General features: G+C 73.4%; 244 protein-coding genes and 1 other RNA gene (2 of these 245 cut by a window edge). 135 read left to right on the top strand and 110 right to left on the bottom strand.

The window, feature by feature from the left end:
- Window positions 1–868: the 5' portion of an amidohydrolase gene (locus tag Q0858_RS08105; RefSeq protein ID WP_299052523.1), read on the bottom strand. 476 nt of this gene lie to the left of the window's left edge; only the first 868 of its 1,344 coding nucleotides appear in the window; it begins with the start codon at window positions 866–868; the stop codon falls past the left edge of the window.
- Between the two features lie 46 nt (window positions 869–914).
- Between Q0858_RS08105 and Q0858_RS08100 the strand changes: the two genes are divergently transcribed.
- From Q0858_RS08100 to ilvA, 3 genes are read left to right on the top strand one after another with little or no spacing between them, the layout of a single operon-like run.
- The gene (locus Q0858_RS08100; protein ID WP_299052520.1) at window positions 915–2,087 is read left to right on the top strand and encodes a cystathionine gamma-synthase; all 1,173 of its coding nucleotides are present in this window, start codon (window positions 915–917) and stop codon (window positions 2,085–2,087) included.
- A 13-nt stretch (window positions 2,088–2,100) separates the two neighbouring features.
- Entirely contained in the window at window positions 2,101–3,480 is a 1,380-nt protein-coding gene (locus tag Q0858_RS08095; protein ID WP_299052517.1) for an AI-2E family transporter, read from the top strand.
- Window positions 3,477–4,721, top strand: a complete 1,245-nt coding sequence (ilvA, locus tag Q0858_RS08090; RefSeq protein WP_299052514.1) for a threonine ammonia-lyase — start codon at window positions 3,477–3,479, stop codon at window positions 4,719–4,721. The genes Q0858_RS08095 and ilvA overlap by 4 nt, the downstream gene beginning before the upstream one ends.
- 42 nt (window positions 4,722–4,763) lie before the next feature.
- On the opposite strand, the gene greA is transcribed toward ilvA, so the two are convergent.
- Window positions 4,764–5,258, bottom strand: coding sequence for a transcription elongation factor GreA (greA, locus tag Q0858_RS08085; protein WP_299052511.1), 495 nt, complete (start codon window positions 5,256–5,258; stop codon window positions 4,764–4,766).
- A 229-nt stretch (window positions 5,259–5,487) separates the two neighbouring features.
- Window positions 5,488–5,931, bottom strand: coding sequence for a DUF4307 domain-containing protein (locus Q0858_RS08080; protein WP_299052508.1), 444 nt, complete (start codon window positions 5,929–5,931; stop codon window positions 5,488–5,490).
- 208 nt (window positions 5,932–6,139) lie between these two features.
- On the opposite strand from Q0858_RS08080, the gene mca reads away from it, so the two are divergent.
- The 3 genes from mca to Q0858_RS08065 are packed head-to-tail and all read left to right on the top strand — an operon-like array spanning window position 6,140 to window position 8,511.
- On the top strand, window positions 6,140–7,021 hold the full coding sequence (mca, locus tag Q0858_RS08075) for a mycothiol conjugate amidase Mca (protein WP_299052975.1): 882 nt from the start codon (window positions 6,140–6,142) through the stop codon (window positions 7,019–7,021).
- A gap of 4 nt (window positions 7,022–7,025) precedes the next feature.
- Window positions 7,026–7,313: a hypothetical protein gene (locus Q0858_RS08070; protein WP_299052506.1), complete on the top strand. Its 288-nt coding sequence runs from the start codon at window positions 7,026–7,028 to the stop codon at window positions 7,311–7,313.
- Between the two features lie 22 nt (window positions 7,314–7,335).
- The gene (locus Q0858_RS08065; RefSeq protein WP_299052503.1) at window positions 7,336–8,511 is read left to right on the top strand and encodes a class I tRNA ligase family protein; all 1,176 of its coding nucleotides are present in this window, start codon (window positions 7,336–7,338) and stop codon (window positions 8,509–8,511) included.
- Here the strand turns inward: Q0858_RS08065 and Q0858_RS08060 are convergent.
- Both Q0858_RS08060 and Q0858_RS08055 read right to left on the bottom strand, forming a co-directional pair.
- Entirely contained in the window at window positions 8,504–9,106 is a 603-nt protein-coding gene (locus Q0858_RS08060; protein ID WP_299052500.1) for a class I SAM-dependent methyltransferase, read from the bottom strand. The genes Q0858_RS08065 and Q0858_RS08060 overlap by 8 nt on opposite strands.
- Window positions 9,107–9,116: 10 nt before the next feature.
- Entirely contained in the window at window positions 9,117–9,494 is a 378-nt protein-coding gene (locus tag Q0858_RS08055; RefSeq protein ID WP_299052497.1) for a thioredoxin domain-containing protein, read from the bottom strand.
- A 47-nt stretch (window positions 9,495–9,541) separates the two neighbouring features.
- Between Q0858_RS08055 and Q0858_RS08050 the strand changes: the two genes are divergently transcribed.
- A complete protein-coding gene (locus Q0858_RS08050) occupies window positions 9,542–10,777 on the top strand; it encodes a SulP family inorganic anion transporter (protein ID WP_299052495.1) in 1,236 nt (411 codons plus the stop codon).
- Here the strand turns inward: Q0858_RS08050 and Q0858_RS08045 are convergent.
- From Q0858_RS08045 to Q0858_RS08030, 4 genes are all read right to left on the bottom strand, one after another.
- Window positions 10,755–13,019 carry a heavy metal translocating P-type ATPase gene (locus Q0858_RS08045; RefSeq protein WP_299052492.1) on the bottom strand — a complete coding sequence of 755 codons (2,265 nt, stop codon included), beginning with the start codon at window positions 13,017–13,019 and terminating at the stop codon, window positions 10,755–10,757. The genes Q0858_RS08050 and Q0858_RS08045 overlap by 23 nt on opposite strands.
- Window positions 13,016–13,219 (bottom strand): heavy-metal-associated domain-containing protein, encoded by a 204-nt coding sequence (locus Q0858_RS08040; RefSeq protein ID WP_240238002.1) that lies wholly within the window; start codon window positions 13,217–13,219, stop codon window positions 13,016–13,018. The genes Q0858_RS08045 and Q0858_RS08040 overlap by 4 nt, the downstream gene beginning before the upstream one ends.
- Window positions 13,220–13,290: 71 nt before the next feature.
- Complete coding sequence (locus Q0858_RS08035) at window positions 13,291–13,584, bottom strand: metal-sensitive transcriptional regulator (protein ID WP_299052486.1); 294 nt, start codon at window positions 13,582–13,584, stop codon at window positions 13,291–13,293.
- Window positions 13,585–13,615: 31 nt separating this feature from the next.
- A complete protein-coding gene (locus tag Q0858_RS08030) occupies window positions 13,616–14,317 on the bottom strand; it encodes an FCD domain-containing protein (RefSeq protein WP_299052483.1) in 702 nt (233 codons plus the stop codon).
- A 104-nt stretch (window positions 14,318–14,421) separates the two neighbouring features.
- Between Q0858_RS08030 and Q0858_RS08025 the strand changes: the two genes are divergently transcribed.
- The 7 genes from Q0858_RS08025 (at window position 14,422) to Q0858_RS07995 (ending at window position 20,309) form a co-directional block, all read left to right on the top strand.
- Window positions 14,422–14,967 carry a gluconokinase gene (locus Q0858_RS08025; RefSeq protein WP_366916001.1) on the top strand — a complete coding sequence of 182 codons (546 nt, stop codon included), beginning with the start codon at window positions 14,422–14,424 and terminating at the stop codon, window positions 14,965–14,967.
- Window positions 14,967–16,352, top strand: coding sequence for a GntP family permease (locus tag Q0858_RS08020; protein ID WP_299052480.1), 1,386 nt, complete (start codon window positions 14,967–14,969; stop codon window positions 16,350–16,352). The genes Q0858_RS08025 and Q0858_RS08020 overlap by 1 nt, the downstream gene beginning before the upstream one ends.
- Window positions 16,353–16,390: 38 nt before the next feature.
- The gene (locus tag Q0858_RS08015; protein WP_299052477.1) at window positions 16,391–17,248 is read left to right on the top strand and encodes an oxygenase MpaB family protein; all 858 of its coding nucleotides are present in this window, start codon (window positions 16,391–16,393) and stop codon (window positions 17,246–17,248) included.
- Window positions 17,249–17,257: 9 nt separating this feature from the next.
- Window positions 17,258–17,593 carry a YnfA family protein gene (locus tag Q0858_RS08010; protein ID WP_299052474.1) on the top strand — a complete coding sequence of 112 codons (336 nt, stop codon included), beginning with the start codon at window positions 17,258–17,260 and terminating at the stop codon, window positions 17,591–17,593.
- A gap of 104 nt (window positions 17,594–17,697) precedes the next feature.
- A complete protein-coding gene (locus tag Q0858_RS08005; protein WP_299052471.1) occupies window positions 17,698–19,131 on the top strand; it encodes a hypothetical protein in 1,434 nt (477 codons plus the stop codon).
- Window positions 19,128–19,925: a DUF1353 domain-containing protein gene (locus Q0858_RS08000; RefSeq protein WP_299052468.1), complete on the top strand. Its 798-nt coding sequence runs from the start codon at window positions 19,128–19,130 to the stop codon at window positions 19,923–19,925. The genes Q0858_RS08005 and Q0858_RS08000 overlap by 4 nt, the downstream gene beginning before the upstream one ends.
- 3 nt (window positions 19,926–19,928) lie before the next feature.
- Window positions 19,929–20,309 (top strand): VOC family protein, encoded by a 381-nt coding sequence (locus tag Q0858_RS07995; RefSeq protein WP_299052465.1) that lies wholly within the window; start codon window positions 19,929–19,931, stop codon window positions 20,307–20,309.
- A 9-nt stretch (window positions 20,310–20,318) separates the two neighbouring features.
- Here Q0858_RS07995 and Q0858_RS07990 read toward each other — a convergent pair whose 3' ends face one another.
- Window positions 20,319–21,038, bottom strand: coding sequence for a hemolysin III family protein (locus tag Q0858_RS07990; protein WP_299052463.1), 720 nt, complete (start codon window positions 21,036–21,038; stop codon window positions 20,319–20,321).
- 119 nt (window positions 21,039–21,157) lie between these two features.
- Between Q0858_RS07990 and Q0858_RS07985 the strand changes: the two genes are divergently transcribed.
- From Q0858_RS07985 to Q0858_RS07970, 4 genes are all read left to right on the top strand, one after another.
- The gene (locus Q0858_RS07985; RefSeq protein ID WP_299052461.1) at window positions 21,158–21,937 is read left to right on the top strand and encodes an isoprenyl transferase; all 780 of its coding nucleotides are present in this window, start codon (window positions 21,158–21,160) and stop codon (window positions 21,935–21,937) included.
- 309 nt (window positions 21,938–22,246) lie between these two features.
- Window positions 22,247–23,566: a PhoH family protein gene (locus Q0858_RS07980; protein ID WP_299052458.1), complete on the top strand. Its 1,320-nt coding sequence runs from the start codon at window positions 22,247–22,249 to the stop codon at window positions 23,564–23,566.
- A gap of 268 nt (window positions 23,567–23,834) precedes the next feature.
- Complete coding sequence (locus tag Q0858_RS07975; protein WP_299052457.1) at window positions 23,835–24,527, top strand: lytic transglycosylase domain-containing protein; 693 nt, start codon at window positions 23,835–23,837, stop codon at window positions 24,525–24,527.
- A gap of 55 nt (window positions 24,528–24,582) precedes the next feature.
- A complete protein-coding gene (locus tag Q0858_RS07970; protein ID WP_299052454.1) occupies window positions 24,583–25,119 on the top strand; it encodes a GNAT family N-acetyltransferase in 537 nt (178 codons plus the stop codon).
- A gap of 308 nt (window positions 25,120–25,427) precedes the next feature.
- Here the strand turns inward: Q0858_RS07970 and Q0858_RS07965 are convergent, their stop codons facing one another.
- Window positions 25,428–26,141, bottom strand: coding sequence for a class I SAM-dependent methyltransferase (locus Q0858_RS07965; protein ID WP_299052452.1), 714 nt, complete (start codon window positions 26,139–26,141; stop codon window positions 25,428–25,430).
- The gene (locus tag Q0858_RS07960; RefSeq protein ID WP_299052971.1) at window positions 26,138–27,490 is read right to left on the bottom strand and encodes a class II fumarate hydratase; all 1,353 of its coding nucleotides are present in this window, start codon (window positions 27,488–27,490) and stop codon (window positions 26,138–26,140) included. The genes Q0858_RS07965 and Q0858_RS07960 overlap by 4 nt, the downstream gene beginning before the upstream one ends.
- A 105-nt stretch (window positions 27,491–27,595) precedes the next feature.
- Between Q0858_RS07960 and Q0858_RS07955 the strand changes: the two genes are divergently transcribed.
- From Q0858_RS07955 to Q0858_RS07935, 5 genes are all read left to right on the top strand, one after another.
- Complete coding sequence (locus Q0858_RS07955; protein ID WP_299052449.1) at window positions 27,596–27,985, top strand: metalloregulator ArsR/SmtB family transcription factor; 390 nt, start codon at window positions 27,596–27,598, stop codon at window positions 27,983–27,985.
- Window positions 27,982–28,485, top strand: a complete 504-nt coding sequence (locus Q0858_RS07950) for an SRPBCC domain-containing protein (RefSeq protein ID WP_299052446.1) — start codon at window positions 27,982–27,984, stop codon at window positions 28,483–28,485. The genes Q0858_RS07955 and Q0858_RS07950 overlap by 4 nt, the downstream gene beginning before the upstream one ends.
- A gap of 130 nt (window positions 28,486–28,615) precedes the next feature.
- Window positions 28,616–29,056, top strand: a complete 441-nt coding sequence (locus Q0858_RS07945; protein WP_299052443.1) for a DoxX family protein — start codon at window positions 28,616–28,618, stop codon at window positions 29,054–29,056.
- 192 nt (window positions 29,057–29,248) lie between these two features.
- A complete protein-coding gene (locus Q0858_RS07940) occupies window positions 29,249–29,893 on the top strand; it encodes a DUF1707 domain-containing protein (protein ID WP_299052441.1) in 645 nt (214 codons plus the stop codon).
- 66 nt (window positions 29,894–29,959) lie between these two features.
- A complete protein-coding gene (locus Q0858_RS07935; RefSeq protein WP_299052438.1) occupies window positions 29,960–30,613 on the top strand; it encodes a DUF1707 domain-containing protein in 654 nt (217 codons plus the stop codon).
- A 48-nt stretch (window positions 30,614–30,661) separates the two neighbouring features.
- On the opposite strand, the gene ugpC is transcribed toward Q0858_RS07935, so the two are convergent.
- The 4 genes from ugpC to Q0858_RS07915 are packed head-to-tail and all read right to left on the bottom strand — an operon-like array spanning window position 30,662 to window position 34,945.
- A complete protein-coding gene (ugpC, locus tag Q0858_RS07930) occupies window positions 30,662–31,894 on the bottom strand; it encodes a sn-glycerol-3-phosphate ABC transporter ATP-binding protein UgpC (RefSeq protein WP_299052435.1) in 1,233 nt (410 codons plus the stop codon).
- A gap of 6 nt (window positions 31,895–31,900) precedes the next feature.
- Complete coding sequence (locus Q0858_RS07925) at window positions 31,901–32,740, bottom strand: carbohydrate ABC transporter permease (RefSeq protein WP_299052432.1); 840 nt, start codon at window positions 32,738–32,740, stop codon at window positions 31,901–31,903.
- A 7-nt stretch (window positions 32,741–32,747) separates the two neighbouring features.
- Window positions 32,748–33,698 carry a carbohydrate ABC transporter permease gene (locus tag Q0858_RS07920; protein WP_299052430.1) on the bottom strand — a complete coding sequence of 317 codons (951 nt, stop codon included), beginning with the start codon at window positions 33,696–33,698 and terminating at the stop codon, window positions 32,748–32,750.
- A complete protein-coding gene (locus Q0858_RS07915; RefSeq protein ID WP_299052428.1) occupies window positions 33,695–34,945 on the bottom strand; it encodes an extracellular solute-binding protein in 1,251 nt (416 codons plus the stop codon). Before Q0858_RS07915 ends, Q0858_RS07920 begins: the two co-directional genes overlap by 4 nt.
- Window positions 34,946–35,183: 238 nt before the next feature.
- Here Q0858_RS07915 and Q0858_RS07910 point away from each other — a divergent pair, with 238 nt between their 5' ends.
- Window positions 35,184–36,188: a substrate-binding domain-containing protein gene (locus tag Q0858_RS07910; protein WP_299052425.1), complete on the top strand. Its 1,005-nt coding sequence runs from the start codon at window positions 35,184–35,186 to the stop codon at window positions 36,186–36,188.
- On the opposite strand, the gene Q0858_RS07905 is transcribed toward Q0858_RS07910, so the two are convergent.
- Entirely contained in the window at window positions 36,177–37,166 is a 990-nt protein-coding gene (locus tag Q0858_RS07905) for an alpha/beta fold hydrolase (RefSeq protein WP_299052423.1), read from the bottom strand. The two genes, Q0858_RS07910 and Q0858_RS07905, sit on opposite strands and share 12 nt — an antisense overlap.
- A 64-nt stretch (window positions 37,167–37,230) precedes the next feature.
- Here Q0858_RS07905 and Q0858_RS07900 point away from each other — a divergent pair, with 64 nt between their 5' ends.
- On the top strand, window positions 37,231–38,067 hold the full coding sequence (locus tag Q0858_RS07900; protein WP_299052421.1) for an alpha/beta fold hydrolase: 837 nt from the start codon (window positions 37,231–37,233) through the stop codon (window positions 38,065–38,067).
- Window positions 38,068–38,490: 423 nt separating this feature from the next.
- On the opposite strand, the gene glpX is transcribed toward Q0858_RS07900, so the two are convergent.
- Genes glpX through Q0858_RS07875 form a run of 5 tightly spaced genes read right to left on the bottom strand, consistent with a single transcriptional unit; the run spans window position 38,491 to window position 42,548 of the window.
- Window positions 38,491–39,528, bottom strand: coding sequence for a class II fructose-bisphosphatase (glpX, locus tag Q0858_RS07895; RefSeq protein ID WP_299052418.1), 1,038 nt, complete (start codon window positions 39,526–39,528; stop codon window positions 38,491–38,493).
- Window positions 39,529–39,557: 29 nt separating this feature from the next.
- Complete coding sequence (locus Q0858_RS07890; protein ID WP_299052416.1) at window positions 39,558–40,562, bottom strand: ABC transporter ATP-binding protein; 1,005 nt, start codon at window positions 40,560–40,562, stop codon at window positions 39,558–39,560.
- The gene (locus tag Q0858_RS07885) at window positions 40,559–41,371 is read right to left on the bottom strand and encodes an ABC transporter permease (RefSeq protein ID WP_299052414.1); all 813 of its coding nucleotides are present in this window, start codon (window positions 41,369–41,371) and stop codon (window positions 40,559–40,561) included. The genes Q0858_RS07890 and Q0858_RS07885 overlap by 4 nt, the downstream gene beginning before the upstream one ends.
- Window positions 41,368–42,156 (bottom strand): molybdate ABC transporter substrate-binding protein, encoded by a 789-nt coding sequence (modA, locus tag Q0858_RS07880; RefSeq protein ID WP_299052413.1) that lies wholly within the window; start codon window positions 42,154–42,156, stop codon window positions 41,368–41,370. Before modA ends, Q0858_RS07885 begins: the two co-directional genes overlap by 4 nt.
- Window positions 42,153–42,548, bottom strand: a complete 396-nt coding sequence (locus Q0858_RS07875) for a molybdopterin-binding protein (RefSeq protein WP_299052412.1) — start codon at window positions 42,546–42,548, stop codon at window positions 42,153–42,155. The genes modA and Q0858_RS07875 overlap by 4 nt, the downstream gene beginning before the upstream one ends.
- A 98-nt stretch (window positions 42,549–42,646) precedes the next feature.
- Here Q0858_RS07875 and Q0858_RS07870 point away from each other — a divergent pair, with 98 nt between their 5' ends.
- Window positions 42,647–43,231 carry a DUF4245 family protein gene (locus Q0858_RS07870; protein ID WP_299052410.1) on the top strand — a complete coding sequence of 195 codons (585 nt, stop codon included), beginning with the start codon at window positions 42,647–42,649 and terminating at the stop codon, window positions 43,229–43,231.
- Between the two features lie 9 nt (window positions 43,232–43,240).
- Here the strand turns inward: Q0858_RS07870 and Q0858_RS07865 are convergent, their stop codons facing one another.
- A complete protein-coding gene (locus Q0858_RS07865) occupies window positions 43,241–43,459 on the bottom strand; it encodes an exodeoxyribonuclease VII small subunit (RefSeq protein WP_299052408.1) in 219 nt (72 codons plus the stop codon).
- Window positions 43,456–44,709, bottom strand: coding sequence for an exodeoxyribonuclease VII large subunit (xseA, locus tag Q0858_RS07860; RefSeq protein WP_299052406.1), 1,254 nt, complete (start codon window positions 44,707–44,709; stop codon window positions 43,456–43,458). The genes Q0858_RS07865 and xseA overlap by 4 nt, the downstream gene beginning before the upstream one ends.
- Window positions 44,710–44,825: 116 nt before the next feature.
- Here xseA and Q0858_RS07855 point away from each other — a divergent pair, with 116 nt between their 5' ends.
- The 3 genes from Q0858_RS07855 to Q0858_RS07845 all read left to right on the top strand — a co-directional run bounded on the left by Q0858_RS07855 (window position 44,826) and on the right by Q0858_RS07845 (window position 46,782).
- The gene (locus tag Q0858_RS07855; RefSeq protein WP_299052404.1) at window positions 44,826–45,056 is read left to right on the top strand and encodes a hypothetical protein; all 231 of its coding nucleotides are present in this window, start codon (window positions 44,826–44,828) and stop codon (window positions 45,054–45,056) included.
- A 78-nt stretch (window positions 45,057–45,134) separates the two neighbouring features.
- Window positions 45,135–46,151, top strand: coding sequence for a 4-hydroxy-3-methylbut-2-enyl diphosphate reductase (locus Q0858_RS07850; RefSeq protein WP_299052402.1), 1,017 nt, complete (start codon window positions 45,135–45,137; stop codon window positions 46,149–46,151).
- A 7-nt stretch (window positions 46,152–46,158) separates the two neighbouring features.
- Entirely contained in the window at window positions 46,159–46,782 is a 624-nt protein-coding gene (locus Q0858_RS07845) for an L-threonylcarbamoyladenylate synthase (protein ID WP_299052400.1), read from the top strand.
- A 331-nt stretch (window positions 46,783–47,113) separates the two neighbouring features.
- Here Q0858_RS07845 and Q0858_RS07840 read toward each other — a convergent pair whose 3' ends face one another.
- The 7 genes from Q0858_RS07840 to Q0858_RS07810 are packed head-to-tail and all read right to left on the bottom strand — an operon-like array spanning window position 47,114 to window position 55,026.
- Window positions 47,114–48,115, bottom strand: a complete 1,002-nt coding sequence (locus Q0858_RS07840) for a sugar phosphate isomerase/epimerase family protein (protein WP_299052398.1) — start codon at window positions 48,113–48,115, stop codon at window positions 47,114–47,116.
- A complete protein-coding gene (locus tag Q0858_RS07835; RefSeq protein WP_299052396.1) occupies window positions 48,115–49,245 on the bottom strand; it encodes a Gfo/Idh/MocA family oxidoreductase in 1,131 nt (376 codons plus the stop codon). Before Q0858_RS07835 ends, Q0858_RS07840 begins: the two co-directional genes overlap by 1 nt.
- Window positions 49,242–50,102, bottom strand: coding sequence for a sugar phosphate isomerase/epimerase family protein (locus Q0858_RS07830; RefSeq protein WP_299052394.1), 861 nt, complete (start codon window positions 50,100–50,102; stop codon window positions 49,242–49,244). The genes Q0858_RS07835 and Q0858_RS07830 overlap by 4 nt, the downstream gene beginning before the upstream one ends.
- Window positions 50,103–50,106: 4 nt before the next feature.
- On the bottom strand, window positions 50,107–51,324 hold the full coding sequence (locus tag Q0858_RS07825) for a substrate-binding domain-containing protein (RefSeq protein WP_299052392.1): 1,218 nt from the start codon (window positions 51,322–51,324) through the stop codon (window positions 50,107–50,109).
- Window positions 51,324–52,442: an ABC transporter permease gene (locus tag Q0858_RS07820; protein ID WP_299052391.1), complete on the bottom strand. Its 1,119-nt coding sequence runs from the start codon at window positions 52,440–52,442 to the stop codon at window positions 51,324–51,326. The genes Q0858_RS07825 and Q0858_RS07820 overlap by 1 nt, the downstream gene beginning before the upstream one ends.
- Window positions 52,439–53,497 carry an ABC transporter permease gene (locus tag Q0858_RS07815; protein WP_299052389.1) on the bottom strand — a complete coding sequence of 353 codons (1,059 nt, stop codon included), beginning with the start codon at window positions 53,495–53,497 and terminating at the stop codon, window positions 52,439–52,441. Before Q0858_RS07815 ends, Q0858_RS07820 begins: the two co-directional genes overlap by 4 nt.
- Complete coding sequence (locus Q0858_RS07810) at window positions 53,494–55,026, bottom strand: sugar ABC transporter ATP-binding protein (RefSeq protein WP_299052387.1); 1,533 nt, start codon at window positions 55,024–55,026, stop codon at window positions 53,494–53,496. The genes Q0858_RS07815 and Q0858_RS07810 overlap by 4 nt, the downstream gene beginning before the upstream one ends.
- A 96-nt stretch (window positions 55,027–55,122) precedes the next feature.
- On the opposite strand from Q0858_RS07810, the gene Q0858_RS07805 reads away from it, so the two are divergent.
- The 3 genes from Q0858_RS07805 (at window position 55,123) to Q0858_RS07795 (ending at window position 57,826) form a co-directional block, all read left to right on the top strand.
- On the top strand, window positions 55,123–56,259 hold the full coding sequence (locus Q0858_RS07805; protein WP_299052385.1) for an ROK family protein: 1,137 nt from the start codon (window positions 55,123–55,125) through the stop codon (window positions 56,257–56,259).
- 153 nt (window positions 56,260–56,412) lie between these two features.
- A complete protein-coding gene (locus Q0858_RS07800; RefSeq protein WP_299052383.1) occupies window positions 56,413–56,970 on the top strand; it encodes a DUF6318 family protein in 558 nt (185 codons plus the stop codon).
- A 199-nt stretch (window positions 56,971–57,169) separates the two neighbouring features.
- Window positions 57,170–57,826, top strand: coding sequence for a hypothetical protein (locus Q0858_RS07795; protein ID WP_299052381.1), 657 nt, complete (start codon window positions 57,170–57,172; stop codon window positions 57,824–57,826).
- A 98-nt stretch (window positions 57,827–57,924) separates the two neighbouring features.
- Here the strand turns inward: Q0858_RS07795 and Q0858_RS07790 are convergent, their stop codons facing one another.
- The 8 genes from Q0858_RS07790 to Q0858_RS07755 are packed head-to-tail and all read right to left on the bottom strand — an operon-like array spanning window position 57,925 to window position 65,945.
- Window positions 57,925–58,347 (bottom strand): DUF6542 domain-containing protein, encoded by a 423-nt coding sequence (locus Q0858_RS07790; RefSeq protein ID WP_299052379.1) that lies wholly within the window; start codon window positions 58,345–58,347, stop codon window positions 57,925–57,927.
- A gap of 22 nt (window positions 58,348–58,369) precedes the next feature.
- Window positions 58,370–59,467 carry a DNA recombination protein RmuC gene (locus Q0858_RS07785; protein WP_299052377.1) on the bottom strand — a complete coding sequence of 366 codons (1,098 nt, stop codon included), beginning with the start codon at window positions 59,465–59,467 and terminating at the stop codon, window positions 58,370–58,372.
- A gap of 44 nt (window positions 59,468–59,511) precedes the next feature.
- A complete protein-coding gene (locus tag Q0858_RS07780) occupies window positions 59,512–60,348 on the bottom strand; it encodes an NAD(P)-dependent oxidoreductase (protein ID WP_299052375.1) in 837 nt (278 codons plus the stop codon).
- A gap of 24 nt (window positions 60,349–60,372) precedes the next feature.
- Window positions 60,373–60,690, bottom strand: coding sequence for a hydroxyisourate hydrolase (gene uraH, locus Q0858_RS07775; protein WP_299052373.1), 318 nt, complete (start codon window positions 60,688–60,690; stop codon window positions 60,373–60,375).
- Window positions 60,687–62,204: an amidase gene (locus Q0858_RS07770; RefSeq protein ID WP_299052371.1), complete on the bottom strand. Its 1,518-nt coding sequence runs from the start codon at window positions 62,202–62,204 to the stop codon at window positions 60,687–60,689. Before Q0858_RS07770 ends, uraH begins: the two co-directional genes overlap by 4 nt.
- A gap of 16 nt (window positions 62,205–62,220) precedes the next feature.
- A complete protein-coding gene (locus Q0858_RS07765; protein ID WP_299052369.1) occupies window positions 62,221–63,381 on the bottom strand; it encodes a cysteine desulfurase-like protein in 1,161 nt (386 codons plus the stop codon).
- On the bottom strand, window positions 63,378–64,310 hold the full coding sequence (locus Q0858_RS07760) for an aldo/keto reductase (protein ID WP_299052367.1): 933 nt from the start codon (window positions 64,308–64,310) through the stop codon (window positions 63,378–63,380). The genes Q0858_RS07765 and Q0858_RS07760 overlap by 4 nt, the downstream gene beginning before the upstream one ends.
- 57 nt (window positions 64,311–64,367) lie before the next feature.
- The gene (locus Q0858_RS07755) at window positions 64,368–65,945 is read right to left on the bottom strand and encodes a DUF2252 family protein (protein WP_299052366.1); all 1,578 of its coding nucleotides are present in this window, start codon (window positions 65,943–65,945) and stop codon (window positions 64,368–64,370) included.
- Between the two features lie 79 nt (window positions 65,946–66,024).
- Between Q0858_RS07755 and Q0858_RS07750 the strand changes: the two genes are divergently transcribed.
- The 4 genes from Q0858_RS07750 to Q0858_RS07735 all read left to right on the top strand — a co-directional run bounded on the left by Q0858_RS07750 (window position 66,025) and on the right by Q0858_RS07735 (window position 67,936).
- Window positions 66,025–66,387, top strand: a complete 363-nt coding sequence (locus Q0858_RS07750; protein WP_299052364.1) for an SMR family transporter — start codon at window positions 66,025–66,027, stop codon at window positions 66,385–66,387.
- Entirely contained in the window at window positions 66,384–66,701 is a 318-nt protein-coding gene (locus Q0858_RS07745) for an SMR family transporter (protein ID WP_299052362.1), read from the top strand. The genes Q0858_RS07750 and Q0858_RS07745 overlap by 4 nt, the downstream gene beginning before the upstream one ends.
- Before the next feature lie 175 nt (window positions 66,702–66,876).
- Complete coding sequence (locus Q0858_RS07740; RefSeq protein WP_299052360.1) at window positions 66,877–67,197, top strand: hypothetical protein; 321 nt, start codon at window positions 66,877–66,879, stop codon at window positions 67,195–67,197.
- 7 nt (window positions 67,198–67,204) lie between these two features.
- On the top strand, window positions 67,205–67,936 hold the full coding sequence (locus Q0858_RS07735) for an SDR family NAD(P)-dependent oxidoreductase (RefSeq protein WP_299052358.1): 732 nt from the start codon (window positions 67,205–67,207) through the stop codon (window positions 67,934–67,936).
- A gap of 4 nt (window positions 67,937–67,940) precedes the next feature.
- On the opposite strand, the gene Q0858_RS07730 is transcribed toward Q0858_RS07735, so the two are convergent.
- From Q0858_RS07730 to Q0858_RS07715, 4 genes are read right to left on the bottom strand one after another with little or no spacing between them, the layout of a single operon-like run.
- Window positions 67,941–68,720, bottom strand: a complete 780-nt coding sequence (locus tag Q0858_RS07730) for an exodeoxyribonuclease III (RefSeq protein WP_299052357.1) — start codon at window positions 68,718–68,720, stop codon at window positions 67,941–67,943.
- Window positions 68,721–68,724: 4 nt separating this feature from the next.
- A complete protein-coding gene (locus Q0858_RS07725) occupies window positions 68,725–69,267 on the bottom strand; it encodes a hypothetical protein (protein ID WP_299052355.1) in 543 nt (180 codons plus the stop codon).
- A 3-nt stretch (window positions 69,268–69,270) separates the two neighbouring features.
- Window positions 69,271–70,887, bottom strand: coding sequence for a PH domain-containing protein (locus tag Q0858_RS07720; RefSeq protein WP_299052353.1), 1,617 nt, complete (start codon window positions 70,885–70,887; stop codon window positions 69,271–69,273).
- Window positions 70,884–71,381, bottom strand: coding sequence for a PH domain-containing protein (locus Q0858_RS07715; RefSeq protein WP_299052351.1), 498 nt, complete (start codon window positions 71,379–71,381; stop codon window positions 70,884–70,886). The genes Q0858_RS07720 and Q0858_RS07715 overlap by 4 nt, the downstream gene beginning before the upstream one ends.
- A 70-nt stretch (window positions 71,382–71,451) precedes the next feature.
- Here Q0858_RS07715 and Q0858_RS07710 point away from each other — a divergent pair, with 70 nt between their 5' ends.
- The 5 genes from Q0858_RS07710 (at window position 71,452) to Q0858_RS07690 (ending at window position 75,599) form a co-directional block, all read left to right on the top strand.
- Window positions 71,452–72,264 (top strand): hypothetical protein, encoded by an 813-nt coding sequence (locus tag Q0858_RS07710; protein WP_299052349.1) that lies wholly within the window; start codon window positions 71,452–71,454, stop codon window positions 72,262–72,264.
- Between the two features lie 49 nt (window positions 72,265–72,313).
- Window positions 72,314–73,402: a redox-regulated ATPase YchF gene (gene ychF / locus Q0858_RS07705; RefSeq protein ID WP_299052347.1), complete on the top strand. Its 1,089-nt coding sequence runs from the start codon at window positions 72,314–72,316 to the stop codon at window positions 73,400–73,402.
- A gap of 16 nt (window positions 73,403–73,418) precedes the next feature.
- Window positions 73,419–74,189 carry a dimethylsulfonioproprionate lyase family protein gene (locus Q0858_RS07700; protein ID WP_299052345.1) on the top strand — a complete coding sequence of 257 codons (771 nt, stop codon included), beginning with the start codon at window positions 73,419–73,421 and terminating at the stop codon, window positions 74,187–74,189.
- A 169-nt stretch (window positions 74,190–74,358) separates the two neighbouring features.
- Window positions 74,359–74,757: a VOC family protein gene (locus Q0858_RS07695; RefSeq protein WP_299052343.1), complete on the top strand. Its 399-nt coding sequence runs from the start codon at window positions 74,359–74,361 to the stop codon at window positions 74,755–74,757.
- Window positions 74,758–74,804: 47 nt separating this feature from the next.
- Window positions 74,805–75,599 (top strand): GNAT family N-acetyltransferase, encoded by a 795-nt coding sequence (locus tag Q0858_RS07690; RefSeq protein WP_299052341.1) that lies wholly within the window; start codon window positions 74,805–74,807, stop codon window positions 75,597–75,599.
- A 21-nt stretch (window positions 75,600–75,620) separates the two neighbouring features.
- Here the strand turns inward: Q0858_RS07690 and Q0858_RS07685 are convergent, their stop codons facing one another.
- Window positions 75,621–76,484 (bottom strand): DICT sensory domain-containing protein, encoded by an 864-nt coding sequence (locus tag Q0858_RS07685; protein ID WP_299052339.1) that lies wholly within the window; start codon window positions 76,482–76,484, stop codon window positions 75,621–75,623.
- A 408-nt stretch (window positions 76,485–76,892) separates the two neighbouring features.
- Window positions 76,893–77,702, bottom strand: coding sequence for a class I SAM-dependent methyltransferase (locus Q0858_RS07680; protein ID WP_299052337.1), 810 nt, complete (start codon window positions 77,700–77,702; stop codon window positions 76,893–76,895).
- A 117-nt stretch (window positions 77,703–77,819) separates the two neighbouring features.
- Between Q0858_RS07680 and Q0858_RS07675 the strand changes: the two genes are divergently transcribed.
- On the top strand, window positions 77,820–78,365 hold the full coding sequence (locus Q0858_RS07675; RefSeq protein WP_299052335.1) for a hypothetical protein: 546 nt from the start codon (window positions 77,820–77,822) through the stop codon (window positions 78,363–78,365).
- 5 nt (window positions 78,366–78,370) lie between these two features.
- On the opposite strand, the gene Q0858_RS07670 is transcribed toward Q0858_RS07675, so the two are convergent.
- From Q0858_RS07670 to Q0858_RS07660, 3 genes are all read right to left on the bottom strand, one after another.
- Window positions 78,371–78,754, bottom strand: a complete 384-nt coding sequence (locus tag Q0858_RS07670; protein ID WP_299052333.1) for a hypothetical protein — start codon at window positions 78,752–78,754, stop codon at window positions 78,371–78,373.
- The gene (locus Q0858_RS07665) at window positions 78,751–79,407 is read right to left on the bottom strand and encodes a maleylpyruvate isomerase family mycothiol-dependent enzyme (RefSeq protein ID WP_299052331.1); all 657 of its coding nucleotides are present in this window, start codon (window positions 79,405–79,407) and stop codon (window positions 78,751–78,753) included. The genes Q0858_RS07670 and Q0858_RS07665 overlap by 4 nt, the downstream gene beginning before the upstream one ends.
- Window positions 79,408–79,540: 133 nt before the next feature.
- Window positions 79,541–80,374, bottom strand: a complete 834-nt coding sequence (locus tag Q0858_RS07660; protein ID WP_299052329.1) for a class I SAM-dependent methyltransferase — start codon at window positions 80,372–80,374, stop codon at window positions 79,541–79,543.
- 130 nt (window positions 80,375–80,504) lie between these two features.
- Here Q0858_RS07660 and Q0858_RS07655 point away from each other — a divergent pair, with 130 nt between their 5' ends.
- The 3 genes from Q0858_RS07655 (at window position 80,505) to Q0858_RS07645 (ending at window position 82,983) form a co-directional block, all read left to right on the top strand.
- Window positions 80,505–80,756, top strand: coding sequence for a hypothetical protein (locus tag Q0858_RS07655; RefSeq protein ID WP_299052327.1), 252 nt, complete (start codon window positions 80,505–80,507; stop codon window positions 80,754–80,756).
- A gap of 89 nt (window positions 80,757–80,845) precedes the next feature.
- Entirely contained in the window at window positions 80,846–82,078 is a 1,233-nt protein-coding gene (locus Q0858_RS07650; RefSeq protein ID WP_299052326.1) for a cupin domain-containing protein, read from the top strand.
- The gene (locus Q0858_RS07645; RefSeq protein ID WP_299052324.1) at window positions 82,075–82,983 is read left to right on the top strand and encodes a sucrase ferredoxin; all 909 of its coding nucleotides are present in this window, start codon (window positions 82,075–82,077) and stop codon (window positions 82,981–82,983) included. Before Q0858_RS07650 ends, Q0858_RS07645 begins: the two co-directional genes overlap by 4 nt.
- Before the next feature lie 153 nt (window positions 82,984–83,136).
- Here Q0858_RS07645 and Q0858_RS07640 read toward each other — a convergent pair whose 3' ends face one another.
- The 5 genes from Q0858_RS07640 to edd form a co-directional block, all read right to left on the bottom strand.
- Window positions 83,137–83,613 carry a DinB family protein gene (locus Q0858_RS07640; RefSeq protein ID WP_299052322.1) on the bottom strand — a complete coding sequence of 159 codons (477 nt, stop codon included), beginning with the start codon at window positions 83,611–83,613 and terminating at the stop codon, window positions 83,137–83,139.
- A 21-nt stretch (window positions 83,614–83,634) separates the two neighbouring features.
- Complete coding sequence (locus tag Q0858_RS07635; RefSeq protein ID WP_299052320.1) at window positions 83,635–84,975, bottom strand: MFS transporter; 1,341 nt, start codon at window positions 84,973–84,975, stop codon at window positions 83,635–83,637.
- Window positions 84,976–85,102: 127 nt separating this feature from the next.
- On the bottom strand, window positions 85,103–86,968 hold the full coding sequence (gene malQ / locus Q0858_RS07630) for a 4-alpha-glucanotransferase (RefSeq protein WP_299052318.1): 1,866 nt from the start codon (window positions 86,966–86,968) through the stop codon (window positions 85,103–85,105).
- The gene (gene eda / locus Q0858_RS07625) at window positions 86,965–87,612 is read right to left on the bottom strand and encodes a bifunctional 4-hydroxy-2-oxoglutarate aldolase/2-dehydro-3-deoxy-phosphogluconate aldolase (protein ID WP_299052316.1); all 648 of its coding nucleotides are present in this window, start codon (window positions 87,610–87,612) and stop codon (window positions 86,965–86,967) included. Before eda ends, malQ begins: the two co-directional genes overlap by 4 nt.
- The gene (gene edd, locus Q0858_RS07620; protein ID WP_299052314.1) at window positions 87,599–89,476 is read right to left on the bottom strand and encodes a phosphogluconate dehydratase; all 1,878 of its coding nucleotides are present in this window, start codon (window positions 89,474–89,476) and stop codon (window positions 87,599–87,601) included. Before edd ends, eda begins: the two co-directional genes overlap by 14 nt.
- Before the next feature lie 100 nt (window positions 89,477–89,576).
- Here edd and Q0858_RS07615 point away from each other — a divergent pair, with 100 nt between their 5' ends.
- Entirely contained in the window at window positions 89,577–90,752 is a 1,176-nt protein-coding gene (locus Q0858_RS07615) for an ROK family protein (protein WP_299052312.1), read from the top strand.
- Window positions 90,753–90,790: 38 nt separating this feature from the next.
- On the opposite strand, the gene Q0858_RS07610 is transcribed toward Q0858_RS07615, so the two are convergent.
- Both Q0858_RS07610 and Q0858_RS07605 read right to left on the bottom strand, forming a co-directional pair.
- Entirely contained in the window at window positions 90,791–91,561 is a 771-nt protein-coding gene (locus Q0858_RS07610; RefSeq protein ID WP_299052310.1) for a sigma-70 family RNA polymerase sigma factor, read from the bottom strand.
- Window positions 91,562–91,566: 5 nt separating this feature from the next.
- Window positions 91,567–91,770, bottom strand: a complete 204-nt coding sequence (locus Q0858_RS07605) for a DUF2945 domain-containing protein (RefSeq protein ID WP_299052307.1) — start codon at window positions 91,768–91,770, stop codon at window positions 91,567–91,569.
- Between the two features lie 113 nt (window positions 91,771–91,883).
- Here Q0858_RS07605 and Q0858_RS07600 point away from each other — a divergent pair, with 113 nt between their 5' ends.
- The gene (locus tag Q0858_RS07600; protein WP_299052305.1) at window positions 91,884–92,726 is read left to right on the top strand and encodes a DICT sensory domain-containing protein; all 843 of its coding nucleotides are present in this window, start codon (window positions 91,884–91,886) and stop codon (window positions 92,724–92,726) included.
- 1 nt (window position 92,727) lies between these two features.
- On the opposite strand, the gene Q0858_RS07595 is transcribed toward Q0858_RS07600, so the two are convergent.
- Together Q0858_RS07595 and Q0858_RS07590 are read right to left on the bottom strand one after the other, a co-directional pair.
- Window positions 92,728–93,420, bottom strand: a complete 693-nt coding sequence (locus Q0858_RS07595; RefSeq protein WP_299052303.1) for a hypothetical protein — start codon at window positions 93,418–93,420, stop codon at window positions 92,728–92,730.
- 332 nt (window positions 93,421–93,752) lie between these two features.
- On the bottom strand, window positions 93,753–94,022 hold the full coding sequence (locus Q0858_RS07590) for a GlsB/YeaQ/YmgE family stress response membrane protein (protein WP_299052301.1): 270 nt from the start codon (window positions 94,020–94,022) through the stop codon (window positions 93,753–93,755).
- A gap of 89 nt (window positions 94,023–94,111) precedes the next feature.
- Between Q0858_RS07590 and Q0858_RS07585 the strand changes: the two genes are divergently transcribed.
- Both Q0858_RS07585 and Q0858_RS07580 read left to right on the top strand, forming a co-directional pair.
- Entirely contained in the window at window positions 94,112–94,666 is a 555-nt protein-coding gene (locus Q0858_RS07585) for a dihydrofolate reductase family protein (protein ID WP_299052299.1), read from the top strand.
- 23 nt (window positions 94,667–94,689) lie between these two features.
- Window positions 94,690–95,244, top strand: a complete 555-nt coding sequence (locus Q0858_RS07580; protein ID WP_299052297.1) for a putative immunity protein — start codon at window positions 94,690–94,692, stop codon at window positions 95,242–95,244.
- Here Q0858_RS07580 and Q0858_RS07575 read toward each other — a convergent pair.
- Window positions 95,157–95,651, bottom strand: coding sequence for a DUF2231 domain-containing protein (locus Q0858_RS07575; RefSeq protein ID WP_299052296.1), 495 nt, complete (start codon window positions 95,649–95,651; stop codon window positions 95,157–95,159). The genes Q0858_RS07580 and Q0858_RS07575 overlap by 88 nt on opposite strands.
- A gap of 139 nt (window positions 95,652–95,790) precedes the next feature.
- Here Q0858_RS07575 and serA point away from each other — a divergent pair, with 139 nt between their 5' ends.
- The 9 genes from serA to Q0858_RS07530 all read left to right on the top strand — a co-directional run bounded on the left by serA (window position 95,791) and on the right by Q0858_RS07530 (window position 103,485).
- Window positions 95,791–96,984 carry a phosphoglycerate dehydrogenase gene (gene serA / locus Q0858_RS07570; RefSeq protein WP_299052294.1) on the top strand — a complete coding sequence of 398 codons (1,194 nt, stop codon included), beginning with the start codon at window positions 95,791–95,793 and terminating at the stop codon, window positions 96,982–96,984.
- Window positions 96,985–96,993: 9 nt separating this feature from the next.
- Entirely contained in the window at window positions 96,994–97,410 is a 417-nt protein-coding gene (locus Q0858_RS07565) for an NUDIX domain-containing protein (protein WP_299052292.1), read from the top strand.
- A 10-nt stretch (window positions 97,411–97,420) separates the two neighbouring features.
- Window positions 97,421–98,035 (top strand): FMN-binding negative transcriptional regulator, encoded by a 615-nt coding sequence (locus tag Q0858_RS07560; RefSeq protein WP_299052291.1) that lies wholly within the window; start codon window positions 97,421–97,423, stop codon window positions 98,033–98,035.
- 482 nt (window positions 98,036–98,517) lie between these two features.
- Window positions 98,518–99,087, top strand: a complete 570-nt coding sequence (locus tag Q0858_RS07555; protein WP_299052289.1) for a sugar O-acetyltransferase — start codon at window positions 98,518–98,520, stop codon at window positions 99,085–99,087.
- 9 nt (window positions 99,088–99,096) lie between these two features.
- On the top strand, window positions 99,097–99,384 hold the full coding sequence (locus Q0858_RS07550) for a hypothetical protein (RefSeq protein WP_299052287.1): 288 nt from the start codon (window positions 99,097–99,099) through the stop codon (window positions 99,382–99,384).
- A gap of 10 nt (window positions 99,385–99,394) precedes the next feature.
- The gene (gene mshB / locus Q0858_RS07545; protein WP_299052285.1) at window positions 99,395–100,342 is read left to right on the top strand and encodes an N-acetyl-1-D-myo-inositol-2-amino-2-deoxy-alpha-D-glucopyranoside deacetylase; all 948 of its coding nucleotides are present in this window, start codon (window positions 99,395–99,397) and stop codon (window positions 100,340–100,342) included.
- Window positions 100,339–100,725 (top strand): hypothetical protein, encoded by a 387-nt coding sequence (locus Q0858_RS07540; RefSeq protein ID WP_299052283.1) that lies wholly within the window; start codon window positions 100,339–100,341, stop codon window positions 100,723–100,725. The genes mshB and Q0858_RS07540 overlap by 4 nt, the downstream gene beginning before the upstream one ends.
- An 11-nt stretch (window positions 100,726–100,736) precedes the next feature.
- The gene (locus Q0858_RS07535) at window positions 100,737–102,581 is read left to right on the top strand and encodes a VanW family protein (protein WP_299052281.1); all 1,845 of its coding nucleotides are present in this window, start codon (window positions 100,737–100,739) and stop codon (window positions 102,579–102,581) included.
- A 43-nt stretch (window positions 102,582–102,624) separates the two neighbouring features.
- Window positions 102,625–103,485, top strand: coding sequence for an alpha/beta fold hydrolase (locus tag Q0858_RS07530; protein WP_299052279.1), 861 nt, complete (start codon window positions 102,625–102,627; stop codon window positions 103,483–103,485).
- A gap of 214 nt (window positions 103,486–103,699) precedes the next feature.
- On the opposite strand, the gene aspS is transcribed toward Q0858_RS07530, so the two are convergent.
- Together aspS and Q0858_RS07520 are read right to left on the bottom strand one after the other, a co-directional pair.
- A complete protein-coding gene (aspS, locus tag Q0858_RS07525; protein WP_299052277.1) occupies window positions 103,700–105,007 on the bottom strand; it encodes an aspartate--tRNA(Asn) ligase in 1,308 nt (435 codons plus the stop codon).
- 222 nt (window positions 105,008–105,229) lie between these two features.
- Window positions 105,230–106,024, bottom strand: a complete 795-nt coding sequence (locus Q0858_RS07520) for a GNAT family N-acetyltransferase (protein WP_299052275.1) — start codon at window positions 106,022–106,024, stop codon at window positions 105,230–105,232.
- Between the two features lie 157 nt (window positions 106,025–106,181).
- Between Q0858_RS07520 and fdxA the strand changes: the two genes are divergently transcribed.
- The gene (fdxA, locus tag Q0858_RS07515) at window positions 106,182–106,508 is read left to right on the top strand and encodes a ferredoxin (RefSeq protein ID WP_299052273.1); all 327 of its coding nucleotides are present in this window, start codon (window positions 106,182–106,184) and stop codon (window positions 106,506–106,508) included.
- Window positions 106,509–106,523: 15 nt separating this feature from the next.
- Entirely contained in the window at window positions 106,524–107,657 is a 1,134-nt protein-coding gene (dapC, locus tag Q0858_RS07510; protein WP_366916000.1) for a succinyldiaminopimelate transaminase, read from the top strand.
- 80 nt (window positions 107,658–107,737) lie between these two features.
- Here dapC and Q0858_RS07505 read toward each other — a convergent pair whose 3' ends face one another.
- The 4 genes from Q0858_RS07505 to Q0858_RS07490 are packed head-to-tail and all read right to left on the bottom strand — an operon-like array spanning window position 107,738 to window position 111,232.
- Window positions 107,738–108,127: a universal stress protein gene (locus tag Q0858_RS07505; RefSeq protein ID WP_299052271.1), complete on the bottom strand. Its 390-nt coding sequence runs from the start codon at window positions 108,125–108,127 to the stop codon at window positions 107,738–107,740.
- Window positions 108,124–109,671 carry a tripartite tricarboxylate transporter permease gene (locus Q0858_RS07500; protein WP_299052269.1) on the bottom strand — a complete coding sequence of 516 codons (1,548 nt, stop codon included), beginning with the start codon at window positions 109,669–109,671 and terminating at the stop codon, window positions 108,124–108,126. Before Q0858_RS07500 ends, Q0858_RS07505 begins: the two co-directional genes overlap by 4 nt.
- On the bottom strand, window positions 109,671–110,213 hold the full coding sequence (locus tag Q0858_RS07495) for a tripartite tricarboxylate transporter TctB family protein (RefSeq protein WP_299052267.1): 543 nt from the start codon (window positions 110,211–110,213) through the stop codon (window positions 109,671–109,673). Before Q0858_RS07495 ends, Q0858_RS07500 begins: the two co-directional genes overlap by 1 nt.
- On the bottom strand, window positions 110,210–111,232 hold the full coding sequence (locus Q0858_RS07490; RefSeq protein WP_299052265.1) for a tripartite tricarboxylate transporter substrate-binding protein: 1,023 nt from the start codon (window positions 111,230–111,232) through the stop codon (window positions 110,210–110,212). Before Q0858_RS07490 ends, Q0858_RS07495 begins: the two co-directional genes overlap by 4 nt.
- A gap of 112 nt (window positions 111,233–111,344) precedes the next feature.
- On the opposite strand from Q0858_RS07490, the gene Q0858_RS07485 reads away from it, so the two are divergent.
- On the top strand, window positions 111,345–112,949 hold the full coding sequence (locus Q0858_RS07485) for an ATP-binding protein (RefSeq protein ID WP_299052264.1): 1,605 nt from the start codon (window positions 111,345–111,347) through the stop codon (window positions 112,947–112,949).
- Window positions 112,946–113,665, top strand: a complete 720-nt coding sequence (locus tag Q0858_RS07480; RefSeq protein WP_299052262.1) for a response regulator — start codon at window positions 112,946–112,948, stop codon at window positions 113,663–113,665. The genes Q0858_RS07485 and Q0858_RS07480 overlap by 4 nt, the downstream gene beginning before the upstream one ends.
- Window positions 113,666–113,681: 16 nt before the next feature.
- On the opposite strand, the gene Q0858_RS21520 is transcribed toward Q0858_RS07480, so the two are convergent.
- Genes Q0858_RS21520 through Q0858_RS07465 form a run of 3 tightly spaced genes read right to left on the bottom strand, consistent with a single transcriptional unit; the run spans window position 113,682 to window position 116,261 of the window.
- Window positions 113,682–114,683, bottom strand: coding sequence for a hypothetical protein (locus Q0858_RS21520; RefSeq protein WP_366915999.1), 1,002 nt, complete (start codon window positions 114,681–114,683; stop codon window positions 113,682–113,684).
- Window positions 114,684–115,619: a 2,3,4,5-tetrahydropyridine-2,6-dicarboxylate N-succinyltransferase gene (dapD, locus tag Q0858_RS07470; protein ID WP_299052260.1), complete on the bottom strand. Its 936-nt coding sequence runs from the start codon at window positions 115,617–115,619 to the stop codon at window positions 114,684–114,686.
- Between the two features lie 51 nt (window positions 115,620–115,670).
- Window positions 115,671–116,261, bottom strand: a complete 591-nt coding sequence (locus Q0858_RS07465; RefSeq protein ID WP_299052258.1) for a TIGR03086 family metal-binding protein — start codon at window positions 116,259–116,261, stop codon at window positions 115,671–115,673.
- A gap of 62 nt (window positions 116,262–116,323) precedes the next feature.
- Between Q0858_RS07465 and Q0858_RS07460 the strand changes: the two genes are divergently transcribed.
- Entirely contained in the window at window positions 116,324–117,337 is a 1,014-nt protein-coding gene (locus tag Q0858_RS07460; protein WP_299052256.1) for a YafY family protein, read from the top strand.
- Between the two features lie 15 nt (window positions 117,338–117,352).
- On the opposite strand, the gene Q0858_RS07455 is transcribed toward Q0858_RS07460, so the two are convergent.
- Window positions 117,353–118,219 carry a class I SAM-dependent methyltransferase gene (locus Q0858_RS07455; RefSeq protein WP_299052255.1) on the bottom strand — a complete coding sequence of 289 codons (867 nt, stop codon included), beginning with the start codon at window positions 118,217–118,219 and terminating at the stop codon, window positions 117,353–117,355.
- Window positions 118,220–118,250: 31 nt separating this feature from the next.
- Window positions 118,251–118,919: a PepSY domain-containing protein gene (locus Q0858_RS07450; RefSeq protein ID WP_299052253.1), complete on the bottom strand. Its 669-nt coding sequence runs from the start codon at window positions 118,917–118,919 to the stop codon at window positions 118,251–118,253.
- Window positions 118,920–119,041: 122 nt separating this feature from the next.
- On the opposite strand from Q0858_RS07450, the gene Q0858_RS07445 reads away from it, so the two are divergent.
- From Q0858_RS07445 to Q0858_RS07400, 10 genes are all read left to right on the top strand, one after another.
- On the top strand, window positions 119,042–119,626 hold the full coding sequence (locus tag Q0858_RS07445) for an AAA family ATPase (protein WP_299052251.1): 585 nt from the start codon (window positions 119,042–119,044) through the stop codon (window positions 119,624–119,626).
- Complete coding sequence (locus tag Q0858_RS07440; RefSeq protein ID WP_299052249.1) at window positions 119,619–119,999, top strand: DNA polymerase ligase N-terminal domain-containing protein; 381 nt, start codon at window positions 119,619–119,621, stop codon at window positions 119,997–119,999. Before Q0858_RS07445 ends, Q0858_RS07440 begins: the two co-directional genes overlap by 8 nt.
- A gap of 254 nt (window positions 120,000–120,253) precedes the next feature.
- Window positions 120,254–123,523 carry an isoleucine--tRNA ligase gene (gene ileS, locus Q0858_RS07435; RefSeq protein ID WP_299052247.1) on the top strand — a complete coding sequence of 1,090 codons (3,270 nt, stop codon included), beginning with the start codon at window positions 120,254–120,256 and terminating at the stop codon, window positions 123,521–123,523.
- Window positions 123,524–123,525: 2 nt separating this feature from the next.
- On the top strand, window positions 123,526–124,347 hold the full coding sequence (locus Q0858_RS07430) for a UbiA family prenyltransferase (RefSeq protein ID WP_299052245.1): 822 nt from the start codon (window positions 123,526–123,528) through the stop codon (window positions 124,345–124,347).
- Window positions 124,344–125,495 (top strand): NAD(P)/FAD-dependent oxidoreductase, encoded by a 1,152-nt coding sequence (locus Q0858_RS07425; protein WP_299052243.1) that lies wholly within the window; start codon window positions 124,344–124,346, stop codon window positions 125,493–125,495. The genes Q0858_RS07430 and Q0858_RS07425 overlap by 4 nt, the downstream gene beginning before the upstream one ends.
- The gene (locus Q0858_RS07420) at window positions 125,492–126,589 is read left to right on the top strand and encodes a 3-oxoacyl-[acyl-carrier-protein] synthase III C-terminal domain-containing protein (RefSeq protein WP_299052241.1); all 1,098 of its coding nucleotides are present in this window, start codon (window positions 125,492–125,494) and stop codon (window positions 126,587–126,589) included. The genes Q0858_RS07425 and Q0858_RS07420 overlap by 4 nt, the downstream gene beginning before the upstream one ends.
- Window positions 126,586–127,101: an isoprenylcysteine carboxylmethyltransferase family protein gene (locus Q0858_RS07415; protein WP_299052239.1), complete on the top strand. Its 516-nt coding sequence runs from the start codon at window positions 126,586–126,588 to the stop codon at window positions 127,099–127,101. Before Q0858_RS07420 ends, Q0858_RS07415 begins: the two co-directional genes overlap by 4 nt.
- Window positions 127,094–128,128, top strand: coding sequence for an NAD(P)/FAD-dependent oxidoreductase (locus Q0858_RS07410; RefSeq protein ID WP_299052237.1), 1,035 nt, complete (start codon window positions 127,094–127,096; stop codon window positions 128,126–128,128). Before Q0858_RS07415 ends, Q0858_RS07410 begins: the two co-directional genes overlap by 8 nt.
- Window positions 128,125–128,730, top strand: coding sequence for an isopentenyl-diphosphate Delta-isomerase (gene idi, locus Q0858_RS07405; protein WP_299052235.1), 606 nt, complete (start codon window positions 128,125–128,127; stop codon window positions 128,728–128,730). The genes Q0858_RS07410 and idi overlap by 4 nt, the downstream gene beginning before the upstream one ends.
- Window positions 128,727–130,178, top strand: coding sequence for an aldehyde dehydrogenase (locus Q0858_RS07400; RefSeq protein WP_299052233.1), 1,452 nt, complete (start codon window positions 128,727–128,729; stop codon window positions 130,176–130,178). The genes idi and Q0858_RS07400 overlap by 4 nt, the downstream gene beginning before the upstream one ends.
- A gap of 85 nt (window positions 130,179–130,263) precedes the next feature.
- On the opposite strand, the gene Q0858_RS07395 is transcribed toward Q0858_RS07400, so the two are convergent.
- Together Q0858_RS07395 and Q0858_RS07390 are read right to left on the bottom strand one after the other, a co-directional pair.
- Window positions 130,264–131,091 (bottom strand): alpha/beta hydrolase, encoded by an 828-nt coding sequence (locus tag Q0858_RS07395; protein WP_299052231.1) that lies wholly within the window; start codon window positions 131,089–131,091, stop codon window positions 130,264–130,266.
- 7 nt (window positions 131,092–131,098) lie between these two features.
- A complete protein-coding gene (locus Q0858_RS07390; protein WP_299052229.1) occupies window positions 131,099–132,028 on the bottom strand; it encodes an oxidoreductase in 930 nt (309 codons plus the stop codon).
- Window positions 132,029–132,060: 32 nt separating this feature from the next.
- On the opposite strand from Q0858_RS07390, the gene Q0858_RS07385 reads away from it, so the two are divergent.
- From Q0858_RS07385 to Q0858_RS07370, 4 genes are read left to right on the top strand one after another with little or no spacing between them, the layout of a single operon-like run.
- Window positions 132,061–132,726: a VOC family protein gene (locus Q0858_RS07385; protein ID WP_299052227.1), complete on the top strand. Its 666-nt coding sequence runs from the start codon at window positions 132,061–132,063 to the stop codon at window positions 132,724–132,726.
- A 22-nt stretch (window positions 132,727–132,748) separates the two neighbouring features.
- Complete coding sequence (dapE, locus tag Q0858_RS07380; RefSeq protein WP_299052225.1) at window positions 132,749–133,816, top strand: succinyl-diaminopimelate desuccinylase; 1,068 nt, start codon at window positions 132,749–132,751, stop codon at window positions 133,814–133,816.
- On the top strand, window positions 133,801–134,568 hold the full coding sequence (locus Q0858_RS07375) for a TIGR00730 family Rossman fold protein (RefSeq protein WP_299052223.1): 768 nt from the start codon (window positions 133,801–133,803) through the stop codon (window positions 134,566–134,568). The genes dapE and Q0858_RS07375 overlap by 16 nt, the downstream gene beginning before the upstream one ends.
- 7 nt (window positions 134,569–134,575) lie before the next feature.
- The gene (locus tag Q0858_RS07370; protein WP_299052221.1) at window positions 134,576–134,875 is read left to right on the top strand and encodes a DivIVA domain-containing protein; all 300 of its coding nucleotides are present in this window, start codon (window positions 134,576–134,578) and stop codon (window positions 134,873–134,875) included.
- Here the strand turns inward: Q0858_RS07370 and Q0858_RS07365 are convergent.
- Window positions 134,862–135,656, bottom strand: a complete 795-nt coding sequence (locus tag Q0858_RS07365; RefSeq protein WP_299052219.1) for an enoyl-CoA hydratase-related protein — start codon at window positions 135,654–135,656, stop codon at window positions 134,862–134,864. The two genes, Q0858_RS07370 and Q0858_RS07365, sit on opposite strands and share 14 nt — an antisense overlap.
- Before the next feature lie 110 nt (window positions 135,657–135,766).
- Here Q0858_RS07365 and Q0858_RS07360 point away from each other — a divergent pair, with 110 nt between their 5' ends.
- Together Q0858_RS07360 and Q0858_RS07355 are read left to right on the top strand one after the other, a co-directional pair.
- Window positions 135,767–135,934: a DUF3117 domain-containing protein gene (locus Q0858_RS07360; protein WP_299052217.1), complete on the top strand. Its 168-nt coding sequence runs from the start codon at window positions 135,767–135,769 to the stop codon at window positions 135,932–135,934.
- A gap of 3 nt (window positions 135,935–135,937) precedes the next feature.
- Window positions 135,938–137,524 carry a M17 family metallopeptidase gene (locus tag Q0858_RS07355; protein WP_299052215.1) on the top strand — a complete coding sequence of 529 codons (1,587 nt, stop codon included), beginning with the start codon at window positions 135,938–135,940 and terminating at the stop codon, window positions 137,522–137,524.
- A 22-nt stretch (window positions 137,525–137,546) separates the two neighbouring features.
- On the opposite strand, the gene Q0858_RS07350 is transcribed toward Q0858_RS07355, so the two are convergent.
- A complete protein-coding gene (locus Q0858_RS07350) occupies window positions 137,547–138,173 on the bottom strand; it encodes an O-methyltransferase (RefSeq protein ID WP_299052213.1) in 627 nt (208 codons plus the stop codon).
- A 113-nt stretch (window positions 138,174–138,286) separates the two neighbouring features.
- Between Q0858_RS07350 and sigE the strand changes: the two genes are divergently transcribed.
- The 3 genes from sigE to Q0858_RS07335 are packed head-to-tail and all read left to right on the top strand — an operon-like array spanning window position 138,287 to window position 140,858.
- Window positions 138,287–138,901 carry an RNA polymerase sigma factor SigE gene (gene sigE / locus Q0858_RS07345; protein WP_299052211.1) on the top strand — a complete coding sequence of 205 codons (615 nt, stop codon included), beginning with the start codon at window positions 138,287–138,289 and terminating at the stop codon, window positions 138,899–138,901.
- Window positions 138,898–139,377: a hypothetical protein gene (locus Q0858_RS07340; RefSeq protein ID WP_299052209.1), complete on the top strand. Its 480-nt coding sequence runs from the start codon at window positions 138,898–138,900 to the stop codon at window positions 139,375–139,377. Before sigE ends, Q0858_RS07340 begins: the two co-directional genes overlap by 4 nt.
- Complete coding sequence (locus tag Q0858_RS07335; RefSeq protein WP_299052207.1) at window positions 139,374–140,858, top strand: trypsin-like peptidase domain-containing protein; 1,485 nt, start codon at window positions 139,374–139,376, stop codon at window positions 140,856–140,858. Before Q0858_RS07340 ends, Q0858_RS07335 begins: the two co-directional genes overlap by 4 nt.
- A 20-nt stretch (window positions 140,859–140,878) precedes the next feature.
- Here the strand turns inward: Q0858_RS07335 and Q0858_RS07330 are convergent, their stop codons facing one another.
- Window positions 140,879–141,130: a helix-turn-helix domain-containing protein gene (locus Q0858_RS07330; protein WP_299052205.1), complete on the bottom strand. Its 252-nt coding sequence runs from the start codon at window positions 141,128–141,130 to the stop codon at window positions 140,879–140,881.
- A 100-nt stretch (window positions 141,131–141,230) separates the two neighbouring features.
- Between Q0858_RS07330 and Q0858_RS07325 the strand changes: the two genes are divergently transcribed.
- Genes Q0858_RS07325 through Q0858_RS07315 form a run of 3 tightly spaced genes read left to right on the top strand, consistent with a single transcriptional unit; the run spans window position 141,231 to window position 143,187 of the window.
- A complete protein-coding gene (locus Q0858_RS07325) occupies window positions 141,231–141,434 on the top strand; it encodes a hypothetical protein (RefSeq protein ID WP_299052203.1) in 204 nt (67 codons plus the stop codon).
- Between the two features lie 14 nt (window positions 141,435–141,448).
- On the top strand, window positions 141,449–141,907 hold the full coding sequence (locus tag Q0858_RS07320; protein WP_299052201.1) for a hypothetical protein: 459 nt from the start codon (window positions 141,449–141,451) through the stop codon (window positions 141,905–141,907).
- Window positions 141,904–143,187 carry a hypothetical protein gene (locus tag Q0858_RS07315; RefSeq protein ID WP_299052199.1) on the top strand — a complete coding sequence of 428 codons (1,284 nt, stop codon included), beginning with the start codon at window positions 141,904–141,906 and terminating at the stop codon, window positions 143,185–143,187. The genes Q0858_RS07320 and Q0858_RS07315 overlap by 4 nt, the downstream gene beginning before the upstream one ends.
- Here the strand turns inward: Q0858_RS07315 and Q0858_RS07310 are convergent.
- Window positions 143,150–144,475 carry a hypothetical protein gene (locus Q0858_RS07310; RefSeq protein ID WP_299052198.1) on the bottom strand — a complete coding sequence of 442 codons (1,326 nt, stop codon included), beginning with the start codon at window positions 144,473–144,475 and terminating at the stop codon, window positions 143,150–143,152. The two genes, Q0858_RS07315 and Q0858_RS07310, sit on opposite strands and share 38 nt — an antisense overlap.
- 88 nt (window positions 144,476–144,563) lie before the next feature.
- On the opposite strand from Q0858_RS07310, the gene Q0858_RS07305 reads away from it, so the two are divergent.
- Window positions 144,564–145,988, top strand: a complete 1,425-nt coding sequence (locus Q0858_RS07305; protein ID WP_299052196.1) for a wax ester/triacylglycerol synthase family O-acyltransferase — start codon at window positions 144,564–144,566, stop codon at window positions 145,986–145,988.
- Window positions 145,989–145,992: 4 nt separating this feature from the next.
- Here the strand turns inward: Q0858_RS07305 and Q0858_RS07300 are convergent, their stop codons facing one another.
- Complete coding sequence (locus Q0858_RS07300; protein WP_299052194.1) at window positions 145,993–146,559, bottom strand: dihydrofolate reductase family protein; 567 nt, start codon at window positions 146,557–146,559, stop codon at window positions 145,993–145,995.
- Between the two features lie 77 nt (window positions 146,560–146,636).
- Between Q0858_RS07300 and Q0858_RS07295 the strand changes: the two genes are divergently transcribed.
- Window positions 146,637–147,203 carry a TetR/AcrR family transcriptional regulator gene (locus Q0858_RS07295; RefSeq protein WP_299052193.1) on the top strand — a complete coding sequence of 189 codons (567 nt, stop codon included), beginning with the start codon at window positions 146,637–146,639 and terminating at the stop codon, window positions 147,201–147,203.
- Between the two features lie 104 nt (window positions 147,204–147,307).
- The gene (gene pruA / locus Q0858_RS07290) at window positions 147,308–148,936 is read left to right on the top strand and encodes an L-glutamate gamma-semialdehyde dehydrogenase (protein ID WP_299052192.1); all 1,629 of its coding nucleotides are present in this window, start codon (window positions 147,308–147,310) and stop codon (window positions 148,934–148,936) included.
- 33 nt (window positions 148,937–148,969) lie between these two features.
- On the opposite strand, the gene Q0858_RS07285 is transcribed toward pruA, so the two are convergent.
- The gene (locus Q0858_RS07285) at window positions 148,970–149,437 is read right to left on the bottom strand and encodes a DUF2505 domain-containing protein (RefSeq protein ID WP_299052191.1); all 468 of its coding nucleotides are present in this window, start codon (window positions 149,435–149,437) and stop codon (window positions 148,970–148,972) included.
- 111 nt (window positions 149,438–149,548) lie between these two features.
- Here Q0858_RS07285 and Q0858_RS07280 point away from each other — a divergent pair, with 111 nt between their 5' ends.
- Window positions 149,549–154,339, top strand: a complete 4,791-nt coding sequence (locus tag Q0858_RS07280) for an NAD-glutamate dehydrogenase (RefSeq protein WP_299052190.1) — start codon at window positions 149,549–149,551, stop codon at window positions 154,337–154,339.
- Window positions 154,340–154,441: 102 nt separating this feature from the next.
- On the opposite strand, the gene Q0858_RS07275 is transcribed toward Q0858_RS07280, so the two are convergent.
- Genes Q0858_RS07275 through Q0858_RS07265 form a run of 3 tightly spaced genes read right to left on the bottom strand, consistent with a single transcriptional unit; the run spans window position 154,442 to window position 157,080 of the window.
- Window positions 154,442–155,527, bottom strand: coding sequence for a Ku protein (locus Q0858_RS07275; protein ID WP_299052189.1), 1,086 nt, complete (start codon window positions 155,525–155,527; stop codon window positions 154,442–154,444).
- A gap of 43 nt (window positions 155,528–155,570) precedes the next feature.
- Entirely contained in the window at window positions 155,571–156,341 is a 771-nt protein-coding gene (locus tag Q0858_RS07270; RefSeq protein WP_299052188.1) for a sulfite exporter TauE/SafE family protein, read from the bottom strand.
- Window positions 156,342–156,348: 7 nt separating this feature from the next.
- Window positions 156,349–157,080 (bottom strand): FadR/GntR family transcriptional regulator, encoded by a 732-nt coding sequence (locus Q0858_RS07265; RefSeq protein ID WP_299052187.1) that lies wholly within the window; start codon window positions 157,078–157,080, stop codon window positions 156,349–156,351.
- Window positions 157,081–157,182: 102 nt separating this feature from the next.
- Between Q0858_RS07265 and Q0858_RS07260 the strand changes: the two genes are divergently transcribed.
- The 3 genes from Q0858_RS07260 to Q0858_RS07250 are packed head-to-tail and all read left to right on the top strand — an operon-like array spanning window position 157,183 to window position 161,157.
- On the top strand, window positions 157,183–158,493 hold the full coding sequence (locus Q0858_RS07260) for an SLC13 family permease (RefSeq protein ID WP_299052186.1): 1,311 nt from the start codon (window positions 157,183–157,185) through the stop codon (window positions 158,491–158,493).
- A gap of 5 nt (window positions 158,494–158,498) precedes the next feature.
- Complete coding sequence (locus Q0858_RS07255; protein WP_299052185.1) at window positions 158,499–159,692, top strand: CoA transferase; 1,194 nt, start codon at window positions 158,499–158,501, stop codon at window positions 159,690–159,692.
- Window positions 159,693–159,699: 7 nt separating this feature from the next.
- Window positions 159,700–161,157, top strand: a complete 1,458-nt coding sequence (locus Q0858_RS07250) for a carboxyl transferase domain-containing protein (protein WP_299052184.1) — start codon at window positions 159,700–159,702, stop codon at window positions 161,155–161,157.
- Here the strand turns inward: Q0858_RS07250 and Q0858_RS07245 are convergent.
- The 3 genes from Q0858_RS07245 to Q0858_RS07235 are packed head-to-tail and all read right to left on the bottom strand — an operon-like array spanning window position 161,150 to window position 163,938.
- Complete coding sequence (locus Q0858_RS07245) at window positions 161,150–162,304, bottom strand: GDSL-type esterase/lipase family protein (RefSeq protein ID WP_299052183.1); 1,155 nt, start codon at window positions 162,302–162,304, stop codon at window positions 161,150–161,152. The two genes, Q0858_RS07250 and Q0858_RS07245, sit on opposite strands and share 8 nt — an antisense overlap.
- Complete coding sequence (locus Q0858_RS07240; RefSeq protein WP_299052182.1) at window positions 162,301–162,879, bottom strand: TetR/AcrR family transcriptional regulator; 579 nt, start codon at window positions 162,877–162,879, stop codon at window positions 162,301–162,303. Before Q0858_RS07240 ends, Q0858_RS07245 begins: the two co-directional genes overlap by 4 nt.
- A gap of 33 nt (window positions 162,880–162,912) precedes the next feature.
- Complete coding sequence (locus tag Q0858_RS07235) at window positions 162,913–163,938, bottom strand: hypothetical protein (RefSeq protein WP_299052181.1); 1,026 nt, start codon at window positions 163,936–163,938, stop codon at window positions 162,913–162,915.
- Window positions 163,939–164,065: 127 nt separating this feature from the next.
- Here Q0858_RS07235 and ligD (Q0858_RS07230) point away from each other — a divergent pair, with 127 nt between their 5' ends.
- The 6 genes from ligD (Q0858_RS07230) to Q0858_RS07205 all read left to right on the top strand — a co-directional run bounded on the left by ligD (Q0858_RS07230) (window position 164,066) and on the right by Q0858_RS07205 (window position 169,009).
- Window positions 164,066–165,019 (top strand): non-homologous end-joining DNA ligase, encoded by a 954-nt coding sequence (gene ligD, locus Q0858_RS07230; protein WP_299052180.1) that lies wholly within the window; start codon window positions 164,066–164,068, stop codon window positions 165,017–165,019.
- Window positions 165,012–165,908 carry a non-homologous end-joining DNA ligase gene (ligD, locus tag Q0858_RS07225; protein ID WP_299052179.1) on the top strand — a complete coding sequence of 299 codons (897 nt, stop codon included), beginning with the start codon at window positions 165,012–165,014 and terminating at the stop codon, window positions 165,906–165,908. The genes ligD (Q0858_RS07230) and ligD (Q0858_RS07225) overlap by 8 nt, the downstream gene beginning before the upstream one ends.
- A 38-nt stretch (window positions 165,909–165,946) precedes the next feature.
- Window positions 165,947–166,132, top strand: coding sequence for a hypothetical protein (locus tag Q0858_RS07220; RefSeq protein ID WP_299052178.1), 186 nt, complete (start codon window positions 165,947–165,949; stop codon window positions 166,130–166,132).
- Window positions 166,133–166,217: 85 nt separating this feature from the next.
- Window positions 166,218–166,793, top strand: a complete 576-nt coding sequence (locus Q0858_RS07215; RefSeq protein ID WP_299052177.1) for a hypothetical protein — start codon at window positions 166,218–166,220, stop codon at window positions 166,791–166,793.
- Between the two features lie 23 nt (window positions 166,794–166,816).
- Entirely contained in the window at window positions 166,817–167,632 is an 816-nt protein-coding gene (locus Q0858_RS07210) for an HAD-IIA family hydrolase (protein WP_299052176.1), read from the top strand.
- Window positions 167,633–167,830: 198 nt separating this feature from the next.
- Window positions 167,831–169,009 carry a hypothetical protein gene (locus Q0858_RS07205; protein ID WP_299052175.1) on the top strand — a complete coding sequence of 393 codons (1,179 nt, stop codon included), beginning with the start codon at window positions 167,831–167,833 and terminating at the stop codon, window positions 169,007–169,009.
- A gap of 24 nt (window positions 169,010–169,033) precedes the next feature.
- On the opposite strand, the gene Q0858_RS07200 is transcribed toward Q0858_RS07205, so the two are convergent.
- Window positions 169,034–170,494, bottom strand: coding sequence for an MFS transporter (locus tag Q0858_RS07200; protein ID WP_299052174.1), 1,461 nt, complete (start codon window positions 170,492–170,494; stop codon window positions 169,034–169,036).
- 81 nt (window positions 170,495–170,575) lie between these two features.
- Between Q0858_RS07200 and Q0858_RS07195 the strand changes: the two genes are divergently transcribed.
- Window positions 170,576–171,313 (top strand): TetR/AcrR family transcriptional regulator, encoded by a 738-nt coding sequence (locus Q0858_RS07195; protein WP_299052173.1) that lies wholly within the window; start codon window positions 170,576–170,578, stop codon window positions 171,311–171,313.
- On the opposite strand, the gene Q0858_RS07190 is transcribed toward Q0858_RS07195, so the two are convergent.
- The 4 genes from Q0858_RS07190 to Q0858_RS07175 all read right to left on the bottom strand — a co-directional run bounded on the left by Q0858_RS07190 (window position 171,279) and on the right by Q0858_RS07175 (window position 175,430).
- A complete protein-coding gene (locus Q0858_RS07190) occupies window positions 171,279–171,731 on the bottom strand; it encodes a nitroreductase family deazaflavin-dependent oxidoreductase (RefSeq protein WP_299052172.1) in 453 nt (150 codons plus the stop codon). The two genes, Q0858_RS07195 and Q0858_RS07190, sit on opposite strands and share 35 nt — an antisense overlap.
- Window positions 171,732–171,814: 83 nt before the next feature.
- Window positions 171,815–172,549: a response regulator transcription factor gene (locus Q0858_RS07185; protein WP_299052171.1), complete on the bottom strand. Its 735-nt coding sequence runs from the start codon at window positions 172,547–172,549 to the stop codon at window positions 171,815–171,817.
- On the bottom strand, window positions 172,546–173,835 hold the full coding sequence (locus Q0858_RS07180) for a histidine kinase (RefSeq protein WP_299052170.1): 1,290 nt from the start codon (window positions 173,833–173,835) through the stop codon (window positions 172,546–172,548). Before Q0858_RS07180 ends, Q0858_RS07185 begins: the two co-directional genes overlap by 4 nt.
- Before the next feature lie 215 nt (window positions 173,836–174,050).
- Entirely contained in the window at window positions 174,051–175,430 is a 1,380-nt protein-coding gene (locus tag Q0858_RS07175) for an NAD-dependent succinate-semialdehyde dehydrogenase (RefSeq protein WP_299052169.1), read from the bottom strand.
- A 190-nt stretch (window positions 175,431–175,620) separates the two neighbouring features.
- Between Q0858_RS07175 and Q0858_RS07170 the strand changes: the two genes are divergently transcribed.
- Window positions 175,621–176,001, top strand: coding sequence for a hypothetical protein (locus Q0858_RS07170; protein WP_299052168.1), 381 nt, complete (start codon window positions 175,621–175,623; stop codon window positions 175,999–176,001).
- Window positions 176,002–176,021: 20 nt separating this feature from the next.
- Here the strand turns inward: Q0858_RS07170 and Q0858_RS07165 are convergent, their stop codons facing one another.
- The gene (locus Q0858_RS07165) at window positions 176,022–176,264 is read right to left on the bottom strand and encodes a hypothetical protein (protein ID WP_299052167.1); all 243 of its coding nucleotides are present in this window, start codon (window positions 176,262–176,264) and stop codon (window positions 176,022–176,024) included.
- A gap of 61 nt (window positions 176,265–176,325) precedes the next feature.
- On the opposite strand from Q0858_RS07165, the gene Q0858_RS07160 reads away from it, so the two are divergent.
- The 3 genes from Q0858_RS07160 to Q0858_RS07150 all read left to right on the top strand — a co-directional run bounded on the left by Q0858_RS07160 (window position 176,326) and on the right by Q0858_RS07150 (window position 178,175).
- Window positions 176,326–177,054, top strand: coding sequence for a TIGR02391 family protein (locus tag Q0858_RS07160; RefSeq protein ID WP_299052166.1), 729 nt, complete (start codon window positions 176,326–176,328; stop codon window positions 177,052–177,054).
- A gap of 258 nt (window positions 177,055–177,312) precedes the next feature.
- Window positions 177,313–177,885 carry a hypothetical protein gene (locus tag Q0858_RS07155; RefSeq protein WP_299052165.1) on the top strand — a complete coding sequence of 191 codons (573 nt, stop codon included), beginning with the start codon at window positions 177,313–177,315 and terminating at the stop codon, window positions 177,883–177,885.
- A gap of 8 nt (window positions 177,886–177,893) precedes the next feature.
- Window positions 177,894–178,175, top strand: a complete 282-nt coding sequence (locus Q0858_RS07150) for a hypothetical protein (RefSeq protein ID WP_299052164.1) — start codon at window positions 177,894–177,896, stop codon at window positions 178,173–178,175.
- A 10-nt stretch (window positions 178,176–178,185) separates the two neighbouring features.
- On the opposite strand, the gene Q0858_RS07145 is transcribed toward Q0858_RS07150, so the two are convergent.
- From Q0858_RS07145 to Q0858_RS07130, 4 genes are all read right to left on the bottom strand, one after another.
- Window positions 178,186–178,542 carry a hypothetical protein gene (locus Q0858_RS07145; protein WP_299052163.1) on the bottom strand — a complete coding sequence of 119 codons (357 nt, stop codon included), beginning with the start codon at window positions 178,540–178,542 and terminating at the stop codon, window positions 178,186–178,188.
- Window positions 178,542–179,180, bottom strand: coding sequence for a hypothetical protein (locus Q0858_RS07140; RefSeq protein WP_299052162.1), 639 nt, complete (start codon window positions 179,178–179,180; stop codon window positions 178,542–178,544). The genes Q0858_RS07145 and Q0858_RS07140 overlap by 1 nt, the downstream gene beginning before the upstream one ends.
- 2 nt (window positions 179,181–179,182) lie before the next feature.
- On the bottom strand, window positions 179,183–179,647 hold the full coding sequence (locus Q0858_RS07135) for a hypothetical protein (RefSeq protein ID WP_299052161.1): 465 nt from the start codon (window positions 179,645–179,647) through the stop codon (window positions 179,183–179,185).
- Window positions 179,648–179,732: 85 nt separating this feature from the next.
- Window positions 179,733–180,923 (bottom strand): hypothetical protein, encoded by a 1,191-nt coding sequence (locus tag Q0858_RS07130; protein WP_299052160.1) that lies wholly within the window; start codon window positions 180,921–180,923, stop codon window positions 179,733–179,735.
- 660 nt (window positions 180,924–181,583) lie between these two features.
- Here Q0858_RS07130 and Q0858_RS07125 point away from each other — a divergent pair.
- Window positions 181,584–182,126, top strand: coding sequence for a hypothetical protein (locus tag Q0858_RS07125; RefSeq protein ID WP_299052159.1), 543 nt, complete (start codon window positions 181,584–181,586; stop codon window positions 182,124–182,126).
- On the opposite strand, the gene Q0858_RS07120 is transcribed toward Q0858_RS07125, so the two are convergent.
- The 5 genes from Q0858_RS07120 to Q0858_RS07100 form a co-directional block, all read right to left on the bottom strand.
- Window positions 182,113–182,799: a recombinase family protein gene (locus Q0858_RS07120; protein WP_299052158.1), complete on the bottom strand. Its 687-nt coding sequence runs from the start codon at window positions 182,797–182,799 to the stop codon at window positions 182,113–182,115. The genes Q0858_RS07125 and Q0858_RS07120 overlap by 14 nt on opposite strands.
- A gap of 558 nt (window positions 182,800–183,357) precedes the next feature.
- Entirely contained in the window at window positions 183,358–185,289 is a 1,932-nt protein-coding gene (locus Q0858_RS07115) for an AAA family ATPase (protein WP_299052157.1), read from the bottom strand.
- Window positions 185,282–185,458 (bottom strand): hypothetical protein, encoded by a 177-nt coding sequence (locus Q0858_RS07110; protein ID WP_299052156.1) that lies wholly within the window; start codon window positions 185,456–185,458, stop codon window positions 185,282–185,284. The genes Q0858_RS07115 and Q0858_RS07110 overlap by 8 nt, the downstream gene beginning before the upstream one ends.
- On the bottom strand, window positions 185,455–185,592 hold the full coding sequence (locus Q0858_RS07105) for a hypothetical protein (protein WP_299052155.1): 138 nt from the start codon (window positions 185,590–185,592) through the stop codon (window positions 185,455–185,457). Before Q0858_RS07105 ends, Q0858_RS07110 begins: the two co-directional genes overlap by 4 nt.
- Entirely contained in the window at window positions 185,589–185,927 is a 339-nt protein-coding gene (locus Q0858_RS07100) for a hypothetical protein (RefSeq protein ID WP_299052154.1), read from the bottom strand. Before Q0858_RS07100 ends, Q0858_RS07105 begins: the two co-directional genes overlap by 4 nt.
- 302 nt (window positions 185,928–186,229) lie before the next feature.
- Between Q0858_RS07100 and Q0858_RS07095 the strand changes: the two genes are divergently transcribed.
- A complete protein-coding gene (locus Q0858_RS07095) occupies window positions 186,230–186,958 on the top strand; it encodes a hypothetical protein (RefSeq protein WP_299052153.1) in 729 nt (242 codons plus the stop codon).
- On the opposite strand, the gene Q0858_RS07090 is transcribed toward Q0858_RS07095, so the two are convergent.
- On the bottom strand, window positions 186,955–188,406 hold the full coding sequence (locus Q0858_RS07090; protein ID WP_299052152.1) for a recombinase family protein: 1,452 nt from the start codon (window positions 188,404–188,406) through the stop codon (window positions 186,955–186,957). The two genes, Q0858_RS07095 and Q0858_RS07090, sit on opposite strands and share 4 nt — an antisense overlap.
- A gap of 60 nt (window positions 188,407–188,466) precedes the next feature.
- Here Q0858_RS07090 and Q0858_RS07085 point away from each other — a divergent pair, with 60 nt between their 5' ends.
- Both Q0858_RS07085 and Q0858_RS07080 read left to right on the top strand, forming a co-directional pair.
- On the top strand, window positions 188,467–188,826 hold the full coding sequence (locus Q0858_RS07085; RefSeq protein WP_299052151.1) for an ATPase, T2SS/T4P/T4SS family: 360 nt from the start codon (window positions 188,467–188,469) through the stop codon (window positions 188,824–188,826).
- Window positions 188,827–189,211: 385 nt separating this feature from the next.
- Window positions 189,212–189,436: a hypothetical protein gene (locus tag Q0858_RS07080; protein WP_299052150.1), complete on the top strand. Its 225-nt coding sequence runs from the start codon at window positions 189,212–189,214 to the stop codon at window positions 189,434–189,436.
- A gap of 51 nt (window positions 189,437–189,487) precedes the next feature.
- Here the strand turns inward: Q0858_RS07080 and Q0858_RS07075 are convergent, their stop codons facing one another.
- The 4 genes from Q0858_RS07075 to Q0858_RS07060 all read right to left on the bottom strand — a co-directional run bounded on the left by Q0858_RS07075 (window position 189,488) and on the right by Q0858_RS07060 (window position 192,564).
- Window positions 189,488–190,039: a Panacea domain-containing protein gene (locus Q0858_RS07075; RefSeq protein WP_299052149.1), complete on the bottom strand. Its 552-nt coding sequence runs from the start codon at window positions 190,037–190,039 to the stop codon at window positions 189,488–189,490.
- A 278-nt stretch (window positions 190,040–190,317) separates the two neighbouring features.
- Window positions 190,318–190,938: a hypothetical protein gene (locus Q0858_RS07070; protein ID WP_299052148.1), complete on the bottom strand. Its 621-nt coding sequence runs from the start codon at window positions 190,936–190,938 to the stop codon at window positions 190,318–190,320.
- Between the two features lie 18 nt (window positions 190,939–190,956).
- Window positions 190,957–191,409, bottom strand: coding sequence for a hypothetical protein (locus Q0858_RS07065; protein ID WP_299052147.1), 453 nt, complete (start codon window positions 191,407–191,409; stop codon window positions 190,957–190,959).
- A gap of 84 nt (window positions 191,410–191,493) precedes the next feature.
- Window positions 191,494–192,564, bottom strand: coding sequence for a hypothetical protein (locus Q0858_RS07060; protein WP_299052146.1), 1,071 nt, complete (start codon window positions 192,562–192,564; stop codon window positions 191,494–191,496).
- A 418-nt stretch (window positions 192,565–192,982) separates the two neighbouring features.
- Here Q0858_RS07060 and Q0858_RS07055 point away from each other — a divergent pair, with 418 nt between their 5' ends.
- From Q0858_RS07055 to Q0858_RS07045, 3 genes are all read left to right on the top strand, one after another.
- Window positions 192,983–193,327 carry a hypothetical protein gene (locus Q0858_RS07055; protein WP_299052145.1) on the top strand — a complete coding sequence of 115 codons (345 nt, stop codon included), beginning with the start codon at window positions 192,983–192,985 and terminating at the stop codon, window positions 193,325–193,327.
- Window positions 193,324–193,461, top strand: a complete 138-nt coding sequence (locus tag Q0858_RS07050; RefSeq protein ID WP_299052144.1) for a hypothetical protein — start codon at window positions 193,324–193,326, stop codon at window positions 193,459–193,461. Before Q0858_RS07055 ends, Q0858_RS07050 begins: the two co-directional genes overlap by 4 nt.
- A 430-nt stretch (window positions 193,462–193,891) precedes the next feature.
- On the top strand, window positions 193,892–195,163 hold the full coding sequence (locus Q0858_RS07045; protein WP_299052143.1) for an AAA family ATPase: 1,272 nt from the start codon (window positions 193,892–193,894) through the stop codon (window positions 195,161–195,163).
- A gap of 168 nt (window positions 195,164–195,331) precedes the next feature.
- Here Q0858_RS07045 and Q0858_RS07040 read toward each other — a convergent pair whose 3' ends face one another.
- The gene (locus Q0858_RS07040; RefSeq protein WP_299052142.1) at window positions 195,332–195,511 is read right to left on the bottom strand and encodes a hypothetical protein; all 180 of its coding nucleotides are present in this window, start codon (window positions 195,509–195,511) and stop codon (window positions 195,332–195,334) included.
- Between the two features lie 168 nt (window positions 195,512–195,679).
- Here Q0858_RS07040 and Q0858_RS07035 point away from each other — a divergent pair, with 168 nt between their 5' ends.
- Entirely contained in the window at window positions 195,680–196,447 is a 768-nt protein-coding gene (locus Q0858_RS07035) for a recombinase family protein (protein WP_299052141.1), read from the top strand.
- Window positions 196,448–196,508: 61 nt separating this feature from the next.
- Here the strand turns inward: Q0858_RS07035 and Q0858_RS07030 are convergent, their stop codons facing one another.
- On the bottom strand, window positions 196,509–197,144 hold the full coding sequence (locus Q0858_RS07030) for a hypothetical protein (protein ID WP_299052140.1): 636 nt from the start codon (window positions 197,142–197,144) through the stop codon (window positions 196,509–196,511).
- A 32-nt stretch (window positions 197,145–197,176) separates the two neighbouring features.
- Window positions 197,177–197,479: an excalibur calcium-binding domain-containing protein gene (locus Q0858_RS21515; protein WP_366915998.1), complete on the bottom strand. Its 303-nt coding sequence runs from the start codon at window positions 197,477–197,479 to the stop codon at window positions 197,177–197,179.
- Window positions 197,480–197,766: 287 nt separating this feature from the next.
- Between Q0858_RS21515 and Q0858_RS07025 the strand changes: the two genes are divergently transcribed.
- Window positions 197,767–198,555: a hypothetical protein gene (locus tag Q0858_RS07025; protein WP_299052139.1), complete on the top strand. Its 789-nt coding sequence runs from the start codon at window positions 197,767–197,769 to the stop codon at window positions 198,553–198,555.
- A gap of 76 nt (window positions 198,556–198,631) precedes the next feature.
- On the opposite strand, the gene Q0858_RS07020 is transcribed toward Q0858_RS07025, so the two are convergent.
- The gene (locus Q0858_RS07020) at window positions 198,632–200,068 is read right to left on the bottom strand and encodes a recombinase family protein (protein ID WP_299052138.1); all 1,437 of its coding nucleotides are present in this window, start codon (window positions 200,066–200,068) and stop codon (window positions 198,632–198,634) included.
- 43 nt (window positions 200,069–200,111) lie between these two features.
- Here Q0858_RS07020 and Q0858_RS07015 point away from each other — a divergent pair, with 43 nt between their 5' ends.
- The 15 genes from Q0858_RS07015 to Q0858_RS06945 all read left to right on the top strand — a co-directional run bounded on the left by Q0858_RS07015 (window position 200,112) and on the right by Q0858_RS06945 (window position 211,963).
- Window positions 200,112–200,708, top strand: coding sequence for a CpaF/VirB11 family protein (locus Q0858_RS07015; RefSeq protein WP_299052137.1), 597 nt, complete (start codon window positions 200,112–200,114; stop codon window positions 200,706–200,708).
- Window positions 200,708–201,577, top strand: a complete 870-nt coding sequence (locus Q0858_RS07010; protein WP_299052136.1) for a type II secretion system F family protein — start codon at window positions 200,708–200,710, stop codon at window positions 201,575–201,577. The genes Q0858_RS07015 and Q0858_RS07010 overlap by 1 nt, the downstream gene beginning before the upstream one ends.
- The gene (locus Q0858_RS07005; RefSeq protein ID WP_299052135.1) at window positions 201,574–201,990 is read left to right on the top strand and encodes a hypothetical protein; all 417 of its coding nucleotides are present in this window, start codon (window positions 201,574–201,576) and stop codon (window positions 201,988–201,990) included. The genes Q0858_RS07010 and Q0858_RS07005 overlap by 4 nt, the downstream gene beginning before the upstream one ends.
- Window positions 201,936–202,514, top strand: coding sequence for a type II secretion system F family protein (locus Q0858_RS07000; protein WP_299052134.1), 579 nt, complete (start codon window positions 201,936–201,938; stop codon window positions 202,512–202,514). Before Q0858_RS07005 ends, Q0858_RS07000 begins: the two co-directional genes overlap by 55 nt.
- Before the next feature lie 27 nt (window positions 202,515–202,541).
- Complete coding sequence (locus Q0858_RS06995) at window positions 202,542–202,763, top strand: hypothetical protein (protein ID WP_299052981.1); 222 nt, start codon at window positions 202,542–202,544, stop codon at window positions 202,761–202,763.
- A gap of 5 nt (window positions 202,764–202,768) precedes the next feature.
- Window positions 202,769–203,173 carry a TadE/TadG family type IV pilus assembly protein gene (locus tag Q0858_RS06990; protein ID WP_299052133.1) on the top strand — a complete coding sequence of 135 codons (405 nt, stop codon included), beginning with the start codon at window positions 202,769–202,771 and terminating at the stop codon, window positions 203,171–203,173.
- Complete coding sequence (locus tag Q0858_RS06985; protein WP_299052132.1) at window positions 203,170–203,634, top strand: hypothetical protein; 465 nt, start codon at window positions 203,170–203,172, stop codon at window positions 203,632–203,634. Before Q0858_RS06990 ends, Q0858_RS06985 begins: the two co-directional genes overlap by 4 nt.
- Window positions 203,631–204,086 carry a pilus assembly protein TadG-related protein gene (locus Q0858_RS06980; protein WP_299052131.1) on the top strand — a complete coding sequence of 152 codons (456 nt, stop codon included), beginning with the start codon at window positions 203,631–203,633 and terminating at the stop codon, window positions 204,084–204,086. Before Q0858_RS06985 ends, Q0858_RS06980 begins: the two co-directional genes overlap by 4 nt.
- A 5-nt stretch (window positions 204,087–204,091) precedes the next feature.
- Window positions 204,092–204,649 carry a hypothetical protein gene (locus Q0858_RS06975; protein WP_299052130.1) on the top strand — a complete coding sequence of 186 codons (558 nt, stop codon included), beginning with the start codon at window positions 204,092–204,094 and terminating at the stop codon, window positions 204,647–204,649.
- A 157-nt stretch (window positions 204,650–204,806) separates the two neighbouring features.
- A complete protein-coding gene (locus tag Q0858_RS06970; RefSeq protein WP_299052129.1) occupies window positions 204,807–205,190 on the top strand; it encodes a VOC family protein in 384 nt (127 codons plus the stop codon).
- Between the two features lie 10 nt (window positions 205,191–205,200).
- Window positions 205,201–205,677: a CAP domain-containing protein gene (locus Q0858_RS06965; RefSeq protein ID WP_299052128.1), complete on the top strand. Its 477-nt coding sequence runs from the start codon at window positions 205,201–205,203 to the stop codon at window positions 205,675–205,677.
- A gap of 204 nt (window positions 205,678–205,881) precedes the next feature.
- The gene (locus tag Q0858_RS06960) at window positions 205,882–206,655 is read left to right on the top strand and encodes an acetoin reductase (RefSeq protein WP_299052127.1); all 774 of its coding nucleotides are present in this window, start codon (window positions 205,882–205,884) and stop codon (window positions 206,653–206,655) included.
- A 42-nt stretch (window positions 206,656–206,697) separates the two neighbouring features.
- Window positions 206,698–208,899 (top strand): thiamine pyrophosphate-dependent enzyme, encoded by a 2,202-nt coding sequence (locus Q0858_RS06955; RefSeq protein WP_299052126.1) that lies wholly within the window; start codon window positions 206,698–206,700, stop codon window positions 208,897–208,899.
- 9 nt (window positions 208,900–208,908) lie between these two features.
- Entirely contained in the window at window positions 208,909–210,030 is a 1,122-nt protein-coding gene (gene prfB, locus Q0858_RS06950; RefSeq protein WP_299052125.1) for a peptide chain release factor 2, read from the top strand.
- Window positions 210,031–210,034: 4 nt separating this feature from the next.
- Window positions 210,035–211,963, top strand: coding sequence for an alpha-amylase family protein (locus Q0858_RS06945; RefSeq protein WP_299052124.1), 1,929 nt, complete (start codon window positions 210,035–210,037; stop codon window positions 211,961–211,963).
- Window positions 211,964–212,194: 231 nt separating this feature from the next.
- Here Q0858_RS06945 and Q0858_RS06940 read toward each other — a convergent pair whose 3' ends face one another.
- The gene (locus tag Q0858_RS06940; protein WP_299052123.1) at window positions 212,195–212,848 is read right to left on the bottom strand and encodes a hypothetical protein; all 654 of its coding nucleotides are present in this window, start codon (window positions 212,846–212,848) and stop codon (window positions 212,195–212,197) included.
- Window positions 212,849–212,921: 73 nt separating this feature from the next.
- Between Q0858_RS06940 and ftsE the strand changes: the two genes are divergently transcribed.
- Genes ftsE through Q0858_RS06905 form a run of 7 tightly spaced genes read left to right on the top strand, consistent with a single transcriptional unit; the run spans window position 212,922 to window position 217,920 of the window.
- Window positions 212,922–213,611: a cell division ATP-binding protein FtsE gene (ftsE, locus tag Q0858_RS06935; protein WP_299052122.1), complete on the top strand. Its 690-nt coding sequence runs from the start codon at window positions 212,922–212,924 to the stop codon at window positions 213,609–213,611.
- A 57-nt stretch (window positions 213,612–213,668) separates the two neighbouring features.
- Window positions 213,669–214,580, top strand: coding sequence for a permease-like cell division protein FtsX (gene ftsX / locus Q0858_RS06930; protein ID WP_299052121.1), 912 nt, complete (start codon window positions 213,669–213,671; stop codon window positions 214,578–214,580).
- A gap of 53 nt (window positions 214,581–214,633) precedes the next feature.
- Entirely contained in the window at window positions 214,634–215,896 is a 1,263-nt protein-coding gene (locus Q0858_RS06925) for a M23 family metallopeptidase (RefSeq protein WP_299052120.1), read from the top strand.
- A 47-nt stretch (window positions 215,897–215,943) separates the two neighbouring features.
- Window positions 215,944–216,552 carry a hypothetical protein gene (locus tag Q0858_RS06920; RefSeq protein WP_299052119.1) on the top strand — a complete coding sequence of 203 codons (609 nt, stop codon included), beginning with the start codon at window positions 215,944–215,946 and terminating at the stop codon, window positions 216,550–216,552.
- A 32-nt stretch (window positions 216,553–216,584) separates the two neighbouring features.
- Window positions 216,585–217,064 (top strand): SsrA-binding protein SmpB, encoded by a 480-nt coding sequence (gene smpB / locus Q0858_RS06915; protein ID WP_299052118.1) that lies wholly within the window; start codon window positions 216,585–216,587, stop codon window positions 217,062–217,064.
- A gap of 2 nt (window positions 217,065–217,066) precedes the next feature.
- On the top strand, window positions 217,067–217,483 hold the full coding sequence (locus Q0858_RS06910; RefSeq protein WP_299052117.1) for a BLUF domain-containing protein: 417 nt from the start codon (window positions 217,067–217,069) through the stop codon (window positions 217,481–217,483).
- Window positions 217,484–217,500: 17 nt separating this feature from the next.
- On the top strand, window positions 217,501–217,920 hold the full coding sequence (locus tag Q0858_RS06905; protein ID WP_299052116.1) for a BLUF domain-containing protein: 420 nt from the start codon (window positions 217,501–217,503) through the stop codon (window positions 217,918–217,920).
- Here Q0858_RS06905 and ribD read toward each other — a convergent pair.
- Entirely contained in the window at window positions 217,914–218,945 is a 1,032-nt protein-coding gene (ribD, locus tag Q0858_RS06900) for a bifunctional diaminohydroxyphosphoribosylaminopyrimidine deaminase/5-amino-6-(5-phosphoribosylamino)uracil reductase RibD (protein ID WP_299052115.1), read from the bottom strand. The genes Q0858_RS06905 and ribD overlap by 7 nt on opposite strands.
- Window positions 218,946–219,018: 73 nt before the next feature.
- Between ribD and ssrA the strand changes: the two genes are divergently transcribed.
- Window positions 219,019–219,386, top strand: a transfer-messenger RNA (tmRNA) gene (gene ssrA, locus Q0858_RS06895).
- A 93-nt stretch (window positions 219,387–219,479) separates the two neighbouring features.
- Here the strand turns inward: ssrA and Q0858_RS06890 are convergent.
- Window positions 219,480–219,839 carry the 3' end of a sulfite oxidase gene (locus Q0858_RS06890; protein ID WP_299052114.1) on the bottom strand. The gene runs 867 nt beyond the window's last position, so 360 of the gene's 1,227 nt are visible here — the last part of the coding sequence; the start codon falls outside the window, past its right edge — the gene reads right to left on this strand; the stop codon is at window positions 219,480–219,482.

Here is a 219,839-nt window from a genome sequence, read left to right as displayed (position 1 = left end):
CGGGGAAGGGGGAGCGGACGTAGAGGTCCATTCGCGCGCGGTCCGGGATGACCGAGGCGCGGTGGCCGCCGTCGACGATCACGGCGTGCACCCGGTCGACGGGCGGCGTCTGCTGCCGCAGCAGGCCGATGCCCTGGTAGGCCAGCGACGCCGCGTCGAGGGCGTTGCGGCCGGCGAACGGGCTGGCCGAGGCGTGCGCGGACACCCCGGTCCAGGTCGCGCTGAGCACCCGCCGCCCGAGCCACACCTGGTCGGCCACGTCGGCGCCGAACGGGTGCACCATCACGGCCGCGTCCAGACCGTCGAACGCGCCGCCGTGGGCGAGGTACTCCTTGCCGGTGTGCCCCTCCTCGGCCGGGCATCCGAGCAGCACGACCCGGCCCTCCAGCCCGGCGGGCGGGTCGGCGAGGACCCGGCCCAGCGCGGCCGCGGCGCCCACGGCGGTCGCGGCGATGACGTTGTGGCCGCACGCGTGGCCCAGGCCCGGCAGGGCGTCGTACTCGGCGAGGACGGCGACGGTCCGGTGGCGGACCGGGTCGAAGCCCGGGCTCGTCACCTCCGCGCGCACCGCCGTCGCCAGGCCGTGGACGCCGACCTGCGGCGCCAGGCCGAGGTGCTGCGCGAGGGAGGCGACCGCGGCCGCGGAGCGGGTCTCGGCGAAGGCCAGCTCGGGGTGGGCGTGCAGGTCCGCGGCCAGGGCGACGAGGTCACCGCCGGCCGCGTCCACGTCGGCGGCGACCCGGGCGTGCAGGGCCTCGCCCGCGCCGGCGTACGCCGAGGTCAGCGGCTCCGCGACCGCCGCCCGGCGGGCGGTCTGCTCGCGCAGGACGTCGAGGTAGGCGGTCGACGGCCGCGGCTGGTCACCCACGACGGTCACCGTAGGGCCCCCGGCCCACCCCGGATAGCCTCGAGTGGTGAGTGACGGCGCGAGCGGACCCCAGCACGACAAGGCGGGGTTCGAGACCCGCGCGATCCACGCGGGCTGGGAGCCGGACCCGGCCACCGGCGCGGTGATCCCGCCGATCTTCGCGACGTCGACGTACAAGCAGGACGGCGTCGGCGGGCTGCGCGGCGGCTACGAGTACAGCCGCTCCGCGAACCCGACCCGCACCGCGCTGGAGCAGACGGTCGCGGCGCTCGAGCTGGCCGAGCGCGGCTTCGCGTTCGCCTCCGGCCTCGCCGCCGAGGACACCCTGGTCCGCGCGACCTGCACGCCGGGCGACCACGTCGTCATCCCCGACGACGCGTACGGCGGCACCTTCCGGCTGTTCGACTCCGTCGAGAAGCCGTGGGGCCTCGACTACACGACGGCGCCCGTCGCCGACGTCGACGCCGTCGCGGCCGCGATCGAGCCCGGCCGGACCCGCCTGGTCTGGCTGGAGACCCCCACCAACCCGCTGCTCGGCGTCGGCGACATCGAGGCCCTCGCCGGCGTCGCCCACGACGCGGGCGCGCTGCTGGTCGTCGACAACACCTTCGCCTCGTCGTACCTGCAGCAGCCGCTCACGCTCGGCGCGGACGTCGTCGTGCACTCCACGACCAAGTACGCCGGCGGCCACTCCGACGTCGTCGGCGGCGCGCTCGCCGTCCGGGACGCCGACCTGGCCGAGCGGGTCGCCTTCCACCAGAACGCGATCGGCGCCGTCGCGGGGGCGTTCGACTCGTGGCTGGTGCTGCGCGGTCTCAAGACGCTCGCGGTGCGGATGGAGCGCCACTGCGACAACGCCGAGGCCGTCGTGGCCTTCCTCGAGGCCGACCCCCGGGTCGCCGTGGTCATCTACCCCGGCCTCGCCTCCCACCCGGGCCACGAGGTCGCGACGCGCCAGATGGCGCGGTACGGCGGCATCGTCTCGTTCCGCCACGCCGGCGGCGAGCAGGCCGCCCTCGACACGTGCGGGAGGGCCGAGGTGTTCACCCTCGCGGAGTCCCTGGGCGGTATCGAGTCGCTGATCGAGCACCCCGGCCGGATGACCCACGCCTCGGTCGCGGGGACCTCGCTGGAGGTGCCCGCGAACCTCGTCCGGCTGTCCGTCGGGATCGAGACCGTCGAGGACCTGCTGGCCGACCTCGACCGCGCGCTCGGGTGAGTAGCCTGGGCGAGTGACCAGTGTCGGCGACGATCTCGAGGCCGTGCAGGCCCGGACAGGTCCCGACGCGCCCGTCGGTGCCCCCCTCGACCGGGCCGACCAGGCCGACCGGACTGACGCGGGGGACCCGAGGGACCCGGCTGACCGCCGCGAGCCGCTGACCGCCGCCGAGAAGGAGCGGTCGGCGACCGAGCGTCGTACGCGGCTGCTCGGCCAGCAGTGGGCCGCCCTGCGCCAGCGCCGGCTGGAGGCCCTGGAGGCCCGGCACGCCCCGGTCCCGGTCGGGGGAGCGTCGAACCTCCGGCGCGCCGAGGTGCCCTGGGGCCTGGACCTCGCCGCCGCGTGGTCGTGGCGGCTGCTGCTGATCGCCGGCGCGGGCTACCTCGTGCTGTGGCTCCTGGCCTACTTCGCGGTGGTCACGCTGCCGCTCGCCATCTCCCTGCTGGTGGCCGCCCTCGCGAGCCCCGGCGTGGCCCTGCTGCGCAGGGTCGGCGTCCCGAAGGCCCTCGGGGCGCTCGTCGTCGTCCTCCTCGGCCTGGGCGGATTGGCGGCGCTGCTGACCTTCGTCGGTCGCCAGGTCGCGGACGGCGCCTCCGACCTCGCCGCCCAGGTCGCCACCGGTCTCGGGCAGGTGCGGACCTGGGTCCAGGACGGTCCGCTCGGCGCCTCCGACACCCAGATCAACACCTGGCTCGGGCAGGCGCAGGACACCGTCGTCTCCACCGCCCGCGAGGGTGGTGTGCTGACCCAGGTCACCGAGTTCGGGCTGGCGCTCGGGCACGTCGTCGCGGGCATGTTCATCGTGCTGTTCGCGACCTACTTCTTCCTCGCCGACGGCGCCCGCATCTGGGGCTGGGTGGTGCGCATCGCGCCCCGTGACGCCCGGGAGCAGCTGGACGGCTCCGGCCGCGTCGCCTGGGTGTCGCTGACCCGTTTCGTGCGCGCCACCGTCATCATCGCGCTCGCCGACTCGATCGGGATCATGATCTGGGCGGCCGTGCTCGACGTCCCCCTGGTGGCCGCGATCGGCGTCCTGGTCTTCCTCGGCGCCTTCGTGCCGATGGTCGGCGCCACCGTCGCCGGCGGCGTCGCCGTCCTCGTCGCCCTCGTCGCGCACGGGCCGTGGGTGGCGCTGCTGATGCTGGTCGGCGTCATCGTCGTCCAGCAGATCGAGGGGCACCTGCTGCAGCCGTTCCTCACCGGTCGGTTCGTGTCGGTCCACCCGCTGGGCGTGATCGTCGCCATCGGCTGCGGCGTCCTGGTCGCCGGGATCGCCGGCGCGCTGATCGCCGTCCCCCTGGTCGCCGCCCTCAACGCGGTCGTCCACCACCTGGCCGGGCACGACGTCGCCCCCGGCCCGCCCGCCGAGGAGACGGAGGCAGCCACCCCGTGACCACGACCAGGACGACCGACCCGACCGCCGCGGTGGGGCTCGACGACATCGTCGCCGCCCGCGAGGTCCTCGCCGGCGTCGCGACGTACACGCCCATGGAGGAGTCGCGCTGGCTCTCCGACCTCGCCGGCGGCCCCGTGCGGCTCAAGTGCGAGAACCTCCAGCGCTGCGGCTCGTTCAAGATCCGCGGCGCCTATCTGCGGATGTCCCGGCTGTCCGCGGAGGAGCGCGCGAACGGCGTCGTCGCCGCCTCCGCCGGCAACCACGCGCAGGGCGTCGCCCTGGCCGCGCAGATGCTCGGCATCCGGGCGACGGTGTTCATGCCGGTCGGCGCCCCGATCCCGAAGGAGAAGGCCACCCGCGGGTACGGCGCCGAGGTGCTGTTCCACGGCGGCTCCGTGGACGAGGCCCTGGGCCGGGCCCGGGAGTACGCCGCCGAGACCGGCGCCGTGCTGATCCACCCCTTCGACCACGTCGACATCGTCGCCGGGCAGGGGACGCTGGGCCTCGAGCTGCTGGAGCAGTCACCCGGCGTCCGCACCGTGCTCGTGCCGACCGGCGGTGGGGGACTGCTGGCCGGGGTCGCCCTCGCGCTCAAGGCGAGCGACCCGTCGATCCGCGTCGTCGGCGTCCAGGCCGAGAACGCCGCGGCCTACCCGGGCTCGCTCGAGGCCGGTGAGCCGGTGGCCCTGACGTCGATGTCCACGATGGCCGACGGCATCGCGGTCGGACGCCCCGGCGACGTGCCCTTCGCCGCGGTCTCCGACCACGTCGACGAGATCGTCACCGTCAGCGAGGAGATGATGTCGCGGGCCCTGCTCGCGCTGCTCGAGCGGGCCAAGATGGTCGTGGAGCCCGCCGGCGCCGCCGCCGTCGCGGCGCTGATGGCCGCCCCCGGCCTCGTCGAGACCCCCGCGGTCGCCGTCCTGTCGGGCGGCAACATCGACCCGCTCCTGCTCGGCAAGGTCATCCGGCACGGCATGGCGGCCGCCGGCCGCTTCCTGTCCCTGCGGGTCTGCGTGCCGGACCGGCCCGGCGGACTCGCCCAGCTGCTGGTCGACGTCGCCGGCGCCGGCGCCAACGTCCTCGACGTGTGGCACGAGCGCATCTCGCCGGAGCTGCGGATCGACGAGGTCGAGGTCCGCATCCACGCCGAGACTCGCGGCGACCCGCACGCCGCCGACGTCATTGCTCGCCTGCGCGAGCGCGGCTACCGCGTCGAGGAGACCGGCCCGGCCTGAGCGGGCTCGCACCTCGACCGGCGGTGTGGTGCGGGTCGGGGATCAGCCCGTGAAGGGGACCGCCTCGACGACCTCGACCTCGAGGCGCTTGCCGTTGGGGGCGTCGTACCCGACGACGTCGCCGACCTTGGCGCCGACGATGGCGGAGCCGAGCGGCGACTGGGGGGAGTAGACGGCGATGGTGTCGTCCTCGATCTCACGGGCGCCGAGCAGGAAGGTCTCGGTGTCGTCGTCGCCGACGAACTTGTAGGTCACCTTCATGCCGGGGGAGACCGTGCCGTCGTCGTCCGGGGTCTCGCCGACCTCGGCGCGACGCAGCATGTCCTGCAGCTGCAGGATGCGGCCCTCGACCTTGCCCTGCTCCTCGCGGGCGGCGTGGTAGCCGCCGTTCTCCTTGAGGTCCCCCTCGTCGCGGGCGGCGCTGATCCGGTCGACGATCTCCTGGCGGATCGGCCCCTTGAGCTCCTCGAGCTCCGCGGTGAGCTTGTCGTAGGCCTCCTGCGTCAGCCACACGGTGTTCTGCTCGGCCTGCGTCATCGGGTGCTCCTGGGGTAGTGCGGCATCGTGCCGGTACGCCGTGCGTCCGGCTTGATCGGATCTGTCTCGGTCCTGCTCCCGCGTGTCCGGGCGGCGGTGCGGCCGAGGGGCCGGCACGCCGTCTCCCCGCTGCCTGGGGGCAGCCGGTGGTAGCGGTTCCTGCGGGAGGAAGCGGTCAGTCTAGCAATCTCCGGCGCGAGCGAGGGCTCAGCGGGGGCTCAGCGGGGGCTCAGCGGGGGCGGGACTGGTCCGCGGTGGTGCAGCCGAGGTCGTCCACGGCGGTGGCGCGGCGCTCGGTGCGGACGGTGCGCTCGAGGCGTCCCGTGCCGTTGACGTCCGAGCCGTCGACGGTGAAGCCGAGCTCGCCGACGATGGTGTGGTCCTCCGCGACCGCGCGGACCCGGCAGGTGGCGACGACGTCGGGGTCGATGGTCACCGTGAGGATCGCGGTCACCGAGCCGTCGTCCACGACGTCCCAGCCGGTCAGCTGCGAGCGGACCTCGGGCGAGCTGTGGGCGAGCGTGACCCAGGTCAGCCAGACGGCGGCCAGGAGGCCGACGACCACGAGCCCGACGATCCCGGCGCGGCGGGCGCTGACCCGCGGGGCGCCGTACCGGTCGGCCGGCACCGATCCCGCGCTCCCCGACCCGGAGGTGTCGGTCGACGTGCTCATGGGTCCATCGTCCCACCCGTGTGGTCGCCGGACTGCCGGACCTCGGCGGCAGCGCCCGGACTACCGTGGAGCCATGCACGAGACCCCCTCGCGAGCCGACGGATCGGACGCCCCGGACGGCGCCGCGCACACCGCGGAGCACACCGACACCGCGGCCTCGGCCGTCGCCGCAGCCGAGCGTGGCGGGCCCCGGGCGGGCCTGCGCCTCATGCACGTCCACGCCCACCCCGACGACGAGTCGAGCAAGGGCGCGGCGTCGACGGCGATGTACGTCGACCAGGGCGCCGACGTCCACGTCGTGACCTGCACCGGCGGCGAGCGGGGATCGATCCTCAACCCGCGCATGGAGCGGCCCGACGTCCTCGAGAACATGACGGAGATCCGTCGCGCCGAGATGGACGCCGCCCGCGAGATCCTCGGGATCACCCAGCACTGGCTGGGCTTCGTGGACTCCGGCTGGCCCGACGGCGACCCGAAGCCGCCGCTGCCGGAGGGCTGCTTCGGGCTGGTCCCCGTGGAGGAGGCCGCCGAGCCCCTCGTGCGCCTGATCCGGGAGGTCCGCCCCCACGTCGTCACGACGTACGACGAGCGCGGCGGCTACCCGCACCCCGACCACGTGATGTGCCACCGGGTGACGGTGGCGGCCTTCGAGGCCGCCGGCGACCCGGACGCCTACCCCGACGCGGGGGAGCCCTGGACGCCGCAGAAGCTCTACTACCACCACGGCTTCAACCGGCCGCGCACGCAGGCAATCCACGACGCGCTCCTCGAGCGCGGCCTCGAGTCGCCGTGGGCCGAGCGGTTGGAGAAGTGGGTCCCCGAGCCCGACTGGGACGCCCGCATCACCACGAAGGTGCCCTGCGGCGACTACTTCGAGGTCCGCGACCGCGCGCTGCTGGCGCACGCCACCCAGATCGACCCCGACGGGCACTGGTTCGCGATCCCCATGGACCTGCAGCGCGCGGTGTGGCCCACCGAGGACTTCGAGCGCGTCGTCGACACCACCGGCGCGCCGCTGCCGGAGGACGACCTGTTCGTGGGCGTTCGGGCCGACGCCGTCGCCGAGGTCGGGTCGCAACCGCGGGGGTGAGACGATGGGGGGTGTGATCGCGCTCGTCAACGACCTCGCCACCACGGCGTTCAGCGTCCTCGCGGACGCCCCGGCGCCGGGCGGCATCGAGCAGGGCCCGGAGCCCGAGGACGTCAAGGCCGGCTGGACGGCGTTCGCCATCTTCTTCGGCCTCTGCGGCGTCGTGGCGCTGCTGTGCTGGAGCTTCGTCCACCGGATCCGCAACGCCCGCAACGCCCGCGACCAGGGCGTGTACGGCGACCCGGTCGCGGAGCCCGAGAGCCCCACCACGGCGGAGGACCACCGCGCCTGAGCCGGGTGCCAGGATGGGCGCCATGGACGGGACGACGATGGGGTCCGGCACGCTCGAGAGCGCGCAGCGGTCCGGCGGGGTGCCGCAGCACGACCTGCCGCTGGTGCTGGCCGGATCCGCCCTGCCCGTGGTGGGCGCGGCCCGCGTCTACGTCTGCGGGATCACGCCGTACGACGTCACCCACCTCGGCCACGCCGCCACCTTCGTGTGGGCCGACGTCCTCACGACCGTGCTCGGCTCGCTCGGCGCGGACGTCCACACCTGCCGCAACGTCACCGACGTCGACGACGTCCTGCTCGACGCGGCCCGGGCGCGGGGCCGCCACTACGACGAGCTCGCCGTCGTCCAGGAGGCCGTCTTCGAGCGCAGCATGCAGGCGCTGCGCGTCGCCACGCCGCGGCACCGCCCGCGCTCGCGCCACCACGTCCGCGGCGTCCAGCAGCTCGCGGCCGCGCTGGTCGCCGCGGGGGCCGCGCACGAGGCGGACGGGACCGTCTGGTTCCACGGCGCCGACGTGCCCGCCTCGGTCGGCCTGCCCGAGGCCGAGGCGCTCGCCCTCGCCGCGACGTACGGCGACGAGCCGGGCGACCCCGCCAAGGCGCACCCGCTCGACGTCGCCGTGTGGCGCCCGTCGGCGGACGGCGAGCCCGCCTGGCCGAGCCCGTGGGGCTGGGGCCGGCCGGGGTGGCACGCGGAGTGCGCCGCGATGGCGCTTGCGGTGCACGGCGCGAGCCTCGACGTCCTCGTCGGCGGCGCCGACCTCGCCTTCCCCCACCACGCGTTCCAGTCCGCGATGGTCCGCGCGGCCACCGGCGTCGCGCCGTTCGCCCGCTCGGTGGTGCACGTCGGGACCGTCATGGTCGACGGCGAGAAGATGGCGAAGTCGACCGGCAACCTCGTCCTCGTCGACGACCTGCTCGAGTCGTGCTCGCCCCCGGCGCTGCGGCTGATGCTGCTCGACCGGCCCTGGGCCGCGTCGTGGTCGTGGCACCCCGGGCTGCTGGACGCCGCCGAGGCCCGCCTGGAGTCGCTGTACGCCGCGGCCGCCCGCCGGCCCTCCGGTGACGGGGAGGCCGCGGTGGAGGCGGTCACCGCCCGGCTGCGCGACGACCTGGACGTCCCCGGCGCGCTCGCGCTGGCCGAGGAGCAGGGCGGCGAGGCCGCCCGTCACGTGCTGGGCACGCTCCGCCTCAGCTGAGTCGGCCGGCGACCACCAGGCAGTCCAGGGCGGTCCCGCCGTCGGTCGGACGCTCGACCCGCTCGGCGCGCCGTACCTCGACCTCGGCGCCCAGGCGGCGGCCCGCCGCGGACAGCTCCGCGGCGAGCTCCGTGGCGGTGGGCAGCACCGCGGGGTCGCGCGGTCCGCCGACGCCGTGCTCGACGTTGCTGCGGTCGTGGGCGACCCACACCAGCGTCCCGCCGGGCGCCAGGGCGTCGACGGCGGTGTCGACCGCCGCGGCGAGGTCGGGCGTCGGCAGCTGCAGGTACGCCGCGACCACCAGGTCGACCCTCGACGGCGGCCGCCAGGTCGTGGCGTCGTCGACGACCCAGGTGACGGCGTCGGCGCCGGGCAGCGCCGAGCCGCGGGCGATCGCGACTCCGGAGAAGTCCACGGCTGTGACCCGCCAGCCGAGGGAGGCGAGCCACAGGGCGTTGCGTCCCTCGCCGGCGGCGAGGTCGACCGCGGTCCCGGGCGTCAGGGGTGCGCACTCCTCGGCGACGAACCGGTTGGGCCCGACGGACCACAGCAGCTCGGCGGCGGCGTACTTCGTGTCCCAGGCGGCGGCGTCCACGGCCCGCGCCCTACTGCCCGGGCTGCTGGGCCGTCTGCTCGGCGACCTGGCGCCGGACGTCGTCCATGTCGAGGCCGCGCACGGCCCCGATGAGCTCCTCCAGCGCCGGCGGCGGCAGGGCCCCGGCCTGCGCGAAGACCTGGATCCCGTCCCGGAACGCCATCAGCGTCGGGATCGAGGAGATCTGCGCGGCGGCGGCCAGCTGCTGCTGGTCCTCGGTGTCGACCGACCCGAAGGTGATGTCGGGGTGCGTCTCGGACGCGGCCTCGTAGGTCGGCGCGAACTGTCGGCACGGGCCGCACCAGGAGGCCCAGAAGTCGACCAGCAGGATGCCGTCACCCTGCACGTGCTCGCTGAAGTTCTCGGCGGTCAGCTCGATGGTGGCCATCGGTCCACCGTACGTGCGCCCAGGATCGAGGGGTACCTTCGCCGGTCGTGGCCACGACGAGGACCCCGGCCCCCGGGGCGGACGGTGCCGCCGGGGAGGTCCACACCGTCCTCGGCGCGCTGCGCTCACCTCGCGTGCTGCGCCGCGAGGTCCTCGCTGGCCTGGTCGTGGGCCTGGCGCTGGTGCCCGAGGCGATCTCGTTCGCGGTCATCGTCGGTGTCGACCCGCGCGTCGGGCTGTTCACGTCGGTGACCATGGCGATGTCGATCGCCGTCCTCGGCGGACGCCGCGCCATGATCTCCTCCGCGACGGGCGCCGTCGCCTTCGTGGTCGCCCCGGTGATGCGCGACCACGGCCTCGACTACCTGCTGGCCACCGTCCTGCTCGGCGGCCTGGTCCAGGTCCTGCTCGGCCTGGCGGGCGCGGCTCGCCTCATGCGGTTCGTGCCGCGCGGCGTGATGGTCGGCTTCGTCAACTCGCTGGCGGCGCTGCTGCTGCTCGCCCAGGTCCCGCACCTCGTCGGGGTGCCGTGGGCCGTCTACCCGCTGGTCGCGGTGGGCGTGCTGGTCGTCGTCGGGTGGCCCCGGCTGACCCGGGCCGTCCCGGCCCCGCTCGTCGCGATCGTGCTGCTGACGACGGTGACGGTGCTCGCCGGCCTCGACGTGCCGGACGTCGGCGACGAGGGAGCCCTGCCGAGCGCGCTGCCGGTGCCGGTGCTCCCCGACGTCCCCCTCACCTGGCAGACGCTGCGCATCATCGGCCCGTACGCCGTGGGGCTGGCGCTGGTGGGCCTGCTGGAGACCCTGGTCACCGCCGACCTGGTCGACCGGATCACCGACACCGGCTCCGACAAGCGCCGCGAGGCGGCCGGGCAGGGCGGCGCCAACCTCGTGACCGGCCTGCTGGGAGGCATGGGCGGCTGCGCCGTCATCGGCCAGAGCGTCATGAACACCCGCGTCAACGGCGCCCGCACCCGGGTGTCGACGTTCTCCGCCGGGGCGCTGATGCTGGTGCTCGTCCTGCTCCTCGGGGACGTCGTCGCCGCCATCCCGATGGCCGCCCTGGTCGCCGTGATGCTGATGGTCGCCTGGCAGAGCATCGACCGCGAGAGCCTCACGTGGGCGGGCGTCCGGTCGCGGCCGGTCCGCGACACGGTCGCGATGCTCGCGACCCTGGCGGCCGTGGTCGCCACCCACAACCTGCTCGTAGGCCTCGCCGTGGGCGTCGTGGTGGTGGCGCTGCTGTCGCTGCCCGGGGCCGTCAGGTCCCGGCGCGGGCGCTGAACCGCCGCAGCCGCAGGCTGTTGCCGACCACGAACAGCGACGAGGCCGCCATCGCGAAGCCGGCCAGCATCGGGTTGAGCAGGCCCAGCGCGGCCAGCGGCAGGGCCGCCACGTTGTAGGCGAAGGCCCAGAAGAGGTTGCCGCGGATCGTGCCCAGGGTGCGCCGGGACAGCCGGATCGCGTCGCCCGCGACCCGCAGGTCGCCACGCACGAGGGTGAGGTCCGCGGCCTCGATCGCCGCGTCCGTGCCGGTCCCCATGGCCAGGCCCAGGTCGGCGGTCGCCAGGGCGGCGGCGTCGTTGACACCGTCGCCGACCATCGCGACGACGTGGCCCTCGGCCTGCAGCCGGCGCACGACGTCCACCTTGTCCTCGGGCAGGACGCCCGCGACGACGTCCTCGGTCGCGATGCCCACCTCGGCGGCCACGGCACGCGCGACCGGCTCGGCGTCCCCGGTCAGCAGCACGGGCCGCAGCCCGAGCGCCCGCAGGTCCGCGACGGCCTCCGCGGAGGTCTCCTTGACGCGGTCGGCGACCACGAGCAGGCCGCGGACGGCGCCGTCCCAGCCGACGGCGACCGTGGTCCGGGCGGTCTCGGCGTCGAGCACGGCGGCGAGGTCGTCCGGCAGGGCGAGGTCGCCGAGCAGCGAGGGCCGTCCGACGACCACCGGGGTGCCGGCGACGGTGCCGCGCACCCCCCGACCCGGGTCGTTGGCGAAGTCGACGACCTCGGGGAGGGCCCCGACCCGTTCGCGGGCACCGTCGGCGACGGCCCGCGCGATGGGGTGCTCGGAGGCCTGCTCCAGCGCGCCGGCGTACGTCAGGACGTCGGTCTCGTCGGTGCCGTCGGCGGTCACGACGTCGACGAGGCTCATCGCCCCGGTGGTGACGGTGCCGGTCTTGTCGAGCACCACGACGTCGGGGCGGCGGGTGCGCTCGAGCGCCTCGGGGCCCTTGATGAGGATGCCGAGCTGCGCCCCGCGACCGGTGCCGACCATCAGCGCCATCGGCGTGGCCAGCCCGAGCGCGCAGGGGCAGGCGATGATCAGCACCGCCACGGCCGCGGTGAAGGCCGCCTGGGCCGGCTCGCCGACGGCGAACCAGGTGAGCAGGGTGCCGAGCGCGAGCACGAGGACGACGGGCACGAAGACCCCGGAGACCCGGTCGGCGAGCCGTTGGGCGGCGGCCTTGCCGGTCTGGGCGTCCTCGACCAGCCGCGCCATCCGGGCGAGGCGGGTGTCGGACCCGACGCGGGTGGCGCGGACGACGAGCCGGCCCCCGACGTTGAGCGTGGCGCCGGTGACGGTGTCGCCCGGGCCGACCTCGACCGGGACGGACTCCCCGGTCAGCATCGCGGTGTCGACGGCGGAGGAGCCGGAGACGACCTCCCCGTCGGTCGCGACGGTCTCGCCCGGACGGACGACGAAGCGGTCGCCCACGACCAGGCTGTCGGCGGGCACCCGGCGCTCACCCCCGCCGGGTCCGTCGGTGAGGAGGGTGACCTCCTTGGCGCCCAGGTCCAGGAGGGCGCGCAGGGCGGAGCCGGCGTTGCGCTTCGCGCGGTGCTCGAGCCAGCGACCGGCGAGCAGGAACGTGGTGACGCCCGCGGCGGCCTCGAGGTAGACGTTCGCGCTGCCGTCGCCGCGCTCGACGGTGAGGGAGAAGCCGTGACTCATGCCGATCTCGCCGGCCGAGCCGAGCAGCAGCGCGTAGAGCGACCAGCCGAGCGCCGCGAGGGTACCGATCGAGATCAGCGTGTCCATCGTGGTGGCGCGGTGGCGCAGGTTCGTCCAGGCGGCGCGGTGGAAGGGCCACCCGCCCCACAGCACGACCGGCAGGGCGAGCACGAGCGAGACCCACTGCCAGCCGGCGAACTGCCACGGCGGCACCATCGCGAGGACGACGACCGGGACGCTCAGCGCCGCGGAGACGGCCAGACGGGTGGTGAGCGGGTCGGCGTCGGGCCCGTCGGTGCCGTCGGCGTCGGGGTGCACGGGCTCGGGCACGCGGGCGGCGTACCCGGCCGCGGCGACGGTCTCCACCAGACGCTCGGTCCCGAGGTCCGCGGGGTAGGACACCCGCGCCCGCTCGGTGGCGTAGTTGACCGTCGCGCTGACGCCGTCGAGCTTGTTGAGCTTGCGCTCGATCCGGTTGGCGCACGACGAGCAGGTCATCCCGGTGAGCTCCAGCTCGACGTCCTGCGTCGGCCCGGGGGAGACCGGGGCGCTGCCCGGGGTGCTCATCGGGCGGTGTAGCCGGCCTCGCTCACGGCGGCGCGGACGGCGTCGTCGGTCACGGGGGCCTCGGTGGTGACGACGACCCGGCCGGAGCCGAGGTCGACGCTGACGTCGGTGACGCCGTCGAGCTCGGAGATCTCCTCGGTGACCGAGGCGACGCAGTGCTCGCAGGTCATGCCGTCGACGGTGTAGCTCTGCTGGGCCATGGGGTCCTCCTGGACCGGTGGTGGATCAGACGGTGGGGCAGGCGGTGGGGCAGGCGGTGGGTCGGGCCGGGTCAGGACCGCACGAGGCGTGCGATGGCCGCGGAGGCCTCGTCGAGCTTGGCGCGGGCGGCGTCGTCGTCCCCGCTCGCGGCGGCGTCGGCGACGCAGTGCGACAGGTGCTCCTCCAGCAGGCTCAGCGCGACGGCCTGCAGGGCCTTGGTCGTCGCCGAGACCTGGGTGAGGACGTCGATGCAGTAGGTGTCGGCCTCGACCATCCGCTGCAGGCCGCGGGCCTGACCCTCGATGCGGCGCAGGCGCTTGAGGACGTCGTCCTTGCGGTCGGCGTACCCGGGCGTGGTGTCCATGCCGCCACAGTACCCCTGGGGGGTAGGGGTATCAAGCAGGTCGACCCGCGGTGGCCTCGGCCGCCTCGGCGATGATCGCCCGGACGCCGGCCTCCGCGGCGGCGGGGTCGCCCACCCGGACGGCGCGGGCCACCGCCTCGTGGAGCGCGATCGCCTCGGGGTTCGGGCGCGCCGGCATGAGGTCGTGGCGGGTGCGGCCGGCGAGCACCTCGTCGACGACCGCGGCGAGGGAGCAGAGCATCTCGTTGCCCGAGGCGTCGAGGAGCGTGCGGTGGAAGACCTGGTCCGCGGCGAGGTAGGCGACGAGGTCGCCGGTCGCGCCGTGCTCGGCCATGTCCAGGGCGGCCTCGGCGAGTCGTCGTCCCTGGGCGGGGGTGGCGCGGGCCGCGGCCAGCGCCGCGGCGGTCGGCTCGAAGCCCGACCGCAGCTCGGTGAGGGAGCGCAGCTGCTCGGCGCGGTCAGGTCCGGCCAGCCGCCAGCGGATGAGGCGGGGGTCGAAGACCTGCCAGTCGGCGCGGGGGCTGACGGTCACGCCGACGCGACGCCTCGCCGTGACCAGCCCCATCGCGGCGAGCACCCGCACCGCCTCGCGGGACACCGACCGGGAGACACCGAACTCGCGGTCGATCCCCTCGAGGGTGAGCACCGTGCCGACGGCGAGCTCACCCGCCGTGATCCGCAGCCCGAGCCCCTCGAGCACGCGCTCCTGGAGCGGGCCCTCGGTGGCGGTCATCAGCCCATCATGTCATCAGGTCATCCGACACCGCGGGCGCGAATCGGCAGATGAGTGAGGGACCCCGGTTGCAATGATCAGATCATTCGTGTGACAGTGACCACGTGACGCAGGACACGAGCTCGTACCCGCCCCTCGTGGTGGTCATGGGTGTCTCCGGATGCGGCAAGTCGACCGTCGGCGAGGCCCTCGCCCGTCGGCTCGACGTCGCGTTCACCGACGGCGACGACCTCCACCCGCCCGCGAACGTCGAGAAGATGCGGGCCGGCACGCCGCTCGACGACGACGACCGGTGGCCCTGGCTCGACGCCGTCGGCGGCTGGCTCGCCGAGCGCCGGACCAGCGGCGGGGTCGTCGCCTGCTCGGCGCTCAAGCGCGCCTACCGCGACCGGCTGCGCGACCAGGCGCCGGCGGCCGTCCACGTGCACCTGCACGGCGACCGCGAGCTGATCGGCCGGCGCCAGGCCGCCCGCGGCCAGCACTTCATGCCGCCCGGCCTCCTCGACTCGCAGTTCGCCACCCTCGAGCCGCTGGGCGTCGACGAGGCGGGCGTCGTCCTCGACGTCGCGCTCGGCGTCGACGAGCTCGTCGAGGCGGCGTACGACGCCCTCACCCGCACCGCCCCCGGATCCGAGACGCAGGAGCCCTGATGGAGATCACGTTCGAGCAGACCCTCGGCCCCGGCGCGCTGCTGGGCATCGCGGCCGGCGCGGTCGCGGTCCTGCTGCTGCTCATCATCCGGTTCAAGGTCCACGCCTTCCTCGCGCTGATCCTCGTCAGCCTCGGCACGGCGTTCGCGACCGGCTACCCGGCGGCGCAGATCATCCCCGCCCTGACGACCGGGCTGGGGACGACGCTCGGGACCGTCGCCCTCCTGGTCGCCCTCGGCGCGATGCTCGGCCGCCTGGTCGAGGTCAGTGGCGGAGCGCAGGTGCTCACCGACGCGCTGATCGCGCGCTTCGGCGAGAAGCGGGCACCGCTCGCGCTCGGCGTCGCCTCGCTGGTGTTCGGCTTCCCGATCTTCTTCGACGCCGGCCTGGTCGTGATGCTGCCCATCGTCTTCGCGGTCGCGCGCCGCATGGGCGGGGGGCTGCTCCGCTACGGCCTGCCCGCCGCGGGCGCCTTCTCGGTGATGCACGTCTTCGTGCCGCCCCACCCCGGCCCCGTCGCGGCCAGCGGCCTGCTCGAGGCGCAGGTCGGCCTGGTCGTCGTCCTCGGGCTGCTCGTCGCGGTGCCCACGTGGTTCGTCACCTGCTACCTCTTCGGCCTCTGGGTCGGCAAGCGCATCGAGGTCCCGGTGCCCGACGTCCTGAGCGGCGGGCCGAAGCAGGAGGAGGCGCTGGGCAAGCCGCCGTCGGCGGGCACCGTCGTCGGGCTGCTGCTCCTGCCGCTCGCCCTGATCTTCCTCGAGACCGGCCTCAACACCGCCGCGACCGCCGGGTGGGTGGACGGCGAGACGACGTGGGTGGCCGTGCTCCGCGTCTTCGGCTCCACGCCCGTCGCGCTGCTCATCACGCTCCTGGTCGCGATGTACGTGCTCGGCGTCCGCCGCGGCGTCGCGGGCGAGACCCTCGACAAGCTCGTCGACGGCGCGCTCGGACCGGTCTGCGCGATCATCCTCATCACCGGCGCCGGTGGCATGTTCGGCTTCGTCCTGCGCACCAGCGGCATCGGCGACGCGCTCGCCGACACCCTCGCCGGGCTAGGGATCCCCGTGATCCTCGCCGGCTTCCTCATCGCCTCGGCGCTGCGGATCGCCCAGGGGTCGGCCACCGTCGCGCTGACGACGGCCGCCACGCTCGTGCAGCCCGTCGTCCTCGACGGCTCCTACTCGCCCGTGCAGGTCGCCGCCGTCGTCCTCGCGCTCGCCGCCGGCTCGGTCGTGGCCAGCCACGTCAACGACTCCGGCTTCTGGCTGGTCGGCCGGTTCTTCGAGATGGACGTGCGCACCACCCTGAAGACCTGGACCGTCATGGAGACCACGATCGGCGTGATGGGCTTCGGCCTGGCCTGCGTCGTCTACGTCGTCGGGTGACCGTGGCGCGGCCTCCGCGACGCGACTACCGTGACGCCATGTCGCAGGCACCCCCGCCGGACCAGGCCGAGCTCAGGGCCGACCACGAGGCCGTCGCGAGGCGACTGGCGCTGTTCGACTTCCCCTGGGACACCACCCAGGCCCTCAGCCTCGCGCTGTTCCGGACGTTCGCCGTCCCGACGATCGGACGGCTCCTCGACGAGACGGCCGAGTTCACCGGACGCACCCAGAAGCGGTACGACGACACGGCGCTGCTGCTCGAGGTGCCGCTCGTCGAGGGCCTGGACTCCGAGCTGGGCCGGGCGGCGATCCGGCAGGTCAACGGGATGCACCGGCGCCACCACATCTCCGACGACGACATGCGCTACACGCTGGCGACGTTCGTCGTCGTCCCGCGCCGGTGGATCGACGCCCACGGCAGGCGCCGCCTGACCGACGCCGAGGTCGCCGCGGCCGTCGGCTACTACCGCGCGCTGGGCGCCCGGATGGGGATCCGCGGCGTCCCCGAGACGTACGACGGCTTCGCGGCGCTCATGAACGACTACGAGACGGAGCACTTCGCGTTCGACCCAAGTGGTCGGCGGGTCGCGGACGCGACGCTCGCGCTGATGGCCACCTTCTACCCACGCGCCCTGCGGCCCCTCGTGCTGCGGGCGACCCGCTCGATGATGGACCCGCCGCTGCTCGCGGCCCTCGGGTACGACGAGCCCGGGCGGCTCGAGCGGCGCCTGGTGCGGGGCGCGCTGCGGGCCCGGGGGAGGGCCGCCGGCCTCCTGCCCGCGCGCCGGCGGCCGGCGTACGTCCGGGACATGCCGCGCATCCGCTCCTACCCCGACGGCTTCACGGTCGAGGACCTCGGCACCGCGCCCCGCGGCTGCCCCGTCCGGCCTCACTAGCCTCGTCGGATGGTCACCCGCTCGATCCTGCTGTTCGTGCTCGCCGCACTGCTCGAGATCGGCGGCGCCTGGCTGGTCTGGCAGGGGGTGCGGGAGTCCCGCGGCCTGGTCTGGGTGGGCGCCGGCGTGCTCTGCCTGGGGGCGTACGGCTTCGTCGCGGCCTTCCAGCCGGACGCGGAGTTCGGGCGGGTCCTCGCGGCGTACGGCGGGGTGTTCGTCGCCGGGTCCCTGGCCTGGGGGATGGCCGTCGACGGCTTCCGCCCGGCCCGGACGGACTACCTCGGGGCGCTGATCTGCCTGGTCGGGGTCGCGGTGATCATGTACGCCCCGCGCGACGTGTCCTGAGCCCGGCGGCGCTGTTTTCAGGACTCTCGCCGTTCCCCCTCCGGCTGTCGGCGGATCCTGCGACCCTGCGTCCGTCGGGCCACACCGGTCCGCGAGGGAGGATCATGGGGATCACCAGCACGGAGCCGACGTGGATCGTGCAGGTCGTCTCGGACGACGCGCACTGCAACGAGTGCTGCGGTGCGGACGAGGCCGTCCCGGCGACGCACCACGACGCCTCGCCCGGCGCGTTCGCCTACACGATCGGGCTGCACGACCGCGGTGCGCCGGAGCTGCAGCTCTGGGCCAGGCCCACGGACGGGCAGGACCCCGGCGCGGACTGGGAGTTCTCCGCGCGCGACCTCGCCCAGGTCCTGAACGACCTCGCGGCGGAGGTGCTGGCCGGCCGCCTGTCGGCGGGCGGCTGCCGCACCGAGGTCTTCGACGGGGGTGACGCGACCGTGACCTTCCGGCTGGGCGCACCCGTGGCCCGCGAGGAGGTCGATGCGTTCGGGGTCGACCCCGCCGCCGCGGTCCTGCCCGTGCGATGGTCGCTGCGCCGTCCGCCCGAGGGCCCTCGGGGTCCCGCGGACCACGCCGCGCTCGAACAGGTCCGGACCCTCCTGCGGGACCTGCGACCGCGCCCCTCCGACGTCCGGGACCTCCCTCCGACCTGGCGATGTGACGACCTCGAGTTCGACCCCGACGGAGTGCACGGCCCCCTGACGCCGCTCGTGCGGGGGCTCGCGGCCGCCGTGGTGGGCGGCGACGGGGACCAGCTCGTCCGGTTCCTGGTCGAGTGCGCCTCGGGCTACTCGACCGGTACCTCCGCCGGGTACGTGCTGGCCCAGGTGCGCGCGGCGGCCAGGCCGGTCGGGCGCAGCGCCGCGATCGACCGGCTCGTCGACACGGTCCCGCACCTGGCCGCGGTCCGCGTCGAGGACGCCGGGTGGCCGCGGGTCGTCGACGACGTGACGAGCGCGCTGGGCTGCTCCTGGCCCACGGCCTCGGACGACCTCGCGACCATGCTGCGCCAGGGGCTGCTGGCCCTGCTCGGGACCGCGGTGGTCCACGACGTGGCCGGGCGCGAGCTTCTCCTCGAGGGCACCGGCCCGTTCCGGTGGTCGCGCTCCGCGACGGTCGGATCACCCGCGGAGTTCCTGGCGTCGGACAGGACGGTGCGGGCCGTGGCCGTGGCCCTGGCCCACCTACGGCCCGGCGTCCTCCCGACCCTGCTCGACAGACACGAGCGAGCGCTCGCCCACGACGCCTACCTCCGCGCGGTGGCACACCTCCAGGGCACGGCGGTCACCACCGCCATGGCCATCGAGTCCCTCGGGGCCGTGCTCCCGCGCGCGGTGGCGCGACGTGCCCGACGAGACGGGTTGGTGGCCCCTGCGTGGTCCTGGGCGAGCGTGCTGGTGGGTGCGGTCTGCGCGACCTCCGCCGACCCGCGCCGCCTCTCCGTCGAGCTCGCCGAGGCCTTCTGCGCGCCGTACGACGACCTCCTGCCGGAGCTCCGCGGACTGCTCCGCCTCGGGCCACACTATCGCCCGTGAGGTTCTTCGACGGCGGGCTGCCCGACGAGCCGGCGGACCGTGACGCGGTGGCCCGGGTCTTCCTGGAGCGACGGATGGAGGAGGGCGAGGAGGCGTTCGCGATGCTGCGCCGGATCGGGTACGACGACCGACGCCTCGGTCCGCTCCTGGTGCCGGCCGACCCGGCGACGTTCCGCACGGACCTCACCTCGGTGCCGCGGTTCTTCACCTGGCTGGTGCCCCGCAGCGGGCGTCACCTCCCGGCCGCGCTGGTGCACGACGGCCTGGTCGAGACGGACCCGGCGCTGCCCCCGACGTACGTCAGCCCCGAAGGGGTCGTCGTCACCCGGGTCCAGGCCGACCGGGTGTTCCGGGACGCGATGGCCGACCTCGGCGTGCCGCCGGTGCGGCGCTGGCTGGTGTGGTCCGCGGTCACGGTCGCGACGATGGTCGACGGGCGGGCGACCGGGTGGGGCCCGGTGCGCCGGTGGTGGTTCCGTGGCGTCGCGGTGCTGACCCTCGCGGTGACCCTGGTGCTCGGGGTGCTGGCGACGCTCGACCTCGCCGGCGCCGGCCTGGGGGTGCCGTGGATCGGGGACGGCCCCACCGGGCTGCGGCTGCTCCAGGGCGTGGCGGCGGCCGTGGTCCTGCCCTGCCTGCTGGCCCTGCTGTGGGGCCGGTTCGTCGTCGCCGGGCTGGTGACCAACGTGGCGCTCGCCCTGCTGCTGCACCTGACGGCCGCCCTGGTGGCGACGTACCTCCTCTACGCCGCCCTGGAGGCCCTGGTGCGCGGGGCCTCCCGCGCGGTTGACTGAGGTGTGGACCTCCGACTCCTCGTCATCGCCGTCCCGGTCGCGGACGTCGACCGCTCGCTCGCCTTCTACACCGAGCAGGTCGGCTTCGGCCTCGACCACGACGTGCGGCCGTCCCCGGGCATGCGGGTGGTGCAGATGACGCCGCCGGGCTCCCCGTGCTCCGTCGTCATCGGCGAGGGGATGCCGCTGGGCGAGCCCGGGTCCACGAAGGGCCTGCAGCTGTGCGTCGACGACATCGACGTCGCGCGGGCCGCGATGGCCGACCGCGGGGTCGCCATCAGCAAGGTCCAGCAGCTCGGGCCCGAGGGCGTGCCGGGCTCGCGGTTCGCCTTCTTCGCCGACCCCGACGGCAACGGCTGGTCGCTCCAGGAGCTGCCCGCCTGAGAGCCGGCGTCAGCGCAGCGAGTACGTCAGGAGCGACACGGCGACGTAGTGCGAGGCGAACGCCAGGATGGTGAAGGTGTGGAACACCTCGTGGAACCCGAACCACCGGGGCCACGGGTTGGGTCGCTTCACGCCGTACACGACCCCGCCGAGGGTGTAGAGCCCGCCGCCGACGATGACCAGGACGAGCACCGCCGTCCCGACGCCCACACCGATCCCCGCCGCGCCGTCGGCGAAGTCGGGGATGAAGAAGATCGCCGCCCACCCGAGCGCGATGTAGATCGGTGTGTAGAGCCACCGTGGCGCGCCGGTCCAGAACACCCGGAACAGCACGCCGAGGATCGCGCCCGTCCACACGGTCGTGAGCAGGACGACCCGGGAGTTGCCCTCGAGCAGCAGCAGGCTGAACGGCGTGTACGAGCCTGCGATGAGCAGGAAGATGTTCGAGTGGTCGAACCGCCGCAGGATGCCCCACACCTTCGGCGACCAGGTCCCTCGGTGGTAGATCGCGGAGACGGTGAACAGCACGAGGGCGGACCCGGCGAACACCGCGGACCCGATCCGGGTCACGGCGTTGGGGGACAGGGCGATCAGCACGATGCCGGCGGCCAGCGTCAACGGAGCGGTCGCGAGGTGCAACCACCCCCGGAGCTTGGGCTTGACCTCGGCGAACGCCTCGCGCACGTGGTCGGCGGCCCCCTGCGTGAGGTCGGCGACTCGAGCGTTCATGGTGCGAGCGTAGCGAGGCATGGTCGGCGTCCGGTCGGTTCGTGACCAACCTCGCTCGGTGCCCGCGAGACCCGTCGAGGACACCCGGTCCGGAGGCCTCGGGCCGCTAGCATGCCGAGGTGGACTGGAAGCGAGGGCTGCGGCGGGTGCTCTACCCGGCCTACGAGGCGCGCATGATGCGCCGCATCCCCGCCGACGCCCGGATGCCCCAGCACATCGGGGTCATGCTCGACGGCAACCGCCGCTGGGCCCGGGCCGTCGGCCTCGGGACCGCCGAGGGCTACCGGGCGGGCGCCGACAACATCGCGCCGATGCTCGGCTGGTGCGAGGAGATCGGCGTCGAGGTGGTCACGCTGTGGCTGCTCTCGAGCGACAACCTGTCGAACCGGCCCGCGGACCAGCTCACGGGGCTGCTCGGCATCATCGAGGGCGCGGTCTCCTCGCTCGCCGCGACCGGTCGCTGGCGGATCCACCCCGTCGGGGCGCTCGACCTCCTGCCGTCCGCGACCGCGGAGAGGCTCAAGGAGGCCGAGGAGTCGACCCGGGACAACGACGGCCTGCTCGTCAACGTCGCCGTGGGGTACGGCGGACGCCGCGAGATCGCCGACGCCGTGCGGTCGCTGCTGTCCGAGCACGCCACGCGGCAGACCACCCTGGAGGAGCTCGCCCAGGTCATCGACGTCGAGCACATCGCGGCGCACCTCTACACCAAGGGCCAGCCCGACCCCGACCTCGTGATCCGCACCTCCGGCGAGCAGCGGCTGGGCGGGTTCCTGCTGTGGCAGAGCGCGACCAGCGAGTTCTACTTCTGCGAGGCCTTCTGGCCCGACTTCCGTCGCGTGGACTTCCTCCGCGCCGTCCGGGCCTACGCCCTGCGCGACCGCCGGTACGGCGCCTGACGGGACCTGCGTGACGGGTGTGACGCCTGGGGTCAGGCGTCACGCGGCGTTCACACGCCGGTAGGGCGTGTCGCTCCTCGCGGCCGTCGCGGCGGCGTACTTTTCGAGGCACCGGCGGGTGGGGAAGCCCGCCGTACCAGGAGGCCCGATCTTGTCCGTCCACCGTCACGACAGCCGCCACGAGGCGCGTGGTCGGGGCGCGGTCGGAGGAGGGGGTCGGCACTCCGGCTCCCGGGCCCGATCCCGGTCCGAGCGAAGCGACTAGGACCGGGGACGCGAGTGCGTGCGCCGGTCCGCGAGAGGTAAGCCGTGGCCTCCACGTCCAGCGTGACCAGCACCCGCACCTACGTCCTCGACACCAGCGTCCTGCTGGCGGACCCGGGAGCGATCCGACGCTTCGAGGAGCACGAGGTCGTGCTTCCCGTCGTCGTCATCACCGAGCTCGAGGGCAAGCGTCACCACCCCGAGCTCGGCTTCTTCGCCCGCGCCGCACTGCGCTCGCTCGACGAGCTCCGGGTGCTCCACGGTCGGCTCGACCAGCCGGTCCCGGTGGGGGAGGACGGCGGCACCCTGCGGGTCGAGCTGAACCACACCGACCCCACCGTGCTCCCGTCCGGCTTCCGCCTCGGCGACAACGACACCCGGATCCTGGCCGTGGCCCGCAACCTGGCCGACGAGGGCTCCGAGGTCACGCTGGTCTCGAAGGACCTGCCGCTGCGGATCAAGGCCTCCGCGGTGGGCCTGGACGCCCAGGAGTACCGCGCCGAGGCGGTCAGCGAGTCCGACTCGGGCTACACCGGCATGGCCGAGCTCGACGTGGCGGCCGCCGACCTCGACGAGCTGTACGACGACGGCGTCGTCGACCTGCCCGAGGCCCGCGACATGCCCTGCCACCAGGGCCTGGTCCTGCTCTCGGACCGCGGGACGGCGCTGGGCCGGGTCACGCCCGACAAGCAGGTCCGCCTCGTCCGGGGCGACCGGGAGGCGTTCGGGATCCACGGGCGCTCCGCCGAGCAGCGGATGGCGCTGGAGCTGCTGCTCGACCCCGACGTCGGGATCGTCTCGCTCGGCGGCCGGGCCGGCACCGGCAAGTCGGCGCTGGCGATGTGTGCGGGCCTCGAGGCGACGCTGGAGCGCGGGCAGCACAAGAAGGTCGTCGTGTTCCGGCCGCTGTTCGCGGTCGGCGGCCAGGAGCTCGGCTACCTGCCGGGCTCGGAGTCGGAGAAGATGTCGCCCTGGGCGCAGGCGGTCTTCGACACCCTGGGCGCGGTCGCCTCCCGCGAGGTCATCGAGGAGGTCCTCGACCGCGGGATGCTCGAGGTGCTCCCGCTGACGCACATCCGCGGCCGCTCCCTGCACGACTCCTTCGTGATCGTCGACGAGGCGCAGAGCCTGGAGCGCAACGTCCTGCTCACGGTCCTCTCGCGCATCGGGGCGAACTCCAAGGTGGTGCTGACCCACGACGTGGCCCAGCGCGACAACCTCCGCGTGGGCCGCCACGACGGTGTCGTGGCCGTGGTGGAGCGGCTCAAGGGCCACCCGCTGTTCGCCCACGTGACGCTGACCCGCTCGGAGCGCTCGCCGGTCGCCGCGCTGGTGACCGAGATGCTGGAGAACGTCACGCTCTGACCTCGGTTCGTGAGCCCCGCCGCCCGGTCGACGGCGGGGCTCGCGCGTCTGATGGGGCTGCTGTGACGCAAGTGGTGGTCCCGCCCACACCGGACCCGCCCGAGCGGCCCGCCGGTTTGCGTCGTGCCCGTGCCTGGGGCAGGGTGACCGGGATTCGTCGGGCACCCCCGGACTCCCCGCGTCCGGCCCACGGGTGCCCTCCCGGCGCGGACGTCCGCGCTCGGAACCGCACGACCTGCCCCGACGTCTACCCCCGTGAGACATCCCTGTGCCGAAGCGTGAGAAGTACGTCCCGAAGCACCGCCAGGCCAAGCACCGTGGCGAGCCCGCGCGCCCGCTCGTGGCCCGGAAGGTCGTCGGCAGCACCGTCGCCTTCTCCTCGGCGGCCGTCGTCGCGACCGGCGTCGTCGTGTCCGGCGGCGTCCTCGGCGCCGACCAGGTCGCGCTCGACGCCGCCCCGGCCGGTGCCGCCGTCGGCGCCGTCGGAGACTCGACGGCCACCTCGACCGCCATCGGCACGGAGCGGATCACCCGCATCCTGAACGAGCGCAGCGAGGCCATCAGCCGCTCGGACCGTCGGGAGACCACCGACCCGGCCAAGGAGGCGGCCCTGGCGCAGGGCGCCGGCGACGGGATGGTCGAGGAGGTCGAGCTCTCGGACTCCGACCCCCGCGACATCGCGCAGGCCCTGCTGCCCGAGTACGGCTTCTCCTCCGACCAGTTCAGCTGCCTCGACTCGCTGTGGACCAAGGAGTCCGGCTGGTCGACGACCGCCGACAACCCGACGTCCTCGGCGTACGGGATCCCGCAGTCGCTGCCCGGCGAGAAGATGGCCAGCGAGGGCGCCGACTGGGCCACCAACCCGGAGACGCAGATCCGCTGGGGCCTGGGCTACATCCAGGACCGCTACGGCAGCCCGTGCGGCGCCTGGTCCCACAGCGTCGCGAACAACTGGTACTGATCGCACGCCTCCGACGGGCGACCAGCCCCCGCCCGGCCCACTAGGGTCGGGCGTGATGGAGATCCTCAGCACGCCCCGCCTTCACCTGGTCCCGCTGACCGGCGCGATCCTCCGGCGCCGCCTGGAGTCCGACGACTTCGAGGCCGTCCTCGAGCTGCCGGACGGCGCGCGCACCGTGACCTTCGGCCCCCAGTGGCCCGGCGACGCGCTCGGGTCCTACGCGCGCCTCCTGGAGGGCCTCGGCGGTGCCTCCGACGGCGTCGTCGACCTGCGCTACGTCGCGGTCGAGCGTGAGACCGGGTACGCCGTCGCCGAGCTCGGCGCCAAGCGCCCCGTCGAGGACGACGGAACGGTCGAGATCGGCTACGGGGTCAACGCCTCCGAGCACGGACGCGGCCTCGGCACCGAGGCCGTCGGCGCCCTCAGCGACGCCGCGCTGGCCCGCGACGACGTGACGCGCGTCCTCGCCCACACCACCCCGGACAACATCGCCAGCCAGCGCGTCCTGGAGAACACCGGCTTCGTCCGCATCGGCAGCACCGTCGAGGACGGACACGGCACCGTCGCGGTCTGGCAGCGCACCGCGTCCTGACCGCGAGTCGGCCCGGACGCACGCCCTCAGCGCGCCGAGTCGGCCTGAACGCGCGCTCTCAGGACGCCGAGTCGGCCTGAACGCGCGCTCTCAGGCCGCCGAGTCGGCCCGGAGGCACGCGCTCAGCACGCCGAGTCGGCCCGAGCCGCGCCCAAAGCCCCCGCGTCGGCTGAGAACGGCACGGCAGTCCATACGTTCGAGCCGACTCGGCGGTGTTCTGGGGTGCGTTGGGGCCGACTCGGCGCTGTTCTGAGGTGCGTTCGGGCCGACTCGGGGGTGTTCTGGGGTGCGTTCGGGCCGACTCGGCCTCAGGAGGCGGTGAGGACGGTGACGTGGCCGGCGTAGGCGCGGGGGCCGTCGAAGGGCGGCAGCGACCAGGCGACGTCCTCGCCGGTCGAGCGCAGGTAGGCGAGGGCCTGGTCGCGGTCGGTGAAGGTGGCCCGCGTCTCCACGTCGGTACGACGGACCGCGTCGAAGTGCCGCCGCAGCAGCGCCTCGCCGTTCTCGGCCGAGAACGACAGCGGCAGGGGGTCGCCGCCGGCCTCCCGCCGGAGGTCGGCGACGTGCTCCTCGCCGAGGGTGACCGCGACGAGGGAGCCGCCGGGTCGGAGCACCCGCCGGACCTCGGCCAGGCCGGCGTCGAGGTCGGGCAGGTGGTAGAGCATCCACGCGGCGACCACCACGTCGTAGGAGTCGGTGGGGACGTCCATCGCGGCGGCGTCCATCACCCGGGTGGGGATGCCGCGATCGGCGACCAGGGCCACCATCCGCGCCGAGGCGTCCGTCGCCAGCAGTGCGACGCCGGGGTGGGCGGAGCGGATCCGCTCCGCGAGCGCACCGGTCCCGCAACCGACCTCGAGGACGTCGGGCAGCGCGCGTGTCGCCGGCAGGGCGGCCCCGACCTCGGCGAGGACGACGTCGACCGGGTCGACGCCGGACGGGCCGGGCCCCCAGACGGCACGACGGGTCTCGAGGGGCTGCTCGCTCGCGTACTGCCGGGCGACCTCCTCGGGATCCCTCACGGGTGGGTCATCGACTCCACGTCGAGGGCCTCGTCGAGCTGGGCCTCGGTGAGCTCGCCGCGCTCGACGAAGCCCATCGCGATCACCGTCTCGCGGATCGTGGTGCCGTCGGCGAGGGCCTTCTTCGCGATCTTCGCGGCCTGCTCGTAGCCGATGTGCTTGTTCAGCGGCGTCACGACGGACGGCGAGGACTCGGCGTAGCGGCGCATCCGCTCGACGTCCGCGGTGATCCCGTCGACGCACCGCTGGGCCAGCAGGACCGTGGAGGTCGAGAGCAGCCGGGCCGACTCGAGCAGGTTGCGGGCCATCACCGGCATCATCACGTTGAGCTCGAAGCTGCCCGAGGCGCCGGCGTGGGTCACGGCGGCGTCGTTGCCGATGACCTGCGCGCAGACCATCAGCGTCGCCTCCGGCAGGACCGGGTTCACCTTGCCCGGCATGATGCTGGAGCCCGGCTGCAGGTCGGGCAGGTGGATCTCGGCGAGGCCGGTGGTGGGGCCGGACGACATCCAGCGCAGGTCGTTGCACAGCTTGGTGACGCCGACCGCGATCGTCTTCAGCACGCCGGACAGCTCGACGAGCGAGTCGCGGGCGCCCTGCGCCTCGAAGTGGTCGCGGGCCTCGCTGAAGGGCTGGCCGGTGGTCTCGCCCAGCACCTCGATGACCCGGGCGGCGAACCCGGGCGGGGTGTTGATGCCGGTGCCGACGGCGGTGCCGCCCAGCGGCAGCTCACGCACGCGGGGGAGGACGGCGTCGAGCCGCTCGGCGGCGTACCGCATCGTGGCGGCGTACCCGCCGAACTCCTGGCCGAGCATCACCGGGGTGGCGTCCATGAGGTGGGTGCGCCCGGACTTCACGAGCCCGCCGAACTCGCGCGCCTTGGCCTCCAGCGACTCCGCGAGGACGGCGAGCGCCGGCTGCAGGTCCTCGGTGACGGCCAGCGCGGCGGCGACGTGGATCGCGGTCGGGAAGGTGTCGTTGGACGACTGGCTGGCGTTGACGTGGTCGTTGGGGTGGACGTCGGTGCCGGCGGCGCCCGCGAGGGAGGCCAGCACCTCGTTCATGTTCATGTTCGAGCTCGTGCCCGAGCCGGTCTGGAAGACGTCGAGCGGGAAGGCGTCGAGGTGCTCGCCGGTGGCGACGGACTCCGCACCCGTGCGGATGGCGGCGGCGCGGGCCTCGTCGAGCACGCCGAGCTCGGCGTTGACCACGGCGGCGGCCTGCTTGACCCGCGCCATCGCCTGGATCAGGCGCGGCTCGAGGGTGGTGCCGGAGATGGGGAAGTTCTCGATGGCGCGCTGGGTCTGGGCGCGCCACAGCGCGTCACGAGGGACCTGGACCTCGCCCATCGAGTCGTGCTCGGTGCGGAACTCGCCCGCCTGGCCGCCGTCCTGGGTGCTCACGGCGGCACGCTACCGTGGACAGATTAGTAACTGACCTGTTACCAATAGCGGGTGGACGCGTTCGCCGCCCTGGCCGACCCGGTACGCCGGGCGCTGCTCGTCGCGCTCGCCGCCGGACCGGCGCGGGTCGCCGACCTGGCCGCCTCGCACCCCATCAGCCGTCCCGCCGTCAGCCGCCACCTGCGCGTGCTGGCCGAGGCCGGACTCGTCGCCGCGACCGACGCGGGCCGTGAGCGTCACTACCGGCTGCAGCGCCCCGGTCTGGCGCCGGTGACGGACTGGCTCGAGGCGCTCGGACCGCCCGACGGGGGCCCGCGGGTGACGGCTGCGCACCTCGACGCGCTCGACCTCGAGGTGCGCAGGACGACGCGCGACCGGCGTACGACAGGCGCCGACGGAGCAGACGACCGAGCAGACGACCGAGCAGGGGAGACAGCATGACGGGGACGGCGACAGGTCACCGCGAGCACCGCGACGGCGCGGACTGGATCGTGCTGGAGCGCCGCTTCGCCACCGGCGCGGACGACGTCTGGGCCGCCCTCACCGACCCGGAGCGGATGCGCCGCTGGATCGGGACGTGGACCGGCGACCCCGCGGAGGGTCACGTGACGTTCCGGATGCTCGCCGAGGGTGACGACGTCCCCGCCGAGACGATGTGGATCGAGGAGTGCGACCCGCCCCACCGGCTCCGCCTGCGCTCCCAGGTGCCGGGGGAGGACGAGGTCTGGCGCATCGAGGTCGACCTGGTCGAGCGCGAGGGCGGCACGACGCTCCGCTTCGCCCAGGACGTCCCCCGCCCCGGGTTCGCCGAGAGCGTCGGGCCGGGCTGGGAGTACTACCTCGACCGGCTCGTGACGGCCGAGACCGGCGGCGACGTCGACGCCCTCGACTTCGACACCTACTACCCGGCGCTCTCGGGGGCGTACGCCGACCCGGAGTAGTCGTCGGGCCGGGCGGGACGTCGTCCACCTCACACCGGCACGCGGGCCGGAATTCACCGTCGTCTCAGGAACGCTTCCTAGCGTCGGAGGTTCCGTCCACACCCCTCGTCCCCCGGAGGCCCGCTCACCCATGTCCACCCTGCTCAGCCGATCCGACCTCGCCCTGCTCGCCGCCCGCCTCGTCGTCGGCACGGTGCTGCTCGCCCACGGGCTGCCCAAGCTCCAGGCCGGCGTCGACGCGACCGCCGAGGGGATGGCCGGCATGGGGGTGCCGCTGCCGGCGGTCTCCGCCGTGGTCGTCATGGCCGTCGAGTTCGGAGGCGGGCTCTGCCTGCTGCTGGGTCTCGCGACCCGGGTCGCCGGCGTCTCTGTCGCGGCGGTGATGGCCGGGGCGTTCTGGTTCGCCCACCGGGGGCTCGAGCCCCTGGTCAGCGAGGGCGGCTGGGAGCTCGTGGCCCTGATCGGCGCCCTCGGGCTCGTCCTCGCCGCGACCGGCGCCGGCTCGCTGTCGGGTGACCGCTTCGTCGCCGCGGGCCGATCGACCGCCGTGCGGGAGAAGGTCTCCGCCTGACGGAGCCCGCGGCCTAGGGCATGTCTCTCACTGTCGTGGCCTGCTACGCGCCCCCTGGCGCGTCGCCTCGCTGCGTTCTCGTCAGTCGGCGGCCAAACCCGGGCCGCCTCCCTCCTCCGCCTTGCGACGCGAGGCGCCAGGCGCCGCTCGCGACGGGCCAGACAGTGAGAGACACGCCCTAGTCTGAGGCGCATGAGCCTGCAGGGACCCACCGGCGGCGACCCCGCCCGGCTGCGGATATCGGACGCCGAGCGTCACCGCACCGCCGACGTCCTGCGCGACGCTGCCGCCGAGGGCCGCCTCGACATCACCGAGCTCGAGGAGCGCATCGAGGCGACGTACGCCGCCAAGACGTACGCCGACCTCGTGCCGATCGTCGCCGACCTGCCGGCGGGCCGTGACGTCCCCGGGCCGACCGTGGCGCAGGGCGGCCCGGCCGGTCCGCTCGTGCCCGCCCAGCGCTACGACACCAGCATCGCCGTCATGTCCGGGCAGGACCGGCGCGGCGTCTGGGAGGTCGGGCCGTCCCACCAGGCCTTCGCGCTGATGGGCGGCGTCACCCTGGACCTGCGGGAGGCCCGCTTCGCTGCCCAGGAGGTGGTGATCACCGCGGTCACCTTCTGGGGCGGGGTCGACGTCGTCGTCGGCGCGCGCCACCGGGTCTCGGTCGAGGGGATCGGCATCATGGGCGGCTTCGCCGAGTCGAGGCCCAAGGTCGAGGCGGCCATCGCCCCCGACTCGCCGCTCGTCCGCGTCCGCGGCGTCGCGATCATGGGCGGCGTGAACGTCGTCCGCAAGCCCGACCCCGGCCAGAAGAAGCTCCGCCGCCGCGGCTGAGGGCCGGTGGCCCGCCGATGACATCCGTCATCGCTGCCGGCGCCCGGGCTGCGCCAGGATGGGGCCATGAGCGATCCAGCCCTGCAACGCGTGTCCGACGCCGAGCGCCAGCAGGTCGCCGAGGCCCTGCGCGACGCCGCGGGGGAGGGCCGCCTCGACCTCGACGAGCTCGACGAGCGCCTCGAGGCCACCTGGGCGGCCAGGACGTACGCCGACCTCGTCCCCGTGCTCGCGGACCTGGCGCAGCAGCCGCCCACCCCGCCCGGGGCCGCCCCGGCCACGACCGGCAGCAGGAGCCCCCAGGTCCGCGGGCGGGGAGGCGTCCCCGCGGTCGCGCACGAGTCGTCGCTGGGCGTCCTGAGCGAGCAGAGGCGCACCGGCGTCTGGCAGGTCCCCGCCACCCACACCGCCACCGCCGTGCTCGGCGCGGTGACCCTGGACCTCCGCGAGGCCGTCTTCGCGGAGCGGGAGACCGTGATCACCGTCAACGCCGTCCTCGGCGCGGTCGAGGTGTACGTCGACGCGGAGACCGCCGTCGTCGTCGACGGCACCCCGGTGCTGGGGGAGGTCTCGCCGCTGAAGGAGAAGGTCCCGGCCGACCTGCACGACGACTCGCCCGTCGTCCGGATCAAGGGTCTGGCGCTGCTGGGCAGCGTCTCGGTGATCCGGAAGGCGCGGCCCGGCGAGAAGAAGAAGCCGAAGGGCTGGCGCTGGCACTGAGGCCGGCGCCAGCCCTTCCGCTGGTCCTGCTGGTCCTGCTGGTCGGGCTCAGCCCGCGGCGGCGGGCTGCTCCGCGGCCTCCGCCATGGCGTGGCCGTGGATGTAGCCCGCGTTGTCCAGGTCGACCGTGAGGTTCTCGCCGGTCGCCGGGTCGAAGAGGTGCATCTTCGAGGAGTCGACCCAGATCTCGGCCTCGTCCCCCTCGGCGATCCGGCTGGTGCCGTCGAGGGAGACCACCAGCTGGGTGCGCAGCGACTCGCCGTCGAGGTCGCGCTCGAGCTGCTCGAGCTGTTCGCGGACCTCCGGCGGCGCCTCGAAGGGGATGTAGGCGTAGGCCTCGTTGCCCAGCCACTCGACGACGTCGACCTTCGCGCGGAAGGTCGAGCCCTGCCGGGAGGCGTCGACGACGGCGGCGTCCTCGAAGTGCTCGGGCCGGATGCCGGCCATGAGCAACCCGTTCGCCGCGGAGGCGGCCACCTTGTCGGCCTTGTCCTGCGGGATCTGGACCGTGCCGAACGGGAGCTCCACCGACGTGCCGCTCACCTTCGCGGGCAGGAAGTTCATCGGCGGGGAGCCGATGAAGCCGGCGACGAAGAGGTTGCCGGGGTTGCTGTAGAGCTGGCGCGGGGAGGCCAGCTGCTGCAGCACGCCGCGCTTGAGGACGGCGACCCGGTCGCCCAGCGTCATCGCCTCGGTCTGGTCGTGCGTGACGTAGACCGTGGTGATGCCGAGCCGCTTCTGCAGCCGCGAGATCTCCGAGCGCATCTGGCCGCGCAGCTTGGCGTCGAGGTTGGACAGCGGCTCGTCGAAGAGGAAAGCGTCCGCGTCGCGGACGATCGCCCGGCCCATCGCGACGCGCTGCCGCTGGCCGCCGGACAGGTTGCCGGGCTTGCGCTGCAGGTGCTCGTCGAGCTCGAGGGTCTTCGAGGCGGCGTTGACCTTCTCGGTGATCTCCGACTCCGAGGCGCCGGCCAACCGGAGGGGGAACGCGATGTTCTCGAACACCGTGAGGTGGGGGTAGAGCGCGTAGTTCTGGAAGACCATCGCGAGGTTGCGGTCGCGCGGCGCCAGGTCGTTGACCTTCTTCTCGCCGATCATCATGTCGCCGGAGGTGATGTCCTCCAGGCCCACGATCATCCGCAGCAGGGTCGACTTCCCGCAGCCCGAGGGGCCGACCAGGATGACGAACTCGCCGTCCGCGATGTCGATGGAGACGTCGTTGACCGCCGGGAAGCCGTCGCCGTACTTCTTGACGATGTTCTTCATGGTGATGGAAGCCATGGTGAGTTACCCCTTCACGGCGCCGGAGGTGAGACCGGCGACGATCTTTCGCTGGAAGACGAGGACGATGAGGATGATCGGGATCGTCGAGACGACGGCTCCCGCGGCCAGCAGGGACGCCGGCCGGTTGAACGGGTCGGCGCCCACGAAGAACGACAGCGCCGCCGGGATCGGTCGCGCCGCCTCGGTCGAGGTCAGCGAGATGCCGAAGACGAAGTCGTTCCACGCGAAGAAGAACGTCAGGATCGCCGCGGTGAACACGCCGGGTGCGGCGAGCGGGACGATGACCTTGCGGAAGGCCTGCCAGCTCGTCGCGCCGTCGACCTGGGCCGCCTGCTCCATCTCCCAGGGGATCTCCCGGAAGAAGGCGGACAGCGTCCAGATCGCCAACGGCAGCGTGAAGGACATGTACGGGATGATCAGGCCGATCCACGTGTCGTAGATCCCGAGGGTCCGCCACATGTCGAACAGCGGGCTGACCAGCGAGACGACCGGGAACATCGCGATCGCCAGGGCCGTGGTCAGGACGAAGCGCTTGCCCTTGAACTCCAGCCGCGCGATGGCGTACGCCGCGAGCGTGGCCAGGATCACCGACAGCGCGGTGGCGATGAGGCAGATACCGATCGAGTTGAAGATCGCCCGGCGGAACTGCTCGTCGTTCAGGACGTCCACGTAGTTCTGGAACCCGGCGCTGCCGCCGGACGTGGGCAGGAAGCCGGGGCTGCCGGCCGTGATGGCCTCCTGCGACTTGAAGGACAGGGAGATGATCCAGGCCACCGGCAGCAGGCACCAGACCATGATCAGGATGAAGCCGACACCGATGCCGACCTTGTTCGTGCCTCTCATGGGTGCCTCACTTCTCCTGCCGGGCCGAGGCCAGGTCGACCTTGAACAGCTTCACGATGAGGAACGCGATCAGCAGCACCGACAGGAACAGCAGCACGGAGAGTGCTGAGCCGATCCCGAACTGGAACTGCTCGACCACCTGCTGGTAGGTCAGGAACGAGACCGACCTCGTCCCCACCGCCCCGTTCGTCATCACGAAGATGTTGTCGAAGACGCGGTAGGCGTCCAGCGCCCGGAAGAGCACCGCCACCATGATCGCCGCGCGCATGTTGGGCAGGACGACCTTCGTCATCCGCTGCAGCCAGGTGGCGCCGTCGACCTTCGCGGCCTCGACCATGTCCTCGCTGACCTGGGCCAGGCCGGCCAGGAGCAGCAGCGACATGAACGGCGTCGTCTTCCAGATCTCCGAGACCATGATCGCGGCGATGGCGCTGCCGTACTGGCCGAACCAGTTGAAGGTGCTGTCCAGGAAGGGCAGCCACGAGTTCACGAACCCGTTGGTGTTGGAGAAGGCGAACTGCCAGGCGAAGCCGGAGACCACGGTGATGATGCCGTAGGGGATCAGGATCGACGTCCGGATCAGGCCGCGGGCGAAGACCACCCGGTGCATCACCAGGGCGAACGCGAAGCCGATGACGAGCTCGAAGGCCACGGTCACGACCATGATGAACACCGTGTTCAGCGTGGTCAGCCACAGCGCCGAGTCGCTCAGCGCGGTGATGTAGTTCTGCAGACCCACGAACTCACGCTCGTCCGGGGCGGTCAGGCTGTAGTCGAAGAGCGACAGGTACAGCGAGCGCAGCATGGGGAACGCGGTGACCAGCAGCATCAGCGCCAGGGCCGGGGCCACCAGGCGCTGACCCAGTCGGTTCTCGGCCTTCATCCGGTCGCTGTCGGGCGGCACGGCCTTCTTCTCGTTGACCCCGTCCTTCGTGGCGGGAGCGGTCACGGTGCTCACAGCAGGGCCCTCCCTTCGAGGACGGCGGTGACGAAGTCAGCCGACCGGGCCGGTGTGGTCTCGGGGTCGACGTCCTCCGGGGAGTGCCACTGCTGCTGCAGCGCGACCGAGATCTGGTTGTAGAACGCGCTCTTGGGGCGCGGTGCGCCCGTGTCGATCGAGTCGCGGTACAGCGCGAGCAGGTCCGTCGGGAAGTTCTCCTGCAGGGCGTCGGAGTCGTAGACGGACGAGCGGGACGGCATCAGGCCGTCGTTCACGGCGAGCTCCTCCTGGGCCTGCTCGTCGGTCACGCACAGCGCGGCCTCGCGGGCGAAGTCGGGCTCGTCGGTGTAGGCGCCGACCCCGATCTCGATGCCGCCGATCGGGGGCCGGGACTCCTCACCCTCGACGGTCTGCGGGTAGCGGGCCCACCCCAGGTCGTCGAACTCGTCCTGGCTGATCTGACCCTCGCCGTCGCCGATGAGGCCCTGGTAGTTCGCGTAGACGAACGTCCAGTTCGTCATGAACTCCCCGGGCCCGTCGGCGGGGTACATGTAGGCCAGCGTCGTGCCCTCGTTGGAGACGGTGAAGTCGGGCTGGCGCGCGTCGCTGTCGGCGAGCTTCTGGATGATCGCTGCCGCGTCGCGACCGGCCTCCGAGTCGATCTCCACGGTCGCGTCACGCCCGGCCTCGGTGTCGCTGATGATCTCCCCGCCGGCGCCGGCGATGAGGGAGTTGATCCACACGACGTAGGCCTCGTACTGGTTGGCCTGGACGCCGACGGTGCCGCCGTTCTCGCCCGCGGCGTCGATGACCTGGTCCCAGGTGACCGGCTCGCTCATGTCGAGGCCCGCGGCCTCGGCGAGGGAGCGGCGGTACCAGAGCACCTGGGTGTTCGCCCACTGCGGGGCGGCGTAGATCGCGTCCTCCCAGACCACCGTGTCGGCGGCGCCCTGCAGGGTGTCGTCGTCGATGGTGTCCGCGGGCAGCTCGAGCAGCCAGTTCGCGTTCGCGAACTCCGGGACGAAGACCGGGTCGATGCTCATGAGGTCGGTCGAGGAGTCCTCGGCCGCCAGCCGGCGCGCGAGCTGGGTGCGCTGGTCGGTGGCGCTGGCGGGCAGCAGCTGCGTCACGACGTCGTACTCGTCGGTGCTGCACCGCTCCGCGATGGAGGCGAGCGTGTCCTGCCCGTCCGGGTTGATGTACCAGTTCAGCGTCGGCTTGCCGCCGTCGCCGCCACAGGCGGTCAGCAGACCTGCCCCGGCCACGAGCGCTGCCGCGGCGGCCAGGCCTCGACGACCTCGGCGGCGCCCCGCTCTCGGCGTCCTACCTTGCCCGGTGGGCGTCATGCACTCACTCCTCCCCGTCGGAACCGCCTGAGCGGATCGTGCATTGCTGAATCGAATCAGCAGCCCAATACTGTGACGTGCTTCACCCGCGAGTCAAGGTCGCGTGAGACGGGAGTGACGAATGGTCCGAGGTGTCCGGAAGGCACGGTTGGCGGACGTGGCCGCGCGCGCCGGCGTCTCACGAACCACCGCGTCGTACATCCTCAACGGGCGCTCGGCCGAGATGCGCATCTCGGCCGACGCCGTGGACCGGGTGCGGTCCGCGGTCGTCGACCTCGGCTACCGGCCCAACCGGACCGCCCGCAGCCTGCGCACGGCGCGGACGGGCACGGTCGGCCTCGTCTCCGACTCCGTGGCCAGCGGGCACTTCGCGAGCCGCATGCTGACCGGGGCCAGTGCCGCCGCGCGGGAGTCCGACCTCCTCCTCCTCGTCGGCGAGACCGACGGCGACCCGCTGGTCGAGCGGCTGCTGGTGGACCAGATGCTGGACCAGGGCGTGGACGGCATCGTCTACGCGACGCTGCGCCACCGCGAGGTCTCCGTCCCGCTCGCGCTGGCGCAGTCGCGCGCCGTCCTGCTGAACTGCGTGGACCCGGCGAGCGGCCTGCCCGCGGTCGTGCCCGACGAGGTCGGGGGAGGCCGCAGCGCCGCGGACCTGGTGGCGCGCTGCGCCGGACCGGTCGTCGTGGTCGGGGACGAGGCCGAGCAGGGGTCGTACGCCGGCGCCATGCGCCTCGCGGGGCTGGAGGAGCGGCTGGGCGAGCTGGGACGGACGATCGCCGACGTCGTCCGCTGCGACTGGACGGTCCCGGCGGCCCGGGACGCGGTCTCCTGCTGGTGGACGCCGGCCGCGCGCGACGGGGCGCTGGTCTGCCTGAACGACCGGGTGGCCATGGGCGCCTACCAGGCGCTGGCGGCGCACGGCGCCGTCGTCCCCGACGACGTCGCCGTGGTCTCCTTCGACGGCTCCGACCTCGCCGGCTGGCTGACGCCCACGCTGACCAGCGTGGCCCTGCCGTTCGTCGCGCTGGGGGCCCGCGCCGTCGAGGTGCTGCTCGCGCCCCCCGGCAGCCACGCGCCGGTGACCCGGCTGGCGATGCCCGTGGTCCGCGGGGGGTCGGTGCCGGCCGCCGCGGCCGTCACGCCGGGCTCAGCCGGCTGACGGGACCGCCCGGTCCGCCGTACGACGGACGGCGTCGGCGAACGAGGGGTAGAGCGCGGCGGGGATGTCGTGGCCCATGCCGGGGACGACGACCAGCTCGGCGTCCGGGACGGCGCGGGCCGTCGCGCGGCCGCCGGACAGGTTGACCATGAGGTCCGCGTCGCCGTGCACGACCAGCGTCGGGACGCGCAGCGAGTGCAGGGCGCGGGTGCGGTCCGGCTGGCTCACGATCGCCAGCATCTGCCGCAGCACGCCGCCGTTCGAGATGCCGCGGTCCCAGGTCTCGGCCGCGCGCGCCTTCACGACGTCCTCGGGGTCCGGGTAGCCCGGCGAGCCGATCAGCTTCCAGAACGTCGCCGAGGTCTCGACGTACGCCTCCTTGCCGGCGTGGCGGGACATCGTCAGGGCGGGCAGGAGCCGGGGGTGCTGCCAGCCCACGGTGCGACGCCCGGTCGTCGACATCACCGACGTCATCGACCGGACGCGGCCGGTGTGGTGCAGCGCGAGGTCCTGGACGATCATCCCGCCCATCGAGACGCCGACGACGTGCGCGGAGCGCAGGCCGAGGTGGTCGAGCAGGCCGGCGGCGTCGTCGGCGAGGTCGCTGATCGAGTACGGCGCGTCGACCGACAGGCCGAGGAACCCGCGGACCAGGGAGTTGCGGCTGACCCGGCGGCGGATGCGGGAGGAGCGGCCGACGTCGCGGTTGTCGTAGCGCACGACGAAGAAGCCCCGCCGGGCGAACATGCGGCACAGCGGCTCGTCCCACCAGTTCATGGGGCCGGAGAGGCCCATGACGAGCAGCAGCGGCTCGTCGTCGGGGTTGCCGAAGGTCTGGTAGCAGATCTCGACCCCGTCGTTGACGGGCGCGAACATCTCCTGCGACGCGACGACGCGGGCGAGCGCCTCCGGGGCGTCCGCGGCGTCGGGCTCGGCCGGTCCGGTGAAGTCCGGGAGGCGGTCGAAGTCGGTGCTCATGGGTTCAGTCAACACCTGTGGCGAACACAGGACACGGATACCCGCGACGCCGTACTGTGGGTATGTGACGAGGGCCACAGGTGGGACCGCGCTGGCGGCGTTCCTCTGCCCGGACGGGTTCGCCCCACCCGGGCTGAGGGCGATCGCCCGCGAGGCGCGGATCCTGCCCGAGGTCGGACGGGCCGCCGCGCACGGCCTCGCGGACCGGCGGCACCGCCGCGGGACGCCGTACGCCGCCCCGCGACCGGCCCGCGTCGGCCAGCCGGTGCTGCTCGTGCCCGGCTTCATGGCGGGGGACCGCTCGCTGTCCTGGATGGCGCGCGAGCTGCGCGCGCAGGGCTACCGGACCCACCGTTCGGGCATCCACGCCAACGTGGGCTGCACCCAGACCGTGCTCGACGCGATCGAGCGTCGCGCCGAGGCGATCGCGATCCGGCGGGGGAGCCCCGTGCTGCTGGTCGGCCACAGCCTCGGCGGCATGCTGGCGCGCGGCCTCGCCGGCCGCCGCCCCGACCTGGTCGCCGGCCTCGTCACCCTCGGCAGCCCCGTGCAGGCGCCCGGCGCCCACCACCGCCTGCTCACCGTCGGCGTCGGCACGCTGACCCGCCTCGCCGCCGCCGGCCTGCCCGGCGTCATGGCCGGCGACTGCGTCCGCGGCGACTGCGCCCGCCTCGCCTTCGAGGCCACGGCCGCTCCGCTCGCCCCCCACGTGCCGTGGACGGCCGTGTACTCACGGCGCGACGGCGTGGTCGACTGGCGCGCCTGCACCCACCCCCGCGCACGGGGCGTCGAGGTCACCACGTCGCACTGCGGGATGGCCGTCGACCCCACCGTCGTCGGCACTGTCCTCACCGCCCTCGCCGCCGCCTGCACCCCGGTCCCCGTCGCGGTCCCTGCCTGACCGCCGAGTCGCGGTTGAGTCGGCACGTCTGCGCAGCTGTAGGGGGTCGAGTCGGCACGTCTGCGCAGCTGTACGGCGTCGTGCCGGCAGCAGTGTGCGCCCCTCGGCGTACGTCGGCCGCGTCTGGCTTTCCCTCGATCACCGGCTCCTCCGACGTACGGACCAACCCTCTCGGGCGGCCTGACCCGCCACCTGCCCGCCGCTCCTTCCGATCGCCGAGTCGGCAGAAGCCGCATTCCTTCGCCAGCGCTCAGTCGGTGCTTTTCAGCCGACTCGGCTCGGGTGCCACTCGTTGCCGCCCTGCCACTCGCCGGCTGCCGCTCCAGGGAGGCGGTCGGCTCACCGGTGTCTCGATGCGGCCCGCGACCTCGTTCCTCGGTCGCGCCCCTTACTCGACCCGATCGACTGTTTCGACTTCGTCCCTCAGTCGAAGTCGATCGCCGAGTAGGCCCGGAGCTTGCTGAGGCGGTGCTCGGAGCGGATGGCGCGGATGGTGCCGGAGCGGGAGCGCATGACCAGCGACTCGGTGGTGGCGCCGCCGCCGCGGTACTGCACGCCGCGCATGAGGTCGCCGTCCGTGATGCCGGTGGCGACGAAGAAGCAGTCGTCGCCGGTGACCAGGTCGTCGGTGGCGAGGACGTGGTCGGGGTCCAGGTCGTGCCCGGCGTCGAGGGCGCGCTGTCGCTCCTCGTCGTCCGTCGGCCAGAGACGCCCCTGGATCACGCCGCCCACGCACTTCATCGCGCAGGCGGTGATGATCCCCTCGGGGGTGCCGCCGATGCCGAGCAGCAGGTCGACGCCGCTGCCGGGCCGGGCGGCCGCGATCGCGCCCGCGACGTCGCCGTCCACGATGAACTTGATGCGCGCACCGGTCGCGCGGATCTCCTCGGCCAGCGCCTCGTGGCGCGGTCGGTCGAGCAGGACGACGGTGACGTCCTCCTTCGAGGAGCCCTTGGCCTTCGCGACGCGGGCGATGTTCTCGGCGACCGGGAGCCGGATGTCGACGACGTCCGCGGCCTCCGGGCCCGTCACGAGCTTCTCCATGTAGAACACCGCGGACGGGTCGTACATCGAGCCCCGCGGGGAGACCGCGAGGACGGCGACCGCGTTGCTCATGCCCTTCGCGGTCAGCGTGGTGCCGTCGATCGGGTCGACGGCGACGTCGCACTCCGGGCCGGTGCCGTCGCCGACCTGCTCGCCGTTGTAGAGCATCGGGGCGTCGTCCTTCTCGCCCTCGCCGATGACGACGGTGCCGTTCATCTGGATCGTCGAGATCATCACGCGCATGGCGTGGACCGCGACGCCGTCGGCGCCGTTCTTGTCGCCCCGTCCCACCCAGCGACCGGCCGCCATCGCGGCCGCCTCGGTCACGCGGACGAGCTCCAGCGCGAGGTTCCGGTCGGGAGACATGGGGGCGACCGCGAGCGAGTCGGGGACGGCGTCAGGAGCGGCGTCGGTCATGCTCCGAACCCTAGGGCACGCCGGGAGGCTCAGGGCGAGTCGCGCAGGTCCGGTCCGCGGTCGTACGTCCGTGCCGCGGTCGCCTTGACCGTCAGCCACACCTCGGCCCCGGGGACGAGCGCCAGCTCGGCGGTGGCCTCCGGGGTGACGTCGGCGAGCAGGTCGGTCCCGGCGGAGGAGCGCGTGTCCACCTGGACGCGGACGGCGTCCCCGTGCGGCGTCAGCCCGCTGACCCGTCCCTGCCACCGCAGGCGCGCGGACCCCTCGGGCCGCGCGGTCGAGACGGTGACGTCCTGAGGGCGGAACGCCGTGAACCCGTCGGGACCGGCCAGCACGTTCAGCCCGACCAGCCGGGCGACGTGGTCGGTCCGCGGGTGGGCGGCGACGTCGGCCGGCGTCCCGGACTGCGCCACCCGCCCGTCGTCCAGGACGACGACCCGCTGGGCCAGCGTCAGGGCGTCGAGCGCGTCGTGGGTCACCATCAGCGTCACGCCGGCGAAGTCCGCGAGGTGGGCGGCGAGCTCGATCCGGAGCGCGGCCGCGACGCCCACGTCCAGCCCGGAGAACGGCTCGTCGAGCAGCAGCAGGTCCGGCTCGGTGACCAGCGCCCGTGCGATCGTCACCCGCTGCGCCTGGCCGCCCGAGAGCGCACCCGGCCGACGCCCGGACAGCGGGCCGACCCCGAGCCGGTCGAGCCAGGCCTGGGCGCGCTCGGCGGCCTCGGACCGGCGCACGCCGCGGGCGCGGAGCCCGAACGCGACGTTGTCGAGTGCCGAGAGGTGCGGGAAGAGCGCCTGGCCCTGCACCACCCACCCCACCCGCCGGTCGCGCACGGGCAGGGGAGGGTCGGTCCACGAGCGGCCCCCGACCTCGACGTGCCCCGTCATGTCCACGAGGCCGGCGAGGGCGGTGAGCAGGGTGGTCTTGCCGGCGCCGTTGGGGCCGATCACGGCCAGGACCTCGCCGGCTCCCGCCTCGACGTCGGCCGCGAGGCGACCGGGGACCTCGATCCGGGCGAGCAGTCCGTTGCTCATGCGCCGGCCCCCGTGGTCCCGCCGGCGTTCAGCCACCGGTTGCGCAGCAGCGCGAGGACCCCGATCGAGACGCCGAGGAGGATGATGCTGAGCGTCTGCGCGGTCTCGCGGTCGTTCTGCAGGGTCTGGTAGATCAGCGACGGCATCGTCTGGGTGATGCCCTGGTAGTTGCCGGCGAACGTCACCGTGGCGCCGAACTCGCCCAGCGACCGCGCCCACGCGAGGACGGCGCCCGCGACCACGCCGGGCATCGCGAGCGGCAGCGTGACGCGGCGGAAGGTCGTCCACCGTGTCGCGCCCAGGGTCGCGGCCACGGCGTCGTACCGCTCGCCGCTGGCGCGCAGCGCCCCCTCCACCGAGAGGACGTAGAACGGCATCGCCACGAAGGTGTGGGCGATGACGACGGCCGGGGTCGTGTACGGGATCACGACCCCGGTCGCGTCGCGCAGCACCGAGCCGACGACGCCGCTGCGCCCCAGCGCGGAGACCAGGGCGACACCGGCGACGACCGGGGGCAGGACCAGCGGCACGGTCACCAGCGCGCGGGCCACGGACCGGCCGCGGAACTCGACCCGCGCAAGCACCCAGGCCAGCGGCGTGCCGATGAGCAGGCACACCACCACGGTGGACAGCGACGCCAGCCCGGTCAGCCGGAGCGCGTCGAGGACCTCCTCGGAGGCGACGAGCTCGGGCAGCCGGGCCCAGGGCGTGACGACGAGCAGCGAGACGAGCGGGACGAGCAGCAGCGTGAGCGCGATCCCCGCCGGGACCAGCAGGACCAGGGGCGGACGACCGAGCCCGCGCGTCACGGGCTCCCGAAGCCTGCGTCCGACAGCACGCCCTGACCGTAGTCGGACAGCACCAGGTCGACGAAGGCCTGGGCGGCCTCGGCGTCCTCGGACTGCTCCAGCACCCCGATCGGGTACGACGTCGGGTCGTCCTCGGCACCCGGGATCTCGATGGTCTCCACGTCGCCGCTCGCCGACATCGCGTCGGTCGTGTAGACGAGGCCGGCGTCGGCCTCGTCGGCCACGACGCGCTCGAGCGTCGCGCGGACGTCGGGCTCCAGGCTGGCGGGCTCGTTGGTGAAGCCGGCGTCGTCGATCAGGGTCTGCGCGATGGCGCCGCAGGGCGCGGTGTCGACGCAGGCCACGTACGTAACGTCGTCCCCGTCGAGGTCCTCGAAGGACTCGATGCCCGCCGGGTTGCCGGCGGGCACGACGACGACCAGCGTGTTGGTCGCGAAGACCTCCGGGCCCGAGGCGATCGCGTCACCGTCGACGGCGGTCTGCATGGAGTTCTCGTCGGCGGTGGCGAGCACGTCGCCGGGGGCCTGGTCGGCGGCCTGCTCGGCGAGGGTGCCGGAGGAGTCGTACGTCGCCTCGACGCTCACGCCCTCGTTCTGGGCCTCGAACTCCTCGGCGATCTGGTCGAACGCGTCGGTCAGGGAGGCAGCGGCCTGCACGCGCAGGACGGTGTCGCCACCCCCGGAGTCAGCGGAGCCGCCCGAGCCGCCGTCGTCACCACCCCCGCAGGCGGCGAGGGTGGCCACGAGGAGCGTGGCGGGGGCGAGGACGGCGAGACGACGGTTCACGGGCGCTCCACGACGACGTTGGTGGACTTCACCGAGGCGATGGCCCGGGCGCCGGGCTCGAGACCCAGCTCGCGGGCCGCCTCGGCGCTCATCAGCGACACCATCCGGTAGGGGCCGCAGATCATGTCGACCTGGGCCATGACGGTGTCGAGCGTGACCTTGACGACGATCCCCTGCAGACGGTTGCGGGCGCTGACCGCGGCGGCGCGGGTCCGCTCCCGGTCGGGGTGGTCGGCGAGCGACTCGGCCAGACGGGCCAGGTCGACGCCCGGGACGACGGTCCGGCTGCCGTCGACGTCGGACGGGAGCCGTCCGGCGTCGATCCAGCGTCGGACGGTGTCGTCGCTGACGCCGAGCAGCTCGGCGGCCTCGGCGATGCGGTACTGGGTCACGGCGCGGATCATGCCGCATTCGCGGCCCGAAACCCAGAGTGCGTCCGCACCTGAGGACGAATGCGCCGACGTCACCGTCGTCCGGGGAGAATGGTGGCGTGAGCCAGACCCGACAGCCGGCCGGGCGCCCCGGGCGCTACAACCGCTCGTTCTCCGGGCTGGTCGGCGCCATGATCGTGGCGGTCCTCGTCGTCGTGGCCTTCGTGGCGTGGCGGGGGCTCTTCCGCGACAACGACTTCGAGCCCGTCCAGGCCCTCGACTACGTCGAGACGGTCGGCCTCGCGCAGGAGAGCGGACTCGAGCCCGTCTACCCGACCTCGCTCCCCGAGGGATGGGAGGCCACCAGCGTCGACCTCGGACCCGAGTCGGGCAGTGAGCGCACGGTCTGGTCGCTCGGTGTCCTGACCGACGACCAGCGGTTCGTCGGCGTCTCGCAGGGCGACCGGCTCGACGACATGGTCGAACTCTGGTTCGACGACGACGTCGAGACCGGCGACGAGGTGACGCTCGACAGCGACCTCGCGACCGACTGGACCGAGTACACCGATGGCGAGGGCGAGGTCGGCTACGCCGCCGAGGTCGACGGCGAGGACGTCCTCGTCCACGGGTCCGCGCCGGACGAGCAGGTCGTCGCGTTCCTCGAGTCGCTCACCAAGGACCCGCTGCCCGCCCAGGACCGGTAGCCGCGGTCGTCAGTCGTCGGCCTCCCCGAGGACGGCGTCCAGCCGTTCCCGGGCGCCGTCGAGCCACGCCTGGCAGGTGCGGGCGAGCTCCTCGGCCTGCTCCCACAGCCGTAGGGACTCCTCCAGCGAGGTGCCGCCCGACTCCAGCCGGCCCACCACCTCGACCAGCTGCTCGCGGGCGGCTTCGTAGCCCAGGGGCTCCACTGCGGCCTCGTCGGTGTCGCTCACGTCTCCTCCTCCGTCGTCACGTCCCCGGTCAGGTCCTCGGTCTCCACCGCGGTGGTCGTGGCCCGCAGCCGGCCGTCGGCCACGCGCACCACCAGCCCGTCGCCCACCCCGGCCGTCGCGGCGCTCAGCACGTGACCGTCGGCGTCCGTCACGACGGCGTATCCCCGCCGCAGCGTCGCCAGCGGCGACAGCGCCCGGGCGCGGGCGCGGCGGTGGTCGACGTCGTCGGCGGCACGGTCGAGGCGGTGGCCCAGCGTGCGCCGGGCCCGGTCGCGGAGCGCGGTGACCTCCTCGCCGCGGGCGGTCAGCATCGTGCGGGGGTCCGCCATGGACGGCCGGGCACGGATGGCGTCGAGGCCGGCCTGCTCCCGCTCCACCCGGCGCACGACGACCGCGCGGGCGACGTCGCGGGTCGCGCGGATGCCCGCCTGCTCCTCGGCGAGGTCGGGCACCACCCGGCGGGCGGCGTCGGTCGGGGTCGAGGCGCGGACGTCGGCGACCAGGTCGAGCAGCGGGGTGTCCTGCTCGTGACCGATGGCCGAGACCACGGGCGTCCGCGCCCGGGACACGGCCCGCACCAGGCCCTCGTCCGAGAACGGCAGCAGGTCCTCCACGTTCCCGCCGCCGCGCGCGACGACGATGACGTCGACCTCCGGGTGGGCGTCGAGGCGTTCGACGGCGGCGATCACCTCCGCGGCGGAGCGGTGGCCCTGGACCGTCGCGTACGCCGTCTCGACGACGACCCCGGGGAACCGGCGGCGGGCGTTCTCCACGACGTCGCGCTCGGCGGCCGACCCGCGGGCGGTGACGAGCCCGACGCGACGGGGGAGGAAGGGGAGGGGGCGCTTGCGCTCGGCGGCGAAGAGCCCCTCGGCGGCGAGCAGCTGTCGCAGGCGCTCGAGGCGGGCGAGGAGCTCGCCGAGGCCGACGGCCCGGATCTCGCGGGCGGCGAGGGAGAAGGACCCACGGGCGGCGTAGAAGGAAGGACGTGCGTGGACCAGCACGCTGGCGCCCTCGACCAGCGGCGGCGACATCGCGTCGAGCGTCGCCCGCGGCGCGGTCACGGTGACGCTGACGTCGGCGAGGGTGTCGCGGAGCGTGAGGAAGACGGTCCCGGAGCCGGCACGGCGGTTGACCTGCGAGACCTGGCCCTCGACCCAGACCGCGCCCAGCTTGCCGATCCACTGCCCGACGAGCATGGCGACCTGGCGCACCGGGGCGGGTGCCTCCGCGGACGTCTCCAGGGCCATGCCGCGACCCTAGGGCGTGCCGCCGACAGCGGGCTCGCCGACGGCGGGTCGTGGGCGACGGACCAAGGACGTGTGATATCTAGCCAATCTCTATCCAGTTCATCTACATTGAGCGCATGGCCCTGCACGCACCCTCCCAGCCCGGTCCCGTCCGCACCGCCGGCTCGGCGGGAACCACCGGCGAGCTCACGATGCTCGACCTGGTGGGGGTCGGGGTGCTCACCGCGCCGTCGTTCGTGCTCCCCGTCGTGGTCGGGCCGACCTTCGAGGCCGTCGCCCTCGGCGTCGGTGGCGCCGTGGCCGGGATCGCCTGGCTCGTGCGCCGCTCGTTCCCGCGCCACCACTGAGCCACCACCCAGCCACCACCCAGCCACCAGGGCCTCGCCGATGGGCCCATCTGGCCCGCACTCCCTAGAATCGATGTCATGAGCATCGACCTCGGCACCCCGGCCGTCCTGCCCACGGACGAGGCCGAGCGGTCCGTCCTGCTCGCCGCCCCGCGGGGCTACTGCGCCGGCGTGGACCGCGCGGTGATCACCGTCGAGCAGGCCCTCGACCTGTACGGCGCCCCGGTCTACGTGCGCAAGCAGATCGTCCACAACAAGCACGTCGTGGCCGACCTCGAGTCGCGCGGCGCGATCTTCGTGGAGGAGGTCGAGGAGGTGCCGTCCGGCTCGACCGTGGTGTTCTCCGCCCACGGCGTCAGCCCCGAGGTGCACCGCCAGGCCGCGGAGCGCGACCTCAAGGCGATCGACGCCACGTGCCCCCTGGTGACGAAGGTCCACCACGAGGCGCGGCGCTTCGCCGCCGAGGACTACGACATCCTCCTGATCGGCCACGAGGGCCACGAGGAGGTCGAGGGCACTGCGGGCGAGGCCCCCGAGCGCACTCAGCTCGTCCAGGGCCCCCACGACGTGGCGAACATCGTCGTCCGCGACCCGGAGAAGGTCTCCTGGCTCTCCCAGACCACCCTGTCCGTCGACGAGACCCTCGAGACCGTCGCCGCGATCCGTGAGCGGTTCCCCGCCCTGCTCGACCCGCCCAGCGACGACATCTGCTACGCCACCCAGAACCGGCAGCTCGCGATCAAGGAGATCGGCAAGGACGCCGACCTCGTGATCGTCGTCGGCTCCGCGAACTCCTCGAACTCCGTGCGCCTCGCCGAGGTCGCCCTCGAGGCCGGGGCGAAGGCGGCGTACCGCGTCGACGACGCCTCCGAGATCGACGAGGACTGGCTGACCGGGGTCGGCAAGGTCTCCGTGACCTCCGGCGCCTCGGTGCCCGAGTCGCTCGTGGAGGGCGTCCTGGCGTACCTCTCCGAGCGCGGCTACCCCGACGCCCGTGCGGTCCACACCGCCGAGGAGTCCCTCATCTTCGCGCTGCCGCCGGAGCTGCGGCGCGACATGAAGGCCCGCGACGCCGCCCGCGCCGCGCAGTCGTGACCCCCTGATGGCCCGGTACGTCGACCTCCACCCCGTCGACCCGCAGCCGCGGCTGGTCCGCCAGGTCGTCGAGCAGCTGCGCGACGGCGCCCTGCTCGCCTACCCGACGGACTCCGGCTACGCGCTGGGCTCCGCGCTGGGCAACCGCGACGGCCGCGACCGCATCCTGCGCATCCGCGGCCTGGACGACCGGCACCACTTCACCCTCATGTGCCGCGACTTCAGCCAGCTCGGTCAGTTCGTCCACGTGCCGAACGCCGCGTTCCGCGTCATCAAGGCCGCGACGCCGGGCCCGTACACGTTCATCCTCCCGGCGACCCCCGAGGTCCCACGGCGGCTCATGCACCCGAAGAAGCGCACGGTCGGCGTCCGGATCCCCGACCACCCGCTCGTCTGCGCGCTGCTCGAGGAGCTGGGGGAGCCCCTGCTCACCAGCACCCTGATCCTCCCCGGCGAGACCGAGGCCCGGACCATGGGCTGGGAGGTCAAGGAGGACCTCGACCACGTCGTCGACGTCGTCCTCGAGTCCGGCGAGGTCACCGCCGAGCCCACCACCGTCGTCGACCTGTCCGGCGACGAGCCCGAGGTGCTGCGTCACGGCGCCGGCGACGCCTCGCGCTTCGAGGACTGACCCGCTGGTCGAGGTGTGAGGGCCACCGGGCCCGAGCCTCGAGACCCCGGCACCTTGTCGTCTCACCGGGTCTCGTGGCCGGTTCCTGAGCCTGTCGAAGGGCGCCGGCGCTCGTCGCACCTCAACCAGCGGTGGTCGAGGTGTGAGGGCCGCCAGGCCCGAGCCTCGAGACCCCGGGCACCTGACCGTGGTCGTCTCACCGGGTCTCGTGGCCGGTTCCTGAGCCTGTCGAAGGGCGCTGGCGCTCGTCGCACCTCAACCAGCGGTGGTCGAGGTGTGAGGGCCGCCAGGCCCGAGCCACGAGACCCGGTGAGCGGCGGGCGTACGCCGCTCAGCCCTGGTCGAACGCCGCGTCGAACGACGCGGCGGGGAGCTCGAAGTCGAACCGCTTGAGGAAGGCGAGGGCCTCCTCGGCGCCCTGGAGGCGGTCCATGCCGGCGTCCTCCCACTCGACCGAGATCGGGCCGTCGTAGCCGATGCGGGCCAGGGCGCGGAAGGCGTCCTCCCAGGGGACGTCGCCGCGGCCGGTGGACACGAAGTCCCAGCCGCGCCGCTGGTCGCCCCACGGCAGGTGCGAGGACAGGACGCCGTTGCGGCCGCCGCCCATCCGCATCCGGGTGTCCTTGCAGTCGACGTGGTAGATCCGGTCGGCGAAGTCGGTGATGAAGGCGACCACGTCGAGGCCCTGCCACATCATGTGGCTGGGGTCCCAGTTCAGGCCGAACGCCGGACGGTTCCCGACGGCCTCGAGGGCGCGGACGGTCGACCACCAGTCGTAGGCGATCTCCGAGGGGTGCACCTCGTGGGCGAAGCGGACGCCGCACTCGTCGAAGACGTCGAGGATCGGGTTCCAGCGGTCGGCGAAGTCGGTGTAGCCCGCCTCGATCACCGACGCCGGCACGGGCGGGAACATCGCGACGTACTGCCAGATCGAGGAGCCGGTGAACCCGACGACGGTGTCGATCCCCATCGCGCGGGCGAGGCGGGCGGTGTTCGCGACGTCGGTCGCCGCGCGCTGCCGGACGCCTTCCGGGTCGCCGTCGCCCCAGACGTCGGCGCCGACGATCGAGCGGTGCCGGAAGTCGATCGGGTCGTCGCAGACGGCCTGGCCCTTGAGGTGGTTGGAGATGGCCCAGCAGCCGAGGCCGTGCTTCTCGAGGATGCCGAGGCGCTCGGCGACGTAGTCGGCGTCGTCCCAGCGGGAGGCGTCGAGGTGCTCCCCGGAGACAGCGATCTCGAGGCCGTCGTACCCCCAGCCCGCGGCCAGGCCCGCGACCTCGTCGAGGGTGAGGTCGCCCCACTGGCCGGTGAAGAGGGTGAAGCGCTTGCCCATCAGGAGCCCTCCAGCTCGATACGCGCGCCGCACTGCGCGGCGCTGTCGGTGACGGCCCCGAGCACCCGCTGCACGGCGAGACCGTCGGCGAACGACGGTGCCACGGGCGTGCCGTCCGCGATGGCGCGGAGCAGGTCGGCGGCCTGCGAGGTGAACGTCGAGTCCCAGCCCAGCGTGTGGCCGGGCGGCCACCACGCGTCGAGGTAGGGATGGTCGCCGTCGGTCACGAGCACGCGGGCGTCGCCGCCGCCGGTCTCCAGGGTCAGCTCGTTGAGCCGCTCGAGGTCGAAGGTCAGCGAGCCGCGCTCGCCGTACAGCTCGAGGCGCAGGGCGTTCTTGCGCCCCGTGGCCATGCGGGAGACCTCGACGCTCGCCACGGCGCCGTCGGCGAGGCCGAGGGTCATCCAGGCGGCGTCGTCGACGGTGACCTCCTCGGGCCCGTCGGGGCCGGGGCGGGTGGGGACGAAGGTCGCGAGCTGACCGCTGGCCCAGCGCGTCTCGCCGGCGTCGCCGAGCAGGAAGCGGAGCTGGTCCACGACGTGTGCGCCGAGGTCGCCCAGGACGCCGGTGCCGGCCTCGTGGGCCCGCAGGCGCCAGGTCATCGGGGCCCCGGGGTCGACGAGCCAGTCCTGCAGGTACGCCGCCCGCACCTGGCGGACACGTCCGATCCGGCCCTCCGCCACGAGCCGTCGGGCCAGGGCGAGGGCGGGGACGCGGCGGTAGTTGAACCCGACCATCGCGACGGCGCCGTGCTCGGCCGCGGCGCGAGCGGCGGCCGCGACCAGCTCCTCGGACTCCGCCACGGTGTTGGTCAGCGGCTTCTCGACGAGCACGTGCTTGCCGGCCGCCAGGGCGGCGAGGGCGATCTCGTGGTGCAGGTGGCCGGGGGTGCACACGTCGACCAGCTGGACGTCGTCCCGCTCGACGACGCTGCGCCAGTCGCTGGTCGACTCCTCCCAGCCGTACGCCGCGGCGGCGTGCGCGACCGCGGCGCCGTCGCGCCCGGCGAGCACCGTCTGGCGCACGCGGGGCAGGCCGGGGTGGAAGGCCCCGACGTTGCGCCAGGCGTTGGAGTGCGCCTTGCCCATGAAGGAGTAGCCGACGACGGCCACCCCGAGCTCGTCGCTCACGTTCGGTCCTCTCGGGTCAGGTCTCGCAGGAACGCCAGGCCGTCACGGGCCAGGTCGTCCTGCGTGGTGGCGAGCGGCCGCCAGATGGAGGCGGCCGTCGCGATGGTCTCGTTGTCGCCGGTGAAGCTCTCGATGACGAGGGGGCCGGCGTACCCCACCTCGCCGAGGGCGGCCAGGACGGCGTCCCAGTCGGTCTGGTCGCCACCGGGGGCGCCGCGGTCGTTGCCGCAGACCTGCACGTGCACGAGGTGGTCGCCGGCGGCGCGGATCGCGTCCGCGGACGACCGCTCCTCGATGTTCAGGTGGTAGGTGTCCATCGCCAGCCCGAGCCCGGGCCCGAGCAGGCCGTCCAGGCCGGTCAGGGCCTGGTCGACGGTGTTGACCAGGGACGTCTCGTAGCGGTTCAGCGGCTCGATCCCCAGCCGGACGCCGGCCGCGACCGCGTGGTCCACGACGGGCGCGAGGTGCTCGCGCCACTCGGCGTACGCCGTGGCGCGGGCGTCGGCGTCCATGCGCCAGGTGCGTCCGGTGGCGGCGTAGAACGGGCCGCACACGCTCCTGGCGCCGATGCCCGCGGCGAGGTCGACGCACGCCCGCAGGTAGTCCTGCGTGGCGGCGACGGTGGCGGCGTCGGTCGCGACCAGGTCGCGACCGGGCGCCATGGCGCCGACGACGTACGGCGTCAGGCCGTGCGCCGCCAGGGCGCCCCGGACCCTCTCGGCGGAGAGGAGCCCGGGACGCTCCAGCGGCAGCTCGACGGCGTCGAACCCGAGTTGCGCGACGCGGTCCAGGACCTCGTCGAGGTTCTCGTCGGTCAGGGGTGAGACCCAGACCCAGGTGTTGACGCCGAGGAGCATGGGATCAGCGGTCCATCCACGCGTCGGGGAAGCCGGGCAGGTCCTCGCCGCCGAACTTGGCGTAGTGACCGTCGGGCATGCCCTCGTTGGCCTCGAGGAACTCCTGGCGCTCGTCCTCGGTGATCGGGGTCTGGGGGAGCACCCACTCGGACGGGACCTCCTCGCCGGCGAAGATCTTCTCGACGGCCAGGAGCGGGGTGCGCCACTGGAAGTTCGAGTAGACGGGGGCCAGCGCGGTCATGCCGGTCTCCTCCCACTTGCGCAGGAAGCTCATCTCGTCCTCGCCGGTCATGACCGGGTAGTCGACGCCGGCGTCCTCGAACGCCTCGATGGCGGCGACGGCGCCGTCACCGGCGTCCATCCAGATGCCCGCCACGTCGCCCTGGTTGATGGCGTCCGTGACGATCTGCTTGATGCGGGTCGGGTCGGCCTCGGTGAAGAAGTCCTCGGCCTCGATGCCGTTCTCCTCGAAGACCTGCTCGGCGGCGGCCCACCGGGTCTCCAGCACGTCGACGCCCGGGAGGATGCGCAGCGCGATCACGCGGTCGCCCTCCTCGAGGTTCTCGGAGAGGAACTCGGCGGTGTCGAGGCCCCAGGCGTAGCCGCCGATGGGGTGGATGAAGGTGGTCGCGCAGTCGGTCTCGACGCCGCGGTCGAAGACGATGACGGGCTTGCCGGTCTCGCAGGCGCGCTCGACGGCGGGGGTCATAGCGGCCGTGGAGTTCGGCGAGATGACGAACGCGTCGCAGTTGCCCTCGTTGATGAAGTAGTCGATGTCGGCGATCTGCGTCTCGTCGGTGTCCTGCGCGTCGCGGACCTCCATCTCGGAGATGACGCCGTCGTCCTGGAGGACCTCGAGCTGCTGCTGCATGGTGATGAAGCCGGTCTGGCGCCACGGGTTGGAGATCGAGGCGTTGGCGAAGCACACCTTCTTGGCGCCGTCGGACGCGTACTCCGAGGTGTCCGTCATCTCCCCGTCGATGTACTGCAGCCAGGGCTCGGCCTCGTCGCCCTCGAAGGTCGCGGAGCGCTGCTCGTCCTGGGTGTCGAGGTCCTCCTGGCTGAAGAACTCGGACTGCTCCTCGGAGCCCGCCTCCTGGCTGGCGTCGTCCCCGGACGACTCGACGGGCTCCTCGATGCTGTCCGTGCTGCACCCGGCGAGCAGGACGACGGTCGCCGCGGAGGCCAGTGCTCCCTTCACGGCTCGGTGGGTGATGCGCATCAGCGGTCTCCTTCGGTGGTGCTCTTGGTGGGGTTCTCGGTGGTGCCGGGCGTGGTGCCCGAGGGGGTGGCCTGGGGGCGCCGTACGCCGCTCCAGGTGCGGGCGGCCAGGGCGACGGCGGCGATGATGATCAGGCCCTGGACGGTGTCGCGCCAGGTGGCCTCGACGCCGAGGGCGGTGAGCAGCAGGAAGAGGAGCTCGAGGGCGAAGGCGCCCGCGGCGGCCGAGAGCACCCAGCCGCGTCCGCCGCCGAGGACGACGCCGCCGAGGACGACGGCGGTGATGGCCGCGAACTCGTAGCCGGAGCCGACCGAGGGGTGCACGCCGGCGTAGCCGACGAGCAGGATCCCGGCGACCGTCGCCGACAGCGACGACAGGATGAACGCGCGGGTCTTCACCCACCACAGCGAGGCTCCGGCGTGGCGCAGCGCGTCGGGGTTGTCGCCGGCGGCGACGAGGGTGCGGCCGAACGGGCGGCGCATCAGCCACGCGGAGGCGGCGGCCACGACGGCGAGGACCAGGACGGACCAGGGGATGATGTCCACCACGGGGATCCCCTCGATGCCGCCGCGGCCGATCTCGCGGAAGTTCTCGGTGGGGTTGCCGGTGGCGGCGCCGCCGGTGACGTAGCGGACCAGGCCGAGCAGCGCGAGCATCATGCCGAGGGTGACGATGAAGCTCGGCACCCGCAGCAGCGTCGTCGCCAGGCCGTTGACCAGGCCGATCACCGTGCCGACGACGAACATCAGCACGAGGCCGGGGACGATCCGGGAGTCCTCGAGGCCGATGACGTTGCCCGCGATGACCACCTGGGTCGCGATCACGGCGGCCATGGAGAGGTCGAACTCGCCGGAGACGATGACGTAGAACTGGCCCATCGCGGCGATCGCGATCGGGGCGGTGCGGCCCACGAAACGGATGAGCGCGCCCGGGTCGGTGAAGTTCGGGTTGGTCAGCATGATCGCGACCAGGAGCACGGCGACCAGCACGAAGACCGCCCCGCCGGGGGTGATCAGGCCGACGCTGATGCGACGGCCGAGGCCGCCGGAGTGCGCGGGCACCGCCGGGGTGGCGCGCCGGGAGCCCTGGCCGGTCGGGGAGGCGGTGGGAGCGCTCATCGGGAGGCCTCCAGGGTCTTGTCGGTCGTGCCGGCGGGGGTGGCGCTGCCCGGTGGCTTCGTGGTCCCGGGGTCGGCGGCGGGTGGCCGGTCGAAGCGGGCGGGACGGCGGTCGAGCTCGCGCCGGGCGTAGACCGCGACGGCGACGACGATGACGACGCCGCGGACGACGTCCTTGAGGAACGGGTTGAGCTCCATGACGCCCATCGCGTTGTCGAGGACGGCGAAGATCGCGACCCCGGCGAGGGTGCCGGCGATGTTCCCCTTGCCGCCGGCCAGCAGGGTGCCGCCGAGGACGACGGCGGCGATCGACATCAGGTCGTAGCCGCCCTGCGAGCCGACGGTGGGCTGGCCGACGCCGAGGCGGGCGAGGAGCACCAGGCCCGCGAGGCCCGACATGACGGAGCAGGTGGTGTGGGCGACGACCACGGGGACGGCGGTGCGCAGGCCCGACATGCGGGCGACCTCGGCGTTGCCGCCGACGGCGTACAGGTGGTGGCCGAGGCGGGTGCGGCGCAGCACCAGCACGGCGAGGCCGGCGCAGCCGAGCATGAGCAGGAACGCCAGCGGCACGGGGCCGATGCGGGTCGCGTCGAGCAGGCGGAACTCGAACGCGGCGAGGCCGGAGCTGCCCTGGTAGGTGCTGCCGAGGTAGCCCGACAGGACGAGGCCGGTGCCGAGGGTGGCGATGAAGCCGTGGACGTGCAGCCCGGCGACGATCGCGCCGTTGACGGCACCGATGACGCCGCAGAGCAGGAGCGTGACCAGGAGCGCCGGGACGATGCCGCCGGCCTGGCCGGCCATGATCCCGCCGCCGACGACGCTGGCGAGCGACACGACGTACGGGACGGAGAGGTCGAGCGACCCGACGAGGATGACCAGCGTCTGGCCGATCGCGATCAGCCCGAGGATGGTCGTCGCGGTCAGGATGTTGTCGAGGTTGCCGGTGCTGAAGAAGTTGCGGCCCTGGCCGGCGGTGATGAGCGCCGCGGCGACCACGACGAGCAGCAGGACGCCGTACACGATGGTGGTGGAGGTGATGCGCGAGGACCTCACGACGCCACCTGCTCTCCGGCGCGGACGCCGGTCGCGAGGGCGAGGACGTCCTCCTCGCTGGAGGTGGGGGGCAGCTCGCCGGCCAGCCGGCCGTCGCGCATCACCAGGATCCGGTCGGACATGCCGATCACCTCGGGGAGCTCGCTGGAGACCATGAGGACGGCCTTGCCGTCGGCGGCGAGGCGCCGCATCACCTCGTAGATCGAGTACTTGGCGCCGACGTCGACGCCGCGGGTCGGCTCGTCCATGAGGACGACGGCCGGGTCCGTGGCGAGCCAGCGGGCCAGGACGACCTTCTGCTGGTTGCCGCCCGACAGCAGGCGGACCTCCTGGGACAGAGCGCGGGCCGACACCGCCAGCGTGGACAGCAGGCGGGGGACGTCGCGGCGTACGCCGCCGGTCCGGCGGGGGAAGACGGCACGGACGACGCCGAGGGTGTTGTCGAGGATGGACTGGTTGAGCGCCAGGCCGGTGGCCTTGCGGTCCTCGGTGATGAGGGCGATGCCGGCGCGGACGGCCTGGCGGGGGCTGCGGGGTCGGACCTTCCGGCCCGCCAGCGTCATCTCGCCGCGGGTGAGCGGGGTGACCCCGAAGACGGCCTCGAGCAGCTCCGTGCGCCCGGAGCCCTGCAGGCCGGCGACCCCGACGATCTCCCCGGCGCGGAGCGTGAGGTCGACGCCGTCGACGTAGCCGTTGCCGGCGCCGCGGAGCTCGAGGCGGGTCTCCCCGGGGGCGGTGCCCTCGAGGGGGTCCGGGAAGAACGCGTCGAGGGTGCGCCCGACCATGAGGCGGACCAGGCGTCCCTCGTCGAGCGCGGCGATCGGCTCGGTGGCGACCTGGGCGCCGTCCTTGAGCACGGTCACCACGTCGCAGAGGTCGAAGATCTCCTTGAGGCGGTGCGAGACGTAGACGATCGCGACGCCGCGCCCCGTGAGGGTGCGGATGATCGAGTAGAGGAGCGCGACCTCGTGGTCGGCGAGCGCGGCGGTCGGCTCGTCCATCTGGATCACGCGGGCGTCGAGGCTGGTGGCCTTCGCGATCTCGACGATCTGCTGCTCGGCGACCGACAGGCTGCGCACGCGGCGGGAGGCGTCGAGGCCCGTCACGCCGAGGTCCTCGAGCAGGGCGGTGGTGTCGCGGACCATCGCGGCGACGTCCACCAGTCCGCGGCGGCGCGGCTCGCGGCCCAGCCAGACGTTCTCGGCGACGGTGCGCTCGCCCAGGAGGTTGAACTCCTGGAAGACGGTCGAGATCCCGGCGCGCTGGGCCTGGACGGGGTGGCCGAACGTGACCTCGGAGCCGTCGAGCTCGACGGTGCCGGACGTGGGTGCGTGGACCCCGGCGAGGACCTTCATCAGCGTCGACTTGCCGGCGCCGTTCTCGCCGACCAGGCCGAGCACCTGGCCCGGCAGGAGGTCGAGGTCGGCGTCGCGCAGCACGACGTTGCCGTGGAAGCTCTTCGTGACGCCGCGGACGCGCAGCACGGGGGCCTGCGTCGGCGCCGGGGTGGAGTCGGTGGGACTGGTCACGCGCCGCACTGTGTCACTCGCCACAGGCTTTTGTCGAGACGCTTGCAAAAGTCTTTGGCTGGACGATCAGAAGGGCTCGGTGGTCTACTTCGAGCCGTGAGGGCCGGAGACGTGTTCGCGCTGCTGCGCGACGGGCAGCCGAGGACGCGCGCCCAGCTCGTCGAGGTCACCGGTCTCGCGCGGTCCACCGTCGCGGCCCGGGTGGACGTGCTGATGCGCCTCGGCCTGGTGGCGCCGTACGGCGACGCGGTGTCGACCGGCGGGCGTCCGCCGTCCCTGCTGGCGCTGAACCCCGCGGCCCGGGTGGTGGCCGGCATCGACCTCGGCGCGACCCACGCGCGCGCCGGCCTGGCGGACCTCGCCGGGACCGTCCTCGCGGAGGTGCGCGCGGACCTCGACATCGCCGACGGTCCCGTCGCGGTGCTCGCCTGGGTCGAGCAGACGATCCGCGCCCTGCTGACCACCGCCGGCCGCGCCGACGCCGACCTCGCCGCCATCGGGATCGGCCTGCCCGGCCCGGTGGAGCACTCGACCGGCCGGGCGATCAACCCGCCGATCATGCCGGGGTGGGACGCCTACGACGTCCCCGCCCACGTGCAGCGCGGGTTCGACGTCCCCGTGCTGATCGACAACGACGTCAACATCATGGCGCTGGGGGAGCGGCACGCCCACCTGTCCGGCGTCGACGACCTCGTCTTCATCAAGGTCTCCACCGGCATCGGCTGCGGGATCATCTCCGGCGGCGAGCTCCAGCGCGGGGCCCAGGGCACCGCCGGGGACGTCGGCCACATCCGCGTCGCCCGCGCCGAGGGAGTGCTGTGCCGCTGCGGCAACGACGGCTGCCTCGAGGCCGTCGCCGGGGCCCCCGCCCTGGCCGCCGCGCTGGGCGCGACCGTGCCGGACGTCGTCGCCCGGGTGCGTGCGGGCGACCGGGACGCCGTCCAGGTCGTCCGTCAGGCCGGTCGTGACCTGGGAGAGGTGGTGGCGATGATCGTGAACTTCATCAACCCCTCCGTCGTCGTCATCGGAGGCGCCACGGCCGCCGCCGGCGAGCATCTGCTCGCCGGGATCCGCGAGACCGTCTACCAGCGCTCCCTGCCCCTCGCGACCGAGCACCTCTCGATCGTCCCGTCTGCCGCCGGCGAGCGCTCCGGCCTGCTCGGCGCGGCCGCCATGGCCATCGCCCACGCCCTCTCGCCGGACGCGATCGAGGCGGCGTCCGTGGGGCTGTAGGGCCTCCTCTGCCACAGTTTTCGCTCTGTCCACAGGTGTCTCGCGCGCTCTGGCCCAGCCCCTGTTCGCGACGTAGCGTGCCGCGAGAGCGATCGTTGGACCGGTCGTACTCGGGACATGGGACGGAGTTTCGACATGCGCGCACGAGCGTCGGTGGCTGCTCTGGCGGCCTCTCTCGCGCTCCTCACCGGGTGTGGTGACGGAGGGGACGAGCCCGAGGCAGACCCCACCCCGATCATCCCGTCGTCGTCACCGGCCGAGCCGTCGCCGTCGGAGTCGGAGGCCGCGGAGGAGGAGCCGCCCGAGATGCCGAATGCGGCGCGGGAGGAGTCGACGGCGGGGGCTGAGGCGTTCATCGAGCACTGGACCGCCGCCTTTAATTTCGCGACAGTGACTGGGGATACCGCCTCATTCGATGACTTAGCCGCCGACTCTTGCAGGGCCTGTGTGAACATCTCGAGCAGTCTCAGGGACCTATACGACAGGGGCGGCCGGATCGAGAGCGCTGGCTGGACGGTCAAGCAAATTGGGTTCGCATCTGAAGACACGGCCGACATGCCAGCTGTTCGGTTCGATCGGGCGAAGGAGCGAGTGTTCAGGACCGAGGACGCCAAACCTCAGGTCTACAGACCGGAAGACATGACCTACACCTTCCAGCTGGAATACGCCTCGACGGGCTGGCGAGTCAGTGAACTGACGGAGGCCTCGTGACATGGCGGGTAAATCCTTGGGCGTCTGGGTCGCATTAACCGCGTTCTGTGCAGCCCTATGTCTGGCACCTAGTTCTGCCGCAGACCCGGTTAATCCAGGCGGGAGTTGGTTTGACGTTCGCATCCCCGGTGAAACACCGGGGGGCTACGACCCGGGAACGGGCGGCGGAGGCGGTTCAGCCGGCGCCTCTGACGGACCGGTGGTCGGATACAACCCGCTCTGCAAGAGCGGTGGCGGCGGCACCACCGAGGAGGCCCGCTACGGCTGCGGCGGCACCGTCGAGTGTGGCAACGGCGGCACGATGATGGGCCGGACGATCTACTACCCGGACGGCACCACCGGGACGCTGCCTCCGATCTGCGTCGAGCCCGGTGAGGAGGGCGAGGGCGGGACGGCCCCGGTCATCACGCCGGGCATGATCCTGGCGGCCTTCGAGCGCATGCCCCTCCCCGACTCCGACCTGACGTTGCAGCCACCGGGCGGGGAGACGCTGGTCAACTTCGACACGATCTTCTCGACCTCGAACGAGCCCGAGACGACGACGGTGACCCTGCTGGGTCAATCCCTCGACCTCGAGGCGAGTGCGACGTCGTACGAGTGGCACCACGGTGACGGCTCGACCCAGACGACGGACTGGGAGGGGAAGCGGTTCGAGGAGGGCACACCGATGAGCGAGTTCATCTCGTACCGCTACCAGGACGCGTTCGAGACCGTCGAGCCCAGCGTCGACACGACGTGGTCGGCGCGGTTCCGCCTGGACGGCGGTCCGTGGCAGCCGGTGGCCGGCACCGTGACCATCGACGGCGACCCGGCCAGCCTCCGCGTGGTCGAGGGGCAGCCCAACCTCGTCGGGTAGGCCGGACGGGCCCGTAGCAGGGAAGTGTGTCGATTTGCTGTCGCTATGGCGACAGCAAATCGACACAGTTTGGCCGGACAGCCCGAGAGAGCCGAGGGTCAGAGCCGCTGCAGCCGCATCAGGTAGCCGCGGACGCCGAGCATGACCAGGCAGACGACGTACCCGAGACCGAGCGCCCAGCTGTGGTGGGCGAAGCCGGCGATGACGCCCTCGACGGCGCTCGCGGAGGGGAAGCCGAAGGCCGACGGCATCGCGATGCCGACGACCAGCATGCTCGCGAGCATCATCAGCGGGGGGAGGACGGCGGCGAGGAAGAAGTCGTCCGGCTCGGCCAGCAGGCCGAGGCCCACGCAGACGGTGACGAAGCCGAGGCCGAAGAGCAGGCCGAGGTCGTGGCCGAGGGCGATGTCCAGGCCCAGGAACGTGGCGACCAGGGCCGGGGCGAGGAGCAGCACCGGCGGACCCGGCGCGTCCTCGTACGACACGGGGTCGGCCGTCCCTCGGAGCTGGGTCTGGCCCACGTACCTCACGCTAGGGCGAGGCTCACGCACTGCGCGGTCGACGCGCCGGGAGGAGCTCGTCCGCGACGGGCTCGCGGGGCATCAGCTCGACCTGACGCGGACCCTCGAGAGGGTCGTCGGTGACGCCGAGGTCGTTGAACTTCCGCGCCGTGACCAGCACGCGGCCCTCGAGGGAGCCCACGGCGGAGTTCCACGCGGCGACCGTCGAGGTGAGCGAGCGGCCGACCTTGTCGAGGTGCTCGCTCATCGTGGCGAGGCGCTCGTGCAGCTCGCGGCCGAGGCGCTGCACCTCCGCGGCCTGGTCGGACAGGGCCTGGTGGCGCCAGCCCTGCGCCACGGTCCGGAGCAGGGCGATGAGGGTGGTCGGGCTGGCGAGGACGACGTGGCGGGAGGCAGCGTGCTCCAGCAGGTCCCGGTCCGTCTCGAGCGCCGCCGAGAGCACCGCCTCGGCGGGCACGAAGAGGACGACGAAGTCGGTGCTCTCGGGCAGCGAGCGCCAGTAGGCCTTGCCCGAGAGGGAGTCCACGTGGGTCCGGAGCTGGCGGGCGTGGCGGCGGAGGTGGGCGGCGACCTCCTCGGGGTCGTCGGCCTCGCCGGCGTCGAGGAACGCGTCGAGCGCGACCTTGGCGTCCACCACCACCGAGCGGCCGCCCGCGAGGCGCACCACGAGGTCCGGGCGCAGCGTGCCGTCGTCGAGGCGGACCTGCTCGGTGAAGTCGCAGCGGTCGACCAGGCCGGCGAGCTCGACGGTGCGGCGCAGGTGCAGCTCGCCCCACCGGCCCCGGACCTGCGGGCGGCGCAGGGCGGTGGACAGGGCGCCGGTCTCGCGGCGCAGCGCCTCGGTGCTGCGGGCCATCTCCTCGACCTGCGCTCGCAGCTCGCCCTGGTGGCTCGAGCGGGCGCGGTCGAGGGCGTCCATCTGGGCGCCGATGCGGCGCAGACCGTCGCGGACCACGGCGTCGGACGCGGCGCGGCGCTCGAGGGCGTCGAGCGCCGCGGGCAGGGCGGCCGTGGCCTCGCCGACCGTCGTACGCCGCGACCACAGCACACCGAGCAGCGCGCCCAAGGCGACGCCGACGAGCAGCAGCAGGAGCGCGGGCGTCAGGGCGGAGGTGTCCATGACCGCAGCGTGCAGCAGGCCACCGACAGTGGCCGGGAGGCGCGTCAGCGCGTGCGGTGCACCGCCGCGACGTCGGCCTCGCCGTGGCCGTCCTCGACCGTCCGGGCGAGGCGGGCCGCGACCTCCGCGAGCAGGGGGCTCGGGGCGTGGGAGTCGGCCGCGAGGTGCAGGTCCTTGAGCGCGTTCGCCACCGCGAAGCCGGGCTCGTAGGAGCCGGCGTCCATGAGGTTCGACTTCATCTGCGCGTAGGGCATCGACAGCGGCCCGGCCTCCAGCGCCGAGCGCAGGTCGTCGTGGTCGACGCCCAGCCCGTCCGCGAGGTCGAGGACGTCGCTGATGCCGACCGTCGCGATCGTCAGCCAGGCGTTGACGGCCAGCTTGAGGGCGCTGCCGCCCGACGTGCCGGTGCCGACCTGCTGCACCGAGCCGAGGGCGTCGAGCACGGGCCTGGCGCGCTCCACGGCGGAGTCCTGCCCGGCGACGAGCCAGAGGAGTTTGCCCTGCTCAGCGGGCTGGGTGCTGCCGGAGACCGGAGCGTCGAGGTAGTCGACGCCCGCCTCGGCCGCGAGCGACCCGAGGCGCTCGGCGCCCGCCGGACCCACGGTCGAGGCCTGCACCCAGACCCCGGACACGTCACCCAGCAGCGGGGAGACGACCTCCGCGACCACGTCGGCGTCGCGCAGCACGGTCAGCAGCGCGTCCGCGCCACGGACGGCCTCCGTCGCCTCGTCGTACGCCGTCACCCCGTCGGCGCCGTCGGCGACCGCGCGGGCCTTGTCGGCGCTGCGGTTCCACAGGCGGACGTCGTGCCCCTCGGCACCCAGCCTGCGTGCCATCGCCGCCCCGAGCCCACCGGCTCCCAGTACCGCCACCGTCGTCATGTCGCGACCGTACTCAGCGGGGGCTCAGCTCCCGCGGTAGGTCGTGTACGCGAAGGGACTGAGGAGCAGCGCGACGTGCACGTGCGGCTCGTCGGGCTGCACCGTGAACGGCACGACGACCTCCGGGTGGAAGCACTCCTGACCGAGGTCCGCGAACCACGGGCCCGTCTCGAAGACGAGCTGGTGGCGGCCGGTGGTGAGCTCGATGTCGAAGCGGAAGCGGCCGTCGCCGTCCGTGCAGGCGCGGTGGGTCTGGCCGGCGACGTCGGTGAGGACCACCTCCACCCCGCTGGCCGGGCGTCCGTGGGTGGAGTCCAGGACGTGGGTGCTGCAGGTGGTCATCGGTCTCTCCTGACGAGGTCGAGCAGGTCGTGGTCGCGGCCGGGCGCGGCGAGCAGGCAGACGCCGGCGGGCAGCCCGGAGGTGGTGCGGCCCGGCACGGTCACCGCGGGCAGCCCCGCGAGCCCGGCCAGGCAGGTCAGTCGGAGGGTGGCCTCCCGGACGCGGGCGACCTCGGCGGGGTCGACGCCCAGCCGTGGCGCGACCGTCGCGGCGGCGGGGAGCACCAGCACGCGGTCGCCGACGAGCTCGAGCACGCGACGTCGGGCGGTGGCGGTGACGGCGGTAGCCCGTCGGACGTCGTCCGGGGTCAGGGCCGCCGCGGCCTCCACGCGGCCGCGCACGTCGGGGCCGAGGTCGTCGAGGTGCCGCTCGAGCCAGCGGCCGTGCGCCTGCCACGCCTCGTGCGCCTGGAGGGTCGACCACGCCTGGCGCCAGGCGGGCAGCAGGCCGGCGTCGAAGGGCTCCCGCACGACCATGCCGACCCGGTCCGCCCAGCCCTCGACGACGGCGGCGACCTCGGGGTCGGCCTCGGCGAGCAGGCCGCGGCACAGCACGATCTCGGCGGACCCGCGGGTCGTGCGGGGCGGCAGCAGCACCTCGCCGACGCGGGCGAGGAGGTCGGCGTCCCGCGTCAGCCACCCGACCGTGTCATACGACGGGGCGAGCGGCAGCAGCCCGTCGCGGGGCACGGCGGCGTGGGTGGTGCGGATCCCGTACAGGCCCTGGTACGACGCCGGGACGCGGATCGAGCCGCCGGTGTCGGTGCCCAGCCCGATGCTGACGTGACCGAGCGCGACCGCGCTCGCCGAGCCGTTCGAGGAGCCGCCGGGCAGCCGCCCGGGGGCGGCGGGGTTGGGAGGGGTGCCGTGGTGGTGGTTCGCGCCGGCCAGGCTCCAGGCGAGCTCGTCGGTCCGGGTGATGCCGACGGCGTCCGCGCCCGCGTCGAGGAGGGAGGCCACGACGGCGGCGTGCTCCTTCTCCACCGGCGCCCGCTCGAGCCAGGCGGGGTTGCCCGCGCTGCGCCGGTGCCCGGCGAGCGCGTAGAGGTCCTTGACCGCGAGGGTCTCGCCGGCCAGCGGGCCGGTGGCCGCACCCGCCACGAGGGGGTCGCCCACGACCCGCCACACCCGGGTGTCGAGGGCCGGCGGCGGCGGGGTGGCGTGCACGGCCGTGACCCGCCAACCCTCGTCCGTGCGGGCCCACAGCTCGGTCCGCTGCCCCCGGCCGCCGCGTGCGGGGGCCGTGACGCTGACGACGAGGGCGTGGTCCGTGTCGATCGTCTGGACGTGCGCCGCGCCCAGCGGGACCGGCGCGCCGGGGGTCGGGCGGGCGGCGAGGGCGGCCACGATCTCGTCGTGGCCGACGAGCAGGCCGTCAGGATCGGCGTGCAGGGTCGCCGGTCCGTCGGCGTACGCGTCCGCCGGCCCGCCCGCTGTGCCCCCGGGTCGCTGACGCAGCGCCCAGAACGCCTCGCGGAGTCCCTCGGGCTCGGGGAGGCGGGGGCTGGCGCTCACCAGGGAACCGTAGTGGTCAGGAGCCCGCAGCGATCTCGGTCAGGGCCGCGAGGAGCCGGTCGATCTCCTCGTCGTTCGTGTACGGCGCCAGCCCGACCCGCAGGGCGCCGCCGTCGCCGAGCCCGGCGTGCCGGGACGCCTCGAGGGCGTAGAAGCTGGCGGCCGGGGCGTTGATCTTCCGCGCCGCGAGCGAGCGGTGGACGTCGGCGTGCTCGCGCCCGGCGACGGACAGCAGCACCGTCGGCGTACGCCGGGCCGGCGAGCCGTGCACGGTGACGCCCTCGATGCGGGCGAGCCCGTCGAGCAGGCGGGCGAGCAGGAAGTCCTCGTGGGCCTCGATCGCGTCCATGCCCAGGCCGGTCAGCACGTCGACGGCCGCGGTCGTGCCGGCCATCAGCTCGTACGGCAGGGTCCCGAGCTCGAAGCGCTCGGGGACGGCCTCGGTGCTCGGCAGCAGCTTGTCGGGGTGCAGCGTCTCGAGCAGCGCAGGGTCCGCGGCGAGCACCCCGCAGTGCGGGCCGAGGAACTTGTACGGCGAGCACGCCAGGAAGTCGGCCCCGAGCGTGGCCTTGTCGACCGCCGCGTGCGGCACGAGGTGGACGGCGTCGACGTACGTCAGCGCGCCCACGGCGTGCGCCGCCGCGGTGATCGCGGGGACGTCGGGCCGGGTGCCGAACAGGTTCGACGCGGCGGTGACGGCGACGAGCCGGGTGCGGTCGTTCAGCAGCGGCGTGACGTCGTCCAGCTCGGCGGTCACGGGGTCGAAGCCGAGCCACCGCACGGTCGCACCGGCGCGCTCGGCGGCGATCACCCAGGGGCGGATGTTCGCGTCGTGGTCGAGCCGGGTGACGACGACCTCGTCCCCGGGTCCCCACCCCTGCGCGAGCGTGCGGGAGACGTCGAAGGTCAGCTGCGTCATGGAGCGGCCGAAGACGATGCCGCGGCGGTCCGCGCCCAGCAGGTCGGCCATCGCACGGCGGCACATCGAGACCACGGCGTCCGCGCGCTGCTCGGCTGCGGTGACGCTGCCCCGGTTGGCCAGGCCGGCGGTCAGCGTCCCGGCGACCGCGGCGGCGACCGCGGTGGGGACCTGGGACCCTCCCGGCCCGTCGAAGTACGCCGTCCCGTCGGCCAGGGACGGGAAGAGCGCGCGGACTGCGGTGACGTCGTAGCTCACCGGCCCACCGTGTCAGACGCGGCCGTGAGGCGTGCGGTCTCCTCCTCGGTCAGCGTCAGGGTGGTCGAGGCGAGCAGTGCGTCGACCTGCTCGGGCCGGCTGGCGCTCGCGATCGGCGCCACGACGCCCTCGCGGTCGCGGACCCAGGCGAGCGCGACCGAGGCGGGCTCGACGCCGTGGGCCTCGGCGACCTCGCGGACCGCGGCGACGACGTCGAAGGCGGCATCGTCCTCGGCGTACCCCGCCACCAGGCGCTGCCGGGGGCCGGTGACGTCCTCGCGGGAGGTGTACTTGCCGGTCAGCAGGCCGCTCGCCAGCACCCAGTAGGGGACGACGCCGAGGTCGTGCTCGCGGGCGAGCTCGAGCCGCTCGGCCTCGTAGTCGGCGCGGCGCAGCAGGCTGTACTCCGGCTGCAGCGCCACCGGGGCCCGCCACCCGTTGGCCTGCACGAGCCCGAACCACTCGCGGATGCGGGCGGGGGAGTAGTTCGAGATGCCGACCTCGCGGACCGAGCCTGCGTCCACCAGCGCCTGGAACGCGGCCAGGGTCTCGCCGAGGGGCGTGTCGGTGTCGTCGAAGTGGGCCCACAGCAGGTCGAGGTGGTCGGTGCGCAGCCGCCGCAGCGACTCCTCGACCCCGGCGGCGACGTTGTCGGCGGCGAGCCCGGGGCGCATCCGGCTGCTGCCGATCTTCGTGGCGAGGACGACGTCGTCCCGCCGCCCGGTGCGTTCCAGCCAGGAGCCGATGAACGACTCCGACTCGCCGTTGCCGTCGCCGTAGGAGTCCGAGGTGTCCACGAAGTTCCCGCCGCCGTCGACGAACGCGTCGAGCACGCGGTGCGACGCCGCCTCGTCGATGGTCCAGCCGAAGGGGTTGGCGCCCAGCGCGAGCGGACGGACGTCGAGGTCGGAGCTGCCGAGGTTCACCATGTCGGGCCCAACCACCGACGGCCGCCGAGGCTTCCTGGCACCGACGGCGGATCCTGCCTAGCGGTAGACGTGGTCGATGGCGGTGAACGCGCCGAGCGCGTGGTCGGCGCGGAAGTGGGCGTGGTCGGTCCGCACCCGGTCCGCGCCATCCGCCGCGAAGCGGACGACGTCGTCCACGAACAGCGGCACCGGCCCGATCGCGGCGAGGATCTCCGGCTCCGCGTCGTGGTCGATGAGCCCCGACTCGTCCGACAGGGCGTGCGACTGGGCCAGCGAGCGGCCGCAGATGTCGGCGTAGTCCGACCACTCCTTCTTCGAGTGGTCCTCCAGGTCGATGGAGTCCCGGTACGGCGCCCGCTCGCGCACCATGAAGCTGAGGTCGTCGAGGCGGGCCGCGCCGTAGAAGCGGTCCCCGTCGACGAGGTGGACGCCCTGGGCGTGGGTGATGCGGTCGGCGTACCCGTCCACGACGTACGGCGACGGCGGCACCAGCCCGTCGAGGGCGGAGCGCCGCGCCTGCTTGAACTCGAGCAGGACGTCGTCGCTGCCGTCGGCGAGCGGGCCCTCGATCATGAGGTAGTAGCGGGGCAGGCCCAGCGACGCGGTGCCCTGGCCGAGGCGCATGCAGACGTCTTTGACCTTCATCCCGGGCGTGCGATCGGCGGGCACGTCGATGTCGTTGGCCGTCACGTAGTCGTCGAGGGCGCGCTGGAACTCGTCGCGCCGCGAGCTCACCGGGACGTGCTCGTCATCGGCGCGGAACCCGCGCTTGTACTCGTCGTGGTACTTCCGCGCCAGCCACGCCGACCGGTCCTCCAGGGCGTCCTCGATGAGCGCCGCGATGAGCGGCGGGGCGTTGTCGAGACGAAGCTGGGAGGTGCGCTCGTCCTGCTCGTTGGCGTACTGCCGCACCCCCTCGACGTACCCCTGGACGAACGCGGCGGCGATCTTCGCCTGCCGCTTGGGCCCGTGGCCGCCGATCTCCTCAGCGGCGAGCACGAAGCCGACGGCGCCGCGCTTGAGGTCCCAGGTGAACGGCGCGTAGTAGGCCTCGTCGAAGTCGTTGACGCCGAAGATCGGGACGTCGTCGGCGCTCGGCATGACCCCGAAGTTCTCCGGGTGCACGTCACCCAGGGTCAGCACCGTCGGCATCCACGCGTCCTCGCCGGCGAGGTCGCGGTAGAACAGCAGGCAGGTGCCGCGGAAGAACGAGTACGTCGACCCGGCGAGCTTGTCGAACTTCGCGCGGGCCTCCTCGTTGTGGTCGGCGATGCGCGTCTGGTGGTCCTCGCGGATGGTCTGCCGCACGTGCGTACGGCGCTCCGCGCCCTGCAGCTGGCGCGGCAGGAACACCATCTCGCCGCGCGCCCGCGCCTCGGCCAGCCGCGTGAACGCCTCGACGCGCGACGCCGCGGGGTGGGCGCCCTGTCCGGCCGTGGTGACGTCGTGGTTCGACGCCGTACGCCGCGACGCCGGCTGGTCGTCCCGGTCGAGGAGAGCCTCGATGAGCTGCGTCTTGGTCATCCCCGAGCGACCCTCGACGCCCCGCGCCCGGGCGCGCTCCAGGAGGTCCTTCTTCGGCAGGCGGGCGAGGGAGGCCCGATCGGCGTCGTGGGGCGTGCGCAGCGAGGGCATGGCGCACTTCCTAGCAGGCGCGGGCGTCCGCCGCGGGGCCAGACGCGGACCCCGCGGGCCGGGCTGCTTGGCTGCGACGGTGCGACTCCGACTGCTGCTCGCCCTGGCCATCGGCTGCGAGGTGGTCGCGACGCTCAGCCTGAAGGCGGCCGGCGAGGGCCTGCCCCTGTTGTACGCCGTGGTCGCCGCCGGCTACGTCACCGCCCTGGGCCTGCTGTCGGTCTGCCTGCGCGACGGGATGCCCGTCGGCCTCGCGTACGGCGTCTGGGCCGCGGGCGGCGTCGTCCTCACCGCGCTCGCCGCCGCCGTCGTGTACGACGAGCGGCTGGGCCCGCTCCGCCTCGGCGGGATCGCGGTCATCGTGGTCGGGGTGCTGCTGGTCGAGGTGGGGTCCCACCGCGCCGGGTCCGTCGGCGCCGACCGGGCGGGGGAGCGGACGTGACCTGGGTCCTGCTCGGCCTCGCGGTCGTCGCCGAGGTCGCCGCGACCCTCAGCCTGCGCGCGTCGGAGGGCTTCCGCGTCCGTCGCTTCGGCGCCGCGGCGGTGACCGGCTACGTCCTCGCGTTCGTCCTGCTGGGCCAGGTCCTCGCGCGCGGCCTGCCCGTCGGGGTCGCGTACGGCGTGTGGGCCGCGTGCGGGGTCGCCCTGACCGCGCTGCTGGGGCGCGTGCTGTTCGCCGAGCCGTTGACCCTGCCGATGCTCGCCGGCGTCGTCCTCATCGCGGGTGGGGTGCTGATGGTCCAGGCGGGGGCCTGAGCCACTCGTCCGGCGTCGGAGCGAGGGGTGATCGTCGTCTTTGCGGTCGGTTCTCCGCTCCCACGGCGGAGAACCGACCGCAAAGACGGAAACGGGCCGGGCATTCACCGGGACTGGACGGACCGGTCAGAAAGACTTGCTTCCGCTTCCCGGCAGGCCGGGTCAGGCTTGTCGCATGCCGCTCCTCGGTCCCGCCCGCGCCGGTGCCCCGCGTCGCCGCCAGGCCCCGGCACCCCTCGACGTCAACGCCGAGGTCGCCGCCGTACGCCGTGACCTCGCCGTCCTCGACGCCCGGCTGGCCCGCCTCGGCGCGTCCCTGCGGCGCCCGGAGGTCGTGGCCGCCCTGCGCGCGGTGGACGGACCCTTCGCCGGCGACGCCCCGGCCGCCGCGGAGACCACCTCGCTGTGGCTCGACCGGGTCCGCGGTCAGCTCGACGAGCCCCGGACGACGCTCGCCGAGGCCCATGTCGCGGCCGGCGGGCTCGCGAGCCGGTGACCGGCCGGTGAGCAGTCCGCCGCTCTGCACGGTCCTCGGCGCCGGTCCCGGGCTGGGTGCCGCCATCGGGCGTCGCTTCGCCGCCGAGGGGTTCCGCGTCGCGCTGGTGACCCGCAGCCCCCACCGGCTCGCGGACTGGCCCGCGCCGGACGACGAGGACGTCGTCGTCGTGAGGGCCGACCTGGCCGACCAGGGGACGACGCGCGCCGCGCTCGCCCGGGTCGAGCGATGGGGCGGGGCGACCGACGTCCTCGTGCACAACGTCGCGGACATGTCCCCCGACGAGGTGCTCGCGATGACGACCGACCGGCTGCTCGAGGCCGTCCGGGTGGACGCCGGGAGCCTGCTCGACGCGCTCGCCGAGGTGCTTCCGGCCATGGAGCGCCGGGGCCGGGGGACCGTCCTGGTGACCGGCGGCGGGCTCGCCCTGGAGCCCTACCCCGACTGGGCCGGCCTCGCGGCGGGCAAGGCGGCACTGCGGAGCATCGCGCTCAACCTGCACAAGGCCCTCGCGCCGCGCGGCGTGCGGGTCGCGCTGGTCGCGGTGTGCGGCCTCGTCGCGCCGGGTGGGCCGCTCGACCCGGACCTGGTCGCCGAGGAGTACTGGCGACTCCACGCCGAGCCGGCGACCGCCGGTCGACGCGAGCTGGTGCTGCTGCCTGACGGCGCGGACCCGTTCTACAACGACCCGGGCGGTGTCCACCGCGCCTTCTCGCAGCCGATCCGACCGGAGGCGTGAGACCTCAGTCGAGGTCCACCACGACCGGCGCGTGGTCGGACGGGCTGCCCGTGCCCTGGGCGGGGTCGCGCTCGTCGCGGTCGACGAAGGCCCCGGTGACGCGCTCGGCCAGCGACGGCGAGGCGTAGGCGAAGTCGATCTTCAGCCCGCGGTCGCGCTCGAACCGTTGGCGGTAGTAGTCCCAGTACGTGTAGCCGGGCGCGTGGGCGCGGGTGACCTCGCTCCACCCGTCGTCGGCGAACGCCGCGAAGGCCTCGCGCTCGGGCGGGGTGACGTGGGTCGACTTCGCGAACTGCTTCACGTCGAACACGTCGTCGTCGGTGGGGCAGACGTTCCAGTCGCCGACGAGCACCGTCTGCTCGCCCAGCCAGGACGAGGCCGCGCCGCGCAGCGCGGAGAGCCACGCGAGCTTGTAGGTGTAGTGCGGGTCGTCGGGCTTGCGGCCGTTCGGGACGTACAGCGACCACACCCGGACGCCGCCGCAGGTCGCGCCGATCGCGCGCGACTCCGGGACCTCGGGCTCGCCCCACCCGGGCATGCCGTCGAAGCCGACCTGGACGTCGTCGATCCCGACCCGGGAGATGATCGCGACGCCGTTCCACTGGTTGGTCCCGGCGGCGGCGACCTCGTAGCCGGCGGCCTGCAGCCCCATCAACGGCAGCTGCTCCTCCTTGGCCTTCGTCTCCTGCACGGCGAGGACGTCGACGTCGTGGCGCGCCAGGAACGCCTCCACGCGGTCGATGCGGGAGCGGAGCGAGTTGACGTTCCAGGTGACGAGGCGCACCGCCTCAGCGTAGGAGCCCGTCCAGTGCCTCGGTCAGCGGCCGCGGGGCCGCCGCCGGGTCGAGGGCGGCGACCAGCAGGGCGGCGTACCGCGCCTTGCGTCCACTGGTCGTCCCGAGGAAGCGCCGCAGCACCGGGGCGTCGTCGCGACCGCGGTGGAACGGCTGGCGGCGCAGCGTCCGCCACGCCCCGAGGTCGCCCGCGGCCTCGACCACCTCCAGCGCGGCCGGGACGCCGAGCGCCCGGATGAGCTCGTCCTCGAGGTCGGCGTCGCAGACGTGCAGCGACACCTCGCGTCCGGAGCGGGCCACGGTGCGGGCGACGTACGCCGACTCGCCGGCGTCGTGCAGCACGACCGGCCGGACGTCGTCCGGGGTCGCCGCGAGGTGGCGTCCCAGGTTGGTGATGCCGCCCATGGCGACGACCGGCAGGTCGTACCCGAGGCCCCGGGCCCGCGCCAGGGTCAGCAGCGCCACCCGGTCGCTCTCGCCCTCGACGAGCACGACCGCACCCCGCCCGCGCGTCGGGGCGGGTCCGGGGACGGTCATGGCTCAGGCGGCGAGGAACTCGTCGAGGACGCCGGGCGTCGCCGCGTGCGCGAGGCCGACGGCCACCGGCAGGGCGAGGTCGACCGCGACGACCTTCTCCCCGCCGGCCGCGGTGGTGGCCACCAGCGTGGCCAGCCCAAGGCGGCGCTGGAAGAACGACTGCTGCACCACCCAGCCGATGATGCCGTCGGACTCGATCACCTCACGGCGGCGGACGACGCTGGGCCCGACGACGACGAGGTGCTCGGCGGTGAGCCGGTGGCCGAGGTTGCGGTACTGCGCCTCGCACACCACGACGCCCAGCGGGACGAAGACGACGAGGAAGGCCAGCGGGATCCACCAGGGGAGGTCCCACGGCACGAGGGCGACCACGAGCGCGATCACGCCCGCGACGACCAGCACCCCGACCTGCTCCTGGACGTGGAGGCGTCGTCGGGCGAGCCAGCCGTGGGCGTGCAGGTCGACGGTCAGCGGCTCGTCGGTGGGGCGACCGAGGATGTCCTCGCCCACCCGGACCGCCACGGTGCGCGGGCAGGGCGGCAGGACGGTGGTCGTGCCGCCCTCGCCGACGCCCGTGGCCAGCGTGGCGAGCTCGGCACCGCCGGCGGGACGCATGAGCAGCGGCTCGGTGAGCTTCACGCCGCGGACCCGCTTCTCGTCGACGCTGGTCGACCGGGTGGTGATGAGGCCGGCGGTGAGCCGGAGGTTGTCGCCGTCGCGGACCAGCCGCAGGTTCCACCACTGGACGACGAACGCGGCGACCGCGACGACCACCCACGCCACGAGGGCGACGACCGCACCGACGACCAGCACCAGCGACAGCGCCTGCGCGGCGACGTAGTCGTACGCCGACCGCGCCGCCTCGGTCTCGAGCACGGGGATGTCGTTGACGAACTGCGACAGGAAGGTCAGCGCACCCGCCAGGACCGCCAGGCGGGCCAGGCTCAGCGGCGCGAACCGCAGCCACGACCAGTCGATGCGGGCCAGCTCCACGGGCTCGACCTCGACCGCCGGGGCGGGGACCGGCGGGGGTCCACCCTCCGCGGGCGGCGTCCCGGTGGCGTCGGTCGCGGGAGCCGGGGACGGTGCGGCGGCCGCGCGGCTGCGGGTGAGCAGGAAGCGGCGCAGGCCCTCGCCGTCCGCCTTGGCGATGCCGTCGAGCTCGATGCGGGTGTCGTCGACGCCGGTCCCGACGGCGACCTTGGTCAGGCCCAGCACGCGGCTGACCAGTGAGGCCTCGAGGTCGACGCTGCGGACCCGGTCCAGCGGCGCGGTGAGGCGGGTCTTGTTGAGCAGGCCGCGGCGGACCTCGAAGGCGGTGTCGGTGACCCGGAAGTACGTCGTCAGCCAGGGGACCATCCCGAACAGCAGCGACAGCACCACGAAGGCGGGCAGGGCCAGCAGCGCCCACGGGCTGCCGGTGGACCCGAGGCCGATCGCCGCGGCACCGGCGGGGATGACGAACTGACGCGCCGCCGCGAACGGCCCCACCACGAGGTAGCGGACGTCCATCCGCTGCCACTCCGCCTCGGCGACCGGCGGCTTCGGCGCCGGCTCGTCGTACGGCGCGGGCCCGGCGTACGGCTCGTCGGCGTACGGCGGCTCGGGCGGCTGGGTCACGTCGCGTCGCCCCGCTCGGCGCCGGTCACCGCCGTGAGGTGGGCGACGAGGTCGGCCGCGACGGCGGCGTCCAGACAGTCGATGGTGATGGGTCCGGCGGCGGACGCGGTGGTGACGGTCAGTGACCGCAGCCCGAAGAACCGCATCAGCGCGCCCTGGGTCGAGTCGACGGTCTGCACCCGCGACAGCGGGGCGATCCGCTCCTCGCGGGTGATCCAGCCGGAGCGGGTGTGGACGGCGACGTCGGTGACGTCCCAGCGGTGGATGCGGTAGCGCACCGGCGGCATCAGCACGGTCGGGACGGCCGCCGCGACGACGGCGAGCAGCAGCAGCGCCGTGGCCCACCAGGGCCGCTCGGACCAGAGCAACCAGGTGACGGCCACCGCGACCCAGACCACGAGCGTCCCGATGCCGGACGAGACCCGCCAGTAGGACACCGCGCGGGGCGAGACCAGGTTCGTCGGCTCGCGGAGGACAGCGGTCGGTTCTGACACGTCACCGAGCCTCGCACACCCGCGCGGCGTCCCCGGTGTGGAACGGGGCCGAGCGGGGAAGGTGGCGGACGTGACCACCACCGCCCCCCGGCGCCGTCCCCGCCGCACCCTGCTGCTCCTGGCGGTCGGAACGCTCGCGCTGGTCGCTGCGGGGGTGCTGGCCTGGCGGGTCACCGGCTCCGACGCGGGCCTCCGGCTCCGGCTGGGCACGGCCGACGGGGTCCAGGAGGTGGGGTCGACGGCCGACGGCACCTGGCTGCGCCTCGAGCCCGACCTCGACGCCGCCACGACCGAGGCGACGCTGCGCGAGGTCGCGGGCGCGCTCACCCGGCGTACCGGCGCGGTGGCGATCGCCCCGGCCTCGTCGCCCACGGACGACGACGGCGTCCCGGCCGTGTCCGTCGAGGTGGGTCCCGACGACGGCACCACCGACCTGGCCCCGGTGCTGGAGGCGCTGGGGAGCCTGCCCGCCGACCTCGACGTGACGAGGGTGTCGGTGCGCTCCGACGCCGGCCGGTGGCGGCTCGACGCCCGGACGGACGGCGACCCCGGCGACCTCCCCGTGGTGGCGGGCACCGTCGTCGACTCCCTGGCCGCGGCCGGCGCCGACGTCGTGACGGTGATGCACGTCGAGGTCGGGATCGCCGCGGGAGCCGGCGAGCTGGACGTCGAGTGCCCCGGCGGGGTCGCCGGGACGTCGGACCGGCTTGTCGAGCTGATCCGTGCGCAGGGCCCGGGCTGGGCCGTGGGGACGACGGTCGGGTGCGTCGGGCCGTCCACGGCCGAGTTCCTCGTGCAGGACGCCGCCGACCGCGCACCCCAGCGTCGGAGGGCCGCGCGTGAGCTGTCCGACGACTGGACCTTCTCCGTCGGCGGGGGCTGACGACCGCGGGTTCGTGGCGGGCCCCGCGTCGCCCGTAGGCTGACGCCCCGTGGCTCTCACCATCGGCATCGTCGGACTTCCCAACGCGGGCAAGTCCACCCTCTTCAACGCCCTGACCAAGAACGACGTGCTCGCGGCGAACTACCCGTTCGCGACGATCGAGCCCAACGTCGGCGTCGTGGGGGTCCCCGACGAGCGGCTCCCGGTGCTGGCGGAGCTGTTCTCCTCGGCGAAGGTGCTGCCCGCGACCGTCGAGTTCGTCGACATCGCCGGCATCGTCGCGGGCGCCTCGACCGGCGAGGGCCTGGGCAACAAGTTCCTCGCCCACATCCGCGAGTCGGCGGCGATCTGCCAGGTCACCCGTGTCTTCCGCGACGAGGACGTCACCCACGTCGACGGCAAGGTCGACCCGTCCTCCGACCTCTCGACGATCTCCACCGAGCTGGTCCTCGCCGACCTGCAGACGGTGGAGAAGGCCGTGCCCCGCCTCGAGAAGGAGGCGAAGGGCGACAAGGCGCGCGGGCCGTACGTCTCCGCGGCGAAGCAGGTGCTGGAGGCCCTCGAGGCCGGCACCCCGGCGTACGACCTGCTGGCGGCCGGGACGGTCGACCTCGAGCACGTCCGCGAGCTGCAGCTGCTGACCGCCAAGCCGTTCCTCTACGTCTTCAACTGCGACGCCGACGAGCTCGCCGACGACGAGCTGAAGCAGCGGATGCGCGACCTCGTCGCCCCCGCCGAGGCGATCTTCCTCGACGCGAAGTTCGAGGCCGAGCTGGTCGAGCTCGGCGACGACGACGAGGCCCGCGCGATGCTCGCCGAGATGGGCGTCGACGAGCCCGGCCTCGACGTCCTCGCCCGCGTCGGCTTCGACACCCTCGGCCTGCAGACCTACCTCACCGCCGGCCCCAAGGAGTCGCGCGCGTGGACCGTCCCCAAGGGCGCCACCGCGCCCCAGGCCGCCGGGGTCATCCACACCGACTTCGAGAAGGGCTTCATCAAGGCCGAGGTCGTCTCGTACGACGACCTCGTCGCCGCCGGCACCATGCAGAAGGCCAAGGAGGCCGGCAAGGTGCGCATCGAGGGCAAGGACTACGTCATGGCCGACGGCGACGTGGTGGAGTTCCGCTTCAACGTCTGAGCGAGGGAGCACTCCGGTGTCGGACACCGACGTCGCCGACCTGGTCGGAGCGCTGCGCCCGGTGCTGCAGCGGCACGGCCTCGAGGAGCACGCCGGCCTGCTGGGCCAGGTCGGTCCACATGCCGTCCTCCCGCCGGAGGCGCCGGGCGACCTCGCCGTCCTCGACCAGCTGCCGGAGGCGTGCGAGTCGGCGGACCGGGCGGACGCCGGTCTCGCCGACGTCGTACGGCGCCTGGCGCCCCGGGCGGTGTGGACCCAGACCGCTCGCTACCTCGAGCACCCGCCGTCACCCACCTTCCTCGACGGCTACGCCCACGCGACCCTCGTCGGCCCGCCCGACGGCGGGACGGCCTCCGACACCAGGACGGCGGTCAGCGTCGGCCTCCTGCTCCTCGGCCGTGACGTCCACTACCCGCCGCACCACCACCCGGCCGACGAGGTGTACGTGCCGCTCGGTGACGCCGACTGGCTGGACGACGACGCGACGACGTACCGGGCGCGGCCCGGCGGGATCCCGCTGCACCACCGACCATGGCAGCCGCACGCGATGCGCACCGGGTCCCGGCCGCTGCTCGCCGTCTACCTCTGGTCGGGCGACGTGACGACCCCCTCTCGATGGTGCGGGTCGTCGGACGAGCCGGCCGACGGCCACGTCGTGGGGCCGGGGTTCGACGTGTCGTCGCGGTTCGACGTCCGACCGTCACATCGGGTCGACCGCGCGAGCCTCGTCGAACCCGACCTCGACCTCCTCGACGTCGAGCTGCTCGGGCGCACGGGTCCGGGGTGACGGCGAGGTGCACGCACCCGTCGGTCCGGCGGGCCCGCTCCCCGAGGTCCTCGTCCTGTCGACGTACGCGGGTCCACCTCGCCGCCACCCTCCGATCGGGGAGTTGTGGCGGAGGTACGGATCGCGTGTCGTGAGGGCGTCCGCACCACGACGTCCCGGAGGTAGATCCGTGTCCTTCCCGCCCATCACGCACGTGGCGATCACCGTCACCGACCTGGCCCGCTCCACGGACTTCTACTCCCGGCTGTTCGGCAGCGACGCCGTGCTCGACGAGGACGAGACCACCGGGGGCTTCCACCACACCGTCTTCGCCCTCGACGGCGGCTCGCTCTTCGGGCTGCACACCCACGGCGAGGGGCAGCGTACGGACGCCTTCGACGCGAAGCGGACCGGGTTGGACCACGTCGCGTTCGCCTGCGCCGACCGCGCGGCCCTCGAGCAGCAGGCCTCCCGGCTCGACGAGCTGGGCATCGCCCACGGCGGCATCGTGGACGCGCACTACGGCTCCGGCGTGTCCTTCACGGACCCCGACGGGATCGCCCTGGAGTTCTTCGCCCCGCCGGGCTGACCGGTGTCCGGTGGCCGGAGGCCGTCCCGGCTGACAGCCTTCGGCGCGTGCTCACCCCTGCCGACCTCCTCGCCGTGTACGACGACCAGCTGCGCACCGACGCCGAGACCCCCGGCGCGCTGTCGGTCGTCCGGCACGGCCCGCTGCGCCTCGTCACCTTCCCGGGCGCGCGGGGGTTCGTGACCTACCGCGACCTGGACGGCGCCGACGAGGCCGGCGTCCGTGACCTGGTGCGGGGCGCGGTGGAGCACTTCGGAGCCCTGCCCGAGATCACCCACGTGGAGTGGAAGACCCGCGGGCACGACCAGGCCCCGGGTCTCCAGGACGCGCTCCTGGCGCACGGGTTCACCCCGGGAGAGGAGGAGACGGTCATGCTCGGCGAGGCGTCCGGGCTCGCCGGTGACGTCGCCCTGCCCGCCGGCGTCACCCTGCGCCGGGTCACCGCCGAGGCCGACGTCCGCGCGATGACGGCGATGCAGGACGAGGTGTTCGACGGCGTGGTCTCCGAGCGCGGCGCCGCGTCCGTGCTGGCGCGCCTGGCGCTCGACGACGGGATGGAGCTCTGGGTCGCCGAGCACGACGGCGTCGTGGTCGGCGCCGGCCGCCTCGAGCCCGTCACCGGCACCGACGTCACGGGCGTCTGGGGCGGTGCCGTCCGGGAGGGCTGGCGCGGTCGCGGTGTCTACCGGGCGCTGACCGCGGTCCGCGCCCGCTCCGCGCTCGACGCCGGGTTGCGCCTGGTCCACAGCGACTCGACGCCGATGTCGCGGCCGATCCTGGAGCGCCTCGGGCTGGTCGCGGTCACCACCACCACGCCGTACGTGCTGACCGCAGAGGTGTGAGGCGGGGGATCCGGACCCCGGTCAGCCGGCCCGCGTCCCGGCGGCGTGGGTGAGGACCCGGCCGATCAGCGAGGCGGCGGCTGCGTTCACGGCCCCGACCTCGGCGTCGACGGCGGGCACCGGACGGTCCAGCGTGTGCCGGGCCTCCGCCGACACGTCGACCCCGGACGCCGAGGCCAACCGGGCGCACTGGCGGGCCACGTCGCGGACCTCGGCCGGGTCGAGGGTCCAGAGGGCGTCGAACTGCTGGGCCGGCGCGGGGTCGCGGGGGTCGTGCAGCGCCTCGCGGGCCACGAGGGCCACGGGCACGTCGACGCCGTCGACCACCACGGCCCACTCGGCGTGCAACGGGGAGCCGGGGGGCAGGGACACGGTCAGCGCGCCGCCGGGCAGGGTCGTGCCGTCGCCGGTCCCGAAGTCGGCGAAGACCACCGCGGCGCGGGCGGACCTGGCGAGCTCGCGCCACCGCGACTCGGCCGCGGTGTAGTTCTCAGCTCTCTGGAAGAGCCCGAACAGGACGGCCGGCCGCGCGGAGGCGTGGCACTCGTCCTCGATGGCGTGGGTGAGCGCCAGGAGCATCGGCTTGCCGACCCGGTGGACCGGCGTACGGGGGGACCGCGCCCGCATCTCGACGAAGAGCGACTCCTCCGCGACGCCTGCGCCGCGCTGCACCTCGGCGATGGCGGACGCCAGGCGCACCCCCGAGTCGCGCCGGCGCTTCACCGCGAGGAGGGCGGCGACGTCGGCCTCCGTGTACCGCCGACGGCTCGTGCCCGCCCGCAGGGGCCGGGGGAAGTCGTAGCGCTCCTCCCAGGTGCGCAGCAGGGCGCCGGTCAGGCCAGTCCGCGCGACGACCTCGGCGGTCCCGTACGTGCCCTGGTCCATCCCCGCCCCCTCTCGAGCTCTCCACGGTGCACGGCGTCGCGTCGCGACCGGCCCCGCGCGCCGGAGTCCGAGGCGCACCACGGCACCGTAGTCCCCGGCGGCCCTCACCGAACATCACGAGTGGAAATCTTGAGAAATACCTGACGGAACCACACAGCCTGTGTTGTACTCGGTCGTACCGAGTCACCCGCACCCATGACGGCTAACCCCCCGGCCTGGTCATGGTCGGTCCCTCGGTTCTCATGCCCGAGACCCCGGTGCGAGAGCGACACCCGCTGTCCGCGGATCGCCCCGGAGCGTCATGGGGAGCGACCGGAACGGCATCGCGGGCACGGGCTCGCCGCCCCCCGGCGGGCTCGTGCTCCGCGCCGACGGAGTCGGGCCGGCCCGGGACGGGCGCGGCCAGGGCTAGGGCTGGGGCTTGAGGGCGGCGAGGTAGGCGTAGCGCCGGTCCAGCTCGTTCTCGGGCACGAGGGTGAGCGTCACCGGCCGCAGGCCGACGGACTCCGCGAGGGCCCAGAAGTCCGGGATCGTGTACGTCGTCATGTCGGCCAGGTTCTGCGCGTAGCCCCGACGCCGCGGCCGGCTGGCGCGGTGGCCGTCGTCGTACTTGAACTGGACCACCGCGAGGCCACCGGGCACCAGGGCCTCGGCGGCGACGCGCAGGATGCGGGCGCCGTGCTCCTGGCTCGGGACGAGCTCGAGCACGTAGAAGGACAGGAACAGGTCGCACCCGGCCACCTGCCCGGCCACGGCCTCCGGTGCGTCGACGTCGACCTCGACCTGGACGGTCGGGGTGTCGGCGGTCGCCGCCACCTGCCGCGCGCACTCGGCCAGCGTGCGTGCGGACAGGTCGACGAGCACCAGCTCCCGCGCCTCGGGCGCCACGGCGACCGCGGTGCTGCCGCCGCCGCAGCCCCAGTCCACGACACGGGGGGAGTCCCAGGTCCAGCCCGCGGCCCGCGCCGCGACCCGGACGAGCTCGAGGTGCTCCCGACCCACGCGCCCCCACAGCGAGGCGTCGTCGGCGAAGGCGTCGGAGTCGCGGAAGTGCGAGTTGCTCGCCCAGCGGTCGTCGTCGCCGTCGCGCCAGTACGCCGAGGCGTCGGCGGCGCGGCGCGTCGGGGACTGCGCGGGGCCTCGGCCCGCCACCACCGAGGCGACCTCGCGGCGGGCCCGGTCGACGAGACCACGGACCCGGGTGGACACGTCGGTCACGGCGACACCTTCTCTCTGCACCCCATGGCGACGGTCGCGGTCGTCGGAACGCCGAGGGTAGCGACTCCCGCGCGTCCCCGGCGATGAGTCACCGGCACCCGGGAGGTCGGTCCTGACATGGACGCACCGAGGAACGAGGTCATCGCCCGCACCGGTCCGGGCACCGACAGCCGACGCGGCACCGCGGGTCCGACCGCCTGGGCCCCGGTCGCGCAACAGCTCCGGGAGGGTGCGGGCACCAGCTGGCTGAGCGTCCGGAACGGGCGGGGCGGCGTCCACACCCGACCGGTGTTCGCGGCCTGGGGCGGCTCGTCCTTCCTGCTCGCCACGAAGGCGACCGCCGTCAAGACCGGGCTGCTGCAGGCCTTCCCCGAGGTCTCGCTGGCCGTCGACCTGGGGACGACGCACCTCGTCGTCGAGGGCGAGGCGGCACGTCTGAGGGCTCCCGACGACCTCCGACGGGCCTCCGCGGCGATGCTCGAGGTCTACGACTGGCCGACCGAGGTCGTCGGCGACGAGCTCGACGCGCCGTACGCCGCCCCGACGTCCGGCGGCCCGCCCTTCCAGGCCTGGGAGATCACGCCGCGCCGGGCCCACGCCTTCCCGACCGAGGACCAGTACCAGCCCACGCGGTTCGCCTTCGACGCGCCCGGGCTCGGCTGAGGGGATCAGGCGGTCCCGGGCTCCGGCAGCCAACGGGCGGCAGCGTCGTAGGTCCCGGTCGGGGAGTCGCCGAGGGCGATGGCCGCGCCCGGGGCGCGGTGGTGGACGAGGTTCAGCACCCGCTCGAACAGGTCGTCGTCGGTGCGGATCCCACCCCCGACGACCACGCACCCCCAGTCCCGGGCGCCGAGCCGGTCGGCGACGACCGCCTCGACGTCGTCGCCGCCGTCGAGCCCGACGAGGCAGTACTCCACGGCGACGCCGTGCTCGGCGAACCGTCGGCGTCCCTCCTCGATCGCGGCGGCCACCGGGGCCGGGTCCCACGGCCCCGGCACCCGGAACGGGTCGAGGCCCAGCACCAGCACCCGGGGCGCCGCGTGGCCCGTCACCGCAGGCGCCGCCGCAGCGCGTCGACGCCGGGGCCGGCGAGGTCGTCCAGGGCCACCGCTCGGCCGGTCAGCGTCATCACGAGCGCCTCGCTCGGCCCGCGGAGCTCCTGCCCGTCGCCGTGGGTCCAGGCCTGGTCCGTCGCCACGAGCCGCAGGCCTCTCAGGTGACCGCGGCCGACGAAGCCCGTCGTCGTGCCCTTCGGGTCGGCGACGAAGTCGAGGACGTGGCGCCAGTGCTCCGGCGGCGGGTTCGCGTCCAGACCCAGGGGTCGTGCCGCGTCGCGGAGGTGGATCAGGCTGTCGGCCATCGGACCGCGCGGCCCGATGACCGGCGGGGAGAGCCGGACGTCGGCCCGCTCGCGCAGGAGGCCGACGAGCTCGTCCGTCGACCGGGTCGCGAAGCGGCGGGCGCTGGTGTCGACCATCCGGTCCAACGACCCCCGCGCCCTGATCACCCCCACGAGCAGCCCGAGCGTCGACATGCCGGTCTCGAGCGGCTCGGCGAGGTGCGCCGCGACCTCCCGGACGGTCCACCCGGCGCACAGGCTCGGGCGTCGCCACTGCTCCTCGTCGAGGCCTGCGAACATCTCTGCGGCCAGCAGCCGGGTCTGGGTCGCGACGTCGTACGTCGCCTCGTGGTCGGGCCCCGCCATCGGTGCCTCCTCGCTCGGGACCAGCCTGGCACCGGGCACCGACAGTGAGCCAGGCTTCCGGCCGGGCGTCCCGAGGGCCGTGACCCGACGACGCGGGCCTGGTGGCGGTCGTGTCGACCTCGTACGGGTGCGGTCAGGCTGGCTTCCTCGCCGTGAGCGTGTAGGTCATCGGCATCCGCAGGTCGTCGTCGGGCAGCGCGAACTCGCCGCCCCCGACGTCCACCATGGGCGGCAGCGCCTTCCAGGGCACGGTCCGGTGCTCGACGAGGCCGGTGACCTCGAGACCCACCTCGAGCAGGGCGGTGACGATCTCGCCGAGACCGTGGTTCCACTCCTCGGAGCGGGTGTGGACGAAGTCCACGTCGGAGTCGACGTAGGTGCCCGGCTCGTCCCAGACCGTCGGCTCGGGGTGCTCGAAGTACGGCACGACGAGCTCGAGCCGCCCGTCGGTGCGGTCCTGGTCGAGCGCCCACAGCACCGGGTGCCCCTCGCGCAGGTGCAGCCGGCCGCCCGGACGCAGCAGGGCGGCGACGACCTCGGCCCACCGCGCGATGCGCGGCACCCAGCACAGGGCGCCGATGCCGGTGTAGACGAGGTCGTACGTCGCCCCGAGGGCGGCCACGGCGTCGTGCACGTCGCTGAGGACGAACCCGACGTCCGCCCCGGCGAGCTCGGCGACCCGGCGCGCCTCGGCGATCGAGGCGGGGGAGAAGTCGAGGCCGGTGACCCGACCCCCGAGGCGGGACAGCGAGACCGTGTCGGTGCCGATGTGGCACTGCAGGTGGACCACGTCCAGCCCGGTGAGGTCGCCGAGCCGGTCGCGGTCGAAGCGGACGACGTCGGAGAGGAACGCGGGGTCCTCGGCGAACCGTCGTACGCCGTAGTCGGGGGAGGCCGCGTGGGCGGGAGCGCGCTCGTCCCACATCGCCAGGTTCGGGGGCTGCGCGGGGTCCACGGGCTCGTCCACGGCGGCAGCGTGCCCGGTCCGTGGCTGCGGGGTCCAGGGGGTTTCCGGCGGGCCTAGGCTCACGGCGAGCGGGTACCGCGAGGGCGGCGCCGATCGGGCGCCGTCGAACCGATGACCAGGAGGTCGCACCGTGCAGGACGACGACATCACCACTTCGCAGGACGGCGAGAACGAGGGTCCCGCCGACGGCGGCGCCTCGGGCACCCCGGGCGTCCAGGACGGCGGCGCCGACGGCGGCGCCGAGGGTCCCGCCGACGGCGGCGCCTCGGGCACCCCGGGCGTCCAGGACGGCGGAGCCGACGGCGGCGCCGAGGGTCCCGCCGACGGCGGCGCCTCGGGCACCGAGGGTGTCCAGGACGGCGGAGCCGACGGCGGCGCCTGAGTCATGAGCAGCGTGGCCCGGGACGTCGAGAGACGACCCGGGCCACGTGTCGTGGTGGGCACGCCGGGCACGGGAGCAGGAGGAGAGCAGTGAGCGAGACCGACCCCCTGGGTCGCCTGACCGGGATGAGCGCCGAGGACTTCGCGGCGCGGCACTGGGCCACCGCGCCCCTGCTGCGGCGTGCGGCGGACCTGCCGGGCGGCGGGTTCACCGACCTGCTGAGCCCCGACGCCGTCGACGAGCTCGTCTCCACCCGCGGACTGCGGACGCCGTTCCTGCGAATGGCCCGCGACGGGTCGGTCCGCCCCACCTCGACGTACACCGGCCCCGGCGGCGCGGGCGCCGAGATCGGCGACCAGGTCGCCGACGACAAGCTCCTCGCCGAGCTCGCCGCCGGCAGCACGCTCGTGCTGCAGGGCCTGCACCGCACCTGGCCCCCGGTCGTCGACCTCGCCGGTGCGCTGGCCCGGCAGCTGGGCCACCCGGTGCAGGTCAACGCGTACCTGACGCCGGCGCAGAACACCGGCTTCGACCCCCACTACGACGTCCACGACGTCTTCGTCCTGCAGTTCACCGGCCGCAAGCGGTGGCGGGTCCACGCCCCCGTGCTCGACGCGCCGCTGCGCGACCAGCCGTGGCAGGACCGCCGCGCCGAGGTCGCCGCGCGGGCGACCGAGGAGCCGGTGATCGAGACCGTCCTCGAACCGGGCGACGTGCTGTACCTGCCGCGCGGCTACCTGCACTCGGCCTCCGCGCTGGGCGAGCTGTCCGGCCACCTGACGATCGGCGTCCAGCCCGTCACCCGCGCCGCCCTCGCCGCCCGCGTCCTCGACCTCGTCGGTGACGACGTCGAGCTGCGCCGCTCGCTGCCGATGGGCGTCGACCTCGGGGACCCCGACGTCCTCGCCGGCGACCTGAAGGCCACGCGGGACGCGCTGCACGCCGCCGTCGACCGCCTCGACGACGCGGACGTCGTCTCCGCGATCGCCGCGTCGCTGGGCCGTCACCTCTCGACGAGCACCCGCCCCGCGCCGCTCGGTCCGCTGGCCCAGCTCGCCGCCGCCGACCGCGTGTCGGCGGACGACGTCGTCGTCCTCCGCCCCGGGCTGCGCTGCTCGCTGGGCGGAACCGGCGACCGTGAGGGCACCGTGCGGCTCCGGCTCCCCGGCAAGTCCCTGAGCCTGCCCGAGCGGCTGACCGACGCGGCCGCGCGGGCCGTCACCGGCGAGCCGGTCCGCGTCGCGGACCTCGGTCTCGAGGTCGACGATGCCGCCGTGCTGGTCCGCCGCCTGCTGCTGGAGGGCGTGGTGGTCCCGGCGTGAGCCGGCCCGTCCCGCGGGAGTCGCCCACCTCCTGCGCGCCGGCTGCGGCCGAGCGGGGCGACCCCCTGGCCGGCACGGCGCTGACGATCGGGCGTCTGCTGCTCGTCGAGCAGGCCGGTCCGTGGGGCCCGCGCGGCCTGGTCGAGAGCCACGCCGACCCCGTCCTCGCGGACCGGATCGACCACGCCGCCGCGGCGGGGGGCGCGCGGATGCAGGCCGTACGACGACCCGGCCGCCACGCCGACCGCGGACCGGTCGAGCCCGGCCACGACGTCGCGCTCGTCGACGTCGCCGCGGGCACGGCCTGGCGCTGGCGGGCCGGGTCGCTCGCCGAGCTGGCCGATGAGCTGGAGGCCGACCCGGGCCTGCGGCCGGCGCGGGCGGTGGCCGACCGCGAGCCGTCGTACCTGGTCTGCACGCACGGCAGCCACGACCTCTGCTGCGCCGTCCGCGGCCGTCCGGTCACCACCGCGCTCGCCGCCCTGCGCCCCGAACGGGTCTGGGAGACCACCCACGTCGGCGGGGACCGCTTCGCCGCCAACGTGCTCGTCGTCCCGACCGGTGAGCTCTACGGACGCGTGACCCCCGAGGACGCCGATCGGCTGGTCACCGACACCGACGCGGGGTCCGTCCTGCCGGAGCTGCTCCGCGGCCGGCTCGGGCTGGCCCCGGCGGCGCAGGTCGGCCTGGTACTCGCCCACGCACGCCTCGGCGCCCGCCGCGACCTGGTCATGGTGACGTCCCTCGAACGCGTCGACCCCGACACCACCCGCGTCCACCTGCGCGGCCCCGACGGCCCCCTCGTCGCCACCGTCGAGGCCGCCTGGGGCGCCCCGGAGCGCCTCACCTGCCGCGGCGTCGCCCCCTCCCGCGCCCGCGTGCTCCGCGGCATCTCGCTCGAGTAGCCGAGTCAAGCCGCCACGGCCGAACTCGCGAGGCCGTGACGCGGCGCAGGTCGAGCGAGCGCGCGACCGAGCCTGCGAGGTCGCGAACGCGGGTCGAGACCCGGTGAGACACACGATGGCGTCGAGTGCCACGCCCCTGAGGGCCCGTCCAGCTCAGCCGCGGGCCGCCCGCAGCTGCTCGACGATGATGTCGCCGTGTCCGGCGTGGCGGGCGAGCTCGGCGACGACGTGGTGCAGGGCGTAGCGGAGGGTCACCGGCGTGCCGTTCCAGTCGTAGGTCTCCTCCAGGCTGCGGCCCGCGCAGATCGCGCGCGACCGCGCGCACGCCTCGTCGTACGCCGTCCGCACCGACGCGATCGTGGCGTCCGGGGTGGGCGTCCAGCTCTCGTCGACCGTCTCCGGTACGCCGACCTCGGCGCGGGTCCGCCCCGCCACGCGGTGGTGGAACCAGACCCGCTCGACGAACGTGGCGTGCGTGACGAGCGCCAGGGGCGTGGTCAGCGACGGCACGAGCCGCGTCCGCGCCTCGGCGTCGCTGAGGTCGTCGAGCAGGCCGGCGACCTGCTCGCGCTGACGGTCGACCCAGCCGTGCAGCATGGTGGCCTCGTCGGCCGTGTGGAGGTCGGGCATCCGGGGATCCTCCCAGGCGCGTCAGGCCGCGAGCGGCTCCTCGACGTCGTCCATCGTCCGCCGACCGGCGGTCTCGAACAGCAGGAGGGTGGCCGCGATGCTCAGGCCGGCGAGCACCGCGAGGAGCACGCCGATGGCGATGCTGCCGAAGGCGGCGGTGAGCGGCGGGGCCAGGACGGGAGGCACCGCGCCGCCGAGCACGCCGGCGAGGTTGTAGGCCATGCCGGCACCGGTGTAGCGGAACCGGGTGGCGAACAGCTCGGGGAGGTAGGCGCCGACGGGGCCGTACATGATCCCGAAGATCGCGAGCGTCACGGCGACCCCGATGCCGAACGCCGGCGCCGTGCCGATGTCCAGCACCGGGAAGAGCGCGAGCGACCAGAGGAGCGCCATGGCCCCGGAGACGAGGATGACCGGACGTCGGCCGACCCGGTCGGAGATCCGGCCGCCCACGATGGTGGTCACGGCGAGCACCACGGCGGCCAGGATGCCGAGCGACAGCACGACGCGCCGGTCGAGGGCGGCGCCGGCGGGGTCCGAGCCGTACGCCGTGAGGTAGGCGGTGCCCATGTAGAAGAAGCCGAAGCCGATGCCCTGCACGAACGCGCCCAGGACGATCTCCCGCGGCTGGACCCGGAAGACCTCGAGCACCGGTGGGGTGGTCGGGGCCTCGGACGCGGCCCTCCGGTCGCGGTCGGCCGTGAAGACCGGCGTCTCGTCGATCGACAGCCGGATGTAGAGCCCGACGCCGACCAGGAGCGCGGACAGCAGGAACGGGATCCGCCAGCCGTAGGTGAGGAACGCGTCGGAGCCGAAGACGACGTCGGTGGCGAGGAACGTCCCCGACGAGAGCGCGAAGGCGAGCGCGGGGCCGAGCTGCGGGAACACGGCGTACGCGCCGCGCTTGCCGGGCGGTGCGTACTCGGCGGTGAGCAGGTTCGCCCCCGCCCACTCGCCGCCCACCGCGAGGCCCTGGGCGACCCGCAGGATGATCAGCAGGATCGGCGCGGCCGCACCGATGACGGCGCCGGTCGGCAGCAGGCCGATCGCCACGGTGGCGACGCCCATCAGCAGCAGCGTGGTGACGAGGGTGCCCTTGCGGCCGAGCCTGTCGCCGTAGTGGCCGAACACGATCGCCCCCAGCGGGCGGACGACGAACGCGACAGCGAACGTCGCGAACGACGCGGCGGTGCCGGCGACCGGTCCGAGCGCCGGGAAGAAGATCTGCGGGAACACCAGCGCGGCTGCGGTGCCGTAGATGAAGAAGTCGTAGAACTCGATGGTCGTGCCCACGCACGAGGCCACGGCGACGCGTCGCATCGTGGTGGGGGCGGGGGCCTGGGCAGGGGGCGTAGCGCTCATGAGATGTCCTGGTCCGAGTGACAGAGGTCACACAGGATCGGGGACGGTCAGGAGCCGGTCAAGGCTCCAGCCCTGCGCAGATGTGCCGACTCGACGTCCCAGAGCTGCGCAGATGTGCCGACTCGGCTCAGGGGCGTCCGCGCACCGCGGCGTCCACCGACCGCAGCAGCGTCTCGGCGCCGGCGTGACCGGGGAGGTCGTCGACCGCCACGGGCAGGGGGAGGCGCCAGTTGTCGCGCTGGGTGTGGTCGGTGCCGGGCACGTTGGGCCGGCGTACCTCGCCGACGGCGTCCTCGAGCGCGACGGTGACGAGCAGGGAGGGGGAGCGCCCGAGCTGCGCGTACGCCGCCGCCACGGCCTCGTCGGTCGAGGCGGAGGCGGGCAGGCCGTCGCGGGCGAGCCGCTCGAGCAGCTCGGTCTGCTGCGCGCGGACCTCGGGGACGGTCTCGCCGGTCGCGGCCGCCTGGTCCTCGGCGTCGGTGCCGCCCCACAGCCCGGTGACGGTGGCGAGGTCGTGGGTGGTCACGGTGGCCATGGCGTTCGTCGGCCACGTCGCCGGGTCGTCGTCCTCGAAGTAGAGGACCTTGTACGACAGGATCCCGCGCTCGGCGAGCGCCTCGCGGACGCCGTCCTCGACCGTGCCGAGGTCCTCGCCGACGATGACGGCCCGGGCGCGGTGGGACTCCAGCGCGACGATGTCGAGCATGTCCTGCCACGGGTAGCGCACGTAGACGCCCTCGCGGGGGTGCTCGCCCTGCGGCACCCACCACAGCCGGAACAGGCCCATGACGTGGTCGATCCGCAGCCCCCCGGCGCCCTCGATGGTGCCGCGCAGGGACTGCACGAACGGCTCGTAGTCGGCCTGTCGCAACCTCCACGGCACCAGCGGAGGGGAGCCCCAGTCCTGGCCCAGGGCGTTCAGCGCGTCCGGCGGCGCGCCGACGCTGGCCCCGAGAGCGAGCACGTCCTGCCACGCCCATCCGTCGGCGCCGCTGGCGGACACGCCGATCGGCAGGTCCTGCACGATCGTGACGTCGCCCGCGGCGTCGGCGAGCTGGCGGGCGAGCAGCCACTGGGTCCAGGCGTGGAAGGCGACCTCGTCCGCGTGCGAGTCGGCGTACGCCGCGACCGCGTCGGAGTCCGGACGGCGCAACGGCTCCGGCCACTCCCGCCAGTCCGGCCCGTGCTCGACCACCAGGGCGCACCACACCGACCACTCGGCCAGCGGGGCCCCGCGGCGCTCGCGCCAGCCGACGAGGTCGGGGTCGACGGCGGCGTCCGTGCGGGAGAAGACCGAGCGGAGGACCCGCTGGCCCTGCTCCCACGCGACGTCGCGGTCGACCAGGGCGCCGGGCTCGGGCCGCTCGACCACACCGTCGAGCGCGGGGTCGTGGCCGGGCACCTCGTCGAGGCGGAGGTAGAGCGGGCTGCGGAAGCGACGCGTCGCGGGCAGGTAGGGGCTCGACTCCTGCGGGGTGCCGGGCGTGGCCGCGTGGAGCGGGTTGGTGAGCAGGAACCCGGCGCCCAGCGACGTGGCCCACTCCCGCAGGGTGCGGAGGTCGGCGAGGTCGCCGAGCTGGCCCGAGGCGCGCGAGCGGGCGCCGTACAGCTGGACGGCGAGGCCCCAGCTGCGGTCCTCGGGGAGCCAGCAGCGGCCGGGGGAGACGACGAGGCGCCGCTCACGGTCCGCCGCGGTGCCGGGGGCGCCGACGACGCGGTGGTAGCCGAGCGGGAAGTCGTCGGGGACGACGCCCGCGGTCAGCGGACGCGTGGTGCCGTCCTCGCAGCGCACCTCGACCGCGCCGAGCGGGTGCCGGGCGCCCGGTCGGACGACGAGGGGCGCGACGTCGTCCAGCCCGGCCGGGGGGCGGCCCACGGCCTCCCGGATCGGTGCGGCGCGCTCGTCGGTGAGGCGCTGCGGCTGGTCGTCGGCGTCGAGCCACTCGAGCTGGAGGCCCCAGTCGTCGGTCTCGGGGTGCGGTCCGGTCGTCACGCCCTCAGCATGGCGGCCTCCGCCGCCAGGGCCTCGACCTGCCCCCAGTCGCCGGCGTCGACGAGCTTCTTCGGGGTCAGCCACGACCCACCGACGCACCCGACGTTGGGCAGCGACAGGTAGGAGCGCGCCGTGGCCCGGGTGATGCCGCCGGTGGGGCAGAAGCGGGCGGCGGGCACGGGCGCCGCGACGGACGCGAGCCACGGGGCGCCCCCCGCGGCCTCCGCGGGGAAGAACTTCATCTCGGTGTGGCCGGCCTCGAGGACGGCGAGCACCTCGGAGACCGTCGACGTGCCGGGCAGGAACGGCAGCCCGGTGCCGGTCATCGCCGACAGCAGCGACGGCGTCGCGCCGGGGGAGACCAGGAACCGCGCTCCGGCCCGCGCGGCGGCGTCGGCCTGGGCGGGGGTGGTGATGGTCCCGGCGCCCACGAGGATGCCCGGCACCTCGGCGACGATCGCGCGGATCGCGTCGAGCGCCGCGGGGGTGCGCAGGGTCAGCTCGATGGCGGGCAGGCCGCCCGCGACGAGCGCGCGGGCGATCGGGACGGCGTCGGCGACGCGGTCGACGACGACGACCGGCATCACGGGGACGACGTCGAGCAGCGACCCGCGGGTCGCCATCAGGTCCTCACGCAGACTCAAGGGAGACCTCCTGGCCGGGGCTGTACGTCGGGACGGTGCCGGGGAACACGCTGGCGCCGCGGTCGGCGGCGCCGACGGTGGCGCGGAAGGCGGCGAACAGCTCGCGGCCGGTGCCGGCGAACTCCTCGCCCTCGGGGGCGCGGCCGGTGGGCTCGCGCCGCTGGAGCTCGTCGGCGGCGGCGACGTCGAGGACGCCGCGCTCCGCGTCGATGGTGATCAGGTCGCCGTCCACGACCCGGCTCAGCGGCCCGCCGAGGGCGGCCTCCGGGGTCAGGTGGATGGCGGCGGGCACCTTGCCCGACGCCCCGGACATACGGCCGTCGGTGACGATGGCGACGCGCTGCCCGCGGTCCTGCAGGAGGCCGAGCACGGGGGTGAGCTTGTGCAGCTCGGGCATGCCGTTCGCGGCGGGGCCCTGGTAGCGGACGACGGCGACGAAGTCGCGCCCGTCGAGCTCGCCCGCGGCGTGCAGCGCGAGCAGGTCGTCCTGGTCGTCGACGACCAGGGCCGGGGCGGTGACGGTGCGGTGCGCGGGGGCCACGGCGGAGGTCTTGATGACCCCCGTCCCGAGCGGTCCGGTGAGGACCTTAAGGCCGCCGTCGGTCTGGAACGGTGCGGTGGCCGGACGCAGGACGTCGAGGTCGCCGGAGGCCTTCGGCCCCTCCTCCCACGTCAGCTCCCCGGAGGCGCCGTCCAGCTTCGGCTCGGTCGTGTAGTGGTGCAGCCCGTGGCCCGCGATGGTGCGCACGTCGGGGTGCAGCAACCCGGCGCGCAGCAGGGTGTGGACGAGGAACGCGATCCCGCCGGCGGCGTGGAAGTGGTTCACGTCGGCGGTGCCGTTGGGGTAGACCCGAGCGAGCAGCGGCACGACGGTCGAGAGCTCGGAGAGGTCCTGCCAGGTCAGCTCGATGCCCGCGGCGCGGGCGATGGCCACGAGGTGGATCGTGTGGTTGGTGGACCCGCCGCTGGCGAGCAACGCGACGCAGGCGTTGACGATCGCCTTCTCGTCGACGATCTCGCCGATCGGGGTGGGCTCACCGCCCTGCCGGGTGATCGCGACGGCCCGCCGGGCGGCGGCGTCGGTCAGCGCCTCGCGCAGCGGCGTCCCGGGGTTCACGAAGGACGAGCCGGGCAGGTGCAGGCCGAGCACCTCCATGATCAGCTGGTTGGAGTTCGCGGTGCCGTAGAAGGTGCACGTCCCCGCCGAGTGGTACGACGCCGCCTCGGCGTCCAGCAGCTCCGCGCGGGTGGCCCGGCCCTCGGCGTACCGCTGGCGGACGGCGGCCTTCTCGGCGTTCGGCAGGCCCGAGGTCATGGGGCCGGCCGGCACGAAGACGGTCGGCAGGTGGCCGAAGGAGAGGGCGCCGATCAGCAGGCCGGGGACGATCTTGTCGCAGACGCCCAGCATCAGGGCGCCGTCGAACATGTCGTGGGAGAGCGCGACCGCGGTCGACATGGCGATGACGTCGCGGCTGTAGAGCGACAGCTGCATCCCGGGGCGGCCCTGGGTGATGCCGTCGCACATCGCGGGCACGCCCCCCGCGACCTGGGCGAGCCCGCCGGCGCGGGCGGCGGAGCGCTTCAGCGCGGGCGGGTAGTCCACGAACGGCTGGTGCGCCGAGAGCATGTCGTTGTAGCTGGTGACGATCGCGAGGTTGGGCTTGACCCGGCCGCGCAGCGCCGCCTTCTCCGGCGCGGCCTCGGCGGCGAAGCCATGGGCGAGGTTCGCGCAGCCCAGCGAGGCCCGGCCCGGGGCGCCGGAGCCGGCCGCGGCGCGGGTCCGGCGCAGGTACGCCGCCCGCGAGTGCGCGCTCCGCTCGACGATGCGCTCGGTCACGGCCGCCAGGACCGGGTGGGTGCTCATGCCTCCACGCTAGGGGCACTTCCAACCCATAGCAAGCACACTTCGACACTTTGAAGTCAAAAGACGGTGCACTATGTCCCCGCTCGCTACGATCGCGAGCATGACCGAATCCGCCGGGGAGCTGCTCCGCCTCGTCCGCGCCGGTCGTGCCTCCACCCGCTCCGACCTGCGTCGACTCACGGGCATGTCCCGCACGGCGGTGGTGACGCGGGTCGACACCCTCCTGCGTGCCGGGCTGCTGCTGCCCGGCCGTGAGGAGGCGTCCACCGGGGGACGCCCGCCGGGCTCGCTGGTCTTCAACCGCACCGCGGGGGTGGTGCTCGCCGCCGCCGTCGGGCGCTCGCGCACCCAGCTGGCCGTCCTGGACCTCACCGGCGCCGAGCTCGCCTGCGACGAGGCGGACCACGAGGCCGGCGCGGGGCCGGCGACCGTGATGCCCGACGTCGTCGAGCGCCTGCGCGGCCTGCTGGCCGCCGTTCCCGGCGAGGCGCCGGTGCTCGGGGTGGGCCTGAGCCTGCCCGGCAGCATCGACCCCGCGCTCGGGATCAGCGTCGACTCGCCCGTCGTGTCCGGCTGGGACGGCGTCGAGCTGGCGCCGTACCTCGAGCAGGTGACCCGCGCCCCGCTCTGGGTGGGCAACGACGCCGACGTCCTCGCCCTCTCCGAGCTGCTCGGCCACGCCCGCACGTACGACGACCTGCTGGTCGTCAAGGCCTCCACGGGTCTCGGCCTCGGCATCGTCGTCGGCGGCGAGGTGGTGCGCGGTGCGCTGGGCGGCGCCGGCGAGATCGGGCACACCCCCGCCGTCACGGCGCCCGACGGGGGAGCGGACGCCGGTCTGCCCTGCCGCTGCGGGCGGACCGGGTGCCTCGAGACCGTCGCGGCAGGATGGGCGCTCGTCGCGGAGCGTGCGGCGCGGGGTCGTCCGGTGGAGCACGTGCGCGAGCTCGTCCGCCTCGCGCAGGTCGGCGAGGCGGAGGCCCGGGGCCTGCTGCGCGAGAGCGGCCGCCGGCTGGGGGAGACCCTGGCCCTGGCCATCACCCTGCTCAACCCGTCGGCCGTCGTCGTCGGCGGCGACATGGCCGGCGCCTACGACACCTACCTCGCCGGGCTGCGCGAGAGCGTCTACGCCCGCTCGACGGCCCTGGCGACCCGGGACCTGGTGTTCCTGCCCTCGACGTACGGCGACCGCGCGGGCGTCGTCGGCTGCGGCGCCATGGCGCTCGAGGGCGCGCTGGCGCCGGAGGCCGTCGACGCCTGGCTCACCACCGGCTGAGGCGGCGGCGGGTCACCCGGGCCGGACCCCGGCCCGGCTCAGGACGCGGCGGCGAGCTCCCGCAGGTCCTTCAGGATGCGGCGCAGCAGCCGTGAGACCTGCATCTGGGTGACGCCGATGGCGTCGGCGATCTCCTGCTGGGTCCAGTCCTCGACGTAGCGCATGCGCAGGATCAGCCGGTCCCGCTCGCGCAGGCTGCGGATCATGGGCTCGAGCGTGGCCCGCGTCTCCGCGGCGTCCGTCTCGTCGTCGGGACGCACCAGGCTCTCCGCCACGGTCGTGGTCGAGTCGGGGCCGACCGGCAGGTCGAGCGAGGAGGCGTGGAAGCACCCCTGCGCCTGCATGGCCTCCTCGACGTCGGCCACCGAGATGCCGAGCGCCTCCGCGACGTCCTTGGCGGTGCGCTGCTCGCCCTCGGAGGTGCGGTGCTCGTACGCCGCGACGACGCGCGACTGGTTCTCCTGGATGCGGCGCGGCGGCCGGACGATCCAGCCCAGGTCGCGGAAGTGCTTGCGCAGCTCACCGCGGATGGTCGGGACGGCGTACGACAGGAAGTCGCGGCCGGGCTCCGACACGAAGCGGCGGACCGCCTGCACGAGGGCGAGGCTCGCGACCTGCTCCAGGTCGTCCAGGGCCACGCCGCGGTTGCGGTAGCGGCCGGCCAGCGTGCGAGCCAGCTCGAGGTTGACCACGACCACCTCGTCGCGGAGGCGGTCCCTCTGCTCGTCGGACGTCGCCTGCTCGATCTCGGCGAAGAGCCGGGTCGTCTCCTCGCGCCGGCGTGTGCGGCGCGGTGTCTCGGCGGCCACGGGGGTCACCCCTTCTCGAGGGTTGATTCTTTGTGTGCGGCCTTCGAGCCGGACTTCTCCGACTCGACGATCCAGTACGGCTCGTCCGAGCTGGCCTGGAACTTCTGCTTGTCGTGCTGGAACGGCGAGGTCTTCTTCTCGATGGCCTTGCCCGTGGTCTTCCCCTGTGGGGTGTTCCAGTGGACCGTGTCGCCCTTGCTGATACTCATCGGACCCTCCGAGCCGTGTCCGGCCTTCTCGACGCCCTGTCGAGATTCTCAATCATGACTTCTACATCCTGTACAGGTCTAGCATGGCACGAATGGGTGCCTCAGGGAATGCAGTGTCGGATGAGGCACACCTGACGATCGGGGACGTCGCCGCGCGCACGGGTGTCAGCACGACGACGCTGCGCGCCTGGGAGCGCCGGCACGACTTCCCGCACCCCGCGCGGCTGCCCGGTGGGCACCGGCGCTACCGCGAGGACCAGTGCGAGCAGGTCAAGGAGGTCGCCCGCCGGCGGGACCGTGGCGTCCGGCTCGAGATCGCCATCGCCGACGTGATGATGGCCAGCTCCCGCAGCGGGCCGCAGGCGCCGTCGGTGTTCGCGTCGCTGCGCTCGCGCCACCCGCACCTGGAGGCGCTGCGGCTGCGGAAGTCGATGATGATGTCGCTGTCGTGGGCCATCGAGGACGAGGCGCTGGCCACCGCGGCCCGTCCGGTGATCTTCGGCAACTTCCAGCGGACCCGGCACTTCGAGATCGCGCAGAGCCGCTGGGAGGAGCTGGCCAGGGTCGCGGACGTCGCCGTGGTGTTCTCCGCGTTCCCCGACCTGCGCACCGACGTCGCCCCCGTCCGGGTGCCGCTCGCCCCCGACGCGCCCATGCGGCACGAGTGGAGCGTGGTGTGCGACTCCGCGGAGTTCTGCGCCGCGCTCTCGGCCTGGGAGCTGCCCGGCCAGGAGGACAAGCCGAACGCGGACCGGGTGATGGAGGGCATGTGGACCGTCGACCCCTGGGTCGTCCGCGACGCCGCCCTGACCTGCGTCCGGGTCGCGCAGGACTACGGGTACGACGACGGCGGCCGCATGGAGCGGATCCTCGAGGAGCGCCCGGTCTCGGCCGCGAGTGCACCCATGGTCACGCTCTTCAACCGCATCGTCGGGTACGCCGACTCCGTGCGCTGACTCAGGCCCCGCGCAGCTCGACGATCCAGCGCCGTCGCGGGTGCTCGGTGACGGTCCACAGGCTGTCGCCGGTGGCCGTGAGGTCCTCGGGTCCCATCGGGGTGGCCCAGCGGCGGCGGCGCCAACCGGCGTCCTCCCGGACCCACAGCGACCCCGGCGTGGTCGGGCCGTGGGAGGTGCTGACCTCCCAGCGTCCCCGGCGACGGACGGCGCCCTGCATGCCGCGGACCCCGTCGAGGACCTCGACGCAGCGGCAGTGGTCGTCGTCGCCCAGCGCGGGGAGGCGGGTCTGCGGGTCCATCGGCCAGCGGGTGAGGCGGGTGGTCTGGCGACCGCGGCCGTACTCGCCGACGACGAGCGTCGGGGCGGCCGGCTCCTCCAGGTCGAGGGACAGGAAGGAGTAGCGCAGCGGCTCGGTCCCCTCGGGGGTCACCGCGCGGTGCGCGTGGCGCATCGGCAGCACCCAGGAGTGGCCGAGGAACTCGTCGCGGCGCTCCGCGGGGACCGGGGTGAGGTCGTCGAGGTGGCAGGTGGCGAAGCCGTTGCGGGTGGCGGCGACGTGCACCCAGTCGCCCCACCACACCAGGCCGCCGGCGTGGATCTTCAGGGGCCGCCAGGTCGGGGCGCCGCCGTCCTTCGCGGGCCGTGGCTCGACCAGCAGCACGTGCTCGTAGCGCCGGGCGCCGACGTCCACGAGGCTCAGGCGTGAGCCCTGGTTGCGCTCGTCGCCGAGGGTCTTGGCGTACCAGGTGGTGAGCAGCAGCTCCCGGCCGGACGGGTGGGGCTCGTGGGGGTCGCTGATGCCCTGCGGCCACCAGCGCGGGTCGCGCCGGTCGTCGGGCTCCCACGTCAGCGCCCGGCGTACGCCGAGCCCGAGGGCGCCGTAGGCCCGCCGCGCGCGCCGACCACCGGTCTCGAGGTGGTCGAGCAGGGCGTCGAGCCCGCGCCTGCCCCCTGCGGGGGTCAGGTCGGGGAGGAGCCGCTCCCAGAGCGGGCCGAGGTCCTCGGCCCGCCGCAGTGCGAGGCTCAGGACGTGACCTTCTTGCGACCGGTCACGGCGTTGTAGACCAGCAGGGCGATGACGGCGCCGATGACGGAGCCGATCAGCCCGGAGGTGCTGAAGTCGAAGCTGCCGCGGTTGAAGAGCAGCGCCGCGAGCGTGCCGCCGACGAAGGAGCCGACGATGCCGAGCAGCATCGTGGCGAGGATGCCCATGCTGTCCTTGCCGGGGACGAGGAGACGGGCGATGGCGCCCGCGATGAGGCCGAGGATGAGGAAACCGATGAGACCGAACATGGTTTCAGCCTCCCACGGAACCGATGAGTCCGTGACCGTGCGCAGGTCGGCACCGCCCGAGACCGTCACCCGAGGAGAGGACACGACCCGTGCGCAGGCTCGTCATCACGCAGAACGTCACGCTCGACGGTGCCGTCGAGATGCTCGACGACTGGTTCGACGCCCAGGGCCAGGGCGACCAGGCCGACCTGACCGAGGAGATGCAGCGGCAGGACGCCGAGGCCGACGGCTTCCTGTGCGGACGCCGTACGTTCCTGGACCTCCGCGGCTACTGGCGTGACCTGGACGACGACTCCACAGGAGTGAGCGCCTACCTCCACGGCGTGTCCAAGTACGTCGTGTCGTCGACGCTGGGCGACCCGGAGTGGGACCGCACGACGGTCCTGCGCGGGGACCCCGTGGCCGAGGTGGCGGCGCTGAAGCAGACGGAGGGGCGCGAGATCGTGCTGACCGGGTCGATCCGCCTGGCCCACGCACTGATCGTCGCGGGGCTGGTGGACGAGTACCGGCAGTTCGTCTACCCCGTCGTCCAGGGCCGCGGCCGCCGGCTGTTCCCGGACGGCTACGTGGTGCCGCGGATGGAGACCGTCGGGTCGAGGTCGTTCCGCGGCGGGATCACTCTGCTGAAGCACCGTCCCGCCTGAGCCCGCAGGATCTACGCTGCCTCATGGTCGACGCCTCCCCCGCCGAGGTGTGGGCCGAGGTCGAGCAGCTGCTGGCGCGGGCCGACCACCTCACGGCGGTCCGCTGGGCCGCCGAGTGCGCCGCCCGGGCGGCCGCCCGGTTCGAGGTGGACGGCGCCGTGGACCCGCGGCTCGCCCGCGCGCTGGACCATGTCTCCGCCTGGCTGGACGACGGCGCACTCGACGAGGTCGCCCACCACTCGGCGGTCATCGGGGCGCACAACGCGGCGCGCTCCCTCCCCGACCGGACGGGCGTCCGTGCCGCGGCGCGCGCGGTGGCGCAGGCCGTGGCGACGCTGCGCGCCCCGGAGCACGCGATCGGGGCCGCGATGTACGCCGGGATGGCCGCCCGGGACGCCCGTGCCCCGGAGGGCCCGCCGGACGTCGGGGCCGCCGCGACGGAGCGCGTGCTCCAGCGCGACCGCCTGGCTGCGCTCGTCGCGGGACCGGGCTACTCGGAGGAGGCGCCGGGCGAGGGGGTCGAGGACGCGACCTGGTCGCCCCACACGGCGCGGGCACCGGAGTCACCGACGCGGTAGACCTGCACCGCGCAGGCCAGGGCGGCGACGACGGCCAGGGCGGCGACGACCGTGCGGACGGCGTCCGGGCCGGGCAGCGGCTTCCCGGCCGCACGCCGGCGCTCGAGGAGGGTGAGGGCGGCGGCGAGCACCACGACGGGGATCGCGAACCACAGCAGGGTGTCGCCGAGCTCGGCGTGGATGCCGGGGTTGCCGACCCGCTTCTCGAGCGCCTCGCCGCTGGAGGTGGCCACCGGCACCAGCACGGTCGCGACCAGGGCCACGCCGGTGACGAGCGGCCCGTAGGCCACCCGCCAGGCGGGTCGGGCGGCGATGGCGAGGGTGCCGAGCACCGCGAGGGGCATCAGCACGACGACGGCGTGGACCACGAGCGGGTGGACGGGCAGGCCGTCGATGAGGTCGAACATGGCGTCAGCCTCCGCCGGGGGCCTCGCAGGCAGCCGTGACACCACTGTGGCCGGCCTGTGAATGTCAGCGGCGCGGTGCGTCGTCCGTGATCCGGCGCCGGTTCGGCGCCTCGCACCGGGTGCGGCAGAGTAGGGGAGCGTGCGCGCACTGCTTCTGGAGAACCTCCACCCGCTGGCCTCGACGATCCTCCGTGACGCCGGGTTCGAGATCGAGACGCGCTCCGGCGCGCTCTCCGAGGACGACCTGATCGACGCCCTCGAGGGCGTCGACCTGCTGGGCATCCGCTCGAAGACCGACGTGACCGAGCGAGTCCTGGCCGCCCGGGGCGACCTGACGGCGATCGGCGCCTTCTGCATCGGCGTGAACCAGATCGACCTGCCCGCCGCCACGCGGCGCGGCATCGCCGTGTTCAACGCGCCGTTCTCCAACACCCGCTCGGTGGTGGAGCTCGCGATCGCCGACATCATCGCGCTGGCCCGCCGCCTGACCGTCCGTGACAAGGCCCTCCACGACGGCGTCTGGGACAAGTCGGCCGCCGGCAGCCACGAGGTCCGCGGCCGGACCCTCGGCATCGTCGGCTACGGCAACATCGGCTCGCAGCTGTCCGTGGTCGCCGAGATGCTGGGCATGAAGGTGTTCTTCTACGACACCGACGACAAGCTGGCGCTCGGCAACGCCACGCGCTGCGGGTCGCTGGCCGAGCTGCTCGACAACGTCGAGACCGTGACGCTGCACGTGGACGGGCGCCAGGGCAACGCCGGGATCTTCGGCCGCGAGCAGATCGCGATGATGAAGCCCCGCTCGATCTTCCTGAACCTGTCCCGCGGGTTCCTCGTTGACTACGAGGCGCTGGCCGAGGGCATCGCCTCCGGCCACGTCGCCGGTGCCGCCGTCGACGTGTTCCCGGACGAGCCCCGCAACCGGGGCGACCACTTCGACTCCCCGTTGCGCGGCCTCGACAACGTCATCCTCACCCCCCACGTCGGCGGCTCGACCGAGGAGGCGCAGGAGGACATCGGGCGCTTCGTCGGCGCCAAGCTCCGCGACTACGTGCAGCACGGCGTGACCTCGCTGAGCGTCAACCTGCCCACGCTGACCCCGGAACGCGCCGAGCCGGCGCAGCGCATCGCCCACCTCCACGCCAACACCCCCGGGGTGCTGGCGCGCGCGAACCAGGTGCTGGCGGACGCCGAGGTCAACATCGAGCGGCAGGTGCTGGGCACCCGCGGGGAGTGCGGGTACGTCGTCACCGACGTCGGCGCCCCCATGAGCGAGGACGCCCTGGCCAAGCTGGCCGCGATGGAGGAGACCGTCCGCCTGCGGACCGTCTGAGCCGCTCCGGTGACGGGCGAGGTCGGCGAGGTCGGCGAGGTGGTCGGTGCCGCCGTCGTGCGGCACGGCCTGCTGCTCGCGGCCCGTCGGACGAGGCCCGCCGCGGCGGCCGGCCGCTGGGAGCTGCCCGGCGGCAAGGTCGAGCCGGGGGAGACCCCGGACGCCGCGCTGGTCCGGGAGGTCGCCGAGGAGCTGGGCTGCGCGGTCGTCGTACGACGGTGGCTGCCGGGCTCGACGGACATCACCACGCCCTCGGGCGCGCGCCTGCGGCTGCGCGTCGCGGTCTGCGACGTCGCCGACGGCGAGCCCACCCCCGGCGAGCACGACCGGCTCGCCTGGCTCGGCCCTGAGCAGCTGGGCGACGTCGACTGGCTCGAGCCCGACCGGCCGTTCCTGCCGCTGCTGCGCGAGCACCTCGCCGGATAGGTTCCCGGTCGTGTACGTCCCGCCGTTCAACGCCCTGTCCGACGAGGCGGGCGCCCGTGCCCTGGTCGCGGAGGTCGGCGCGGCCGAGCTCGTCACCGCCGGGCCCGACGGCTACCCGGCGGCCACGCTGCTCCCGGTCGTCTGGGACGGCGACACCGTCTCCGCCCACCTCGCGCTGGCCAACCCGCACTGGCGCTCGATCGCCGACGACCAGCCGACCCTGCTCGTCGTCCGCGGCCCGCAGGCGTACGTGTCGCCGTCCTGGTACGCCACGAAGGCCGAGCACGGGCGGGTGGTCCCGACGTGGAACTACTCCGCGGTGCACCTCACCGGCCGGGCGCGGACCGTCACCGACCCGGACTGGCTGCGGGCCCACGTCGAGACCCTCACCCGCCTCCACGAGGACCACCGGGCCGCGCCCTGGGCGGTCGACGACGCCCCGTCGTCGTACGTGACGGGCCAGCTGCGGGGCATCGTCGGCGTCGAGGTGACGGTGGAGCGGGTCGAGGGCAAGGACAAGCTCAGCCAGAACCGCTCCGACGCGGACCGCACCGGTGTGGTCGCGGGTCTGCGCGAGGAGGGGACCGGCGAGGCCGCCGCCGTCGCCGCCCGCATGACGCGCTGACCACCCGCCGGAGACCGAGGCGCGAGGTCCCGTACGTCGAGCGGCGGTCTCACCGGGTCTCGTGGCCCCTGCGCTCCTGCGTCGCTGCGGGGCACCTCGACCTCCGGTGGGTCCGGTGATCGAGGTGCGAGGCCGGCTGCGGCCGAGCCACGAGGTCCCGTACGCCGACCGGCGGTTTCACCGGGTCTCGTGGCCCCTGCGCTCCTGCGTCCCTGCGGGGCACCTCGACCTCCGGTGGTTCCGGTGATCGAGGTGCGGGGCCGGCTGCGGCCGAGCCGCGAGATCCCGTGCGCCGACCGGCGGTCTCACCGGGTCTCGTGGCCCCTGCGCTCCTGCGTCGCTGCGGGGCACCTCGACCTCCGGTGGTTCCGGTGATCGAGGTGCGAGGCCGGCTACGGCCGAGCCACGAGATCCCGTACGCCGACCGGCGGTCTCGACGCGCACGACCACCTCGGGGTCCGGGGGCCGATAGCGTCGGGGCCATGAGTGACGACACCCGGTCGATGCGCGAGCGGATGCTCGCGGGTGAGCCCTACATGCCGGACGAGGAGCTCGGCGCGATGAGCCGCCGGGCCCTCGGCCTGGTCGACGCGTTCAACGCGACAGGCGTCGACGAGGGCGACCGCCGCAAGGAGCTGCTGACCGAGCTGCTCGGCGGGCTGGGGACCGGCACCGAGGTCCGCCCGCCGCTGCGCGTCGACTACGGGACCTACCTGACGATCGGCGACCACGGCTTCGTGAACTTCGGGCTCGTCGCCCTCGACTGCGCGCCCATCACGATCGGCGAGCACGTCCAGATCGGCCCGAACGTCCAGCTGCTGACCCCCACCCACCCCGTCGAGCCCGACCCGCGGCGCGACAAGTGGGAGGGCGCGCAGCCCATCACCATCGGCGACAACGTGTGGCTCGGCGGCGGCGCGATCGTCTGCCCCGGCGTCACCATCGGCGACGACACCGTCGTCGGCGCCGGATCGGTGGTCACCAAGGACCTGCCGGCGGGCGTGGTCGCGGTCGGCAACCCGGCGCGCGTGATCAAGCGCGTCATCGACTAGGAGCGGCGCGTGCGCGGCATCTTCTTCGACCCCGACGACGCCCGGGCCGTCGCCGCACGGCTCGAGGCCGACGGCTGGGCGGCCGACGTACGACGCGAGCGGCTGGCCGGCGAGGACGACGACGAGGACCACCCCTGGGCGGTGACCACCGACGCCCCGTCGTTCGTGCTCGACGTGCTGGTGGACACCTACGACGGGTGGCTGGACCCCGAGCCGGCCGACGAGCCGCCCCGCACCGGCGGCACCGTCCCGCTGGACCTCCCCACCGCGCCCGAGCGGCTCAAGCGGTCGCCGTAGGCTCGGACGCATGAGCGAGACGCAGGCGGGCACGCCGGGACACCGGCTGCTCCTGGTGCACGCGCACCCCGACGACGAGACCATCGGGCAGGGCGCCACCATGGCGAAGTACGTCGCCGAGGGCCGCGGCGTCACCCTCGTGACGTGCACCGCCGGCGAGCTCGGCGAGGTCCTCGTCCCGGAGCTGGCCCACCTCGCCGCCGACCGCGACGGCGGCCTCGGGCTGCACCGCCGGGGCGAGATCGCCGACGCGATGTCGATCCTCGGCGTGACGGACCACCGGTGGCTCGGTGGCTTCGGCCACTGGAAGGACTCCGGCATGAAGTGGCACGCCGACGGCCACGCCGTGGTCGCCGACGAGGTCACCGCCGACTCGTTCTGGTTCGCCGACCTCACCGAGGCCGCCGACGAGCTGGTGAAGGTCGTCCGCGAGGTCCGCCCCCAGGTCCTCGTGACGTACGACGAGTTCGGCGGCTACGGCCACCCCGACCACATCCAGGCCCACCGGGTCGCCATGTACGCCGCCCAGCTGGCCGCGGTGCCGTCGTACAAGCCGGCGCTAGGGGAGCCGTGGGAGATCGCGAAGATCTACTGGGGTGCCATGTCGGAGAGCCGCATGCGCGCGAGCCTGCGCGCCCTGCGCGAGGCCGGCGACACCACGACCTTCGAGGGCATGGACCCCGACGGCCCGCTGCCGCACTTCGTCGCCCCCGACGAGGCCATCAGCGCGATGGTGGACGCGGAGGAGTGGACCGAGACCAAGCTGACCGCGCTCAAGGCGCACCGGACCCAGGTCGCCACCGACGGCCCCTTCTTCGCGCTGTCCAACAACAACGGCAGCCGGGTCTGGGGCGCGGAGGCGTACCGGATCGTCAAGGGTGAGCGCGGCGAGGTCGACGAGCACGGCTTCGAGACCGACCTGTTCGCGGGCGTGGCGCCCGACCAGCCCCCGGGGTGATCCGGGCCCTCGCGCTCGGCCTCGCCGCCCTCGGGCTGCTCGTCGCCGGCTCCGTGACGGGGGTCGCCGCGGTCGCCCTCCACACCCGGGGGTGGGGATTCGCCCTCCTCGCGCTCGCCACCCTCGCGACGCTCCTCGCGCTGCCGCCCGGCTGGACGACCCGGGTCGCGTTCGCCCTCGGCTGGGAGGTCGTGGTGCTCCGCGCGACGCTGGCGAAGGGCCCGGGCGGGGACGTCGTGGTGTCCGCGGACCTGGCGGGCTACGCCCTGCTGCTCGTCGCGCTCGTCGTCGCGCTCGCGGCCGTCCTGACCCTCGCCGTGCGGCGGCGGGAGCCGAGGGGCGAGGGTCCCGAGGAATCCGGTCGCGGCGCCTCCTCTGCATAGGATCGTCGGCGATGAGCACCACCGACACCGCCGAGCGCCCCGCGGTGCCGCCCGAGCCCACCGCCGGCGGCCGCCGGGGCCGTGTCGTGCTGCTCGCGGCGCTGGGCGTCCTCCTCCTGCTCGCCGTCGTCTACCTCGTCCTGTGGGCGGTGGCCGGGGACAAGGTGCCGCGCGGCGCGTCCGTCGAGGGCGTCGAGGTCGGCGGCCGGAGCGCCGCCGACGCCGAGGACACCCTGCGCGAGGCGCTGGCCGACCGCGAGACCGCACCGGTCGCGGTCGTCGTCGGCGGTGAAGCCGCGGACACCGAGGAGCTGACCCCCGACCAGCTCGGGCTGGCCGTCGACTACGAGGCCTCCGTCGACGAGGTCGGGGGCTCCCGCAGCCTGTCCCCGGCCCGCCTGTGGGACTACTACACGGGCGGCGCCGACGTCGACGCCGTCCTGACGGTCGACGACGACGCCCTGGACGAGCAGGTCGCGGCGCTCGACGAGCAGTACGGCCGACCCGCCACGGAGGGCGGACTGGCCTTCGCCGACGGCGAGGTCCAGGTGACCGAGGCCGAGGAGGGCCGTGCGCTCGAGGCCGACGTCACCCGCGAGGCGCTGATGGCGGCGTACCTCGACACCGAGCCCGTCGCCGAGCTGGCCCTGGCGCCCGTCGTCCCCGACGTCGACGCCGGCGACGTCGCGCAGGCCCGCGAGGAGTTCGCCGACCCGGCGGTCTCCGCCCCGGTCACCCTGGTCGTCGGCGACGCCGAGGTCGTGATCGAGCCGACCGACTACGACTTCCTGTCGATGGCCGCGCAGGACGGCGAGCTCGTGCCGCAGGTGGACGGCGAGGCGCTCAGCGACCGGCTCGACGAGGCGATCCCCGACGCGCAGCTGCCCACCGACGCGACCGTCGAGCTGGTGGACGGCTCCCCGCAGGTCATCCCGGGCGAGCAGGGGGTCGGGTTCGGTCCCGACAAGGCCGCCCAGGCGTTCGAGCAGGGGGCCACCGGCCGCGGCAGCGCTCGCACCGTCGAGGTCCAGACCCGCCAGATCGCGCCGGACTTCACCGTGAAGGACGCCCGGGCGCTCGGCATCAAGCGCCAGGTCTCGACCTTCACGACCGAGTTCCCGTACGCCGAGTACCGCAACATCAACATCGGCCAGGCCGCCGAGAACGTCGACGGGACGCTCCTGCTGCCCGGTGAGACCTTCTCGTTCAACGACATCGTGGGGGAGCGCACCGAGGAGAACGGCTTCACCACCGGGTTCGTCATCTCCGACGGCATCTTCGCCTCCGACCTCGGCGGCGGCGTCTCCCAGATGGCGACCACGACGTACAACGCCGCGTTCTTCGCCGGCCTCGAGGACGTCGAGCACAAGCCGCACTCGTTCTACATCGACCGCTACCCGGAGGGCCGCGAGGCGACGGTCGTCTTCGGCTCGCTCGACCTGCGGTTCCGCAACAACACGGACTACGGGATCCTCATCTCCGCGACGACGGTCCCCAGCACCCCGACGTCCTCGGGCTCGGTGACGGTGAGCATGTACTCGACGCCGGTCTGGGACATCGAGTCCGAGACCTCCGAGCGCTACAACTTCACCTCGCCCGGGACCAGGACGCTGACGACCCCGGACTGCTACCCCAACGCCGGGTACGGCGGCTTCGACGTCGACGTGACGCGCATCTTCAAGCGACCCGGCGAGTCCGAGGTGGTGAAGGAGGAGACCCAGCAGGTCACCTACACCCCGTCGGACACCGTCGTCTGCGAGGAGCCGCCCCCGCCGCCCTCCGACGACGGCGGCGGCGGCAACGGCGGCGGCAACGGCGGCGGCAGCGGTGGCGGCGGCAACGGGGGCAACGGCTGACCGACCGGTGACAACCGGTGTCACACGGAGTTACCGTGTGGCGATGGCCACTCTCGGGACCCGTCATCTCGTCGCGCTCACCAGTGGGCTCGCCGCCGTGCTCCTCGCGTTGCTCGCACCCACGGCCGCGGCCGCCACCAGCGCCGCGGACCCCGTGGAGGAGCTCTCGCACCCGTTCGGCAGCCCCGTCGGGGCCAACGACTGGACGTGCCGCCCGACGCAGGAGCGGCCGACGCCCGTCGTGCTGGTCCACGGCACGTTCGCCGACTCCCGGACGCCGCTCGACCGGCTCTCCGCACGGGTCAAGGCCGCCGGCTACTGCGTGTACTCGGTCGACTACGGCCTGCGTGGCACCCAGCGCATCGAGGACTCCGCGGCCACCCTCGCCGCGTTCGTCGACCGGGTCCTGGCCTCGACCGGGGCCGCGAAGGTCTCGCTCGTGGGTCACTCGCAGGGCGGGATGATGCCGCGGTACTACCTGAAGAACCTCGGCGGGCTGGGCGAGGTCGACGACCTCGTCGGCCTCGCGCCCAGCAACTACGGCACCTACCGCGCCGAGCTGCTCGCCCCCGCCGGCGCCCTCGGCTGCCCCGCGTGCGCGCAGCAGGGGGCAGGCTCGCAGTTCCTGCGCGACCTCAACACCCCCGACGACTCCCCGGGCGACGTCAGCTACACCAACGTCGTGACCCGGTACGACGCCGTGGTCGTGCCCCACACCAACGGCTACCTGACCCCGGCGGACAACGTCACCAACATCCGTCTCCAGGACGTGTGCCCCGGCAACCTCGCCGACCACGTGTTCATCCCCGCCAACCGGACCGCCATCGCGATCACCCTGGACGCGCTGTCGCACCCCGGTCCCGCCCGCGCCACCGGCTACGGCGCGCTCGCCTGCCTGCCCTGACCCACCGCTGACACCAGCGGCCCCACCGGAGGTCGAGGTGCTCCGAGCCCTGGCGAGGAGCCACGAGACCCGGTGAGAGATCACGTCACCCGGTCTCGTGGCTCGGGCCCGGCGGCCCTCGCACCTCGACCTCCGGGGCAGGTGAGCCCGGCTACGGCCCGCCGGTCTGCCTGCCCTGACCCACCGCTGACACCGGCGGGGTCGAGGGGCCTTCCTACGGCGACAGGCGGTGGAGGTCGCGCGGGTAGAGCGTGACCTCCCGGACGTTCGCCGCGCCCACCAGCCGTGACACCCACCGCTCGAGCCCGATGGCGAACCCGCCGTGCGGCGGCATCCCGTGGGCGAAGGCCCGCAGGTGGTCGGCGTACGGCGCGGGGTCGATGCCCCGCTCGGCCATCACCGCGGCGTACGCCGACGGCGTGTGCAGCCGCTGCCCGCCGGTGACGAGCTCCACGCCCCGCAGCAGGACGTCGAAGCCGTTGCTGCCCGGTGCGCCCGGTCGCTCCGGGCCCGTCCACGGGTGGGTGTAGAACGGCCGCGCCGCGAGGGGGTAGCCCTCGACGGCGACGAGGTCCGAGCCGTGCTCGGCGAGGGCCCAGGCCCCGACCGCGCGCTCGTGGGCGGGGGAGAGGTCCGGCTCGTCGGCCGGTGCGCCGGCGATCGACAGCGCCTCGGAGAAGTGCACGACGGGGATCTGGTCGGGCACCGCGACCTCCACGCCGTGGCCCAGCGCGGCGACCTCGGCCGACATCCCCGCGAGCACGTCCCGGAGCACCGCCAGCACGTCGTGGTGGTCCTCGACGAACCCGAGCTCGACGTCGAGCGAGGTGTACTGCGCCAGGTGCCGTGCGGTGTCGTGCGGCTCGGCCCGGAAGACCGGCCCCACCTCGTAGACCCGCTCGAAGACCCCGACGAGCTGCTGCTTGTGCAGCTGCGGGCTCTGCGCCAGGTACGCCGTCCGCCCGAAGTAGTCGACCTCGAAGACCGTGGCCCCGGTCTCGGTCGCCCCGCCGACCAGCTTCGGCGTGCAGACCTCCGTGAACCTGAGGCCGTCGAGGGTGGCGCGGAAGCCGCGCAACGAGGCCGCGGCGACCTCCCAGGACCGCCGCCGGGCCGGGTGGCGCCACGTCACCGCGGCGTGGTCGAGCAGCGTGGCCAGGCCGGCGTCCAGCGACGGGCGCCAGAGCTCGACCGGCGGGGTCTCCGCGGGCTCGGTCAGCGGCGTCAGGACCGGGTCGACGACCTCGACACCGCCGGGCGCGGAGTCGTTCTGGACGACCCGCCCGCGGACCTCGACGGTCGTCTCCTCCGGCAGCGCGGCGAGGCGCTCGCGGCCCTCGCGGACGACGACCTGGGCGAGACCACTGCGGTCCCGCAGGACCAGGAACGCGACCTGCGCGAGCTCGCGGCGACGGTGGACCCAGGCGCGCAGGAGGACCTCGGACCCGGGTGGGACGTCGGGCAGGGCTGAGCAGAGCGTCCTGGACAGGGCAGGTGGGGTGGATGGGGACTGGGTGGACATGCGGATCACCTCCGGCTCGTGACGAGAGCCCTGGAGGTGTGGGCGGGGGCCAGGTCGCGGTGCCACCACACCTTCGCCGGCATCCAGTCGTGACGCGCCGGCCTCTCGTCGGTACGCCGGACGCGCGGGCGGCGCTGCTCTGCCGGGTCGCAGGGGGTGCGTCACGCCCCACGCCGCCACCACGAGGGTGCCCCCGGCCGCGGCGGGGCAGCAACCGGTTTTCTAGGGGGTCGGCGGCACCAGGTAGCGGTAGGCGTGGTGGGTGACGAACCCCAGACGCTCGTACAGCGCGAGCGCGGGGGTGTTGGTGGCGTGGACCTGCAGGTACGCCGACCGCGCTCCCCGCTCCGCGCCCCGGGCGAGGAGCCCCGACACCACCTGCAGCGCGAGGCCCCGGCGGCGGTGGTCGGGGTCGGTCTCGATGCCGTACAGCCCCAGCCAGTCCCCGTCGGACGCCGCCCGACCGCGGGCGCCGGGCACGGCGAGCGCCACCCGGGGGCCGTCCTCGACCACCTCGGACGGCTCCGGCTCGGGCGGCAGCCCGCGGCGGAGCATCGCGATGGACGCGACCTGCACGAGGGTGTCGTCCTCGCCGTCGCGGTGACGCACCCACCCGGCGGCCTCGACACCGGCGTGCGCCGCGGACCCGACCTCGACGGCGACGACCGGCACGCCTCCCCGGGCGGTGTGGAAGGCGACGACCGCGGCGTGGGCCTCCTCGGCGGGGAGGTCGGGGTCGCCGAACGCGAGGGTGGAGTTCGCGCGGCGGGCCGCCTCGTGCGGGGCGGAGCGCAGCAGCCAGTCGCCGAGGGGCTCGGTCTCGAGCCCGGTCCACATGACCAGCCCGGCGCGGTGCAGCCGCGCGGCGGGCACCCGCAGCAGGACCGACGAGCGGGGTGGCACGGGCTTGCCGGTCACGACCAGGTCGTGGGGGACGCGCCGCAGCGCCCCGTCCTCGGTGCGGACGACGAGGTCGTCGTCCGTCCACTCCTCGCAGATCCCGAGGACGTCGCTCATCGCGGGACCCCCCGAGGGCCCGGTGCGACCGGGCAACAGGTGGCGGACCACGATCCGCGCACCCACCACGTGTGGTCCCAGCACGTCGGGATACTAGGCTGGCCACCGCTGCCGACCGTTCACGGGTCGGCTGCCACAACGCCTTCAGGAGGATCTGGTGACCTACGTCATCGCGCAGCCGTGTGTGGACCTCAAGGACCGCGCGTGCGTCGACGAGTGCCCCGTGGACTGCATCTACGAGGGCAAGCGGATGCTCTACATCCACCCCGACGAGTGCGTCGACTGCGGCGCCTGCGAGCCGGTCTGCCCGGTCGAGGCGATCTTCTACGAGGACGACACCCCGGAGCAGTGGAAGGACTTCTACGACGCCAACGTGAAGTTCTTCGACGACCTGGGCTCGCCCGGCGGCGCCGCCAAGATGGGCGAGATCGACCACGACCACCCGATCGTCGCCGCGCTGCCCCCGCAGGAGCACGACGAGTGATCTACCACCCCGTCGGTGGTTGAGGTGCGAGCGCAGCGAGCCTCGAAACCCGTCTCCTCCCGGCTGCCCGAGTTCCCCTGGGACCGGATCGCCGGGTACGGCGAGCGCGCCCGCGCGCACCCCGACGGCATCGTCGACCTCTCGATCGGCACGCCGGTCGACCCGACGCCGACCGTCGTCAGGGAGGCCCTCGCAGCAGGTGCCGACTCGCCGGGCTACCCGGCGACCGCCGGACGGCCCGAGACCCGTCGCGCGATCCTCGACTGGCTCGCGCGGCGTTGTGGCGTCATCGGGGCCACGGACGCCTCCGTGCTGCCGCTGCTCGGCTCGAAGGAGGCGATCAGCGCCCTCGGCGTCCACCTCGGGCTCGGCCCGGGCGACCTCGTCGTCCAGCCGTCGCTGGCCTACCCGTCGTACGAGGTGGGGGCGAAGCTCGTCGGCGCCGAGATCGTCGCGAGCGACGAGCCGGAGACGCTCGACCGCACGCCCGCGCTGGTGTGGATCAACTCGCCGTCCAACCCGTCGGGACGCGTCACCAGCCCCGAGCGGCTCCGCGAGCTGGTCACCTGGGCCCGCGACGCCGGCGTCCTGCTCGTCTCCGACGAGTGCTACGTCGAGTGCTCCTGGCACGACCCGGCGACCGAGCAGGGCCCGTCCTCGATCCTGCACCCGGACGTCTGCGGGGACAGCCACGACGGCCTGCTCGCCGTCCACTCGCTGTCCAAGCGCTCCAACCTCGCGGGCTACCGCTGCGCCTTCTACGCCGGCGACCCCGCGGTGGTGGGCGAGCTGCTCGAGGTCCGCAAGAACCTCGGCCTGATGATGCCCGGACCCCAGCAGACCGCCATGGTCGCGGCGCTCGACGACGACGAGCACGTGGTCGAGCAGCGCCACCGGTACGCCGCCCGCCGGGCCACGATGTGGCGCGCCCTGGAGGGCGTCGGCTTCCGCATCGACCACTCCGAGGCCGCGCTGTACCTCTGGAGCACCCGCGACGAGTCCTGCTGGGACACCATGTCGTGGCTGGCCGAGCGTGGCATCCTCGCCGCCCCGGGCGCGTTCTACGGCACCGCGGGGGAGCGGCACGTGCGGATCGCGGTCACCGCGACCGACGAGCGCATCACCGCCGCCGCGCAGCGCCTGGCCTGACGCACGTCCGTGCGGGACCGGTGCTCGCAGCGAGCACCGATCCCGCACGATCCGGGGTCACGACGACCGACCGGGGTCAGTCAGCCCGCCGGCTTCACCGCCAGCACCGGGCAGGGGGCGTCGAGCAGGATGCGCTGGGCGACGCTGCCCATGAGCACCTTGCCGACCGGGCTGCGGTGGCGGATGCCGACGACCACGAGGGTGCCGCCGACCTCCTTGACCACGTCGATCACGGCCTCGGACGGCTCGACGCCGACGGGCTGGCGGACCTCGTGGGTGAGGCCCTGCTCGCCGAGCGCCGCGTCGAGCTCGGCGAGCCGCTCGCCGGAGGCGAACCGCTCGTCGACGAACGCGTCGCCGCGGGTGGCGTTCACGACGACGACGCCCAGGCGGCGAATCCCCGCCTCGGTGACGGCGTGGGCGAGGGCGGCCTCGCCGTAGACGTCGGGGGTGTAGGCGACGACGATCATGATCCGACCTCCTGGCGGTCCTTCTCGAGGACCTCGTGGGGCGTGGTGGGCGTGGCGGTCGGCGCGACGCGGGACCACACGAGCGGGGCGACGACGACGATCACGATGATCGCGTAGACGATGAGCGCGATGGGCTCGTTGAACAGCCCGCTCAGGTCGCCGGAGCTCAGGTCGAGCGCCTCGCGCAGCTTGGCCTCCATCAGGGGGCCCAGGATGACGCCGAGGATCAGCGGCAGGACCGGGATCCCGAAGCGGCGGATCGCGAAGCCCAGCGCGCCGAAGACCACGAGCAGCGCCACGTCGAACGGCTGCTGGCGGAACGCGTAGGCCCCGAGCGAGGCGAAGAAGAGGATGCCGGCGTACAGCTGGGGCCGGGGGATGCGGAGCAGCTTCGCCCACACCGGCGCCAGGGGCAGGTTGAGGATCAGCAGCAGCGCGTTGCCGATCAGCAGGCTGGCCAGCAGCGCCCAGATCAGGTCCGGCTGGTCGGTCATCAGCGTCGGGCCGGGCGTGATGCCGTAGCCCTGGATCGCGGCCAGCATCACCGCAGACGTGGCCGTGACCGGCAGGCCGAGCGCCAGCAGGGGCACCAGCGTGCCCGCGGCGGAGGCGTTGTTCGCGGCCTCCGGGCCGGCGACGCCCTCGATGGCGCCCTCGCCGAACTTCTCGCGACCCTTGCCGCCCTTGGCGAGCTTGCGCTCGGCGACGTACGACAGGAAGGTCGGCGTCTCCGCACCGCCGGCGGGGACGGCGCCGAACGGGAAGCCCAGGGCGGTGCCGCGGAGCCACGGCTTCCAGGACCGGCGCCAGTCGTCCTTGCCCATCCAGGGACGGCCGACGGGGATGATCTGCAGCGGCTTGCGGCGCAGGTGCGCGGCGGTCCACAGCGCCTCGCCGACGGCGAACAGCCCGACGGCGACGACGACGACGTCGATGCCCTCGGCGAGCTGGTTCAGGCCGAGCATCGCCCGGGGCTGGGCGGTGGAGCCGTCGAGACCGACCAGGCCGATCGCGAGGCCGATGAACAGACCGAGGAAGCCGCGCAGCTTGGAGGCACCGAGGACGGCGCTGACCAGCACCATCGACAGCAGCATGATCGCGAAGTACGACGGCGCCCCGATCTGGACGGCGAACTCGGCGAGCGGCGGCGCGAAGAAGATGACGCCGAGGGTGCCGATGGTGCCGGCCACGAAGGACCCGATGGCGGCGGTGGCCAGCGCCTGCGCGGCGCGCCCCGCCTTCGCCATCTTGTTGCCCTCGAGCGCGGTCATCACCGAGGCGGACTCACCCGGTGTGTTCAACAGGATCGAGGTCGTCGACCCGCCGTACATGCCGCCGTAGTAGATGCCGGCGAACATGATCAGCGCCGAGGTGACGTCGAGGCCGTAGGTGACGGGCAGCAGCAGCGCGACCGCCATGGCGGGCCCGACGCCGGGCAGGACCCCGACGAAGGTGCCGAGCAGGACGCCGATGCACGCCCACGCGAGGTTCATCGGGGTGAGGGCGTCGAGCATGCCGCCCCCGAGCAGTGACAACGTCTCCATCAGAGGATCCCGTCCAGGATGCCGGGCGAGAGGGGGACTCCCAGCGCGACGTAGAAGAAGTACCAGCTGAGCACCGCCAGGACGACGCCCACGAGGAGGTCGCGGACCAGGGTCCGGCTCCCGAGGGACCACGCCGCACCGGCGAAGAGCAGGCCGCCCGTGACGGCCCAGCCGAGGACGCCGACGAGCAGCACGTTGGCGACGAGGACGGCGGCGAGCTTGCCGACCGTGGCGAAGTCCGACTTCTGGTCGAGGTCGACGTCCTCGCCGTCCTCCGGCTCGGCGCGGTCGCCGCGCAGGGTGGCGACGATCCAGATCGCCGAGAGGGCGATCAGGACGCCGCCGATGACGTAGGGGAACAGCCGCGGGCCGACGGGGTCGGCGAAGCCGATGTTCAGCGAGGTGGCGTCAACCACGACGTACGCCCCGGCGACGCCGAGCACGCCGGCGAAGACGATCTGCCCGACGTCGACGCCGCGCTCGGGCGCCTTCTCCTCGGGGGCCGGGGCGGGGGTGGGCGCCTCGGGACTGGTGGTGCTCATGCGTCCTCCTCGTTGATGAGCTGGAGCTCGGTCAGGGTGTCCGCGACGCGGGCGTCCTGCTCGACGAGGAACTGGTCGAACTCCTCGCCGGTGAGGAACGCGTCCTCCCAGCCGTTGGCCTCGAGCTGCTCGGTCCACTCATCGGTGGCGCGCATCTCGGTGAAGTAGTCGATGTACTGCTGCTCGCGCTCCGCGGAGATCCCGGGAGGGGCGAGGACACCGCGCCAATTGAGGAACGTGAAGTCGATGCCGGACTCGACCAGCGTCGGGATGTCGTTGAGCGACTCCTGCTCGATCCGCTCCTCGCCGGAGACGGCCAGCACCCGGAGGTCGCCGTTCTCGATGGAGCCCGCGAACTCGCCCAGGCCGGAGAACCCGACCTGGATCTTGTTGCCGAGCAGGGCGCTGGTGAGCGGGCCGCCGCCGTCGTACGAGATGTAGTTGACCGCCGTCGGGTCGACGCCGACCGCCTCAGCGAGCTGGTGGGGGAAGAGGTGGTCCGGTCCGCCCGGCGACGAGCCCCCGCCGACCGTGATGGACGACGGGTCGGCCTCCCAGGCCTGCACGAAGTCGTCGACGGTGCGCCAGGGCGAGTCGCCGGGGACCAGGATCCCCTCCTGCTCCTCGATGAGCTGGGCGATCGGGGTCGCGTCCTGCAGCGACTCCTCGGAGCCGAAGGAGTAGAGCGAGCCGACGACGCCGAGGCCGACGGTCATCATCGACTCCTCGTCGCCCTCGAGGTTCATCAGCTGGGCGAACGCCAGGCTGCCGCCGGCGCCGATGGAGTTCTCGACCTGGAAGCCACCGCCGGTGACGTCGTGGTCCTCCATCACGCGGACCGCGGCGCGGCCGGTGAGGTCGTACCCGCCGCCCGGGCTGTTGGGGATGATCATGAGCAGGTCGTCGTCCACGCCGGCCTGGGACCGCGTCACCCCGCAGGAGGTGACGGCCAGGGTCAGGGCGAGGGTGGTGGCGACCGTGCCCGCGGTGCGCCGCACCTGTCGTGCTCGATGTCGCATGCTGTCCTCTTCGGTGGATCGGGGAGTGAGCCGGTTCACACCGGCTGAGTGGGAGTCTGCGAGCCGGGTGTGGTGGTCGTCACGGTTAGGGAGGTAGAGGAGATTGCGGTCGTTGTGGTCACGGCTGACCCTGGCCGGGCAGTTCCTCGTCTTCCAGATGGGTGTCATCGCCCTGGTGCTGGTGGCGGTGACCGTGATCTCCGTGCGTCAGTCGGACGTCGAGTTCCGCAACGACCAGACGCAGGTCACCCGCCAGGCCGCGAACCAGATCGGCAACACCCGGGTGGTGCAGACCCAGACCGACCAGGTCGGCGCCCAGCGCTCGATCTCGCCCACCGTCGTGCGGCAGCAGGAGAGCGCAGGGGTGGACCTGACGTTCGTCGCCGACGCGGACGGCGTGGTCGTCGCGTCGTCCGACCCCACCATCGTCGGCGACCGGATCGGGGACGACGACGCGGCGCCGGCGCTGGACGGACGCCCCTGGACGGGCGAGGACGACCTGGGGGGACGCCGGTTCCTGGTGTCGTACCGGCCCGTCTTCCGCATCGCGGACGGCGGGTTCCTCCAGGTCGGCGTCGCGGGCGCCGCCGTCCTGGCGCCGACCCTCGGCGAGCGGCTGCCCGGCACCGCCCAGAACACGCTGCTCTACCTCTCGATCGCCGCCGGCCTCGGCGTCGCCGGGTCGTACCTGCTCTCGCGGCTCGTACGACGCCGCACCCGCGGCCTGGAGCCCGCCGAGATCGCCACCCTCGCCGACCACCGCGAGGCGCTGCTGCACAGCATCCGCGAGGGCGTCGTCGGGGTCGGCACCGACGGGCGGGTGACCGTCCTGAACGACGGCGCCCGGGCGCTGCTGGGCCTGCCCACCGACGCGGTGGGGCGCCACGTGGACGACCTCGCCCTCCACCCCGCCCTGCGGTCGCTGCTGCTGGCCGCGGAGCCCGCCCGCGACGCGGTCGTCGTCGCCGACGGCAAGGCGCTCGTCGTCAGCCGCGAGGCGGCCGCCAGCGAGGGGCGCTCGATCGGCACCGTGACCACGGTCCGCGACCGCACCGAGCTCGTCACCCTCCAGAGCCAGCTCGACGTGAGCCGCAGCGTCACCGACACCCTGCGCGCGCAGACCCACGAGCACGCCAACCAGCTGCACACCCTGTCGGGCCTGGTCCAGCTCGAGGAGTACGACGAGCTCCGGCGCCTGGTCGGCGACCTCACCCGCCGCCGGGCCGAGATCAGCGACGCGGTCACCTCGATGGTCGAGGACCCCGCCGTCGCCGCGCTGCTGGTCGCGAAGACCAGCTCGGCGCTGGAGTCGGGCCAGGAGCTCGCGCTCGTCCCCGGCTCGCGCCTGGGCCGGCTGTCGTCGGCCACGTCCGCCGCGGTGACGACGGTGGTCGGCAACCTGGTCGACAACGCCCTGCACGCCTCGGCCGACTCCGGCGGCCGGCACGTCGACGTCCACCTCACCGAGGTGGACGGCGAGGTCGTCGTCGAGGTCAACGACGACGGCGCCGGGGTCCCCGAGCCGGACGCCGAGCGGGTCTTCGAGCGCGGCTTCACCACCAAGCCGTCGACGGGGACCGGACGGGGCGTCGGGCTCGCGCTCGTCCGGGTCCTCTGCGAGTCGCGCGGCGGTAGCGTCACGGTCGACAACGGCGGAGAGCTCGGCGGGGCGGTCTTCCGCGCGACGCTCCCGCAGCGGGAGGAGGGCGAGTCGTGAGCACGGGCGGGTCCGAGCGCACCGGGGAGGTCGGCGTCCTCGTCGTGGACGACGACTTCCGGGTCGCGGCGATCCACGCGCGGTTCGTGGAGCGGGCGCCGGGGTTCGCCGTCCTCGCGACGGTGCGGTCGGGGGCCGAGGCCCTCGAGGCGGTCGAGCAGCTGCACCCGGACCTGGTCCTCCTGGACGTCCACCTGCCCGACCTGTCCGGGGTCGAGGTGCTGCGGCGCCTGCGCGCCCACGCGGACCCTGCCGTGTCGGCGGTGGGCGTCATCATGATCACCGCCGCGCGGGAGGCCGACACGGTGCGTGCCGCGCTGCACCAGGGGGCGGCGGCGTACCTGGTGAAGCCGTTCGAGGCGCCCGACCTGCTCGAGCGGCTGCAGGAGTTCGCCGACACCCACCGGGTCCTCGCCGAGGGCGCCGAGCAGGTCGGCGGACAGGCCGACATCGACGCCGTCTTCGGCCGCGGCGCCTCCGTCCGGCGGGACCCACCGCTGCCCAAGGGGTTGTCCGCCGAGTCGGCCCAGACGGTGCTGGAGTCGGTCCCCGTCGGCGCGGAGGTCTCCGCCGTCGAGTGCGCCGACGCGGTCGGGATGTCGCGGGTCAGCGCCCGGCGCTACCTCGAGCACTTCGTGGACGTGGGCCGCTTCGAGGTGCGCCTGCGCTACGGCCGGGCAGGTCGGCCCCAGCGGATCTACGTCCGCACGCGGTAGGTCGACCGAGGAGCGTCTACTCGAAGACGTCCACGTGCACGTGGTCGCGGTGCTCGAGGATCGCGGCGGTGGCGGCGTCGCGGCCCTCGGTGTCGACCTCGTACTCGCGCCAACCCTGGGCGGAGCGGCGGGCGGTCCAGATCTGGCCGTCGTAGATGACGGTGGCGACGTCGAGGCGCGCGGCGTGGGCGACGAGGTACTGCGCCACCGACCACCCGCGGACCTGGTTGGGGCCGTTCGCGGGCCGGAAGAAGAAGTCGACGGCGCGGCCGTCGTAGTGCGCCGAGCCCTCCATGTGCCCGGTGTCGACGCCCTCGGGCGCGAAGCCCCCGGTCTGGACCTCCCCGAACGCCTCCAGCACGTCGCGTCGTACGGCGTCCGCCCGCTCGGTCAGCCCCACGTCGACGAGGTCGGCGGAGGTGGCCTCGACGTCGCCGTCGACGGTGCAGGTGAAGCGGGCGGCGGAGTTGCCGGTGAGCGCGGACGCGAGCGCGCGGGCGTCGGCCTCGTGGTCGGCGTACGCCTCGGGGAAGCCGGAGCGCTGCACCTCCTGGGCGGCCACGGTGACGCGCATGTCCTCGTAGCCGTCGACCTCGACGAGGGCGTCGTAGAAGGCGTTGGTGGCGTACACGGGGTCCTGCACCTGCTCGACGGTCCCCCAGCCCTGCGAGGGCCGCTGCTGGAACAGGCCGAGGGAGTCGCGGTCGCCGTAGTCGATGTTGATGATCTTCGACTCCTGGTACGCCGTCGCCAGGGCGATCGACGCCGCCCGGGCGGGCAGGCCGCGCCGGACGGCGATCGCGGAGATGAGGGCGGCGTTCTCGGCCTGCTCGGTCGAGACCGCCACGGTGTGGCCGTCGACCTCGACGGTGCACCCGTCGGCCGTCGGCAGGCCGGGGATGATCGGGCCGAGCAGGCGTCCGACGGCGAACCAGGTCCCGACCGCGATGCCGACCAGCAGGAGCAGGACGAGCAGGAACACCCCGGCCCGTCCGCCGCCGGTGCGGGCGGCGGCCATCTAGTTGGCGTGCAGGGCGGCGTTCAGCGCGATGCCCTGCCCGGTGCGGGCGACCGCCTCGACGGCCCCGGAGACGGAGTTGCGGCGGAACAGGATGCCGTCGGAGCCGGACAGCTCGGCGGCCTTCACGACCCTCTCCTCGGCCCCGTCACGAGCGGGCAGCGTGACCTTGGTGCCGGCGGTGACGTAGCAGCCGGCCTCCACCACGCAGTCGTCGCCGAGCGAGATGCCGATCCCGGCGTTGGCGCCCAGCAGGCACCGCTCGCCGACGCTGATGACCGTGGTGCCGCCGCCGGAGAGCGTACCCATGATCGAGGCGCCGCCGCCGACGTCCGAGCCGTCGCCGACGACGACCCCCGCCGAGATGCGGCCCTCGACCATCGACGAGCCCAGCGTCCCGGCGTTGAAGTTCACGAAGCCCTCGTGCATGACGGTCGTGCCGGACGCGAGGTGGGCGCCGAGGCGCACCCGGTCGGCGTCGGCGATGCGGACGCCGGTGGGCAGCACGTAGTCGACCATCCGCGGGAACTTGTCGACGCCGTACACCGCGACCGAGCCCTGGCCCCGCAGGCGGGCGCGGGTGACCTCGAAGCCCTCCACGGAGCACGGGCCGGCGGAGGTCCACACGACGTTGGTGAGCAGCCCGAAGACCCCCTCCATCGACATCCCGTGGGGCTTCACCAGGCGGTGCGACAGCAGGTGGAGGCGCAGCCACACGTCCTGCGTGGACGTCGGGGCGGCGTCCAGGTCGGCGATCTCGACGAGCTCGACCTCGGTCGACACCCCGCGGACGGCGTCGGTGCCGACGAGGTTGGCCAGCGTGCCGGGGGAGGCGTGCTCCTCCGTGGCGCCGAGCGCGGGGGAGGGGAACCAGCAGTCCAGCACGTTCCCGTCGGTGTCGCGGGTGGTCAGTCCGTGGCCCCAGGCGGAAGTCATGCCTCGAAGTCTAGGAGGGCTCGCTGAAGGTGACCTGAGCCCGTCCGGTCCTCAGGGGCGCCAGCGGGGGTCGCGCCCCATCCAGGCGACGAGGCGCTCGAGGGCGTCGGCGTCGGCCGGTGCCTCGACGACCTCGCCGAACGGCAGGCCCTCCCGGCCCTCGCGGGGCAGCCGTCGGCTGGCGGGCTCCACCACGGGCTCGGCGAGGGCCGGTCGCAGCAGGTCGGTCCGGTCCAGGGCCCGGGCCAGGTCCCACCCGTGCACGAGCACCTCGCCGACGTACGACGCCAGGGCCGCGGCGTTCGGCACCGTGCCGAAGGGCGCGGTGGCCAGGGCGGTGAGGTCGACGTCCGGGAGGGTGGTGCGGAGCACGGCCAGCCCGTCGGAGAAGGCGCCGGCCAGCTCGTCGTCGGCCAGCCCGCTCACCTGCGGGACGTCGGTGAAGTGGCCGCCGGTCAGGACGACCCGCACACGTCGGACGACCATCACGAGGTGGTCGAGCAGGCCGCGGACGGCGAAGTCGGAGCACGGGGTGGGCCGGTCGAGGTCGGTGGGCGTCACCGTGGCGACGAGGCCGTCGACGACGCCGAGGGCGTCGAGCAGCAGGGGGCGGAGGTCGGGGATCTGCGTGGTGGTGGTCATGGGGGGAGCCTGTCGCGAATACCCGACACCTCCTGTCAGGTATCTCGGGCAGCATGTGGCGGGTGAGGGCGGACCGGCTGCTGTCGATCATGCTGCTGCTGCGCACCCACCGGACCCTCACCGCGGGTGACCTCGCGGGCCGCCTCGAGGTCAGCGAGCGCACCGTCCTGCGCGACGTCGAGGCCCTGTCCGCGGCCGGGGTGCCCGTCTACACCGAGCGCGGTCGCCACGGCGGGATCGCGATGCTGGAGGGGTTCCGCGCCGAGGTCGGGGGCCTCGACGACGTCGAGGCGCAGGTCCTGCTGGCCCACCTGGGCCTGGACACGTTCGGCGACCTCGGCCTCGACCGCGAGCTCGGCTCGGCACTCGACAAGCTCACCGCCAGCGCACCGCCCCGCCTGGCCGAGCCGGTACGGCGGCTGCGGGAGGTGGTCCACGTCGACCGTCGGCGCTGGTTCGCCGACCCCGACGACGTCGGTCACCTGCCCGCGCTGCGCAGCGCCTGCGTCGCCGGCCGCCGGGTGCGCGTCCGGTACGCCTCGCCGCGCGACGACCGGCCCCGAACCCGCACGCTCGACCCGCTCGGCCTCGTGGAGAACGGCAGCCGGTGGTACCTCGTCGCCTACCACCGCGGCGACCCGCGCACCTACCGGCTGGCCCGGGTCCGGTCCCTCGAGGTGCTCGGCGAGGCCGCGGTGGTGCCGCCGGGCGCCCGGCTGACGGTGGTGTGGGACGAGCTCCGCAGCGGCTTCGAGGCGAGACCGGGCCCGCCCGTCGAGGCGGTGCTACGGCTGCGTCCGGCGTCACCGACCGAGGAGGAGGAGCTGCGCGGCGCGCTGCAGACGATGGCGGTCGCCGGCGGTGACCTGCGGGTGGCCGACCGGGGCGACGGGTGGGTCGACGTGGCCGGTCGGTTCCGCCTCGCCCGCTCGCTGGTCGGCCTCTCGCTGGCCTCCGCCGGTGCTGTCGAGATCCTCGAGCCCGCGTCGTTGCGCGCCCGGGCGCGGGAGGCGGCCGTGGCGTCGTTGGGTCTGTTGGACCCATCGGAGGCGATCACTGTCTCTCAGAGACAGTGATCGCCTCCGACGACGTCAGCGGCGCCAGAGGTCGACGCGGATCTCCCGCAGGCGCTCGCTGAACAGCCCGTCCGCACCGGCGGCCTCGTGCAGCCGCGCCCGGAGGTCGCGGTCGAAGGCCGCCAGCCGGTCCCCGAAGAGGTGGGGTGCGGCGTACGACAGCGAGAACACGCTGGAGGCGACCTCGTCGACGGTGCGGACGACCACCCGGCCCGGGACCTCGAAGCCGGTGGGGCCGTCGAAGCCGGCCGCCCGGTAGAGCACGGCCTCCTCGGCGCCGCGCTCGGCCTCGGGCGAGGGCCGGTCGCGGGTGCCCCGGCCCGCCCGCGGCCGGGGTCCGAGGTACCGGGCGACCAGCCGGTCGACCTCGTCGCGGGGCGGTCGGGGGTGGGGGAGCGGGGCGTCGGCGTCGCGCACCCCCTCGTGCGTGGTGGCGTGGACGTGGGCGAGCGTCCCTCCCGGGCGCAGGGCGTCATGGGCGAGGGCGGCCACCTCGTCGCGGCGCATCCAGTGGAACGACTGCGCGAGAGTCACCACGTCGAGGACGCCGAGGTCGGACCCCAGGTCCTCGGCCCGTCGGTGGACCCAGGCGACGTTCTCGACGCCTGCGGCTCGCGCGGCGGCGCGGCCTGCGGTGAGCATGTCGGCGTCGGCGTCCAGGCCGACGGCCTCGGCGAACAGCGGGGCGAGGAGCAGGGTCAAGGACCCGGGTCCGCAGCCGAGGTCGAGCAGTCGCCCGGTCCCGTCGAGCCCCAGCTCGTCGGCGAGGCGGTCGGCCAGCTCACGCGGGTACGGCGTCCGTCCACGGACGTAGTGGGCGGCGGCGCCGGCGTACAGCGACGGGTCCCAGCGCCAGCTCTCGCCGGCGCCGGGACCCGTCACCCCTGCAGTATCGGTGGTGCGAGGCGGCGACTCAGTCGTCGTCGCCGTCGTTGTCGGTCTCGGTGCCGACGACGTCGCCGGTGGCGGCGTCGACGAGCACGGTCTGGGCGTCGTCGTTCGTGCCGTCGCCGAAGTCGATGTCCCAGGTGAGGGTGCCGTTGTCGTCGTCGAGGCTGGCGCCGGTGACGTCGAGGTCAGGAAACTCGCCGCGGGCGGTCTCGATGGCGTCGATGTAGACGACCTGGGCCTCGAGGAGGCGCTGGCGCTCGGCCTGGTCGTCCGCGTCGTTGTCGTCGTTGTCGGAGACGGGGCCGCGGGTGACGGTGCTGCCGTCGGCGGAGACGTCGACGTCGTTCTCGGTGCCGTCCTCGCTGAGCAGGGTGACGTCCCAGTCGCCCGAGTCGTCGATGTCGATCGAGGTGAGCGTCGAGCCGGCGACCTCGCCGAGGGCGGTCTGCGCCGCGGCCTCGATGTCGCCGGCGGCCGCACCGCCGCCGTTGCCGTTGCCGGAGCCCTGCGACTGCTGCGAGCCGGCGTCGTCGGAGGTGGCGCCGTCGGGGGACTGGGTGACGGTCTCGGTGACGACCTCGCTCGGCTGGTCGTCGGCGTCGGTGTCGTCGGACCCGCAGGCCACGAGCGCGACGGCGAGGGGCGCGACGGCGAGGGCGGCGAGACGGTGACGGAACGGGCGGCGGGACATGGGGATCTCCTCCTGGGACTCGGTGACGAGTCGGTCGTGTGGGTCGAGCGTGGCTCCAGCGTGAGGGTCGGCCCGCTAAATCGACGCGAAACGAACCTCAAGGTGCCCTTAACGTTCGCCGCATGACCGGCGACCTGCTCCTGATCACCGGCCCACCGGCCGTCGGGAAGATGACCGTGGGCCGGGCGGTGGCAGCGCGCAGCGACTACCGGCTCTTCCACAACCACCACACCATCGAGCCTCTGCTGGAGGTGTTCGGCCACGGCACCCGCGCGTTCGACGTCCTCAACGAGGAGTTCCGCCTGCGGGTGGTGCAGGAGGCGGCCGCGGACCGGCTGTCGCTGGTCTTCACCTTCGCCTGGTGGGTCGACCAGCCCGAGGACGTCGCGGCGGTGCGGCGCTACATCGGGCCGTACGTCGACGCCGGGCTCACCATCCGCTGCGTCGAGCTGTACGCCGACCTCACGACGCGGCTTGCCCGGAACGTCGGGGCCGACCGGATCGCGGCCAAGCCGTCGAAGGCCGACCTGGCCTGGTCCGACGCGCACGTGCGCGAGCTGGACGCCCGCAGCCGCATGAACACCGACCCCGACCGGCCGTCCGCCGCGGACGACCTGCTGCGCCACCTGCCCCACCTGCGCCTCGACACCGAGGGCCGCACCGCGGACGACGTCGCCACCGAGGTGCTGGACTGGGTGGGTGCCTGACTCCCCGCGCCCGCCGGACCGGCCGCGCTTCGTCCTCCACGACGACCGCGTGCCCCAGCCGCACCACGACCTGCGGCTCGAGGAGGACGGCGTGCTGCGGTCGTGGGCGCTGCCGAAGGGCCCGCCGACCGACCCGCGGCAGGACCGGCTGGCGGTGGCGGTCGACGACCACGACCTCGACCACGCGACGTACACCGACGCCGACAAGTCCATCGCGGACGACGGGTGGTGGGAGCTGGAGCGCCGCGACGAGCGCCGGTTCGTGTTCCGGCTGCACGGGCGCCACGGCGCCACCCGCCTCGCGCTGATCCGCACCGGCGGCACGCAGTGGCTGCTGCACCGGGTCAAGGACCAGGGCCCGGACGCGGGCTGAGCCGAATCCGGTTCGCGGCACCCCGCCCGGCCGCCGTACGATCGCACCACAGGCGCTCGAGCCGTCATCAGCGGCGAGCCTCCGGAAGAACAGCCCCTCCGACGCCGCGGCGGGGCCCAGTAGACCCGGACGGGTAGGCCCGTCACAGCCGTCATGGAGTGGTCCCGGCGACGGGGCAACCGAGGTGGTACCGCGGCTCCCCGCACCGGGTGGTCGTCCTCGACCGGAGCGACGACCCGCGAGGAGAACCACCCATGGCAGGCGAGACCTACCCCAAGGTCACCACCGACCCGTCCGGCGCCGTCCCGCCGAGCCCGCGCTTCCCCGACATCGAGAAGCGGGTCCTCGACTACTGGGACGCCGACGACACCTTCCGCGCCAGCGTCGAGCAGCGCGAGGCGGGGGAGAAGGGTGACAACGAGTACGTCTTCTACGACGGCCCGCCCTTCGCGAACGGCCTGCCGCACTACGGCCACCTGCTCACCGGCTACGTCAAGGACCTCGTCCCGCGCTACCAGACCATGCGCGGACGCCGGGTCGAGCGCCGCTTCGGCTGGGACACCCACGGCCTGCCCGCCGAGCTCGAGGCCATGCGCCTCAACGGCATCAAGACCACCGACGAGATCCTCGAGCTGGGCGTCGAGAAGTTCAACGAGGCCTGCCGCGCCTCGGTGATGAAGTACACCGGCGAGTGGCGCGACTACGTCACCCGCCAGGCGCGCTGGGTCGACTTCGACCACGACTACCGGACCATGAACGCCGACTACATGGAGTCGGTGATCTGGGCCTTCAAGCAGCTCTTCGACAAGGGCTGGGTCTACGAGGGCTTCCGCGTCCTGCCGTACTGCTGGAAGGACGAGACCCCGCTCTCGAACCACGAGCTGCGGATGGACGAGGACACCTACCGCAACCGCCAGGACCCCGCCGTCACCGTCGGCGTCCCCCTCACCTCCGGGCCGTACGCCGGCGTCAAGGCGCTGGTCTGGACGACGACGCCGTGGACCCTGCCCTCCAACCTCGCGATCATGGTCGGCGAGGACATCGACTACGTCGTGGTCCAGCAGCCCGCCAAGGACGGCGAGGACGGCGAGCGCTTCCTGCTCGCGGAGCCCCGTCTCGGCGCCTACGCCCGCGAGCTCGGCGACGCCGAGGTCGTCGCGCGGGTGCGCGGCGCGGACCTCGTCGACACGACGTACGACCCGCCGTTCACCTACTACGCCGGCCACGAGCGGGCGTTCCGGATGGTCGCGGCCGAGTTCGTCACCACCACCGACGGCACCGGGCTGGTGCACACCGCGGGCGCCTTCGGTGAGGACGACAAGGTCGTCACCGACCGCGAGGGCATCGAGGCCGTCATGCCCGTCGGCAAGGACGGCCGCTTCACTGCGCCGGTCGACGACTACGCCGGCATGCAGGTCTTCGACGCCAACCCGCACATCATCGACGACCTGCGGGCCCGGACCGGGTCGGTCGGCGCCGGCACGGTGCTGCTGCGCCGCGAGACCTACGACCACTCCTACCCGCACTGCTGGCGCTGCCGCGAGCCCCTGATCTACAAGGGCGTCTCGTCCTGGTTCGTCCAGGTCACGGCCTTCAAGGAGCGGATGGCCGAGCTCAACCAGCAGATCGCCTGGGTGCCGGGCCACATCCGCGACGGCCAGTTCGGCCGCTGGATCGAGAACGCGCGCGACTGGTCGATCACCCGCAACCGCTTCTGGGGCAGCCCGGTGCCGGTGTGGAAGAGCGACGACCCGGCGTACCCGCGCCTGGACGTGTACGGCTCGTTCGCCGAGCTGGAGCGCGACTTCGGCGACCTGCCGCGCGACAGGGACGGCAACCCCGACCTGCACCGGCCGTTCGTCGACGAGCTGACGCGCCCGAACCCGGACGACCCGCGGTCGGAGGAGGAGGGGCGCTCCACGATGCGCCGGGTCAGCGACGTCCTCGACGTCTGGTTCGACTCGGGGTCGATGAGCTTCGCGCAGGTGCACTACCCGTTCGAGTCGGCCGACTGGTTCGACGACCACTTCCCGGCCGACTTCATCGTCGAGTACATCGGGCAGACCCGCGGCTGGTTCTACACGCTGCACGTCCTCGCCACCGGCGTCTTCGACCGGCCGGCGTTCGAGACCTGCCTGTCCCACGGCATCGTGCTGGGCTCCGACGGCGCGAAGATGAGCAAGTCGCTGCGCAACTACCCCGACGTCAGCGAGGTCTTCGACCGCGACGGCGCCGACGCGATGCGCTGGTTCCTCATGTCGAGCCCGATCCTGCGCGGCGGCAACCTCGTCGTCACCGAGCAGGGCATCCGTGACGCCGTGCGCCACACGATGATCCCGCTGTGGAACGCGTGGTACTTCCTCGCGCTGTACGCCGGCGCCGCCGGCCCGACCGGGTACGCCGGGCGCACCCGCGCGGACTCCACGCACCCGATGGACCGCTACCTGCTCGCCAAGACCCGTGAGTACGTCGAGCGGACCACCGAGCAGATGGACGCCTACGACGTCGCGGGCGCCTGCGAGACCACGCGGGGCTTCGTGGACGTGCTGACGAACTGGTACATCCGCCGCTCCCGCTCGCGGTTCTGGGCGACGGACTTCTCGACGTCGGACACGACGGCGACCGAGCCGTTCGACACCCTGCACACGGTGCTGGAGACGGTCTGCCGGGTCGTGGCTCCGCTGCTGCCGCTCACCGCCGAGGAGATCTGGCGCGGCCTCACCGGCGGCCGCTCGGTCCACCTCACGGACTGGCCGGACGCCGACGAGCTGCCCGCCGACCCCGAGCTGGTGGCGGCCATGGACGCCGTGCGCGACGTGTGCTCGGCCGGCTCCGCGCTGCGCAAGGCCGCCGGCCTGCGGACCCGCCTGCCGCTGTCCTCGCTCACCGTCGTGGTCCCGGACCCGAAGGCCCTCGAGCCGTTCACCGGCGTCGTCGCCGACGAGCTCAACCTGCGCGAGGTGCGCCTGCTGGGGCTCGACGAGCCCGAGGCGGCGTCGTACGGCGTGGCGCAGCGGCTCACCGTGAACGCACGCGCCGCCGGTCCGCGCCTCGGCAAGGACGTCCAGGCCGCGATCAAGGGCTCCAAGTCCGGCGACTGGTCCGTGGGCGAGGACGGCACCGTGACCGCGGGCGGGCTCGCGCTCGTCGAGGGCGAGTACTCCCTCGACACCGTGGCCGACGGCGCCGGCGAGGACACCGCGACCGGCGTCCTGCCCGGCGGCGGGTTCGTCGCCCTGGACACCCGGGTCACCCCGGACCTCGCCACCGAGGGCCTCGCCCGCGACCTGGTCCGTGCCGTCCAGCAGGCCCGCCGCGACGCGGGCCTCGAGGTGTCCGACCGCATCGAGCTCACGGTGTCCGGCACGCCCGGCGTCGTCGGCGCGGTCGCCGCCCACGAGGCCCTGGTCGCGGAGGAGACGCTGGCGGTGAGCGTGATCGTCGTGGAGCAGCCGGGCACGGGGGCCACCGAGGTGGCGCTCGCGGACGGCGAGACCGCGACCGTCGCGGTACGGCGCCGCTGACCGTGCGGGCCCTGCTGGGCGCCTGCCACCCCGCGCCGACGGTCGCGGTCACCCTGCTCTCCGGCCTCCTGGCCGTCGGAGCGGGGCTCGACACCGCGACCGTCGTGCTGGTGGTGGTCACGGTCCTGGCGGGGCAGCTGTCGATCGGCTGGTCCAACGACCTGCTCGACGCGGCGCGGGACCGCCAGGTCGGGCGCTCCGACAAGCCGGTCGCGCGCGGCGAGCTGTCGGAACCGACCCTGCGGACGGCGACCGGCGTCTCCCTGCTGGCCGCGGTGGCGCTGCCCGCCGTCGTCGGGTTCGTCGCCGGGCCGGGCGCCGCGGTGACCGGCCTGCTGGTCGTCGCCGGGGGCTGGGCGTACAACCTCGGGCTCAAGGCGACAGCGCTCTCGTGGGTCCCGTACGCCGTCGCGTTCGGGGCGCTGCCGGCGTTCGTCCTGCTGACGGGGGAGCTCGCCGTCCCCGCCTGGGTGCCGCTGGCGGGCGCGCTGCTCGGGGTCGGCGCGCACGTGCTGAACGTCGTGCCCGACCTCGCCGACGACGCCGCCACCGGGGTGCGCGGGATGCCCCACCGGCTCGCGGACACCTACGGCGTCCGATGGGTCGCGCCCGTCGGGGCACTGCTCCTCGTGATCGCCTCCGCCGTCCTCGCCCTCGGCGCCCCCGTCACGGGGGTGCTCCTGGGCGGACTCGTCGTGGCCGTCGGCGGTCTCGCGGCGACCACCGTCATGACCCGCGGACGCAGCGCCTTCCTGGCCGCGATGGGCATCGCCCTGGTGGACGTCGTCCTGCTCGTGGTGGCACAGGGCAGGGTGGGGGCATGAGCTGGGACCTGGTCGTCGTCGGCGCCGGACCCGCCGGCAGCGCGGCGGCACTCGGCGCGCTGTCCGCGGAACCGGGCCTGCGGGTCCTGCTGCTGGACCGGGCGGACTTCCCCCGCGACAAGGTCTGCGGCGACGGCATCGCCCCGCACGTCTTCGAGGCCCTCGCCGGGGCCGGCGTCACGGGCGTCGCCGACGGGTGGACGCCGATGCGCCGCCTCGAGCTCGCGCTCGGCGACGCCAGCGTCGCCCGGCCCCTGGCCCGGCCGGTGTGGGTGATCCCGCGCGAGGTCTTCGACGCCCGCCTCGTCGAGCGCGCGGTCGCCGCCGGCGCCACGCTGCGGCGGACGAAGGTCGACGGGGTCGCGGTCGACGGCGCCGGGGTCGACCTCGCCGGTGAGCGCGCCGAGGTCGTGGTCGGCGCCGACGGCGCCCACTCGGTGGTGCGCCGCGCGCTGGCCGGCGACCGACCGCAGCGCCGCGCACTGGCGCTGCGCGGCTACGTGCCGACGCGGCCGCAGTGGGAGGGCGCCCAGGTCATCCGGTACGGCGAGCGCCGCCAGCCGTCCTACGCCTGGGCCTTCGACCGCGGCGACGGGCTGACCAACGTCGGGTACGGCGAGCTGCTGGGCACCGAGCGCGGCGGCCCTCCCACACGGGCGGTGATGACGGAGGAGCTTGAGCGGCTGCTGCCCGGCGCCAGCGAGGACGGCGTCCCGGGGTCGTGGAAGGCGCACCACCTGCCGCTGTCGGGGTGGCGCTGGCGCCAGCCCGACGGGCGGGTCCTGCTCGCCGGCGACGCCTCCGGTCTGGTCAACCCCATGACCGGCGAGGGCATCTACTACGCCGTCGCCACCGGCCTCGCCGCCGGGCGTGCGGCCGTGACCGCGCTGCGCGAGGGTGACGCCGGCGCCGCCGGGGCGGCGTACCGTCGCGACGTACGACGGCTGCTCGGGACCCACCTCAAGCACACGGCCACCGCGGCGCGGCTGTCCGGGGTACCGCGGGTCGTGGTCGCCGGGATCGAGGCGGCCCGGCGCGACCCGCACGCGTTCGACGACCTCGTCGAGCTCGGGCTCGGACGCGGACGCATCACCACTCGGCTCGCGGGCGGACTGCTCACGGGCCTGGCGAACAGGAGCAGGCCATGACCGCAGCCGTCCAGCCCACCGGGCCGAGCGTGCTCGCCGTCCGCGGCGCGCTCCCGGAGCACCGCTACGACCAGCAGACGATCACCGACGCGTTCGTCGACGTCATCGTGGCCCCGGAGGCCACCGTCGACGCCCGGCTGCTCCGCCGCTTCCACACGAACGCCGGGGTCGCCCACCGCCACCTCGCCGTCCCGCTCGAGACGTACGCCGGGCTCCAGGACTTCGGACAGGCGAACGACCTGTTCATCACCCACGCGGTGCGGCTCGGCGCCCAGGCGCTGCAGGACGCGCTGAAGGCCGCCGACCTGACCCCGTCCGACGTCGACCTCATCGTCACCACGACCGTCACCGGGCTCGCGATCCCGTCGCTGGACGCCCGGATCGCGGCCGTGGTCGGTCTGCGTCCCGACGTCCGCCGGGTGCCGCTCGTCGGTCTGGGGTGCGTCGCGGGCGCCGCCGGGGTGGCCCGGGTGGCCGACCACCTCGTCGGCCACCCCGACCACGTCGCCGTCCTCGTCTCCGTCGAGCTGTGCTCGCTGACGGTCCAGCGCGACGACACCAGCGTCCCGAACCTGGTGGCCAGCGGCCTGTTCGGTGACGGCGCCGCCGCCGTCGTCATGGGTGGCACGCACCGCTCCGGGCCGTCCGCGCCGCAGGTGGTCGACTCCCGCAGCCGGCTCTACCCCGACTCCGAGCGCACGATGGGCTTCGACGTCGCCGCGACCGGCCTGCGGATCGTGCTGGGTGCGGACGTCCCCGACCTGGTCGAGGCGTACGTCGGGGACGACGTCGACGCCTTCCTCGCCGACCACGGGCTGGCACGGGGCGACATCGGCTGGTGGGTGTGCCACCCCGGCGGTCCGAAGGTCATCGACGCGCTGCAGTCCGCGCTCGGGCTGGAGCCGTGGGACGTCCAGCTCACCCGCGACTCGCTCGCCGAGATCGGCAACCTGTCGTCCGCCTCGGTCCTGCACGTCCTCGCGGACACCCTGCGCGACCGCCCGCCGGCGCCCGGGTCCTGGGGCGTGCTGATGGCGATGGGCCCGGGCTTCTGCTCCGAGCTGGTGCTGCTGCGGGCAGGTGACGCCGCGTGACGCTCGCCGTCGGCTTCACCGTCCTCGTCCTGCTCGTCGGCCTCGAGCGGGTCGCCGAGCTCGTCGTGAGCAAGCGCAACGCCGCCTGGGCGTTCTCCCGCGGCGGCGTCGAGTCCGGGCAGGGCCACTACCCGGTGATGGTGCTCCTGCACACCGGCTTCCTCGTCGGCGCGCTCGTCGAGGTGTGGGTGCGCCGCCCCGAGCCGCCGGGCCTGCTCGTCTGGACGATGCTCGCCCTCGTCCTGGCCGCCCAGGCGCTGCGCTGGTGGTGCATCACCACGCTGGGGAAGCAGTGGAACACCCGCGTCATCGTCGTCCCCGGCGGCGGGCTCGTCTCCGGTGGCCCGTACCGGTTCTTCTCCCACCCCAACTACGTGGCCGTCGTCGTCGAGGGCCTCGCGCTGCCGCTGGTGGGCGGGGCCTGGATCACCGCGCTGCTCTTCACCGTCCTCAACGCCGCCCTGCTGGCCGTGCGCCTACGGGTCGAGAACCAGGCGCTGGCCCGTGCGTGACCTGCTCGTCGCCGGCGGCGGTCCCGTCGGCCTCGCCACCGCCCTCCACGCCGCCCGCGCCGGCCTCGACGTCGAGGTCCGCGAGCCCCGCGGTGGGGTCGTCGACAAGGCCTGCGGCGAGGGCCTCATGCCCGGTGCCGTCGCCGCCCTGGCCGCGCTGGGCGTCGACCCGCCCGGCGTCGACCTGCACGGCATCCGGTACGTCGACGGCGGCCGCGCGGGCGTCGAGGCCCGCGCGGACTTCCGCGCCGGGCCCGGCCGCGGCGTCCGCCGTACGACGCTCCACGCGGCCCTGCGCGAGGCCGTCACCGCCGCCGGGATCCCCGTCTGCGACCGGCGGGTGCGCAGCATCGAGCAGACCGACGGGCACGTCGTGGTCGACGGCGAGCCCGCCCGCTACCTCGTCGGCGCCGACGGCCTGCACTCGTCCGTCCGCCGCCTGGTCGGCCTGGAGGGGACGCGGGGGCGGGACCCCAAGCGGTACGGCCAGCGCCTCCACCTCGCCACCGCACCGTGGAGCAGCCACGTCGAGGTGCACTGGAGCGACGTCGGCGAGGCGTACGTGACCCCCGTGGCCCCCGACCTCGTCGGCCTCGCGGTGCTGACCGCCGACCGCCGTCCCCTGGCCGACCTGCTGCGCTCCTTCCCGGCGCTGGCGGCCCGCGTCGCCGGCGCCGAGCCCGGACCCGTCCGGGGTGCCGGCCCCCTGCGCCAGCGCACCCGCGCCCGCGTCGCCGGACGGGTGCTGCTCGTCGGTGACGCCGCCGGGTACGTCGACGCCCTCACCGGTGAGGGCCTCGCGCTGGGTCTGGCGCAGGCGCAGGCCGCCGTGACCGCGGTCGCCGCCGACGACCCCGCCGGCTACGATCGGACCTGGCGACGCCTGACCTGGCGGCACGACCTGCTCACGGCCGGCCTGCTCACCGCCACCCGCGCCTCCCCGGTCCGGTCCCGGATCGTCCCGGCCGCGCGCCGCCTGCCTTGGGCGTTCGACTGGGCCGTCGACCAGCTGGCGAGGCCGGCATGAGCGCGCCGGGCCAGGAGCTCGTGGTGCTGCTCGACGAGGCCGGCGAGGCGGTCGGGACGACGGCCAAGTCCGGCGTCCACCACGCCGACACACCGCTCCACCTCGCCTTCTCCTGCTACGTCTTCGACGACGAGGGCCGCGTGCTGGTCACGCAGCGCGCGCTGCACAAGCCGACGTGGCCGGGGGAGTGGACCAACAGCTTCTGCGGCCACCCCGGGCCGGGCGAGACCCCGGCGGACGCCGTACGCCGTCGGGCGCCGCAGGAGATCGGCGTCGGCGTGAGTGACGTCCGGCTCGCGCTGCCGGCGTTCCGCTACCGCGCGGTGATGGCCAACGGTGTCGTCGAGAACGAGATGTGCCCCGTCTACACCGCCGTGGCCACCGGCCCCGTGGTCCCCGACCCCGCCGAGGTCGAGCAGGCCGTCTGGGAGCCCTGGGCGGAGTTCCGCCGCGGGGTCCTCGACGGCACCCGCGCGATCAGCCCGTGGTGCCGCGACCAGGTCGCGCAGCTGCCCGAGGACCCCCGCTCCGCCCCCGCCGCCGACCCCGCCGTGCTCCCGCCGGCGGCCCGCCACCCCCGATCCCACCAGGAGACCCCGTGACCACCACGGTGCAGCTGTCCGTCAACGGCCAGGACCGAGGCGCCGCCCGCGGCGCCACCTTCGAGCGCCTCAACCCGGTGACCGGCGAGGTCGCGACCCGCGCGGCCGCCGCCGGCGTCGAGGACGCCGTCCACGCCGTCGAGGCGGCGGCCGCCGCGTTCCCCGCCTGGGCCGCCACCGGCCCGGCCGAGCGTCGCGCTCTGCTCACCGCCGCCGCCGCGGAGCTCGAGGCACGGGTCGAGGACTTCGTCGACGCCACCGTCACCGAGACCGGGTCGCCCGGGCACTGGGCCCACTTCAACGTCGGTCTCGCCGCCGGGATGCTCCGCGAGGCCGCCGCCCTCACCACGCAGGTGCGGGGCGAGACCGTCCCGTCGAACGTGCCGGGCAGCCTCGCGATGGCGATCCGGCAGCCCGCGGGCGTCGTCCTCGGCATGGCGCCGTGGAACGCGCCGGTGATCCTCGGGGTCCGCTCGCTGGCGACGCCGCTCGCCGTGGGCAACACCGTCGTGTTCAAGGCCAGCGAGAAGTGCCCCCGGATCCACCGCCTCATCGTCGACGCCCTGCTCGCCGCAGGCATCCCGGACGGGGTGGTGAACTTCGTCAGCCACGCCCCGGAGCACGCCGCCGAGGTCGTCGAGGCGATGATCGCCCACCCCGCCGTGCGCCGCGTGAACTTCACCGGCTCCACCCCGGTCGGACGCATCATCGGCCGCCTCTGCGGCGAGCACCTCACCCCGAGCGTCCTGGAGCTCGGCGGCAAGGCCCCTCTGGTCGTCCTCGACGACGCCGACGTGGACGCCGCGGTGTCCGCCGCCGCGTTCGGCGCCTTCGCCAACTCCGGCCAGATCTGCATGTCGACCGAGCGGATCATCGTCGACGAGGCGATCGCCGACGAGTTCGTCGAGAAGCTCGCCGCCAAGGCGTCTTCGCTGTCCACCGGCGACCCGACCGGTCACGTCGTCCTCGGCTCCGTCGTGGACTCCTCGACGGTGGAGCGCTGCAACGCCCTCATCGACGACGCCCTCGCGAAGGGGGCCTCCCTCGCGACCGGGGGCAAGGCCGACTCGACGCTGATGGAGCCGACCCTCGTCGTCGACGTCACCCCGGAGATGAAGATCTGGTCCGAGGAGTCCTTCGGCCCCGTGAAGTCTGTCCGTCGCGTCCGCGGGGTCGACGCCGCCGTCGAGGCCGCGAACGACACCGAGTACGGCCTGTCCGCCGCCGTCTTCGGCCGCGACGCCGCCCGTGCCCTCGAGGTCGCTCACCGCATCGACTCCGGCATCTGCCACGTCAACGGTCCGACGGTCCACGACGAGGCGCAGATGCCGTTCGGCGGGGTGAAGGCCTCCGGCTGGGGCCGCTTCGGCGGGCTGGCCGGCGTCCACGAGTTCACCGACCTGCGCTGGATCACCGTGCAGACCGGGGAGCGTCACTACCCGTTCTAAGCGGCACTGCTCGGGCGGCCGCGGGGACGCACGGATGGAGTGGCTTCGCAGCGCGCACAGCGCTGCAGAGCCACTCCATCCGTGGTCACGGGCTCGCCGCCCACCGCACGAGCTCCGCGGTGAGGGCCTCGGGGGCGTCGAGGTGGACGAGGTGGCCCGCGCCCTGGAGCACCGAGAGGGTCGCGTGCGGGACGAGGGACGCCAGGCGGTGCGCGCGGTCGACGGGGATCCACGTGTCCTCGGCGCCCCAGACCACGTGCACCGGCTCGGTGAGGGAGCCCAGGAGCGGCTCCACCTCGTCGGTGTGGGCCTCGTCGGCCTGGGCGATCTGGGCGTAGAACGCCGCCTGTCCCTCCTCGCCCGTCCAGGGGTCGACGAGCACGGCGAGGTCGGCGTCCCGGAGCCCGCGGTGGCTCGCGCCCCGCACGTACGCCTCGACGGCGCCGCGGTGGATCGTCGGCGGCAGCTGCCCGAACACCGCCGCGTGCTCCTTCACCAGCGTGAAGAACGGCGAGCCCCAGGGCCGCAGGGCGACGACGTCCACCAGGCCCAGCGCGGCGTACGACGCCCCGTGGATCAGGCGTGCCCGCAGCGCGACGGCCCCGCCGATGTCGTGGGCCACGACGAGCGGCCGCTCGAGGCCCCATTCGCCGAGCAGGTGCGCGAACAGCTGGCCCTGGGTCGCCAGGTCGACCGCGTGCGCCGGGTCCTTCGACGAGGCGCCGTACCCGGGCATGTCCCACAGGTGCACCGCGAACCGCGCCGACAGGGCCTCGGCCACCGGCCGCCACAGGGCCGAGGACCACGGCGTGCCGTGCAGCAGCACCAGCGGCGGGCCCGACCCCAGGCGGTCCCAGGCGACGGTACGGCCGCGCCAGGTCGTCGTCCGGCGGAGCGGGGTGTCAGTCAGCACAGCGGCCTCAGATCGAGAAGGTGACCCCGGTGAGTTCCTCGGACGCCGCCCACAGGAGGTCCTGGGCCTGCGGGTCGTGGGAGCGGCCGGTCGAGGCCACCCAGACGGGGAGCCCGACGGCCTCGCCGGGGCCGGCGGGGCCGAAGTAGTCGCTGCCCGCGGCGGCGGGGTCCGTGGCGGCCCGGAGGGTGCCGAGCGCGCCCACCGCCGCCGAGTTCTGCAGCCGCGAGGCCAGCGAGGCGCCGAGGCGCAGCGGGCCCGGCAGGTTGCGCACCAGCTCGGTGGCCGCGATCCCAGGGTGCGCCGCCAGCGCGGACGCGGGGGAGCCGGCGTCGCGCAGCCGTCGGTCCAGGCGGTAGGTGAAGAGCAGGTTGGCGAGCTTCGAGCGGCCGTACGCCGCCACCCGCTCGTAGCCCCGGGTGAACTGCAGGTCGTCGAAGTCGATCCGCGACCGGATCTTGTGGGCCACGCTGCTCACCGACACGACCCGGCCCGCCGGGGCGGCCAGCACCCGGTCCATCAGCAGCCCCGTCAGGGCGAAGTGACCGAGGTGGTTGGTGCCCATCTGCATCTCGAAGCCGTCGGCGGTCTCCTTGCGCGGGTTGACGTACATGACGCCCGCGTTGTTGATCAGCAGGTCGATGCGCTCGTAGCGGTCGGCCAGCGCGGACGCCGCCGCGCGCACCGAGTCGAGCGAGGACAGGTCGAGCTCCTGCACCCGCAGGTCGGCGCCCGGGACCTCGGCGTGGATGTCGGCCATCGCCTCGGCGCCCTTCGCGTGGTCGCGGCAGGCCAGCTCGACGGTCGCCCCGGCGCGGGCGAGCTCGCGGGCGGTCTCACGGCCCAGCCCGGTGTTGGCGCCGGTCACGACCGCGACCCTCCCCTCCTGGCTCGGGATGTCGCGGGCGGTCCAGGGCTCGGAGGTGAAGGCAGGCATGCGTCCACGGTAGAGACTGCTTGACTGCGGCCATGACCGGATCCGCACGCTGGAAGGACCTCTGCCTGGACGCCGAGGACCCGGCGACGCTCGGCCCGTTCTGGGCCGCCGTGCTGGGGCTCGGCGGGGAGACCTCGACCGGCACCCACTCCCTGGAGGGCAGGCACGACGCCCAGCGCGTGTGGGTCAACCTCGTCGACCGTCCCCAGCGGGTCAAGAACCGCGTGCACCTCGACGTCCACGCCGTCTCGATCGCCGACCTCGAGGGGACGGGGGCGACGGTCCTGGCCGACTCCGACGACACCGGCCTCGACTGGACCGTCCTGGCCGACCCCGAGGGCGGCGAGTTCTGCGCCTTCGTCAGCCGCAGGGACCCCCGCCGAGGTCTGTACGCCGTCGTCGTCGACAGCGTTGACCCGGAGGCGCAGGCGCGGTGGTGGGCCCACGTGCTCGGTGCGGAGGTCGACGCGTCCCATGCCCCGGAGGCGTGGACGGTGCCGCAGCCGGACCCCGCGCCGCCGTTGGTCTTCGTCGGGGTCCCCGAGCCCCGGGTGGGCCCGAACCGGGTCCACGTCGACCTCCTCGGCGACGCCGACGCGCTGCTGGGGGCGGGCGCGACCCCCCTCTGGGACACCGAGGGGTGGCGCGTCCTCGCCGACCCGGAGGGCAACGAGCTCTGCGTCTTCGCCGACCGCTGAGCACGGCTGGTTGACTACCCGCGTGCCCACGCTCGACCTGACGACCGACGTCGTGACCCTCACCCGCCACCTGGTCGACATCGAGTCGGTCAGCCACGACGAGCAGAGCATCGCCGACGCCGTCGAGGCCGCGCTGTCCGCGCTGCCGCACCTGAGCGTCGTACGCCGGGGCAACACGGTCGTCGCCCGCACCGACCTCGGTCGCGCCGAGCGGGTGGTGCTCGCCGGGCACCTCGACACGGTGCCGCTGAACCACAACCTGCCCTCGCGCCTCGACGAGGAGACCGGGATCCTCCACGGCCTCGGCACCTGCGACATGAAGGGCGGCGACGCGGTCATCCTGAAGCTCGCCCACGCCCTCACCGAGCCCGTCCGCGACGTCACGTACGTGCTGTACGAGGCGGAGGAGGTCGAGGACGTCCACAACGGTCTCGGCAAGCTCGCCGCCAGCGACCCGGACCTGCTGAGAGCCGACTTCGCGATCCTCATGGAGCCCAGCAACGCCGGCGTCGAGGCCGGCTGCCAGGGCACCCTCCGCGTCGACGTCACCACCCGCGGCGAGCGCGCCCACTCCGCCCGTGCCTGGCGCGGCGTCAACGCGATCCACGGCGCCGCTGACGTCCTCGCCCGGCTGCAGGCGTACGAGCCCCGCCGGCCCGAGATCGACGGTCTCACCTACGTCGAGGGGCTCAACGCCGTCCGGATCCGCGGCGGCGTGGCGGGCAACGTGATCCCCGACGAGTGCGTGGTCGAGGTCAACTTCCGCTTCGCCCCCGACCGCAGCACGGACGACGCCGAGGCCTTCGTGCGTGCCTTCTTCGACGGCTACGAGGTCACCCTCACCGACCTCGCCCCGGCCGCGCTGCCCGGCCTCTCGCGGCCCGCGGCCGCGGCCTTCGTCGAGGCGACCGGCGGGAGGGTCGGCCCGAAGTTCGGCTGGACCGACGTGGCCCGCTTCAGCGCACTCGGCGTGCCCGCGGTGAACTACGGACCGGGCGACCCGATGTACGCCCACACCCAGGCCGAGCAGGTGCCGGTCGCCGAGATCGAGAAGTGCGAGGAGGTCCTGACCACATGGCTGACCACGTGAGCAGCGAGGAGGGCCGGTCCGCCGGCCCCACGCCGCAGCGGCAACGGGGCGCCACTCGCCTGCGCGGCGGCCACGTCGACACCTCGACGACGGACCAGCGGCTGCTCGACTCCCGCGGCCCCACCGACTGGGTGCACACCGACCCGTGGCGCGTGCTGCGGATCCAGTCCGAGTTCGTGGAGGGCTTCGGCACGCTGGCCGGTCTCGGCTCGGCCGTCGCCGTGTTCGGCTCGGCGCGCACCCCGGCCGGGCACCCGCAGTACGACCTCGGCGAGCTGGTCGGACGACGCCTCGCCGAGGAGCAGTTCGCCGTCATCACCGGCGGCGGTCCGGGAGCGATGGAGGCCGCCAACAAGGGCGCCTGCGAGGCCGGCGGGACGTCGGTGGGCCTCGGGATCGAGCTGCCCTTCGAGCAGGGCCTCAACCCCTACGTCGACATCGGGATCGACTTCCGCTACTTCTTCGTCCGCAAGACCATGTTCGTGAAGTACTCGCAGGGCTTCATCGTGCTCCCCGGCGGCTTCGGCACGCTGGACGAGCTGTTCGAGGCCCTCACCCTGGTGCAGACCCGCAAGGTGACGTCGTTCCCGGTCGCACTGCTCGGCGTCGAGTACTGGGGCGGCCTGCTCGAGTGGCTGCGCAGCACGATGCTGGTCGACGGCAAGATCGCGGCCAAGGACCTGGCGATGATGACGCTGACCGACGACGTCGAGGAGGCCGTCGCCCTGATGGTGGCGAGCCGCCAGTCGTGAGCCGGACGTGACCTGGGTCTTCGCCATCCTCCTCGTGCTCGCGATGGGGGGCGTCGCCGCCGTCGCCGCCGGCCGGGGGAGCGGGCTGGCCGAGGACGACGAGCCGACCGCGCCGTCCCCCGCGGACGGGCCGTTGGACGCCGCGGGCCTGCGCGCGGTCCGCTTCCCGCTCGCGCTCCGGGGCTACCGGATGCGGGACGTCGACGCGCTGCTCGACCGTCTCGCGCAGCGCGAGGCCGCGCGGGAGGTCGAGGAACGGGAGCGCCGCTGCAGCGGCGACGAGCCCCCGGACCTCACCGCCCCCTGAAGGTCGGCTTCTCCTTCGCCAGGAACGAGTCGACCGCGGCCGTGTGGTCCTCGGTGGCGCCCGTGCGCGCCATCTGCGAGCCCTCGAACGCGAGGACGTCGGCCAGCTCGTGCGTCGCGGAGTAGGCCAGCGACGCCTTGATCGCGCCGTACGCGACGGTGGGCCCGGCCGCGAGGCGGCCGGCCAGCTCGCCGGCGGCCGACGCGAGCTCGTCCGCGGGGACGACGCGGGTCGCCAGCCCCAGCTTGAGGCACTCCTCGGCGCCGATCGTGCGCGGCATCAGGAGCAGCTCCATCGCGCGGGCGTGGCCGACGAGGCGGGGCAGGGTCAGGCTCGAGCCGGTGTCGCACGACAGCGCGATGCCGGAGAAAGCGAAGTTCATGCCGGCGGCGTCGGACAGGATGCGCAGGTCGCAGGCGAGCGCCAGGCTCGCGCCGGCACCGGCGGCCACGCCGTTGACCGCCGCGACCACCGGCTTCGGCATCGTCAGCAGCGAGGTCACCGTCGGGTTGTAGTGCTCGGCGACCGTGCTGCCCAGGACGTCGTCGCGTCCCTCGCGCAGGTGCTGCACGTGCTCTCTGAGGTCCTGGCCGACGCAGAACGCGCGCCCGGTGCCGGTCAGGACGACGCAGCGCACGGCGTCGTCCTCGGCGACCGAGGCCAGCGTGTCGCGCAGCAGCTCCTTCGTCGCGACGTCCAGGCCGTTCATCGCGTCGGGTCGGTTCAGCGTCACGGTCGCGACGCCGTCGGCGGTGGTCAGGACGACTTCGGGCTCGCTCACGGGCGTCAGTGTGCCCGATCACAGACCGTGGCGCGCGCACCGTGGGTGATGGGGGATACTGGGTGCAGCACGTTGGCGACCACCTTGGTGAGCACAGGAAGAGGTACGTGATGGCCGCGATGAAGCCACGGACCGGGGACGGCCCGCTGGAGGTCACGAAGGAGGGCCGCGGCATCGTCATGCGCGTTCCCCTGGAGGGCGGTGGCCGCCTCGTCGTGGAGCTGAACGCCGACGAGGCGGGGGCGCTGGGGAAGGCCCTCGACGGCGTCGTCGGCTGACCCGTGCCGCACCCGGACCCCCTCGTCCCACCCGTCCTCGACCTGCCGGGACTGCCCGAGCAGGCACCGCCGCCGGGCTTCGTGCTCGGCGCCGGTCCCGAGGACCCCGCCGACGTCCTCGCGGTGCCCGTCCTGGCCGCTGCGGGCGACGACGGCTCGGTGACGCTCGGACCGGGTGCGGACGCCGCGTTCGCCGCGCTCGGCCTCGACCCGTTCACCCTGCGGGACGTCGACCGCGCCACCGGCCGGGCCGGTGAGGTCGTCGCGCTGCCGCTGCTCGGCGGCGAGGAGCGCCCCGGGCTGCGGTCCGGCGCGACCCACCTGCTCCTGGTCGGGGTGGGCGACGGCTCCGCCCGCGACGTACGACGGGCCGGCGCGGCGCTGGCGAAGCGGTGCCGTGACCGCGACACCGTGGCCACCACCCTGGCCGCGGTGGACGACGAGGAGGCCCTCGAGGCGCTCGTCGTCGGCATGACCCTCGGCTCCTTCGGGCTGCACCTGCGCAGCGCGGGCCCGGCGTCGTCGCCGGTCGGACGGGTCGCGCTCGTCGGGGTGCCCGACGACCGGCCGCACCGCGAGCGGCTCGCTCGGGCCACGGCCCGCGCCGGCGCCGCCTGGACGGCCCGCGCGCTGGCCACCGTGCCCAGCAACGTCAAGGACCCCACCTGGATGGTCGGTCGCGCCGAGGCCGCCGCCGCCGCGGGCGACCGGCTGACGCTCACGGCGTGGGACGCGTCCGACCTCGAGCGTGAGGGCTTCGGCGGCGTCCTGGCCGTCGGTCGCGCCTCCGCGAGCGAGGCCCGCTTCGTGCGCCTGGACTACACCCCCCGCCGCGGCGGGCGCCGCGCGCCGCGGGTCGTGCTCGTCGGCAAGGGCATCACCTTCGACTCCGGCGGCCTGTCGCTCAAGCCCGCCGAGGGCATGGTGACGATGAAGCGGGACATGACGGGGGGCGGCGTCGTCATCGCCGTGCTCTCCGCCCTGGCCGCGCTCGACTGTCCCGTGCGGGTCACCGGCCTGGTGCCGCTGGCCGAGAACGCCGTCGCCGGCGACGCGCTGCGTCCCGGTGACGTCATCCGCCACCGCGGTGGCCGCACCACCGAGGTCACCAACACCGACGCCGAGGGCCGCCTCGTGCTGGCCGACGCGCTGGCGTACGCCGTCGAGGAGCTCTCCCCGGCCGCGCTGGTCGACGTGGCGACGCTGACCGGGGCGGCGAAGGTCGCCCTCGGGCAGCGCACCGGGGGGCTCTTCGCGGACGACGACGCCCTGGCCGCCGGCCTCCTCGCCTCCGGCACGGCGGTGGGGGAGCCGCTGTGGCGCCTGCCGCTCACCGCCGACTACGAGGCGAAGCTCGCCTCGCCCGTGGCCGACGCGGACAACGCGCCGGGCGGACCGGGCGCGACGACCGCGGCGCTGTTCCTGCAGCACTTCACCGGTGACGTGCCGTGGGCGCACCTCGACATCGCCTCGTCGGGCGACTCGCCGTCCGACTGGCACGAGTGGACCGTCGGACCCACGGGCTTCGGGGTCCGGCTGCTGCTCGACTGGCTCACCTCCGCCGACCCTCTGGCCGGCGTCGGCGACTAGTGCGGCGAGGGCGACGGGGCCGCTAGCCGCGCTTCTGCGCGAGCAGCAGCCCGTCGCCGACGGGCAGCAGCACGGGGAGCAGGTCCTCGTGCTCGGCGACCGTCGAGAGCAGGTCGCGGACGGCGACGGTCTCGCCGTCCTGCACCGAGGCGTCGGCGACCCGGTCGTGCCACAGGGAGTTGTCGAACGCCACCACGCCACCGGGCCGCAGCAGCCGCAGCGCCGCGGTGAGGTACTCGCCGTACTCGCGCTTGTCGCCGTCGCACAGCACCAGGTCGTAGGCGCCGTCCGTCAGCCGGGGCAGCACCTCCAGGGCCGCGCCGGGGATGGTCCGGGCCCGGTTGACCGGGTAGCCGGCGGCGGTGAAGGCCTGCCGGGCGAGCCGCTGGTGCTCGGCCTCGACGTCGACCGTCGTCAGGACGCCGTCCGCGCGCATCCCGCGGAGCAGCCAGATCCCGGAGACGCCGGTGCCCGTGCCGATCTCGACGACGGCCTTGGCGTCCATCGCGGCGGCCACGAAGCGCAGCGCCGCGCCGACGCCCTGGTGGACGGGGACGACCCCGACCTCGCGGGCGCGCTCACGGGCCGTGGCGAGGACCTCGTCCTCGCCGACGAAGGTCTCGGCGAAGACCCAGCTCGCGGTGCTCACGGGGCTCACAGACTCGGTGATGACGGCCTCCTCCGGGTAGGGACACGACCCTAGCGGCAGACGGGGGCCGCGAGGTTCAGGCTCCTCTCAGCGTGGGTGCCTAGCGTTGGGCCATGGACGACGCCCCCGTGACCCTCACCTGGGACGACGTCGTCGAGCAGCACTCCGCCCGGGTCTTCCGCCTCGCCTACCGGCTGACCGGCAACCGGGCCGACGCCGAGGACCTCACCCAGGAGGTCTTCGTGCGGGTGGGGCGCTCGCTGTCGACCTTCACCCCGGGCTCGATCGAGGGCTGGCTGCACCGGATCACCACCAACGTCTTCCTCGACCAGGCCCGCCGGCGCCAGCGGATCCGCTTCGACCCGCTGTCCGACGACCGCGCCGGGCGGCTCCCCGAGCAGCGGCCGGGCCCCGACGCGGCGTACGCCGACCGCACCTTCGACGACGACGTCGAGCAGGCCCTGGCCTCGCTCCCGCCCGAGTTCCGGGCGGCCGTCGTGCTCTGCGACGTCGAGGGGATGTCGTACGAGGAGATCGCCGACGTCCTCGGCGCGAAGCTCGGCACCGTGCGCTCACGGATCCACCGGGGCCGGGCGATGCTGCGTCGCGGGCTCGCGCACCGCCACCCCGGGGCTGGGCGCCGGAGATACGGTGGCCCTGTGACTCCCGCGCCGCGCACCGACGACCGCGCTGACCAGCGGGGGCCCGCCCAGGCGGGTCGCCCGTGATCGGGCACCTCGGTCCCCACGTCAGCGCACTCCTCGACGGCCAGCTGGACCCGGTCGCCGAGGAGCGTGCCTGGGCCCACGTCGCGGGCTGCCCCACCTGCCACGCCGAGGTCGGGCGCCAGGGGTGGGTGAAGCACCGCCTGGCCTGCCTGTCGGGTGGCGTGCCGCCCGAGATCGGCGACCTCAAGACCGCCCTGCTCGCCGCCGGCCCCCCGCCCACGGGGGAGGAGCTGCTGGCCGCAGGCCACCTCGGCCACGTCGGTCCGGTCGGCCGGGCCCGGCCCCGCGGGCTGGGTGTGGGGCTCACGGCGCTGGGCACCGGTGCGGCGGGAGTCGTGGCGATCGGGATGCTGGCCGTGGTCGCGCCCGCCGCGGACGCCCCGACCGTCGACCGACGCACGCAGCCCGTGGTGCGACCCGTCGAGACCGCACGACCGACCGGCCCGACGCCGGTCCGAACCGGAGTGGAGCCGTGAGCGGTCACCCTGACGAGGAGTCCCGGGACCAGCAGGTCCCGGACCAGCGACCCGACGACACCCTGCGGCTGCCCTGGCACCCGCCCGGCCCCGCCCGACCGGCCCCCGTCGACGGCCCGCCCCAGGGTCCGCTGGCCGAGCCCGGCCGCGGCCCCGCGCCCGGTCCGGCCGGCCCCCCCGGTCCGCTCGGACCGCCCCAGCCCGGCTTCCGCTCGGGCCCGCCGGCCCCGATGGCTCCCCCCGGTACGCCGCCGCCCGGGATGCCCCGTCCCTGGGGACAGGGCTTCCCGCCGCCCGGTGGCCCGGGTGCCCCGATGGGTCCCGGTGCGCCGATGGGCCCCGGCGGCATGCGGCCGCCCCCTCGCTCCCAGCCTCCGCGCGGGCGTGTCCCCGGCTGGCTCATCCCGACCGTCGCCGCGGTCGCCCTGCTCGTCGGACTGCTCGGCGGCGGCATCGGTGCCGCCGTCGTGCTCGGGGCCGGCAGCGGTGGGCCGGGCACGGTCGCCGGCGGGCTGTCGGGCGTCGACGTCCGCACCGAGGCGCCGCTCGAGGCCGAGGACGGCTCCGTCGCCGCGGTGGCCCAGGAGCTCCTGCCCAGCACCGTCCAGATCCTGTCCCAGGGCGCCGACGGCGGGGCGACGGGCTCCGGGTTCGTGCTCGACCGCCAGGGCCACGTCGTCACCAACAACCACGTCGTCGCGGGCGCCGCGGAGCAGGACGGCTCGATCCAGCTCGTCGACTCCGAGGGCCAGCGGTACGACGCCGAGATCGTCGGCCGCAGCGCCGTGTACGACCTGGCCGTCCTCTACTCCGAGGACGCTCGCGACATGACCCCCGCCGCGCTCGGCTCGTCCAACGACCTCGCCATCGGCGAGGGCGTCGTGGCGATCGGGTCGCCGCTGGGCCTGACCTCCACCGTCACGTCCGGGATCGTCAGCGCCAAGAACCGTCCCGTGACCACGGGCGACGGCGACGAGTCGTCGTTCATCAGCGCGGTGCAGACCGACGCGGCCATCAACCCCGGCAACTCCGGCGGGCCCCTGGTCAACCTCGTCGGCCAGGTCGTCGGCGTGAACTCGGCCATCGCGACCGCCGGCGGCCTGGGCGGCAGCTCCGGCAACATCGGCGTCGGGTTCGCGATCCCCGTCGAGCAGGTCCAGGTCACCGCCGACCAGATCCTCCGCGACGGCGAGGCCAGCTACCCCGTCATCGGCGCCACCGTGCAGACCGGGGGCCAGGAGGGCGTCGCGGCCGCACCGGGCGCCACCGTCGAGGAGGTCCTGCCGGACTCCCCGGCCGAGGCGGCCGGCCTCGAGGCGGGCGACGTCATCACCGAGATCGAGGGCACCCTCGTGACCGACGGCGAGGCGCTGATCGTCGCCATCCGCACCTTCCAGCCGGGCGACACCATCGAGCTGACCCTCGACCGTGGCGGCGAGGAGCAGCAGGTCGACGTGGAGCTGGACTCCGAGGTCGGCTGAGAGGTCGGCTGAGTGGTCGGCTAGACCTCGCTGTCGACCCCGGGGGCCTCGACCTCCGTGAACGGGTGGCGGTCGACGTAGTCCCGGGTCTCGGCGTACATCCGCTGGATGTACTGCTCCAGCTCGGTGCTCTCGACCCGCCACTGCCCGCGGCCGCCGATCTTGATGGCGGGCAGGTCGCCGCGACGCACCAGCGCGTAGACCTGCGCGCTCGAGGTGCTGAGCATCTCGGCGACGTCGACCAGCGTGAGGAAGCGTGGCGTGCCGGGCATGCCCCCAACTCTGCCACTGCGGCCCGTCGCCCGCTGGGAGGGCACCCCGCCTGTGGAGAACGTCGTGACCACGACGGCCCCTCCGTCGCAAGATAGGCCGGTGAGCACGACGCCCGCCGCCACCCACACGCCTCCCGGAGGCGACCGCGCCGCTCCCGACGTCCCCGTCGCCACCCGGGCCCGCACCCCGGGATGGAGGGACCCGCGCCTGTGGATCGGGGTGCTGATCGTGGCGGTCTCCGTCGTGGTCGGCGTCCGGCTGGTGTCCTCGGCCGACGACTCTCGGTCGCGGTGTGGGGGCTGACGACGGACCTCGGGGTGGGCGACACCGTGACCGCCGAGGACCTCTCGGCCCGGCAGGTGCGGTTCGTCGACGAGGGCGACCTCGGGCTCTACCTGCCGGTGGACGACGAGCTGCCGTCCGACCTGCAGCTGACCCGCGCGGTCGGCGCCGGCGAGCTGCTCCCGCGCGCCGCGCTGGGCGGGTCGGGCACCTCCGACGTGGTGGAGGTCCCGCTCCCCGTCGCCCCGACGGGCATCCCGTCCTCGGTGCGGTCCGGCTCCCTCGTCGACGTGTACGTCGGCCGCGGCAGCCGCGGCTCCGACCTCGTGCTCGAGTCGGTCGTCGTCGTGGAGGCGCCGGGCGCCGCGGCGGAGCTCGGTGCCGCGGAGCCGCAGCGCGTCGTGGTCGGGGTGCCGGAGGAGCAGCGTGACGGCATCGAGGAGGCACTGGGCGGGCTCGCCGAGGGCACGGTCTACCTGACCCGCGTCCCGTGACGCACCCCGTGATCTGCGTCCTGCTGGTCGCGTCCGGGGCGGCGTGGGAGTCGGGTGCCGTCGGCGTCCTGGGCAGCAGCCCCGGCGTCGTGCTGCTCAAGCGCTGCGTGGACGTCGACGACCTGATGGCCGCCGCGACCACCGGTCAGGCCCAGGCCGCGGTCGTCGCGCTGGACGCCCCGGGTCTCGACGCGGCCGCGACCGACCACCTGCGCCGCCACGGCGTCCGCGTCGTCGCCGTCTCCGGCGGGGACCAGGACGAGGGCGCCGCGCGGATGCGCGCGTCGCGGGTCGGGGTGACCGCCCTGCTCGGCGAGGACCGGGTCGGCGAGCTCGGCGACGTCCTGGTCGCCGCCGGGGCCGACGAGCCCGTGACCGCCGAGGCGCTCGCCCCGGGCCCGGGCGCGAGTGAGGTCGCCGCGCCGGCGCCCGCCCCCGGCCGGGTGATCGCCGTCTGGGGTCCCCGTGGGGCTCCGGGGCGGACCCTGCTGGCCACGACGCTGGCCGCGGAGCTCGCCCACCGCGGGGTGCGGACCATGCTCGTGGACGCGGACCCGGGCGGTGGTGCCGTCGCCCAGGTCCTCGGCGTGATGGACGAGGTCTCGGGCCTGCTCGCCGCGGCCCGGCTCGCGGGGACCGGCGACCTCGCGGCGCGGCTCGCCACCGTGCAGCGCGCCGTGGCGCCCGGGCTCAGCGTGGTCACGGGCCTGCCGCGCGCCGACCGGTGGACCGAGGTGCGTCCCGGGGCGCTCGAGCACCTGCTGGAGGTGGCCCGCGAGCAGGCGGTGGTGGTGGTGGACACCGGCTCTGACCTGGATGACGACGGTGGCGCGCTCGGGCGGCCCGGGCGCAACCAGATGACGCTGGGGGCGCTGGAGGTCGCCGACGAGGTGGTCGTCGTCGGCACGGCGGACCCCGTCGGCCTGTCCCGGCTCGCGCGGGGGCTGGTCGAGGTGCGCGAGACGCTCGCCGGCGCGCCCGTGCGGGTCGTGGTGAACCGCATGCGGGCCAGCCTCGGCTGGAAGGAGTCCGAGGTCGCGACGATGGTCGAGGGGTTCGCACGGCTGAGCGGGCTGCACTTCGTGCCCGAGGACAGGGCCGGGGTCGACCGGGCCCTGGTCGCCGGGCGCAGCCTGCGTGAGAGCGGCGAGGAGCCCGTCGTCCGCGCCGTGTCCGACCTCGTCGACGTCATGGCGCCGTACACGGCGTCGGGCGTGCCGCGCAGCCGCGGGGCGGGGCGGCTCAGGCGGCGAACAGGAGCAGCAGCCCGCCGCCGGTGAAGACGACCATGACGGCCAGCAGCGGCAGCTGGCCGGTCAGCTGGTGGCGGCGGGGGAGCTCCTCGAGGGCGCGGTCGTGCGCGGCCACGGCGCCCGCGACGTGGCCGAGGACCACGCCGAGCACCTTGATGTTCGCGAGCAGGGTCGGGTGCAGGGAGAGCCAGTAGCTGACCGACAGGTCCGCGGTGCCGAACAGGTTGCTGCCGTTCGAGAGCGGGTCGCTGGCCTGGATCACGAGCGTCTGCCCGTCCTCGACGAACAGGCTCAGGTAGTGGGCGACGAAGTAGCCCACGACGATCGGCACGAGCGAGTGGGCGAACAGACCGCCGAGCGACCAGCGCGACGTGCCGGGCCGGACGCCGGTGGCGGCGCAGGCGGCGGCGAACAGCAGCCCCGCGAGGAGGCAGAAGCCGAGGAGTGCGGCCGTCGAGAGCAGGACGGCGGGGACGGGTCCGTCGTACCCCGTCTGGAACGACACCCAGACCGGTGACTCGCGGAAGGAGTCGTAGCTGGTGCTGCCGAACAGCACCGCGACCACGCCGAGCAGACCCGGCAGGACGGGGGTGCGGGACAGGTTCGCCAGCGGGGAGCGGAGCACCAGGCCGCCGTCCTCGTCGCGGCCCCACACCGACAGGCGGGCCACCAGGGACGAGAAGACCTCGAAGGGGTCGGCGCGGGCGAAGAAGCGGTCGCCGAACAGCACCCCGCCGAGGAGCATGACGGCGAGGTACGTCGCGAACCACAGGCGCACCGGCCCGAGCTCGTTGTAGCTGGGGAAGACGAGCTCGAACCAGACGAAGGCGAGCAGGCCCAGCGCGGCGGGCCACAGGCCGAGGCGCTCGGGGTAGCGGTGGACGCCCTCGGAGGGGTCGGTGCCCGCGACCTTCGCGACCAGCAGGTTGATGGTGCGGACCGGGCTGAGGGCCTTGTAGGCGTGCCCGAGCAGGAGCGAGGCCGGGACGATGCCCACCCACAGCAGCACGTAGAACATCCGGAAGACCGGGTTGATCAGGACGTCCTGGCCGAACAGGGCGGCGTACGTGCCGAAGCCGACGAGCGCGACGCCGACCAGGCGCGCGACCCAGGCCAGGCCCGCGGAGTCAGCGACCCGCCCGAGGCGGGGGACCGGACGGCCGCGCGAGGCCGCGAAGCGCGGCGTCCGCCACGCCAGGGCGAGGACGGTGAAGGAGACGACCAGGGCCCCCACGGCACCGGCGATCGCGAGGTCGCGGGGGATCGGGAGGTCCTCGGCGTTGCCGACGCCGTGTGCGAGGACGAGCCAGTCCACTCCGGTGTGCTCCTTCTGTCAGAATCGCCCCCCAGACTCCCAGAGCGGACAAAGAGCCCGGGCCACGGCCCGGGGAGAGGTGGCCCCAGTGGACCGGCTACGGCCGCGGGACCTGTCGCTGCTGGCGACCGAGGCCCAGACCCCCGTCCACAACGCGACCGTCGAGATCTTCGAGGGGGCCGGCTCCGGCACGGGCCTGACCCACGAGCGGCTGACGACGCTGGTTGCGGAGCGGATCGCCTTCGTGCCGCGCTACCGCCAGCGGCTGCAGGAGGTTCCCGGGGGCCTGGCCGCCCCGGCGTGGGTGGACGACACCCGTTTCGACCTCGCCTACCACGTCCGGCGCTCCGCCCTGCCGCGTCCGGGCGGCGAGGACCAGCTGCGAGAGCTCGTCGCGCGGATCGTGTCCCGGCCGCTCGACCGGAGCCGTCCCCTGTGGGAGCTCTACCTCGTCGAGGGGCTGGAGGGCGACCGCGTCGCACTGCTGTCGAAGTCCCACCCCGTGCTTGCCGACGGCGTGCACACGGTGGACCTCGCGCAGGTGCTCATCGACGCCGACGCCGAGGACCGCTCGCTCGGCGACCCCGACCCCTGGACGCCGAGGTCCCGTCCCGGCACCGCGGCGACGACCCTGTCGGCGGTCCGCGACACCGTCCGCCGTCCGTACACGGGCGTCGAGACCCTGACCGGCGCCGGGGCGGGGGCGCTCCGCGGCCTCGCCGGTGGCGCGAGAAGGGTCGCCGGCATCACCGGCGCCCTCGGGGGCCGCACGCCGACCTCGACGTCGCCGGTCACCCGGCCGCTCTCGCAGCAGCGGCGGCTCGTGCTGGCCCGCACCGACCTCGCCGTCCTGCGGGAGGTCCGGGAGGCCCACGGCGGCAGCGTCAACGACGTCGTGCTCGCCGTGGTGGCCGGGGGACTGCGCGGCTGGCTGATGACCCGCTCGGAGTCGATGGGCGGGATCCGTAAGCTGCGCGCCCTCGTCCCGCTGTCGGTCTTCGACGACGAGCTCGAGGCCACCTCGCTGGGCTCGCAGATCGCGGGCCACCTCGTCGACCTGCCCGTCGGGGAGCCCAACCCGGTGCTGCGCCTGCACCAGGTGTCGTACTCCTTCAAGGCCCACCGCGAGGGCGGCCGCGCCGTCGCCGCGCGGCGGCTGGTCTCCACCGCCGGGTTCGCGCCGTCGACGTACCACGCCCTCGGCTCGCGGCTGGTCGCCGCGGAGCGGTCGTCGCACTTCGACCTGTCGGTCACGAACGTGCCCGGCCCGCAGCAGCCCCGGTACGCCGCCGGCGCCCGCCTGCTCGCGACCTACCCGGTGCCGCCGCTCATGCCCGACCACGCGCTCGCCATCGGCGTCACGTCGTACGACGGCGGGGTGCACTTCGGCGTCACCACCGACCGCGACGCCCTCCCGGACGCCGACGTGCTGGGGCAGTGCCTGCTCGAGGCCGTCGACGAGCTCGTCGACTCCGCCCGCAACGCCGGCTCGCGCGCGCCGCGGGGCCGCTGAGCGCTCACGCGCGGCAGTACTCCTCCACCACGACGCCGGAGTCGAAGCGGCGTACGTCGGTGAGGGAGAACGGGTGCGCGGCCGAGGCCACGCCGGCGAACAACGGCACCCCGGAGCCGAGGACGACCGGGTTGCGCTTGAGCACCAGGCGGTCGACCTCGGCGAGCAGCGAGCCCGCCAGCCGGCCGCCGCCGCACAGCCACACGTCGAGGCCGTCCTCGCACTTGAGGTCGCGGACGGTGGTGACCGGGTCCGCCGTGAGCGTGACGTCGGCGGCGACCGGCCGGGGGTGCCGGCTGGCGACGTACTGGCGCAGGTGCGGGTAGGGACTGGCGATCCCGGCCCGCAGCGCCGGCTGCAGGGTCTCCCACCCCATGACGACGGTGTCGAAGCGCGTGCCCGGCGCCGTGAGGCCGAGCGCGCCGAGCACGTGGCCGGGCAGCGCGTCGGCGTACTCGGTGAGGACGACCGCGGCGTGGTCGCCCTCCACGAGGAAGGCGTCGTACCCGCCCTCGTCGTCGGCGATGAGGCCGTCGAGGCTGACGGCGACGTAGTAGACGAGGTCCCGCACAGGGCCCTCCTTTCACGACAGATGTAGTGGTCCACCTCAAAGTACAACAGGTGTCGTGGTCCGCGTATCCTGGGCCCGTGGCCCGCAACCCCGCCCGTCGTACGGCGCTCGCCGACGCCGGCATCACGGTCCTCGCCGAGCAGGGCGCCCGCGGCCTGACCCACCGGGCCGTCGACGCCGAGGCCGGCGTGCCGCGCGGCACGGCGTCCAACTACTTCGCCTCCCGCGACGACCTCGTCGGCGCCCTGGTCGCGCGGATCGAGGAGAGGCTGACCCCCGACCCGGCGGTCGCGGCGGCGGCACCTGCGGAGGGGACGGACCGCGAGCGCCTCGCCCACCACCTGCGCGACGTCGTCCGGAGGCTGACGGCGGACCCCCACGTGGCGCTGGCGCTGTTCGAGCTGCGGCTCGAGGCGGCGCGACGGCCGGAGGTCGCGCGGACGCTGGGGGCGTGGCGGCGCTCCGCGTTCACGGACGACGTCACCTTCCACGCCGCGGCCGGCCTCCCCGGCGGGCGCGCCGACCTGGCGCTCGTGCACCACGCCGTCGACGGACTGGTCCTCGACCGCCTCACCGTCCCGCTCGACCCCGGTGCGGACCTCGACGAGGTCGTCGACGCGCTGGCGGGCCGTCTGCTGCCCTGAGCAGCGGCTCCGCGGTTCGTGGCGCCCGAGCGCGGTCCTCAGCCCCGGGGCGGGGTCCGCCACCGACTTCGACACCGCCGCGGGCCGGGTGACACGATCGGGCCATGGACGCCGTCACCACCCCGCCCACCCCGATCAACGAGCCGAACCTCCACTACGCCCCGGGCTCGCCCGAGCGCGAGGCGCTGCTGACCGAGCTGGCGGCGCTGGAGGCGACGCAGACCGAGCTGCCCGCCCACATCGGCGGCGAGCGGCGCACCGGCGGCGGCACCGAGATCCCCGTCGTGCAGCCCCACGACCACGCCCACGTGCTCGGCGTCATCGGCAACGCGACGCGGGCCGACGCGCAGGACGCCGTCGCCGCGGCCACCGAGGCCGCGCCCGCGTGGCGCGCCATGCCGTTCGACGAGCGCTGCGCGGTGATCCTCAAGGCCGCCGACCTGCTCGCCGGCCCGTGGCGCCAGCGGATCAACGCCGCGACGATGCTCGGCCAGGGCAAGACGGCGTTCCAGGCCGAGATCGACTCCGCCTGCGAGCTCATCGACTTCTGGCGCTTCAACGTGCACTTCGCGAAGCAGATCCTCACCGACCAGCCCATCGCGAACTCCCCGGGCATCTGGAACCGCACCGACCACCGGCCGCTCGAGGGCTTCGTCTACGCGATCACGCCGTTCAACTTCACCGCCATCGCCGGCAACCTGCCCACCGCGCCCGCGCTGATGGGCAACACGGTGCTGTGGAAGCCCTCCCCGACGCAGCAGCTCGCGGCGACGCTGACCATGCAGCTGCTCGAGGAGGCCGGGATGCCGCCCGGCGTCATCAACATGCTCCCCGGCGACGGGCTCGCGGTCTCCGAGGTCGCGCTGGCCCACCGCGACCTGGCCGGCATCCACTTCACCGGCTCCACCCCGACCTTCCAGCACCTGTGGCGCACGGTCGGGGAGAACATCACCGGCTACCGCTCCTACCCGCGGATCGTCGGCGAGACCGGCGGCAAGGACTTCATCGTCGCCCACCCCTCCGCCGACCCCGACGTGCTGCGCACCGCGATGATCCGCGGCGCCTTCGAGTTCTCCGGCCAGAAGTGCTCCGCCGCCTCCCGCGCGTACGTCGCCCGCTCGGTGTGGGAGCGCATGAAGGACTCGCTGGTCGCCGAGGTCGAGGCGATCTCGATGGGCGACCCGACCGACCTGTCCCACTTCATGGGCGCGGTCATCGACGACCGGGCCTTCGCCAAGCACAAGGCGGCGCTGGACCGGATCGCCGGCACCGACCACCTCGAGCTCGTCGCGGGCGGCACGTACGACGACTCGGTCGGCTGGTTCGTGCGGCCCACCGTCGTGACCTCCACGGACCCGACGGACGAGCTGTTCACGACCGAGTACTTCGGGCCGATCCTCGGCGTCCACGTCTACGAGGACGCCGACTTCGAGCAGGTCGTGCACCAGATGGAGTCGATCGCCGACTACGCGCTGACCGGCGCGATCATCGCCCAGGACCGGGCCGCGATCGCGTGGGCCCGGAAGACCCTGCGCTTCGCCGCGGGCAACTTCTACATCAACGACAAGCCCACCGGCGCGGTCGTCGGCCAGCAGCCCTTCGGTGGTGCGCGCGCCTCCGGCACCAACGACAAGGCGGGCGCGCCCAGCAACCTGATGCGCTGGACGAGCCCGCGCTCCATCAAGGAGACGTTCGTGCCGCCGACGGACTACCGCTACCCGTACATGGGCTGAGTCGCCCCGGGGACCGGTGAGGGGCGGCAGGGCTCAGCCGAGCCGCTCCTTGCCGACCTCGTGCTCCTTGCGCAGGCCGTCACGGAGCATGTCCTTGAGCAGGCCCTCGATCTTGCCGCCCACCATCGGCACCTTCACGGTGATGTCGAGGACGACCTTCTCGACCGAGCCGTCGCCGTCGGGCTCGATGTCGAGGGTCCCGCTGACCTCGCCGGGCTTGCCCGGGATCGCCAGCGTGATGTCGGCGTGTGTCGCGGACGTCCAGGTTTCGGTCTGCACGATGGTGACCTCCTCGCCGACGATCTTGGTGGCGTAGCCGGGCAGGCCCTTGGTCCGGCGCCCGAACTCGATGCGCACCTCGTCGCCGTCGATCGACACGTCGTGGCGGGTGGCCCCCTGGCGCTCGCAGACCGCCTCGCGGAAGGCGGGGTCGTCCAGCATCGCGGAGACCTCGTCGGGGGTCGCGGCGTAGGGCATGTCGTGGGTCAGACGCGTGGCCATGGGGGTCCTCTCGGGGGCTGTGCCGGTGCTCGCGCGCGCCCGGCCGGGGGTACAGGTGTGCACCATCATGGGGCATGCCCGGAGGCGCCCCGTATGGCCTAGCCTCGGCGGGTGGTCACCGTCGACGACACCCTGCTCCGCGCCTACTACCGGCACATCCCGCCCGAGGAGGTGCGCGAGCGCGCCAGCGCCGACCTGGCGGCGGCGTACGGCGCCCACGCCGAGCTCGCGGCCGAGCGCCCGCAGGGCACGGCACGGGTGCGCGTCCACACGCCGGAGCCCGGGGCGGACGGCTGGTCCTGCCAGGGCCGCACCGTCGTGGAGACCGTCACCGACGACATGCCGTTCCTGGTCGACTCCCTCACGATGGCCCTCGACGGGGCCGGCCACACCGTCCACGTCATCGTCCACCCGCAGATGATGGTCACCCGGGACGTCGCCGGGACCCTGCACTCCGTGCGGCCCGCCCCCGAGCCCGGCCAGCCCGACCTCCCGCGTGACGACGAGGTCCGCGAGTCGTGGATGCACGTCGAGATCGACCGGCTCGGACCCGACGACGACCCGACCGACCTCGAGTCCGCGATCCTCGCGGTCTTCCGCGACGTCCGCGAGGCCGTCGAGGACTGGGGCAAGATGCACGCCCGCATCGGCGAGGTCGTCGCGGTGCTGCGCGACGACCCCGCGGGTGCGCCGGCGGACGACGCCGCCCGGGCCGTCGAGCTGCTCGACTGGCTCGCCGACGACCACTTCACCTTCCTCGGCTGCCGCGACCTCGTCCTCGCCGACGGCGAGCTGCGGGCCGTGCCGGGCACCGGGCTGGGCATCCTGCGCCCCGACCCCGCCGCCGACGAGGTGGAGCCGGACGACGGCGGCCCCCGCCCGCTGCTGCGCGTCGCGAAGGCCGACGAGCGCTCCACAGTCCACCGGGCGGCGTACCTCGACGTCGTCGCCGTCACGACGTACGACGCCGACGGGGCCGTCACGGGGGAGCGGCGGTTCGTCGGACTGTTCAGCTCCGCCGCCTACACCGAGTCGCTGACCCGGGTCCCGCTGCTGCGGGAGAAGGCCGCGCAGGTCCTGCAGCGGCTGGGGTTCGACAAGTCCAGTCACGCCGGCAAGGCGCTGATGGACGTGCTGGAGAACTACCCCCGCGACGAGCTGTTCGGCGCCGGGGTGGACGAGCTCACCCCGCTGGCCGAGCAGCTGATGTGGGCCCGCGAGCGCCGTGCCCTGCGGGTCTTCGCCCGCCGCGAGGGTCGGGGCCGCTACCTCTCGGTGCTCGTCTACCTGCCGCGCGACCGCTACACGACCGCGGTCCGCGAGCGCTTCCGGGCGATTCTGCGCGAGCGGCTGGGCGCCGCCACCGTCGAGTTCTCGGTGCGCATCGACGAGTCCGCCATGGCCCGCGTGCACCTCGTGGTGCGCCCGGCGTCCGGCGAGTCGCTGCCCGAGGTCGACGCCGAGGCGCTGGAGCACGCCCTCAACGAGGCGTCCCGGTCGTGGCGCGACGACCTGCAGCACGCGCTGGTCCGCGCCCACGGGGAGCGGGAGGGGCGTCGTCTCGCGCGGCGCTGGTCCGAGGCCTTCCCCGAGGCCTACAAGGAGGACTTCTCCGCCGTCGTCGGCGCCGAGGACGTCGCCCGCCTGCAGGCGCTGACCGAGGAGGGCTCGAGCGGCTTCGACCTCGCCCTGAGCCGTCCCGCGGGGATGCCCGAGGACGACGAGGAGGCCGACGCCCTGCCGCGCGGCGACATCCGCCTCAAGGTCTACCGCGCCGACGCCTCGCTGTCGCTGTCGCACGTCCTGCCGATGCTGACCTCGCTCGGCGTCGAGGTCGTCGACGAGCGGCCGTACCAGCTGACGGTCGAGGGCCGCGACCTCTTCTGCTACGAGTTCGGCCTGCGTCACCCCGGCCGCGAGCCGGAGCACGCCGCGCGGCTGTTCGAGGACGCGCTCCGCGCGATCTGGGACGGCTACAACGAGCCCGACGGCTTCAACGGGCTCGTCCTCGGCGCCGGCCTGACCTGGCGGCAGGCGGCGGTGCTGCGGGCGTACGCGAAGTACATGCGCCAGGGCCTGACGCCGTTCGCGCTCGACACCATCACCTCCGCGCTGGTCGGCAACCACGACCTCGCCCGCGAGCTGGTCCGCCTCTTCGAGACCCGCTTCGACCCCGACCTCGACCTGGACGACGACGCCCGCGCCGCGCGGTACGCCGAGGTAAAGGCGCGCATCGAGCGCGGCCTCGACGACGTCGCCAGCCTCGACCACGACCGGATCGTGCGCAGCTACGCGGCCCACGTCGACGGCACCCTGCGGACCAGCTTCTTCCAGGTGGACGACGACGGCCGGCCCCGGGCGTACATGGCGTTCAAGCTCGACCCGGGCAGCCTGCCCGACCTGCCGGCGCCGCGGCCGGCGTACGAGATCTTCGTCTACTCCCCGCGCGTCGAGGGCGTCCACCTGCGGTTCGGGCCGGTCGCGCGCGGCGGGCTGCGCTGGTCGGACCGCCGCGACGACTTCCGCACCGAGGTCCTCGGCCTGGTGAAGGCGCAGATGGTGAAGAACACCGTCATCGTGCCCGTCGGGGCGAAGGGCGGCTTCTACGCCAAGAACCTGCCCGACCCGGGCGGCCGGCAGGCGTGGATGGACGAGGGCGTGGCCTGCTACCGCACCTTCATCTCCGCGCTGCTCGACGTCACCGACAACCTCGTGGACGGCGCCACGGTGCCGCCGGAGCGGGTGGTGCGCCACGACGGCGACGACCACTACCTGGTGGTCGCCGCCGACAAGGGCACGGCGACGTTCTCCGACATCGCGAACTCGATCGCGCTCGAGCGGGGCTTCTGGCTCGGGGACGCCTTCGCGTCCGGCGGCTCGGTCGGCTACGACCACAAGGCGATGGGCATCACCGCCCGCGGCGCCTGGGTCTCGGTGCAGCGCCACTTCCGGGAGATGGGCGTCGACTGCCAGACCGAGGACGTCACCGTCGTCGGCATCGGCGACATGTCGGGCGACGTGTTCGGCAACGGGATGCTCTGCAGCGAGCACATCCGTCTCGTCGCCGCCTTCGACCACCGCCACGTCTTCCTCGACCCCGACCCGGACGCGGCGACGTCGTACGCCGAGCGGAAGCGGATGTTCGCGCTGCCGCGGTCCAGCTGGGCCGACTACGACACGTCCCTGATCTCGGAGGGCGGCGGCGTCTTCCCGCGGACCGCGAAGTCGGTGCCGGTCAGCCCGCAGGTCGCCGCACGGCTGGGGCTCGACGAGGGCGTCGAGCGCCTGACCCCGGCCGAGCTGATGCGCGCGATCCTCCTCGCCCCGGCGGACCTGCTGTGGAACGGCGGCATCGGCACGTACGTGAAGTCCTCCGACGAGACCGACGCCGACGCGGGGGACAAGGCCAACGACGCGATCCGCGTCGACGGCCGCGACCTGCGCGTGCGGTGCGTGGGGGAGGGCGGCAACCTCGGCCTCACCCAGCTCGGTCGCATTGAGTACGCCCGCCACGGCGGCCCCGAGGACGGCCACGGGCGGATCGACACCGACTTCATCGACAACTCGGCCGGCGTCGGCACCTCCGACCTCGAGGTCAACATCAAGATCCTGCTCGACCTCGTCATGGCCGAGGGCTCGCTGAGCCGCGAGGAGCGGCCCGCGCTGCTGGCGTCCATGACCGACGAGGTCGGCGAGCTGGTGCTGCGGGACAACTACGAGCAGAACCTCGCCCTCGCGAACGCCGAGGCCAACTCGCCGAACCTGCTGCACGTCCAGGAGGACTGGATGCGCAAGCTCGAGCGCGACGGGCTCATCGACCGCGAGCTGGAGGGCCTGCCGAGCAGCCGGGAGGTACGGCGCCGCCTCGGCCGCGGCCAGGGCCTGACCACGCCCGAGTCCGCGGTGCTGATGGCCTGGACCAAGATCGTGCTCGCCCGGGAGCTCGCCCAGACCGACCTGCCCGACGACCCGTTCCTGCGCATCGACCTCTACACCTACTTCCCGGCCGCGCTGCGCCAGGACTACCGCCCGCAGATGGAGGCCCACCAGCTGCGCCGCGACATCGTCGTCACCCGGGTCGTCAACGACCTCGTCAACGGGGCCGGCATGACCTACTGGCCGCGGCTGTCGGGCGAGACGGGGGCGTCGGCCGCCGAGGTCGTGATGGCCAACTTCGTGGCCCGCGAGATCTACGGGTCCCTGGCGCTGCGCGAGGAGCTGGTCTCCTACGACAACCGCCTCGACGCGGGCGTCCAGACCCGGATGCGCCTGGAGATGCGGACGCTCGTCGAGCGGGCCTCGCGGTGGCTGCTGAACAACCGTCGCGCCCCGATGGACGCCGAGCAGGTGGTCGAGTCGTTCGGCGTCACCGCCCAGCGGCTGCTGCCGATGCTCCCCGAGCTGATGACCGGTCGGGAGCTCGACGCCTACGAGTCCCGCCGCGACACCCTCGTCCGCGACGGCGTGCCGGAGGACCTGGCCGCGCGGGTCGCGGCCCTGCCGCCGGCGTACATGCTGCTGGGGGTGGTCGAGACCGCCGGTCGCGACGACGTCGACCCCGTCGAGGTCACCCGCCTGCACTTCGTGCTCGGCGAGCGGCTGGGGCTCTCGCTGCTGACGCAGCGGATCCTCGCCCTGCCGCGCGACGACCGCTGGCAGACCATGGCCCGGGCCACCCTGCGCGACGACCTCCACACGGTGCACCACCAGCTCACCGCCCAGGTGCTCGCCGCGACCTCGGGCGACGACCCGGCCCCCCTGCGCGTGGCCGCCTGGGAGGAGACGGAGGCCGAGCTCGTCGCCCGTGCCGTCGAGTCCCTCGCCGACATCTGCGACACCGAGGACCCCGACCTCGCCCGCCTGTCGGTGGGCCTGCGCGTGGTGCGGGGCCTGCTGGGGTAGCTCGTCACTCAGGCCCCACCCGCCACTGGTTTCACGGGTCGGCTGGTGAAACCCCCGCTGGGCCCACGAAGTTCCGTGGGCCCGGACGGGGTCTCGTCCGCCCTAGCTGGCCTTCTTGGCGGCGGTCTTGCGGGAGCTCTTCTTCGCCGTGCTCTTCTTCGCCGTGCTCTTCTTCGCCGTGGTCTTCTTCGCGGCGGACTTCTCGGCCGGGGCCTTCGTGGCGGCCCTCGACTCGTCGTCCTTCGCCGCCGCCGTCTTCTTGGCCGCGGTCTTCCTGGCGGGTGACTTCTTCGTGGTGGCGGTCTTCTTCGCCGTGGTCTTGGCCGCCGGCTTCTCGCCGGCGTCGTCCTCGGTGCCGGCGGAGTCGCCGTCCCCGGCGTCGGCGGAGCCGCCCGCGTCCTCGCCCCGTGCGGTCTTCGCGGCCTGCACGGAGCGCTGGAGCGCGGCGAGCAGGTCGACGACCTCGCCGGAGGTCTTGGTCGAGGTCTCGGTGCGCTGCACTTCGCCGCCCTCGATCTTCGCGGTGACCACGGCCTGCACGGCCTCGGCGTAGTCGTCGGTGAAGTCGGAGGCGTCGAAGTCCCCGGCGAGGGTCTCGACGAGCATCGTCGCCATCTTCACCTCGTTGGCCTTCACGTCGCCGGCCTCGACGGAGAAGTCCGGGGTCCGGATCTCGTCGGGCCACAGCATCGTCTGCATGACGATCACGTCGCCGGCGTCGGTGGAGCGGACCCGGAGGACGGCGATCGTCGTCCGCTGCCGGATCGCGACCGTCACGACGGCCATCCGGTCGGCGTCCAGGAGGGCCTGGCGCAGCAGCGCGTACGGCTTCGCGCCGGACTTCTCGGGCTCGAGGTAGTACGGCTTGTCCAGCAGCATCGGGTCGATCTGGTCGGCCGGGACGAACTTCTCGACCGCGATCTCCCGGCTCGAGGTCACCGGCAGGTCCGCCAGGTCCTCGTCGGACAGGACGACCATCTCGCCGTCCTCGGTCTCGTAGCCCTTGGCGATGTCGGCGTACGCGACCTCCTCGCCGTCGAGCGAGCAGACGCGCTGGTACTTGATCCGGCCGCCGTCCTTCGCGTGGACCTGCCGGAACGACACGTCGTGGGACTCCGTCGCCGAGTACAGCTTCACCGGGACGCTGACCAGCCCGAAGGAGACCGCTCCCTTCCAGATCGCCCGCATGAGCCCAGTATGGGGGCGCGGCGCGGCCGGCGTCAGGACGCCGTCAGCGCAGGAGGAGCAGCGCGGCGGTCACCCCGACCACGACGACGGCGACCCGCAGCACGGCGCCGGGCAGGCGCCGGCCGATCCGGGCGCCGACGTACCCGCCGACGATCGAGCCCGCGGCAAGCAGTCCGATGACCGCCCAGTCGAGGTCGGCGAGGACGACGAAGATGACCGAGGCGACCACGTTCGCGGCCAGGATCGCGAGCGTCTTGAGCGCGTTGACGACCCGCAGCTCGAGGTCGAGGCCCAGCGCCAGCACCGCCAGCGCCATGACGCCGGAGCCGGCGCCGAAGTAGCCGCCGTACACGCCGGTCAGCGCGGTCGCCACCGTGGTGAGCGGGCCCATGGTGGTCCGGTCGACGGGCACGGTGCCCCGCGCCTCGGCCCGTCGCCGTACGGCGGACGAGATGCTCGGCTGGACGCCGACCAACAGGCAGGTGAAGAGGATCAACCAGGGGACGACGGCCTCGAAGACCCCGGGCGGCAGGACCAGCAGCAGGAGGGCGCCACCGACGGACCCGATCGCGCAGACGGTGAGGACGACGACCGTCACGCGGGGGTGCTCGCGCAGCTCGGCGCGATAGCCGAACGAGCCCGACAGGGCGCCCGGGGTGAGACCCACGGTGTTCGAGGCGTTGGCGACCACCGGCGGCAGGCCGACGGCCAGCAGGACCGGGAAGCTGAGCAGCGACGCCACCCCGACGGTGGCGGTGAGTACTCCGGAGCCCAGGCCCGCCGCCAGCACGGCCAGGGCCTCGAGGGCTGTCACCGGGGGCTCACGGGGCGGGGGCGTCACGCAGCAGCGCGACGTCACCGACCTTCACGACGTGGGCGTGCATGGCCGCGGCCGCCGCTCCGGGGTCGCGGTCGCGGATCGCCTCGGCGACGGCGCGGTGCCCGGCGAGGGAGTCGGCGGGCCGGCCGGGCTGGCCCAGCGACTCGACCCGCGACTCGCGCACCAGGCCGGCGATCTCCGCCATCATCCGGCCGATCAGCGGCGAGTGGGCGGCCGCGGTCACCGCGGCGTGGAACCGCTCGTCGGCCTCGATGCCGCGACCGCCCGCCGCCACGTCATCGGCCATGAACCCCAGGGCGGCGTCGATCTCGGCCAGGTCAGCGTCCGTACGGCGCTCCGCGGCCAGCGCCGCGGCCTTGGTCTCCAGCGCGTCGCGCGCGTCGAGGACGTCGGGGAGCCGGTCGGCGTGGTCGCGCACGGACTCCAGCACGCGGCGCCCGGACCCGGCGCCCGGCCCGGAGCCGGTCCCGGTCGGGGCGACGACGGTGCCGTCGCCGTGGCGCACCTCGACGACACCGACGACCTCGAGGGCCACCAGCGCCTGGCTCAGCGTCGCGCGGCTGACACCGAGCCGCTCGGCGAGCTCGCGCTCGGCCGGCAGCTTGTCGCCGGGCCCCATCTCGCGGGCGACGATCCAGTCGGAGATCTGCTCGGCCACCTGCTCGTACAGCCTGCTGCGGCGCAGGCGGCGGGGGAGGTCGGGTCCGGTCACGGCGCCCACCCTATTGACGGATGGCGCATTGACCTATTGGCTAGGCCACTGCGCCAGTGACCGGCGTCACGTCGCCCCGCGCCGGGGCAGGAGGAGGTCCGCATGGGACCGGAATACGTCGCGATCCTCGCGCTCGTCGCGTTGTTCGTGATCGGCACGCTGCTGCCGGTGAACATGGGGGCGCTCGGGTTCGTCGCCGCCTGGCTGGTGGGGATGTACGCCCTCGGACTCGACGAGTCCGAGATCATCGGCGGGCTGAGCGGGGACCTGGTGCTGACGATCGTCGGCGTCACCTACCTGTTCGCCATCGCCAACAACAACGGGACGGTCGACCTGATCGTCGCCACCGCCGTCCGCGCCGTCGGCGGACGCGTCGCGCTGATCCCGTGGGTGATGTTCGCGGTCACCGCGGTGCTCACCGGCGTCGGCGCCGTGAGCCCCGCGGCGTGCGCCATCGTCGGCCCCATCGCGCTGGGCTTCGCCGGCCGGTACGGCATCAACCCGCTGATGATGGGCATGTTCGTCGTCCACGGCGCCCAGGGCGGCGGCTTCTCGCCGATCAGCATCTACGGCTCGGTGACCAACGGGGTGATGGCTGAGGCCGGCCTGCCGAACTCCGAGCTCGTCATCTTCTTCTCCAGCCTCGTCGTCAACCTGCTCATGGCGACGCTGCTGTTCGTCCTCCTCGGCGGCCGCCGCCTGATGGGCATGCGCATCGACCCGTCGCAGGAGAACGCCGACCAGGAGGACCGGGCCGACGGCGGCTCGTCCGGCGGCGGCACCACGACGCTGACCACGAAGCCGACCTCGCGGCGCGCCCGGACCGACCAGGTCCTGACGCTGGTCGCGTTCCTCGGCGTCGCCACGATCGCCCTGGCCCTCGAGCGCAACATCGGCTTCGTCGCCATCACCGCCGCCGTCCTGCTCACGATGGCCTCGCCGACGCAGAACTCCGGCGCGGTCAAGCAGGTCGCCTGGCCCACCGTGCTCCTCGTGGCCGGCGTCAGCACCTACGCCTTCGTGCTCGTCGAGGCGGGCAGCTCGGAGTTCGTCGGCCGCTGGGCCGCCGGCCTCGGCGCGGCCGCGATCGGCGCCCTGATCCTCTGCTACGTCGGCGGCATCGTCTCGGCGTTCGCGTCCTCGACGGCCCTGCTGCCGGTGATCATCCCGATCGGCCTGCCGCTGATCGCGGAGGGCGGCATCTCCGCCGGGCTCTTCGTCGCCGCGCTCGCGGTGAGCTCGACGATCGTCGACGTCAGCCCGTTCTCCACCAACGGCGCCCTCATGCTCGCCAACCGCCCCGACAGCATCGGCGAGCGCGACTACTACCGTCAGATCCTGATGTACGCCGTCGTCGTGACGCTGGCGGGACCGCTCCTCGTATGGGCAGCCCTCGTGCTGCCGGGATGGTGAGAGACATGACCGAGACCAGCACCGCAGGCCCCCTCGCCGACGTCGTCGTCGTCGACCTCTCCCGCGCCCTCGCCGGGCCGCACGCGACCCAGATGCTGGGCGACCTCGGCGCCCGCGTGGTCAAGGTCGAGACCCCCGGCGGCGGGGACGACTCCCGTGGCTGGGGGCCGCCGTTCGTCGGCGGCCCGGCCGACGAGGGGGGCCACATCAGCACCTACTTCCTGTCCACGAACCGCAACAAGGAGTCGATCGCCCTCGACCTCAAGGCCGCCGCCGACAAGGAGGTCCTCCTGGGCCTCGTCGACTCCGCCGACGTCCTCGTCGAGAACTTCCGCACCGGCGTCCTCGAGCGCCTCGGTCTCGGCGTCGCCGAGCTCTGCGCCCGCAACCCGCGCCTCGTCGTCCTCTCCATCACCGGCTTCGGCCACGACGGGCCCGAGGGCGGTCGCGCGGGCTACGACCAGATCGCCCAGGGCGAGTCCGGCCTCATGTCGTTGACCGGCGCGGACCCCGAGCACCCGCAGAAGTTCGGCGTCCCCATCGCCGACCTCCTCGCCGGCATGTACGGCGCGTACGGCGTCCTCGCCGCGCTCCACGAGCGCGCCACCACGGGCGTGGGGCGCGTCGTGCGGACCTCGCTGCTCGCCGCGAGCATCGGCGTGCACGCCTACCAGGGCACGCGGTGGACCGTCGCCGGCGAGGTCGCGAAGGCCGCGGGCAACCACCACCCGTCGATCGCGCCGTACGGGCTGTTCCACTGCCGCGACGGGATCGTCCAGATCGCCGTGGGCAGCGAGGGCCTGTGGCGCCGGCTCTGCTCGGCGTTCGACCTCGACCCCCACGCCGAGGGGCTCGCCACGAACGTCGAGCGCGTCGGCAACCGGGAGCGCCTCATCGGGGTGGTCGAGGACGCCTTCGCCGACCACGACGCCGAGCCGCTGCTCGCCCGCCTCGCCGAGGCCGGCGTCCCGGCGGGCAAGGTCCGCACGATGGACGACGTCTACACGTGGGACCAGGTCGCCAGCCAGGGCCTGCTCGTCGACGTCGAACACCCCGTGCTCGGGACGGTGACCCTCCCCGGCCCGCCGCTGCGGTTCTTCGACGCCGAGGGCACCGAGGTCACCCATCGCGACTTCACCCCGCCGCCCGCCCTCGACGAGCACGGCGCGGCCATCCGCTCCGCGCTGCGCGAGTTGTGAGCGCCTCGTGAGCGGGCGCCGCTGGGGCGTCCACGACCTCCTCGACCTCGTGCTCGACGAGGGCTCCTTCGAGTCGTGGGACACCGAGATCGACATCTCGGGTCACTCCGACGACTACCAGGCCACGCTGCGCGCCGCCGCCGCGAAGGCGGGGACCGACGAGTCCGTCGTCACCGGACGCGGCCTCATGCACGGCCGTCCGGTCGCCGTGGTCGCCAACGAGTTCCGGTTCCTCGCCGGGTCCATCGGCCGCGCGGCGGCCGAGCGCATCGTGGCCGCCGTACGACGGGCCACCGCCGAGGGCCTGCCCGTCCTGGCCACCACCGCCTCCGGTGGCACCCGGATGCAGGAGGGCACGCCGGCCTTCGTACGGATGGTCGACATCTCCCGCGCCGTCATGGAGCACCGGGCCGCGGGCCTGCCGTACCTCGTCTACCTGCGCGGACCCACGCTCGGCGGGGTGTTCGCCTCGTGGGGTTCGCTCGCGCACGTGACCGTGGCCGAGCCCGGCGCCCTCGTCGGCTTCCTCGGCCCCAAGGTCTACGAGGCGCTCAACGGCGAGCCGTTCCCCACCGACGTGCAGACCGCGGAGAACCTCGCGGCCAAGGGCGTCATCGACGCCGTCGTCCCGGCCGAGCAGCTGCCGGTGCTGGTCGAGCGGGCGCTCGCGGTGCTGGTGGACCCGCCCACCCCGCCGGAGCTGCCGGTCCGGGCCGGGGGGATCGCCGGTGACGCCGGCGCCTGGGACTCGATCCGGGCCACGCGGGCCCGCGACCGCGCCGGCGTCCGGGACCTGCTCCGCCACGGCGGGGCGGGAACCGTCCGCCTGCGCGGCACCGACGAGGGCGAGCAGGACTCCACCGTCGTCGTCGCCCTCACCCGCCTCGACGGGCAGCCGTGCGTGGTCGTCGGGCAGGACCGGACCCGCCAGACGCGCGCGACGCCGATGGGTCCCGGTGCGCTGCGGGAGGCGCGCCGGGCGATGCGGCTCGCCGACGAGCTCGGCCTGCCCCTCGTGACCGTCATCGACACCCCGGGCGCCGAGCTGTCGGCGCGCGCCGAGGAGGGCGCGATCGCCGGCGAGATCGCCCGCTGCATCGCCACCCTCGCGACCATGCGGGTGCCGACCCTGTCGGTGGTGCTCGGCCAGGGCTGCGGCGGCGGCGCGCTCGCGCTGCTGCCCGCCTGGGAGTCGATCGCCACCGAGCAGGCCTGGCTCTCCCCGCTGCCGCCCGAGGGCGCGAGCGCGATCGTGCACGCCGGCGACACGTCGTACGCCGCGGAGATGGCGGAGCACCAGCAGGTCCGGGCGGTCGACCTGCTCGCCGACGGCACCGTGCAGCACGTGGTGCCCGAGGTCGAGGGCGAGTCCGCCCGCTCCCTGGCCGTCGCGGTGGTCGCCGAGATCGCGTCGCGCCTGGCGCGCCTGCGTGAGACGGGCCCGCCGGGGGACCGCGTCAGCTGAGGTGCCGCGCGAACCGCTCGCCGATCTCGGCGTGGGTCTCGGGGCCGGGGTGGACGCCGTCGGGCAGCGGATGACGCTCGGCGTCGGCCTCGCCGTGCAGGGTGAGGCCGTCGACGAGGCGCAGGTGCGGGTCGGAGACCTGCCGCTGCGCGACCACCCGGGCGAGCTCCTCGCGGACGACCCGCAGGGTGAGGGCGCCGCGGGCGACCTCGGCGGGGTCGCCGGTGGCTCGCCACGCCACGCGCCCGGTGGCCATCGCCTCGAGGTCCGGCCCGAGGAGGCCCGGGGTGTCCTCGTGCAGCGGGCAGAGGATCGGCGTCACCACGACGAGCAGCACGTCCGCGTTGCCCTCCCGGATCGTGTCGAGGAACCCGTGGACGGCCGGTGCGAAGGCCCGGCGGCGCATCAGGTCGGCGTTCACCACGTTGATGCCGAGCGCGACGCTCACCGGGTCGTCGGGACCGAGGCCGGCAGCGAGGTCACGCAGGGTGCGGGCCGTCGCGGGGTCGAGCAGCGCGCCGCCGCCGAAGCCGAGGTTGACGAGGTCGACCCCGGCCGTTCGGGCGGCGACGGCGGGCCAGGTGCCGGTCGGCATGGCCGCGTTGGAGCCCTGGCTGATGGAGCTGCCGTGGTGCACCCAGGTCCGCCCCGACATCGGCACGGCCGCGACCGGTGCGTCCGCACGCAGCGCCACGAGGACGGTCGTCTCGTCGTGCGGCAGCCAGACCTCGACGGTCTTGTCACGGGCGGGCAGGCCGTCGAGCCGGAGCGTCCCGGCCGCGCCCGCGACCGTCTCGTGGGTGCCGGTCGTCATGTCGATCCGCACGACGTCGCCCCCGGTGACGCTGCCCGCGCCGGCGGGCTCGCCGTCGACGAGGACGTCGTACGTGCCGTCGGGCCGCGGCGGGGCGCCGACGTACTCGCGCTTCGTGGGGATCGTGTCCAGCTCGAGGCTCGTCGCGGCGGTGCGGAGCACGAGGCGGACGCCGGAGGGCTGCGAGGCGCTCAGCGACAGCTGCGGGTCGCCGACCTGCTCGCGGGCCCACCGCGGCAGGCGCCAGGGGAGCAGGCCGCGGTCGGTGCGCTCCACCTCGACGGCGCCGTGCAGCAGGTCGTCGGTGAGTCCGACGTCGGTCAGGGTGGTCACGGGGTGCCTCCGGATCGGTCGGTGAGCAGGCGGTCGAGGGAGTCCAGGACCCACTCCCACGAGGTGGTGGCGTCGGGCGCGCTGTGCGCGAAGCCGCCGGCGGCCTCGAGGGTCACGAAGCCGTGGACGACGGCACCGAGCAGCCGGACGGCGTGGGTCGCGTCGGGCTCGTCGAGGCCGTAGCCGCGCAGCACGGCCCGCATCAGGCCCGCCATCCGCGGCCCGGCGCTGGCGGCGGCGGTGGCGTCGTCCAGCGGGTGGCGGGCGGCGTCCCAGCGCCCGGGGTGGGCGCGGGCGTAGTCGCGGTGCGCGGCGGCGACCGCGGCGAGGGCGTCGCGTCCGGCGAGGCCCGCCGCGGCGGTGGTGGCCGCCTCGGTGAGCTCGCCGAGGGCGAGGACGGCGACGCGGGCACGGAGGTCGTCCGCGCCCGCGAGGTGGGCGTACAGGCTCGGGGGTCGTACGCCGACCCGTCGCGCCAGCGACGAGGGCGTGAGGTGGGCGAACCCCAACTCGTCCGCCAGCTCGGCGCCGGCCCGGACGAGGGTGTCCGGGGTGAGGCGTGGTCGTGGGGTCACGACCGCAGTAAACTACACCTAGTAGCCATTTGCCTAATTACCGTAGGAACGGTCGAGGCTGAGGACGAGCGTCCCCTCGACGGCGTCCCAGTCCGAGGGGGTGTTGTCCTCGCCGACCCAGGACTCGACGGCGTAGGTCCGCGACGACGGGGTGCGGGCGACCTCGACGAGGTCGAGGCTGGTGACGTCGGCGCCCCTCCACGTCGAGCGCCTGTCCCAGGTGCAGTCCTCCCGGCCGCTGGACACGTCGTGGACCGCCGCGTCGAAGAAGGTGCGCGTCCCCAACGACATCTCACGGAGGTCGAAGTCCGCGAGGTCGGCCCAGATGTCGTCGGTGTCCGGGTCGCCGTCCCACTCGACGGTGCCGCTGCCGTCACGGGTCTCGTCGACGACCTGCGTGCACCAGGGGTCGGTGTCGGTCCTCCTGGACGTGCCGCTGTAGCCCCAGGTGCTCATCGACGACTGGATGTCGGTGGAGGCGACGTCCTTCCCGGCCATCGCGAGGTCCACGCTGAGGGTCTGGGTGTGGTCCCACCTCTCGCTGTGGCCCGACCCGGACTCGTCGCCGTGGTCGGTGAAGGTCAGGTCGCCGGTGAGCGTGCCGTCCAGGTCGCGGATCGGCGGCGGGAAGCGGAGCGTCCCGGCCGCCGTGCAGGCCTTCGCGGTGCACACGAGCAGGGTGTACCTCGACGTCACCCACTCCGGGACCTCGACCGTCATCCGGGTCGTGCCCGTGGCGCCCTTCCTGAGCGCCGGCGCGAGGGCGTAGCCCACGACCATGTCGTCACCGGACGGCTTCGCGTCGCGCGAGAGCCGGGCGGAGACATGGGTGGGTCGGGAGCTGGCCCGGCCCGGGTTGCGCATGCCGATCCTGAGGGTGAAGGCGTCACCCCGCGCGACCGTCGCCGGCACTCCCCTCACCCCGGTGATCACGCTGTCCCGCGGGGCGGCTGCGGTGGCGGGGGTGGTGGCGGCGAGAGCGGTCGTCGACAGGAGGGCGGCGGTCGCCGCGGTCAGGGCGACCAGGGAACGGGCGCGGGTGGGGCGGTGGTGCGTCATGGCTGTCCTTCGAGGGAGGGGCGGTACGCCGCCGGTCGGCGACGGCACGCACTCTGCGCGGGCCCGGTGGCAACGCGCTTGCAGGCGTTGCAAGGGCCCCGGGACGGGGCGGCATGATGGTCGGGCCATGACCATGCCGATGCTCGCCACCGCCACGAAGGCCGTCCCGGGCGGACCCGAGTGGCTGCACGAGGTGAAGTGGGACGGCGTCCGCGTGCTGCTCGACGTCTCCGCGGGCTCCGGCGGCACGGGCCGCCTCACCAGCCGCAACGGCAACGTCACGACCGCGGCCTGGCCCGAGCTCGCGGCCTCCCCGCTGGGGGAGCGGGACCTGCTGCTCGACGGCGAGATCATCGCGCTGAACGAGCAGGGGATCCCCGACTTCCGCGTCCTCCAGCACCGGATGCACGTCCGGAAGGCCTCCGAGGTCGCGCGTCTCGTCGGGTCCGTCCCGGTCACCCTGATGGTCTTCGACCTGCTCCGCCTCGACGGCGAGGACCTCACCGCGCTCCCGCTCGAGGAACGTCGGGAGCGCCTCGCCGGGCTGGGTCTGGCCGAGACCCGCTGGCAGGTCCCCGATGCGTACGACGACGGGGCGATGCTGCTCGACGCCACCCGGGCCCAGGGCCTCGAGGGGGTCGTCAGCAAGCGCCGCCGCTCGGCGTACCGCCCGGGGGTGCGGAGCCCCGACTGGCTCAAGCTGGCCCACCGGCACCGCGGCAGCTACGTGGTCGGCGGCTGGCGCCCACAGGTCGGCACCGACGACCGGCTCGCGGCGGTCCTGGTGGGGGAGCCGACCGCCGACGGGCTGCTCTACCGCGGCCGGGTGGGCAGCGGCATCACCGGAGCCACCGCCCGCCGCCTGCAGGCGGTGCTGGAGCCCCTCGCCGCCGCCGCGAGCCCGTTCGCCGACGAGGTGCCCCGCGTCGACGCCACCGGCACCCGCTGGGTCGAGCCCGTCGTGGTCGTCGACGTCGACACCCACGGCGCCGGCTACGACCGGCTGCGCCAGCCGTCGTTCCAGGGCGTCCGCACCGACGTCTCGGCGGAGGACCTGGCGGAGGACCCGACGCATGGCTGAGGTCCGGGTCGAGGTCGACGGGCGGACCCTGACGATCAGCAACCTCGACAAGGTCCTCTACCCGCGCACGGGCACGACCAAGGGCGAGGTGCTCGACTACTACGCCCGCATCTCCCCGGTGCTGCTGCCGCACCTCGCCGGCCGCGCCGTCACCCGCATCCGGTGGCCCCACGGGACGGGCGACGGCAGCTTCTTCGAGAAGAACGCCCCGCGGGGCACCCCGAGCTGGGTCCGCACCGTCGAGGTCCCGACCACCGGCTCCCGGGGGGAGTCCCGGCACGGGGACACCCTCGTGTTCCCCGTCTGCGAGGACCTGGCCACGCTCACCTGGATGGCCAACCTCGCGGCCCTCGAGCTGCACGTGCACCAGTGGACGGTGACGCGCACCGGTCGGGTGCGCGGCGCCGACCGCCTGGTCGTCGACCTCGACCCCGGCGAGGGCGCCGGGCTGGGGGAGTGCAGCACCGTCGCCCTCCTCGCCCGCGACGCCCTCGCCGAGCGGGACCTGGCGACCAGGCCCGTGCTCAGTGGGTCCAAGGGCCTCCACCTGTACGCCGACCTGCCGCGGCGGCTCGACCCCGACGACGCCACCGCGCTGGCGAAGGAGGTCGCCGAGGAGCTCACCGCCGCGCACCCGAAGCTCGTCACCGCGACCATGACCAAGGCCCGGCGCACCGGCAAGGTGTTCTTCGACTGGTCGCAGAACGCCGGGTCCAAGACCACCGTCTCGCCGTACTCGCTGCGGGGCCGCGACGCCCCCACCGTCGCCGCGCCCCTGAGCTGGGACGAGGTCGCCGAGGGCGCCGACGACCCCCTCGCGCTGGAGCAGCTGCGCTTCGACGAGGTGCTGGACCGGGTCGCCGAGCGCGGGGACCTGTTCGCGGTCTAGACCACGTGGCGCCCGAGCGGGGCCGCCCCGCATCATCGGTGCGCGGCGCCACATGGGGTGGTGCCGACGTCTGGCGCAGCACCCTCGACCACCGGTCGAGGCGCGTCGTCCTCGAGCTCACGATGGCCGAGCTGATGTCGCGCGGCGACGAGGGGTCCTCCCTCCCGCAGGACTTCACGCGGCGGCTGGGCACCGAGAGGATCCGGTCCGGCCGGCCGGTCTAGACCAGATGGCGGGAGCCCGACGGTTTTGTGATGCTCCCGCCACCGGTCGCCCCGCTGGAGGGCGCCCACACCGAAGGAGCCCCCGTTGCGTCGTACGACCGCCACCGTCCTCACCGTCCTCACCACCCTCGGCGCCCTCGCGGCGACCATGGCGCCCGCGTCCGCCGAGGTCGTCACCGTCGAGGACGGCATCAACGACGTCCAGTACTTCAGCGGCCGCGACCTGGGCATCCGCACCGACTACGTGGACATCTCGAGCACCACCGTCGACCACCGGGCGAACAACATCGTCATGACCGTCGGCATCCTGGACGTCGACAAGACGACGGACTTCGAGGTCCAGGGCGCCCTCAAGACCGGCGGCAGGCTCTACCTCGCGCGCCTCCAGTACGCACCCGGCGGCAGCAACGTCTTCCTCCAGGACGGCGACACCGGTGACGAGTTGCGCTGCGCCGTGAAGGGCGCCGTCAAGGAGATGGCGAGCACCGTGGTGCTCACGGTCCCGCGCAGCTGCGTCGGCGACCCGGCCCGGGTCCGGTTCGGGTCGCGGACCATCGACGCCGGTGACGGGTTCACCCTCATCGACGACGGTCGCCGTGGGCGGGTCACCTCGCAGGAGACGCCGATCAAGGTCGGCAGGGCCACGGTGGCCCAGGGGTAGCCCCCACGCACCATGATGGAGGCATGACCGACCCCCGCCCCATCGAGACCTGGCTGACCGACATGGACGGCGTCCTCGTGCACGAGGAGGCGCCGATCCCCGGCGCCCCGGAGTTCGTCGAAGCGCTGAAGGACTCCGGGCGCCGGTTCATGGTGCTCACGAACAACTCCATCTACACCCCGCGCGACCTCCGGGCCCGGCTCCTGAAGAGCGGCATCGACGTGCCCGAGGAGGCCATCTGGACCTCCGCGCTGGCCACCGCGCAGTTCCTGCTCGACCAGCGCCCCCGCGGCACGGCGTACGTCGTGGGGGAGTCGGGGCTGACCACGGCGCTGCACGAGATCGGCTACGTGATGACCGACCGGGAGCCGGACTACGTGGTGCTCGGCGAGACCCGGACGTACTCGTTCGAGGCGATCACCCGGGCCATCCGACTCATCGAGGCCGGCGCGCGCTTCATCGCCACCAACCCCGACGCGAGCGGACCCAGCCAGCAGGGGACCCTCCCCGCGACGGGCTCCGTGGCCGCGCTGATCACCACCGCGACCGGGCGGTCGCCGTACTACGTCGGCAAGCCGAACCCGCTGATGATGCGCAGCGCGCTGAACCGGCTCGAGGCCCACTCGGAGACGACCGTGATGATCGGCGACCGGATGGACACCGACGTGGTCAGCGGCATCGAGGCCGGGCTGCGGACCGTCCTGGTGCTGACCGGGTCGACCCGACCGGACCAGGTGGAGACCTTCCCCTACCGTCCGACGCGGGTCGTGGACTCGATCGCCGAGCTGGTCGACCTGGTCGCCGACCGTTCGCCGCAGGTGGGCGTCTCGGAGGACTGACGCTCGCCCCACCCGCCCCAGGGACCACCTCGTGAACAGTGTTCACACTTGGCTTGGTGATGGGGCCAGGAGGGCCGTACCGTTGATCCGGTGGCTACGGCGGGGATCTCGGGACCCGGGGGGGCGCCCGCCTTCCTCGGCCCCTCACGCTTCCCCCGGACCCCCGCCCGCCAACGGAGCTCACGGGCCCGTTCGCCGATGCCCCCGGCCGCCGAGGAGCTCCTCGAGACGCTGGTGAGGCTCGAGCCGGGCGCCCGCGTGGTGCGGACGGTGGACGCCGTCGCGCCCGGTCCCGGACGGCACCGCGTGCTGGTCCCCGACCGCACCCACCCCGTCGCCCTGGCGGTCGACCACCCGGGCGCGCTCGCGGCCGCGACGTGGACGACGGACGCGACGACCACGACCGCGAGCTCGCTGCGGATGCTCGGCACCCGGGCGTGGCTGACGATGACGGGGGGAGGCATGGCCCCCGACCGTGTCGCCGTCGTCGGAGGGCGCCAGACCCTGGTCGACCACCTCTCCGAGGTCCTCGGCGAGGCCGTGACCTACACGCTGCGGGTGGACGACGCCCTCACCTGCCGTCGCCCGGTCCTGCAGCTGTTCGACGAGCGGCGTCGACTCTTCGCCCACGCCGTGCTCGGGCTCGGCCCGGCCTCCCGGCGCGACCTGGAGTCGACGGCGGCGGCCCTCGGGGTGGTCGGCGAGCGCGAGTGGGAGCACCTCGAGGTGCCCCGGGTGCTCGCGCGCACGACCTGGGAGGACGTCGACGTCCTGGTCACGGCCGCGCTGCGTCCCTCGTGGTGGCAGGGCTCCGAGCGTCGCCGCCTGGAGGTCCCGGCCGAGGCGATGGGCGAGCTGAGCCGGGCCTGGGCCGAGGACGCCGTCCGCGTCGACGAGATGGCCTGGACCCTCGCGCAGCAGCGCACCGCCGCCGGGCTCCGCAGCCGGCACGCCCGCACCCGCCTCGAGGCGGCGCTCGAGAAGGTCCTGCGTGACGCCCGCCGTACGACCTGGCCGGTCGGGGCCTGGCACGGCGACTGGACGGCGGTCCACATGGCCCGCCGGGGGTCGACGGTGCAGCTGTGGGGCTGGACGCGCTTCGAGGTGGGCGTCCCGATGGGGCTCGACCCGTGCCACTTCGCGGTCGCGGAGTCGGTGCGCCGGCACGGACTCACCCCCGACGCCGTCCGCACCGGCCTGCGGGAGGCGCTGCGGCGCCAGCCCGGGCCCGGCGCCTCGATGATGGGCGGCCTCTACCTCCTCGCGGTCACCACCCGCGAGCTCGCCCTCGCGGACGGCCCCGGCGGACACCGGGTGACGGAGCGCGCCGAGGTGCTCCTCACCGCCCTCGAGGGCTGGCTCGGCGCCCGCCCCTGACCCTCGGGACCCGCGCCGCACCGCCTAGTGGTCCTCCGTCGCGCGGGAGTCCGTGAGCGACAGGGCGCCGTACGTCGCCACGACGCCCACGACCACCGCCAGGACACCGAAGGTCGCCCGCTCGCCCTCGAAGTACGACGCGACGAGGGCGTTGCTCCACACCCCGGCGGGGAGCGTGGTGGTGACCAGCGCGGCGATGGCCGTGCCGACGACGGCGGTGCCCAGGCTCGTGCCGACCTCCTGGGCGGTGTCGTTGAGGGCCGCGCCGATGGAGGTCCGGTCGTGCGGCATGGCCGTCACCAGGGCGACCGCGCAGATGGTCATGACGATCCGCAGCCCCACCGTGAGGACGACCAGCGACACCGCGATGGCGACGTACCCGTGCTCGACGGAGAACGCCATGCCGGCCAGCGACGTGGCGAGCAGCGCGGCGCCGACCAGGCAGGCGGTGCGGTGGCCGTACCGCGAGGCGAGCCTCTCGGCCACCGGGGTCGCGGCGAGCATGGTGAGGATGAGCGGGAGGTTGGCGAGGCCGGCGCGGACGGGCCCCCAGCCGTAGGCGTACTGGAAGTGCAGGACGAGCGCGAACATCACGCTGGCCATCGCGATCGACGAGGCCATCTGGGTGATCGCGGCGCCGCGCGCCGGTCCGGAGGCCAGCAGCCGCAGGTCCAGCATCGGGTGGGCCGCGACGCGCTCGCGGCGCACGAACCCGACCGTGGCGACGACCGCGCCGAGGGCGCAGGCCACGGTGACCCAGGAGGTCCAGCCGTGCTCGACGCCGCTGGTCAGGGTGTAGCAGCCGAGGCCCATCGCGGCCACGGTCCACAGCGCGCCGGGCAGGTCGAGGGGGTCGCGGGTGAGGCCCTCGGGGTGGTCGGCGGGCACGCCGTACCGGACGCCGAGCCAGGCGACGAGGGCGATCGGCGCGTTGACTCCGAGCAGCCACTGCCACGACACGTGGGCGAGGGCGGTGCCGCCGAGCAGCGGGCCGAGCACGAAGCCCGACATGCCGACGACCATCACGACGGTGATGGCGCGCATGCGCAGCTTCTCGTCGTCGAAGAGTCGGAAGATCAGGGACATCGTGACCGGGGCCATGGCCGCGGCGGCGAGACCGAGGGCCGCCCGCAGGGCGATCAGCTCGCCGGAGCTCGAGACGAGGACGACGCCGGCGCTGATGGCGCCGAACGCGGCGAGGCCGACGAGCAGGACGCGGCGGCGTCCGAGGCGGTCCGCCGCGGCGCCGGCGGTGAGCAGCAGCCCGCCGAAGGTCAGCGAGTAGGCGCCGGTGACCCACTGGAGGCCGGTGGTGCCGCTGCCGAGGTCGCGGCCGATGGTCGGCAGGGCGATCGACAGCAGCGTGTTGTCGACCATCTCGACGAAGAAGGCCAGGCAGAGGGCGGCGAGGGGGAGGGCGGCGGCGCGCAGCGAGGGGTGGCTCGGCGCGGGCGTTCCCGTCAGGGCGGGGGTGGTGGAGCTCATGGCTGCCTCCTGGAAATCGAACGTCGTTCGACTACCGAACGACGTTCGAAGACTAGAACGGCGTTCGATAGAGTGCAAGGCATGGCCCGACGGCGCGCGTCACACTCACTGGAGGCGGTGCTCTCCGAGGCGGTCTCCCTGCTCGACGAGGCGGGGGAGCCGGCGCTCACGTTCCGGGCGCTGGCGGCACGGCTCGGCGGGGGCGTGGGCAGCATCTACTGGTACGTCGCGAGCCGCGACGAGCTGCTCGACCGGGCCACGGACACGGTGATGGCGGAGGTCCTCGCGCAGGTCGAGGCCCTCGACGCCGACGACGACCCGGTCGCCGTCCTGCGGGCGATGTCGCTGACGTTGTTCGACGAGATGGTGCGCCGGCCGTGGTTCGCGACGTACATGCTGCGCAACACCGGGCTGCAGCCGCACGCGATGCGGATGTTCGACCTGCTCGGCCAGCAGGTCATGCGGCTGGGCCTCACGCCGCGCGAGGAGTTCCACGCGGTGTCGTCGCTGCTGAGCTACGTGGTGGGCGTGGCCGTCGACATGGCGCAGCCGCCGCCGCAGGAGTTCCTCGACTCCGACATGGAGCCGAGCGCGTTCCTGGCGATGTACGCCGACCGGTGGCGGGCGCTGGACCCCGACGAGCACCCGTTCGCGCACCGCATCGCCGACGAGTTCGCCGTCCACGACGACGGCGAGGTCTTCCGCTCGGGCCTGGACATGTTCCTGGCCGGCCTCCGCGAGCGCGCGGGGACCGGCCAGGACGAGGGAACGGGTGGTGGGTCGGTCAGTCCTTCGGCTCGAGGAGGAAGAGCGGGATGAGCCGGTCCGTCTTCGCCTGGTACTCGGCGTACGTCGACCACGACTCGACGGCGAGCGTCCACCAGTCGTCGCGCTCGGGGCCGTCGGGGAGCTCGCGGACGGAGTAGGTCCTCTTCTCGGCGCCGTCCTGCAGGTCGACCTCGGGGTGGGCGCGGAAGTTGTCCGCCCACGTCGGGTCGTCGGGGGCGCCGCCCTTGGAGGCGACCGCGAGGTACGACCCGTCGCGCTCGACCTTCATCACGGGGTTCTTGCGGAGGTTGCCGGACTTCTTGCCGACCGAGGTGATGACCACGATCGGCGTCGGGTCGTCACGACCCGGCAGGGTGGTCGCGCGCTGTCCGCCGGAGGCCTCGTACTCCGCGACCTGGTCGCGGACCCACTGGGCGGAGCTGGGGACGTAGGTGCCAGTCAGTGCCATGCCTGTCCCAACGGCAGGACCCGCGACGTGATTCCCGGCACTCTCGACGAGCACCGTGTGCGCGGCGGAGGACGTCCCGCCCGCTACACCAGGCCGTGCTCGTGCGCGAACACCACGATCTGCACCCGGTCGCGCAGCGCGAGCTTCCGCAGGATCGCCCCCACGTGGGTCTTCACGGTCGACTCCGAGGTGAACACCCGCGCGGAGATCTCGGCGTTGGACAGGCCCCGGGCGACGGCGTCGAACACCTCGCGCTCCCGCTCGGTGAGCTCGGTGAACGCCCGTGGCGGCGGGTCGGGGGTGACCAGCGCGGTGTCGAGGAGCGTCACCAGGTCGGTCGGCGCGAGCACGGCGTTGCCGGTGTGGACGGTGCGGATCGCGTCGCGGAGCTGGACCGGGGTGGTGTCCTTCAGCAGGAACCCGCTGGCGCCGTACCGGATGGCCGTGGCCGCCCGGTCGTCGAGGTTGAAGGTGGTCAGCACGACCACCCGCACCGGCGTACGACGGGCCGCGGCGTCGCCGACCCCCGTGGCTCCGGCGGTTCCGGCGGCTCCGGCGAAGATCCGGCGGGTGGCCTCCACGCCGTCCATGACGGGCATGCGGATGTCCATCAGCACCACGTCGGGCTGCAGCTCGACGACGAGACGGACGGCCTCCTCGCCGTCGGCGGCGGTGCCGACCACGCGCATGCCGTCCTGGGCGTCGACGATGACGCGCACGCCCTCGCGGAACAGGTCCTGGTCGTCGACCAGGAGCACGCGGATGTCGGCGGTGCCGGCGGTGCCGGCGGTGTCGGCTGTGTCGTCGGGGGCGCTCATCGGCGCACCGGGACCCAGGCGGTGGCGGTGAACGTCGCCGTGCGGCGGCGGACGTCGAGACGCCCGCCGACGGACTCCAGCCGGCGCCGCATCCCGACGATCCCGCGCCGGTCGGACGGCCGGTCGTCGGCCGGGGGGACCGGGCCGGTGTCGTCGTCGTCCGGCGCGAGGTCGTTGACGACCTCGAGGCGCAGCTCGTCGCCACCCCAGTGGCGCTCGACGTGGATGGTGGCGTCGCGGGGTCCGTGGCGCATGGCGTTGGTCAGCATCTCCTGGAGCACCCGGTACGCGACCTCGGCGAGGTCCGGCGGGAGCGGTTGGGGGCGTCCCACCTCGTGCGACTCGACGAGGTGGCCGCTGCGGCGCACGCCCTCGACGAGCTCGTCCAGCGCGGCGGGGGAGGCGAGGGCGGCGGGGGCGCCGGGGGCGCCGTCGCGGGTGGTGTCGAGGACGGTGCGGACGTCGCGCAGCGAGTCGCGCGCGGCGCCGGCGATGGTGGCGAGCGTCGCCTTGAGCGTCGTGGGGTCGTCGGGGAGGTACTGCGCCGACTCGGCCTGGGCCAGGATCACCGCGAGCGAGTGGCCGACGACGTCGTGGACGTCGGAGGCGAGCCGGGCCTGCGAGGCGCGCAGCGCGGCGAGCTCCTGGGCCTGGGCGCGGGCCGCGTCGGCCTGGGCTGTCTCCGCCTCGGCGACGGCCTGCGACTCCTGCGAGCGCTGCGCCCGCTGCAGGAAGCGCAGCGCGAGCCCGGCCAGCCACGGCGCCCCCAGCGGCAGGAGGGTCGCGGCGAGCAGCAGCCCGAGCAGGCCGAGGTCGGGGACGACGGCGAACAGGTCGTAGAGGGCCAGCCCGGTCCGGTCGCCGAACGGCTCGTAGGCCCGGGAGGCGATCACGCCGACGGCCAGCGCGACCCCGATGGGGATGGAGAGGCCGCTGACGGTCACCGTCGACGCCCGACCCCAGCGGGCGCAGCCGAACGCGACCACCGCCGCGCTCAGCTGCACCAGCAGCAGCGGCACGTTCGTGACGACCTGGCCGGCGCTCGTCAGCCACACCAGTGCCAGCCCGGCGGCGGGTGCCCGGCGGCTCAGCCCGGCGGCGATCGCGAACCCGACGACGACGTAGTAGACGTCCCCGGCGGTGGCCTCGACCATCGCCGTCTCGTCGCGCAGCTCGTAGAGGCCCAGCAGGAGGACGACGAGCCCGACCGCGACGTCCGGCCCGAACGCCCGTGCCCAGCGCAGCGCCCGGTCACGACCGGACTCCTGCGCGACGACCGTGCTCACAGGCGTGATCCTCCCGGAGGAGTGGTGGAGCGTCATGGCGCCATGCTCGTCGCCGCCCCCGGTCGCGGACGTCCGCCGCAGGTGCCGACCCACTCGTCCCCGCGGCCAGACCTGCTCCCGCCGGTCACGACCGACGGGCCGGGACGCACGACGCCCCGGTCGAGGAGGCCGGAGCCTCCCTCGACCGGGGCGTCGGGGTCAGTCAGTCGGGTCGGTCAGCCGCGCGAGGCCGCCGTACGGCGCAGGCGGGTGTTGACGAACTCGCCCATGCCCCAGCGACCGAGCTCGCGGCCGAAGCCGGAGCGCTTGACGCCACCGAAGGGCAGGCCGGGGAGCGTGGTGCCGTGCTCGTTGACGTAGGCCATGCCGACGTCGAGGCGGTCGGCGATCTCCTGGGCGCGGTCGGTGTCAGCGCCCCACACGGAGCCGCTGAGCCCGAAGCTGGTGTCGTTGGCCAGCGTGACGGCCTCGTCGACGGAGTCGACGCCGTACACGACGGCGACGGGGCCGAAGATCTCCTCGGAGTAGGCCTCCATGTCCTTCGTGACCCCCGTGAGGACGGCGGGGCGCATGTAGGCGCCGTCGCCCTCGACGGCGTCGCCGCCGGTGTGGAGGGTCGCGCCCTGCTCGACGGCCTTGGCGACCTGGCTGACGACCTTGTCGCGCGCGGTGACCGACGACAGCGGGCCGAGGCGGGTGTCGGAGCTCGTGGGGTCGCCGGGCTGGGAGGCCTCGAAGACCGACACGACGGTCGCCACGAACTCGTCGACCTTGTCGGTCGGCACGATCATGCGCTTCGGGGAGTTGCAGGCCTGGCCGCAGTTGCCGAGGCGGGCCTTGGCGGCGGACTTGGCGACCTTCGCGATGTCCTCGTCGAGGACGATGAGCGGGTCCGAGCCGCCGAGCTCGAGGACGGCCTTCTTCAGGTTGCGGCCCGCGATCTCGGCGACGGCGGCGCCGGCGCGCTCGCTGCCCGTGAGCGAGATGCCCTGGACGCGCGGGTCGGCGATCATCGTCGCGATCTGGTCGTTGGTCGCGTAGACGTTGATGTAGGCGTCCGTGGGCACGCCGGCGGCGTGGAAGATCTCCTCCATGACGGCGGCCGAGGCCGCGCAGATCGGCGCGTGCTTGAGGACGATCGTGTTGCCGACCATCAGGTTGGGGGCGACGAACCGGGCCACCTGGTAGTACGGGAAGTTCCACGGCATCACGCCGATGATCGAGCCGACCGGCACCGTCTCGACGACGGACTCCTGCGCGCCCTGCGGGTCGAGGACCTCCTCGGCGAGCAGGTCGGGGCCGTGCTCGGCGTACCAGCGGTAGATCATCGCGGAGAGCTTGATCTCGCCCGCGGCCTGCGCGACGGGCTTGCCCATCTCGCGGGCGATCAGCGTGGCGAGCTCGTCGGAGCGCTCCTCGTAGGCGTCCGCGACGCGGACCAGGATGGCGGCGCGGTCCGCGGTCGCGGTGGCCCGCCAGTCGTCGAAAGCACCGTGCGAGCGGGCGAGGACACCCTCGACCTCGCCGTCGGTGAGCTCGGGGAACTCCTGCTCGATGGCCCCGGTGGCGGGGTTGGCGGTCACGTAGGTGGTCATGTCACCGACGCTACAGCGACGTCGCGAAGGACCGGGCCGGCCCGGACCGTGACGGCTGGGACGCCAGGTCACTGCTGGGGCTGCTGAGCCCCAGGTTGTCCACAGGCGCGGGATTCCCCTCTAACCAATCACGGCAAAGAGCCGTTGACTGGGCGTCGAGACATCCGACGCGTCTATGGGGGACACCACGATGACCACCGCGCCCAGCCACCGCGCGGCCGGCCCGACCACCGCCGCCAGCACCGCCGTCAGCGCGGCTCGGGCCGACCTCCCGCCGGTCGACCCGGCGCTGCTGGACCGGCTCGACGGGGCCGTGCGCGACGTCGTACGACGCGAGGGCATCGACCCGCAGCGCGACGGGCGGGTCGTGCGCCGCATCGCCGAGGACGTCGTCCGCGCCCACGACGACCTGTCGCTGACCGGCCAGGTCACCCCGCTGGGCGACCCCGTCGCCGTCGTGGGGGAGCTCGTCGCCCGCGTCGCGGGGTTCGGCGCGCTGCAGGTCTACCTCGACGACCCGGAGATCGAGGAGGTCTGGATCAACGACCCGTGTCAGGTTGACAAGAGGTAGCGCATAACCCACTCAGCGGGTCAGGTGAGGTCCTCCGGCAGAACGGCATTCAACCCCGGGATCTGGTCCTGAAGATGCGCGAGCAGAGCGCGGTCTGGTTCGCCGGGGTTGGCTGCTAGATGGCCACGCAGGTTCTCCGCAACTGCCGGATTCACCCGACCGTCAGGTGTTCCGTGAAGGATCTGGTCAATAATCGCCTGCGCTTGGGCGCGACGCCCCTCTCGGTCAGGCGCCGAGGGCCGATCGTCGCTTCCCATGCTCATGCGAGACATGTTGCCAGTTCGCTTGTTCGAACTGTCGGTGGAGCGGTGCAAGATGACGCCCATGACGAAGCTGGACGCCGCGTGGGCCATTCACGAACTCAAGCAATTCATCCACGCGACCGACCAGGTCGCCTACGAGAGCACCGTGGTGTTCGGCGTCCACATGCGCGCGTCCGAAACCGAAGCCTCGCAGCGAGCGCACGTCGTCGAGCAGATTCTCGACCGCGTCATCCCTGGCTGGAGGGCGGCCCGTCCCGGGACAGACGAGGACTTCACCTGGTTGCGAGACCAGGCCTCGCGGGGACTCGCCGCGCTTGAGCGCCAAGCCGAGCTGGCCGAAAAGCTGGGTGACAACGCCCCCGATATGGACGCGTCCAATCTGCACCCTTGGGCTTGGGAAAACGGCAGGTCGTACTGGAACACTGGGCACTTTCATCAGGCGGTCATGCAGGCGGCCATCCGCATCAACGCGGAGACGCAAGCGAAATTGGGCCGCATGGACGTGTCTGAGACGGCACTGTTCAACGAGGCGTTTACGACCGACGCCCCCAAGGAGAACAAGCCCCGGTTGCGGCTGGCGGAGGACGATGGTGGCGACACATTCCGGAACCTCCACCGGGGCGCCCGCGCGTTCGCTGAGGGGCTGTATGCGGGCATCCGCAACCCCGGCATGCACAGGCCGCACGAGCAGGACGGCGGCGCCGAGCAGCTAGCCCTCGAACAGCTCGCGGCGTTCAGTTTGCTCGCCCGCTGGGTCGATGAGGCCGTTGTCGAGACTGTGGGCCAGTGAGTTCGTCGCGCTCGGTTGACGCGTGAATCCCACCCGTGTGACTATCGGCGGGCCGGGGCTGGTTTACGCCGACTTCCGGCGGGGTGGGGATTCGCCCCGGTGCACCACCAATACCGAGAGCCTGCAAGGCAAGCCAAGAAGGCACGAGGACACAGACCTGACAGCGCGACCCCAGCGCTGGGCTTCAGGGAGTGGCCCCTCACGACGGGACCAGTCGTCCGACTGGTCGCAAACCTCGTGAGCCCTTGGAGGCCTTTCATGAGCACCATCCCTACCCCCGACCGTCCGCGCTGCGTCTGTGGCGCTCCCTGGCACGGTGAGCTGCTGCTCCACGGCGACCAGCGCTGGGCCGCCACCCAGCTCCAAGACCTCGGCTTGCCGGTCGCCCACGTTCGGCGTGCGATCGACCACCAGCAGGACGCCATCAAGGACATCTACGACGAGCTTGGCAAGGACCTCACGGCGGGCTCGGTGGTCCGCTGGGAGTTCGTGTTGTGTGAGGCGTGCTGGCCGGACCAGGTTCCTTCGACCGAGGTCGCGACGGTCAACCGCTGGGACACCGGTATTGAGCTCTTCCAGCTCGTGGCCAGCCCCTCTGAGACGGGGATCGCGACTGTCCGCGACCTGAAGGCCTGGCTCGCCACGTACGCCGACGACGCCGAGGTCGAGCTGGAGTTCAGCGCGAACGGGCGGATGGCCTGGGCCACTCTCAGCCGGCTCAACGCCTGGATTGAGCCGGACGACAAGCCCTGCCTGTCGCTGGGCATGGACGACATCGTCGCGGCGTTGACCGAGTCCCACGATGACGCCGCCGAGGACGGTGCCGCATGAGGGGCGACATGGCTGAGTCCTTCGCTGTGTTTGACGAGGTTCAGGACGTCCTTGATCGGCATCTGACCGCGACCCGGTGGACCGGCGAAGATGAGTACGAGCAGGGCATCGCAAGGCGCGCCCGCGCGTTCTTGGAGGAGCTGATCGAGACCAGGATCCTTGTGCGGCACGACAACGACCCCCGTGCCGTGGCCGCCGAGTTCGATGACTTGCGCGACTCCATCTTCTGGAGCTGGTTGGTCGATGCCTCGATGAATCGGTGCTCTTGCCAGTGTGAGCAGCACGGGTGAGCGGCTCCACCTAGTTGGTGACCTCGGCGCGTCCGGTGTGGCCGGTGAAGGACTGATGGGTGCCGACTCCCGAGGGAGTCGACGTCAGGCCGCATTCGGCGCATCGGACGCGCCGGGCGTTGTTGCGGGCCGACACCGCCCGTCCGGTGTCTCGCAGGACGTCCCGGCCCGCAGGGGTGAGGACCCACATGCGGCGGACCCGGACAGGCGACCCGTGGCCCAGCCCGCACCCGAGCCGGGAGTGTTCGGCGAGGCCGGTGGCGGTGTAGAAGAGGGCACCGCACCGTCGGCACGACAGCGTCGGGTGGTCATGCTCGAAGAACCGGCGTCGGCGACGCTTCACGTCGTTGTCGTCGACGCCGGTCATCAACGCAGGAGTCCGAGGCGTTCCAGGTCGCGCCGGATATGCGTGGGAGGCCTGTCACTCATCGAGCGCGTCTCATGTACGAAGTGGCGGTCCGGCGAGCTCGGCGCCGGATCGTCCTCGACCAGCTCGGCGTCGACTACGTCGCCGATGAGGTCTTCGTCGGCGCCGTCGCGGTCGGCGGCGCGGTTGAGCGCGGCGAACACCTCGTCGCTGGCCTCCGGCTGCTCGTCGGCGTACCGGGCATCCACGAGCGTGCCGGGCTCGGCCAGCATCCGACGGAACAGGTCCTCGACGGGGTCGACCTCGGTGACGCCGAGCAGCACCTTGGACGTGGCGCCGAGCCCGCCCCGGTCGAGCAAGTCGTGCAGGATGCGGATCTTGTCCCGGGGCTCGGTGGCGGGGTCGTCCAGCATCGCTTGCAGCCGCCTCACGGCGTCGTCCAGTGACGTGCCGATCCGACGCGCTGCCTTCTCGCGCACGGCGGGCAGGTTCGCGCCGTGCTTGAAACACACGCTGGCGCCCGGGTGCGCCTCGGTGCGGCACTGCTCGCCGGTGGAGATGATCGTGCCGTTGCACCGGACGACCTCGGGGTGCTTGGCCCACCACTCGTCGCCGTGAGACTTCCTGCGCCCGGCCACGGCTACCGCCAAACGAGGACGCGACCTGCAGGCCCGCCCGCATCCGGAGCAGCTCGGAAGACGTCGTTGAGAGTGTCGTGGCACAGCCCGCAGGTCTGGACCTCGACAGCCGACTGGTCGCACGGCACCCACAGCCTGTGGACCCGGAGCCCTCGCATCGAGCACCCGCACCGGTCGCACGCCTTGGCCTTGTGGTTGGGCGGGTCGAACAGCGCGTCGAGGATCGTGACGGCTGGGACGTCGGGGTCGGCCCATCGCAGCAGCGGGGTCGTGGCGTCGTAGGTCAGGAGCTCGGTCGCGACCGGGGCGCCGAGCGCGATGAAGATCGTGGCGTCGGCCCACCCGAGCTCCGTGCCGAGCGGCTCGCACCACCGTGTGCGGTCCTCGGGGTCGTTGAAGATGAGCGAGTTGCCGGTGTAGGCGTCGGCCATGGTGCGGGCCGTCGTCTCGTTGATGTCGGTGGTCATCTGATGCTCCTTCGGCGGGGCGCTGTTGGGGCGCTGTTCCCCGGCCCCGGCGCGGCGCGCCCCATCCGCGCCGGGGCCGGGAGTCTCAGGAAGCGACGTACAGCGACGGCGGCGTGTAGGTCGCGTTGGTGCTGATCTGCAGGACGAAGCCGGCCAGGCGGTGGCGGACACCGGTGCCGAAGCCGTGGGTGAAGTAGCTGTCGATCAGCGGGTAGTCGGACCGCGAGCCCTCGATGACCGTCAGGCCCTTGATGCGCGAGTGCTCGCGGAGCATCAGCGGGTTGGAGTTCACGAGTCGCCCACCGGAGGCGAGACCGACCACGTACCCGGCGGGGATGCGGTCGGACTCGTTGAGGATCGCGTCGCCGTACCCGCCGAGAACCGGGAAGCCCGCGAACGTCGCGGCGGGCTGGTCGCCCACCAGCTGGCCCTCGGCGTAGAAGCGAGCGCCCGAGGCGGGGATGAAGTCGGCGCGGTCGCCGTCGGCCACGCGGAAGCGGGAGACGCGGTTGCCCTCGAAGGCGTTGACGAAGATGACGACCTGGGTGCCGTTCTCGGCGGAGTACCCGTGCGACTTGAAGTCGTCGATGATCACGTCCAGGTCGCTGGAGACGACCTGGGCCTCGCCCGAGGTCCGGAAGTGCGTGTGCGACCCGGGGAACGTGTTGCCGTTGTAGGCAGGCGGGGTCCACCCGTCACCGTTGGCGAACGCGAAGACGTCGTAGACGTTCTTGGTGTTGGGGTCGGTGACCTTGCGGGTGGTGGGGGAGAAGACCGTCCGCATGATGTCGGTGAAGACGTTCTCGCGGTCGGCGTTGATCACCTGCACGGTCGCGGCGGTAATCTCGGCGTCGCTTGCGTCGGTCAGGTAGCGCCACGTCCACCCGAGGCGGGCGTCGTACCACTGGAAGGTCGCGCCGAGGTCCAGCGTCTCGTGGGTCAGCCGGGACGCCTCGGGGATGCCGTACTCGGTCGCGACCTCGAACACGTCGGCGCCACCGCCGACGGTCTGCAGGACCGAGGTGACCGGCGAGGTCACCGGGTAGGTGAACACGTCGGTGAAGCGCTGCTGCTGGTCGTTCGCGAGGCTCATCACCTCGGTGAGCTCGGCGAAGAGCTCGTTGAAGTCGCGACCGTCTGCGGTCTTGAGCTGCCGGTCGCCGAGCGCGTAGTAGCCGCGCGCCATCATGCGGGCGCCGCCGAACTCGGCGCGGTTGCGGGCCAGCAGCCCGGTGATGTCGCCCGCTGCGAGCAGCTCGGCGCGAGTGGTGGTCATGTGTGACGTCTCCCTGGTGGGGTCGAGGATCTACGGGTGTTGCGGACAAGGCGTCCGCTGCCGGTTCCTGTTCGGCCCACCTGGGCCCACTGCCTGCCAACCGAACTGGTTGACGTTGACAACGATACCGGACCGGAATCGGGCCGGTGCGGGTCGCCGCGCCCGAGGCGATAGGAGCGGTTGTGAGGCGGTCGCCCGGCCCTCGGGTGCGCCCGGCGACTGGTCGTGCGGGAGAGGTGCGGTTCTGTGCGGAGGCGCCAGGGGCGAGGTCTTAGGGGACGTACGGTCGAGAGGCTCAGCCCCAATTGCAGATCGCGTCCTAGCGCGCCGACGGGTAGTCTGCCCGGATGATGCGACGGCTGAGAGGATTCCCGCTCCTTCCCGCAATCGCGCTAATTCTCACTCCTGTTGTGGTCTTGTCGGCAGCGCCTTCCGCGGTCGATGTCTTCACCGATAGTTCGCAGACGGCTGCGGTTATATGGGCCCGTCTTTTCGGACTAACTTTCTTAGCACTGGCATTCGTCGCGTTTTTCGTCTGCCAGACCCTCGTGATTGAACTCTGGGATCGGCGTCGAGCTGTTTCCGACGCAGAGCAGAATCTGAGAAGATTGCAGGCTGTCAAGCGGGCCATGTCGACTGCGCGCCAAGAAGACACCTGGCGTGACTGACGAACGGCCCGGGCCTGAGCCGGAGGGGCCCGAGGGTCTGACGAATTGGAGACCCGAGCACGAGCGGATGATGCGTGACTTTGCCGAGGCCGAGGAGATCCTCGGCTACATACGGGCGCAGCACGGCATCCCCGAGCAACAACTGCCGCCGACCCCAGTTCGCTCGGTTCGGCAGCGTCCCAACCGCGAAGACCTCGACGATCAGATCGAGCGGGCTGCAGAGGAGTTGCAGGAGAGACAGGGACTGCTCGCCAGGTTTGCGCCGCGCGTGTGGAAGTTCCTAGCAACTACGACGTCGCTAGCGTTGGCCGGGGGAATACTTACAGTCGGCGGTTCTCTCGTTGATCAGCGAATTCCTGTGGCCCCATCGGATATCGAGGATGCGCAGATCTGTGCCACGGCAATAGAGAATGTCGGGGTCGCTGTTGATCGAGGAATCGACCGGCCCGAGATTCTCGAGAACGTCAATCCGAACGAGGTCGACGAGCGATGTGGCGATGAGGCCGAGATCGCGGCCGACATTAGAGACGATTGAGCGACGAGCCTGCGGCGGCGCGGACGGCGGCTCTGCGGATCGCGGCGCCGACGTGGCTGTGATTCCAGATGGGGGACATGCCCGGCCCCTTCGACACGCCCTCCGCGTTGAACAGCCGGGCAATCGCTGACGCGGACATGCCCTCGCGGTGAAGCGCGACGATCCGCGCCTCGGCCTCGCCGGGGATGCTCGGCGGTCGGCCCATGTGCTTCCCGGTCGTGGCGCGGATCGTGGCCATGCCTTCGCGGGTGCGCTCGGCCAAGCGGCGCCGCTCCATCTCGGCGAAGGCTGCGGTCACGTGGGCCATGAGCCTGCCGGTGGTCGTGCTGGTGTCGACGCCGAGGTCCATGCACACGACGTCCCAGCGCTCGCGCTCGGCGCGGTTCAGCAGCCCGGCGAAGTCGGCGACGTCGCGGCACAGCCGGTCGAGCTTGGCCACGGCCAGCACGTCGGCCCGGTGCGCGCCGAGGTCGGCCAGCGCGGCGGCGAGGACCGGGCGTCCGGCCAGTGACTTGGCGGACGCGGCCTCCTCGATGCGCAGGTCGAGGTCCCAGTCCAGGAGCTCGGCAGCCTCGGTGAGCCGAGCGGCCTGCACCTCCACCGAGATGCCCTGCTTGTCGGTGCTGCGCCGCACGTAGCCGAGGACTCGGGGCCGGGTCGGGGTGTCGGTCATCGCGGGCTCCTAGGTGGTCCGTCGGCATGGGGACCCTTGCCGACGGGAAGAACGCTACTCGAACACTTGTGCGAGTACTGGTCAGCGGTGAGTCGGGCGAGCGGGGAGCGAGCCGGGTCCGCGTGCCGCTCTCGCGCGCGGGCGCGTTTGCCTTCACAGCGAGCGCGCCGCGCGGCAGCTACTCCGCCTCTCGGCTCTCGGCTCTCGGCTCCCGGCTCCCGGCTCTCGGCTCTCGGCTTTCGTGCTTCTTCGCCGGACCTCCGCCGACCGCGTCCATCACCACGGGCGCGGTCGGACGCGGTGGACGCGCTGCGCCTTCGCCGCACCCGGTGATGTCCAACCAGGAGTGGGTGTCCTTCTCCCTTGATCGGCGGGGCGCGCGGGCGCGCGGCTCCCTAGGGAGCGGGAGCCGCCGCGCGCCCGGCTCAGGTGCCCGAGTCCTGCCGCGCGCGGCACCGCGCGGATACCTACCCGCGCGCTTCAATCTCTTCTCCGACCTGCGGAAACGCCGAGCCGCGCGGCTAGCGTGCGGGGCCGCGCGGCTCGGCACCCGCGCGCCTAGATGAAGCCGTCGTCGGGGAAGGCGCGCGGGCCGCTATCCGCGCGCTCCTGACGCAGAACAACCGCCTCCCGCAAGGTGTCGCGGCCGACCCGCTCCTGGGTGGCCACACCCTGTTGCGCGTCGTCCGCGCGCCGGATCGCTTCGCGCTGGCTGACGTCGACCGGCAACCCGAGCGAGTCCAGCAGCTCCACGGCTCGGTCCACCTTCGTCTTCGCGCGGCGAGCGTCCAACGCGGTGAACGTCGTGCGCCCCTCGGCGTCGGTGACGACCGTCAACACCATCCGGTCGACGCCGCGCTGCCGCGCCTTGCCGACCGCGATCTCCATCTGGTTGCCGGCCGACTCGATCAGGTACTCCACGTCGACGTCGTCCCGCTTGCCCGAGCTGCCTCGGGCGCCGCGCTTCACGTCCTTGCCGGTGTTGTCGGTGCGGACCACGGTGTAGCCGCGCGCCTTCAGGTGGACTCCGGTGTGGCGGTAGTAGCCGCGCGTGGTGTCGGAGTCGTTCTCCCCGGCCTCCGTGATCCGCTGGTAGGAGTCCAAGACCACGAGGTCGCCGGGCTCCAACCCGTAGGCGTCGAGCGCGGCCAGGAGCTCGGCGCCACCGGTGGCGGTGTCGAGCGGGCTCATGCTCGGCAGGGAGATCAAGATGAACCGGTCGACGTCGTCGCCGGGGCCGACGCCGAACGACGTCAGCCGCTCACGCAAGTCGTCCTCGGTGTTCTCCATGTCGACGTAGAACACCCGCCGCGCTCGCGGGATTGGCATCCCGGCGAAGTCGTCTTCACCGCGCGCCACCGCCAACGCAAGCCGCAACAGCAACAGCGACTTGCGGTGCCCGGCGGGGGCGACGAGCGCGACCGACGTACCGGTGGCCAGCAACGGGTCGACCACGTACTCGCGAGGGGGCCGGTCGGGGTCCAGCAGTGCCGACAACGACAGCCGGGCGAACTTCCCGCCGAGTGCATCGGTCAGCTCCTGGCCCGCCTCGGCGCCGGGGTTGTCCGGCTCGGCGGGCAGGTCGTCGAAGACGTCGGCGGCGTTGGTGTCCGGTGACGGCCTGCCTCCGCCGTCGACCGTGTTCAACGCCGAGGCCCACTTGGCCTCGTGGTGCGTGGCGGTGAAGTCGGCGTCTGCGGGAGCTCGCGCCATGAACTCGTCGTGCAACTCGTCCAAGTCGTATCCCGACCAGTTGGAGTTGCCGAACTCCACCAAGTTGCACGCCACGGCGTACGTGGTCGCATCCCAGTGCGGGCCGTCCCACCCGAGGTCCGCGCACTCGTCCAGCCGAGCCAGCTCGGCGCGCACGGCCTTCCCGGCATACGGGTGCGGACCGAGAATCGGGTCCAGCCAAGGCGAGGTGTCGACGTGGTGGTCTCGACGCCTCTCGCGCGAGCCACCAGCCTCGGTCAACGCGGCGACGAGGTCGGGGTCCGGGTCGGCGGCAAGGCACCCCTCGACGTCCCACGCGGTGTCCTCGACGTAGCCGCCGTCCGGGTACTTGGTGCGGACCGAGCCGGGGAGGAACAACAGCAGTCGACCGGTGCCGTCCGGTCGCCCGCCGACGTAGTCGCCCACCGGCCCCAGAGGCGTGTGGAGCGGGCTGACCTTGCCGAGGCCCGACGACGGCACGAGGTGGTGGGTGCCGCCCGATGGCGTCCGGGTCACCCCGTAGGACTTGAACGGCGGCAGATGGTCCACCGAGCCACCGGCCTTGGTATCGACGTCGACGGCGTCGATGCCGTGTCCGCCGACCATCGCGAGGGCGTCCTTCCCGGGCCGGTACGACGACAGGTCGCACTGGTCGGCGGTGAGGTCCTGCCAGCCCCGCGAAGGCCGGTCTCCGGGCCGCACAACGACCACGGGGACCCCAGCGGACACCAGCCGGTGAGCGAGCGCGAGCCCGTCTTTCGGAGAGCGGTCAGCCACGGTGTCCCTCCTGACCGTTGAAGTGGTCCGCGAGCTCGGCCAACCTCTCGGCCAGCGGGTCGGGGCGTCGGTCGGCGTACTTGTCGACGTGGTCGCGGCGCCGAGCCTGCTGCTTGGCGTTCTTGCGCTGCTGACGCCCGTCGTTGGGCGACAGCGACCGGCGGCTCACCGGTTCGCCTTGCCGGTGAGCAGCCGCGCGACGGCGTCGCGGGTGTCGTCCGACAGCGGGGGAGCGGCAGCCACCGACTCCCGGACGGCACGGTCCAGGTCGGTCTGGGACGGCGCTTCGGTCGTGGTCGTCACGCGGCACCGCCGGTGATGAGTGCGGCGATCCGAGCGCGGTCGGCGTTGCTCAGTGGCAGCTCGTAGACGGCCTCGCGGACGGCCCGCTCGAACCGCTCGACGGCCTCGGCGTCGACGCCAGAAACCAGCATGGCGACGAGGTGGCCGACGTGCACCGGGTCGAGCTGGGGGACGTTCCCCTGGGACCGGCGGATCTCACGCTGGATGCGGGCGTAGCCGAGCTCTCGGTAGCCCTGCGCGACGTCGGCGGGGTCGGGGGTGCGTCCGTGGCTGTACATGGCGTTCAGGCGCGACGCGGCGCCCCGGACGGGGTTGGAGTTGGGTCGATCGGACATAGGGATGGCGCTCCTCAGCGAAGACTGAGGGGCGCCTCCGGAGCCAACCCGGGTCCGGGTTGTCCGGCCTGCGCCACCCTCGGACGACGAGGCAGCGGTATCTGTCCACCGGGCCAGACCCGTCCCGGTAAGCCGCACACCTGACGGCTCTCGCCCGTGCTGTGGCACCGCCTACGTTACGCGACACCTAGCGGCTTTGGCTGACGCTGGCTATCTCCACAGCTCTGGGCTTGGACACCCGCGACTGTCGGCGGTTGCGCATAGCGTGTGTGCAATCGAAACCGCTCAACTAGGGGGCTCCCGTGTTCGACCGCAACACTGACTACCCGACCGCGATCGCAAGTTACGACGATGACGGGGTCGAGGCGGCTCTTGAGTGGTGCGAGGACCACATGCAAGAAGGCGACACTTTGGCGATCTGGACCTCGCTGAAATCCAATCTCAGCAACAGCCGGCGACTGGACGACTACGTGCGTCGATACCGCGACGTTGAGCACATCACGGGCCGAGGTGGCGGCGTGCCGTCTGGGCCGGGACCGGTGCTCATGGCTTGGGCGGACATGGAGGACGTCGGTGAGATTGCCCGCCACGCGAATCGGATCCGGGCCTTATGTGTGATTACCTGGTCCGAGGATCGCATCCGACCTTGGGTAAGTGCGAAACAGCCGACCATTCTGGGTGACGGCTCTGCGTGGGAATCGCTAACACCCGAGCTGGACCCCGTCGTAGTTGAGGCGCTGGAAAGCCTGACTATGACGATCAACCACAACAACACCATCTCGGCCGGTTTCGAGAAGGACCAAGTCGTGAGCGTGCTTCTGGCGCTCAAGCAAGCCCGAGTGCCGATGGACGCCGACGCGATGGAGGGCTGGGCTGTCGCCCACGGTTGGTCGGGCAAGAACCCGAGGCGGCTGTCGCAGTACGTCCGCGACATCCAGTCCGGCAAGCGGCCGCAAACCCGTAATCGGGTCCCGGCCGACTACATCGACGGTCTGCGGGAGCGCGTGCAGAGCAGAGGTGTCGAGGACTAGTTCCAGGTGATTGCGGTCGACGCCGGGTCGTAGGCGCGACCATTGCCGGGGCCGACCCGGTTGATGGTGATCTGCATCCCGAGCAGCCGGATGATCGCCTTGCGCGTCTCGACGTCGGCGCCCGCCCACGCCTCGGCCACACCCGGCCCGGCGAAGTCAGCCAGGTTCGCGGCGGGTTGCGCCGACCGCAGCCGGGCGCGCTCGGCGTCGAGCTCGGGACGCAACCGGGCGGTGATGCGCTGCAACTGCTCGCCGGTGATCGTGTCGTCGGCGAACTGGTCGGCGGCGAGGGCGAGCTTGGCCTCCAAGGCGCTGATGCGAGCTCGGGCGGCGTCGGCCGCCACGGGGTCGCCGCCGAGCAGCCGGACGCCGTCGCGCTCGAGGACGCCGACCACGACGCGGTTCACGTGGTCGTCCACGTCGGCCATGCGCCGCTGCACCTTCATGCACCCGGCGTGGGGGCACTTGTACGAGTGCGGGTAGTGGCGGGTGCGCCCGTTCTTGAGCTCGTAGTTGAACTCGTTGGTACCGACCATCGGGCGTCCGCACTCGCCGCACGCCGCGACCGAGGTCAGGAGGTACTTGGCCTCGGTGCCTCGGTTGTTGGACCGGCGGGCCGGGTCGGTCAGAAGCGCGACGACCCGGTCGTGCGTCTCGGTGTCAACGATCGGGTCCCACTGGCCCGGGTACAGCGCGGGCTTGCCCTTCGGCTTGCCGTCCTTGCCGCGCGGCTGGTGCTTGCGGTAGCCGTGGTTGCGGTCGCGCAACAGCACCCGGCGGAGCACCTGGGTGGCCCACGGCTTGCCGGTGGAGGTGCGGACGCCCCGGTCGTTGAGGTCGCGGACGATCTTCCACAACCCCTCGCCGGCAAGCACCCGGTCGACACACTCGCGCAACACGGCAGCCTCGGCGTCGTTGACAGTCAGCCGCTGGTCGGCCCCGCGCCCGTGGATGTCCCACCCGTAGGGGCGGGGTCCGTTGTGCCGACCGGACTCAGCGAGCTCGGCCTGCTTCCGGCGCGCCCGCTCGGCGGTCCGTGCAGCCTCGGCGGTGTCGTTACCGCCGAGCGTGCGGAAGATGTACTGCCCATCGGCGGTGGACAGGTCGGGGTCGGGGGAGGCGACGAACCGGAGGCCGGTGCCGAACTCCTCGTGCAGCTCGATCAGGTCCTCCCGCTCGCGCGGACGCCGGGTGAGCCGGGACGTCGTGTAGGCCAAGATCACGTCGAAGCGACCGGCCTCGGCGTCGTCGAGCATGCGGTCCCAGTCCGGGCGCCGCTTCCGAGACGACGTCGCCGCGCTGAGATCGTTGTCGGAGTAGACCTCCACCACCTGCCAGCCCTCCCGTGCGGCGAGCTCGCGGCAGTCGGCCTCCTGGCGGGCCACGCCTCGGGCGCGTCCCTCCTTGTCGTCGCTGATGCGGGTGTAGACAGCGGCGCGAGTGCCCATCGGTTCCTCCGGCGTTCGGTGAGTAACCCCTAACGTACGCGACACCCGTCCCGGGTCTTCGTGGCCCGCAACGGCCGCCACGAGCTGACGAACCTCGTCCTCACCCGCGCGCAGGTCACCGAGCTCGTCGAGCGGATGCTGAAGTCCAGCGGGCGTCGTATCGACGTCAGCCGGCCCTTCGTCGACGCCATGCTCCCCGAGGGCCACCGGCTCCACGTGGTGCTCGAGGGCATCAGCCGCGGGTTCTCCGCGGTCAACATCCGCAAGTTCGTCCTGCGCGCCGCGAAGCTGCACGACATGGTCGAGCTCGGCTCGCTGTCGCCGCAGGCCGCGCGGTTCCTGGAGGCCTCGATCCGCGCCGGGCTCAACGTGCTCGTCGCCGGAGGCACCCAGGCGGGCAAGACCACGATGCTCAAGTAGTCGTTGCGACCTGGGTTCAGGCCGGGCGAGGCTACTAGCTAGTAACCCCCCGGGACCTCGGTCACCGAGATCTGCCGACCGCCCGAGCGCCGCACTGCGCGCACCCGCGCTGACCTGCGCGTTGTGGATAACCTTGTGGTCAAGCGCCAGTCCCTGGGGACCAGATGTGGATAACTACACGGGTGATATTAGGCGTGTAGTCTGAGGCCCATGACGACCGATTGATCCATGATCAACCGGCCTTCGCAGACGTGACGCCACTGGGGAAGGTGACGCGAACGCCTGCTGGGACGGGGGATCCCCAACCAGAGCAAGGCGACCAATGAGAACCATTCGCGAGAGCCCCGAGTACACCCAGGCCTGCACCCAGCTGGGTGTCGTCCGCATGGATGAGGTGACCATGGGCCTTCACTGGGGCATGGCCAAGAATCCTCGCCACGCTCTGTTCCCTGAGGTGCCGGGGACCGGCCTGCGCTTCGCGCCGATCGACGCCACGGTGGGCGTGCCCGAGATGCGGGTGTACTTCAGCATCTCCGAGGACGACCAGTACGTCGACCTTCACCGCATCGAGCGGGTGGACGGCGACGACCCTGACGATCCCATCGTCTGATCAGCCTCGGGTCGACGCGGAACCGACTGACGACGATCCAGTGGGCGCCCGCTAAGCGACCGCAGGCTGCAGTTCGCGCCAGAGTTCCTGGCCGCGAGTGATGTCGTCTGCTGTCATCTCTCGCACGCCGATGAACACCGACGCGTACGGGATGTCCTCCCGCTCACTAGCCAGGCGCCATCCCGGCTCCATGTGGGACAGGTTGGACGACGAAGTCGCGTTCTTGTCCCAGAGGGCCTCGATCACCGCGTCGATGACCTGCATCTCTTGCTCATCGAACAGCGAAGTGTCAGCAGGCCGCTTCGCGAACAGGCGCTCCTGCGGGTAGCCCATGTAGTTGCGGGTGACCGGCATGGCCTCTCCGCTGGCGAACAATGCCGACCGAGCCGCCGCGATCTCCTTCGGCACTGGGCCCTTGGGGCGACGCTGGTACGTCGCGCCGGTCAGCGGCTCCCCGAAGTTCTTGTAGGCAAGGAAGTCGATGTAAAACAAGATCTTGTTGAGCTTGGTCTTCCCGAACCGCTCATCATCGACCGACCTCTCGGCGATGTGAAGCAGCAGCTCCTTGAACTTGTTGTCGTTGTAGGTGATTGCTGCGGTCATGGGAAGGCCCCCTCTCTCTTTCGTGTGTGAGACGTACGTCTCGGTGCCTTACAGCATCTTAGGCCGACCTGTCAAGCACTGTCCACTCTTGACACAACCTATCGCACTTCCGGATATTCCTCTGCGGTACGCCACGATGCGAGTTTCAACGGTGTGGTTCTAGACGACTCTACCTCAGATCGAACACATGTTCGAGAACATAGGCAAGCGGGCCGGCCTCGGCTCTGGGACGCAGTCAGCCGCACAGCTCGCGCTACCCCTGCGACCAGGCTCCACGATCACAACAGCAGGTCCAGTGCCCGCCTAATGTGCGGCGGGGTGGGGACCGGGGCGGTCTTGGGCTGCCCGGCGGCTGCCGCGACCTGCGCTGGGGTGGGTTGGTCCTCGACGACTTCGGCGTCCACGATGCCGCCGCGCTCGGCCAGGACGTCTTCGTAGTCGCGGCCTTCTGCTTCGGCGTCCAGGCGGGCCTGGGTCACGTCCGGGGCCTGGGCGGGTAACAGCGCCTGGGGGGTGGCGAATGCCTCGGGGTCGGCCAGGAGGTCGTGGAACAGCTGCTGCACGGGGTCTACGTCGGTCACGCCCACCAGCAGCTTGTTGGCGGCGCCGAGCCCGCCCCGGTCGAGCAGGTCGTGCAGCACCTTCACCCGGTCGCGGGCCTGCACGGAGGGGTCGTCCAGCATCGCCAGCAGACGCTGCACGACGTCGTCTACGGACATGCCGATGCGGGTCGCGGCCTTGGCCCGTACGGCGGGCACCAGGGCCCCGTGGTGGCCGCACACGTTGGTGCCGGGGTGGGCCTCGCGGCGGCACCGCAGGCCGTTGCGGCGGTAGCTGGCGGTGCACCGCAGCACGGGGTCGGATGCGTGGTCGGTCCACCACTGTTCGGTGTGGGTCACGCGCTTACCGGCCATGGGCTACCGCCACACCAGCGCCCGGCCAGCGGCGCAGCCGTGGTCGTCGCTCTGCCGGTACAGGTCGTTCAGGATCCTGGCGCACAGCCCGCAGACCTGCAGCTCCACTGCCGACTGCTCGCACGGCAGCCACAGCCGCTCCACCCGCAGCCCCCGCAGAGTCGTGGCGCACCGGTCGCACGCCTTGGCCCGGTGCCGGGGCGGGTCGACCACGGCCCCCACCAGGGCGACTGCCGCGATGCGGTGGTCGGCCCAGCGCAGCAGCGGCGTCTCGGGATCGACAGCGACCAGATCGGGCGGGACCGGGCCCTGCAGCGCGTCGAGCTCGGCGGCGTCCTCCCACGGCAGCTCGGCATCCAGCGCAACGCACCAACGGGCGCGGTCGTCGACATTCGAGTGCAACATCAGGTTCGGCTCGGCCTCGGGGATCAGGCTCGTTGCGGTGGTCGTGATCATGGGTGCGGCTCCTGGCTTGCGTCGTGGTGGTGGGTCCCGCCCGGGGTATGGCGTGCCCCTACCTGCCCCGGGCGGAGATGTGGGTCAGGCGAAGCTGGGCGAGGTGTAGGTGGCCGACGTGGTCACCTGCAGGCACGCGGCCCCGCCGCGCTGGCGCACCCCCGCTCCGAGCCCGTGCACGTAGTACGAGTCGAGCAGGGGGTAGTCGGGCTGGGAGCCCCGCACGATCTGCAGGCCGGTCAGGCGGCGGTGCTCGCGCAGGCCGATCACCGGGGTGGACCCACCCACCGCGACGCAGGTCAGGTAGTTGCGCGGGACCAGCGACGTCGGCGCGATCAGCGCGTTGCCGTACTGCCCGACGATCTTCATCCCCTGGAACTGCCCACCGGGGCGCTGGCCCACCAGCTGCTCGGTGGTCAGGTAGGGCACGGCGGTCTCGCTGGGGATGTAGTCGAACGCGGCACCGTTCACCCCGGCGCGCCACCCGGCGATGGTGTCGGCCAGGTCGCGCCCGGCCAGGATCACCAGCTGGGCACCGTCGTCCTCGCCGTAGCCGTGCTCTAGCACGGTTGACTGCAGCCACTCCACGTCGCTGGGGGCCAGGGTCGCGGACTCGGTGGTGCCGTAGTGGTTGTGGGTCGACCCGAACGTCTCACCGTTGTAGTCGGGGATCGCGGACCCGTCGCCGTTCCACAGCGCCCGGATGGGCGAGTCGGTAGATGCGTGGGTGCGGTTGGTGTTGGAGAACAGCGCCTCCAGCACGGTGCGGGTCATCAGCCGGTAGTCGGCGGCGATGGCGCCGTTGTGCAGCGCGGTCACCTGCTCGACGCTGGCGTCGGCCAGGAACTGCCACGTGAACCGGGTCGCGAAGTCCTTCCAGACGAATGGGTAGCCCAGCTCCACGGTGGCGGCCTCGGCACGCGAACCCGACGGCACGCCGTACTCGCTGGCGTCCTCGAACTCGGCGGTGCCGCCCGGTGCCTGCAGCACCAGGTCGGCCTTGTTGGTGGTGCGGAACGTCAGCAGGTCCAGCAGGGCGCCGCGCTGGGCGTTGGCCAGGTCCAGCGCCTGCGAGAACTCAGCCCACACCGTGGACATGTCGGTGCCGTCGCCCAGGGTGCGGACGTCGGCGATCGAGTTGTAGCCGCGTGCCATGTTGCAGTCCTTTCAAGAAAGTGCGGGAAACCGTCACTTCTTGAAAGTGAGTGGGACTGTTTTGCGACACCGAGAACTATACGCAGAAACAGACCCCCGCAACGGGCGCTGAGCGAAGTCGTTGAAGGCCGCGTCTCGGCTACTCGGAGGCCTGTACTCACAAGTTTCGTCGCGGTCCGCTGATGCCGCAATCGTCGACTAAACTGTGAGCAGAGCTTGGTCATAGCTATCGGAAATGCTGCAGTCCGGGAGTGGGCCCCCGCCGGGGGCCCGTGGGGTGAAATATCTCCGCCTGGTGATCGTCCGAGGCCCGGTTGCCCGCCAGACGCAGCGCGGCCGGAGTAGTTAGCCGTTCACATCGGAGGGACGGCACCCACCCGGGGACGGGTGGTTGACCACACGCCGAGAGGCGCCCGTCGTGAACCACAACGACAACGTCAGCGAGGTGCGCCGTGCAGGCGCCCGAGTCGCCGGGTTGTATGCCCACGGATCAACCCCATCACCCGAGGCAGAGCGCGCCGCCCGGCAGGGCCTGGCCTATCAGCGCATCCAGCGCGAGGTCCGCCGCGCCAACCGGGCTGCCAGTCCTGCCCTGAGCCCCGCCCAGGTGGGTCACCTGGTGGCGCTGCTGGTCGAAGGAGTCGACAGAGAGGCCGCCGAACGGCTAGAGCGCGCGGTGCGCGAGGCCGCGTTCAGCGTGCGGCTCCGTGACGACGAGCGCCATCGCATCGCGCAGATCATCCTGGACGGCGGCGCCGCATGAGCACCACCACCTGCGGCCCGATCACGCTTAACGAGGCAGTAGCGGCGGTGGTGGCGGCGGCGCCGCCGCTGACAGACGACCAGCGCGCCCAGCTGGCCGGGCTGCTCCGACCTGACGACGAGCTCACCCGATGAGCGCGGCGCCGAAGTGCCCGCAGTGCGGCGGGCGGGGGCGACACGACCGAAGCTGCCGCCAGCTTCGCGAGGGCGCAAGGGGCCAGACCCGCCGGAAGGGTGGGGCGGTGCCGCCGCCGCTGGCCTGCGCCGACCCGCCCGCCGACGTGGTGGTGTCGGGTGCCAACCGACGCCTGATCGCGCGGTGGGCGGTCTACGTCGTCCTGCGGGGCGAGTACGCCTACGTGTCGGGTGTGGGGTGGCACCGGTGGACCCCCAAGGGTTGGCGGGCCAGCAACGGTGACGCAGTGAGGTCCCGGGTGCGGGTGGGTCTCGAGGATGCCTACCAGCGTGCGGGTGCCGGGCCCCTGGACTACAACCTGGTGGCCGGATTAGACCGACCTCTGCGGACTGAGGCCACCGTGGAGCCGAGCCGCGTGGGGGTGGGCCGATGAGCGACGACGGGACGGCCGACTCCGCCGATCTGCCTGCACATGCCCGCCTGACGCAGCAGGTGCTCGACCTGGACCCCTACGCCCGCGAGACAGCGATCTGGCGACTTCTGCGTGACCTCCCCGCCGACGACCTGGTGGAAGCGCTAACCGTCGTCAACCGCGACCGCCGAACGGAGGCGGTGCGGGCCCGGCACGCGGGCGGGGGCACGCAGGAGCAGGTTGAGCAGAAGGCTCACGAATTGCGGGTGGCCGACGCCGCCCGGCATCAAGTCAGGGCGGACCATCGCGCCGACCCACCCCCGACTGTGAGCCTGGCTGATCTGCTGGACGAGCCCGACGAGCCCGTGGCCTACCGGATCGACCAGCTGTGGCCGGTGGACGGGCGAGTAGTGCTGGCCGCGCAGAACAAGTCCGGCAAGACCACCCTGGTGGGCAACGTGATGCGATCACTGGTGGACGGCGACGCCTTCCTCGACCGGTACGCAGTGGCACCAGTGGGCAAGGTGGTGCTGCTGGACGACGAGATGTCGCGAAGCAGGGTCCGGGCCTGGCTCCAGGATCAGGAGATCGCAAACACGAGCGCTGTGGACGTGGTCATCCTGCGGGGAGCGCTGTCGTCGTTCGACATCCTCGACCCCGTGGTCCGGGCCGACTGGGTGGACCGCATTCGCGGAGCGAACGTGATGGTTTTCGACTGCCTGCGCCCCGCACTCGACGCACTGGGTCTCGATGAGAACCAAGACGCTGGCCGATTTCTCGTCGCGCTGGACGAGCTGTGCCGTGCGGCCGGGGTGCACGAGCTGATGCTCGTGCACCACATGGGCCACGCGAACGAACGGTCTCGGGGTTCTAGCCGGATCGAGGACTGGCCAGACGCAAAGTGGAAACTTGTGAAGGCCGACCCTGACGACGAGCGCAGCGCGCGTTACTTCTCGGCGTACGGACGCGACGTCGACGAACCCGAGATGCAGCTTGCGTACGACCCGTTCACGCGCCGCTTAGCTGTCGACGGCGCAGGGCCCAGCCGCAAGGAGGTCCGCAGCGTGCAAGCCGAAGAAGGGGTGCTGGCCTACGTCGCGGCGCATCCGGGCTGTACCGGCCGCCAGATGGAAGGGCAGTCGGACGGCGCGCCTGGGGTGGGCGGCAATGCTGGGTCTATCCGCGGTGCGATCAAGGCGCTAGTAGCCAAGGGTCACCTGCGGGTAGAGGCAGGGCCACGCGGCGCGAAACTGCACTACGTGGTCGATTTCGGCCACGAGCTCATCTGACGAGTGCGTCCACCGCGTCTGAGTGCGTCCAGACGCGGTGGACGCGGTCACTCAAACCAGCGCGTCTCCGCGTCTATAGACGCGGACGCGGTGGTGGACGCATTAGCGCGGGGCTCCGTTGGGTGGTTGGACGCACTTCCGCTTGGACGCGCTCGACTGGCCCTCAACTCAACCGGGAGGCCGCTGGGTGTTTCGTCCGGGGACACGCCCCAGCACGACAAACACGCCCACCGCGATGATGAGGCCAGCGAAAGCGCCATTAAGGCGAATACCGATATCGACGAAGAGCAGCACGGCGAACCCGGCCAGCACCAGTGCCACACCAAAGGCCACGCGAAGAGCGGTCATAGGGCCGGATAGTAGGCGGCGCGCACGCCGAGAAGCCTTACGCGCGCGAGCGCGAGCCGCCACGGGAGCGCTACCGAATCCGCCCTAGCGGAGCGGATCAAGGGAGACCTACGGTTCTGCCGCTGATCTCAAAGGATCGGCGGCAAGCACCCGATCTCAGGAGTCCGCATGGCCAGTGACGGCAAGCCCGTGACCCTCAACGTTGGGCTCTACCTGCGTGTCTCAACCGCTGGTCAGGTCGAGAGCGAGTCGCTTCCTGCTCAGGAGCGCGACTGCCGCGTGTGGGCCGAGGCCCAGGGCCACAAGGTGGCCGGGGTGTTCAGCGACCCAGGTCGGTCCGGCACCCTCCCAGCGGGCGACCGGCCCGGTCTGACCGCTGCCCTCGACGCGCTGACGACCGGCACGATCGACGGGCTGGTGATGCGCGACCTGGACCGGCTGGCCAGGCAACTCACGATTCAGGAGGTGGTGCTTGCCCAGGTCTGGGCGCGGCCCAACACGGCGGTGTTCACGCTGGGCGGCGAGGTGCCTCGGGACGATCCCGACGACCCTATGCGCACCTTCGCCCGGCAGGTGATGGGCGCAGCTGCCGAACTTGAGCGGTCGATGCTCGTGAAACGTATGCGCGACGGACGCCGCTACAAGGCCGAGCAGGGACAGCACGCTAACGGGCCCGCCCCCTACGGCTGGCGGTCCGTCAATGGGGACCTGAGGTCCGTACAGGACGAACAGGTGGCGCTCGGTGTCATGCGGCGGCTGGCTGCCCAGGGGTGGAGCCACGCCCGGATAGCTGCTGCGCTGCGCGAGGGCGGCCACCCCACCAAGCGCGGCGGCGCCTGGTCGCCTCCGGTGGTCAGTCGCATCCTGGCCCGCGACACAGCCCGCACCCCAGCGCAGCGTGCCTATCAGGAAGAGCGGCTGTCGCTGGGTCTGTGATGACGACCCGGGGGACGGCGCCCCGACCACGACCCCATGCGTGACCGGGGGCGCCTCCATGTCAGAGGTCGTCGTCGTCATCGACGTGGTGCACGCCGCTTGTGTGCGAGTCGCTGTGTTGAGACACGATGAGTTGCTTGGCCCCGCCTGCCCCGCCGTCCTCCGAGAACGTGTAGTGCACGTCGAGGATGAAGCGGACGAATGGTCGGGGAGCTTCGCGCATCGGAGCGTTGGACAGGTGTACAAACTCATGCCGGTGTAGACGCCTAGGCAGCGTGAACTCCCCGAGCGCCTCCAGGTCAACGTGAACCATCGCGGGTTCATCCTCGAAGTAGTCGAGCCCGTCGGACAGGAACGCACGCCGGACGTGAACCCGCTGCACTACGACGGCAGCGCCGAGGCAGCGCACTCGTACCGACGCCAGGGTCCCCACCTTGGGGTCAGGATCGGTCCAAGCGATGAGGAGCCCGTCGAAGTCGACCTCCACCTGCGATTGCGCCACACGAGCAGCCTCAAGCGCGGCCACAGCAGACTTCTCAGCCGCCGTGGCAGACCGCTCAGCCGACTCCGTAGCGCGGTCGCTGCTCTTGGCTGCATCCGCTGCGGTGTCGGCCATCCGCTTCGTCGTGTGGGCGTACCACCCCGTTACACCGAGAAGGCCGAGCGTGGCGACAACCGTGATGACCTCCAGAACCATCTCCGGCCTGCGCCTTACCTACGCTCGTTCCCTCACTGCTCGCACGCAGTGCCGTCGCGGTCGCGGTCGAGGCTGCGGTAGTTCCGGTTGTAGACCGCGCGAGCTCGGGGTCCAGACGCGGGGCGAGCACCGCCTTCACGGACCTGCCGCTGGGCAGCCCGCGCGTTCTTGGCCACGCCGTTGCGCCAATCGCGGTTGAGCGCGGTGCAGTTGGAGTAGCTTCTGGCGCGCTCTGCGGCACCCCCGGCGCTGCCCGCCGAGGCGGGAGCGGTGGTGGCCAGCAGGCCACCTCCGACGAGTGCGACCGTGGCAGCCGCAGCGGTGATCCGTCGCATGGTTTGTCCCCATCCAGTCAGCGCGGGCCGTCGTCGTTTGGGTCCCGCAAGCAGCCGTCATCATGGGGTGCGACGGGCATGCCTGTACAGAGGGCCCCAGGAGCTATTCGGAAGGGGTCACTGCGGGTTGAGGGGCCTGGCCGGGGCCCATCGCCAATCCCCTACCGCCTGCTTCGGCGAAAGAAGCGATGTCTTATCGCGTTTGGGCGTCGGCGGACGCACGTAGGGTCCCTGCCATGCTGTCGGCGCTACTCCCTGGAGTCCGAGACTTCCGTACGCCTCTCGTGGTGGGTCTGCTCTGGGCTGCCGCCGCCTGGCTCACGATCGGTCCTCAGTTCAGCGCCAGTCTCCGTGCTGCCGATCTACTAGGCAGGTTTTCCGATCTTGGCCTGCCAGTGAACGTGGGATGGAGTGCTGCATTGCTTCTCACATACCTGATCGGCAGCCTCCTCGTTGTCCGCGAGTCACCAATTGAGTGGCTCCCGTACCGAAACCGGCTTACCTGGGCCACCCACTGGACGAATGTCGAATCGTGGCTGTCCAACATGTTTCTAACGCTGTCTGAGGACGGGCGCGTCCCGGTAATGCGAGGGTTTGGCACAATGACGGCGCAGACGAAGGGTTTCGCGGGCTTCTATGATCGCGACACGGTCAAAGGTGACGTCTGGGAACGACTTAACAGCGACTTTAGGAAAGCTGTCATGGATGAGCGACCCGAAGTCGAGGTAAGAATCCAGATGAAGTTCCCCGACCTCTACGCCGAACTTGATCGGCTTCGCGCTGAGGCCGAGTTTCGACTCTCGATCTTCTGGCCCCTGTGCGCAATGGCGGTGGTGCTGGCGACTCAGTGGTCTACAGTCGGCCTCGGGCTGATAGCGCTTGCGCTTGTCTTGTGGATCGATGGGTCTAGGCGTCGACGGGAGGTTGAAAGCAAACTCTGGGCGCCAGTCCTTTCCGGCGATATACAAAGCCCGATCCTAGAGGCCATGTCTGCGGCCTCGGACGGCCCGGTGGGGGACTTCTCCGATCGAACGAACCGATTGGCGAGCTTGAGTCGTTCCCTCAACACCGTCTAACAACCTACTGCGAACATGACTGGGCGCTCTGCCGGTCCGGACCTTCGCGTAGTAACTCTTGAACCTGCTCGACTGGTTAGCGCCAAGCCAACTTCACCGTGGCCGGATCGAACACACGCGCTCCCTGCTGGGCACGTCCGATCCGCACGGTGAGCAGTAGGTCCACAACAGCCCGGCGGCGCGTCAGCGGCAGCGCCTCCCACGCGGCTGCGACGTCGGGTGCGCCCACCAGGCCGGTTAGTAGTGGGGTGTCGTCCACGGTCCGCGCCCGGGCCAGCGCGTCGTCCACCTGCGGGCGCAACCGCGCGGTGATGCGCTCCAGCTGCCGAGCGGTGATCTTTCCGTCGGCGTAGTCGTCCGCTGCAGTGTCCAGGCGCTGCTCCAGTGCGCGAGCCTCGGCAGCCGCCTCCAGGTGGGCAAGGTCTCGCGGCGCCAGAAGGTCCACCGCGTCACGCTGCGACAGGCGGGCGACCACCACCGCGTTCACGTAAGCGTCGGCGTCACGGCGGTTACGGGTGACGTGAGACTTCTCGGCGCACTTGTACGACGGCACGTCTCGGTTCGTTGCGGCACGCATGGGGCCGTCGCAGACGTCGCACACTGCGATGCCAGAGAGCAGGTGCTTGGCCGCCGAACCGGTGGATGTACGCCGCACTGGGTCGGCCAGCACCGCGCACACTCGCTCCCACGTGCCGCGATCCAGGGTGGGCTCCCAGGCGCCTTCACCCAGCACCTCGCCCTGGTGCACCCGCAGTCCAGCGTTGCGGTCACGGGTGACCACAGCTCGCACCATCTGCTTCCCCCACGGGGTGCCGCGCCGCTTCTCGGCGGGCCTCTTGGCGTCGGCCGGCGACACCACTCCACGCTCGTTCAGCTCACGGGTAATGGCGTTAATGCTGTCGCCCCGCAGGATGCGGTCCGCGATGTCACGGATGACGTCGGCCTCAGCGGCGTTCAGCACGTCTCGCGACCGGCCCGTCGTGGCGTCGTAGGTGCGGTCCCAGCCGTAGGTGGCGCGCCCGTGCGACCGCCCCAGCTGGGCGTTCTGCTGCAGCGCCGCCATGACCCGCTCTCCCTTGACCTCGGACTCCATCGTGTCGAACTCGCCCAGCAGGCCCGCCATGCCGCGCCCGTACGCACTCGACATGTCCAGGCTGGGGCCCTTGGTAGCCACAACCGATACCCCGTGAGCGCGCAGCAGCTCGATCCCCTCCGCTCGCTCGCGACGGTTGCGCCACAGCCGCGACGTCTGGAACACCACCACGACGTCCACACGACCAGCTGTCACGTCGCGCATGAGGCGGGCGTACCCAGGCCGGGTGGCGCCACTGAACGCGCTTACGTCGTTGTCTACGTAGGGCTCGCCAGCGACCACCCAGCCCCGGTTGGCGATCGCATGGTGAGCAGCGTCCATCTGGCGGTCCACCCCAGCTTCATCGCCTCGCCGGTCCAGGCTGATGCGGGCGTACACAACAGCGCGAACGGTGTCTTGCGCGGTGGCGGTGGTGGTCATGGGTTCAGCGTACGCTCACCTACGCCTATTCGACTAGTTATGCATGCTCAACTGCCTCGCCGCGGCGATACCCGGCGGCGACCGTGTGATCAGCGCCGAGGAGGTCTTCGAGCTGCGCTTCCCACACCCCGACTGGGTGCAGATGCAGACCCGGCAGGCCGGGCTCGAGGGCACCGGGGAGATCCGGCTCCGCGAGCTCGTCAAGGAGGCCCTGCGCATGCGGCCGAGCCGCGTCATCGTCGGCGAGGTGCGGGCGGAGGAGTGCCTCGACCTGCTGCTCGCCCTGAACGCGGGCCTGCCGGGGATGTGCACGCTGCACGCGAACTCGGCACGCGAGGCGCTCGTGAAGATGTGCACCCTGCCGCTGCTGGCGGGCGAGAACATCTCGTCGCGGTTCGTCGTCCCCACCGTGGCGAGCTCCGTCGACCTCGTGGTCCACCTCGGCATCGACGGCAAGGGGGTGCGCCGCACCAACGAGATCGTCGCCGTGCCCGGTCGGGTCGAGAACGACGTCATCGAGACCGAGACGATCTTCGCCCGCTCCGGCGGCGAGCTCGAGCGGGTCGGCGGGATGCCGCCGCACCTCGACCGGTACGCCCGCGCCGGGATCGACGTCCACCGTCTGCTGGAGGCCGGCTGATGGGCGCGGTGGTCGGGCTCGGGGTCGGCCTCGGGCTGCTCCTGGTCTACTCCGCGCTCTTCCTGCCCCGCCGCGAGGCCAGGACAAGGAAGGGTCCCGGGAGGGTGCAGCAGCTGCTGGCGCGGGCGGGCCTCAGCCAGGTCACGCCGGGCAGCTTCGTCGCGCTCTGCGTGATCCTCGGCGGGGTCACCGGCGTGGTGATGCTCGCGGTCTCGCGGACGCCGCCGGTCGCGCTGGTCTTCGCGCTGCTCGCGGCGTACCTGCCGGTGGCGACGCTCCGCGGGCGCGCCCTGCGGCGGCAGCGGGAGTTCGCCGAGGTGTGGCCGGAGGCCGTCGACAACCTGGCCTCCGGCGTCCGCGCGGGCCTCTCGCTGCCCGACGCCCTCGCCGGCCTCGGGGTCCGGGGCCCGGAGCCGCTGCGGGACGCCTTCGACGCGTTCGCGCTCGACTACCAGATCTCGGGACGGTTCGGTGACTCGCTCGACCGGCTCAAGGAGCGGCTGGCCGACCCCGTCGGCGACCGGGTCGTCGAGGGGCTGCGCGTCGCCCGCGAGGTGGGCGGCGGAGAGCTCGGACGGCTGCTGCGCAACCTATCGGGCTACCTGCGCGACGACGCCCGCACCCGGGCGGAGATGGAGTCGCGGCAGTCCTGGACCGTGAACGGGGCGCGCCTCGCGGTCGCTGCCCCCTGGCTGGTGCTCCTCGTGCTGAGCTTCCAGACCGAGGTCGTGCAGCGCTACTCCTCGCCCGCCGGCGTCGTCGTCCTCGGCACCGGCGCGGCCCTGTGCGTGGTCGCCTACCGGCTGATGACGCGGTTGGGCCGGCTGCCGGTCGACCGCCGCATCCTCGCGGTCGGGGGTGCGGAGTGAACCTCGGGCTGTGGGGCGCCGGCATCGGGCTGGGCGTCGGCGTCGGGCTGCTGCTCGTGCTGGCCCGGCTCCGCGTGGTCGGGCGCCCGCAGCTCGCCACCCGGGTGCTGCCCTACGTCCGCGACCTCCCACAGGTCGGCCGGACGCCGGCGCTCCGCGTCGCCTCCGCCTCGCCGACGTCCGCGGCGGCCGGGGTCTTCGGTCCGGTCCTGCGTGGCGCCGCCGACGCCGTCGAGCGCGTGCTGGGCGGCGCCACGTCCGTACGACGGCGGCTCGAGCGGGCCGGGATCGACAAGACCGTCCACGACTTCCGCGTCGAGCAGGTGGTCTGGGACTGGTGTCGTTCAGCGTCTCGGCCGTGGTCGGCGTCCTGGCCACCCTGCGCGACCCGGGCAGCGCCGTCGGTACCCTGATCCTCTGCCTGGCCGCCCTCGCGTCGGGCGTGATCGCCCGCGACAACTGGCTCACCCAGCAGGTGAAGACCCGCGAGCGGCGGATCCTGGCCGAGTTCCCGACCATCGCCGAGCTGCTGGCCCTGTCGGTGGCCGCCGGCGAGGGGCCCGTGGCCGCGCTCGACCGCGTGTGCCGTCGCAGCGGCGGCGAGCTCTCCCGCGAGCTGGGCCGCGTGCTCGCCGCGGTGAGGACGGGGGAGCCGGTGGGCGCGGCGTTCGACCGCATGGCCGCGCAGAGCGGGCTGCCGCTCGTGGCGCGCTTCGCCGAGGGGATCGCCGTGGCGGTCGAACGGGGCACCCCGCTGGCCGACGTGCTGCACGCCCAGGCGGCCGACGTCCGGGAGGCGGGCCGGCGGGAGCTCATCGAGTCCGCTGCCCGCAAGGAGGTCCTGATGATGGTCCCGGTGGTCTTCCTCGTGATGCCGGTGACCGTGATGTTCGCGTTCTGGCCCGGAGTGGTCGGACTGAGCCTGACGACGCCCTGAGGCGTCACGGAAGAGGGGATGACAACCATGGGGAAGTGGACCGAGACCGCCGGAGCGGTCCTGCTGAGGGCGTGGGTCGTGACCTGGGCCGCGGTGGCCGCGCCGCGGACCCGCGACGAGCGCGGTGACGTTCCCGGGTGGGTGCTGATCACGGTCATGACCGCCACGATCGTCGGCGGGATCTGGGCGTTCCTGCGGCCCGAGCTGATGGGCATGCTCCGCTCGGCGCTGAACTCGGTGGGCGGCTGAGCCTCGTGCTCCGCCCCGCTCCGGACCGGCGGCGGGCCCGCGACGAGCGCGGGTCCGCGGTCGTCGACTTCGTGCTGGTGCTGATGATCCTGGTGCCACTGTTCCTGGGGATCCTGCAGCTCGCACTGGTGCTGCACGTCAGGAACACCCTCGCTGCCGCGGCGTCGGAGGGCGCTCGGTACGCCGCCACCCTCGACCGCGGTCCCGGCGACGGCGTCGCCAAGACCCGCGAGCAGGTCGACGATGCCGTCGCGGGCCGCTTCGCGCGCGACGTGTCCGCGCGACCCGCCTCGGTGGACGGCGCCCCGGGGATCCTCGTGACGGTGAAGGCCACCGTGCCGCCGCTCGGCCTGTTCGGCCCGGCCGTGCCGCTCGAGGTGACGGGCAGCGCGGTGGAGGAGACCCGATGAGGCTCGTCGTCCGACTCCGACGTCTCCGCCGGCGCCGTCGCGACGAGCGCGGCACCGCGATGATCGAGCTGGTGTGGCTCGGTCTCCTGCTGCTGATCCCGGTGGTCTACATCGTGCTGACGGCCTTCGAGGTGCAGCGCGGCGCCTTCGCCACCGCGGCCGCCGCCCGAGCAGCCGGCCGTGCGTACGCCCTGTCGGACAGCGACGCCCAGGGCCGCGCGCAGGCCGAGGCCGTGGCGCGGCGGGCGTTCCTCGACCAGGGCCTGGAGCGGACGCCGGACCTGCGGGTCAGCTGCGTGCCGCAGGACGTGTGCCTCTCGGGCGGGTCGGTGATCACCGTCGTCGTCGACACCCGCATCGACCTGCCGCTGCTGCCCGACGTCCTCGGCGGCAACCGGCCCAGCATCGCGGTGGACGCCACCCACAGCGTCCCGTACGGGCAGTACCAGGAGGTCCGGTGAGCCAGTGCAGGAGGCGCCGCGACGAGCGCGGACAGACCTCGATCCTCATCGTGGGCTTCGCGATCGCGCTGCTGATGGGGATGGCCGTGGTGGTGGATGCCTCCGCGGCCTACCTGCAGCGCCAGGGCCTGGACACCCTCGCCGACGGCGCCGCGCTGGCCGGCGCGGACGGCGGCACCCGGACCGACGACGTGTACGACGAGGGGCTCGGCGGTGAGCGCCTCGACCAGGGCGCCGCGAGCGCCCGCGCCGCGGTCGCGGACTACCTGCGGGCGGTGAGCGCGAGCCGGCGCTTCCCCGGCCTGACGCACACCGTGCGGGTCACCGGGGACACCGTCGAGGTCGACGTCCGCGCGCCCGTCGACCTGCCGTTCGAGATCCCCGGGGCGCCCTACCGGCCCACGGTGTCGGCCGGCGGCTCCGCCGTGATCACCGTGGACCGGGAGGAGTGAGGTCGGTGGGTCTGTTCACGCCGCGCGACCCGCAGGCGCTGCTCGTCGCGCTCGGTCGGGGCTCGCTGGAGGACTTCCTGGCGGTGTACCGCCGACGCTTCGTGGCTTACGAGACCAGCCTCGGGACCCTGCTCGAGCAGAGTCTCCGCAACTCCGACCTCGAGCACGGCCGCGTCCCGATCGCCCACCGTCTTCTCGACGACGGGGCGGACCCCCGCCGCGGCCATCCCCTCCACGTCCTGCTCGGCCAGAGGAAGCACGACGTCGAGCGTGAGCCCGCGCTGGTCCAACGGATGCTCGACCTGGGCGCCGACGTCAACGGGCCCTACCCCGGACGCGGTGCCCGCCCGCTGGAGACGCTGGCGTCGGTGTTCGCGATCCCGGAGCGTGAGCTGGTCCCGTACTACGACGTCCTGTTCGCCCGGGACGACCTCGACCTCCGGGCCGAGGGGGAGTTCGGGGTGCCGGTGGTCGAGGTGCTGCGCCGGTGGGTCGAGCACCGGCCCGAGCTGGTGCGCCGCGCCGAGGCCCACCTCGCGCGCGGAGCCCGCCGTCACCGGTGACCACGTCGGACGCGCGTGAGCTGCACGAAGCCACACAGTTCGACCTCCTGACGGTCGCGCCGGCCTGCCACGACGGGGTGCCGGGTCGGGAGCGCGCCCGAACTGTGTCCCCTCGTGCATCTCCCAGCCCCCGCACCGCCCGCCCTAGCCTGCTGCGATGAGCGTGCGCCTGTGCAACGTCGTCATCAACGCCCGCGACACCCGGGTCCTGGCGGACTTCTGGTGCGCCGCCCTCGGCTGGTCCGTGGTCGACGAGGAGGACGGCGTCCTCTCGCTCGCCGACCCCGAGCAGACCTGGCCCGTCCTCGACCTCGTGCCGGGCGCGGGGGAGAAGACGGGCCACAACCGCGTCCACCTCGACCTCCGCGCCGACGGCGGCAGCACCCAGTCCGCCGAGGTCGAGCGGCTGCTCGCCCTCGGCGCCCGGCGTGCCGACGTCGGCCAGGGCGACGACGTCTCCTGGGTGGTGCTCGCCGACCCGGAGGGCAATGAGTTCTGCGTCCTGAGCCGAACCGCGGACGAGGCCGCCGCCGACGGGTGAGACTCCCGGCATGACCCCCCGCCTGCGCCACCTCGGCGTCTCCCTGCTCCTCGCCGCCGGCCTCCTCGTCTCGGCGCCGTCGTCCGCCGTCTCGGCCCCGTCGAGCGCCGACGTGGGCAGCACCAACGCCTACTCGAGGACGGCCTTCACCCTCAGCAACCGGGCCCGCGCCGACCACGACCTGCCCACCCTGCGGGGCAACGCCTGCCTCCGGAAGGCCGCCCTGCGGCAGGCGAAGAAGATCCGCCGCGACCAGGAGCTGAGCCACCAGGACCTCGGGCGCATCCAGCGGGACTGCAGCGTGGGATACGTGGGGGAGAACGTCGCCTACGGCTACCCTACGGGCCGCAGCGTCGTCGAGGGGTGGATGAGCTCACCCGGCCACCGCGCCAACATCCTCGGGGAGAACTACACCCACCTGGGCGTCGCCGCGGTGAAGGACACCGAGGGCCGCTGGTGGGCCGTGCAGGTGTTCGGCTCGCGGTAGGCCGCGTCTCGCCGCGGTGTCCCGGTTGACCGCCCACGTCACCGCGGGGCCCGCGACACGCCGTCGGTACGGCGTGTCGCGACGGCGGCGACGTGCTGGCGGGTCCGGCTGCAACACGCCGCAACCCTGTCGCCCGCAGTACGGCGGTCCCTAGCGTCGAGCGGACCCGCACACCGGCGTGCGGGGTCACCCCAGGAGGACGCCATGACCACCGCCCACGTCACCGGAGCCGCCCGCGGCATCGGCCGCTCCATCGCCCTGCGCCTCGCCGCCGACGGCCACGACGTCGCCGTCTCCGACCTGCCCTCGATGTCCGAGGAGCTCGAGCGCACCCGCGCCGACGTCGAGGCCGCCGGCGTCCGCGGCGTCGCCCTCACCGGCGACGTGTCCGACCCGGACTCCGTCCGCGCGCTCGTCGCCGACACGGCCTCCGCGCTGGGCTCCCTCGACGTGATGGTGGCCAACGCCGGCATCGCCCAGACGAAGGCGCTGCTCGAGGTGACGCCGGAGGAGTACGACAAGGTCCACGCCGTCAACGGCCGCGGTGTCTTCCTCTGCTACACCGAGGCGGCGCGCCAGATGATCGCCCAGGGCGGCGGCGGCAAGATCATCGGCGCCGCGTCCATCGCCGCCCACAAGGGCTTCGCCCTGCTCGGCGTCTACTGCTCCTCGAAGTTCGCCGTCCGCTCGCTCACCCAGTCCGCCGCACAGGAGTGGGCCGAGCACGGCATCACCGTCAACGCCTACTGCCCCGGCATCGTCGACACCACGATGTGGGAGGAGATCGACCACGACCTCGGCGAGATCAACCACGTCGGCAAGGGCGAGTCGATGAAGGCCATGGCCGCCGGGATCACCCTCGGCCGGGTCTCGACCGGCGAGGACGTCGCCAAGCTCGTCTCGTTCCTCGCCGGCCCGGACTCCGACTACGTCACCGGGCAGTCGATCCTCGTCGACGGCGGGATGCTGTTCGTCTGACCCGCGTGCGGCGCCGGGGGGACCTGCGGCAGGCTGACGCCCATGGCAGAACCGGTCGACGACGCCTTCCTCGCCGCGGTGCGCGGCCTGACCCACGAGCGCGGGGCCGACCCCGCGGGCCTCGACGCCCTCGCCGGGCTGCGGCCCGAGCGCGTCTGGGAGCTGTTCGACGCCCAGGCCGGCAGCCGCCACCTCGACCTCGCCGCCAAGTGGCTGCGGGAGAAGGAGCGCGGCTACTACACGATCGGGTCCGCGGGCCACGAGGGCGACGTCGCCGTCGCGGCCGCGACCCGCCCCACCGACCCGGCGCTGCTGCACTACCGCTCCGGCGCGTTCTTCCTCGAGCGCTCCCGCCAGGCCGGGGTCACCACGGCCCTGCGCGACGTGCTGCTCGGCATGGTCGCCGGGCGGGAGGACCCGATCTCCGGCGGCCGGCACAAGGTGTGGGGGAGCGAGGCCGCGGCCGTCGTCCCGACCACCTCCACCATCGCCTCGCACCTGCCGCGCGCGCTCGGCCTCGCCGTGTCGATCGGCCGCGCCCGCCGGCTCGGCATCGAGCAGCCCCGGCCCGCCGACTCGATCGTCGTCTGCTCCTTCGGTGACGCCTCCGCCAACCACTCGACCGCGCTGGGCGCGATCAACGCCGCGCTGAACACGGCGTACCAGGGCCTGCCGGTGCCGCTCCTGCTGGTCTGCGAGGACAACGGGATCGGCATCAGCGTCCCGACCCCGGACGGCTGGATCCGCCACGCCTACGGCCGTCGCCCCGGGCTGGCCTACCTCGAGGCCGACGGCTCCGACCTGGCCACCGCCGTCGAGGTCAGCGAGCGCGCCGCCGAGCACGTCCGCCGCACCCGCACCCCGGCGTTCCTCCACCTGCGCACCGTGCGGCTCATGGGCCACGCCGGCGCGGACGTCGAGACGTCGTACCGCAGCAGGACGCAGATGCAGGACGAGGCCCGCCGCGACCCCCTGCTCGCCACCGCCCGGCTGCTCGTCACCAGCGGCCTCGCCACCGCCGACGAGGTCCTCGCCCGCTACGAGGCGAAGCGTGAGGAGGTCATGGGACTGGCGGAGGAGGTCGCCGACGCCCCCGGGATGAGGGACGCCGCCGAGGTCGCCGCCCCCCTCGCGACCGTCGACGCCGCCGCCGTCGCGCGCCGCGCCGCAGGGAAGGTCGCCGACGCCCGCAGCCCCGAGGACGGACGGCTGCTCACGCTCGCCCAGTCCATCAACCGGTCGCTGGCCGACATCCTCGCCCAGCACCCGGGCGCCCTGGTCTTCGGCGAGGACGTCGCCGCGAAGGGCGGCGTGTACGGCGTCACCCGCGGCCTGATGAAGCGCTTCGGGCGTGGCCGGGTCTTCGACACCCTCCTCGACGAGCAGTCGATCCTCGGTCTCGGCCTGGGCGCCGGCATCTCGGGGCTGCTGCCGATCCCGGAGATCCAGTACCTCGCCTACCTGCACAACGCCGAGGACCAGCTGCGCGGCGAGGCCGCGAGCCAGCGGTTCTTCTCCGCCGGCGCCTTCCGCAACCCGATGGTCGTCCGCGTGCCGGGCTACGGCTACCAGAAGGGCTTCGGCGGCCACTTCCACAACGACAACGCCGTCGGGGTCCTGCGCGACATCCCCGGCCTGGTCATCGCCTCCCCGTCGCGGCCCGACGACGCCGCCGCGATGCTGCGCACCTGCGCCGCCGCGGCCGACGTCGACGGCACCGTGTCGGTGTTCCTCGAGCCCATCGCGCTCTACCACACCCGCGACCTGCACGAGCCCGGCGACGAGGGCTGGCTGGCGCCGTACGCCGGGGAGCAGCGCTGGGCCGAGACCCACGTGCCGATCGGGTCCGCCCGCACCCACATCGTCGAGGGGAGCGAGGGCGCCGACCTGACGATCGTGACGTTCGGCAACGGCGTCCGGATGAGCCTGCGGGTCGCCAAGCAGCTCGAGGAGCAGGGCGTCGGTGTCCGGGTGCTCGACCTGCGCTGGCTCGCACCGCTGCCCGTCGAGGACCTGCTGCGCGAGGCCGCGGCGACCGGCCGGGTGCTGGTCGTCGACGAGACCCGTCGGACCGGCGGTGTCTCGGAGGGCGTCGTCACCGCCCTCGTGGACGGCGAGTTCGACGGTCGGCTCGCCCGGGTGGCCAGCGCGGACTCGTTCGTCCCGCTCGGCGACGCCGCGAACCTGGTGCTGGTCGGCGAGGACCAGATCCTCGCTGCGGCCACCGCGCTGCTCGACCGGTAGCCTCCAGACGTGGCAGGCCCCGACTTCGAGACCCAGATCAAGCAGCTCCGCGCGACGTTGCGCACCATCGAGCAGGTGCTCGACGTCGACGCCATGCGGGTGGAGATCGCCGACCTCGGTGAGCAGGTCGGCGCCCCGGACCTGTGGGACGACCAGGACAACGCCCAGCGCGTGACCGGCCGGCTGTCGTGGCTGCAGAACGAGCTCGAGCGCTTCGAGGGCCTCGTCTCGCGCGTCGACGACCTCGAGGTGCTGGGCGAGATGGGGCGCGAGGAGAACGACGCCGAGACCCTCGCCGAGGCCGACGTCGAGCTGCGCAAGCTGCACAAGTCGGTCGAGGCCCTCGAGGTCCGCACCCTGCTCTCCGGCGAGTACGACGCCCGCGAGGCGCTCGTGACGATCCGCTCCGGCGCCGGCGGGGTCGACGCCGCCGACTTCGCCGAGATGCTGATGCGGATGTACACGCGGTGGGCCGAGCAGCACTCGTACAACGTCGAGGTCTTCGAGACCTCGTACGCCGAGGAGGCGGGCCTGAAGTCGGCCACCTTCGCGATCCACGCGCCGTACGCGTTCGGCACGCTGTCCGTCGAGGCCGGCACCCACCGCCTCGTGCGCATCAGCCCCTTCGACAACCAGGGCCGCCGCCAGACCAGCTTCGCCGCCGTCGAGGTCGTCCCGGTGCTCGAGCAGACCGACGAGATCGACATCCCCGACGAGGAGATCCGCACCGACGTCTACCGCTCCGGCGGTCCCGGCGGGCAGTCGGTCAACACCACCGACTCCGCGGTGCGGCTGACCCACCTCCCCACCGGCACGGTGGTGAGCTGCCAGAACGAGAAGTCGCAGCTGCAGAACAAGGCCAGCGCGATGGTGGTTCTCAAGGCCAAGCTTCTCGCGCGCAAGAAGGCCGAGGAGAAGGCGCACCTCGACGAGATGCGCGGCGACGTCCAGGCCAGCTGGGGCGACCAGATGCGCAACTACGTCCTCAACCCCTACCAGATCGTCAAGGACCTGCGGACCTCCTTCGAGGTGGGCAACCCGCAGTCGGTCTTCGACGGCGAGATCGACGGGTTCCTCGAGGCCGGCATCCGCTGGCGCCGCGGCGCCGAGCGTGCCGCGGCCGACGCCTGAGCCGGTGCGCGAGCCGGTGAGCGGCGGCGACCTCGCAGCGCACGCCGCCCCGCTGCTGGCGTCCCTGTCGCCCGAGCGGCAGGAGGCCTTCCTGCTGCGCGTTGAGCGCTGGGCTCCCGACCTGCTCGCGGGTCTCGCGGTCTTCGGCGAGGCCGCAGCGGTGACCGCGGAGCGGCTGGTGGCCGTCGCCGCCCGCGCGTACGCCGCCCGCCCCGACGCCCTGCACACCCTCGACGCCCGGCGCCTGCTGCGACCCGGGTGGGTCCAGGACCCGGCGATGTTCGGCTACGCCTGCTACGCCGACCGGTTCGCCGGCGACCTCGCGGGCCTCGAGCGCCGCGTCGACCACCTCGAGCGCCTCGGCGTCACCTACCTGCACCTGATGCCGCTGCTGCAGCCCCGCGAGGGCGACAACGACGGCGGGTACGCCGTCCAGGACTACCGCCGCGTCCGCTCCGACCTCGGCGACCGCGAGGACCTCCGCGCCGCGGCCACCATGCTGCGCGAGCGCGGGATCAGCCTGTGCGTCGACCTGGTGCTCAACCACGTCGCGCGCGAGCACGCCTGGGCGGAGGCCGCCCGCGCGGGCGACGAGGAGCACCTCGACTACTTCCACGTCTTCGCCGACCGCACGCTGCCCGACGCCTACGAGGCGACGCTGCCGGAGGTCTTCCCGGACTTCGCGCCCGGCTCGTTCTCCTTCGACGAGGGGCTCGGCGACGGCGGCGGCTGGGTCTGGACGACGTTCAACTCCTGGCAGTGGGACCTCGACTGGTCCAACCCCGCCGTCCTCGTCGAGTTCGCCGACATCGTGCTCGACCTCGCCAACCTCGGGGTCGAGGTGATGCGCCTCGACGCGGTGGCCTTCCTCTGGAAGCGGATGGGGACGAACTGTCAGAACCAGCCCGAGGTGCACCAGCTCGTCCAGGCCCTCCGGGCCACCGCGCGGATGGCGGCGCCCGCCGTGCTGTTCAAGGCCGAGGCGATCGTCGGCCCCCGCGACCTCGTCGCCTACCTCGGCGGCTCCGACGGCGGTGCCCACGTCGGCCGCGTCAGCGACCTCGCGTACCACAACAGCCTGATGGTCCAGGTGTGGTCGATGCTCGCCACCGGCGAGACCCGCCTCGCCCGCCATGCCCTCCGGGCGCTGCCACCGACGCCGCCGGGCGGCACCTGGATCACCTACGTCCGCTGCCACGACGACATCGGCTGGGCGATCGACGACGGGGACGCCGCCGCGGTCGGGGTCACCGGCCACGGCCACCGCCGCTTCCTGTCCGACTGGTACGCCGGGGAGTTCGGCGGCTCCTGGGCCGACGGCTTGGTCTTCCAGGCCAACCCCGCCACCGGCGACCGGCGGATCAGCGGCACCGCGGCGTCCCTCGCGGGTCTCGCCACCGACCCCGGCGCGGCGATCGCCCGGGTCCTGCTCGCCCACACGATCGTCGCCGGCTGGGGCGGCTTGCCGGTCGTGTGGAGCGGCGACGAGCTCGCGCTGCCTAACGACGAGGCGTGGGCCTCCGAGCCGGGTCACGGGGCCGACAACCGGTGGGCCCACCGCCCTCGCGTCACCGACGACCTGCTGCCGCCCGCACCCGGGACGGTGGCCGACCGCGTGCTGTCCGGGCTGTCCCACCTCGCCCGGACCCGCGCCGCCCTGCCCGCGCTGCACGCCTCGCTCGACCCCGAAGTGCTGGACGACGGCCTCGACGAGGGCGTCCTCGGGCTCCTGCGACGCCACTGGTCCGGCACCCTCGTCGGCCTGCACAACGTCACCGCCTCACCCCGCCCCGTCCCGCTGCGCCTCCTCGCCGACCTCGGCCTGGCGACGCCGTACGACGCGTTGGGGGAGCAGCCCGTCACCGGCGACGCCGACGGCCTCGCCTGGCTCGGTCCGTACGCCGCCTGGTGGGTCGTCGACCGCTCGTCCTGACCGCCGGTCTCCCGGCTCGCGGGATCTCGTGGCTCGGTCGCTGCGCGACGCTCGCGCCTCGATCTCCGAGCCCCCAGCTGGTCGAGCAGCACGCGAGCGCAGCGAGCGCGCGTCGTCGAGACCCGGTGGGACGTACGACGGCCTCGATCTGCGGATCGTCAGCTGGTCGAGCAGCACGCGAGCGCAGCGAGCGCGCGTCGTCGAGACCCGGTGGGACGGACGGCGGACCGGTTACGTCGCCGCAGCGGACGCGGCCTCGAGGCACCAGGCGTCGGTGCGGGCGACGAGGTCCGCGCGGCCGGGGGAGTCGGCGAAGGGGACCTGCAGGGAGCAGGCGAGCCACGCGTCGCCGAACAGGCCGCGGTAGGAGATCTCCACCGTGCGGTCCCGGCGCTCGCCGCTGCGGCAGACCAGGGCGACCGACTCCTCGCCGTACGCCGCGGCGCCGTCGACGGGGTTGCAGTCCTCGTCGGCGCGGGCGGCCTCGGCGAGCTGCTCGGCCTGGTCGGCGTCCACCGGCGGGACGAAGACCCAGGTGCGGGCGACGACGTCCCCGGAGTCGCTCGCGCCCGTGAAGACGCAGCCGTTCTCGTGGGCGACGTCGGTGACGTCCGGGGCCAGCGAGGCCCGCTCGCCGTTGGCGTAGTGGTCGGTGGACTCCACCGGCCCGCCGAGCGCGGCCTCGACCTGCGCGGACTCGATCGAGTCGCAGAACGCCGTCCGCACCACCGGCAGGGCGGCCGTGTCCACCTCGGCCAGCGAGGTGGGCTCCGGGGTCGGCGGCGCCGACGGGGCGGCGTCCGGCTCGCCCGAGCCGCCCGAGCAGGCGGTCGCGAGCAGGACGAGGGCGCCCAGGGGTGCGAGGGACCGGGCGACGCGACGCATGGCCCCAGGGTAGGGAGGAGCGGGCGGAACGGGGCCGACGGGCCACTCAGGACCCTCGTCTACCCTCGATGCGGTGATTCGCTTCGAGAAGGTCACGAAGACCTACCCCGGCCAGGGCCACGCCGCACTGGACGCCGTCAGCGTCGACGTCGAGAAGGGTGAGTTCATCTTCCTCGTCGGCACCTCGGGCTCGGGGAAGTCGACGTTCCTGCGCCTGGTGCTGCGCGAGACCCGCCCCACCGAGGGTCGCGTGTACGTCGCCGGCAAGGAGATCAACCGCCTCGCCGGGTGGAAGGTCCCCGGCCTGCGGCGCCGGATCGGCACCGTCTTCCAGGACTTCCGGCTGCTGCCGAACAAGACGGTCACCGAGAACGTCGCATTCGCCCTCCAGGTGATCGGCAAGCCGCGGGCCCAGATCGCCGAGCTGGTCCCCGAGACCCTCGAGCTGGTCGGTCTGGACGGCAAGGGCGACCGCTTCCCCGACGAGCTGTCCGGCGGCGAGCAGCAGCGGGTCGCGATCGCGCGGGCGTTCGTGAACCGGCCGCAGATCCTCATCGCCGACGAGCCCACCGGCAACCTCGACCCGGGGACGTCGGTGGGCATCATGAAGCTGCTGGACCGGATCAACCGGACCGGCACCACGGTGGTCATGGCCACCCACGACGCCGGCATCGTCGACCAGATGCGCAAGCGCGTCGTCGAGCTCGAGCACGGTTCCGTCGTCCGCGACCAGGCGCAGGGCGCCTACGGCTACCAGAGCTGACCCCGCCGGAGCCCCCGCCCGACACCCCGATCAGCAACCCCCGAGGACCCCTCACCCATGCAGCTGCGCTACGTCTTCTCCGAGCTCGCCCAGGGGCTCCGCCGCAACCTCACGATGCACATCGCGGTGGTGCTCACCCTGTTCGTCTCCCTGACCCTCGTCGGGCTCGGCGTCCTGCTGAACCAGCAGGCCGACCGGGCCGCGGGCTACTGGGGCAGCCAGCTCGAGGTCACCGTCTTCCTGTGCCGTGACGCCGACGACAACCCGGCCTGCACCGGCGAGGTGACCGACGCCGAGCGCGACGCGGTCGAGGCCGCGGTCCAGGACACGCAGGGCGTCTCCGGCTACCGCTACGAGTCGAAGGAGGAGGCGTTCGAGAAGGTCAAGGAGCTGTACGGCGAGGAGCGGTTCACCGGCGACAACCCGGCGGCCACGGCGGACGCGATGCCGCAGTCGGTCTGGGTCGAGCTGTCCGACCCCGACGAGTTCGAGACCGTCGCCAGCCGGGTCCAGGGACTGCCGGGTGTCTCCCAGATCCGGGACCAACGGGCGGTCCTCGAACCCATCTTCACCTCCCTGAACGCGCTGCAGTGGGGGGCGATCGGCATCGCCGGGTTCCTGGTGCTCGCGGCACTCCTGCTGGTGGGCAACACCATCCGCCTCGCCGCCCTCGCGAGACGCAAGGAGATCGGCATCATGCGGCTGGTCGGCGCCTCGAACCTCTACATCACGCTGCCGTTCGTCCTGGAGGCGCTCGTCACCGCGCTGGTCGGCGTCGGTCTCGCCGCGGGCGCGCTCGCCGCGTTCATGTGGTTCGGCATCGCCGAGCAGCTCAGCGACTCCCTGCGGTTCATGCCGTGGATCGGCCTGCCCGAGTACGGCGTCGCGGTGGCGGCCATCGCCGTCCTCGGTCCGCTGCTGACGGTGCTGCCGACACTCGTGCTCACCCGGAAATACACGAAGGTGTGACGGCTGGGGCCTATGGTGCGGGAGTTACTTCCCCCGACCGGTGAGGCCCCTCGGTGCACTCCCTTCCCCGCACGGTCCGACGCCCAGCGATCGCGCTCGTCGCGACCCTGGCGCTGCTGCTCGGCGCGTCCGCGACGTACACCGCGGCCGCCGAGGACGACGACCTGCAGGAGCGGGCCGACCGGCTCGAGGACCGGATCGACGACGCGGACTCGGCTCTGTCGGAGTCCAGCGCCCGAGCACACCGGGCCGTGACGCGGCTCCGGGCGGCGCAGACCGACCTGCGCGACGCCCGGGAGCGGCTCGCGGAGGTCCGCGACGAGCTGGCCGAGGCCAAGCGCCAGGACGAGCGCATGGCCGAGCGCCTGCAGGAGGCGGAGGACGACCTCGCCGAGGCCCGCGACGCCCTCGCCACCGGCCAGCAGGACGTCGCCGACCAGCGCGACGCCGTCGCCGACACCGTCGTCGACCTCTACACCGGCGCCGACCCCGGCCTCGCCGCGTTCGCCTCGATGCTCAACGCCGACGACCCCGCCGACCTCACCCGCCGCGACGAGGCCAGCGACGTCATGGTCGGCGACGAGACCCGCACGTACGACGACCTGCGGGCCGCGGAGGTGCTGCTCAGCGTCGACGAGGACGCCGTCGAGGCGGCCAAGGAGCTCGTCGCGGAGCGTCGTGACGACGCCCGGGACAACCTGCGGCGCAAGAAGGACCTCACCGCCGAGCAGTGGCGGACCACGACCGAGGTCAACGACCTGGTCTCCGAGCGCACCCGCGCCCGGCAGGCCGCCGACCGCGCGCGGGCGGCCGACGAGGACACCTTGCGCGACCTCGAGGCGGAGAGCGACCGGGTCGAGGACCTGCTGCGCCGCCGCGCCCTGGCCGCCGGTGCCGGCGCCGGGGGCGCGCCCGCCGGCGGGGGAGTGCTCGGCTACCCGGTGAACGGCTACGTCACGTCGCCCTTCGGCATGCGGACCCACCCCATCTACGGCTACCGCGCCCTCCACGACGGCACCGACTTCGGCGCCCCCTGCGGCTCGCCCATGTACGCCGGCGCGGCCGGCACGGTCGTCGAGTCGTACTTCTCGACGTCGTACGGCAACCGCCTTATCCTCGACCACGGGCTCACGAACGGCGTCGGGCTGGCGTCGATCTTCAACCACGCCACCAGCTACGTCGTCTCGGCGGGCCAGCGCGTCGAGAAGGGCCAGCTCGTCGGGTACGTCGGGTCGACCGGGTGGTCGACCGGCTGCCACCTCCACTTCACGGTGACCGTCAACGGCACGCCGGTGAACCCCATGGACTGGCTCTGAGCCGTCGACGTCCCCCGCCCGCCGCCCGATCTGTGGTTGGCTGAGCCATGGAACCGTGGATGTGGGTCGTCATCGCCCTGGTCGTGCTGCTCGTGCTCGTCGGGGTGGGCCTGGCGCTCGCCAAGCAGCGGCGCCTCAAGCGCAGCGCCCGTGCGGCCGAGCTCCGTGAGCACGCCGGCGCCCAGGCGACCGGGGTGGCCCGGAGCGAGGCGCAGGCCCGCGAGACCGAGGCCGCCGCCGAGCGGGCCCGGGCCGAGGCCCGCGCCAAGGCCGCCGAGGCCGAGAAGCTCGAGGCGGAGGCCGCCGAGCGCGCGCGGGTGGCCCGCGAGCAGCGCGAGGAGCACTCCTCGGCCATCGCCGAGGCCGACCGGCTCGACCCGGACGTCGACCACCGCCAGGGCGAGTCCGGCAGCCCGCAGATCGACACCGGCCCCGGCACCGCCCCCCGCGAGACGCCCCACGGCACCCCCGGCACCCCCGGCACCCCCGGCACCCCCGGCACCCCCGGCACCCACGCCGCGCCGACGCAGGCGCCCCAGCAGCCCCAGCAGCAGCCGCAGCAGCAGCCCCACCCGCAGCCCCAGCAGCCGCCGCAGCAGGCGCCGTACTCGGAGCCGCAGCGGGCGCCGTACCAGGAGCCCCCGCCCCGCCCCTGATTCCTGTTGCGCCTGTTGACAGAATGATCGGTGTGGCACGCGAGCAGGGGCGCAAGATGATCGCCCAGAACAAGCGCGCGCGGTACGACTACCACGTCGAGGACACCTACGAAGCGGGCCTGGTGCTGACCGGGACCGAGGTGAAGTCGCTGCGGGCGGGCCGTGCCTCGCTCGTCGACGGCTTCGTCGACATCGACCGCGACGAGGCGTGGCTGCACGGCGTCCACATCCCGGAGTACTCCCAGGGGACGTGGACGAACCACGCCGCCCGGCGGCGGCGCAAGCTGCTCCTGCATCGCGAGGAGATCGACAAGATCGACCGTCGGGTATCGGAGAAGGGACTGACGGTGGTCCCGCTCTCGTTGTACTTCAAGGACGGGCGCGCCAAGGTCGAGATCGGTCTCGCGCGCGGCAAGAAGACGTGGGACAAGAGACACAGCATCGCGGAGCGCCAGGCCAACCGGGAGACCGAGCAGGCCGTCGGGCGCCGCCTGAAAGGAATCACGGACTGACCATGCTCTCCCTGACCTACCTCAGCAGCGCGACGGAGCCCTTCACGCGCGAGCAGCTCGAGGAGCTGCTCTCGCACGCGCGGCCGAAGAACGAGCGTCTCGGCGTGACCGGGATGATGCTCTACGCCGGCGGCAACTTCATCCAGACCCTCGAGGGCGAGGAGGACGCGGTCGCCGACCTGTACTCCACCATCGAGAAGGACCCCCGCCACCGCGAGATCATGATCATGCTGCGCGAGCAGGTGAAGGAGCGGTCCTTCCCGGACTGGTCCATGGGCTTCGAGCTCGTCAGCGACGAGGACGCCTCGCGGATCCCCGGCTTCAACTCCTGGCTGCAGACCGACAAGAGCAGCCACGGGTCGTTCACGCACAGCCGGGCGGGGATCTTCTACCGCCTGTTCAGCGACTACCCCCGCTGAGCGGCGCCGAGCCCGTCATGAGGTCCCTGACCTACGTCTCCACCGCGGCCGCGCCGTTCCGGCTGTCCGCGCTGCACGACCTGATGGTGTCCTCGCGGGCGCGCAACGCGTCCTTGGACGTCACGGGGATGCTGCTGTACGCCGGGGGCCGGTTCATCCAGACGCTCGAGGGCCCGGCCGACGCGGTCGACGGGCTGTTCGAGCGGATCGCGGCGGACCCCCGCCACCGCCGGGTGGTCCGCACGTTGCACGACGACGTCGTCGAGCGGTCGTTCCCGGACTGGTCGATGGGGTTCGACTACCTCGGTGACGAGGAGTCGCTCGCGACGCCGGGCTTCACCGAGTTCCTGCGCGCGGGGGAGACCCTCCACGACGCGAGCGTGCGGTTCAGCCAGGGTGCCGTCGGCGCCCGGCTGTTCCGCGACCTCGCCTACTGACGCCGGGGTCGCAGGGTCCAGCGGACGTCGTCGCCGACCCGGGTGACGTCGACGACCTCGGGCCGGACGGCGTCGGCGATGGTCGTGACCCCCAGGTCGCCGACGGCGGCCCGACCCGCGCCCAGGAGCATCGGCGTGGTGTAGCAGACGACCTCGTCGACGACCCCGGCCCGCCACAGCGCCGCCGCCAGGGTGGGGCCGCCCTCGCAGAAGACGTGCCGACGACCCTGCTCGAACAGGGCGGACATCGCCTCGTGGGGGTCGCGGGTCCGTAGGTGCAGCGTCGCCGGCGTGTCCGGGGCGCCCGGCACGTCGGCCAGCACCCGTGCGTCGGCCGGGAGGTCCCGCAGCCCCATCACCGCCCGCAGGGGCTGGTGGGGGAGCGGGTCGCCGTCGGCGTCGCGGACGGTGAGCAGCGGGTCGTCGACCAGGATCGTCGACGTGCCGACGAGCATGGTGTCGGCCTCCGCGCGCAACCGGTGGGTGTCGAGGCGCGACTCCGGCCCGGAGACCCAGCGGCTGGTGCCGTCGGCGGCGGCGCTGCGTCCGTCGAGGGTCGCGGCCAGCTTCCAGGTGACGAACGGCCGGCCGTGCGCCAGGCCGTGCAGCCACGCGCGGTTCAGCGCCCGGGCGGCGTCCTCCGCGAGCCCGCCGACGACCTCGACCCCGGCGGCGCGGAGCGTGGTGGCGCCGCCCGCCGCGTCCGGGTTGGGGTCGGCCACGGCGTGGACCACCCGTCGTACGCCGGCGGCCAGGAGGGCCTGCGTGCAGGGGCCGGTGCGCCCGGTGTGGTCGCAGGGCTCGAGCGTGACCACCGCGGTCGCGCCGCACGCCGCCTCCCCGGCCGCCCTCAGCGCGTCGACCTCGGCGTGCGGGGTGCCGGCCCCGCGGTGGTACCCCTCGCCGACGACCTCCCCGGACGGCGACAGCAGCACGCACCCGACCCGCGGGTTCGGGCCCAGCGGGACGCCGGGGGTGGCGGCGAGCGCCAGCGCGGTGTCCATGGCCTCGCGCTCGGTGGTCACGGGACCATCCTGGCCCCTGTGCTCGGGGCGTGGGTCCGCCGTCCGCGCTACAGTGGAGGGGTACAACTCAAGAGGGGCTGATCGGTTTCGACTGGGGACGTTGATCCCAGGGGAAGCGGGTCGAGGAGCCAGCGTCATCTCGTCAACGATCGCTGGAAAACAACAACTGCCGATTCCAAGCGCAGTCACTTCGCTCTCGCTGCCTGAGCAGTGATCGAAGGGTCGGTCCGGGTGCGCCTCCGCCCCGGGTCCCGGCCTCATCTAGGGGGCTTGCTCGTCAGCGCTCGCCGGGAGTGCTGACGGGGACTTCAGCCCGGCTGAGTCCGTCGGTGACCTGCTCGTGGGAGCACCGGGACTGAGAAAACGACTTCACGCGCTACACCCGTAGAAGCCCTGGCACGGCGCCCGAGGACGCGGGTTCGATTCCCGCCAGCTCCACCACGGCACCAGAGCACCACCGCCTGACAGCCCTCTTGGCACCACGAGAGCCGCCCCGGACCCCGGGGCGGCTCTCGTGCCGTCCTGTGTCCCCGCTCAGGCGACGGTGACCGGGTGCCTCACCACGGCGTCGAAGAAGTAGCCCTGGGAGTTGTACGGCGTGACGTCGGGCTGGGTGCGGCCCGCGCGGTCGGTGGCGCGGGCGAGCAGCTCGTAGCTGCCCGGCCGCGGGGCGCGCCAGCGCACCGACCAGCGGGTCCAGCCGGTGCCGCTGTCGCCCGCACCGGCACGCGGGGCGCGCCCGCTCGGGTCGACCAGCTCGGCGCGCTGCCACGTCTCGCCCCCGTCCAGGCTGACGTCGACGCGCTTGATCGGGCCGGCGCCGCTCCACGCCCGCCCGGTCAGGGTGCGGGTCCCGCCCGCGGCGATGGTCGCCCCCCACGGCAGCTCCCACGC

Origin of the sequence: uncultured Nocardioides sp. (assembly GCF_947489365.1) — a bacterium.
GTDB lineage: Bacteria > Actinomycetota > Actinomycetes > Propionibacteriales > Nocardioidaceae > Nocardioides.
The sequence above is the reverse complement of the archived record's forward strand: the minus strand, read 5'-3'. Positions and strand labels throughout refer to the sequence as shown.

Bases quoted from the DNA above. Each gene is read 5' to 3' on its own strand.
- Q0858_RS07490 (WP_299052265.1), bottom strand. From the start codon at position 111,232: ATGCGACATCGAGCACGACAGGTGCGGCGCACCGCGGGCACGGTCGCC.
- Q0858_RS07150 (WP_299052164.1), top strand. From the start codon at position 177,894: ATGGCTGAGTCCTTCGCTGTGTTTGACGAGGTTCAGGACGTCCTTGAT.
- Q0858_RS06995 (WP_299052981.1), top strand. From the start codon at position 202,542: ATGGGGAAGTGGACCGAGACCGCCGGAGCGGTCCTGCTGAGGGCGTGG.
- Q0858_RS07575 (WP_299052296.1), bottom strand. From the start codon at position 95,651: ATGTTCGACCTCATCGACGGCCTGCCCGTCCACCCGCTCGTGGTCCAC.
- Q0858_RS07675 (WP_299052335.1), top strand. From the start codon at position 77,820: ATGGACGCACCGAGGAACGAGGTCATCGCCCGCACCGGTCCGGGCACC.
- Q0858_RS07260 (WP_299052186.1), top strand. From the start codon at position 157,183: ATGGGACCGGAATACGTCGCGATCCTCGCGCTCGTCGCGTTGTTCGTG.
- Q0858_RS07785 (WP_299052377.1), bottom strand. From the start codon at position 59,467: ATGGACACCTCCGCCCTGACGCCCGCGCTCCTGCTGCTGCTCGTCGGC.
- Q0858_RS07500 (WP_299052269.1), bottom strand. From the start codon at position 109,671: ATGGAGACGTTGTCACTGCTCGGGGGCGGCATGCTCGACGCCCTCACC.
- Q0858_RS07120 (WP_299052158.1), bottom strand. From the start codon at position 182,799: ATGACCGACACCCCGACCCGGCCCCGAGTCCTCGGCTACGTGCGGCGC.
- Q0858_RS06920 (WP_299052119.1), top strand. From the start codon at position 215,944: ATGGAACCGTGGATGTGGGTCGTCATCGCCCTGGTCGTGCTGCTCGTG.
- Q0858_RS07275 (WP_299052189.1), bottom strand. From the start codon at position 155,527: ATGCGGGCGATCTGGAAGGGAGCGGTCTCCTTCGGGCTGGTCAGCGTC.
- Q0858_RS07285 (WP_299052191.1), bottom strand. From the start codon at position 149,437: ATGGCCACGCGTCTGACCCACGACATGCCCTACGCCGCGACCCCCGAC.
- Q0858_RS06965 (WP_299052128.1), top strand. From the start codon at position 205,201: ATGACCCCCCGCCTGCGCCACCTCGGCGTCTCCCTGCTCCTCGCCGCC.
- Q0858_RS07425 (WP_299052243.1), top strand. From the start codon at position 124,344: ATGAGCTGGGACCTGGTCGTCGTCGGCGCCGGACCCGCCGGCAGCGCG.
- ftsX (WP_299052121.1), top strand. From the start codon at position 213,669: ATGCAGCTGCGCTACGTCTTCTCCGAGCTCGCCCAGGGGCTCCGCCGC.
- Q0858_RS06985 (WP_299052132.1), top strand. From the start codon at position 203,170: ATGAGGCTCGTCGTCCGACTCCGACGTCTCCGCCGGCGCCGTCGCGAC.
- Q0858_RS07165 (WP_299052167.1), bottom strand. From the start codon at position 176,264: ATGAGCATGGGAAGCGACGATCGGCCCTCGGCGCCTGACCGAGAGGGG.
- Q0858_RS07075 (WP_299052149.1), bottom strand. From the start codon at position 190,039: ATGACCGCAGCAATCACCTACAACGACAACAAGTTCAAGGAGCTGCTG.
- Q0858_RS07195 (WP_299052173.1), top strand. From the start codon at position 170,576: ATGGCCCGACGGCGCGCGTCACACTCACTGGAGGCGGTGCTCTCCGAG.
- Q0858_RS08020 (WP_299052480.1), top strand. From the start codon at position 14,967: ATGGAGATCACGTTCGAGCAGACCCTCGGCCCCGGCGCGCTGCTGGGC.
- Q0858_RS07135 (WP_299052161.1), bottom strand. From the start codon at position 179,647: ATGACCACCGACATCAACGAGACGACGGCCCGCACCATGGCCGACGCC.
- ileS (WP_299052247.1), top strand. From the start codon at position 120,254: ATGGCAGGCGAGACCTACCCCAAGGTCACCACCGACCCGTCCGGCGCC.
- Q0858_RS08070 (WP_299052506.1), top strand. From the start codon at position 7,026: ATGGGGGGTGTGATCGCGCTCGTCAACGACCTCGCCACCACGGCGTTC.
- Q0858_RS07210 (WP_299052176.1), top strand. From the start codon at position 166,817: ATGACCGACCCCCGCCCCATCGAGACCTGGCTGACCGACATGGACGGC.
- mshB (WP_299052285.1), top strand. From the start codon at position 99,395: ATGAGCGAGACGCAGGCGGGCACGCCGGGACACCGGCTGCTCCTGGTG.
- Q0858_RS07685 (WP_299052339.1), bottom strand. From the start codon at position 76,484: ATGGACCAGGGCACGTACGGGACCGCCGAGGTCGTCGCGCGGACTGGC.
- Q0858_RS08055 (WP_299052497.1), bottom strand. From the start codon at position 9,494: ATGGCCACCATCGAGCTGACCGCCGAGAACTTCAGCGAGCACGTGCAG.
- Q0858_RS08005 (WP_299052471.1), top strand. From the start codon at position 17,698: ATGGGGATCACCAGCACGGAGCCGACGTGGATCGTGCAGGTCGTCTCG.
- Q0858_RS07970 (WP_299052454.1), top strand. From the start codon at position 24,583: ATGGAGATCCTCAGCACGCCCCGCCTTCACCTGGTCCCGCTGACCGGC.
- ligD (WP_299052179.1), top strand. From the start codon at position 165,012: ATGGCTGAGGTCCGGGTCGAGGTCGACGGGCGGACCCTGACGATCAGC.
- aspS (WP_299052277.1), bottom strand. From the start codon at position 105,007: ATGTCCACCCAGTCCCCATCCACCCCACCTGCCCTGTCCAGGACGCTC.
- Q0858_RS07555 (WP_299052289.1), top strand. From the start codon at position 98,518: ATGAGTGACGACACCCGGTCGATGCGCGAGCGGATGCTCGCGGGTGAG.
- Q0858_RS07450 (WP_299052253.1), bottom strand. From the start codon at position 118,919: ATGTCCCGCCGCCCGTTCCGTCACCGTCTCGCCGCCCTCGCCGTCGCG.
- Q0858_RS07890 (WP_299052416.1), bottom strand. From the start codon at position 40,562: ATGAGCAACGGACTGCTCGCCCGGATCGAGGTCCCCGGTCGCCTCGCG.
- Q0858_RS07665 (WP_299052331.1), bottom strand. From the start codon at position 79,407: ATGGCGGGGCCCGACCACGAGGCGACGTACGACGTCGCGACCCAGACC.
- Q0858_RS07935 (WP_299052438.1), top strand. From the start codon at position 29,960: ATGAGCGATCCAGCCCTGCAACGCGTGTCCGACGCCGAGCGCCAGCAG.
- Q0858_RS07040 (WP_299052142.1), bottom strand. From the start codon at position 195,511: ATGACCGCTCTTCGCGTGGCCTTTGGTGTGGCACTGGTGCTGGCCGGG.
- Q0858_RS07130 (WP_299052160.1), bottom strand. From the start codon at position 180,923: ATGACCACCACTCGCGCCGAGCTGCTCGCAGCGGGCGACATCACCGGG.
- Q0858_RS08080 (WP_299052508.1), bottom strand. From the start codon at position 5,931: ATGAGCACGTCGACCGACACCTCCGGGTCGGGGAGCGCGGGATCGGTG.
- Q0858_RS07255 (WP_299052185.1), top strand. From the start codon at position 158,499: ATGACCGAGACCAGCACCGCAGGCCCCCTCGCCGACGTCGTCGTCGTC.
- Q0858_RS07360 (WP_299052217.1), top strand. From the start codon at position 135,767: ATGGCCGCGATGAAGCCACGGACCGGGGACGGCCCGCTGGAGGTCACG.
- Q0858_RS07640 (WP_299052322.1), bottom strand. From the start codon at position 83,613: ATGCCCGACCTCCACACGGCCGACGAGGCCACCATGCTGCACGGCTGG.
- Q0858_RS07090 (WP_299052152.1), bottom strand. From the start codon at position 188,406: ATGGGCACTCGCGCCGCTGTCTACACCCGCATCAGCGACGACAAGGAG.
- Q0858_RS08015 (WP_299052477.1), top strand. From the start codon at position 16,391: ATGTCGCAGGCACCCCCGCCGGACCAGGCCGAGCTCAGGGCCGACCAC.
- Q0858_RS07390 (WP_299052229.1), bottom strand. From the start codon at position 132,028: ATGCCTGCCTTCACCTCCGAGCCCTGGACCGCCCGCGACATCCCGAGC.
- Q0858_RS07615 (WP_299052312.1), top strand. From the start codon at position 89,577: ATGACCGAATCCGCCGGGGAGCTGCTCCGCCTCGTCCGCGCCGGTCGT.
- Q0858_RS06960 (WP_299052127.1), top strand. From the start codon at position 205,882: ATGACCACCGCCCACGTCACCGGAGCCGCCCGCGGCATCGGCCGCTCC.
- Q0858_RS07855 (WP_299052404.1), top strand. From the start codon at position 44,826: ATGGCCCTGCACGCACCCTCCCAGCCCGGTCCCGTCCGCACCGCCGGC.
- Q0858_RS07535 (WP_299052281.1), top strand. From the start codon at position 100,737: ATGAGCACCACCGACACCGCCGAGCGCCCCGCGGTGCCGCCCGAGCCC.
- Q0858_RS07465 (WP_299052258.1), bottom strand. From the start codon at position 116,261: ATGACCACCACCACGCAGATCCCCGACCTCCGCCCCCTGCTGCTCGAC.
- Q0858_RS07190 (WP_299052172.1), bottom strand. From the start codon at position 171,731: ATGGCACTGACTGGCACCTACGTCCCCAGCTCCGCCCAGTGGGTCCGC.
- Q0858_RS07160 (WP_299052166.1), top strand. From the start codon at position 176,326: ATGACGAAGCTGGACGCCGCGTGGGCCATTCACGAACTCAAGCAATTC.
- Q0858_RS06905 (WP_299052116.1), top strand. From the start codon at position 217,501: ATGAGGTCCCTGACCTACGTCTCCACCGCGGCCGCGCCGTTCCGGCTG.
- Q0858_RS07045 (WP_299052143.1), top strand. From the start codon at position 193,892: ATGAGCGACGACGGGACGGCCGACTCCGCCGATCTGCCTGCACATGCC.
- Q0858_RS07830 (WP_299052394.1), bottom strand. From the start codon at position 50,102: ATGCTCCTCGGCGTCAACACCTGGGTCTGGGTCTCACCCCTGACCGAC.
- Q0858_RS21520 (WP_366915999.1), bottom strand. From the start codon at position 114,683: ATGGCCGCCGCCCGCACCGGCGGCGGACGGGCCGGGGTGTTCCTGCTC.
- ugpC (WP_299052435.1), bottom strand. From the start codon at position 31,894: ATGGCTTCCATCACCATGAAGAACATCGTCAAGAAGTACGGCGACGGC.
- Q0858_RS07520 (WP_299052275.1), bottom strand. From the start codon at position 106,024: ATGAGCGACGTCCTCGGGATCTGCGAGGAGTGGACGGACGACGACCTC.
- Q0858_RS07030 (WP_299052140.1), bottom strand. From the start codon at position 197,144: ATGGTTCTGGAGGTCATCACGGTTGTCGCCACGCTCGGCCTTCTCGGT.
- Q0858_RS07905 (WP_299052423.1), bottom strand. From the start codon at position 37,166: ATGAGCACCGACTTCGACCGCCTCCCGGACTTCACCGGACCGGCCGAG.
- pruA (WP_299052192.1), top strand. From the start codon at position 147,308: ATGGACGCCGTCACCACCCCGCCCACCCCGATCAACGAGCCGAACCTC.
- Q0858_RS07740 (WP_299052360.1), top strand. From the start codon at position 66,877: ATGCCGCTCCTCGGTCCCGCCCGCGCCGGTGCCCCGCGTCGCCGCCAG.
- Q0858_RS08065 (WP_299052503.1), top strand. From the start codon at position 7,336: ATGGACGGGACGACGATGGGGTCCGGCACGCTCGAGAGCGCGCAGCGG.
- Q0858_RS07235 (WP_299052181.1), bottom strand. From the start codon at position 163,938: ATGACGCACCACCGCCCCACCCGCGCCCGTTCCCTGGTCGCCCTGACC.
- Q0858_RS08040 (WP_240238002.1), bottom strand. From the start codon at position 13,219: ATGGCCCAGCAGAGCTACACCGTCGACGGCATGACCTGCGAGCACTGC.
- idi (WP_299052235.1), top strand. From the start codon at position 128,125: ATGAGCGCGCCGGGCCAGGAGCTCGTGGTGCTGCTCGACGAGGCCGGC.
- Q0858_RS07050 (WP_299052144.1), top strand. From the start codon at position 193,324: ATGAGCACCACCACCTGCGGCCCGATCACGCTTAACGAGGCAGTAGCG.
- edd (WP_299052314.1), bottom strand. From the start codon at position 89,476: ATGAGCACCCACCCGGTCCTGGCGGCCGTGACCGAGCGCATCGTCGAG.
- Q0858_RS08035 (WP_299052486.1), bottom strand. From the start codon at position 13,584: ATGGACACCACGCCCGGGTACGCCGACCGCAAGGACGACGTCCTCAAG.
- Q0858_RS07845 (WP_299052400.1), top strand. From the start codon at position 46,159: ATGGCCCGGTACGTCGACCTCCACCCCGTCGACCCGCAGCCGCGGCTG.
- glpX (WP_299052418.1), bottom strand. From the start codon at position 39,528: ATGACCGACGCCGCTCCTGACGCCGTCCCCGACTCGCTCGCGGTCGCC.
- ligD (WP_299052180.1), top strand. From the start codon at position 164,066: ATGACCATGCCGATGCTCGCCACCGCCACGAAGGCCGTCCCGGGCGGA.
- Q0858_RS07940 (WP_299052441.1), top strand. From the start codon at position 29,249: ATGAGCCTGCAGGGACCCACCGGCGGCGACCCCGCCCGGCTGCGGATA.
- Q0858_RS07725 (WP_299052355.1), bottom strand. From the start codon at position 69,267: ATGACCGTCCCCGGACCCGCCCCGACGCGCGGGCGGGGTGCGGTCGTG.
- Q0858_RS07155 (WP_299052165.1), top strand. From the start codon at position 177,313: ATGAGCACCATCCCTACCCCCGACCGTCCGCGCTGCGTCTGTGGCGCT.
- Q0858_RS07015 (WP_299052137.1), top strand. From the start codon at position 200,112: ATGCTCAACTGCCTCGCCGCGGCGATACCCGGCGGCGACCGTGTGATC.
- mca (WP_299052975.1), top strand. From the start codon at position 6,140: ATGCACGTCCACGCCCACCCCGACGACGAGTCGAGCAAGGGCGCGGCG.
- Q0858_RS07850 (WP_299052402.1), top strand. From the start codon at position 45,135: ATGAGCATCGACCTCGGCACCCCGGCCGTCCTGCCCACGGACGAGGCC.
- Q0858_RS07635 (WP_299052320.1), bottom strand. From the start codon at position 84,975: ATGAGCGCTACGCCCCCTGCCCAGGCCCCCGCCCCCACCACGATGCGA.
- Q0858_RS07590 (WP_299052301.1), bottom strand. From the start codon at position 94,022: ATGTTCGGTCTCATCGGTTTCCTCATCCTCGGCCTCATCGCGGGCGCC.
- Q0858_RS07780 (WP_299052375.1), bottom strand. From the start codon at position 60,348: ATGACGACGGTGGCGGTACTGGGAGCCGGTGGGCTCGGGGCGGCGATG.
- Q0858_RS07375 (WP_299052223.1), top strand. From the start codon at position 133,801: ATGGCTGACCACGTGAGCAGCGAGGAGGGCCGGTCCGCCGGCCCCACG.
- Q0858_RS07020 (WP_299052138.1), bottom strand. From the start codon at position 200,068: ATGACCACCACCGCCACCGCGCAAGACACCGTTCGCGCTGTTGTGTAC.
- Q0858_RS07445 (WP_299052251.1), top strand. From the start codon at position 119,042: ATGACCGGCGACCTGCTCCTGATCACCGGCCCACCGGCCGTCGGGAAG.
- Q0858_RS07530 (WP_299052279.1), top strand. From the start codon at position 102,625: ATGGCCACTCTCGGGACCCGTCATCTCGTCGCGCTCACCAGTGGGCTC.
- Q0858_RS08010 (WP_299052474.1), top strand. From the start codon at position 17,258: ATGGTCACCCGCTCGATCCTGCTGTTCGTGCTCGCCGCACTGCTCGAG.
- Q0858_RS07580 (WP_299052297.1), top strand. From the start codon at position 94,690: ATGGTCGACGCCTCCCCCGCCGAGGTGTGGGCCGAGGTCGAGCAGCTG.
- Q0858_RS08045 (WP_299052492.1), bottom strand. From the start codon at position 13,019: ATGAGCACCCCGGGCAGCGCCCCGGTCTCCCCCGGGCCGACGCAGGAC.
- Q0858_RS07205 (WP_299052175.1), top strand. From the start codon at position 167,831: ATGCCCCCGGCCGCCGAGGAGCTCCTCGAGACGCTGGTGAGGCTCGAG.
- Q0858_RS07420 (WP_299052241.1), top strand. From the start codon at position 125,492: ATGACCGCAGCCGTCCAGCCCACCGGGCCGAGCGTGCTCGCCGTCCGC.
- Q0858_RS08030 (WP_299052483.1), bottom strand. From the start codon at position 14,317: ATGACCGCCACCGAGGGCCCGCTCCAGGAGCGCGTGCTCGAGGGGCTC.
- Q0858_RS06955 (WP_299052126.1), top strand. From the start codon at position 206,698: ATGGCAGAACCGGTCGACGACGCCTTCCTCGCCGCGGTGCGCGGCCTG.
- Q0858_RS07760 (WP_299052367.1), bottom strand. From the start codon at position 64,310: ATGGTGAACCTCGGCAGCTCCGACCTCGACGTCCGTCCGCTCGCGCTG.
- Q0858_RS07100 (WP_299052154.1), bottom strand. From the start codon at position 185,927: ATGTCCGATCGACCCAACTCCAACCCCGTCCGGGGCGCCGCGTCGCGC.
- Q0858_RS07145 (WP_299052163.1), bottom strand. From the start codon at position 178,542: ATGACCGGCGTCGACGACAACGACGTGAAGCGTCGCCGACGCCGGTTC.
- Q0858_RS06970 (WP_299052129.1), top strand. From the start codon at position 204,807: ATGAGCGTGCGCCTGTGCAACGTCGTCATCAACGCCCGCGACACCCGG.
- Q0858_RS07840 (WP_299052398.1), bottom strand. From the start codon at position 48,115: ATGGGCAAGCGCTTCACCCTCTTCACCGGCCAGTGGGGCGACCTCACC.
- Q0858_RS07065 (WP_299052147.1), bottom strand. From the start codon at position 191,409: ATGATCACGACCACCGCAACGAGCCTGATCCCCGAGGCCGAGCCGAAC.
- Q0858_RS07820 (WP_299052391.1), bottom strand. From the start codon at position 52,442: ATGAGCGCTCCCACCGCCTCCCCGACCGGCCAGGGCTCCCGGCGCGCC.
- Q0858_RS07080 (WP_299052150.1), top strand. From the start codon at position 189,212: ATGGATGAGGTGACCATGGGCCTTCACTGGGGCATGGCCAAGAATCCT.
- Q0858_RS07505 (WP_299052271.1), bottom strand. From the start codon at position 108,127: ATGATCGTCGTCGCCTACACCCCCGACGTCTACGGCGAGGCCGCCCTC.
- Q0858_RS07185 (WP_299052171.1), bottom strand. From the start codon at position 172,549: ATGAGCGCCCCCGACGACACAGCCGACACCGCCGGCACCGCCGGCACC.
- Q0858_RS07170 (WP_299052168.1), top strand. From the start codon at position 175,621: ATGACCACCGCGCCCAGCCACCGCGCGGCCGGCCCGACCACCGCCGCC.
- Q0858_RS07755 (WP_299052366.1), bottom strand. From the start codon at position 65,945: ATGCCCTCGCTGCGCACGCCCCACGACGCCGATCGGGCCTCCCTCGCC.
- Q0858_RS07060 (WP_299052146.1), bottom strand. From the start codon at position 192,564: ATGGCACGCGGCTACAACTCGATCGCCGACGTCCGCACCCTGGGCGAC.
- Q0858_RS07950 (WP_299052446.1), top strand. From the start codon at position 27,982: ATGACGGGGACGGCGACAGGTCACCGCGAGCACCGCGACGGCGCGGAC.
- sigE (WP_299052211.1), top strand. From the start codon at position 138,287: ATGGACGACGCCCCCGTGACCCTCACCTGGGACGACGTCGTCGAGCAG.
- Q0858_RS07605 (WP_299052307.1), bottom strand. From the start codon at position 91,770: ATGAGTATCAGCAAGGGCGACACGGTCCACTGGAACACCCCACAGGGG.
- Q0858_RS07175 (WP_299052169.1), bottom strand. From the start codon at position 175,430: ATGACCACCTACGTGACCGCCAACCCCGCCACCGGGGCCATCGAGCAG.
- uraH (WP_299052373.1), bottom strand. From the start codon at position 60,690: ATGACCACCTGCAGCACCCACGTCCTGGACTCCACCCACGGACGCCCG.
- Q0858_RS07990 (WP_299052463.1), bottom strand. From the start codon at position 21,038: ATGAACGCTCGAGTCGCCGACCTCACGCAGGGGGCCGCCGACCACGTG.
- Q0858_RS07825 (WP_299052392.1), bottom strand. From the start codon at position 51,324: ATGCGCATCACCCACCGAGCCGTGAAGGGAGCACTGGCCTCCGCGGCG.
- Q0858_RS07035 (WP_299052141.1), top strand. From the start codon at position 195,680: ATGGCCAGTGACGGCAAGCCCGTGACCCTCAACGTTGGGCTCTACCTG.
- Q0858_RS07495 (WP_299052267.1), bottom strand. From the start codon at position 110,213: ATGAGCACCACCAGTCCCGAGGCGCCCACCCCCGCCCCGGCCCCCGAG.
- Q0858_RS07200 (WP_299052174.1), bottom strand. From the start codon at position 170,494: ATGAGCTCCACCACCCCCGCCCTGACGGGAACGCCCGCGCCGAGCCAC.
- Q0858_RS07925 (WP_299052432.1), bottom strand. From the start codon at position 32,740: ATGAGAGGCACGAACAAGGTCGGCATCGGTGTCGGCTTCATCCTGATC.
- xseA (WP_299052406.1), bottom strand. From the start codon at position 44,709: ATGGCCCTGGAGACGTCCGCGGAGGCACCCGCCCCGGTGCGCCAGGTC.
- Q0858_RS07010 (WP_299052136.1), top strand. From the start codon at position 200,708: ATGGGCGCGGTGGTCGGGCTCGGGGTCGGCCTCGGGCTGCTCCTGGTC.
- dapD (WP_299052260.1), bottom strand. From the start codon at position 115,619: ATGACTTCCGCCTGGGGCCACGGACTGACCACCCGCGACACCGACGGG.
- Q0858_RS07945 (WP_299052443.1), top strand. From the start codon at position 28,616: ATGTCCACCCTGCTCAGCCGATCCGACCTCGCCCTGCTCGCCGCCCGC.
- Q0858_RS07385 (WP_299052227.1), top strand. From the start codon at position 132,061: ATGACCGGATCCGCACGCTGGAAGGACCTCTGCCTGGACGCCGAGGAC.
- Q0858_RS07960 (WP_299052971.1), bottom strand. From the start codon at position 27,490: ATGGGCGAGGTCCAGGTCCCTCGTGACGCGCTGTGGCGCGCCCAGACC.
- greA (WP_299052511.1), bottom strand. From the start codon at position 5,258: ATGACGCAGGCCGAGCAGAACACCGTGTGGCTGACGCAGGAGGCCTAC.
- Q0858_RS06910 (WP_299052117.1), top strand. From the start codon at position 217,067: ATGCTCTCCCTGACCTACCTCAGCAGCGCGACGGAGCCCTTCACGCGC.
- Q0858_RS07330 (WP_299052205.1), bottom strand. From the start codon at position 141,130: ATGCCCGGCACGCCACGCTTCCTCACGCTGGTCGACGTCGCCGAGATG.
- Q0858_RS21515 (WP_366915998.1), bottom strand. From the start codon at position 197,479: ATGCGACGGATCACCGCTGCGGCTGCCACGGTCGCACTCGTCGGAGGT.
- Q0858_RS06940 (WP_299052123.1), bottom strand. From the start codon at position 212,848: ATGCGTCGCGTCGCCCGGTCCCTCGCACCCCTGGGCGCCCTCGTCCTG.